Annotated in this window: 233 protein-coding genes, 8 tRNA genes, 13 pseudogenes and 1 riboswitch (2 of these 255 running past the window's edge); of the genes and pseudogenes, 159 read left to right on the top strand and 95 right to left on the bottom strand. The window is 50.8% G+C overall.

What is annotated here, in order from left to right; genetic code table 11:
• The 20 genes from cbiB to ldtA all read left to right on the top strand — a co-directional run.
• On the top strand, positions 1-628 hold the 3' portion of the coding sequence (gene cbiB / locus ACLJQJ_RS09145; RefSeq protein ID WP_063809130.1) for an adenosylcobinamide-phosphate synthase CbiB. It extends 332 nt beyond the left edge of the window; 628 of the gene's 960 nt are visible here — the last part of the coding sequence; its start codon lies off the left edge, out of view; it ends in the stop codon at positions 626-628.
• Between the two features lie 10 nt (positions 629-638).
• Positions 639-1271 carry a cobalt-precorrin-8 methylmutase gene (locus ACLJQJ_RS09140; protein WP_063809131.1) on the top strand — a complete coding sequence of 211 codons (633 nt, stop codon included), beginning with the start codon at positions 639-641 and terminating at the stop codon, positions 1269-1271.
• A complete protein-coding gene (gene cbiD, locus ACLJQJ_RS09135) occupies positions 1271-2410 on the top strand; it encodes a cobalt-precorrin-5B (C(1))-methyltransferase CbiD (RefSeq protein WP_023195021.1) in 1140 nt (379 codons plus the stop codon). Before ACLJQJ_RS09140 ends, cbiD begins: the two co-directional genes overlap by 1 nt.
• Positions 2404-3009, top strand: a complete 606-nt coding sequence (locus ACLJQJ_RS09130) for a cobalt-precorrin-7 (C(5))-methyltransferase (RefSeq protein WP_000958833.1) — start codon at positions 2404-2406, stop codon at positions 3007-3009. The genes cbiD and ACLJQJ_RS09130 overlap by 7 nt, the downstream gene beginning before the upstream one ends.
• Positions 2999-3577 carry a decarboxylating cobalt-precorrin-6B (C(15))-methyltransferase gene (locus ACLJQJ_RS09125; protein ID WP_063809132.1) on the top strand — a complete coding sequence of 193 codons (579 nt, stop codon included), beginning with the start codon at positions 2999-3001 and terminating at the stop codon, positions 3575-3577. Before ACLJQJ_RS09130 ends, ACLJQJ_RS09125 begins: the two co-directional genes overlap by 11 nt.
• Positions 3561-4334 carry a cobalt-precorrin-4 methyltransferase gene (locus tag ACLJQJ_RS09120; protein WP_023234608.1) on the top strand — a complete coding sequence of 258 codons (774 nt, stop codon included), beginning with the start codon at positions 3561-3563 and terminating at the stop codon, positions 4332-4334. Before ACLJQJ_RS09125 ends, ACLJQJ_RS09120 begins: the two co-directional genes overlap by 17 nt.
• A complete protein-coding gene (gene cbiG, locus ACLJQJ_RS09115; protein WP_063809133.1) occupies positions 4315-5370 on the top strand; it encodes a cobalt-precorrin 5A hydrolase in 1056 nt (351 codons plus the stop codon). The genes ACLJQJ_RS09120 and cbiG overlap by 20 nt, the downstream gene beginning before the upstream one ends.
• The gene (locus ACLJQJ_RS09110; RefSeq protein ID WP_063809134.1) at positions 5370-6095 is read left to right on the top strand and encodes a precorrin-3B C(17)-methyltransferase; all 726 of its coding nucleotides are present in this window, start codon (positions 5370-5372) and stop codon (positions 6093-6095) included. The genes cbiG and ACLJQJ_RS09110 overlap by 1 nt, the downstream gene beginning before the upstream one ends.
• Positions 6092-6883, top strand: coding sequence for a cobalt-precorrin-6A reductase (locus ACLJQJ_RS09105; protein WP_001001983.1), 792 nt, complete (start codon positions 6092-6094; stop codon positions 6881-6883). Before ACLJQJ_RS09110 ends, ACLJQJ_RS09105 begins: the two co-directional genes overlap by 4 nt.
• Positions 6884-6885: 2 nt before the next feature.
• Entirely contained in the window at positions 6886-7680 is a 795-nt protein-coding gene (cbiK, locus tag ACLJQJ_RS09100; protein ID WP_063809135.1) for a sirohydrochlorin cobaltochelatase, read from the top strand.
• Positions 7677-8390, top strand: coding sequence for a cobalt-factor II C(20)-methyltransferase (locus ACLJQJ_RS09095; protein WP_001013552.1), 714 nt, complete (start codon positions 7677-7679; stop codon positions 8388-8390). Before cbiK ends, ACLJQJ_RS09095 begins: the two co-directional genes overlap by 4 nt.
• Complete coding sequence (gene cbiM, locus ACLJQJ_RS09090; protein ID WP_000764336.1) at positions 8387-9124, top strand: cobalt ECF transporter S component CbiM; 738 nt, start codon at positions 8387-8389, stop codon at positions 9122-9124. Before ACLJQJ_RS09095 ends, cbiM begins: the two co-directional genes overlap by 4 nt.
• Position 9125: 1 nt before the next feature.
• Positions 9126-9407, top strand: coding sequence for an energy-coupling factor ABC transporter substrate-binding protein (locus tag ACLJQJ_RS09085; RefSeq protein WP_000753212.1), 282 nt, complete (start codon positions 9126-9128; stop codon positions 9405-9407).
• Complete coding sequence (locus tag ACLJQJ_RS09080) at positions 9394-10071, top strand: energy-coupling factor ABC transporter transmembrane protein (protein WP_021000466.1); 678 nt, start codon at positions 9394-9396, stop codon at positions 10069-10071. Before ACLJQJ_RS09085 ends, ACLJQJ_RS09080 begins: the two co-directional genes overlap by 14 nt.
• Positions 10072-10079: 8 nt before the next feature.
• The gene (locus ACLJQJ_RS09075; RefSeq protein ID WP_001808107.1) at positions 10080-10895 is read left to right on the top strand and encodes an energy-coupling factor ABC transporter ATP-binding protein; all 816 of its coding nucleotides are present in this window, start codon (positions 10080-10082) and stop codon (positions 10893-10895) included.
• On the top strand, positions 10892-12412 hold the full coding sequence (locus tag ACLJQJ_RS09070) for a cobyric acid synthase (RefSeq protein WP_000189656.1): 1521 nt from the start codon (positions 10892-10894) through the stop codon (positions 12410-12412). The genes ACLJQJ_RS09075 and ACLJQJ_RS09070 overlap by 4 nt, the downstream gene beginning before the upstream one ends.
• Positions 12409-12954, top strand: coding sequence for a bifunctional adenosylcobinamide kinase/adenosylcobinamide-phosphate guanylyltransferase (gene cobU, locus ACLJQJ_RS09065; protein WP_063809136.1), 546 nt, complete (start codon positions 12409-12411; stop codon positions 12952-12954). Before ACLJQJ_RS09070 ends, cobU begins: the two co-directional genes overlap by 4 nt.
• Positions 12951-13694 (top strand): adenosylcobinamide-GDP ribazoletransferase, encoded by a 744-nt coding sequence (cobS, locus tag ACLJQJ_RS09060; RefSeq protein ID WP_000039997.1) that lies wholly within the window; start codon positions 12951-12953, stop codon positions 13692-13694. The genes cobU and cobS overlap by 4 nt, the downstream gene beginning before the upstream one ends.
• 26 nt (positions 13695-13720) lie before the next feature.
• Positions 13721-14791, top strand: a complete 1071-nt coding sequence (cobT, locus tag ACLJQJ_RS09055; RefSeq protein WP_001193976.1) for a nicotinate-nucleotide--dimethylbenzimidazole phosphoribosyltransferase — start codon at positions 13721-13723, stop codon at positions 14789-14791.
• 77 nt (positions 14792-14868) lie between these two features.
• Complete coding sequence (gene ldtA, locus ACLJQJ_RS09050; RefSeq protein WP_001252817.1) at positions 14869-15798, top strand: L,D-transpeptidase; 930 nt, start codon at positions 14869-14871, stop codon at positions 15796-15798.
• A 190-nt stretch (positions 15799-15988) separates the two neighbouring features.
• Here the strand turns inward: ldtA and ACLJQJ_RS09045 are convergent.
• Positions 15989-16132, bottom strand: a pseudogene (locus ACLJQJ_RS09045) (Arm DNA-binding domain-containing protein); the annotation flags it as partial.
• A 100-nt stretch (positions 16133-16232) separates the two neighbouring features.
• Between ACLJQJ_RS09045 and ACLJQJ_RS09040 the strand changes: the two are divergent.
• From ACLJQJ_RS09040 to gapA, 6 genes and pseudogenes are all read left to right on the top strand, one after another.
• Positions 16233-16496: pseudogene (locus ACLJQJ_RS09040) on the top strand (integrase domain-containing protein); the annotation flags it as partial.
• Positions 16497-16952: 456 nt separating this feature from the next.
• Positions 16953-17768 carry an aminotransferase class I/II-fold pyridoxal phosphate-dependent enzyme gene (locus tag ACLJQJ_RS09035; RefSeq protein WP_254868021.1) on the top strand — a complete coding sequence of 272 codons (816 nt, stop codon included), beginning with the start codon at positions 16953-16955 and terminating at the stop codon, positions 17766-17768.
• Positions 17735-18334, top strand: coding sequence for a hypothetical protein (locus ACLJQJ_RS09030; RefSeq protein ID WP_254868020.1), 600 nt, complete (start codon positions 17735-17737; stop codon positions 18332-18334). The genes ACLJQJ_RS09035 and ACLJQJ_RS09030 overlap by 34 nt, the downstream gene beginning before the upstream one ends.
• Positions 18335-18368: 34 nt before the next feature.
• A complete protein-coding gene (locus ACLJQJ_RS09025) occupies positions 18369-19865 on the top strand; it encodes a class I adenylate-forming enzyme family protein (protein WP_000631806.1) in 1497 nt (498 codons plus the stop codon).
• A 121-nt stretch (positions 19866-19986) separates the two neighbouring features.
• The gene (locus ACLJQJ_RS09020; protein ID WP_063809137.1) at positions 19987-20949 is read left to right on the top strand and encodes a DMT family transporter; all 963 of its coding nucleotides are present in this window, start codon (positions 19987-19989) and stop codon (positions 20947-20949) included.
• 87 nt (positions 20950-21036) lie between these two features.
• A complete protein-coding gene (gene gapA / locus ACLJQJ_RS09015) occupies positions 21037-22032 on the top strand; it encodes a glyceraldehyde-3-phosphate dehydrogenase (RefSeq protein ID WP_063809138.1) in 996 nt (331 codons plus the stop codon).
• 149 nt (positions 22033-22181) lie between these two features.
• Here gapA and ACLJQJ_RS09010 read toward each other — a convergent pair whose 3' ends face one another.
• Both ACLJQJ_RS09010 and ACLJQJ_RS09005 read right to left on the bottom strand, forming a co-directional pair.
• A complete protein-coding gene (locus tag ACLJQJ_RS09010; protein WP_000365361.1) occupies positions 22182-23060 on the bottom strand; it encodes a LysR family transcriptional regulator in 879 nt (292 codons plus the stop codon).
• 700 nt (positions 23061-23760) lie between these two features.
• A pseudogene (locus tag ACLJQJ_RS09005) lies at positions 23761-25016 on the bottom strand (tyrosine-type recombinase/integrase).
• Positions 25017-25429: 413 nt separating this feature from the next.
• Here ACLJQJ_RS09005 and ACLJQJ_RS09000 point away from each other — a divergent pair.
• Genes ACLJQJ_RS09000 through arsB form a run of 5 tightly spaced genes read left to right on the top strand, consistent with a single transcriptional unit; the run spans position 25430 to position 29544 of the window.
• The gene (locus ACLJQJ_RS09000; RefSeq protein WP_001041816.1) at positions 25430-25804 is read left to right on the top strand and encodes an ArsR/SmtB family transcription factor; all 375 of its coding nucleotides are present in this window, start codon (positions 25430-25432) and stop codon (positions 25802-25804) included.
• Complete coding sequence (locus ACLJQJ_RS08995; protein WP_001101537.1) at positions 25801-26277, top strand: arsenate reductase ArsC; 477 nt, start codon at positions 25801-25803, stop codon at positions 26275-26277. Before ACLJQJ_RS09000 ends, ACLJQJ_RS08995 begins: the two co-directional genes overlap by 4 nt.
• 33 nt (positions 26278-26310) lie before the next feature.
• On the top strand, positions 26311-26673 hold the full coding sequence (gene arsD, locus ACLJQJ_RS08990) for an arsenite efflux transporter metallochaperone ArsD (RefSeq protein WP_063809139.1): 363 nt from the start codon (positions 26311-26313) through the stop codon (positions 26671-26673).
• Between the two features lie 43 nt (positions 26674-26716).
• Complete coding sequence (gene arsA, locus ACLJQJ_RS08985) at positions 26717-28477, top strand: arsenical pump-driving ATPase (RefSeq protein WP_063809140.1); 1761 nt, start codon at positions 26717-26719, stop codon at positions 28475-28477.
• A gap of 17 nt (positions 28478-28494) precedes the next feature.
• A complete protein-coding gene (gene arsB, locus ACLJQJ_RS08980; protein ID WP_001276040.1) occupies positions 28495-29544 on the top strand; it encodes an ACR3 family arsenite efflux transporter in 1050 nt (349 codons plus the stop codon).
• A gap of 18 nt (positions 29545-29562) precedes the next feature.
• Here arsB and ACLJQJ_RS08975 read toward each other — a convergent pair whose 3' ends face one another.
• Together ACLJQJ_RS08975 and ACLJQJ_RS08970 are read right to left on the bottom strand one after the other, a co-directional pair.
• On the bottom strand, positions 29563-29865 hold the full coding sequence (locus ACLJQJ_RS08975) for an Arm DNA-binding domain-containing protein (RefSeq protein WP_020898938.1): 303 nt from the start codon (positions 29863-29865) through the stop codon (positions 29563-29565).
• A gap of 165 nt (positions 29866-30030) precedes the next feature.
• Positions 30031-30106 (bottom strand) — tRNA-Asn (locus ACLJQJ_RS08970).
• A gap of 159 nt (positions 30107-30265) precedes the next feature.
• On the opposite strand from ACLJQJ_RS08970, the gene ACLJQJ_RS08965 reads away from it, so the two are divergent.
• The 12 genes and pseudogenes from ACLJQJ_RS08965 to ACLJQJ_RS08910 all read left to right on the top strand — a co-directional run bounded on the left by ACLJQJ_RS08965 (position 30266) and on the right by ACLJQJ_RS08910 (position 40774).
• The gene (locus ACLJQJ_RS08965; protein WP_001538409.1) at positions 30266-31723 is read left to right on the top strand and encodes an EmmdR/YeeO family multidrug/toxin efflux MATE transporter; all 1458 of its coding nucleotides are present in this window, start codon (positions 30266-30268) and stop codon (positions 31721-31723) included.
• A gap of 140 nt (positions 31724-31863) precedes the next feature.
• A tRNA-Asn gene (locus ACLJQJ_RS08960) sits at positions 31864-31939 on the top strand.
• Between the two features lie 163 nt (positions 31940-32102).
• Positions 32103-32627 carry a peptidase gene (locus ACLJQJ_RS08955; protein ID WP_001219023.1) on the top strand — a complete coding sequence of 175 codons (525 nt, stop codon included), beginning with the start codon at positions 32103-32105 and terminating at the stop codon, positions 32625-32627.
• A gap of 474 nt (positions 32628-33101) precedes the next feature.
• Positions 33102-33972, top strand: a pseudogene (locus ACLJQJ_RS08950) (integrase domain-containing protein).
• A 23-nt stretch (positions 33973-33995) separates the two neighbouring features.
• Positions 33996-34274: pseudogene (locus tag ACLJQJ_RS08945) on the top strand (transposase); the annotation flags it as partial.
• 683 nt (positions 34275-34957) lie between these two features.
• Complete coding sequence (locus ACLJQJ_RS08940) at positions 34958-36652, top strand: SEL1-like repeat protein (protein WP_077950938.1); 1695 nt, start codon at positions 34958-34960, stop codon at positions 36650-36652.
• A 56-nt stretch (positions 36653-36708) separates the two neighbouring features.
• Positions 36709-38439, top strand: a complete 1731-nt coding sequence (locus ACLJQJ_RS08935) for a hypothetical protein (RefSeq protein ID WP_063809709.1) — start codon at positions 36709-36711, stop codon at positions 38437-38439.
• A gap of 73 nt (positions 38440-38512) precedes the next feature.
• Entirely contained in the window at positions 38513-38677 is a 165-nt protein-coding gene (locus ACLJQJ_RS08930) for a hypothetical protein (protein ID WP_371061916.1), read from the top strand.
• Between the two features lie 38 nt (positions 38678-38715).
• The gene (locus tag ACLJQJ_RS08925; RefSeq protein WP_313884510.1) at positions 38716-38868 is read left to right on the top strand and encodes an RHS repeat-associated core domain-containing protein; all 153 of its coding nucleotides are present in this window, start codon (positions 38716-38718) and stop codon (positions 38866-38868) included.
• 689 nt (positions 38869-39557) lie between these two features.
• Positions 39558-39863 (top strand): annotated as a pseudogene (locus ACLJQJ_RS08920) (Arm DNA-binding domain-containing protein); the annotation flags it as partial.
• A 421-nt stretch (positions 39864-40284) separates the two neighbouring features.
• Positions 40285-40360 (top strand) — tRNA-Asn (locus ACLJQJ_RS08915).
• Positions 40361-40522: 162 nt separating this feature from the next.
• A complete protein-coding gene (locus ACLJQJ_RS08910) occupies positions 40523-40774 on the top strand; it encodes an Arm DNA-binding domain-containing protein (protein WP_077950937.1) in 252 nt (83 codons plus the stop codon).
• A 259-nt stretch (positions 40775-41033) separates the two neighbouring features.
• On the opposite strand, the gene ACLJQJ_RS08905 is transcribed toward ACLJQJ_RS08910, so the two are convergent.
• Positions 41034-41375 carry a winged helix-turn-helix transcriptional regulator gene (locus ACLJQJ_RS08905; RefSeq protein ID WP_023226656.1) on the bottom strand — a complete coding sequence of 114 codons (342 nt, stop codon included), beginning with the start codon at positions 41373-41375 and terminating at the stop codon, positions 41034-41036.
• 114 nt (positions 41376-41489) lie between these two features.
• On the opposite strand from ACLJQJ_RS08905, the gene ACLJQJ_RS08900 reads away from it, so the two are divergent.
• Both ACLJQJ_RS08900 and ACLJQJ_RS08895 read left to right on the top strand, forming a co-directional pair.
• Positions 41490-42047: an NAD(P)H-dependent oxidoreductase gene (locus ACLJQJ_RS08900; protein ID WP_063809694.1), complete on the top strand. Its 558-nt coding sequence runs from the start codon at positions 41490-41492 to the stop codon at positions 42045-42047.
• A gap of 565 nt (positions 42048-42612) precedes the next feature.
• Positions 42613-42846 carry a DUF4102 domain-containing protein gene (locus ACLJQJ_RS08895; RefSeq protein WP_161976012.1) on the top strand — a complete coding sequence of 78 codons (234 nt, stop codon included), beginning with the start codon at positions 42613-42615 and terminating at the stop codon, positions 42844-42846.
• A gap of 113 nt (positions 42847-42959) precedes the next feature.
• Here the strand turns inward: ACLJQJ_RS08895 and ACLJQJ_RS08890 are convergent, their stop codons facing one another.
• Positions 42960-44414 (bottom strand): AMP nucleosidase, encoded by a 1455-nt coding sequence (locus tag ACLJQJ_RS08890; RefSeq protein ID WP_063809693.1) that lies wholly within the window; start codon positions 44412-44414, stop codon positions 42960-42962.
• A gap of 1376 nt (positions 44415-45790) precedes the next feature.
• Here ACLJQJ_RS08890 and ACLJQJ_RS08885 point away from each other — a divergent pair.
• Positions 45791-46876: an ImmA/IrrE family metallo-endopeptidase gene (locus ACLJQJ_RS08885; RefSeq protein WP_063809691.1), complete on the top strand. Its 1086-nt coding sequence runs from the start codon at positions 45791-45793 to the stop codon at positions 46874-46876.
• A gap of 5 nt (positions 46877-46881) precedes the next feature.
• Here the strand turns inward: ACLJQJ_RS08885 and ACLJQJ_RS08880 are convergent.
• The 3 genes and pseudogenes from ACLJQJ_RS08880 to ACLJQJ_RS08870 all read right to left on the bottom strand — a co-directional run bounded on the left by ACLJQJ_RS08880 (position 46882) and on the right by ACLJQJ_RS08870 (position 50957).
• A pseudogene (locus ACLJQJ_RS08880) lies at positions 46882-47709 on the bottom strand (hypothetical protein).
• A gap of 94 nt (positions 47710-47803) precedes the next feature.
• Positions 47804-49591, bottom strand: coding sequence for a thymidylate synthase (locus ACLJQJ_RS08875; protein ID WP_063809690.1), 1788 nt, complete (start codon positions 49589-49591; stop codon positions 47804-47806).
• A 484-nt stretch (positions 49592-50075) separates the two neighbouring features.
• Positions 50076-50957, bottom strand: coding sequence for an integrase domain-containing protein (locus tag ACLJQJ_RS08870; protein ID WP_063809689.1), 882 nt, complete (start codon positions 50955-50957; stop codon positions 50076-50078).
• 614 nt (positions 50958-51571) lie between these two features.
• Between ACLJQJ_RS08870 and ACLJQJ_RS08865 the strand changes: the two genes are divergently transcribed.
• A complete protein-coding gene (locus ACLJQJ_RS08865) occupies positions 51572-51715 on the top strand; it encodes a hypothetical protein (protein ID WP_153276710.1) in 144 nt (47 codons plus the stop codon).
• 172 nt (positions 51716-51887) lie between these two features.
• On the opposite strand, the gene ACLJQJ_RS08860 is transcribed toward ACLJQJ_RS08865, so the two are convergent.
• The gene (locus tag ACLJQJ_RS08860; RefSeq protein WP_063809688.1) at positions 51888-52115 is read right to left on the bottom strand and encodes a helix-turn-helix domain-containing protein; all 228 of its coding nucleotides are present in this window, start codon (positions 52113-52115) and stop codon (positions 51888-51890) included.
• A gap of 143 nt (positions 52116-52258) precedes the next feature.
• On the opposite strand from ACLJQJ_RS08860, the pseudogene ACLJQJ_RS08855 reads away from it, so the two are divergent.
• Together ACLJQJ_RS08855 and ACLJQJ_RS08850 are read left to right on the top strand one after the other, a co-directional pair.
• Positions 52259-52501, top strand: a pseudogene (locus tag ACLJQJ_RS08855) (helix-turn-helix domain-containing protein); the annotation flags it as partial.
• A gap of 150 nt (positions 52502-52651) precedes the next feature.
• On the top strand, positions 52652-52912 hold the full coding sequence (locus tag ACLJQJ_RS08850; RefSeq protein ID WP_024155018.1) for a helix-turn-helix domain-containing protein: 261 nt from the start codon (positions 52652-52654) through the stop codon (positions 52910-52912).
• A gap of 78 nt (positions 52913-52990) precedes the next feature.
• On the opposite strand, the gene ACLJQJ_RS08845 is transcribed toward ACLJQJ_RS08850, so the two are convergent.
• The 3 genes from ACLJQJ_RS08845 to mtfA all read right to left on the bottom strand — a co-directional run bounded on the left by ACLJQJ_RS08845 (position 52991) and on the right by mtfA (position 55392).
• Entirely contained in the window at positions 52991-54253 is a 1263-nt protein-coding gene (locus tag ACLJQJ_RS08845) for a tyrosine-type recombinase/integrase (RefSeq protein WP_063809687.1), read from the bottom strand.
• Between the two features lie 165 nt (positions 54254-54418).
• A tRNA-Asn gene (locus tag ACLJQJ_RS08840) sits at positions 54419-54494 on the bottom strand.
• Positions 54495-54594: 100 nt separating this feature from the next.
• The gene (gene mtfA / locus ACLJQJ_RS08835; protein ID WP_000598920.1) at positions 54595-55392 is read right to left on the bottom strand and encodes a DgsA anti-repressor MtfA; all 798 of its coding nucleotides are present in this window, start codon (positions 55390-55392) and stop codon (positions 54595-54597) included.
• A gap of 88 nt (positions 55393-55480) precedes the next feature.
• On the opposite strand from mtfA, the gene ACLJQJ_RS08830 reads away from it, so the two are divergent.
• From ACLJQJ_RS08830 to ACLJQJ_RS08810, 5 genes are all read left to right on the top strand, one after another.
• A tRNA-Ser gene (locus ACLJQJ_RS08830) sits at positions 55481-55570 on the top strand.
• 590 nt (positions 55571-56160) lie between these two features.
• Positions 56161-56580 carry a translesion error-prone DNA polymerase V autoproteolytic subunit gene (locus ACLJQJ_RS08825; RefSeq protein ID WP_058214695.1) on the top strand — a complete coding sequence of 140 codons (420 nt, stop codon included), beginning with the start codon at positions 56161-56163 and terminating at the stop codon, positions 56578-56580.
• Between the two features lie 2 nt (positions 56581-56582).
• A complete protein-coding gene (locus tag ACLJQJ_RS08820) occupies positions 56583-57851 on the top strand; it encodes a Y-family DNA polymerase (RefSeq protein ID WP_000457665.1) in 1269 nt (422 codons plus the stop codon).
• A gap of 456 nt (positions 57852-58307) precedes the next feature.
• Positions 58308-58520, top strand: coding sequence for a cold shock domain-containing protein (locus ACLJQJ_RS08815; protein WP_000208509.1), 213 nt, complete (start codon positions 58308-58310; stop codon positions 58518-58520).
• 10 nt (positions 58521-58530) lie between these two features.
• Positions 58531-58719, top strand: coding sequence for a hypothetical protein (locus ACLJQJ_RS08810; RefSeq protein WP_024131109.1), 189 nt, complete (start codon positions 58531-58533; stop codon positions 58717-58719).
• A gap of 259 nt (positions 58720-58978) precedes the next feature.
• Here ACLJQJ_RS08810 and ompC read toward each other — a convergent pair whose 3' ends face one another.
• Positions 58979-60190: a porin OmpC gene (gene ompC / locus ACLJQJ_RS08805; RefSeq protein WP_063809541.1), complete on the bottom strand. Its 1212-nt coding sequence runs from the start codon at positions 60188-60190 to the stop codon at positions 58979-58981.
• Positions 60191-60841: 651 nt separating this feature from the next.
• Here ompC and drpB point away from each other — a divergent pair.
• From drpB to ACLJQJ_RS08785, 4 genes are all read left to right on the top strand, one after another.
• The gene (gene drpB / locus ACLJQJ_RS08800) at positions 60842-61153 is read left to right on the top strand and encodes a cell division protein DrpB (RefSeq protein ID WP_000107434.1); all 312 of its coding nucleotides are present in this window, start codon (positions 60842-60844) and stop codon (positions 61151-61153) included.
• A gap of 79 nt (positions 61154-61232) precedes the next feature.
• On the top strand, positions 61233-61928 hold the full coding sequence (locus ACLJQJ_RS08795; protein ID WP_063809542.1) for a phosphohydrolase: 696 nt from the start codon (positions 61233-61235) through the stop codon (positions 61926-61928).
• 73 nt (positions 61929-62001) lie between these two features.
• Positions 62002-63432 (top strand): DNA cytosine methyltransferase, encoded by a 1431-nt coding sequence (locus ACLJQJ_RS08790; protein WP_063809543.1) that lies wholly within the window; start codon positions 62002-62004, stop codon positions 63430-63432.
• Positions 63413-63883, top strand: coding sequence for a very short patch repair endonuclease (locus tag ACLJQJ_RS08785; protein WP_000785978.1), 471 nt, complete (start codon positions 63413-63415; stop codon positions 63881-63883). Before ACLJQJ_RS08790 ends, ACLJQJ_RS08785 begins: the two co-directional genes overlap by 20 nt.
• On the opposite strand, the gene yedA is transcribed toward ACLJQJ_RS08785, so the two are convergent.
• Positions 63872-64792 (bottom strand): drug/metabolite exporter YedA, encoded by a 921-nt coding sequence (gene yedA / locus ACLJQJ_RS08780; protein ID WP_001212263.1) that lies wholly within the window; start codon positions 64790-64792, stop codon positions 63872-63874. The genes ACLJQJ_RS08785 and yedA overlap by 12 nt on opposite strands.
• Positions 64793-64961: 169 nt before the next feature.
• Here yedA and ACLJQJ_RS08775 point away from each other — a divergent pair, with 169 nt between their 5' ends.
• The 3 genes from ACLJQJ_RS08775 to dgcQ all read left to right on the top strand — a co-directional run bounded on the left by ACLJQJ_RS08775 (position 64962) and on the right by dgcQ (position 68018).
• Positions 64962-65879 (top strand): DUF808 domain-containing protein, encoded by a 918-nt coding sequence (locus tag ACLJQJ_RS08775; protein WP_085920526.1) that lies wholly within the window; start codon positions 64962-64964, stop codon positions 65877-65879.
• Positions 65880-65955: 76 nt separating this feature from the next.
• Positions 65956-66141: a YodC family protein gene (locus ACLJQJ_RS08770; protein WP_001521741.1), complete on the top strand. Its 186-nt coding sequence runs from the start codon at positions 65956-65958 to the stop codon at positions 66139-66141.
• A gap of 164 nt (positions 66142-66305) precedes the next feature.
• A complete protein-coding gene (gene dgcQ, locus ACLJQJ_RS08765) occupies positions 66306-68018 on the top strand; it encodes a cellulose biosynthesis regulator diguanylate cyclase DgcQ (RefSeq protein ID WP_001119828.1) in 1713 nt (570 codons plus the stop codon).
• Here the strand turns inward: dgcQ and ACLJQJ_RS08760 are convergent.
• Complete coding sequence (locus ACLJQJ_RS08760) at positions 67997-68812, bottom strand: mannosyl-3-phosphoglycerate phosphatase-related protein (RefSeq protein WP_000948794.1); 816 nt, start codon at positions 68810-68812, stop codon at positions 67997-67999. The two genes, dgcQ and ACLJQJ_RS08760, sit on opposite strands and share 22 nt — an antisense overlap.
• Before the next feature lie 309 nt (positions 68813-69121).
• Positions 69122-69349 (bottom strand): YodD family peroxide/acid resistance protein, encoded by a 228-nt coding sequence (yodD, locus tag ACLJQJ_RS08755; protein WP_000844798.1) that lies wholly within the window; start codon positions 69347-69349, stop codon positions 69122-69124.
• Positions 69350-69477: 128 nt separating this feature from the next.
• Between yodD and dsrB the strand changes: the two genes are divergently transcribed.
• The gene (gene dsrB, locus ACLJQJ_RS08750; protein ID WP_000867218.1) at positions 69478-69672 is read left to right on the top strand and encodes a protein DsrB; all 195 of its coding nucleotides are present in this window, start codon (positions 69478-69480) and stop codon (positions 69670-69672) included.
• A gap of 38 nt (positions 69673-69710) precedes the next feature.
• Here the strand turns inward: dsrB and rcsA are convergent, their stop codons facing one another.
• The 14 genes from rcsA to fliF all read right to left on the bottom strand — a co-directional run bounded on the left by rcsA (position 69711) and on the right by fliF (position 81228).
• Positions 69711-70334 (bottom strand): transcriptional regulator RcsA, encoded by a 624-nt coding sequence (rcsA, locus tag ACLJQJ_RS08745; RefSeq protein ID WP_000103971.1) that lies wholly within the window; start codon positions 70332-70334, stop codon positions 69711-69713.
• 281 nt (positions 70335-70615) lie between these two features.
• The gene (gene fliR / locus ACLJQJ_RS08740; protein WP_000616953.1) at positions 70616-71410 is read right to left on the bottom strand and encodes a flagellar biosynthetic protein FliR; all 795 of its coding nucleotides are present in this window, start codon (positions 71408-71410) and stop codon (positions 70616-70618) included.
• An 8-nt stretch (positions 71411-71418) separates the two neighbouring features.
• Positions 71419-71688, bottom strand: coding sequence for a flagellar biosynthesis protein FliQ (fliQ, locus tag ACLJQJ_RS08735; protein WP_000187355.1), 270 nt, complete (start codon positions 71686-71688; stop codon positions 71419-71421).
• 9 nt (positions 71689-71697) lie between these two features.
• Positions 71698-72435 carry a flagellar type III secretion system pore protein FliP gene (gene fliP, locus ACLJQJ_RS08730; protein ID WP_001253411.1) on the bottom strand — a complete coding sequence of 246 codons (738 nt, stop codon included), beginning with the start codon at positions 72433-72435 and terminating at the stop codon, positions 71698-71700.
• Positions 72435-72812 carry a flagellar biosynthetic protein FliO gene (fliO, locus tag ACLJQJ_RS08725; RefSeq protein WP_000978276.1) on the bottom strand — a complete coding sequence of 126 codons (378 nt, stop codon included), beginning with the start codon at positions 72810-72812 and terminating at the stop codon, positions 72435-72437. Before fliO ends, fliP begins: the two co-directional genes overlap by 1 nt.
• Entirely contained in the window at positions 72812-73225 is a 414-nt protein-coding gene (fliN, locus tag ACLJQJ_RS08720; RefSeq protein ID WP_063809544.1) for a flagellar motor switch protein FliN, read from the bottom strand. The genes fliO and fliN overlap by 1 nt, the downstream gene beginning before the upstream one ends.
• The gene (gene fliM / locus ACLJQJ_RS08715) at positions 73222-74226 is read right to left on the bottom strand and encodes a flagellar motor switch protein FliM (RefSeq protein ID WP_000502811.1); all 1005 of its coding nucleotides are present in this window, start codon (positions 74224-74226) and stop codon (positions 73222-73224) included. Before fliM ends, fliN begins: the two co-directional genes overlap by 4 nt.
• Positions 74227-74230: 4 nt before the next feature.
• Positions 74231-74698 carry a flagellar basal body-associated protein FliL gene (gene fliL, locus ACLJQJ_RS08710; RefSeq protein WP_000132169.1) on the bottom strand — a complete coding sequence of 156 codons (468 nt, stop codon included), beginning with the start codon at positions 74696-74698 and terminating at the stop codon, positions 74231-74233.
• Between the two features lie 104 nt (positions 74699-74802).
• Positions 74803-76026, bottom strand: coding sequence for a flagellar hook length control protein FliK (gene fliK, locus ACLJQJ_RS08705; RefSeq protein WP_063809545.1), 1224 nt, complete (start codon positions 76024-76026; stop codon positions 74803-74805).
• On the bottom strand, positions 76023-76466 hold the full coding sequence (gene fliJ / locus ACLJQJ_RS08700) for a flagellar export protein FliJ (RefSeq protein WP_000046981.1): 444 nt from the start codon (positions 76464-76466) through the stop codon (positions 76023-76025). Before fliJ ends, fliK begins: the two co-directional genes overlap by 4 nt.
• Before the next feature lie 21 nt (positions 76467-76487).
• On the bottom strand, positions 76488-77858 hold the full coding sequence (fliI, locus tag ACLJQJ_RS08695) for a flagellar protein export ATPase FliI (RefSeq protein WP_000213257.1): 1371 nt from the start codon (positions 77856-77858) through the stop codon (positions 76488-76490).
• Complete coding sequence (fliH, locus tag ACLJQJ_RS08690; protein ID WP_000064158.1) at positions 77858-78565, bottom strand: flagellar assembly protein FliH; 708 nt, start codon at positions 78563-78565, stop codon at positions 77858-77860. Before fliH ends, fliI begins: the two co-directional genes overlap by 1 nt.
• Complete coding sequence (gene fliG / locus ACLJQJ_RS08685) at positions 78558-79553, bottom strand: flagellar motor switch protein FliG (RefSeq protein WP_000067735.1); 996 nt, start codon at positions 79551-79553, stop codon at positions 78558-78560. The genes fliH and fliG overlap by 8 nt, the downstream gene beginning before the upstream one ends.
• Positions 79546-81228 carry a flagellar basal-body MS-ring/collar protein FliF gene (gene fliF / locus ACLJQJ_RS08680; RefSeq protein ID WP_039590427.1) on the bottom strand — a complete coding sequence of 561 codons (1683 nt, stop codon included), beginning with the start codon at positions 81226-81228 and terminating at the stop codon, positions 79546-79548. Before fliF ends, fliG begins: the two co-directional genes overlap by 8 nt.
• Before the next feature lie 226 nt (positions 81229-81454).
• Here fliF and fliE point away from each other — a divergent pair, with 226 nt between their 5' ends.
• The gene (gene fliE, locus ACLJQJ_RS08675; RefSeq protein ID WP_000719036.1) at positions 81455-81769 is read left to right on the top strand and encodes a flagellar hook-basal body complex protein FliE; all 315 of its coding nucleotides are present in this window, start codon (positions 81455-81457) and stop codon (positions 81767-81769) included.
• Positions 81770-81889: 120 nt separating this feature from the next.
• Here the strand turns inward: fliE and ACLJQJ_RS08670 are convergent, their stop codons facing one another.
• The 3 genes from ACLJQJ_RS08670 to yedE all read right to left on the bottom strand — a co-directional run bounded on the left by ACLJQJ_RS08670 (position 81890) and on the right by yedE (position 83977).
• The gene (locus ACLJQJ_RS08670; RefSeq protein ID WP_077950930.1) at positions 81890-82276 is read right to left on the bottom strand and encodes a hypothetical protein; all 387 of its coding nucleotides are present in this window, start codon (positions 82274-82276) and stop codon (positions 81890-81892) included.
• Between the two features lie 265 nt (positions 82277-82541).
• The gene (gene yedF / locus ACLJQJ_RS08665) at positions 82542-82775 is read right to left on the bottom strand and encodes a sulfurtransferase-like selenium metabolism protein YedF (protein WP_000790504.1); all 234 of its coding nucleotides are present in this window, start codon (positions 82773-82775) and stop codon (positions 82542-82544) included.
• Positions 82772-83977: a selenium metabolism membrane protein YedE/FdhT gene (gene yedE, locus ACLJQJ_RS08660; protein ID WP_001531105.1), complete on the bottom strand. Its 1206-nt coding sequence runs from the start codon at positions 83975-83977 to the stop codon at positions 82772-82774. The genes yedF and yedE overlap by 4 nt, the downstream gene beginning before the upstream one ends.
• A gap of 185 nt (positions 83978-84162) precedes the next feature.
• Here yedE and yedD point away from each other — a divergent pair, with 185 nt between their 5' ends.
• Positions 84163-84576: a lipoprotein YedD gene (yedD, locus tag ACLJQJ_RS08655; RefSeq protein ID WP_000754694.1), complete on the top strand. Its 414-nt coding sequence runs from the start codon at positions 84163-84165 to the stop codon at positions 84574-84576.
• A 39-nt stretch (positions 84577-84615) separates the two neighbouring features.
• Here yedD and amyA read toward each other — a convergent pair whose 3' ends face one another.
• The 4 genes from amyA to fliD all read right to left on the bottom strand — a co-directional run bounded on the left by amyA (position 84616) and on the right by fliD (position 88365).
• On the bottom strand, positions 84616-86100 hold the full coding sequence (amyA, locus tag ACLJQJ_RS08650; protein WP_063809547.1) for an alpha-amylase: 1485 nt from the start codon (positions 86098-86100) through the stop codon (positions 84616-84618).
• A gap of 71 nt (positions 86101-86171) precedes the next feature.
• Positions 86172-86540, bottom strand: coding sequence for a flagella biosynthesis regulatory protein FliT (gene fliT / locus ACLJQJ_RS08645; RefSeq protein ID WP_050193352.1), 369 nt, complete (start codon positions 86538-86540; stop codon positions 86172-86174).
• Positions 86540-86947, bottom strand: coding sequence for a flagellar export chaperone FliS (gene fliS, locus ACLJQJ_RS08640; RefSeq protein ID WP_000287764.1), 408 nt, complete (start codon positions 86945-86947; stop codon positions 86540-86542). The genes fliT and fliS overlap by 1 nt, the downstream gene beginning before the upstream one ends.
• 14 nt (positions 86948-86961) lie before the next feature.
• A complete protein-coding gene (gene fliD, locus ACLJQJ_RS08635; RefSeq protein WP_063809548.1) occupies positions 86962-88365 on the bottom strand; it encodes a flagellar filament capping protein FliD in 1404 nt (467 codons plus the stop codon).
• Between the two features lie 16 nt (positions 88366-88381).
• On the opposite strand from fliD, the gene ACLJQJ_RS08630 reads away from it, so the two are divergent.
• The 10 genes from ACLJQJ_RS08630 (at position 88382) to sdiA (ending at position 97178) form a co-directional block, all read left to right on the top strand.
• Positions 88382-88603, top strand: a complete 222-nt coding sequence (locus ACLJQJ_RS08630; protein ID WP_012210043.1) for a hypothetical protein — start codon at positions 88382-88384, stop codon at positions 88601-88603.
• A 17-nt stretch (positions 88604-88620) separates the two neighbouring features.
• A complete protein-coding gene (locus ACLJQJ_RS08625; protein WP_001587424.1) occupies positions 88621-89889 on the top strand; it encodes a flagellin FliC in 1269 nt (422 codons plus the stop codon).
• 78 nt (positions 89890-89967) lie between these two features.
• Positions 89968-91173, top strand: a complete 1206-nt coding sequence (gene fliB, locus ACLJQJ_RS08620; RefSeq protein WP_063809549.1) for a flagellin lysine-N-methylase — start codon at positions 89968-89970, stop codon at positions 91171-91173.
• Positions 91174-91369: 196 nt separating this feature from the next.
• Positions 91370-92089: an RNA polymerase sigma factor FliA gene (locus ACLJQJ_RS08615; RefSeq protein ID WP_001087453.1), complete on the top strand. Its 720-nt coding sequence runs from the start codon at positions 91370-91372 to the stop codon at positions 92087-92089.
• A 58-nt stretch (positions 92090-92147) separates the two neighbouring features.
• Positions 92148-92699, top strand: coding sequence for a flagella biosynthesis regulatory protein FliZ (gene fliZ, locus ACLJQJ_RS08610; RefSeq protein ID WP_063809550.1), 552 nt, complete (start codon positions 92148-92150; stop codon positions 92697-92699).
• A 146-nt stretch (positions 92700-92845) separates the two neighbouring features.
• Positions 92846-93646, top strand: coding sequence for a cystine ABC transporter substrate-binding protein (gene tcyJ / locus ACLJQJ_RS08605; RefSeq protein WP_000761634.1), 801 nt, complete (start codon positions 92846-92848; stop codon positions 93644-93646).
• 153 nt (positions 93647-93799) lie between these two features.
• Complete coding sequence (gene dcyD, locus ACLJQJ_RS08600) at positions 93800-94786, top strand: D-cysteine desulfhydrase (RefSeq protein WP_063809551.1); 987 nt, start codon at positions 93800-93802, stop codon at positions 94784-94786.
• 20 nt (positions 94787-94806) lie between these two features.
• The gene (tcyL, locus tag ACLJQJ_RS08595; RefSeq protein ID WP_001158238.1) at positions 94807-95475 is read left to right on the top strand and encodes a cystine ABC transporter permease; all 669 of its coding nucleotides are present in this window, start codon (positions 94807-94809) and stop codon (positions 95473-95475) included.
• A complete protein-coding gene (gene tcyN / locus ACLJQJ_RS08590) occupies positions 95472-96224 on the top strand; it encodes an L-cystine ABC transporter ATP-binding protein TcyN (protein WP_063809552.1) in 753 nt (250 codons plus the stop codon). The genes tcyL and tcyN overlap by 4 nt, the downstream gene beginning before the upstream one ends.
• A gap of 231 nt (positions 96225-96455) precedes the next feature.
• On the top strand, positions 96456-97178 hold the full coding sequence (gene sdiA / locus ACLJQJ_RS08585) for a transcriptional regulator SdiA (RefSeq protein WP_001157167.1): 723 nt from the start codon (positions 96456-96458) through the stop codon (positions 97176-97178).
• 66 nt (positions 97179-97244) lie between these two features.
• Here the strand turns inward: sdiA and ACLJQJ_RS08580 are convergent, their stop codons facing one another.
• Both ACLJQJ_RS08580 and ACLJQJ_RS08575 read right to left on the bottom strand, forming a co-directional pair.
• On the bottom strand, positions 97245-97469 hold the full coding sequence (locus ACLJQJ_RS08580) for a DUF2594 family protein (protein ID WP_000106483.1): 225 nt from the start codon (positions 97467-97469) through the stop codon (positions 97245-97247).
• Complete coding sequence (locus tag ACLJQJ_RS08575) at positions 97466-97621, bottom strand: hypothetical protein (RefSeq protein WP_063809553.1); 156 nt, start codon at positions 97619-97621, stop codon at positions 97466-97468. The genes ACLJQJ_RS08580 and ACLJQJ_RS08575 overlap by 4 nt, the downstream gene beginning before the upstream one ends.
• A gap of 311 nt (positions 97622-97932) precedes the next feature.
• On the opposite strand from ACLJQJ_RS08575, the gene uvrY reads away from it, so the two are divergent.
• The 10 genes from uvrY to ACLJQJ_RS08525 all read left to right on the top strand — a co-directional run bounded on the left by uvrY (position 97933) and on the right by ACLJQJ_RS08525 (position 105150).
• Complete coding sequence (gene uvrY, locus ACLJQJ_RS08570) at positions 97933-98589, top strand: UvrY/SirA/GacA family response regulator transcription factor (protein WP_000611323.1); 657 nt, start codon at positions 97933-97935, stop codon at positions 98587-98589.
• The gene (gene uvrC, locus ACLJQJ_RS08565) at positions 98586-100418 is read left to right on the top strand and encodes an excinuclease ABC subunit UvrC (protein WP_063809554.1); all 1833 of its coding nucleotides are present in this window, start codon (positions 98586-98588) and stop codon (positions 100416-100418) included. Before uvrY ends, uvrC begins: the two co-directional genes overlap by 4 nt.
• A 56-nt stretch (positions 100419-100474) precedes the next feature.
• Complete coding sequence (gene pgsA / locus ACLJQJ_RS08560; protein WP_001160192.1) at positions 100475-101023, top strand: CDP-diacylglycerol--glycerol-3-phosphate 3-phosphatidyltransferase; 549 nt, start codon at positions 100475-100477, stop codon at positions 101021-101023.
• 151 nt (positions 101024-101174) lie between these two features.
• Positions 101175-101250: transfer RNA gene (locus ACLJQJ_RS08555), tRNA-Gly, on the top strand.
• Positions 101251-101301: 51 nt separating this feature from the next.
• Positions 101302-101375, top strand: a tRNA-Cys gene (locus tag ACLJQJ_RS08550).
• An 11-nt stretch (positions 101376-101386) separates the two neighbouring features.
• A tRNA-Leu gene (locus tag ACLJQJ_RS08545) sits at positions 101387-101473 on the top strand.
• A gap of 248 nt (positions 101474-101721) precedes the next feature.
• The gene (locus ACLJQJ_RS08540) at positions 101722-102054 is read left to right on the top strand and encodes a hypothetical protein (protein WP_063809555.1); all 333 of its coding nucleotides are present in this window, start codon (positions 101722-101724) and stop codon (positions 102052-102054) included.
• A gap of 213 nt (positions 102055-102267) precedes the next feature.
• Positions 102268-103707 (top strand): SH3 domain-containing C40 family peptidase, encoded by a 1440-nt coding sequence (locus ACLJQJ_RS08535; RefSeq protein ID WP_077950929.1) that lies wholly within the window; start codon positions 102268-102270, stop codon positions 103705-103707.
• A gap of 212 nt (positions 103708-103919) precedes the next feature.
• Positions 103920-104246 carry a glucose-6-phosphate dehydrogenase gene (locus ACLJQJ_RS08530; RefSeq protein WP_000240837.1) on the top strand — a complete coding sequence of 109 codons (327 nt, stop codon included), beginning with the start codon at positions 103920-103922 and terminating at the stop codon, positions 104244-104246.
• Between the two features lie 238 nt (positions 104247-104484).
• On the top strand, positions 104485-105150 hold the full coding sequence (locus ACLJQJ_RS08525; protein ID WP_063809557.1) for a YecA family protein: 666 nt from the start codon (positions 104485-104487) through the stop codon (positions 105148-105150).
• Positions 105151-105224: 74 nt separating this feature from the next.
• Here the strand turns inward: ACLJQJ_RS08525 and tyrP are convergent, their stop codons facing one another.
• Positions 105225-106436 (bottom strand): tyrosine transporter TyrP, encoded by a 1212-nt coding sequence (gene tyrP / locus ACLJQJ_RS08520; protein ID WP_001562965.1) that lies wholly within the window; start codon positions 106434-106436, stop codon positions 105225-105227.
• Between the two features lie 226 nt (positions 106437-106662).
• Between tyrP and ACLJQJ_RS08515 the strand changes: the two genes are divergently transcribed.
• Positions 106663-106902, top strand: coding sequence for a YecH family metal-binding protein (locus ACLJQJ_RS08515; RefSeq protein WP_063809558.1), 240 nt, complete (start codon positions 106663-106665; stop codon positions 106900-106902).
• A 45-nt stretch (positions 106903-106947) separates the two neighbouring features.
• Here the strand turns inward: ACLJQJ_RS08515 and ftnA are convergent, their stop codons facing one another.
• Together ftnA and ACLJQJ_RS08505 are read right to left on the bottom strand one after the other, a co-directional pair.
• A complete protein-coding gene (gene ftnA, locus ACLJQJ_RS08510; RefSeq protein WP_000920611.1) occupies positions 106948-107445 on the bottom strand; it encodes a non-heme ferritin in 498 nt (165 codons plus the stop codon).
• 239 nt (positions 107446-107684) lie between these two features.
• Complete coding sequence (locus tag ACLJQJ_RS08505) at positions 107685-108020, bottom strand: YecR-like lipofamily protein (protein ID WP_000803229.1); 336 nt, start codon at positions 108018-108020, stop codon at positions 107685-107687.
• A gap of 255 nt (positions 108021-108275) precedes the next feature.
• Here ACLJQJ_RS08505 and ACLJQJ_RS08500 point away from each other — a divergent pair, with 255 nt between their 5' ends.
• Positions 108276-108914, top strand: coding sequence for an RpiB/LacA/LacB family sugar-phosphate isomerase (locus tag ACLJQJ_RS08500; protein WP_000684804.1), 639 nt, complete (start codon positions 108276-108278; stop codon positions 108912-108914).
• Positions 108915-109092: 178 nt separating this feature from the next.
• On the opposite strand, the gene ACLJQJ_RS08495 is transcribed toward ACLJQJ_RS08500, so the two are convergent.
• Positions 109093-109596: a non-heme ferritin-like protein gene (locus tag ACLJQJ_RS08495; protein WP_000741707.1), complete on the bottom strand. Its 504-nt coding sequence runs from the start codon at positions 109594-109596 to the stop codon at positions 109093-109095.
• 550 nt (positions 109597-110146) lie between these two features.
• Between ACLJQJ_RS08495 and ACLJQJ_RS08490 the strand changes: the two genes are divergently transcribed.
• The 4 genes and pseudogenes from ACLJQJ_RS08490 to otsA all read left to right on the top strand — a co-directional run bounded on the left by ACLJQJ_RS08490 (position 110147) and on the right by otsA (position 113419).
• On the top strand, positions 110147-110704 hold the full coding sequence (locus ACLJQJ_RS08490; RefSeq protein ID WP_063809559.1) for a DJ-1/PfpI family protein: 558 nt from the start codon (positions 110147-110149) through the stop codon (positions 110702-110704).
• 111 nt (positions 110705-110815) lie between these two features.
• Positions 110816-110997 (top strand): annotated as a pseudogene (gene araH / locus ACLJQJ_RS08485) (L-arabinose ABC transporter permease AraH); the annotation flags it as partial.
• A gap of 222 nt (positions 110998-111219) precedes the next feature.
• Positions 111220-112023 carry a trehalose-phosphatase gene (gene otsB / locus ACLJQJ_RS08480; RefSeq protein ID WP_000840113.1) on the top strand — a complete coding sequence of 268 codons (804 nt, stop codon included), beginning with the start codon at positions 111220-111222 and terminating at the stop codon, positions 112021-112023.
• Positions 111998-113419: an alpha,alpha-trehalose-phosphate synthase gene (otsA, locus tag ACLJQJ_RS08475; RefSeq protein ID WP_000089042.1), complete on the top strand. Its 1422-nt coding sequence runs from the start codon at positions 111998-112000 to the stop codon at positions 113417-113419. Before otsB ends, otsA begins: the two co-directional genes overlap by 26 nt.
• Positions 113420-113436: 17 nt before the next feature.
• Here otsA and uspC read toward each other — a convergent pair whose 3' ends face one another.
• Entirely contained in the window at positions 113437-113865 is a 429-nt protein-coding gene (gene uspC / locus ACLJQJ_RS08470) for a universal stress protein UspC (RefSeq protein WP_000122606.1), read from the bottom strand.
• Positions 113862-113978, bottom strand: coding sequence for a hypothetical protein (locus ACLJQJ_RS08465; protein WP_031609601.1), 117 nt, complete (start codon positions 113976-113978; stop codon positions 113862-113864). The genes uspC and ACLJQJ_RS08465 overlap by 4 nt, the downstream gene beginning before the upstream one ends.
• Positions 113979-114660: 682 nt before the next feature.
• Between ACLJQJ_RS08465 and flhD the strand changes: the two genes are divergently transcribed.
• The 15 genes from flhD to ACLJQJ_RS08390 all read left to right on the top strand — a co-directional run bounded on the left by flhD (position 114661) and on the right by ACLJQJ_RS08390 (position 130275).
• Positions 114661-115002 (top strand): flagellar transcriptional regulator FlhD, encoded by a 342-nt coding sequence (flhD, locus tag ACLJQJ_RS08460; RefSeq protein ID WP_001518146.1) that lies wholly within the window; start codon positions 114661-114663, stop codon positions 115000-115002.
• Positions 114999-115583: a flagellar transcriptional regulator FlhC gene (flhC, locus tag ACLJQJ_RS08455; RefSeq protein WP_000605987.1), complete on the top strand. Its 585-nt coding sequence runs from the start codon at positions 114999-115001 to the stop codon at positions 115581-115583. Before flhD ends, flhC begins: the two co-directional genes overlap by 4 nt.
• A 124-nt stretch (positions 115584-115707) precedes the next feature.
• On the top strand, positions 115708-116595 hold the full coding sequence (gene motA / locus ACLJQJ_RS08450) for a flagellar motor stator protein MotA (RefSeq protein WP_000906312.1): 888 nt from the start codon (positions 115708-115710) through the stop codon (positions 116593-116595).
• Positions 116592-117521 carry a flagellar motor protein MotB gene (gene motB, locus ACLJQJ_RS08445; RefSeq protein ID WP_000795653.1) on the top strand — a complete coding sequence of 310 codons (930 nt, stop codon included), beginning with the start codon at positions 116592-116594 and terminating at the stop codon, positions 117519-117521. The genes motA and motB overlap by 4 nt, the downstream gene beginning before the upstream one ends.
• Before the next feature lie 4 nt (positions 117522-117525).
• The gene (gene cheA, locus ACLJQJ_RS08440) at positions 117526-119541 is read left to right on the top strand and encodes a chemotaxis protein CheA (protein ID WP_000061304.1); all 2016 of its coding nucleotides are present in this window, start codon (positions 117526-117528) and stop codon (positions 119539-119541) included.
• A 20-nt stretch (positions 119542-119561) separates the two neighbouring features.
• Positions 119562-120065, top strand: coding sequence for a chemotaxis protein CheW (cheW, locus tag ACLJQJ_RS08435; RefSeq protein ID WP_000147295.1), 504 nt, complete (start codon positions 119562-119564; stop codon positions 120063-120065).
• Positions 120066-120301: 236 nt separating this feature from the next.
• A complete protein-coding gene (gene tar / locus ACLJQJ_RS08430) occupies positions 120302-121963 on the top strand; it encodes a methyl-accepting chemotaxis protein II (RefSeq protein ID WP_063809560.1) in 1662 nt (553 codons plus the stop codon).
• A 153-nt stretch (positions 121964-122116) separates the two neighbouring features.
• On the top strand, positions 122117-122983 hold the full coding sequence (gene cheR, locus ACLJQJ_RS08425; RefSeq protein ID WP_000204362.1) for a protein-glutamate O-methyltransferase CheR: 867 nt from the start codon (positions 122117-122119) through the stop codon (positions 122981-122983).
• Positions 122980-124029 (top strand): protein-glutamate methylesterase/protein glutamine deamidase, encoded by a 1050-nt coding sequence (cheB, locus tag ACLJQJ_RS08420; protein WP_000036392.1) that lies wholly within the window; start codon positions 122980-122982, stop codon positions 124027-124029. Before cheR ends, cheB begins: the two co-directional genes overlap by 4 nt.
• A gap of 17 nt (positions 124030-124046) precedes the next feature.
• The gene (cheY, locus tag ACLJQJ_RS08415) at positions 124047-124436 is read left to right on the top strand and encodes a chemotaxis response regulator CheY (protein ID WP_000763861.1); all 390 of its coding nucleotides are present in this window, start codon (positions 124047-124049) and stop codon (positions 124434-124436) included.
• Between the two features lie 10 nt (positions 124437-124446).
• A complete protein-coding gene (gene cheZ, locus ACLJQJ_RS08410; RefSeq protein WP_000983586.1) occupies positions 124447-125091 on the top strand; it encodes a protein phosphatase CheZ in 645 nt (214 codons plus the stop codon).
• Between the two features lie 193 nt (positions 125092-125284).
• Positions 125285-126436: a flagellar biosynthesis protein FlhB gene (flhB, locus tag ACLJQJ_RS08405; protein WP_000797081.1), complete on the top strand. Its 1152-nt coding sequence runs from the start codon at positions 125285-125287 to the stop codon at positions 126434-126436.
• Positions 126429-128507: a flagellar biosynthesis protein FlhA gene (gene flhA / locus ACLJQJ_RS08400; protein WP_000002392.1), complete on the top strand. Its 2079-nt coding sequence runs from the start codon at positions 126429-126431 to the stop codon at positions 128505-128507. The genes flhB and flhA overlap by 8 nt, the downstream gene beginning before the upstream one ends.
• On the top strand, positions 128507-128899 hold the full coding sequence (flhe, locus tag ACLJQJ_RS08395; RefSeq protein WP_001233619.1) for a flagellar protein FlhE: 393 nt from the start codon (positions 128507-128509) through the stop codon (positions 128897-128899). The genes flhA and flhe overlap by 1 nt, the downstream gene beginning before the upstream one ends.
• A 236-nt stretch (positions 128900-129135) precedes the next feature.
• Positions 129136-130275 (top strand): glycoside hydrolase family 105 protein, encoded by a 1140-nt coding sequence (locus tag ACLJQJ_RS08390; protein WP_000989908.1) that lies wholly within the window; start codon positions 129136-129138, stop codon positions 130273-130275.
• A 53-nt stretch (positions 130276-130328) separates the two neighbouring features.
• On the opposite strand, the gene mrdA is transcribed toward ACLJQJ_RS08390, so the two are convergent.
• Positions 130329-132200, bottom strand: a complete 1872-nt coding sequence (mrdA, locus tag ACLJQJ_RS08385) for a penicillin-binding protein 2 (protein WP_000142868.1) — start codon at positions 132198-132200, stop codon at positions 130329-130331.
• Between the two features lie 188 nt (positions 132201-132388).
• Complete coding sequence (gene argS, locus ACLJQJ_RS08380; protein ID WP_001025358.1) at positions 132389-134122, bottom strand: arginine--tRNA ligase; 1734 nt, start codon at positions 134120-134122, stop codon at positions 132389-132391.
• A 236-nt stretch (positions 134123-134358) separates the two neighbouring features.
• Here argS and ACLJQJ_RS08375 point away from each other — a divergent pair, with 236 nt between their 5' ends.
• A complete protein-coding gene (locus tag ACLJQJ_RS08375; protein ID WP_000024796.1) occupies positions 134359-134928 on the top strand; it encodes a VOC family protein in 570 nt (189 codons plus the stop codon).
• A 19-nt stretch (positions 134929-134947) separates the two neighbouring features.
• The gene (gene cutC / locus ACLJQJ_RS08370) at positions 134948-135694 is read left to right on the top strand and encodes a copper homeostasis protein CutC (RefSeq protein WP_063809561.1); all 747 of its coding nucleotides are present in this window, start codon (positions 134948-134950) and stop codon (positions 135692-135694) included.
• A 235-nt stretch (positions 135695-135929) separates the two neighbouring features.
• On the opposite strand, the gene cmoB is transcribed toward cutC, so the two are convergent.
• Genes cmoB through ACLJQJ_RS08345 form a run of 5 tightly spaced genes read right to left on the bottom strand, consistent with a single transcriptional unit; the run spans position 135930 to position 139511 of the window.
• Positions 135930-136901 (bottom strand): tRNA 5-methoxyuridine(34)/uridine 5-oxyacetic acid(34) synthase CmoB, encoded by a 972-nt coding sequence (gene cmoB / locus ACLJQJ_RS08365; RefSeq protein ID WP_063809562.1) that lies wholly within the window; start codon positions 136899-136901, stop codon positions 135930-135932.
• Entirely contained in the window at positions 136898-137641 is a 744-nt protein-coding gene (gene cmoA / locus ACLJQJ_RS08360) for a carboxy-S-adenosyl-L-methionine synthase CmoA (protein ID WP_000019609.1), read from the bottom strand. Before cmoA ends, cmoB begins: the two co-directional genes overlap by 4 nt.
• 40 nt (positions 137642-137681) lie before the next feature.
• Positions 137682-138077, bottom strand: a complete 396-nt coding sequence (locus tag ACLJQJ_RS08355; RefSeq protein ID WP_000252975.1) for an MAPEG family protein — start codon at positions 138075-138077, stop codon at positions 137682-137684.
• 52 nt (positions 138078-138129) lie between these two features.
• Positions 138130-138948, bottom strand: coding sequence for a DUF72 domain-containing protein (locus ACLJQJ_RS08350; protein ID WP_063809563.1), 819 nt, complete (start codon positions 138946-138948; stop codon positions 138130-138132).
• On the bottom strand, positions 138945-139511 hold the full coding sequence (locus tag ACLJQJ_RS08345; RefSeq protein ID WP_000916146.1) for a hydrolase: 567 nt from the start codon (positions 139509-139511) through the stop codon (positions 138945-138947). The genes ACLJQJ_RS08350 and ACLJQJ_RS08345 overlap by 4 nt, the downstream gene beginning before the upstream one ends.
• Before the next feature lie 324 nt (positions 139512-139835).
• Here ACLJQJ_RS08345 and aspS point away from each other — a divergent pair, with 324 nt between their 5' ends.
• From aspS to ruvC, 4 genes are all read left to right on the top strand, one after another.
• On the top strand, positions 139836-141608 hold the full coding sequence (gene aspS / locus ACLJQJ_RS08340; RefSeq protein WP_001258633.1) for an aspartate--tRNA ligase: 1773 nt from the start codon (positions 139836-139838) through the stop codon (positions 141606-141608).
• 93 nt (positions 141609-141701) lie between these two features.
• On the top strand, positions 141702-142154 hold the full coding sequence (nudB, locus tag ACLJQJ_RS08335; protein ID WP_000653693.1) for a dihydroneopterin triphosphate diphosphatase: 453 nt from the start codon (positions 141702-141704) through the stop codon (positions 142152-142154).
• A 29-nt stretch (positions 142155-142183) separates the two neighbouring features.
• A complete protein-coding gene (locus tag ACLJQJ_RS08330) occupies positions 142184-142924 on the top strand; it encodes a YebC/PmpR family DNA-binding transcriptional regulator (RefSeq protein ID WP_000907242.1) in 741 nt (246 codons plus the stop codon).
• A gap of 36 nt (positions 142925-142960) precedes the next feature.
• Positions 142961-143482 carry a crossover junction endodeoxyribonuclease RuvC gene (gene ruvC / locus ACLJQJ_RS08325; protein WP_000022509.1) on the top strand — a complete coding sequence of 174 codons (522 nt, stop codon included), beginning with the start codon at positions 142961-142963 and terminating at the stop codon, positions 143480-143482.
• A 1-nt stretch (position 143483) separates the two neighbouring features.
• Here the strand turns inward: ruvC and ACLJQJ_RS08320 are convergent, their stop codons facing one another.
• Positions 143484-144083 (bottom strand): YebB family permuted papain-like enzyme, encoded by a 600-nt coding sequence (locus ACLJQJ_RS08320; RefSeq protein ID WP_063809564.1) that lies wholly within the window; start codon positions 144081-144083, stop codon positions 143484-143486.
• 209 nt (positions 144084-144292) lie between these two features.
• Here ACLJQJ_RS08320 and ACLJQJ_RS08315 point away from each other — a divergent pair, with 209 nt between their 5' ends.
• The 3 genes from ACLJQJ_RS08315 (at position 144293) to ruvB (ending at position 146975) form a co-directional block, all read left to right on the top strand.
• The gene (locus ACLJQJ_RS08315; protein ID WP_063809565.1) at positions 144293-144985 is read left to right on the top strand and encodes a hypothetical protein; all 693 of its coding nucleotides are present in this window, start codon (positions 144293-144295) and stop codon (positions 144983-144985) included.
• A gap of 359 nt (positions 144986-145344) precedes the next feature.
• Positions 145345-145956, top strand: a complete 612-nt coding sequence (gene ruvA / locus ACLJQJ_RS08310) for a Holliday junction branch migration protein RuvA (protein ID WP_000580334.1) — start codon at positions 145345-145347, stop codon at positions 145954-145956.
• Positions 145957-145964: 8 nt separating this feature from the next.
• Positions 145965-146975 carry a Holliday junction branch migration DNA helicase RuvB gene (gene ruvB, locus ACLJQJ_RS08305; protein WP_000568504.1) on the top strand — a complete coding sequence of 337 codons (1011 nt, stop codon included), beginning with the start codon at positions 145965-145967 and terminating at the stop codon, positions 146973-146975.
• Between the two features lie 78 nt (positions 146976-147053).
• Here the strand turns inward: ruvB and znuB are convergent, their stop codons facing one another.
• Together znuB and znuC are read right to left on the bottom strand one after the other, a co-directional pair.
• Positions 147054-147839, bottom strand: coding sequence for a zinc ABC transporter permease subunit ZnuB (znuB, locus tag ACLJQJ_RS08300; RefSeq protein WP_000571508.1), 786 nt, complete (start codon positions 147837-147839; stop codon positions 147054-147056).
• Entirely contained in the window at positions 147836-148591 is a 756-nt protein-coding gene (gene znuC, locus ACLJQJ_RS08295) for a zinc ABC transporter ATP-binding protein ZnuC (RefSeq protein ID WP_000203013.1), read from the bottom strand. The genes znuB and znuC overlap by 4 nt, the downstream gene beginning before the upstream one ends.
• 78 nt (positions 148592-148669) lie before the next feature.
• Here znuC and znuA point away from each other — a divergent pair, with 78 nt between their 5' ends.
• The 3 genes from znuA (at position 148670) to lpxM (ending at position 152037) form a co-directional block, all read left to right on the top strand.
• On the top strand, positions 148670-149614 hold the full coding sequence (gene znuA, locus ACLJQJ_RS08290; RefSeq protein ID WP_000939597.1) for a zinc ABC transporter substrate-binding protein ZnuA: 945 nt from the start codon (positions 148670-148672) through the stop codon (positions 149612-149614).
• A gap of 15 nt (positions 149615-149629) precedes the next feature.
• The gene (gene mepM / locus ACLJQJ_RS08285) at positions 149630-150949 is read left to right on the top strand and encodes a murein DD-endopeptidase MepM (RefSeq protein WP_001184028.1); all 1320 of its coding nucleotides are present in this window, start codon (positions 149630-149632) and stop codon (positions 150947-150949) included.
• 116 nt (positions 150950-151065) lie between these two features.
• Complete coding sequence (gene lpxM / locus ACLJQJ_RS08280; RefSeq protein WP_000448401.1) at positions 151066-152037, top strand: lauroyl-Kdo(2)-lipid IV(A) myristoyltransferase; 972 nt, start codon at positions 151066-151068, stop codon at positions 152035-152037.
• A gap of 72 nt (positions 152038-152109) precedes the next feature.
• Here lpxM and pyk read toward each other — a convergent pair whose 3' ends face one another.
• Both pyk and ACLJQJ_RS08270 read right to left on the bottom strand, forming a co-directional pair.
• Entirely contained in the window at positions 152110-153552 is a 1443-nt protein-coding gene (gene pyk / locus ACLJQJ_RS08275) for a pyruvate kinase (RefSeq protein ID WP_000091156.1), read from the bottom strand.
• Positions 153553-153675: 123 nt separating this feature from the next.
• A complete protein-coding gene (locus ACLJQJ_RS08270) occupies positions 153676-154545 on the bottom strand; it encodes a MurR/RpiR family transcriptional regulator (protein WP_001056719.1) in 870 nt (289 codons plus the stop codon).
• A 341-nt stretch (positions 154546-154886) separates the two neighbouring features.
• Here ACLJQJ_RS08270 and zwf point away from each other — a divergent pair, with 341 nt between their 5' ends.
• From zwf to kdgA, 3 genes are all read left to right on the top strand, one after another.
• Positions 154887-156362 (top strand): glucose-6-phosphate dehydrogenase, encoded by a 1476-nt coding sequence (gene zwf, locus ACLJQJ_RS08265; protein ID WP_000301711.1) that lies wholly within the window; start codon positions 154887-154889, stop codon positions 156360-156362.
• 234 nt (positions 156363-156596) lie between these two features.
• Complete coding sequence (gene edd, locus ACLJQJ_RS08260; protein WP_001069118.1) at positions 156597-158408, top strand: phosphogluconate dehydratase; 1812 nt, start codon at positions 156597-156599, stop codon at positions 158406-158408.
• 37 nt (positions 158409-158445) lie between these two features.
• Positions 158446-159087 (top strand): bifunctional 4-hydroxy-2-oxoglutarate aldolase/2-dehydro-3-deoxy-phosphogluconate aldolase, encoded by a 642-nt coding sequence (gene kdgA / locus ACLJQJ_RS08255; protein ID WP_000800494.1) that lies wholly within the window; start codon positions 158446-158448, stop codon positions 159085-159087.
• 99 nt (positions 159088-159186) lie between these two features.
• Here kdgA and purT read toward each other — a convergent pair whose 3' ends face one another.
• The gene (purT, locus tag ACLJQJ_RS08250) at positions 159187-160365 is read right to left on the bottom strand and encodes a formate-dependent phosphoribosylglycinamide formyltransferase (RefSeq protein WP_000173429.1); all 1179 of its coding nucleotides are present in this window, start codon (positions 160363-160365) and stop codon (positions 159187-159189) included.
• Between the two features lie 130 nt (positions 160366-160495).
• Here purT and yebG point away from each other — a divergent pair, with 130 nt between their 5' ends.
• From yebG to ptrB, 4 genes are all read left to right on the top strand, one after another.
• On the top strand, positions 160496-160786 hold the full coding sequence (gene yebG, locus ACLJQJ_RS08245) for a DNA damage-inducible protein YebG (RefSeq protein ID WP_000257723.1): 291 nt from the start codon (positions 160496-160498) through the stop codon (positions 160784-160786).
• 67 nt (positions 160787-160853) lie between these two features.
• On the top strand, positions 160854-161207 hold the full coding sequence (gene yebF, locus ACLJQJ_RS08240) for a protein YebF (RefSeq protein WP_063809566.1): 354 nt from the start codon (positions 160854-160856) through the stop codon (positions 161205-161207).
• Positions 161208-161300: 93 nt separating this feature from the next.
• Positions 161301-161960 carry a tellurite resistance TerB family protein gene (locus ACLJQJ_RS08235; RefSeq protein WP_063809567.1) on the top strand — a complete coding sequence of 220 codons (660 nt, stop codon included), beginning with the start codon at positions 161301-161303 and terminating at the stop codon, positions 161958-161960.
• Between the two features lie 212 nt (positions 161961-162172).
• Positions 162173-164224, top strand: a complete 2052-nt coding sequence (gene ptrB / locus ACLJQJ_RS08230; RefSeq protein WP_000936999.1) for an oligopeptidase B — start codon at positions 162173-162175, stop codon at positions 164222-164224.
• Positions 164225-164258: 34 nt separating this feature from the next.
• Here the strand turns inward: ptrB and exoX are convergent, their stop codons facing one another.
• From exoX to ACLJQJ_RS08215, 3 genes are all read right to left on the bottom strand, one after another.
• A complete protein-coding gene (gene exoX / locus ACLJQJ_RS08225) occupies positions 164259-164957 on the bottom strand; it encodes an exodeoxyribonuclease X (RefSeq protein WP_000944285.1) in 699 nt (232 codons plus the stop codon).
• A 23-nt stretch (positions 164958-164980) separates the two neighbouring features.
• Positions 164981-165637: a nitrilase-related carbon-nitrogen hydrolase gene (locus ACLJQJ_RS08220; protein ID WP_000100256.1), complete on the bottom strand. Its 657-nt coding sequence runs from the start codon at positions 165635-165637 to the stop codon at positions 164981-164983.
• 107 nt (positions 165638-165744) lie between these two features.
• Positions 165745-165975 carry a DNA polymerase III subunit theta gene (locus ACLJQJ_RS08215; RefSeq protein ID WP_000856224.1) on the bottom strand — a complete coding sequence of 77 codons (231 nt, stop codon included), beginning with the start codon at positions 165973-165975 and terminating at the stop codon, positions 165745-165747.
• 137 nt (positions 165976-166112) lie between these two features.
• On the opposite strand from ACLJQJ_RS08215, the gene yobA reads away from it, so the two are divergent.
• The 3 genes from yobA to ACLJQJ_RS08200 are packed head-to-tail and all read left to right on the top strand — an operon-like array spanning position 166113 to position 167733.
• Entirely contained in the window at positions 166113-166487 is a 375-nt protein-coding gene (yobA, locus tag ACLJQJ_RS08210) for a CopC domain-containing protein YobA (RefSeq protein ID WP_000168393.1), read from the top strand.
• A complete protein-coding gene (gene copD, locus ACLJQJ_RS08205) occupies positions 166488-167363 on the top strand; it encodes a copper homeostasis membrane protein CopD (RefSeq protein WP_017441953.1) in 876 nt (291 codons plus the stop codon).
• Between the two features lie 16 nt (positions 167364-167379).
• The gene (locus ACLJQJ_RS08200; protein ID WP_000722368.1) at positions 167380-167733 is read left to right on the top strand and encodes a YebY family protein; all 354 of its coding nucleotides are present in this window, start codon (positions 167380-167382) and stop codon (positions 167731-167733) included.
• Between the two features lie 373 nt (positions 167734-168106).
• On the opposite strand, the pseudogene ACLJQJ_RS08195 reads toward ACLJQJ_RS08200, so the two are convergent.
• A pseudogene (locus ACLJQJ_RS08195) lies at positions 168107-168460 on the bottom strand (tyrosine-type recombinase/integrase); the annotation flags it as partial.
• Positions 168461-168720: 260 nt separating this feature from the next.
• Between ACLJQJ_RS08195 and sspH2 the strand changes: the two are divergent.
• Positions 168721-171081, top strand: a complete 2361-nt coding sequence (gene sspH2 / locus ACLJQJ_RS08190; RefSeq protein WP_063809182.1) for a type III secretion system effector E3 ubiquitin transferase SspH2 — start codon at positions 168721-168723, stop codon at positions 171079-171081.
• A 101-nt stretch (positions 171082-171182) separates the two neighbouring features.
• Positions 171183-171725, top strand: a pseudogene (locus tag ACLJQJ_RS08185) (transposase); the annotation flags it as partial.
• Between the two features lie 145 nt (positions 171726-171870).
• Here ACLJQJ_RS08185 and ACLJQJ_RS08180 read toward each other — a convergent pair.
• Positions 171871-172011 carry a hypothetical protein gene (locus ACLJQJ_RS08180; RefSeq protein WP_031607419.1) on the bottom strand — a complete coding sequence of 47 codons (141 nt, stop codon included), beginning with the start codon at positions 172009-172011 and terminating at the stop codon, positions 171871-171873.
• Positions 172012-172179: 168 nt separating this feature from the next.
• A complete protein-coding gene (locus tag ACLJQJ_RS08175; protein WP_077950928.1) occupies positions 172180-172446 on the bottom strand; it encodes a hypothetical protein in 267 nt (88 codons plus the stop codon).
• A gap of 370 nt (positions 172447-172816) precedes the next feature.
• Here ACLJQJ_RS08175 and ACLJQJ_RS08170 point away from each other — a divergent pair, with 370 nt between their 5' ends.
• Complete coding sequence (locus ACLJQJ_RS08170) at positions 172817-173236, top strand: GNAT family N-acetyltransferase (RefSeq protein ID WP_063809168.1); 420 nt, start codon at positions 172817-172819, stop codon at positions 173234-173236.
• Positions 173237-173471: 235 nt separating this feature from the next.
• Here ACLJQJ_RS08170 and ACLJQJ_RS08165 read toward each other — a convergent pair.
• From ACLJQJ_RS08165 to ACLJQJ_RS08145, 5 genes and pseudogenes are all read right to left on the bottom strand, one after another.
• Positions 173472-174563: pseudogene (locus tag ACLJQJ_RS08165) on the bottom strand (glycosyltransferase).
• Positions 174564-175452: 889 nt separating this feature from the next.
• A pseudogene (locus ACLJQJ_RS08160) lies at positions 175453-176191 on the bottom strand (tyrosine-type recombinase/integrase); the annotation flags it as partial.
• 118 nt (positions 176192-176309) lie between these two features.
• A complete protein-coding gene (locus ACLJQJ_RS08155; protein ID WP_223230491.1) occupies positions 176310-177407 on the bottom strand; it encodes an acyltransferase family protein in 1098 nt (365 codons plus the stop codon).
• 612 nt (positions 177408-178019) lie between these two features.
• Positions 178020-178223 (bottom strand): FimD/PapC N-terminal domain-containing protein, encoded by a 204-nt coding sequence (locus ACLJQJ_RS08150; protein WP_024798203.1) that lies wholly within the window; start codon positions 178221-178223, stop codon positions 178020-178022.
• A gap of 183 nt (positions 178224-178406) precedes the next feature.
• Positions 178407-178652: a hypothetical protein gene (locus tag ACLJQJ_RS08145; RefSeq protein WP_223229638.1), complete on the bottom strand. Its 246-nt coding sequence runs from the start codon at positions 178650-178652 to the stop codon at positions 178407-178409.
• A 1201-nt stretch (positions 178653-179853) separates the two neighbouring features.
• Between ACLJQJ_RS08145 and ACLJQJ_RS08140 the strand changes: the two genes are divergently transcribed.
• Positions 179854-180027 carry a CZB domain-containing protein gene (locus ACLJQJ_RS08140; protein WP_079838199.1) on the top strand — a complete coding sequence of 58 codons (174 nt, stop codon included), beginning with the start codon at positions 179854-179856 and terminating at the stop codon, positions 180025-180027.
• A gap of 255 nt (positions 180028-180282) precedes the next feature.
• Here the strand turns inward: ACLJQJ_RS08140 and ACLJQJ_RS08135 are convergent, their stop codons facing one another.
• Both ACLJQJ_RS08135 and ACLJQJ_RS08130 read right to left on the bottom strand, forming a co-directional pair.
• Positions 180283-180759, bottom strand: a complete 477-nt coding sequence (locus tag ACLJQJ_RS08135) for a hypothetical protein (protein WP_063809171.1) — start codon at positions 180757-180759, stop codon at positions 180283-180285.
• A 328-nt stretch (positions 180760-181087) separates the two neighbouring features.
• Positions 181088-181483 (bottom strand): DUF1398 domain-containing protein, encoded by a 396-nt coding sequence (locus tag ACLJQJ_RS08130; protein ID WP_063809172.1) that lies wholly within the window; start codon positions 181481-181483, stop codon positions 181088-181090.
• A 684-nt stretch (positions 181484-182167) separates the two neighbouring features.
• Here ACLJQJ_RS08130 and sopE2 point away from each other — a divergent pair.
• The 4 genes from sopE2 (at position 182168) to pphA (ending at position 184212) form a co-directional block, all read left to right on the top strand.
• On the top strand, positions 182168-182890 hold the full coding sequence (gene sopE2 / locus ACLJQJ_RS08125) for an SPI-1 type III secretion system guanine nucleotide exchange factor SopE2 (protein WP_063809173.1): 723 nt from the start codon (positions 182168-182170) through the stop codon (positions 182888-182890).
• A 284-nt stretch (positions 182891-183174) separates the two neighbouring features.
• Complete coding sequence (locus tag ACLJQJ_RS08120) at positions 183175-183339, top strand: hypothetical protein (protein WP_001134854.1); 165 nt, start codon at positions 183175-183177, stop codon at positions 183337-183339.
• Entirely contained in the window at positions 183330-183545 is a 216-nt protein-coding gene (locus tag ACLJQJ_RS08115; RefSeq protein ID WP_024149241.1) for a hypothetical protein, read from the top strand. The genes ACLJQJ_RS08120 and ACLJQJ_RS08115 overlap by 10 nt, the downstream gene beginning before the upstream one ends.
• 16 nt (positions 183546-183561) lie before the next feature.
• On the top strand, positions 183562-184212 hold the full coding sequence (gene pphA, locus ACLJQJ_RS08110) for a protein-serine/threonine phosphatase (protein ID WP_063809174.1): 651 nt from the start codon (positions 183562-183564) through the stop codon (positions 184210-184212).
• 18 nt (positions 184213-184230) lie between these two features.
• On the opposite strand, the gene ACLJQJ_RS08105 is transcribed toward pphA, so the two are convergent.
• The 5 genes from ACLJQJ_RS08105 to yebS form a co-directional block, all read right to left on the bottom strand.
• A complete protein-coding gene (locus tag ACLJQJ_RS08105) occupies positions 184231-184422 on the bottom strand; it encodes a YebW family protein (protein ID WP_000457838.1) in 192 nt (63 codons plus the stop codon).
• A 110-nt stretch (positions 184423-184532) separates the two neighbouring features.
• Positions 184533-184769: a YebV family protein gene (locus tag ACLJQJ_RS08100; RefSeq protein ID WP_024131167.1), complete on the bottom strand. Its 237-nt coding sequence runs from the start codon at positions 184767-184769 to the stop codon at positions 184533-184535.
• A 117-nt stretch (positions 184770-184886) separates the two neighbouring features.
• Positions 184887-186326: a 16S rRNA (cytosine(1407)-C(5))-methyltransferase RsmF gene (gene rsmF, locus ACLJQJ_RS08095; RefSeq protein WP_063809183.1), complete on the bottom strand. Its 1440-nt coding sequence runs from the start codon at positions 186324-186326 to the stop codon at positions 184887-184889.
• A gap of 77 nt (positions 186327-186403) precedes the next feature.
• Positions 186404-189037: a PqiB family protein gene (locus ACLJQJ_RS08090; RefSeq protein ID WP_001529852.1), complete on the bottom strand. Its 2634-nt coding sequence runs from the start codon at positions 189035-189037 to the stop codon at positions 186404-186406.
• The gene (yebS, locus tag ACLJQJ_RS08085) at positions 189006-190289 is read right to left on the bottom strand and encodes a membrane integrity lipid transport subunit YebS (protein ID WP_001207293.1); all 1284 of its coding nucleotides are present in this window, start codon (positions 190287-190289) and stop codon (positions 189006-189008) included. The genes ACLJQJ_RS08090 and yebS overlap by 32 nt, the downstream gene beginning before the upstream one ends.
• A 128-nt stretch (positions 190290-190417) precedes the next feature.
• On the opposite strand from yebS, the gene ACLJQJ_RS08080 reads away from it, so the two are divergent.
• From ACLJQJ_RS08080 to htpX, 4 genes are all read left to right on the top strand, one after another.
• Positions 190418-190915: a GAF domain-containing protein gene (locus ACLJQJ_RS08080; protein ID WP_001518229.1), complete on the top strand. Its 498-nt coding sequence runs from the start codon at positions 190418-190420 to the stop codon at positions 190913-190915.
• A gap of 97 nt (positions 190916-191012) precedes the next feature.
• The gene (proQ, locus tag ACLJQJ_RS08075) at positions 191013-191699 is read left to right on the top strand and encodes an RNA chaperone ProQ (RefSeq protein WP_000431401.1); all 687 of its coding nucleotides are present in this window, start codon (positions 191013-191015) and stop codon (positions 191697-191699) included.
• A gap of 19 nt (positions 191700-191718) precedes the next feature.
• Positions 191719-193767: a carboxy terminal-processing peptidase gene (prc, locus tag ACLJQJ_RS08070; RefSeq protein ID WP_001091237.1), complete on the top strand. Its 2049-nt coding sequence runs from the start codon at positions 191719-191721 to the stop codon at positions 193765-193767.
• 193 nt (positions 193768-193960) lie between these two features.
• On the top strand, positions 193961-194842 hold the full coding sequence (gene htpX, locus ACLJQJ_RS08065) for a protease HtpX (protein WP_000984498.1): 882 nt from the start codon (positions 193961-193963) through the stop codon (positions 194840-194842).
• A gap of 47 nt (positions 194843-194889) precedes the next feature.
• Here htpX and ACLJQJ_RS08060 read toward each other — a convergent pair whose 3' ends face one another.
• Positions 194890-196263, bottom strand: a complete 1374-nt coding sequence (locus tag ACLJQJ_RS08060) for an MFS transporter (protein WP_000416139.1) — start codon at positions 196261-196263, stop codon at positions 194890-194892.
• Between the two features lie 175 nt (positions 196264-196438).
• Here ACLJQJ_RS08060 and kdgR point away from each other — a divergent pair, with 175 nt between their 5' ends.
• Positions 196439-197230, top strand: a complete 792-nt coding sequence (gene kdgR, locus ACLJQJ_RS08055; RefSeq protein WP_001262195.1) for a DNA-binding transcriptional regulator KdgR — start codon at positions 196439-196441, stop codon at positions 197228-197230.
• 211 nt (positions 197231-197441) lie between these two features.
• On the opposite strand, the gene yobH is transcribed toward kdgR, so the two are convergent.
• A complete protein-coding gene (yobH, locus tag ACLJQJ_RS08050) occupies positions 197442-197681 on the bottom strand; it encodes an invasion protein YobH (RefSeq protein WP_001236780.1) in 240 nt (79 codons plus the stop codon).
• A 157-nt stretch (positions 197682-197838) separates the two neighbouring features.
• On the opposite strand from yobH, the gene mgrB reads away from it, so the two are divergent.
• The 6 genes from mgrB (at position 197839) to rlmA (ending at position 202194) form a co-directional block, all read left to right on the top strand.
• On the top strand, positions 197839-197982 hold the full coding sequence (gene mgrB / locus ACLJQJ_RS08045) for a PhoP/PhoQ regulator MgrB (protein WP_000714547.1): 144 nt from the start codon (positions 197839-197841) through the stop codon (positions 197980-197982).
• A gap of 70 nt (positions 197983-198052) precedes the next feature.
• Positions 198053-198340, top strand: a complete 288-nt coding sequence (locus tag ACLJQJ_RS08040; RefSeq protein WP_001000660.1) for a YebO family protein — start codon at positions 198053-198055, stop codon at positions 198338-198340.
• Positions 198341-198988: 648 nt separating this feature from the next.
• Positions 198989-199132, top strand: coding sequence for a DUF2627 domain-containing protein (locus tag ACLJQJ_RS08035; RefSeq protein WP_001537930.1), 144 nt, complete (start codon positions 198989-198991; stop codon positions 199130-199132).
• Between the two features lie 12 nt (positions 199133-199144).
• On the top strand, positions 199145-199354 hold the full coding sequence (gene cspE, locus ACLJQJ_RS08030; protein WP_001062678.1) for a transcription antiterminator/RNA stability regulator CspE: 210 nt from the start codon (positions 199145-199147) through the stop codon (positions 199352-199354).
• A 219-nt stretch (positions 199355-199573) separates the two neighbouring features.
• Positions 199574-201319 carry a peptidoglycan glycosyltransferase FtsI gene (gene ftsI, locus ACLJQJ_RS08025; protein WP_000730322.1) on the top strand — a complete coding sequence of 582 codons (1746 nt, stop codon included), beginning with the start codon at positions 199574-199576 and terminating at the stop codon, positions 201317-201319.
• 65 nt (positions 201320-201384) lie between these two features.
• Positions 201385-202194, top strand: a complete 810-nt coding sequence (rlmA, locus tag ACLJQJ_RS08020) for a 23S rRNA (guanine(745)-N(1))-methyltransferase (RefSeq protein WP_000010925.1) — start codon at positions 201385-201387, stop codon at positions 202192-202194.
• Here the strand turns inward: rlmA and mntP are convergent.
• The 5 genes from mntP to manX all read right to left on the bottom strand — a co-directional run bounded on the left by mntP (position 202191) and on the right by manX (position 206369).
• Positions 202191-202757: a manganese efflux pump MntP gene (gene mntP, locus ACLJQJ_RS08015; RefSeq protein ID WP_001518359.1), complete on the bottom strand. Its 567-nt coding sequence runs from the start codon at positions 202755-202757 to the stop codon at positions 202191-202193. The genes rlmA and mntP overlap by 4 nt on opposite strands.
• Positions 202758-202868: 111 nt before the next feature.
• Positions 202869-202970: riboswitch (yybP-ykoY riboswitch) on the bottom strand.
• A gap of 196 nt (positions 202971-203166) precedes the next feature.
• Positions 203167-203625, bottom strand: coding sequence for a DUF986 family protein (locus ACLJQJ_RS08010; RefSeq protein ID WP_000156280.1), 459 nt, complete (start codon positions 203623-203625; stop codon positions 203167-203169).
• Positions 203626-203683: 58 nt separating this feature from the next.
• Positions 203684-204535: a PTS mannose transporter subunit IID gene (locus ACLJQJ_RS08005; protein ID WP_001518647.1), complete on the bottom strand. Its 852-nt coding sequence runs from the start codon at positions 204533-204535 to the stop codon at positions 203684-203686.
• Positions 204536-204547: 12 nt separating this feature from the next.
• A complete protein-coding gene (gene manY / locus ACLJQJ_RS08000) occupies positions 204548-205348 on the bottom strand; it encodes a PTS mannose transporter subunit IIC (protein ID WP_000406918.1) in 801 nt (266 codons plus the stop codon).
• 52 nt (positions 205349-205400) lie between these two features.
• A complete protein-coding gene (gene manX, locus ACLJQJ_RS07995; RefSeq protein ID WP_000150523.1) occupies positions 205401-206369 on the bottom strand; it encodes a PTS mannose transporter subunit IIAB in 969 nt (322 codons plus the stop codon).
• A gap of 152 nt (positions 206370-206521) precedes the next feature.
• Between manX and ACLJQJ_RS07990 the strand changes: the two genes are divergently transcribed.
• Positions 206522-206854 (top strand): protein YoaL, encoded by a 333-nt coding sequence (locus ACLJQJ_RS07990; RefSeq protein WP_011233029.1) that lies wholly within the window; start codon positions 206522-206524, stop codon positions 206852-206854.
• Positions 206842-208401 carry a CNNM family cation transport protein YoaE gene (gene yoaE / locus ACLJQJ_RS07985; RefSeq protein ID WP_000421820.1) on the top strand — a complete coding sequence of 520 codons (1560 nt, stop codon included), beginning with the start codon at positions 206842-206844 and terminating at the stop codon, positions 208399-208401. Before ACLJQJ_RS07990 ends, yoaE begins: the two co-directional genes overlap by 13 nt.
• Positions 208402-208422: 21 nt before the next feature.
• Here the strand turns inward: yoaE and ACLJQJ_RS07980 are convergent, their stop codons facing one another.
• From ACLJQJ_RS07980 to pabB, 4 genes are all read right to left on the bottom strand, one after another.
• Complete coding sequence (locus tag ACLJQJ_RS07980; RefSeq protein WP_063809175.1) at positions 208423-210024, bottom strand: EAL domain-containing protein; 1602 nt, start codon at positions 210022-210024, stop codon at positions 208423-208425.
• Positions 210025-210161: 137 nt separating this feature from the next.
• Positions 210162-211526: an L-serine ammonia-lyase gene (gene sdaA, locus ACLJQJ_RS07975; RefSeq protein ID WP_000624277.1), complete on the bottom strand. Its 1365-nt coding sequence runs from the start codon at positions 211524-211526 to the stop codon at positions 210162-210164.
• A 263-nt stretch (positions 211527-211789) separates the two neighbouring features.
• Positions 211790-212368, bottom strand: coding sequence for a CoA pyrophosphatase (locus ACLJQJ_RS07970; protein ID WP_000381544.1), 579 nt, complete (start codon positions 212366-212368; stop codon positions 211790-211792).
• Positions 212369-212371: 3 nt separating this feature from the next.
• The gene (pabB, locus tag ACLJQJ_RS07965; protein ID WP_000978464.1) at positions 212372-213736 is read right to left on the bottom strand and encodes an aminodeoxychorismate synthase component 1; all 1365 of its coding nucleotides are present in this window, start codon (positions 213734-213736) and stop codon (positions 212372-212374) included.
• Between the two features lie 80 nt (positions 213737-213816).
• On the opposite strand from pabB, the gene ACLJQJ_RS07960 reads away from it, so the two are divergent.
• Positions 213817-213996, top strand: a complete 180-nt coding sequence (locus ACLJQJ_RS07960) for a YoaH family protein (protein WP_000457328.1) — start codon at positions 213817-213819, stop codon at positions 213994-213996.
• A 5-nt stretch (positions 213997-214001) separates the two neighbouring features.
• Here ACLJQJ_RS07960 and ACLJQJ_RS07955 read toward each other — a convergent pair whose 3' ends face one another.
• Positions 214002-214346, bottom strand: a complete 345-nt coding sequence (locus ACLJQJ_RS07955; RefSeq protein WP_000029550.1) for a RidA family protein — start codon at positions 214344-214346, stop codon at positions 214002-214004.
• Positions 214347-214476: 130 nt separating this feature from the next.
• On the opposite strand from ACLJQJ_RS07955, the gene ACLJQJ_RS07950 reads away from it, so the two are divergent.
• The 5 genes from ACLJQJ_RS07950 to rnd all read left to right on the top strand — a co-directional run bounded on the left by ACLJQJ_RS07950 (position 214477) and on the right by rnd (position 220883).
• Entirely contained in the window at positions 214477-216387 is a 1911-nt protein-coding gene (locus tag ACLJQJ_RS07950) for an ATP-dependent DNA helicase (protein ID WP_000128807.1), read from the top strand.
• Between the two features lie 57 nt (positions 216388-216444).
• Entirely contained in the window at positions 216445-217140 is a 696-nt protein-coding gene (gene tsaB, locus ACLJQJ_RS07945) for a tRNA (adenosine(37)-N6)-threonylcarbamoyltransferase complex dimerization subunit type 1 TsaB (RefSeq protein ID WP_020898843.1), read from the top strand.
• 71 nt (positions 217141-217211) lie between these two features.
• Positions 217212-217793 carry a Slp family lipoprotein gene (locus ACLJQJ_RS07940; RefSeq protein ID WP_000290594.1) on the top strand — a complete coding sequence of 194 codons (582 nt, stop codon included), beginning with the start codon at positions 217212-217214 and terminating at the stop codon, positions 217791-217793.
• A 204-nt stretch (positions 217794-217997) separates the two neighbouring features.
• Positions 217998-219683 (top strand): long-chain-fatty-acid--CoA ligase FadD, encoded by a 1686-nt coding sequence (fadD, locus tag ACLJQJ_RS07935; protein WP_000758418.1) that lies wholly within the window; start codon positions 217998-218000, stop codon positions 219681-219683.
• 72 nt (positions 219684-219755) lie between these two features.
• Positions 219756-220883 carry a ribonuclease D gene (rnd, locus tag ACLJQJ_RS07930; protein ID WP_001109128.1) on the top strand — a complete coding sequence of 376 codons (1128 nt, stop codon included), beginning with the start codon at positions 219756-219758 and terminating at the stop codon, positions 220881-220883.
• A 121-nt stretch (positions 220884-221004) separates the two neighbouring features.
• Here the strand turns inward: rnd and minE are convergent, their stop codons facing one another.
• The 3 genes from minE to minC are packed head-to-tail and all read right to left on the bottom strand — an operon-like array spanning position 221005 to position 222818.
• Positions 221005-221271: a cell division topological specificity factor MinE gene (gene minE / locus ACLJQJ_RS07925; RefSeq protein ID WP_001185666.1), complete on the bottom strand. Its 267-nt coding sequence runs from the start codon at positions 221269-221271 to the stop codon at positions 221005-221007.
• Between the two features lie 3 nt (positions 221272-221274).
• Entirely contained in the window at positions 221275-222087 is an 813-nt protein-coding gene (minD, locus tag ACLJQJ_RS07920; RefSeq protein WP_000101047.1) for a septum site-determining protein MinD, read from the bottom strand.
• A gap of 23 nt (positions 222088-222110) precedes the next feature.
• Positions 222111-222818 carry a septum site-determining protein MinC gene (gene minC, locus ACLJQJ_RS07915; protein ID WP_000072527.1) on the bottom strand — a complete coding sequence of 236 codons (708 nt, stop codon included), beginning with the start codon at positions 222816-222818 and terminating at the stop codon, positions 222111-222113.
• Between the two features lie 125 nt (positions 222819-222943).
• Between minC and ACLJQJ_RS07910 the strand changes: the two genes are divergently transcribed.
• The 5 genes from ACLJQJ_RS07910 (at position 222944) to ACLJQJ_RS07890 (ending at position 225340) form a co-directional block, all read left to right on the top strand.
• On the top strand, positions 222944-223237 hold the full coding sequence (locus tag ACLJQJ_RS07910) for a YcgL domain-containing protein (RefSeq protein WP_001525604.1): 294 nt from the start codon (positions 222944-222946) through the stop codon (positions 223235-223237).
• 49 nt (positions 223238-223286) lie between these two features.
• Positions 223287-223946 carry a fumarylacetoacetate hydrolase family protein gene (locus tag ACLJQJ_RS07905; RefSeq protein WP_001519895.1) on the top strand — a complete coding sequence of 220 codons (660 nt, stop codon included), beginning with the start codon at positions 223287-223289 and terminating at the stop codon, positions 223944-223946.
• A gap of 92 nt (positions 223947-224038) precedes the next feature.
• On the top strand, positions 224039-224485 hold the full coding sequence (locus ACLJQJ_RS07900; protein ID WP_001285703.1) for a YcgN family cysteine cluster protein: 447 nt from the start codon (positions 224039-224041) through the stop codon (positions 224483-224485).
• A gap of 351 nt (positions 224486-224836) precedes the next feature.
• Positions 224837-224974 carry a hypothetical protein gene (locus ACLJQJ_RS07895; protein WP_001519337.1) on the top strand — a complete coding sequence of 46 codons (138 nt, stop codon included), beginning with the start codon at positions 224837-224839 and terminating at the stop codon, positions 224972-224974.
• Between the two features lie 192 nt (positions 224975-225166).
• Positions 225167-225340: a GnsA/GnsB family addiction module toxin gene (locus ACLJQJ_RS07890; protein WP_001083582.1), complete on the top strand. Its 174-nt coding sequence runs from the start codon at positions 225167-225169 to the stop codon at positions 225338-225340.
• A gap of 70 nt (positions 225341-225410) precedes the next feature.
• On the opposite strand, the gene ACLJQJ_RS07885 is transcribed toward ACLJQJ_RS07890, so the two are convergent.
• Together ACLJQJ_RS07885 and dsbB are read right to left on the bottom strand one after the other, a co-directional pair.
• The gene (locus ACLJQJ_RS07885; RefSeq protein ID WP_000018967.1) at positions 225411-225752 is read right to left on the bottom strand and encodes a DUF1971 domain-containing protein; all 342 of its coding nucleotides are present in this window, start codon (positions 225750-225752) and stop codon (positions 225411-225413) included.
• Positions 225753-225861: 109 nt separating this feature from the next.
• Positions 225862-225887 carry the 3' portion of a disulfide bond formation protein DsbB gene (gene dsbB, locus ACLJQJ_RS07880; RefSeq protein WP_000943475.1) on the bottom strand. 505 nt of this gene lie beyond the right edge of the window, so the window shows 26 of its 531 coding nt (coding positions 506-531); the start codon falls outside the window, past its right edge; its stop codon occupies positions 225862-225864.

Below are 225887 nucleotides of genomic sequence, written 5' to 3'. Positions count from 1 at the left end.
GTTGCGGGAGAACGACCTTGCGGAAAGCCGAATAAAACTCTCCTGGATCGTCGGGCGCGATACGTCGCAACTTCAGCCAGCGCAGATCAATCGCGCCGTGGTGGAAACGGTTGCAGAAAACACCGTTGACGGCATTATCGCGCCGCTCTTTTTCCTCTTTCTCGGCGGCGCGCCGCTGGCGATGGCCTACAAAGCCGTCAATACCCTGGATTCAATGGTGGGCTACAAACATGAAAAATACCGGGCGATTGGTATGGTCAGCGCCCGTATGGACGACGTAGCGAACTATCTTCCTGCCCGACTGAGCTGGCTGTTGCTGGGCATTGCGGCAGGACTGTGTCGCCTGAGTGGTTGGCGGGCGCTGCATATTGGCTGGCGTGACCGTTATAACCACAGTAGCCCAAATTGCGCCTGGTCGGAAGCGTGTGTGGCTGGCGCCTTAGGAATCCAGCTCGGCGGCCCAAATAACTACTTTGGCGAGCGTGTGGACAAACCCTGGATCGGCGACGCGCAGCGCGATATTTCCGTGGACGATATTTCCCGAACGATTCGATTGATGTGGGTCGCTTCAACCCTGGCGCTGGCGCTGTTTATTGCGGCGCGGTGCGGGTTATCTGGCGTGGCCTGAGGACGACAGTATGCATTATATCCAGCAGCCCCAAACCATTGAGGCCAACAGTTTCACCATTATTCGCGACATTATTCGCGAAACGCGTCCTGATTACCGTTTCGCCAGTCCGCTCCATGAGGCCATTATCAAGCGGGTTATTCATACCACCGCCGATTTCGACTGGCTGGACATTTTGTGGTTCTCTGCCGATGCGCTGGAGCAGCTTTGTGATGCGTTACGCCATCCGTGCATTATTTATACCGATACCACGATGGCGCTGTCCGGCATTAATAAAAGATTACTGGCGACGTTTGGCGGCGAGTGTCGCTGTTATATCAGCGATCCGCGCGTGGTGCGCGCCGCACAAACGCAGGGGATTACCCGTTCAATGGCCGCCGTCGATATCGCTATCGCCGAGGAGGAGAAAAACAAGCTCTTTGTTTTCGGTAATGCGCCGACGGCCCTGTTCCGTTTGCTTGAACATAACGTGACGGTGAGCGGCGTGGTGGGCGTACCGGTAGGCTTTGTCGGCGCGGCGGAGTCCAAAGAGGCACTCACCCATAGCCATTTCCCCGCGGTTGCCGCGTTAGGGCGTAAAGGCGGCAGTAACGTGGCTGCCGCTATCGTCAATGCGTTGCTCTATCACCTCCGGGAGGCCTGATGAGCGAGCTTTCTTTTGACGCGCCGGTCTGGCACCACGGTAAAGCGTTACGTAAAGGATATACCACCGGTTCCTGCGCGACGGCGGCGGCAAAAGTCGCCGCGCTGATGGTATTGCGTCAACATCTGATTCATCAGGTCTCCATCGTCACGCCGTCGGGCGTCACGCTATGCCTGAACGTGGAGTCGCCGCACATTGAAGGCCAGCAGGCGATAGCCGCAATTCGTAAAGATGGCGGCGATGATGTGGATGCCACGCACGGAATGCTGATTTTTGCCCGCGTTACGCTCAACGACAGCGGTGAGATTACGCTCACTGGCGGCGAAGGTATTGGTACGGTAACGCGTAAAGGGGTTGGACTGCCGCTCGGGAGCGCCGCCATCAATCGTACGCCGCGCCATACCATTGAGTCAGCGGTGCGCGAAGCGATAGGCCCGGCGCGTGGGGCCGATGTGGAGATTTTTGCCCCGGAAGGCGAAGTGCGGGCGCAAAAAACGTATAACTCGCGGCTTGGCATCCTTGGCGGCATTTCCATTATTGGCACTACCGGCATTGTGACGCCGATGTCGGAAGAAAGCTGGAAACGCTCGCTATCGCTGGAATTGGAGATCAAACGGGCGTCAGGATTAACGCGGGTGATACTCGTGCCGGGCAACCACGGCGAACGGTTTGTTCGCGAACAAATGGGCGTCGACACACAGGCGGTCGTCACCATGAGCAATTTTGTCGGCTACATGATTGAAGAGGCGGTACGGCTGGGATTTTGCCAGATAGTGCTGGTGGGGCATCCTGGAAAATTGATCAAAATCGCCGCCGGGATCTTTCATACCCATAGCCATATTGCCGATGCGCGCATGGAAACGCTGGTCGCGCATTTAGCTTTACTGGGCGCGCCGCTGGAGTTACTCACCCTGGTCAGCGATTGCGATACCACCGAAGCGGCAATGGAGCACATTGAAGCATATGGCTTCGGGCATATCTATAACCATCTTGCCAGGCGTATTTGTTTGCGAGTCATGCAGATGCTGCGTTTTACCAAAACGCCGCCTGTCTGCGACGCCATCCTGTTTTCTTTTGATAACCATATTCTCGGCAGTAATCGTCCCGTCGACGAGATTGCTAAGGAGCTGCAATGCTAACGGTCGTGGGAATGGGGCCCGCTGGACGGCATTTGATGACGCCTGCGGCGCTGGAAGCGATAGACCACGCCGATGCGCTGGCAGGCGGTAAACGGCATTTGGCGCAGTTTCCGGCGTTTGGCGGCGAACGATTTACGCTGGGCGCGGATATTGGCGCGTTGTTGTCATGGATTGCCGCCCGTCGGGATAAAGGGATCGTGGTGCTGGCCTCCGGCGATCCGCTGTTTTATGGCATCGGTACACGCCTGGTGGCGCATTTTGGTATCGAACAGGTTCGCATTATCCCTGGCATCAGCGCCGTACAGTATCTGTGCGCACAGGCTGGGATTGATATGAATGACATGTGGTTGACCAGTAGCCACGGTCGTTGCGTCAGCTTCGAGCAGTTAGCGAACCATCGCAAAGTGGCGATGGTCACGGATGCCCGCTGCGGGCCGCGGGAAATCGCGCGGGAGCTGGTCGCGCGCGGTAAAGGGCATCGCTTAATGGTGATTGGTGAAAATCTGGCGATGGAAAATGAGCGGATCCACTGGCTACCCGTCAGTGCGGTCAACGCCGACTATGAAATGAATGCAGTGGTGATCCTGGATGAAAGATGAGCTTTTTCTGCGCGGCGAGAACGTGCCAATGACCAAAGAGGCGGTACGGGCGCTGGCACTGTCGAAACTTGATCTCCACCGCGCCAGTCACATGATTGACGTCGGGGCGGGAACGGGAAGCGTCTCAATTGAAGCGGCGCTGCAATTTCCTTCGTTGCAGGTGACGGCTATCGAGCGTAATCCTGCCGCGCTACGGCTGCTTGATGAGAATCGTCAGCGCTTTGCCTGCGGCAATATCGATATTCTCCCCGGCGAAGCGCCAATGACCATAACCGGGAAAGCCGATGCGGTGTTTATGGGCGGCAGCGGCGGGCATCTGACGGCGCTGATTGACTGGGCGATGGGCCATCTGCATCCCGGTGGCCGTCTGGTGATGACCTTTATCTTGCAGGAAAACCTTCATAGCGCGCTGGCGCATCTTGCCCACATCGGCGCATGTCGAATGGACTGTGTACAGCTTCAGCTTTCATCGTTAACGCCGCTGGGGGCGGGGCACTATTTCAAACCGAACAATCCTGTTTTTGTTATCGCCTGTCAGAAGGAAGAAAACCATGTCAGAGACATTTGATCCACGCTGTGTATGGTTCGTCGGCGCCGGGCCGGGCGATCGCGAGCTGATCACGCTTAAAGGCTACCGCCTGCTGCAACAGGCGCAGGTAGTTATCTATGCCGGTTCGCTGATCAATACCGAACTGCTGGATTACTGCCCCGCGCAGGCAGAACGCTACGACAGCGCCGAACTGCATCTTGAGCAGATTATCGAGCTGATGACGGCGGGCGTGAAAGCGGGAAAAACGGTGGTGCGGTTGCAAACGGGCGATGTCTCGCTGTACGGCTCCGTACGTGAGCAAGGCGAAGAGTTAACCCGCCGTGGTATCGACTGGCAGGTAGTGCCTGGCGTCAGCGCGTTTCTCGGCGCTGCGGCGGAGCTGGGTGTGGAATATACCGTACCGGAGGTATCGCAGAGTCTCATTATTACCCGTCTGGAAGGGCGTACGCCAGTACCGGCGCGCGAACAACTGGAGGCGTTCGCCAGTCACCAGACGTCGATGGCGATTTATCTCTCCGTTCAGCGTATTCATCGGGTGGCGGAACGTCTCATTGCCGGCGGTTATCCGGCAACTACGCCTGTCGCAGTCATCTATAAGGCTACCTGGCCGGAAAGTCAGACCGTTCGCGGCACGTTAGCGGATATTAGCGACAAAGTACGTGATGCTGGCATCCGTAAGACGGCGCTAATCCTGGTCGGGAATTTTCTGGGTAAGGAGTATCACTACTCAAGACTCTATGCAGCGGACTTTAGCCATGAATACCGTAAAGCCTGAATCCATTGCGTTGTTTTGCCTGACGCCCGGCGGCGTGGCGCTGGCAAAGAGACTCGCCGCGATGCTGCCGTTAACCTGCTTTACCAGTGAAAAACTGCGGGAAAAGGGATTTATTCCCTTCGATGGCGGATTCGCTAATACCGCCCGGCAGGCTTTTACCACTTATACCGCGCTTATTTTTATCGGCGCGACCGGCATTGCCGTTCGTGTCCTGGCGCCGTTAGTGAACGACAAGTTCAGCGATCCGGCGGTGGTCGTCATTGATGAACGTGGTCAGCATGTCATTAGCCTGCTTTCCGGTCATGCGGGCGGGGCCAATGCCTTGACGCGCTACCTGGCAGGAATGTTAGGCGCCGATCCGGTGATTACCACGGCAACGGATGTCAATGAGATGTCCGCGTTGGACACCTTAGCTTTCCAGCTTAACGCCCGCATGACCGATCTTCGAACGGCGGTAAAAACCGTTAACCAGATGTTGGTCAGTCATCAACGTGTGGGGTTATGGTGGGATGCCGAACTAACGGAAGAGATCGGCCAGTGTGATATTCGCGGTTTTATCCCTGTTGATGATTTGCAGCGGTTGCCTGAACTGGATGCGCTTATCTGCGTCTCTTTGCGTAATGACCTCCCTGAGCTTCCCGTACTGCACTGGAAACTGGTGCCCCAGCGTGTGGTGGCGGGAATTGGCTGTCGCCGCGATACGCCATTTCCCCTGTTAGCGACATTACTGGCGCGTCAGCTTGAAGCGCAGAAACTCGATCCGCTGGCGTTAAAAGCGATTGGCAGCGTCACGCTCAAAAAAGGGGAGCCGGGGCTTATTCAGCTCGCCTCCTGCTGCCGCGTGCCTTTTAAAACCTTTACCGCCGAAGCGTTGCGCGAATTCGAACACTATTTTCCCGGTTCTGGCTTCGTCAGAAAAACGGTGGGCGTTGGCAGCGTATCCGGCCCGGCTGCGTGGTTATTAAGCCAGGGACAATTGTTAGGCGAAACCCTGCGCGAACAGGGCGTCACTATTACTTTGGGAGTTTCACACTGATGTTAAGCGTAATCGGAATTGGCCCTGGCTCACAGTCAATGATGACCATGGAAGCGATTGAGGCGTTACAGGCGGCGGAAATCGTCGTCGGTTATAAAACCTACACCCACCTGGTGAAAGCCTTTACCGGCGATAAGCAGGTGATCAAAACCGGGATGTGCAAAGAGATTGAACGCTGCCAGGCGGCGATTGAGCTGGCGCAGGCCGGGCATAACGTGGCGCTGATTAGCAGCGGCGACGCCGGTATTTACGGCATGGCGGGACTGGTGCTGGAGCTGGTGAGCAAGCAGAAGCTGGATGTAGAGGTTAGCCTTATTCCGGGGATGACCGCCAGTATCGCAGCCGCCTCGCTGCTGGGTGCGCCGCTGATGCACGACTTCTGTCATATCAGCCTCAGCGACCTGCTGACGCCGTGGCCGGTGATTGAAAAACGCATTGTTGCCGCAGGCGAAGCCGACTTCGTTATCTGTTTTTACAACCCGCGCAGCCGCGGGCGCGAAGGGCATCTGGCGCGCGCGTTTGACCTGCTTGCCGCCAGTAAAAGCGCGCAAACGCCGGTTGGCGTGGTGAAATCCGCCGGACGTAAGAAAGAGGAAAAATGGCTGACTACGCTCGGCGATATGGATTTTGAACCGGTAGATATGACCAGTCTGGTCATCGTCGGTAATAAAACGACCTATGTTCAGGATGGGCTGATGATAACGCCGCGAGGTTACACGCTGTGAATGAGGGGGAGGTGCTGGTGGTGGGCGGCACCAGCGATGCGCGCGCGTTATGCCGACAACTGGATGCGGCGAACGTCGCGTACACCTTATCCGTGGCGACGCCAGCCGGAAAAGCGCTGGCTGGCGACATTAAAGGACAGGTGCGCTGTGGTCGTCTGGAATACGGGCAGATGGTCGCCTGGCTAAAAGAAAACCGTACTCGCTGGGTAATAGATGCGTCGCATCCTTATGCAGAAATGGTCAGCCATAACCTCCTTCGCGCCTGTGAAACGGCAGGCGTGTTGTTAAGTCGTTATCAGCGTCCGGAGCAGCTTAGCAATCTGACGCATCCGCTTCTCTATACGGCGCGCAGTATTGCCGATGCCTGCGAGATAGCGAGGCGTTTTGGTCCGCGCGTGTTACTGACGACCGGCAGTAAAGATCTGGCCGTCTGGCGTGCCGGGCTGGCGGAAAAAACGTTGCTGGCGCGCGTACTGCCCGTGGCGGAGGTGATTCAACGCTGCAGCGAACTGGGGTTCGGCGTTGGAGAAATTTTCGCACTGTGTGGGCCGTTCAGCGCTGATTTTAACGCCGCGTTTTACCACCAGTGCCGGGCCGACGTAGTCATTACCAAAGCGTCCGGCGCGGAGGGGGGATATCAGGAAAAAGTTCAGCCCTGTCTGGATGCGGGCATTCCCTGCATCGTTATTGCGCGCCCGACGCCGCTTGTGACGGGTGATGAGTTACTGGAAAGCCAGGCCGCCTTTGCGCAGCGTTTATCGCGCTGGCTGGCCGCAGCTAAGGAGTAAAAATGAAAAAAGCGCTTCTGGTAGTCAGTTTTGGCACCAGCTATCACGACACCTGTGAAAAAAACATTGTGGCGTGCGAACGTGATCTGGCGGCGTCCTGTCCCGATCGCGACCTGTTTCGCGCCTTCACTTCCGGAATGATCATTCGCAAGCTTCGCCAGCGTGACGGTATCGACATCGATACGCCATTACAGGCTTTGCAAAAGCTTGCCGCACAGGGATATCAGGACGTGGCGATTCAGTCGTTGCACATTATTAACGGCGACGAATATGAAAAAATTGTCCGTGAAGTACAAATCTTGCGTCCGTTATTCACTCGCCTGACGCTGGGCGTGCCGCTGTTGAACAGCCATAACGATTATGTGCAGCTAATGCAGGCGTTGCGACAACAGATGCCATCGCTCAGACAAACGGAGAAAGTCGTTTTTATGGGCCACGGCGCCAGCCATCACGCATTCGCAGCTTATGCCTGTCTCGATCATATGATGACCGCGCAGCGCTTTCCGGCGCGCGTCGGCGCCGTAGAAAGCTACCCGGAGGTCGACATCCTGATCGACAGCCTGCGTGACGAAGGCGTCACCGGCGTACATTTGATGCCATTAATGCTGGTGGCGGGCGATCACGCCATTAATGATATGGCTTCAGACGACGGCGACTCATGGAAAATGCGCTTTAACGCGGCGGGCATTCCGGCGACGCCGTGGCTGAGCGGGCTGGGAGAAAACCCGGCTATCCGGGCGATGTTTGTCGCGCATTTGCACCAGGCGCTGAACATGGCGGTAGAGGAGGCGGCATGAACGGTAAATTATACGCATTAAGTACCGGGCCAGGCGCGCCCGACCTGATAACCGTCCGCGCAGCGCGGATTCTTGGCTCGCTGGACATTCTGTATGCGCCCGCCGGTCGTAAGGGGGGCGATAGTCTGGCGCTGTCGATTGTGCGCGACTATCTCGGCGAGCAGACGGAAGTACGTTGTTGCCATTTCCCTATGAGCGCTGACGGCGCCGAGAAAGAAGCGGTCTGGAACGAGGTTGCCGCCGCGCTTACCGCAGAGGTGGAAGCGGGTAAACAGGTCGGTTTTATTACCCTGGGCGATGCGATGCTATTCAGTACCTGGATTTTTTTACTCCAGCGAATCGGCTGCCCGGAGTGGCTGGAGATTGTCCCCGGCGTCACGTCCTTCGCCGCGATAGCCGCCCGCGCGAAAATGCCGCTCGCCATAGAACGGCAATCGCTGGCGGTTATTTCTTGTACCGCGCCGGAAGCGGAAATAGCCCAGGCGCTACAACAGCATGATAGCCTGGTGTTGATGAAAGTGTATGGCCGGTTCGCCCGTATTAAAGCGTTGCTGGCGCAGGCTGGCCTGCTGGAATGCGCCTTAATGATGTCCGAGGCCACACTGCCCGGCGAGCAGTGCTGGCGCCATCTCCACGAGGTCAACGATGATCGACCGTTGCCCTATTTTTCGACCATTCTGGTCAATAAACAGTGGGAGTATGCAGAATGAAACTTGAACAGCAGCTTCGACAGTTGTCTTTCAGTGGACTGGCTGCAGCGCTATTGCTGATGGTTGTCCCGCAACAGGCGTTTGCGATGCATATCATGGAGGGCTTTTTACCGCCAGTGTGGGCGCTGGCCTGGTGGTTACTGTTTTTACCCTGCTTGTGGTATGGACTGGTGCGCTTACGGCGTATTGTGCAGGAGGATAATCATCAGAAGGTACTGCTGGCGCTGTGCGGCGCGTTTATTTTTGTCCTGTCCGCGCTCAAAATTCCGTCGGTAACGGGGAGTTGTTCACATCCGACCGGCGTTGGTCTGGCGGTTATCTTGTTCGGGCCCGGGGTGGTGGCGATTCTCGGCGCGGTTGTGCTGTTGTTTCAGGCGCTATTGCTGGCGCACGGCGGCCTGACGACGCTTGGCGCAAACGGAATGTCGATGGCGGTGATTGGCCCGGTTGTCGGTTATCTGGTGTGGAAAATGGCCTGCCGTGCCGGACTGCGCCGCGATGTCGCCGTTTTTCTGTGCGCGATGCTGGCGGATTTGGCGACCTATTTTGTGACTTCAGTCCAGCTTGGTGTTGCGTTTCCCGATCCCCATGCCGGAGCGACAGGGTCTGTTGTGAAGTTTATGGGGATTTTCTGCCTCACACAGATTCCTGTCGCCATTGCCGAAGGTTTATTAACCGTCATGATTTATGACCAGTTAACCAAACGGCAAGTGATTACCGTACAAGGACATTAAAATGAAAAAAACGTTGATGTTGTTAGCGATGGTGGTGGCGCTGGTGATTCTGCCGTTTTTTATTAACCATGGCGGTGAATATGGCGGTTCAGACGGCGAAGCGGAAAGCCAGATTCAGGCTATTGCGCCGCAGTATAAACCCTGGTTTCAGCCGTTATATGAACCTGCCAGCGGTGAAATTGAAAGCCTGCTGTTTACCCTTCAGGGCTCTCTTGGCGCGGCGGTGATCTTTTATATCCTGGGGTATTGCAAAGGTAAACAACGCCGTGATGACCGGGCTTGATCGACTCAGCTATCAAAGCCGCTGGGCACACGTTGCGCCGCAGCGCAAGTTTTTGCTGTGGCTGGCGATGATGATACTGGCGTTTGCTCTGCCGCCTGTAGGGCAGGGCATTGAGCTGCTGATCATTGCCGGATTGAGCTGTTGGCTATTGCGCATATCCCTCTGGCGCTGGTGTCGATGGATGGCGATACCTTTTGGATTTTTGTTGGTCGGCGTGATAACGATTATCTTCAGCATCAGCCGCGAGCCGCAAATGCTGCTGGCTGGCATCTCTGTCGGGCCGTACTGGATCGGGATCACCCGTGCGGGCGTGGTTACGGCGAATGAAACGTTCTGGCGTAGCCTGACGGCGCTGTCCGCGACGTTGTGGCTGGTGATGAACCTACCGTTTCCGCAGTTAATTAGCTTGCTTAAGCGCGCGCATATTCCACGCCTGCTTACCGAGCAAATCCTGTTAACGTGGCGCTTTCTCTTTATTCTTCTGGATGAGGCGGTGGCAATTCGTCGTGCGCAAACGCTGCGTTTTGGTTATTGCAGCCTGCCGAACGGCTATCGATCTCTGGCGATGCTGGCTGGACTCCTGTTTACGCGGGTGTTAATGCGTTATCAGCAAATGACCACCACGCTGGATATCAAACTGTATCAGGGTGATTTTCACCTGTAAGGACTATTATGCTTGCCACTTCAGACCTGTGGTTTCGTTATCAGGATGAGCCGGTACTTAAAGGGTTAAATCTGGATTTTTCGCTTTCGCCTGTTACCGGTTTGGTGGGCGCGAACGGCTGTGGGAAGTCTACGCTTTTTATGAACCTGAGCGGCCTGTTGCGTCCGCAAAAAGGGGCCGTGTTGTGGCAGGGAAAACCGCTGGATTACAGCAAGCGCGGACTACTGGCGCTGCGCCAGCAAGTTGCGACGGTTTTTCAGGACCCTGAACAGCAGATTTTTTATACTGATATCGATAGCGACATTGCGTTTAGTTTACGTAATTTGGGGGTGCCGGAGGCGGAAATCACGCGCCGCGTCGACGAGGCGCTAACGCTGGTTGACGCCCAACATTTTCGCCATCAGCCCATTCAGTGTTTGAGTCATGGGCAAAAAAAACGTGTGGCTATCGCCGGAGCGCTGGTGCTACAGGCGCGCTATCTATTGCTGGATGAACCCACTGCTGGTCTCGATCCCGCAGGGCGCACTCAGATGATTGCTATCATCAGGCGGATTGTGGCGCAGGGAAATCATGTCATTATCTCCAGCCATGATATCGATCTTATTTATGAAATTAGCGATGCCGTATACGTGTTACGCCAGGGCCAGATCCTGACGCATGGCGCGCCTGGCGAGGTTTTCGCGTGTACGGAAGCGATGGAACAAGCGGGGCTAACCCAGCCCTGGCTGGTCAAACTTCATACTCAACTGGGACTGCCGCTGTGTAAAACAGAAACGGAGTTTTTTCATCGAATGCAAAAGTGCGTATTCAGGGAGGCGTCATGACGCAGGCAGTTATGTTGCAGGGGACGGCATCCGACGTCGGCAAAAGTGTGCTGGCGGCGGGTTTATGCCGCATTTTTTATCAGGATGGTCTGCGTACCGCGCCGTTTAAATCGCAAAATATGGCGCTTAATTCTGGTATTACGCCGGATGGTAAAGAGATGGGGCGGGCGCAGATTTTTCAGGCGGAAGCCGCGGGGATCACGCCAGATGTGCGTATGAACCCGGTACTGCTCAAACCGACCAGCGATCGCCAGGCGCAGGTCGTGCTGATGGGGAAAGTGGCGACCAATATGGATGCGGTGAGTTACCATGACTATAAACCGCGTTTGCGTGAGCAAATCCTTGCGGTCTATAACAGCCTGGCGCAGGAATATGACGTTATTGTGCTGGAAGGCGCCGGAAGCCCGGCGGAAATCAATCTGCGCGATCGCGATATCGTCAATATGGGAATGGCGGAAATGGCCCAGTGTCCGGTTATTCTGGTGGCGGATATCGACCGGGGCGGCGTATTCGCCGCTATTTATGGCACGCTGGCGCTGCTGCATAAACAGGAGCGTGACAGAGTAAAGGGCGTCATTATCAACAAATTCCGCGGCGACGTGGCGCTACTCTATTCCGGTATCGAACAAATCGAATCGCTTACCGGCGTCCCGGTCCTGGGAGTGATGCCGTGGCTGGATGTGGATCTGGAAGATGAAGATGGCGTCGCGCTGCAAAACGATAAATATCGCGGTAACGCCCCCCGTGATATCACTATTGCCATTGTGCAACTGCCACATATTTCTAACTTTACGGATTTTAACGCTCTGGCGGCGCAGCCGGATGTGCGCATACGCTATATTCGCCGCCCGGAAGCGTTGACTGACGCTGATCTGGTGATCCTGCCGGGCAGTAAGAATACGCTGAGCGACCTCGCCTGGCTGCGCGAAAGCGGGATGGCGGATGCGGTATTGCAGACACATCGGCAGGGCGTGCCGGTGATGGGGATTTGCGGCGGCTACCAGATGCTGGGCGACACCATTGTGGATGAGGTGGAGTCGGGGCTGGGTACACAGCCGGGCCTGGGGCTGCTTAATACAATCACTCGCTTTGCACAGGATAAAACCACGACGCAGGTTAACGCGACAATGTCAGGCGAGCTGCCCGGCTGGCTGGCTGCCGCGGCGGGGCTACCGGTACGCGGTTATGAAATTCACATGGGGGAAACGGTGCTGCAGGAAGGATGCTGTACGGCCATGACGTTACAGAAAAATGGATGCTCTGTGGCGGATGGCGCGGTCACCGCCGACGGACTGGCGTTTGGCACTTACCTTCACGGCCTGTTTGACAGCGATGCGTTTACCCGTGCGGTGGTCAATGGGTTACGGGCACGAAAAGGGCTTGCGCCGTGGGAAACGACTTTTTGTTATGCGGAGCATAAAGCGCGGCAATTTGATCTGCTGGCGGAAGCGATGCGGCAACATATTGATATTGATAAAATTTATACCATCATGCAACAGCATCAGGAGCCGGTATGATGATTCTGGTGACGGGCGGGGCGCGTAGTGGTAAAAGCCGTCATGCTGAAGCCTTAATTGGCGATGCGCCGCAGGTACTGTATATCGCCACCTCGCAGATTCTTGATGACGAGATAGCGGCGAGAATTCAGCATCATAAAGATGGCAGGCCGGCACACTGGCGGACCGCAGAATGCTGGCGGCATCTTGATACGTTGATTACCGCGGATCTTGCCCCTGACGACGCGATTTTGCTGGAATGTATTACCACCATGGTGACGAATCTGCTGTTTGCGCTGGGAGGCGAAAACGATCCCGAACAGTGGGATTACGCGGCGATGGAGCGCGCCATTGACGATGAAATTCAGATTTTAATTGCAGCCTGCCAGCGCTGCCCGGCGAAAGTGGTACTGGTGACAAATGAGGTGGGAATGGGGATCGTCCCGGAAAACCGTCTGGCGCGCCATTTTCGTGATATTGCCGGTCGGGTCAACCAACGACTGTCGGCAGCGGCGGATGAGGTCTGGCTGGTAGTCTCAGGTATTGGAGTCAAAATTAAATGAGTAAGCTGTTTTGGGCCATGCTCGCTTTTATTAGCCGCTTGCCCGTGCCGTCACGCTGGTCGCAGGGACTGGATTTCGAGCAGTATTCGCGTGGGATCGTGATGTTTCCCTTTATCGGGTTGATTCTGGGGGGCGTAAGCGGCCTGATTTTCATCCTCCTGCAACCCTGGTGTGGTATTCCGCTAGCGGCGTTGTTCTGTATTCTGGCGCTGGCGCTGCTGACCGGTGGTTTTCACCTGGATGGGCTGGCCGATACCTGCGATGGCATTTTTTCCGCGCGCCGCCGTGAGCGAATGCTGGAGATTATGCGTGATAGTCGTCTGGGAACCCATGGCGGGCTGGCGCTTATTTTTGTGCTACTGGCAAAAATTCTGGTGGTCAGCGAACTGGCGTTACGTGGAACGCCAATGTTGGCGGCGTTGGCGGCGGCCTGTGCGGCCGGACGCGGCAGCGCCGTTTTATTGATGTACCGTCATCGCTACGCCCGTGAAGAGGGGCTTGGCAATGTATTTATCGGTAAAGTCAGCGGACGGCAAACCTGCATTACTCTGGGATTGGCGGTAATCGTCGCCACGGTATTACTGCCTGGTATGCAAGGGTTGGCCGCAATGGTGGTCACATGCGCGGCGATTTTCATCCTTGGCCAGTTGCTTAAACGTACGCTTGGCGGTCAAACCGGCGATACGCTGGGCGCGGCGATCGAACTTGGCGAACTGATCTTTCTGCTGGCTCTGTTATGAGCCGATTATTACGGACGAGACATCTTATGCAGACACTACACGCTTTACTCCGTGACATTCCTGCGCCGGACGCCGAGGCGATGGCGCGTGCGCAGCAACATATTGACGGCCTGCTCAAACCGCCGGGCAGCCTGGGCAGACTGGAAACCTTAGCCGTTCAGCTCGCAGGAATGCCGGGTCTTAACGGTACGCCGCAGGTAGGTGAAAAGGCGGTGCTGGTGATGTGCGCCGACCATGGCGTCTGGGATGAAGGCGTAGCGGTTTCGCCCAAAATCGTGACGGCGATTCAGGCGGCGAATATGACGCGGGGAACAACCGGCGTATGTGTGCTTGCCGCTCAGGCCGGTGCGAAGGTGCATGTCATTGATGTCGGTATTGATGCCGAACCTATTCCTGGCGTAGTTGATATGCGCGTCGCGCGCGGCTGCGGAAATATTGCCGTTGGCCCGGCGATGAGTCGCTCGCAGGCTGAGGCGCTTTTGCTGGAGGTTTCCCGCTACACCTGCGACCTGGCGCAACGCGGCGTGACCTTATTTGGCGTAGGGGAGCTGGGAATGGCGAACACTACGCCAGCCGCCGCGATGGTCAGCGTTTTTACAGGAAGTGATGCAAAAGAGGTGGTGGGGATTGGCGCGAATCTTCCGCCTTCCCGCATCGATAATAAAGTGGACGTCGTGCGGCGGGCGATTGCGATTAATCAGCCCAATCCGCGCGATGGCATTGATGTGTTGTCGAAGGTGGGTGGTTTTGATCTGGTCGGGATGACCGGCGTGATGCTTGGCGCGGCAAGGTGTGGCTTACCCGTATTGCTGGATGGCTTTCTTTCCTACTCGGCAGCGCTGGCGGCCTGTCAGATTGCGCCTGCGGTGAGACCTTATCTGATCCCGTCGCACTTTTCGGCGGAAAAGGGTGCCCGCATCGCGCTCGCGCATTTGTCTATGGAACCCTATTTGCATATGGCGATGCGGTTAGGTGAAGGAAGCGGCGCGGCGCTGGCGATGCCGATCGTGGAAGCCGCGTGCGCCATGTTCCACAATATGGGGGAGTTAGCGGCCAGTAATATTGTCCTGCCGGAGGGGAACGCAAACGCAACATAACCCGGGCGCACAACACCAGCCATGTGAGAAAAAAGCTATACTTAACGCACACCTGCCGCGACAAAGGAAGGGATATAATGCGTCGTATCACACCTTTTTTTCCGTTTTTCGTCTTGTTGGTAAGCCATTTCTCGCTGGCTATAAGCTATCCGTTGCCGCCCGAAGGCAGTCGTCTGGTAGGACAGCCTGTCACAATCGCCGTACCACAGAACAATACTCAGCCCTTAGAGTCATTTGCCGCCCGCTACGGTCAGGGGCTGAGTAATATGCTTGAAGCGAATCCCGGCGTGGATGTGTTTTTACCTCAGTCTGGTTCCACACTGGTAGTGCCGCAGCAGTTGATTCTGCCTGACACCGTTCGTGAAGGTATTGTGGTAAACGTCGCCGAGATGCGCCTTTATTATTATCCCGCAGGCACGAATACGGTTGAGGTGCTACCCATTGGTATTGGTCAGGCTGGCCGTGAAACGCCGCGCAACTGGGTAACTGCGGTTGAACGCAAACAAGATGGCCCGGTTTGGGTGCCAACGGCTAATACGCGTCGGGAATATGCTAAAGAGGGAAAAACGCTGCCCGCGATGGTGCCTGCGGGGCCGGATAACCCTATGGGGCTATACGCAATATATATCGGCAGGTTATATGCCATCCATGGCACTAACGCTAACTTTGGCATTGGCCTTCGCGTCAGTCAGGGCTGTATCCGTTTACGCAATGACGATATTAAATATTTATTCGACCATGTTCCTGTAGGAACCCGCGTTCAGATTATCGACAGGCCCGTTAAATTTTCGGTAGAGCCGGATGGCAGTCGTTGGCTGGAAGTACACGAGCCGCTTTCTCGCAACCGTGCTGAATTTGAGTCAGACAAAAAAGTTCCATTGCCCGTTACGCCAGTGCTGCGCACGTTTATCAAAGGGGATGACGTTGATACTTCGCGGGTTAATGAGGTGCTGGAGCGCCGTTCTGGAATGCCGGTCAACATTAGCGCGGGCAGGTCTGGCCTTTAAATATCCTGCCACATTGCTGGTTTTCATGGGCTGGAGTATCTGTATTAGTAGTGAGTGTCATGGCAGGGGCTCCATTTCTCAGCGAACCGCGAGCCCTCCGATTAAGCTCAAAGTCATAAATCTTTTCTCCGGCATCGCCGGAGATTTTTCATATGCGTCTGCAAGGCTCTCTTATCCACCGCGCCGAGTATTCTTTTCGGTCGAAATGATATTTGAGATACCAGAGGCGGGAACCGCCCGGACTGACAAGCAGATACAGACCGTGAGAAGCGGTCAGTTTAAAAGGGTTATCAGCAGGCTTAATACTGCGGCTTTGTGCGTCGGTTAGAGATACAGGATGGTCCCTCCATTATCGAACTGAAATGACCCTAAGTTTCGCCGGATGTGCAGGGAAAACCAGATGCACATCGGGAGAGATCTTCACGCTAACATCTGTCACAGAAAACCATCATGACAGGCTGCTCGATAAACCGGATCTCAGAAGTGCGATGAAATATTGGCACAGGCAGGCGTCATGTATCGATTTAAGGGGCGTGTATTCCCCCATTCGTTACGCTATGCGTGGGCACAGGATGCAATAAACCATTATCTGGCGCAGGGATTCAGCGAGAAAGAGGCGTTGGCGCAGACAGCAATATGACGACGGACGCGGGCGTTATGTGGCACAGGTTTATGGATGGAAAGGGAATGACTATTGATAATGCGGGTATCCGTCCTTTTCTGGCGTAGAGAATTTCTACGTAGAAATTTTTTGCCCCATTTCCTGTTGATTCAGAGCTATTCATCGATTTAACCAATCCAAATCTTTGCAGGGGCACATGGCATCTGTCATCTATTCTTGTTGCTGCGTAACAGTTCCAGCGTTAACGCCAGATATCTATCGCATACTTTATCGTCCATAAGCTGCCACAAGAGATCCTCTACCAGCATGTTGATCTGGTCCCGAGTGTAGCGACTTTGTGCGGTTATGCTGGTATTAATGCACATATATGAGAGCTTTTTGGGATAAACCCTGCCGACTATATATATGGTCTTAGCGGGTTGTATCAATGGATATCATTTATGCTGATAGCTGAATCAAAAAATACAAATATTCATCCGGGAAAGCTGATGGCATATTGAAGTTGCATATAATATTCTATGAGGAAACTTTAATGAATGCCAAAATTGTTAAAATGAAAGAGAATACACCTGTTCTGGCAGGGCTGAAAAGACTTTGCCATAGGAAAATGTATTCATTCCACGCTTTGCCTATTTCGAGTCATGGTCAGAGTGATATTGTTGGCGATATCAGAGAATTTCTTTCTGAATGTCTGGAGGGGTCAGCAACTGGTGAACTCTTCGATAATTTCTTTTTCCCTCATGGGATTATTGCTGAATCACAAAAATTGACAGCAAAGCTTTATAATGCTGACGCATCATTTTACATCACCAGTGGAACAAGTACATCTAACCAAATAGCGATCACTGCTCTTTTTGAAAAGGGTCAACGCATTTTGATTGATAAAAATTGTCACCAATCAATTCATTTTCATGCACAAGCAATTGGTGCTGAAGTTCGTTATCTTTGTCCTGATTTGCAGACAATGGATCAGGAAATAAGTGCATGGTCATATGCACACTTAGAAAATACACTCTTATCATTACAGAATGAAGGTAAAGGGTGTGATATTGTGATTCTTACAGCACAGTCCTATGAGGGCATCATTTATGATATTCCACAGGTATTGGCCCATCTTTTGTCAGCTGGTGTGCAGGCTCGAAAATTTTTTATTGATGAGGCATGGGGGAGTCTGAATTATTTTAGTGAAGATACGAGACAGCTAACAGCAATGAATATAGACTCATTGCTCGAGTTATATCCTGACCTCGAAGTGATTTGTACACACTCAGCCCATAAATCTCTCTTTTGCCTTCGTCAGGCCTCAATAATTCATTGTCGTGGAAAAAAGAACTGGCAGAGAAGATAGAAACAGCTAAATATAGAATCCATACAACTTCTCCTAGTTACCCAATACTGGCTTCTTTGGATGCTGCGCAAGCAATGATGTCAGTAAAGGGGGAAATACTTGCTACACATACTCGCGAGTTAGTTCATGAATTTATTATGGGGGTATCTGATATTGCTGGCCTGGGTGAAAAATCAATTTGCAGGGAGGTATTCAATACACACTGGCATATTCAGTATGACCCAACCAAAATTATGATCGATGTCAACGCGTTAGGGACAGGTCAAGAAATAAAAACATTGCTCAGCGAACATGATATATATCTAAAGAGATTCATCAATAATTTCATTCTTTTGAATTTTCATATTGGTATTAATAGAGAAGCAATCCGCTGTCTTCTTTCTTCGCTAACAAAAATTAGCAAAGATAATAAGAATAATAAAGAAGAGAACGCAGTTGCCAATAAATTCATTATATCTTACCCACCAGGTGTTCCTCTTGTTTTTCCTGGGGATGTTATTAGCAAAGACGTTAGAAATAAAATAAATGAATGTAAACGGAATGGCTGCCTAATTATTGCTGCCTGATTATATAATTTATACTATCTAAGGAATATCTAAAATGATTACTCTTCGCAGACTGAATGAAATAGCCATTACTCGAGGTAATGATATTTGCATTATTGATAAAGAACGACAATATACGTGGTATGATATTATTCGCCGTACTGAGTCTCGCATTGTCTTTCTCCGTCGGGCATTTAACCCTGAGCAGTTACGGTCTGTTTGCTATTTATCAAAAAATAGTGTCGATCTAATTTGTTGGTTGGCTGCTTTTGCTACTTTAGGAATTCCTGCAAACGGTCTTGACTACTCATTACCTATTGAGACCTTGAGGGGGTTGCTAATTAAAATTAATCCTGGACTAATGTTAGTCTCTTTTAGCCTTTACTCTCCGGATGAACTCAATAAGTTGCATGTCCGTACTATAACCATGCTGGCAGTCGATGCTCCAACTGATCCAGTTATTGGCAGTATAGGTGAATTTCATCACCCTGAATTGGAAAGTCTACTTGCGACACATATTCCTGCACCATTTCGCTCAGTTTCACTAACTTCAGGAACCAGTTCAGCACCTAAAATCGTATTACGCTACAACTCTTTTGATGCCCGGCGTTTCGACTGGTTTACTCAGCGATTCAACTTCACGCACCACGATGGTTTCCTGCTTATCTTACCCCTTTATCATGCAGCAGGAAATGGCTGGGCAAGGATGTTTATGGGGCTTGGGGCTTCTTTACATTTGGTGGATCAGGATGATGAATCTGCTCTTATTCAGGCACTTTCTCTCAACTCCGTAAAGGCTACAGTGATGACACCTAATCTGGTTTCCCGTCTCACTAAACTCGCCAGTGAAACAGTTTTACATCATTACTTGCGTTGGGTTTTGGTTGGTGGAAGCTATTTTCCAGTAAAAAGCAAAATAGCTGCATATACCCACTTGGGACATATTTTTAACGAGTATTACGGGTGTACCGAAACTGGGGTGAACGTTCTTTCTGAGTCTTCAGATATGTTTGAGTGTCCAGGTAGCGTGGGGAGAGCCTTTGACGGTAATAAAATCAGAATCCTGGATGAGGATAATGTACCACTGAAAGCAGGCAATAGGGGAAGAATAGCTGTAGCCAGTTATATGCTTATGGATGAATACGGTGATGGCAGTAGGCCTTTCATTGAAATAGACAGTGAACGCTATTTTTTGATGGCTGACTACGGATATCTTGACGATAATGGACGACTATTCTTGATGAATCGTAATAGTGAAATAAAGTGTGAGCAAGACATTTATCATATTGAGGAACATTTACGTGCACTCCCCTGTATTACAGATGTGGCACTCATACCAATAAGACAACAAAATAAAGATCATATCAGGTGCATATTTAGCGCTAAACATATAAATGAAGATGATGTTTCTTTTATTATGGATGAAATAAAAAATAAAATTAATCATATCGGGGTGACTGATTTCACCGCACATATGGTTGATAAAATACCTTATAGCCCGAGTGGGAAAGTCCGTTTCAGCGAGATAGTCCAAACTCTGACAGCAGCATAAGTATGCGATATCATAATTTCTTATATAGATATCAATATTAACGAATGGCTATTTTTGAAGTGTTGTGAAAATGTAAGATACAACATCCATGATAACTATCTTTTTAATGTAAGGTGAAAATATGAATTCATATCTGAAAGGGTTACTCTGTTGCTTATTAGCTACAGTGTCATGGGGGGGGATGTTCCCGGTAATGACACATGCTCTAACTTATATTGATCCGTTTAATTTTACTACTTTTCGCTATGGGATTGCGGGTATTGCCTTTGCATTGTTATTGCTATTTCGTGAAGGCCAAAATTCATTCCGGTTAAAAGGAGAGCGCTGGGGTTTGGCTTGGTTGTTTGGTACGCTGGGTTTTGCTGGTTTTGGTTTTCTGGTCTTTCTGGGCCAGTCGCTTGCGGGGCCCGGGGGGGCACTTACTGCATCCATTATGATGGCTACTATGCCGATGTTAGGGCTTCTGACTATCTGGGCTCTGAAGAAAGTACGCCCTCACGCCAGTACTATGTCTTTTATCCTGCTGTCTTTTAGTGGTGTCGTCCTGGTTATTACCAATGGTGATGTCTTTGCCGTCCTTAATTCACCTATTAGCCTTGCTGCAAATCTGCTACTTATCGCTGGAGCATTGTGTTGGGTACTGTATACCATTGGTGGAAGCTATTTTCCGGGCTGGAGCCCGTTACGTTATACAACTATGACCACGCTGTTGGGGATGATTAGTGTTGTATTAATTGATTTGTTTCTGGTTGGATCGGGTGCAATTTCTGTACCGAGTGCAGCGTCGATAATAACTATTGTTCCTCATCTATTGTATATGGCTCTGGTTGCTGGTCTGGTGGCCGTGCTGTGCTGGAATGTTGGTAATCGCATAATTACTCCAACAAATGGTGTGCTCTTTATGGATGTTGTTCCCATTACCGCTTTTATTGTTTCAGCTCTAAATGGCATTGTGCCAACAAACATGCAAATTACCGGGGCCGTAATCACAGCTATGGCTCTTGTACTCAACAACCTGAACCAACGTAAACTCGCGATGTTGGCAACCCAGGCTAATACCCTGAAGGCATCGACTAGTCACTAGTAGAGATATTGCACCTTTTTTTGAAGAGCTGGTGCAATTATAAGTCTACAGATGATATTTGATTTACTGATAAGTAATGGATGAATTATGGCTATTAAAGTAGGTATTAATGGTTTTGGGCGTATCGGTCGCACGGTTTTTCGTGAAGCGCAAAAACGCTCTGATATAGAAATTGTGGCAATTAACGATCTGTTAGATGTTAACTATATGGCGTATATGCTGAAGTATGACTCCACTCATGGTCGCTTTGATGGCACTATTGAAGTAGATAATGGTCAGTTAATTGTTAACGGTAAAATAATCCGTGTTACCACTGAACGCGATCCGAATAACCTGAAATGGGGTGAGATCGGTGTTGATGTTGTTGCTGAAGCAACCGGTATTTTCCTGACCGATGAAACTGCTCGCAAGCATATCACTTCTGGTGCAAAGAAAGTTGTTCTGACTGGTCCGTCAAAAGACAATACTCCAATGTTTGTGAAGGGAGTAAACTTTGACAAGTATAGAGGGCAGGATATTGTTTCGAATACATCATGTACAACTAACTGTTTGGCTCCACTGGCCAAAGTCATCAACGACAACTTTGGAATCATTGAGGGGTTAATGACCACCGTCCACGCAACCACGGCGACCCAGAAAACCGTTGACGGCCCGTCTCATAAAGACTGGCGTGGTGGTCGCGGTGCGGCTCAGAACATCATCCCTTCCTCTACTGGTGCAGCTAAAGCCGTAGGTAAAGTTCTACCGGAACTGAACGGAAAATTGACGGGCATGGCGTTCCGCATTCCGACTCCTAACGTTTCTGTTGTTGATCTGACTGTTCGCCTGGAAAAAGCGGCTTCTTATGAAGATATTAAGAAAGTAATCAAGGCTGCTTCTGAAGGCTCAATGAAAGGCACTCTGGGTTACACTGAAGATGACGTTGTTTCTACAGACTTCAATGGTGAAGTTTGTACTTCCGTGTTCGATGCAAAAGCAAGTATTGCTTTGAACGACAACTTCGTAAAACTGGTTTCCTGGTATGATAATGAAACTGGTTACTCAAATAAGGTTCTGGACTTAATCACCCATATTGCCAGATAAGCTAAGATAACCAACGGTTCTAAAAAGGCAGCTTCGGCCGCCTTTTTAGATCTTATAATATAATTCATACTCCTGAGAGTCAGACTACTTTCTCTTACCCTGGCTTGATGTTGCAATGTTATCTTCAATATGAATTGAAGTTATGATAATCAAGCTGGCACTTGCCAGATATCTTTCACCGTTGCAATTAGTGCAGATAAGACAGAAGATTTCTCTTTTTCACGATCCCAAAGGAAACAAAGCTGGCTCACTGTCTTTTCTCCCGGCCAGATATAAATCTCCTCATTATCCTGAAGAGCTAGAGCGATATCTTCTCTCATCAGAGTTATCCCTGCTCCCATTGCTACCAATTCAGCTAGCGTTTTTTCCTGATCAACTATAATGGATGCCTTTACAGTGACATCATGTCGTTCAAAGAAAGACTTTGTTATAGCAGTAAAGGAGCATTTTTCTGGAGTAGCAATCCAGGGTAACTCCTGTAGTTGCTCCCAACCTGCTTTTTCAAGCTGGGATTTCCAGGCCCATGGACCTACAAGGCAGAGCGTTACAGAAGAAACAGGAATAATCCCTAACTGAGAGTCATTAACTTCCCCAATGACAAAGCCAGCATCGAGCTTACCGTTCTTAATGTCTTCAATAATATACCCCGAAATATTCTGCTGGATCGTCAAACTGACATTCTGGTGCCGCAGCCGTAGTTGTGATAGTACTAATGGTAGATTAAGGATTACTGGAACTGAAATAGTGCCTAAGGCACAGTTCTCTATATTATGAAGTGTACGGGCTTTATTTACAAATTTGTTTGCGGCATCAAGTGCAAGACGTGCTTCATCTCTCATGATGAGACCTGTAGAGGTCAGTTCCATGCCTCTGGGGGTGCGTTTGAATAGCTTTACATTGAACTCGGTTTCAAGTTGCTTTATATGGGCGCTTACCGCTGGTTGACTTAGGTAGAGAAGTCCTGCTGCGCGAGTCAGGCTGGCGGTTTCCGCAACGGTAACAAATGTTTTAAGCTGGTTAAGATCCATTGTATCCTCCGTTTGAATCGGCAGGAAAAATTACTGCTTCTTATTAATATGGATTTTATAGTAATCTTTATTTATCGGCTTTCCTATATCTTCGTTAAAATTTATATAACTATTTGAATTTGTTAAAAAATAGTGTCTAATGACTAGGGTGATGCAATACGCAATCGTTTAATTCGATCGTTTCCTTAGATCGTCGCTTATATATTTATATGATTTATATTTTATATAGTTTATATTTTCTGTGATTAAATAAATCACATGTATTTATTTAAAGTTATAGAGAAGACCAGATTTTAGGCAGATCTCATTCCTCTCTAATATTGGGTGTAATCTGGTGCAAAAAAACCGTATTGATAGATAAACACCTGAAAATATTCTACCAGAATAATTTTAGGCATCTACTGACTAATTTATACGAGAATAATTGGCGAAGGCTATTTTTGCCGTAGGATGCAGACTGGCATACGTCAGGAAAAAGGCCAGGAATCTAAAAGGCTAAAAGCTAAAAGGTCAGAACTGGCGCAGTTCAGTGATGTTGATTCATCGTTAAAACCTCAGATTATTACCGCTGTAATAATCTGAGGTTTTGACTGTCAATAAGTGTACTTCCGGAGGCAGTCTGCAAAAAAGCCACCTGAGTGTTGAGCACAGGTGACTTTGTTTTCAGTAAGTTAACGATTACACCGTAATCGCCACTATATTATGACTCCCGCTTTTGTTGTCGGGCATAGATATAGGGTGCAACACAGCCTTCACGATTAGCGTCCAGGTAATCCGACCACCATTGCATCATCACCTTACGTGCATCGAGGTGTTCCGCTTTGTGAATATAGGCCGCCCTGACGCTGCTACGCTCCTGGTGGCTCATCTGCCTCTCCACTGCGTCGCGCGACCATCGCTCAGATTCCACCAGTGCGCTACAGGCCATAGCCCGCAAACCATACCCGCAGATATCAGTTTTTGTGTCATAACCCATCAGACGCAATGCCTGGTTGATGGTGTTTTCACTCATTGGTTTATGCGGGTTATGGTCGCCGGAAAACACCAGATCCAGATGGCCGGAGATTTCCTTTATCTGCTTCAGAATGGCAAGCGCCTGCCGGGACAGCGGCATAATATGCGGAGTACGCATTTTTGCGCCACGCCCGGTGTAACGTACTTTGTCGATCGCCTCACGGGTGGCAGGGATGGTCCAGATTTTGTTTCTGAAATCAAGCTCACCTCAGCGGGCAAAACGCAGCTCGCTGGAGCGGATAAACAGATGCAGAGTCAGCTTCACTGCCAGCTGGGTTAATTCCCGGCCCTGCTGATAACCATCAATGCACAGGAGCAGTTCAGATAACGGCTCCAGCGGCAGAGCGGGATAGTGATTTTTAACCGGAGGAGTGGTGACGCCTTCCAGATTCAGAGCTGGATTGTTTTCAGTCAGCCCCTGCTGCACGGCGTAACGCATGATGTTACAAAGTTGCTGCCGGGTACGGGACGCGACTTCCAGAAAGCCTTTATCATCGATAATTCTCAGTAACGCAGTGAAATGCTGAGTTTTCAGTAGAGTGGTGGGCAGATGGCCGATAGCCAGAAAAATGTGGTTGTTCATGCTGGCGAGCAGACGGGCGGCATAATCCGCCGACTATTTTTTATTGCTCTTATGCCAGGCCAACGCCACGGCTTTAAAACATTTATCCGGGGAGCTGGCAATCCGTTCGTCGGTTCGTTGCTGAGCGGGGTTAATTTTCCGGGCCAGAAGTTTACGGATACCTTCGCGCCGTTGTCGGGCATCGGAAAGGGAAGCCTGAGGGTACGGGCCTAACGCAATGCGGGATTCTTTTCGATTTTGAGATACCAGAGGCGGGAACCGCCCGGATTGATAAGCAGATACAGACTGTGAGAAGCGGTCAGTTTAAAGGGAGTTGGTGAAGGTTTAGTAGCGCGGATTTTACTGTCAGTAAGGGGCATATGGTGATCACTCCTTTATCTAACTGAAATGACCCCAAAGCAGACCACCAATTTGTCCCGATGCGGAGAGATAAATCAATATGCACTGAGACAGTTTTCTACGCTAACTCTCTGAATCAAAATACTATTGAGACATGCTGAGATGCCTGAAAACAGGAATTTGGCTCCTCTGACTGGGTGCGTTTTTTATCTCATTGAATAATAAAATATTTATTTTCTAAATTCAAAATAAGGCCCTTATAAAAGCCCCGATCGTAATGATGCACTAAGAATGTGATTTTTATCACATTTTAAAAGTGGGATTATTTCCCCCCATCTTGCCATTTCCACTAGATATTATTAACGGATACTTGAATTAATTCGATTATTCAATAATGATTGAAATATTGAATCATAGAGGGCCGCCCCACATTATGAACAAACAAACTGCCACAACCATCTTTGAATCCCTCTCCTCCGGCGTGCGTCTGGATGTATATCGCCTACTGATCAAAATGGGTACCGAGGGCATGGTTGCCGGGGAGATCGCTTCAACGCTGGATATCCCGCCGACTAACTTATCGTTTCATTTAAAGGCGCTGACGCAAGCCGGGATGCTGACGGTAGAACAGGAAGGTCGTTACCAGCGTTATCGTGCCAACATCCCACTGATGCTGGATTTAATCGGCTGGCTGACCGAGGAGTGTTGTTCAGGCCACCCGGAACAATGCGCAGATTTTCGTTCGGCTTCTTCCTGCTCAGAAGCCGTTTTACCCCCACTCAACACCACGAAAAAGAGTAAATCATGAACGTACTTTTTCTCTGTACCGGCAACTCCTGCCGTTCCGTGCTGGCCGAAGCCACGTTTAACCATCTGGCTCTTGCCGGATGGCGCGCCATGAGCGCAGGCAGTCACCCGGCGGGTTACGTACATCCCCGAGCACTGGCGTTGTTGGCGCGGGAAGGAATTTCAACAGAAGGCTATTTCAGCAAATCGTGGGATGGCCTACCGCAGACGCCGGATATTGTCGTGACAGTCTGTTCAAACGCTGCCGGAGAAACCTGTCCGGCCTGGCTCGGTAACGTGATGCGTACCCATTGGGGCGTTGACGATCCGGCTCATGCTACCGGTAGCGATGCCGAAATCGATGCGGCTTTTGTCACTGCTTACCAGACATTACGTGCGCGTATTGAAGCCTTTCTGGCGCTACCGCTGAATGAATTGCTGCACGATCGCGCTCGTCTGAAAGTCGAACTGGATCGTATTGGCGAAATTTTTTAACGACCTGTATTTCAATAATTGATGGAGAGTCAAATGAAGACGATTCAGATTTTCGATCCCGCTTTATGCTGTTCTTCCGGTGTCTGTGGCCCGGAAACCGATCCGGCGCTGGTCGCATTCGCCGCTGATTTTGAGTGGGCCAGAACGCAGGGCGGCAATATTGAGCGTTTCAATCTGGCGCAGCAACCATTGCTCTTCGCACAGAACGAAATCGTTAAAGGCTTTCTGGCCCGTTCCGGCAAAGAGGCGCTACCGCTGATTCTGGTGGATGGTGAAGTCGCACTGGCTGGTCGTTACCCTCGCAGAGAGGAACTGGCGCGCTGGATGGGGCTTACCGTCTATTCGAGTTTTACGCCAGCGACTTCCTCCTGTTGCGGTGGCGATAAGTGCTGCTGATGGACTGATTTCCCGCTTTATTTAATTTAAAGGAGTCTTTTTTATGCTGATGCTTCGGCAGGTGCCCCCCTTTTTGTTTTTTACCGGTAAAGGCGGTGTGGGTAAAACATCGCTGGCCTGCGCTACCGCGATTCATCTGACCGCCTCTGGCAAACGTGTACTGTTGGTCAGCACCGATCCGGCTTCCAATGTGGCGCAGGTATTTGAACAGACTATCGGTCATCAGATAACCCCGATTGCAGCGGTCAACGGACTGGCTGCGCTGGAAGTCGATCCGTCCGCTGCCGCAGCGACATACCGTGAGCGCATTGTCGGACCGGTGCGTGGCATTCTGCCAGACGATATCGTGGCGGGTATTGAGGAACAGCTCTCCGGTGCCTGTACCACCGAGATTGCCGCCTTTGACGAATTCACCGCGCTGCTGACTAATCAGCAACTGCGCGATGAGTACGATCATATTGTGTTCGACACCGCGCCAACCGGGCATACGCTACGAATGCTGCAACTGCCCGGCGCGTGGAGCGGTTATCTCGACAACAGCCAGCACGGTGCGTCCTGTCTCGGCCCGCTGGCCGGGCTGGAAAAACAGCGCAGCCAGTATCGCGCCGCCGTAGACGCACTGGCGAATGCGGAACTGACGCGGATGGTGCTGGTCGCCAGAGCGCAAACCGCAACGCTGAAAGAAGTATCGCGTACCTATGACGAACTGGCCGCCATCAGTCTGACGCAGCAGTATCTGGTCATTAACGGCCTGTTGCCTGAGCAGGAAACCGCTCGCGATAAGCTGGCGCAGGCACTGTATCAGCGTGAACAACAGGCGCTGCAACATTTACCTGATAACCTGCGCGCATTGCCCTGCGATCGCCTGCCGTTAAAACCGTTCAATATGGTAGGGCTGGCGGCATTACGGGGTCTGTTGGACGGCAGTTCAACTGGCTCCCCGGCGGAAGTCGGAGATATCTCCCCCGTAGATCTTCCTTCATTGTCATCACTGATCGACGGATTCGCGTCGCAGGGACATGGCCTGATCATGCTGATGGGCAAAGGCGGTGTGGGGAAAACTACGCTGGCAGCGGCGATTGCCGTTGAACTGGCCCGTCGCGGTTATCCGGTTCACCTGTCCACATCCGATCCGGCGGCGCACCTGACCGACACGCTGGATGGCTCATTCGACGGTCTGACCGTCAGTCGTATCGATCCACTGGCCGAAACCGAGCGTTACCGGCAGCAGGTGATGGCTGAGCAGGGTAAAAACCTCGACGAACAGGGTCGTGCCGTTCTTGAAGAAGATCTGCGTTCTCCCTGCACGGAAGAAATTGCCGTGTTTCAGGCTTTCTCCCGCATCATTCAGGAGGCAGGTAAGCAGTTTGTCGTCATGGATACCGCACCAACCGGCCATACGTTGCTGCTGCTTGACGCTACTGGCGCTTACCACCGTGAGATTGCCCGACTGGCCGGGGAACACGGTCAGCCCGTACTGACGCCCATGATGCGCCTACAGGACAGCGAGCAGACGAAAGTTCTCATCGCCACGCTGGCGGAAACCACGCCGGTGCTGGAAGCCGCTCATTTGCAGGACGACCTGCGTCGCGCGGGGATTGAACCGTGGGGCTGGGTCATTAATAACAGCCTGATCAATACGCCGACTACATCGCCGCTGCTGCGCCAGCGTGCCGAACGCGAACGGTCGCAGATTGATGCCGTCTGTACCCACCATGCCCGACGCTGTGCGCTGGTGCCGCTACAGGCGGAAGAGCCTGTCGGTGTGGAACGTTTGCTACAACTGAGCACAACGGGAAAATAAACCTAAAGGAGCCTGCTATGTCCGCACAAACCCAGGCCGCTCCGGCCATGAACCTGTTTGAACGTTACCTGAGCGTCTGGGTTGCGCTCTGCATCGCCATCGGTATTCTGCTCGGGCAGGTAATGCCGGGCGTCTTTCGCGTTATCGGCGGTCTGGAGATTGCCCGCGTCAATTTGCCGGTCGGTTTGCTTATTTGGGTAATGATTATTCCTATGCTGCTGCGCATTGATTTCGGGGCGCTGGGGCAGGTCAAAGCGCACTGGCGCGGGATCGGCGTAACGTTGTTTATCAACTGGCTGGTTAAACCATTCTCAATGGCGCTGCTCGGCTGGCTGTTCATCCGTTATTTATTCGCGCCGTGGCTGCCAACCGATCAGCTTGACAGCTACATCGCCGGGCTTATTCTGCTGGCCGCCGCGCCCTGTACGGCAATGGTGTTTGTCTGGAGCCGACTCACCAACGGCGACCCTTATTTCACGCTGTCGCAGGTGGCGCTGAACGATGCCATCATGATTTTCGCCTTTGCGCCGATTGTTGGGCTGCTGCTCGGCTTGTCCTCAATCATCGTGCCGTGGGCCACCCTGTTAACCTCCGTGGTACTGTACATCGTTGTGCCGGTTATTCTGGCCCAGCTCTGGCGTAAGGCTCTGCTACGCAAGGGGCAAGCGGCATTCGATAATGCGCTGACGAAAATCGGCCCGTGGTCAATGGCGGCATTACTGGCAACGCTGGTGTTACTGTTTGCGTTTCAGGGCGAAGCCATTCTGCAACAGCCGCTGGTCATTGCCCTGCTGGCGGTGCCAATTCTGATTCAGGTGCTGTTTAACTCGGCACTGGCCTATGGGTTGAATCGACTGGTGGGCGAAAAGCACAATATTGCCTGTCCATCCAGCCTGATCGGCGCATCGAACTTCTTTGAACTGGCTGTCGCAGCGGCAATCAGCCTGTTTGGTTTTCATTCCGGTGCGGCGCTGGCGACCGTGGTAGGAGTACTCATTGAGGTGCCGGTGATGCTGCTGGTTGTGCGAGTGGTGAATCGTTCGAAAGGGTGGTATGAGAGAGCTTAGCGGAGATATTATCCCTCTCTAATTATCCGTTCGCGACAAACATTCAGGCAGTTTCTCAAGGGGCAGGGCCGGGTAATGCTGTGTTTCAGGCGGCGTGAACTCACCATCCAGATTTTGCGCAGGGTTCGACCTGATTAACTGTTTTTTCACCGCATAGGGGCCAAAAGCCAGCTTCTTCTCTTTCTCGTCAATGCGGTACTTCATGTACCAGAGTTTCGAGCCGTTGGGTTTGATCAGCAGGTAGAGTCCTGAACTGTCGGTAATCTTGAAGGATTTCTCGGTGGGTTTGATCTTGCGGATAGCGGTATCGGTTAATGCCATCGGAGGGGGCTCCATTTTCTCAACGAACCGTGAGGCCCCCGATTAAGTCCCCAAAAACTATGGATGTCAAAAAACCCGGCAAACCTTCTCAGGTCAACCGGGTAAAGATAAGTTCTTGTTTTTTAAACGTCTCCGGACTCACCAGGATGTCCCGAAACTAAAATCTGGCTCCTCTGACTGGACTCGAACCAGTGACATACGGATTAACAGTCCGCCGTTCTACCGACTGAACTACAGAGGAATCGTGTGGGGTCGTATATTAGCGGCGGAAAAATTTTTGTCAAACCCCATTTAACCTCTTACAGATTCGATTGCGGGTTATCTCATCACTTTGTTGCATTTGCAGACATTTTTTCTGCAAAAAGCTTTGCAGCCTTACGATTTCTCGCTCATTATTGAAATGTGGTTTCAACTCTCTTCTTTAAGGTCCATTTTGAACGTCTCCACTGCCTTACGCCAGGCTGTCGTCCGTACGCCCTGGTATGCCAAACGCAAGAGCTACAAAGTGTTGTTCTGGCGTGAAATCACCCCACTTGCTATCCCCATTTTTCTGGAAAATACCTGTGTTTTGCTAATGGGCGTGCTCAGTACTTTTCTCGTCAGTTGGCTGGGCAAGGAAGCAATGGCGGGCGTGGGGCTTGCCGACAGTTTTAATATGGTAATTATGGCTTTTTTTGCGGCTATCGATCTTGGTACTACGGTGGTGGTTGCCTTTAGCCTGGGCAAGCGCGACAGGCGACGGGCAAGGGCAGCGGCGCGCCAGTCGCTGGTGATTATGACGCTATTTGCCGTTGTGCTGGCAGTGGTCATTCATTATTTCGGCAGTGAAATTATTAATATTGTCGCAGGCGAGGCGACGCCAGAAGTAAAGGGGCTGGCGTTAACGTACCTTGAACTGACGGTGCTGAGTTATCCGGCTGCGGCAATTGCGCTAATCGGTAGCGGCGCGCTGCGTGGGGCAGGGAATACGAAAATCCCGTTGATGATTAACGGCGGGATGAACATTCTTAATATTATCATCAGCAGCATCCTGATTTACGGGGCTTTCTCCTGGCAAGGGCTGGGTTTTGCCGGCGCGGGGCTGGGATTAACCATTTCGCGCTACATCGGCGCGGTAGCGATTATTTGGGTGCTGATGATTGGTTTTAATCCGGCGCTGCGCATTCCGCTGAAAAGCTATCTGAAGCCGCTGAATTTCGGCATTATCTGGGAAGTGATGGGTATCGGTATTCCGGCGAGCATTGAATCAGTGCTGTTCAACGGTGGCAAACTACTGACGCAAATGTTTGTCGCAGGAATGGGCACTAACGTTATTGCGGGCAACTTTATTGCTTTTTCCGTGGCGGCGCTTATCAACCTGCCGGGTAACGCCCTTGGTTCGGCGTCGACTATTATCACCGGTAAGCGTCTTGGTACCGGGCAAATTGGTCAGGCAGAGCGTCAATTGCGCCATGTATTCTGGATGTCGACTATCGTACTTACGGCAATCGCCTGGGGGACAGCGCCGTTCGCGGGTCTGTTTGCCTCATTTTATACCCAGGAGCAGGACGTAAAAGAGGTAGTTAAAGTTCTGCTCTGGCTTAATGCTGCCTTTATGCCAATTTGGGCGGCCGCGTGGGTGCTGCCGTCGGGTTTTAAAGGCGCGCGCGATGTGCGATTTGCGATGTGGGTATCGATGCTGGGGATGTGGGGCTGTCGCGTTGTGGCAGGGTATACGCTTGGTATTGTGCTGGGTATGGGGGTTGTAGGGGTTTGGCTGGGGATGTTTCTTGACTGGGCCGTGCGCGGCGCGCTGTTTTACTGGCGTCTGGTAAGCGGGCGCTGGCTGTGGAGATACCCGCGCGTAAAGAGGGAGTAAGCGCTTTTTGCTGTGAAAATCATCAGGAAACGGTGAATTTTAACCGAAGTGTGGAATAAAACAGCAAACGAACTTTTTTTGTGAAAACAGGCTTTGACAAGCCAGGGGCACCTCGTTAATATTCGCCCCGTTCACACGATTCCTCTGTAGTTCAGTCGGTAGAACGGCGGACTGTTAATCCGTATGTCACTGGTTCGAGTCCAGTCAGAGGAGCCAGATTTTAGTTTCGGGATATCCTGGTGAGTCCGGAGACGTTTAAAAAACAATAAATTATCTTGACCCGGTTGACCTGAGAAGGTTTACCGGGTTTTTTGACATCCATAGTTTTTGGGGCTTAATCGGGGCCTCACGGTTCGTTGAGTAAATAGAGCCCCCTCCTATGGCATTAACCGATACCGCTGGCGGCACGCAGACCGATCCGGGTACAGGAAAACCGTCAGAAAATCCACCCGCCGATCCACCGTCAGATGGTCCCGCTTCTGAAAAACCACACGACCCACCCGCCGATCCCAATAAGCCCACTCCACCGAAAGAAGAAACGCCGCCCGGCGCGCCGGAGAAATACGCGTTCACCGCCCCTGAAGGTCAGGAACTCGATACCAGCGCGCTGGCGCAGTTCGAACCAGTGGCGCGTGAACTGAACCTGACGCAAGAGCAGGCGCAGAAGCTGGTGGACGTCTATCCGAAAGTGCTGGCGGGAGTGCAACAACAGCAAGCGGAGTCATGGCAGAAGCAAACAGAAGACTGGGCTGCGGCAGTTAAAGCCGATAAAGACATTGGCGGTGACAAGCTGGCGTCTAATCTCGGCGCAGCTCAGCGGGCTATCGACACGTTCGGTACCAAAGAACTGAAAGAGTATCTCGATGGTACCTGCGCCAGATCTCTGGTCAATGCAGCACCGTGACGGAAGCGATTCCACCCGGCACCCGTTACCACATCAACGCCTTTTACTTTACGGGCTGCGGCCTGCAAAGACGTCCGGCTTTGCTGCCGCGTGACCGTAAAACAACACCAGAGTCTGCGATCTTTCGCGTACTGCACTCGACCAGTGCGTCGCTTTCGTCGCGCAAAGCGACAAAGTGACGCACAACCACTACACCGCGCCATGCCCCTGTTTTCGGGGTTCCGGCGTTCATTCCCGAATCTGACACGCCTTTTTGGGGCCGCTGTCAGCAAGAAAGAAGAGAAAAAGATCGATACCGAGGGGGGGCATGATGCCCCGGAGAATTTCTGCTCATGCAGGCAGCCTGTACCGCGTACAGTCTGAAACTCCCTATACCTCAACAAACTGCCACTCCGGCGTAAAGGTATCGTTCTGGCGCAGCCAAAAAGCATACGCCGGAGACTGTTTGTGTTCTCAAAATCATAGGAGAAGTGTATGGGCAAGTTAGGTGGTGAAATGAAGGCACTGGCAAAGCACTGTGGCGGTAGCCATAAAACGGTGAACGATCGCATTCATATCGTGCAGCGTTTCGATCACCACTTACGGGCTTTGAACGTCCATATCCAGCGGGTTGCGCAGATTAAGGTGCGCCACATTGAAAGCTATATTCATGAAAGGTTGGCGCAGGGGATCGGCAAACGCACGCTGCAAAATGAAATGGCCTCGCTGCGCGCTGTTCTGCAACAGGCCGGGCGTAAACAGGTGGCAGAGCATGAGTGGCTGACTAATAAATCGCTGGGTCTGGCTGGTGCATCGCGCAGCGGGACGCGACAGGCGATCACGCCTGAACATTATCATCATGTGCTGGAGACGGCCCGCATGAAAGATCCGGGACTGGCGGCGGCGCTGGAACTGGCGAGGCTGATGGGCTTACGTTCACAGGAAGCGGTGCAGAGCGTGCAATCGCTGAAACGTGGAAACAGGCCATTGAACGCAGCGATACGCGTTTAACCGTGGTGTTCGGCACCAAAGGCGGACAGCCCGCGAAACGGTGATTCTGGATACTATAGCTGTCAGAAAAGCGCTGGATAATGTGCTGGCTATTGCAGAAAGCCGTCATGGCCGACTGATCGACAAACCGGATCTGAAAAGCGCGATGGATTACTGGCACAACCAGGCGGCGCGTATTGGTCTGACTGGCGCATATTCTCCGCATTCCCTGCGTTATGCGTGGGCGCAGGATGCCATTAGTCACTATCTGGCGCAGGGGTTCAACAGGAAAGAAGCGCTGGCAATTGTGGCGATGGATCTGGGGCATGGGGACGGGCGTGCGCGGTATGTGGCGCAGGTGTATGGGCAAATTTGACAGTTGGCTAAGAGCGAGCATCGGACGGAGCAGGTTACCACAGTTCACAGTTAGTGAAAGACTGGGCGGAGGTGGTAAATATCAGGCTGCATTACCTTCCCCCTTACAGTCCAAACCTGAATCCGATAGAACGAATGTGGAAATTAATGAACGAACATGCCCGGAATAATCGCTACTTCAGCAGTACGCGAGAGTTCAGGGACACAATATCTGTCTTTTTTAACCAGACGCTGCCGGATATAGCGGACTCACTGACATCCCGAATTAAAGATCACTTTCAGGTGCTCACTCCCGCATCTTGAGGTTTATTGGGTATATAATCGTTAATAATCATCAGCGCGTTATTATCAAATTAAAAACAACGCGCTCGTAATACTTAAATTATTCTTACTGGTAACTGAAGCAAACTCTCTCCTGCCAGAATATGCTCCTCGCATCCTTTACATTAACTCTTTGTTTCTATAGCATGAAATAAGTTTCAGGGAGTTATTATTCATACAAGGAGAACATCTTGAAGAAAATATTCATAACAATGATAGTTTCATTATATTGCGCGAATATATGTGCAAAACAATCCCCCAGTACAGAATCCAAACCCGTTAATTTCATCGCCCAAATTGAAAATATCGATTTTAATAAAACCGCCATTAGCAGTGACCTGAAACTTTTACTCGCCGACCGTTATTATTTTAAAGATAAAACACCCTGTAATACTAATACCCTTTCTGCGCGCGCAGAATCAATGGGACTGACGACAGAAGAATATATTAATAAAATACGCAGTTTAAGACCGGCTATTCTCGATGACCGTTATTTTTACCTGACGGTCGATCAGTGCGATGCTGGCGGCACGCCCATGCTGACTGGAATCGAGCTATGTACCGAAGCGCTGTGCGGTGCCGAATACATGAAAAGATCGTCTGACTTGTGGCTGGATGATGAACTGCAACCGACGGTTAAACGTCAGGCAACAATAGTAGTCCATATGCCTCTCCCCTATGACAAAGAGAAAAAATTATGGAAAGTCACCGGCTGGTATCTGGAATCCTCAGAAGAAACAGGGGAGGTGATGCAGAGTAAACAGATAGCCTTTGAAGGCTATACCAACGAAGAAAACTTCGCTAACCGACAACGTGTTTCTGTATTTAAGTCTTTCTATGAAAGCGGCAATCTCAAAAGTATTTATCATTATAATGCGCAAAATAAGCGTGACGGAAAAGCTGAAACTTACTTTGATGAAAAAGACAAAATAGCGCAAACGCTGACGTTTAAAGATGGTCAACCCGAAGGGGAATACATCGTATACCATGAAAACGGAGCCGTTGAAAGTAAACGTTACTTTGCCCAAGGTAAAATTAAAGATGGCGAATGCCCACATTTTTATGATAACGGTGTTTTAAAACAAAAACACAGCTATTTAAATCAGAAACTGGAAGGCCCGGCATTTGAATATTTCCCTGATGGGAAAATAAAGGGGGAATATTCATACAGTAAAGGCACCATTGTCGGCACCAGTACGGAATATTATTCTACCGGTAAAATTCGTGGTGTTTACCACAGAAATAACCAAGGTGAAAACGACGGAACGTTCGAACAATACAGTGAAGAGGGCAAACTCCTTTCTAAAGCGACCTATAAAAATGGCAAACAGCTTTCTGCTCAGAGCTGGTATGGAAATGGGCATCCCAAAGAAGAATCCTCTTTTGATAGTGAAGGCCGTAAACATGGTGCGGTCAAAGAATGGTTCAGCAACGGAAAGCCTGCCTCATCCAAAATGTATAAACATGATGTGTTAGACGGGGATTCCGAAAAGTGGTACGAAAATGGTCACCGCGAATCAGTCTATCCCTATAAAAACGGTATGCTAAATGGGGACGCTAAGCACTGGAATGAACAGGGCAAACTCACCTATACCACCGAATATAAAGACGATAAAAAGCAGGGAGCCGATCGCCGCTGGAGCGAACGTACCGGTAAACTTGTTGAAGAGGTTATGTTTGCTAATGATGAAAGAAACGGCCTGAAAAGAGAGTTTAACGATCGTACGGGTAAGGTCTTAAGTACGCTGCCCTATGTCGATGGCGACAAGGAAGGTACAGAAGAAGCCTATGATGAAGACGGCATAAAATACATCCGTTGTTACCACAACGATGAAGAGCTTTCAGAGCTATATGCGCCGACTGACGTCACCAATAAGGCAAAGCAGGGTGACAGCACTGCGCAATATCATTTAGGTAAGTATGAGTTTGAATGCACAAACTACGATGCGGCGATGAAATGGTTAACTCAGTCCGCAGAGCAAAATCATCCCGGTGCGCTTCTCTTTTTGGCCTATGCGTACAACGACGGTGATGGCGTAGCGCAAGACAGCAAAAAATATCTCTCCTATTTATTCAAAGCGGCAGAGCTTGGCGAAAGTGATGCGCAGTTAGAAGTGGGATATTTAAATCTTATCGGCGAAGGAATGCCGAAAAACCTGCCGGAAGCCTATAAGTGGATTAAAAAATCCGCTGACCAGGGAAATGCTCAGGCGCACTATAACCTTGGACTCATGTACAGGAATGGTGATGGCGTTGAGAAAGACCTCAACAAAGCCAAACTTCATCTTACAGCGGCGGTAAAAGGCGGCGTCAAACCTGCACTGGCAGCCTTAAAGGAATTAACGCCTCAAACTAAGTAAATATGACTTTGCTGTAAAGAGGCTATTCAAACGGAACTGAAAGGATACACGTTGCTATGAAATTTAAATTCGCCACATTACTCACAGCCGCCACGGTTTTTTACTCTTATCAGAGCGTTGCACAAAGTCAGCAATCGCCTGATGTCTGGTCAGTTGTCGAACAGAAACTGCAAAATGCCGTCCCTTTAAATGAAAACACCACTTTTAAATCGCAGGCAGCCTGGTTTGAATTACACAGGGAACTGTTTATGTACGGCCCGATGAGCCGTGCGGATGCATTACTGAAAAAGCTGGACACACAATCGAATTATGCGAAGTTTTCGCTAAACCATGAGGCCTCGTGGATCGCTGAAAATAATAGCCCGGATGCCGCGATGGTTTTCCTGTCCAAAATTGGTCTCGATAAACCGTCGAGCATTACCGCCTACGAGAGCTACGTTGATGGCTGGGTTAATCGCAAACAGCCTGAAAAAGCCTTAGCCCTTCTTAGCAAAAATGCCGACGCGAGGAATTTTTATTTAGCCACGGTTTTAGAATTCTGGCACTCAGAGCCTGATAAAACCGCCGCTATTTATAATGAAAATTACGCTGATAAAATTGTTGTTCCTTATACTCAGCTAAAAATGCTGCTTATTATTGCGAAGCAGTACCATGCCAAGGGCGACACCGCAAAGGCGTTGGTTTACGCAGATAGCGCGCTGAAAATGTTTGATACGGCTATTGCTCAACAACCGAGTGCTGAAGCCTACCGTTATCAAGAGTATCTCGACCTGATGGAGATCTATTACGCCACGGGTAATAAAGAGAAGGCGATGGCGTTGTCTGCGAGATTGCGCAAAGCAACCGGCAATAAAGGAAGCTATTTCCAGTATTCATTACCGGGATTGCTCTCTTTTTATAAGAAAAACGAGCTGACACAGAATTATCAAGAGACGCTTTCAACCTATGTGACGCAGGTCGATAAAATATTCAATTTTGCCCCTTCACCGCGCATTGAAATGGAGCTGATTGATTTATTAAGCAAGCTTGATGATGTTGCGCTGATGAATAAGCGTATCGATTTGCTGATGAGCGCGCCGGAATATACCTGCTACGACGACAGGTATTGCTACGAGTACAAAATCAAAGCGCTGAAGAATCTCTTTCAGCATAAGCAGAATGCTGTGGCGGAAAAGCATATCGCAACCCTCTCCGCCGAGGCGCAAACCCTGACGTTCGCCGAATGGGAAGATGCAACAAATGAAATGGGTGAAGTACTCAAAGAAATTGGTCATCCTGAGGCAGCGCAAAAATTAGCCGTCAGCGCCGAGGCGATTTACCTCAGCCAGGCAAAAGCCTGGCCTGATGAAGATATGTCGCGTTCCTTTCAAAGACTTGCGGAGCTTTACAGCTATGGCAACGACACGGTGAATGCCAAACGGGTGTTACACCAGCACGTTCCCTCTCTCGAAGAGGAGGCGATGATCGACCACTACATGAATGCAAAACAGTGGAGTCAGGCAAGGGAATTGATGATTAACGCAGATAGGGTCGATAATAAAAACCTGATGCTGTTACGCCAGATTTGTTCTGAAAACACGCCCGAGTGTCAGGAACATATTACCTTTACGCTGAAAAAATTAACCACGCAGGCGTCGATTACCCGCCAGGACGACACCGGTAATCAGCAGCTTTATCAGATTGGGAATATTTTTCACAGATTGGGTATCATACCGGGAGCGGAACAGCAGGCGCTGATTCAGGCGTTGTATAACAAGGCCGCAGAGACTAAAAAAGCCACGCCTTAATCGATTTACCCGCCCGGCCACCTTTCTCACATGCGGGAAGGCGGCGGGCGGGAAAAATCAATCGCGGAAGTTTTTGAACTGGAACGGCTGGCCCAGATTGCCGCCGCGCATCAGCACCATCGCTGCCCGCCAAGCGCTGGCTCAGCTTAAAGGACGCGGCGTCGGCAGCACCGTCAGCTACTACGTCAACGGCCATATCGGTGTACCGCAGGAGCTGCTGGACAGGACGGCAACGTAGTGTGGAGTGCCATTTATCGCGCCTACGGCCATACAGAAATGCAGGCGGGTATCTGCCAGCCACTGCGTTTGCAGGGGCAGTATGCCGATGAAGAATCAGGGCTGCATTATAACCGCTACCGGTACTATAATCCGTTAGCGGGGAGGTATATCAGTCAGGATCCGATTTCGATTCGGTTTGAATACCTATAGTTATGTACATGATCCGCTGGGGTGGATGGATCCACTTGGATTGGATGGGTGTCCGGGAACAGAAGGCCCTAAAGCACAAGACCCAAAGAAAGATCATACATGATTATGTCCCCTAAGACCTCCGTGACGGTCACAATGGGTGTGATAATATCTTTCCAGTCAAACGGCATGGCCTGTATTTCCTGATACAACGATGAATTTCCTGGGAGATGGCATCCGAGGTTGCAAGACGGCTGCAGCCAGCGCCTGGCGGGCAGCGGACACACTATAGCTGGCACGGTGGCTGCGGTTAAGGCGGTAAATGCTGTTTTTACGGAGGGATTGGTCTGTCGTCCTCCTGGCACAGAGCCAACCGCCATATCTACCTACGGTCAGAACAACAATCACAAACGTGATATGTATCACATTTAAAAACAGCAATAACATTTGGGGCTTTATTGAGGGCCTCGTTTTAATATTTAAAACTAAATTAATTAAAATTCAAAGAGATATATTAGATATCGCATCCAGTCAGAGGAGCCAAATTTAGGGAAGCAGACGTTCACTGACGTCTGCTTTCTGCATTTATATCAACTGATTAACCCCTTCTTCAGGTTCACTCTCGTTTACTAAAAACCACTCGAAGCTATACCCTTTTGCTGGTAAAGCTGGTTCGATTTGCGTTTTACCAGCACGCGGAGGGAACCGTCATGTCACTGACTGATACCAAAGTAAAAAATGCCAGACCATCGGAAAAGGCCGTCAAGCTCGCTGACGGGTTTAGCCTCTATCGATTCAAAATACTGGCAGTCAGGCTATCGCTTCAATGGCAAACAGAAGGTGTTTTCTATTGGGGTTTACCCTGCGGTTTCTCTTGCTGATGCCAGACAACGCCGTGACGAGGTCAAAAGGCTGCTGGATCAGGGGATTGACCCGAACGCAAAAAACAGACTGATGAAAAAATCCTTCAGGAAAAGCGCGATAAAACCCGCACGTTCCGTGTCGTCGCCAAAAGCTGATGCACCATAATTCTGCCTATGATATTGACGGAAATCTTTTCGCCTGCACCAGAAATTTATCTGCCATTTCCGCTACCGGCGTCAGACTGCCTGTATCAACCATTTTCACAAAATATTTCACGTCTAAAGTTCATTCTACTCCCTGCCCTTAATCTCTACGGCGTTATGTCTCAGAATTATTTGCCAAGTGCCTGCCAGTTTTTCACGTTTCATCAGACGCTGGTACATAGCCATTGCGGTAAGGTCACAGCATTTGACTTGTGCAATTACAGACAAAGTTGCGCCATGCCGGAGCAAAGTAGGAATTAGATCAAAACTTCAACGCTTTGTTGTTTTTGTCAGCAAACAAACGCGCAACCTTATTTCCCCCTTTGACAAGCCGATCGCACATCGTTACTATGCGCCCCGTTCACACGATTCCTCTGTAGTTCAGTCGGTAGAACGGCGGACTGTTAATCCGTATGTCACTGGTTCGAGTCCAGTCAGAGGAGCCAGATTTTAGTTTCGGGACATCCTGGCGAGTCCGGAGACGTTTAAAAAACAAGAAATTATCTTTACCCGGTTGATCTGATAAGGTTTGCCGGGTTTTTTGACATCCATAGTTTTTGGGGCTTAATCGGGCCTCACGGTTCGTTGAGTAAATGGAGCCCCCTCCTATGGCATTAACCGATACCGCTATCCGCAAGATCAAACCCACCGAGAAATCCTTCAAGATCACCGACAGTTCAGGACCCAACCTGCTGCTCAAACCCAACGGCTCAAAACTCTGGTACATGAAGTACCGCGTTGATGGCAAAGAGAAGAAGCTAGCCTTCGTTACTATCTGGCGCAGGGGTTTAGCCAGTTCTGACAGTCGGCTAAGAACGGGATATAGCCATTCGCCCCCTAAGGCTTACACTTTGAAGTGATTCAGAAAATATCTGCATTTATCTATCATGATATGCAGGCTATCAGCTAAGCTACGATAACGTGTTCCTAAATAGTGTGGAATAGCAGATCGCTTTGAGGGAACTCAGCCCAGATTGTGCGATCTGATCAATCGCTAAACATCACCAGTCACCAGCCGGATTGAGCGATGACAATCATTACACCGATCGCCGAAGTCTGCTATGAACAATTGAGAATTACTCAGAGTTGTTCATCATCTGTATCCACACCACTAAATTATTAGTTGCGGTTTTTCCCACCCCAATCACACATTAAATCCAGAATTGGCATTAATGATTCCCCTCGTTTTGAAAGACTGTATTCAACTTTGGGCGGTATTTGAGGATACTCCACCCTATTGATTATTCCATCTTGTTCGAGTTCTTTCAGAGTATTACTCAGAGTTTTGAAAGAAATCGTACCGATGCGGCGTTTAAGCTCGTTGTATCGCATGACTGGTTTATTTTCATTTAACCAGTACATAACTATCATTTTATATTTCCCGCTAATTAAGGAAAGAGTATAACCAAAATCGGTTTCCTCCAGGTTGATACCAGTCTGTGAGCATGTCTCAGTCATCATTTACACTCTCCTTTTGGTAAGTATATAACCTAAATTTGCGTACTTCACAAACGACAGGGCCAATCATATACTCCTGAGTAACCCAATCGCAAGTCAGTCCTGAATGAGGAAATGATGAAAAAAACGCTTATAGTTGTCGCTCATCCAAATATTGAAAATTCAGTTGTTAATCAGTGTTGGATAAATGAGTTAAAAAATTATCCTGATCAGTTTACTGTCCATGAGCTTTATAAAGCATATCCTGACGGCAGGATCAATATCGAGACTGAGCAAAGACTGGTTGAGCAACATGAGTCGCTGGTTTTGCAGTTCCCAGTTTACTGGTTCAACTGCCCTCCCATGTTGAAACAATGGCTGGATGAAGTGTTTCTTTATGGATGGGCATACGGCTCTACAGGCGATAAGCTGAAGAATAAAAAAATAGCTTTGGCTGTAACTGCCGGTATTGAACTTGCAGACTATATGGCGAATGGCCGTTATAAATTTACCATGCAAGAAGTACTTCGCCCATTTGAAATTACGATTAAATATGTTGGTGCTGAATATGTTCCACACTTTGCCTTTTATGGTGCAGAATATAACCCTTCCAAAGAAGTGATTAAAGAAAACGCAGTAGACTATGTTAAGTACTTAACTAAATTAACTTACAGTGAGTTAGTAACAAGTAATTAATGTTAATTTGATAGCCCATTCTCATATATTTTCGCTTATGATGCAGTAAATAATATGGTTCTGCTTGCTGCATCAATTAGTGTCTTGATTGCCTTACTTGTAATTAAGCCAAAAGAACACAGTGAAATTTAACCGAACCATTACAAACCAACTCACAAATTTCGTATTGAGTTGGTTATCGTACTGATATTTTGGCTTTAGCACTCAGGTAATTACATAACCGATGTCCACTTTGACACAAAGCTGTCTGTTATGCCCACTTACGGCCAAAGAGTAATCTAAAACATGACAAATATCACATTTCAGAACAGTTATTGCGTTTGGAGCCTTATTGAGGGCTTCACTCCAATTTTAAAAATAAAATCTTCATAAATTCAATATGATAAATCAATATCAGTATCCAGTCAGAGGAGCCAAATTCCTGTTTTCAGGCTTACTTATAAATTCTTATTACCGCAGATTTCAATAAGTTAGCGTGAAAATACCTCCCGATGCGCATCTGGTTTTTCCTGCGCATCCGGCGAAACTTTGGGCCATTTCAGTTCGATAATGGCGTGACCATCCTGTGTCTCTAACCAACGCACAAATCCGCAGTATCAAGCCTTCTGATAACCCCTTTAAGCTGATCGATTCTCACGGTCGGTATCTGCTTGTTAATCCGGGCTTGTGGGTCAGGCGCTCAAAGAGCGTGAAGTGTGGCGCAATGTTTTCGCCTTCCGGCGCGTTTCCTGACGTAGACGCGATTATCGGCGACAGATCTCCGGCGATGGTGATGGTGATGAAGCTCGCGGCACAATAAGGCCTTAGCGGGATGCAAAATCGCCTCCCGCTAAGGCTTCATTCAGCCGCTTTTCATATCACATAAATACGCCTCTTCCACTCCTGTCCAACAGCAGGCGACAGCTCATTTCGTTAGCGAAACGGTGGCTCATTAAACGTGCGTAATTTACGTGAGTGCAAACGATCACCTTCTGCGCGTAGCAAATCAATAGCACGAATACCAATTTGCAAATGTTCTGAAATAGCCCCCTCATAAAACCGGTTTGCCTGCCCGGGCAGTTTAATTTCACCGTGTAAAGGTTTGTCAGAAACACAAAGCAGCGTGCCGTAAGGCACACGAAAGCGATAGCCCTGGGCTGCAATCGTCGCGCTCTCCATATCAATCGCAACCGCGCGGCTAAGGTTGAATCGCAGCGCCGATGCGGAATAACGAAGCTCCCAGTTACGGTCATCCGTGGTGACGACGGTTCCCGTGCGCAGTCGCTGTTTCACCTCTTCGCCGGGCATTCCGCTAACCGCTTTGGTAGCGTCGTACAGCGCACGCTGTACTTCCGCAATGCTTGGAATCGGAATATCAGGCGGCAGAACGGCATCCAGCACATGATCATCGCGTAAGTAGGCATGGGCCAGCACATAATCGCCAATCGCCTGACTTTCTCGTAACCCTCCACAGTGCCCAATCATAAGCCAGACGTCAGGCCGCAACACGGCCAAATGGTCGCAAATCGTTTTAGCATTTGAAGGGCCAACACCGATATTTACCAGCGTAATCCCCTGCCCATCTGCCGTTACCAGGTGCCAGGCGGGCATCTGATGTTTCTTCCAGGCCAGATCGGAAATAGCCTCTTCCGGCGCTTCCGTTTCTGCCGTGATCCAAATTCCGCCAGCACAGGAAAGCGCGATATAGGGGCTGTCAGGATCAAGAATTTGGCTGCATCCCCAGCGCACAAACTCATCGACATAGCGGGTGTAGTTGGTAAACAAAACGAAGGGCTGAAAATGTTCAACCGGCGTACCGGTATAGTGCCGTAACCGGGCCAACGAGAAGTCAACACGACGCGCGTCGAAGTGCGATAACGGATAGAATTCGCCGGGGTGGAACAGACCGTCTGCTGTCTCATCGCCAATCTGTGCCAGTTCTGTGGTAGGAAAATGGCGCGTTAGCCCGGCGCTCATAGAACGATCTAGCGTCAGAGCTGAGCCGTCGATCACGTAAGGATACGGGATCTCATGGTGCGAGGCCTCTACCGCAATATGCGCGCCATAATCATGGTAAACGAGGTTAAGCTGTTCCAGAAGATAAGCGCGAAATAGCGCAGGCCGCGTAACGGTAGTGGTATAACAGCCTGGATGAGTAAAGCGTCCAAAAGCGCGTGTTTTAGGCGGGTTCGGTGTCGTGCCATCCCAGCTTACAGACAGCGAAGGATAAACAAACAGTCCGTTAAGCCTGGCATGGGGATCGGGCAGCGTGCCGTTATCAACATAGTCAGCGATGGCTTCACGGAGCGCGTTAACCGACTGCTCGTACAGCTCCTCCAGGCGATCCAGCGCCTGCTCGGGCGTCAGGTTTGTGCCTTTATTTTCCATATTATTCTCCTTAGCGTTCACAGGTGAGGCACGTCATTCGATAGTATGACAGCAAAGGAGGAAACTAAAGGGGTTAGCGTAAGGGTGGCGGCACAGGTGACCATCAGTTCACCTGCCACATCCGCCTCTTCGTTAGCAGCAGCGGTGAAAGCGTCGCTGAAGATTTCCCATTTTGGCGCGGTATCAGAGGAGGCATTAACGCCCATATGATTAAAATGACATTCCCCAGGGCGGAGCCATCGGCAGCGGTAATCGTCAGTTTACTATCAAAGACGCAGTTGGAAATTTCACTGGTTTTAATATTGGTTTTTTAAGCTAGCGTAAACAGGATCAAGATAATTATAAATAAGGGGCTGTCAGGCACCATGTATCAGGCAGCAGTTTTCGCACTCCCTGCATGGTTTCAGGACGCTGGATGCAATCTGTTATTTTCTAATGCAGAAATTTTTATCGGTGGGTTTGATCCTACGGATAGCAGTATCAGTGAGTGCCATCGTGAAAGGCTATTTGTTTAACGAACCTGGAGGCACTCGGACGCCAAAATGACAGATATCAAAAAACCCGGCAAACCTTCTCAGGTCAACCGGGCAAAGATAACTTCTTGTTTTTTAAACGTCTCCGGACTCACCAGGATATCCCGAAACTAAAATCTGGCTCCTCTGACTGGATTCGATTTGTATTCTATTTGATTGAATCCAAATGTTTTTTATGGATAGGTTTGAAGTGAAGCCCTCAAAAGAGCCCCCTGAGGATATTATCAATTTAAAACATGATACAAATCAAATTATGAACGGTTTTTATAGTGCTTTATCAAAGGGGAGCCATTGGCTAAAACTCCCTAAAAAGTCACTATTTCTTGATAATCAACAAGTAATACTGTAGCCTTGCCTAATATTAACGATTTAAGTCTGTTCAAATTATATTTGTACGATGAAGGAGTCTGGAAGTTGTTGGTTGTGCTTCATGAATAGAGTCCTTTTCAATTGCTTTAATAAGTTAAGATGTATAAATATAAATTCTATCAATAAGTTAGGGAACGCGGCTTAGGAAATGGCAATTATATTGTCTTACGATAGTGAAAGAGTTCGCAACTTTTGCATAAAAGAGGTTATTGCTCGGCAACATTTCCCTCATAAAGTTGTTGACATGTTAAAAAAACGTCTTGCAGATCTGCGCGCCTTATCGCAATTAAGCGATTTATTGGCAGGAAATCCTAGAGAAAGTAGTTCTTTACCCCCTGGAGAGTATATAATTGACCTTTGTGATGGATTTTGCCTAATCTTTTGTTCATCCCATCCCAAAACACCTATACTACCTACAGGGAGTGTTGATTGGACAAATGTTAGTCGAATAAAAATTCTTGGGATCCGAAAATTATGATTACTTTTAAAGAAAATCAACCTACTTGGATTTCAGCTCCTAGCGAAACTATTTCTGACATTCTTTTTGAAAGAAATATTTCTCTAGATGAATTCAGGCTCCTTCTTGAAATATCCGAGAATAAACTGAAGCAATTAATGTCTGGAAAATTAGAAATTAATGAATTAATTGCAATAAAATTATCTAATATATTAGGAGCCTCTCAGTATTTTTGGCTGGAACGAGAGCGACAATATCGTGAGACGTTATTAATTCTTTCTGAAGACTTAAATGATTCTGAGGATTCTTGGCTAAAATATTTTCCTCTCAAAGATATGAAAGCTTCAGGTTGGATTCCCAAAACCATTTCTAAGTTTCAACAATATATTTATTGTTTGGATTATTTTAATGTTAAGAACCTTATCGAATGGCAATCTAAGTACCAAAATCAACATGCGGTTGTAGCATTTAAAAAATCTCAATGTTTTGACTCTGAGCAAGGTGCTATTGATGTTTGGTTAAGGCAAGGAGAAATACTATCAGAAAAAATATCTTGCCAAGATTGGAATAAAAAAGAATTTATAACAAAACTTGCACTAATAAGAAATTTAACACGAGAGAAATTACCTTCTATATTTATCCCTAAATTGCAAGAGATCTGCGCCTCATGCGGGGTCGCTGTGGTCATAGCTAAAGCTCCAAGTGGATGTAAAGCCAGTGGAGCAACTAAATTTATAACGAAGCAGAAGGCTATGATTATATTAAGCTTTCGCCATCTTTCAGACGATCATTTTTGGTTTTCGTTTTTTCATGAAGCGGCTCACTTAATTTTACATGATAACAATCTTATATTCATTGATGATGAATTTTCAGGATTTACTGATGATTTAGAATCAGAGGCTAATTCTTTTGCACAGCGAACGTTAATCCCTGACGAATATGAGTATGAGATGAAGAGCATGCGCTTGGATATACGGACTATTCTTCGATTCTCAAAGAAAATAGGTATTTCTTCTGGTATTGTTGTAGGACAATTGCAGAAAATGAAAATTGTTCCTTACAACCACTTTAATGATCTAAAGATTAGATTTAAGTGGTCGTAAGATTTTTAGCCCCGAAAGCGTATAAACCTTTCGGGGCTTTTTTGCCAGTTACATAAAGAGTCTTCCATAACTTGCATACCTACATTCAAATATGAGTCTAACTCACTAACCCAATTTTCAAGCAGTGTAGTAGAGTAAATATTTGATGTGCTTCCACCAAAAAGAAGATTTGCTCCCCTTCGTGGCCCAGTAGCTTCAGCCATATATGTTGAATCAGCTTCAATATCCATGATATTAAGTTTTTCTAGCATAGTTAAAAAATCGAATTTTGCTGTTCTACCGAATCGTAAAACATTATTCATTGATTTATATAATACTCTAAATCTTTGCTTTCTATCTGGATAAGTATTTTCATAATGTGAAATTAGTCCAACATGGTCCCCAAACGATTCCACCCAATTAATATAGCTCAAGATAATTGCACCATTCCAGTTATTTCTTGAGGGATTTAATGACTCGTATTTCCTGTGATTTCCAAATGCCCCATTTTGTGCAAATTCGGAATAATTATCTGAAAGCCATTGAATAAATGCATGTTTATTCTTTGTAACATTATCCTATGACCAAACATCATTGCTTCCCGGAATATCATATGTATATTTTACAAGATTCCATTTGTATTTAAGATGCTTACCATAATGGATGGATAAAAAAGTGAGCCAACATGCCTCATTTATTATTCCTTCCCTTGTCATTAGAGCTGCGGCCTTTATAGGATCAAACATTTCACTTTTGGGATTTATCCTACTAGGACCGATAGGTGTTGTACTCAATATTCTAACAAAGTTAATTCTCCTTTCACTTTCAATTATTTGACTAAGCAATGATTCCATGTAATCATCTGTCTTTATTCCTTTCAATTGCCTAATTGTATTACTAAACTCTATAAGCTGATTCTTTAAAAAATCTGCACGTATGCGGTCATTTCTATTCATGATTTATAGAACTCCAGTATAAATTGAATCTCTTTCTAATATTTTCTTTTACTAAATTAGATATTCCATAGCTGCTTTGTATATTATGATTAATACCATATACATATATATTACGTCCTATGTCTACTCCCGAAATTGTCCTAAGTTGTCCCGTATATTCATATCCTTTAATGTGATTGAGTGATTTTCTTTGTAAATTAAAAGAAATTTCCTCTTTTTCATTTAATGAAATATCAGATATTAGTTTCAAATGTTCGATAACTGTTTTCCCATTTAAGAACAGTAACTTTATCTCTGAGTTTTTTATAATAATACCTAGAGAAGAAGATATTCTTTTGAGTAAAATATCTTTTTCATGATTACTCAAATATGACCATTTTTTATGTGTTGCAAAAGGCACAAGGTCCAGATGACAAGAGTTGCTTTTATCTCCATAATAGCTAAATCCTGATCCCGAAATTAAATTATCTAATGGCTTAAACCATCGATCATATGGATTATTTTTAAAGTAATCATTACAAGACTCAGCAATTAAATTAAGTGACTTATTATCTATATTGCTCCATTTATTAAGAGATAAAGAGTTTAATGTATGAAATCTTCGCTGTTGACCATCAAGTTCTTTACCATTTAGATCCAAAAATTCATTATTGCTAGGATTTAAGCCCAATGTGGCTATCTTGGCCCTGGAAAGACTTCCAAATGCGGGTATTGGTGAAGCATAACTAATGATTCCAGATTGTCTTAGGTTCTCATCATCTAAATATTCTATAAGGGTTTTAATCGTAAAAATATAATCTTTATTGTCATAAGATGAAGTTTTTATAGATTTTGATATTTCTTCTTTTTTCTTTATATATGTCTTATAGATGTCATTGTGGATTCTATCAATTATATCCATTGTTGTGGTTGAATTTCTATTATTCCTTTTTTCTTTAAAATAAATGAGCATTAAAATGAGATCTTTCCAATAATTATCAATATTAACATTAATAATATTAATGTCGCTATATTCCTCAGTTCTGATTTTTTTCTCAAACTCCTTCACTATATTAAAATCATTAATAACATTTTCTTTTGGCATTATGGGCATTTCAATTACGTCTTGCCATCCCTCATTAATATAATCTCGAGCTTTATTTCTATGCTCGTCATACAGGTGTAAGCTTCCAACGAAGTGTTTATAATGACCAATATCGTACCCTAAAATACATGCTGCGTATTCTTGTATCATTGTAAACGCAAAAACATCATGCGGTAATCCAAGATAAGCATCGTTAGAACGCATATTAACAATTAATGAAAGCTTATTGTTTCGCAGAAAAAATTGGAGTGTACAAGTGCATGGTATATCTTTATGTCTTTCTTCTAAATCTTCGGCATCAAATATTTGTATTACCGCTTGTCTTGAGTCTTTTTTGTTATTTAGAATTTCAATTACTCGATTGAATTGATTATAATCACCAAATATCCTTGGACCATACCCACCATAAACAGTTTCGTTGTCATCTGAAAAATCATCATACTTAGGGATATAATAACGTATAAAGTTTAATTCATGTGTTCCAGACATGTACCATAATAATTCACCTAATGCACTAAATACCTTTCCTTTACCTTCGGTTCTGCTCAGCCTGGCTCTTGGGTTTTTAATTTCTAACAAAATTCCTGTTAGCTCTATTGCTTTTCCTTTTGTCGGGTTGATATTACTCTTCTTAGGTAATAATTTTTTATATATTTTGATTAAAATATCGTCTAAGGTATCTCCAGTTATAAACATTCTATAGCCTCAAACTATTATCGTTTTATAAAACAGTAACATACTATCTTTTTGTATTATAATCCACACATATTACTCTATAGTTTTCACATATCCCTCGTTTACCTATACTTTTGTACAGCTCTTTCATCTAACGCTCATGTTCATTACTAGATTACAGAACTATCGCTTTATGAGCGATCCTCTTTCTGCTGCATCTACATCCAGATAATGATAAGTTTTGGTATAGGATAATGAATATGTAAAATCATATAAATCAGATGAATTATTTCTGACATTCTAGACTGAATGTACTTACATCTCGTCACAATAAAATTCAAGGAAGTAGTACCAGATTCTGAATGTAGGATATTAGGCAATGTCAACTCCGGCCCCTTCAGCCATCTAATTTTTTCTGCGCGGGTGCTACCACCTTTGGTATTCTTTTTATCCCCAACCTTTTCTTTTGAGTGCTGGCTGCTTCATGATTGCTCCAGAACAGGAATTATTCCTCGTCCTGCCGTCCGTAGACCTGCGCCACATACCGCCCCCGCCCATCACCATGCCCCAAATCCATCGCCACCATTGCCAGCGCCTCTTTCCTGCTAAACTCCTGCGCCAGATAATGACGAATGGCATCCTGCGCCCACGCATAGCGCAGTGAATGCGGGGAATATGCGCCAGTCAGACCAATACGCACCGCCTGGTTGTGCCAGTAGTTCATCGCACTTTTAAGATCAGGTTTGTCGATCAGCCGGTCATTACGGCTTTTAGCAATAGCCAACGCATTATCAAGCGCTTTTTTGATTGCGCCAGAATCCAAAATCACCGTTTCACGGGGCCGTCCACCTTTGGTGCCAAAAATCACGGTTAAGCGCGTATCGCCACGCTCAACGGCCTGTTTCCACGTTTTCAGCGACTGCACGCTTTGTACCGCTTCCTGTGAACGTAAGCCCATCAGTCGTGCCAGTTCCAGCGCCGCAGCCAATCCCGGATCTTTTACACGGGCCATTTCCAGCACATGGCGGTAATGATCTGGCGTAATAGCCTGTCGCGTACCATTGCGCGATGCACCAGATAAACCCAGCGATTTATTCGTCAGCCGCTCATGCTCCGCCACCTGCTTACGTCCGGCCTGTTGCAACACCGCACGCAGTGAAGCCATTTCATTTTGTAGCGTGCGTTTGCCAATCCCTTGCGCCAGCCTTTCATGAATGTAGCTTTCAATGTGGCGAACCTTAATCTGTGTCACCCTCTGGATCTGGACGTTCAGCGCCCGTAAATGACGGTCGAAACGCTGCGCGATATGGATACGATCGTTCACCGTTTTATGGCTGCCGCCGCAGTGTTTCGCCAGCGCCTTCATTTCACCACCTAACTTACCCATATACTCCCCCCTTAATTTTGAGAACACAAACAGTCTCCGGCGTATGCTTTTTGGCTGCGCCAGAACGATACCTTCACACCGGAGTGGCAGTTTGTTGAGGTATAGGGAGTTTCAGACTGTACGCGGTACAGGCTGCCTGCGTGAGCAGGAGTTCTCCGGGGCATCATGCCCCCCTCGGTATCGATCTTTTTCTCCTTTTTCTTGCTGACAGCGGCCCCAAAAGGCGTGTCAGATTTGGGAATGAGCGCCGGAACCCCGAAAACAGGGGCATGGCGCGGTGTGGTGGTTGTGCGTCACTTTGTCGCTCTGCCGACGAAAGTGACGCACTGGTCGGGTGCAGTGTGCGAAAGATCGTAGATTCTGGTGCAGGTTTACGGTCACGCGGCAGCAAAGCCTTGCGGCAATGCAGGCCGCAGCCCGTAAAATAAAAGGCGCTGATGTAGCAGTAGGTGCAGGGTTTACCGGATCGTTTCCGGCGCAGTGCAACATTGACCAGAGATCTGGCGCAGATAAAAAGCGCTGATAATCAGCAGGCACAGACGAGCCGGGAAATCGTGAGACTTCCGGTCGGATGGAAACATAGCCAGTGAACTGGCGCAGTGAAAGGATGTAGCGTGTATAACTCTCAACCTCTGCCGCAGTATCTGCGGCCCGGCATTTTTGCAGAGGCCCTGCCGGTAAAACGGATCAACCATCTCCTGACAAGGCAGGCGCTTCTTTCAGGTCATGAAGCATTGGCGCTGTCGAAGACAGCATAAGGCAAGGGGGAGATTACAACCGTTTTACGCGATTGAAAAGGGGAAACCTTTTTTCTGGAAATTGAGTTGTTTGTGGATTTTTTTGTCATTTCATGAATGAAAACTGACGCGCTTCGCTTGTCTTCTCCCGATCTTCCGCCAGCAGAGCTGGCGGAAGATCGGGAGAGCCGGTTTAGCTCTGGCGATATTCTGACTTACGATAGCGGGATGGCCAGATCTGTTCAGGCGCAACGCCTAACGCTTCGGCGATCAGCCTTTCACCTTTAGGCCAGCGGCGGTTAAGGGCATTGGTCAGCGTGGAAGAGGCCAGCCCGGCCCTACGCGATACCGCAGCCAGAGACGTTCCTTTCTTCCGTAACCCGGCGATGATGTCCGCCGGGTGCCAGTCGTCTTTATCCATCGGTTTCTCCCTGTCTGTCATCCTGAACGAAAGCGCCGATCTGCTTCCGACCTTTGTTTATCTATATTTAGTAATCCTAAAGATAATGAATCTTAAGGAATGCTAAAGATGGTGTCAACGTAAGTATTAACAAGACACGTAATATGATCCCTGAACGACTGAAAGCCGCAAGGTTACGGGCCAACCTTACCCAGGAGCAGTTGGGCGTCCGCGCAGGCATTGCCGAAGACACTGCCTATTCAAGACTCTCTCAGTATGAAAGTGGAACGCATAAACCCACATTTAAAATGGTTTGTGCTTTCGCCCGTGTGCTAAACGTTCCTGAATGCTATTTCTACACGGTGGATGACAGCTTCGCCGAAGCGCTATTAAAGCTGTATGACGGTGAAGTTGTTCAGTGGAATATGAAAGCGGGGGAATTGCTCTTAATACAAAAAGTATACAGGCGTTTGTTCGTCTTTATGAACTCTAAAGAAAAATATTCTTGAGGAATGCTAAAGATTACCGTTATTAATTCAAACTGATGGTAATTATCGATGATCCCCAAACGCTTAAAAGAAGCCCGGCAGCGGGCGAAGCTCACGCAGGAAAAGTTGGGGGTACTGGCCGGAATAGAAGAGGCAACAGCTTACTCTCGCCTCTCACACTATGAGAACGGCACCCATAAGCCGACTTTTGATCTTGTTTGCGAATTTGCCAGAGTGCTCAACGTACCGGAGTGCTATTTCTATACGGTCGATGATGATTTTGCTGAGGCGGTACTGGATCTCTATTCCCGATGGGAAAGTAAATCCTGAATTTATGATTTTGCCCCTGAACAGGGGCAAAGGGCTGGCTTTCCGTTAATAACGGAAAATTGAAGCGCTGTGTTTTTATTACGATACGTTTTTCAGAGGCGCGGCGTACTGATAAGGGGAAATATACCTGTCGATATTCGCATCAAGATAATCCGCCCACCACTGCATCATCGCGATCCGCTCTTCCAGATACTCGGCCTTATGAATATAGGCCGCACGCACGCTGTTTCTTTCCTGATGGCTCATTTGCTTTTCAATGGCTTCTTTACTCCACAGCCCTGACTCACTCAGCGCACTACACGCCATTGCCCGGAAGCCGTGACCGCAGATGTCTTTTTTGGTGTCGTAGCCTATCACGCGTAACGCTTTGTTAATGGTATTGTCGCTCATACATTTATCCTGATCGTATTCGCCGGGGAAGATAAACGTCAGATGACCAGAGAGCGCTTCAATTTGCTTTAAGACAGCAATAGCCTGATCGGACAGCGGAACGATGTGCTGTGTTTTCATTTTTGTACCGCGATGAGAAAATTTGACGTTCTCGATCTGCTCCCGTTCTTCCGGGATTACCCATAACTTCTGCTGCCAGTCGATTTCACTCCAGCGGGCAAAGCGCAGTTCGCTGGAGCGCACGAAAAACAGCAGCGATAATTTAAGGGCATAGCGTGTCAGCAGCCTGCCGGGGTAGCTATCCGTCCGGGATAACAGTTCAGGCAGCTTCTCAAGGGGCAGGGCCGGGTAATGCTGCGTCTCCGGCGGTGTGAACTCGCCGTCCAGATCCAGCGCCGGGTTTGATTTGATTAACTGTTTTTTCACCGCATAGCGCATGATCTCGGTGACGTAATTTTTCAGCCGGGCGGTGATCTCCAGAAAGCCTTTGCTTTCCACCTTGCGCAAGGTAAACAGCAAATCTTCCGTGACGATCTGGTTGATGAATTTGTCCCCGATATCCAGGAAAACATACATTTCCAGCCTGCGCTGGATAGTCGCGGCATAATGCGCAGACCAGCGCCGGTGATCGGCGTGCCAGTTCATGGCGATCTGGCGGAAGGTATGCCCGTTTTTCTTTTTTTGCTGGGCGATCTTCTTATCCGCGGCAGGGTCGGCCCCTTCACGGACTCTGGCGCGTGCGGCATCGCGTAGCTGACGCGCCTTAAACAGAGTGACATCCGGGTAGGGGCCAAAGGCCAGCTTTTTCTCTTTGCCGTCGATGCGGTACTTCATGTACCAGAGCTTTGAGCCGTTGGGTTTGATCAGCAGGTAGAGTCCTGAACTGTCAGTAAGCTTGTAGGATTTATCGGTGGGTTTGATCTTGCGGATAGCGGTATCGGTTAATGCCATAGGTGGGGGCTCCATTTTCTCAACGAACCGTGAGGCCCCCGATTAAGCCCCCAAAAACTATGGATGTCAAGAAACCCGGTAGACCTTCGCAGGTCAACCGGGTAAAGATAAGTTCTTGTTTTTAAAACATATCAGAACTCATAGAGATGTCCTGATACTAAAATATGGCTCCTCTGACTGGACTCGAACCAGTGACATACGGATTAACAGTCCGCCGTTCTACCGACTGAACTACAGAGGAATTGTTTCAACGAGGCGCATAATACTGGGCCGGCTATAACGTGTCAACAGTAAAATTAACGCGCCAATTCAATTGGTTAATTAACCCACAAAGTGAGGAATTAATGTTCGGATTCCTCGCCGTAGTCGCCTTCGGCAGCGCTTACCCGTAAGCGCTGAGAAGGATCCTGGCGATAGAACTGGCAAAAACGCTGCCATAGCGCCGGGAAACGTGGAGCAAACAGTTCTGGCGCGCTGAAAAAATACTCTGACAACACGGCAAAACATTCTGCAGGGTCGGTGGCGGCATAGGCATCTATACTGGCAGCGCTTTCGCCAACAAGATCGATTTCATCCTGAATATTATTCATTGCCGCGTGGAGATCGTGTTCCCAGCCAGCCACATCGCGCAACGGGATGAAAGGGATGCCGCTGGCGCGATCGCCATTACGCATATCCAGTTTGTGCGCGACTTCATGAATAATGAGATTGAAACCCGAAGCATCGAACGAGTCCTGGATATCCAGCCAGTTCAGAATAATGGGCCCTTGTTGCCAGCTTTGCCCCGACTGTACGACACGCTGGCTGTGCACCAGACCTATGTCATCTTCCCATTCATCATCTACCACAAAGGGTGCGGGATAAATGAGCACTTCATGAAAACCATCAAGCCACTCAATACCGAGCTCCAGGATCGGTAAGCAAAAAATTAACGCAATACGTGCACTTTTTAACGAGTCGAGCTCAAATCCCTGTAGCGCTACCAGTCTTTTCTGCTGCAAAAAACGTTCGGCTAGCGCAATAAGCCGAGCCTGTTCTTGCGCGGTGAGGTTTACCAGAAGAGGTATAGCCAGCGCATCATCCCACGGCCAGTCTTCGTTCTGGGTTATTTCTTGTGCTTTCCAGGGCCACTTAATCATCGTTTTGCTCGTAAACTCGTCACTTGAACAAAATTACCCGAATAGGGTCTGTTAAAATGCCAAATTACCTGGCATCATTGCAATATACGGAGAGATGCCGGAGCGGCTGAACGGACCGGTCTCGAAAACCGGAGTAGGGGCAACTCTACCGGGGGTTCAAATCCCCCTCTCTCCGCCACAATTCAAACACTTAGCTCATCTTCTTTCAGCGATCAGTCTCACACTTAGAATACACTTAGAATATTCTGTTAGAATATTACGTGAAAAACGTATCGCCATCTTATGCTTTTTCTGCCAGAAGAGGGGGCCAGGGATAGTGTTATTTTTACTTTTCGATTATAAGTCAACTCCTGGTTTTCAGCCCCGGTCTTTCGCTGTACCCCATCGGGATTCACAGTGATGTCACTCGCGGCGACTTAACGCCGTCGTCCTCGGTAATCATCGCACCCGGCCTGTTGCCCGAAATGTTCCCCTGTAGACATGGTCGCCAGGCAAAAGATTACTTGCTGTCAGGGAAACGCGCTGGCGCGTGGCGATAACTTACGCTGCGGGACTGTCGACGCTGTACAGAAAATCTGGCCTCCAGGCTGGCTTAAATATGCGCACATGACAATACAACCGGAAAATTTACAAAACCCATAATTTGAACTGAGAGAGAAACTTACAAACGAAGCGACGAAGATTTCAACAGCCGCAGCGACTCCAGTATCTTGCGCGCATGTTTAAATAATACTACTGTATATAAAAACAGTATTCGAGGTATGGATTATGGAATTTTTCAGACCTACAGAGTTGCGCGAAATTATTCCTCTCCCATTTTTCAGTTACTTAGTGCCGTGTGGATTCCCCAGCCCCGCGGCGGACTACATTGAGCAGCGTATCGATCTTAATGAGTTGCTCGTTTCTCATCCCAGCTCAACATATTTTGTCAAAGCCACGGGTGATTCAATGATTGAAGTAGGCATCAGCGACGGTGACCTGCTGGTGGTGGATAGCTCACGGAACGCTGACCACGGTGACATTGTAATTGCGGCAATTGAAGGAGAGTTCACCGTAAAACGGTTGCAGTTGCGCCCGACAGTGCAGTTAATCCCCATGAACGGCGCCTATCGACCTATACCTGTCGGCAGTGAAGACACGCTCGACATATTCGGGGTGGTGACCTTTATCATTAAAGCGGTCAGTTGATTATGTTCGCGCTCTGCGATGTTAATAGCTTTTACGCCTCCTGCGAAACGGTCTTTCGTCCTGATTTATGTGGCCGACCGGTGGTGGTGTTATCAAACAATGATGGCTGCGTTATCGCGTGTAGCGCCGAGGCGAAACAGCTCGGTATCGCACCAGGTGAGCCATACTTCAAACAGAAAGAACGCTTCCGGCGATCCGGTGTTGTTTGCTTCAGCAGTAATTACGAGCTTTACGCTGATATGTCGAACCGGGTAATGACCACACTCGAGGAGATGGTGCCGCGGGTAGAAATTTACAGCATTGATGAGGCTTTTTGTGATCTGACGGGGGTACGAAACTGCCGGGATCTGACAGATTTCGGGCGCGAGATAAGAGCGACGGTCCTGAAGCGCACGCACCTGACTGTCGGTGTAGGCATTGCCCAGACGAAAACCCTTGCCAAGCTGGCTAACCATGCTGCGAAAAAGTGGCAGCGCCAGACCGGCGGGGTGGTTGACCTATCGAACATCGATCGCCAGCGTCGGCTGCTGGCCCTGATACCCGTAGAGGATGTCTGGGGTGTCGGCAGGCGCATCAGTAAGAAGCTCAATGCTCTGGGCATCAAGACTGCTCTCGATCTCTCTGAACAAAGTACCTGGATCATCAGGAAACACTTCAATGTCGTGCTGGAGCGTACCGTGAGAGAGCTTTGCGGAGAGCCATGTCTGGAGCTTGAAGAGTTTGCGCCGGCAAAGCAGGAAATCGTTTGTAGCCGCTCTTTCGGCGAGCGGGTCACAGACTATGAGGAAATGCGCCAGGCTGTTTACAGCTACGCTGCGCGCGCGGCAGAAAAACTCCGCGGCGAGCACCAGTACTGCCGTTTCATCTCAACATTCGTCAAAACATCCCCCTTTGCCCTGAACGAGCCCTACTACGGTAACAGCGCCGCAGTGACGCTTCTCACCCCCACGCAGGATTCACGCGACATTATCAATGCGGCTGTGAAATGCCTGGATAAAATCTGGCGCGACGGCCATCGCTACCAGAAAGCGGGGGTGATGCTGGGTGACTTCTTCAGTCAGGGCGTAGCGCAACTCAACCTTTTTGACGATAACGCGCCGCGCGCCGGTAGTGCGAAGTTGATGGAAGTACTGGACCATCTTAACGCAAAAGACGGGAAGGGGACGCTGTACTTCGCCGGGCAGGGGATGTCGCAACAGTGGGCTATGAAGCGAGAAATGCTTTCGCCTCGGTACACCACAAGATACTCTGATCTACTGCGTGTTAAGTAACTTGTGGGATCAATGCCTGAGATAGTTCCCCAACTCGTCCCCGTTCTCTAACCGGTTTTGGTCACACAAGATCACAGGAACCTCTCACGATGAGGCGCATGTATCCTGGTTTACGACATCAGGAAATGTGGCGCGTTTATTGCCAGGTAGGCGTTGTGAGACGTCACTTATTTACGCCAGGTTTCAGCCGTAGCGATGGGCATGGATAAAAAGAGTATGGCAATCAGCGTGATAATGCTAAAAAACAATTAATATTTTTTTAACAAAACTAAAGCTTGCTATGTGCAGTTAACCATGCGTTAATGGTTGTGCGGTTTGATACAAACTTATCTGAAGTAGTGATTGTAATATTTCTCATCATTTGTTCCTCTTGAGATCTCCTTTAGGTTTTTTTTCTCTCTGATAATTTTCTTCAGGCCATTTCGCCCAAGGGCTCATTCAAAAGGTAACAATATTATGACGACGAAAATCACTGGTTTAGTAAAATGGTTTAACCCTGAAAAGGGCTTTGGTTTCATTACGCCTAAAGATGGCAGCAAAGATGTGTTTGTGCATTTTTCCGCCATTCAAAGTAATGAATTCCGCACTCTGAATGAAAATCAGGAAGTGGAGTTTTCAGTAGAGCAGGGACCAAAAGGTCCATCAGCGGTCAACGTTGTGGCGCTTTAAGGCAACTGATATTACTAATAAAATTCACTTCCGGTGTCCATGTTGCCATGGTTCACAATACAGAACATCGACATTCGATGTTACTGAGCAAAACCCATTTGGCGCGAAATGTATTTTTTGTAAGTCAACCATGATCACTTTTGATAATGTTGGATTATACATTCGCTCAGGACAGGTTCCGCCAGATTTTAGAAAATAATTCATATTAGCTCCGTACCGGAGCTTTTTTATGCCCGGATGATTATCATCTATAGACGCTGACATCCATCATCTATAGTGGCATTTACCTTTCCCCAAAGGTGTTATTTCTCTTGCAGACAGCGCCTGAAAAAAGCGACGTTGTCTTCATCTATCCGATGAAGCCAGGTCACCTGTCTTTGCGCCGTTATCCGTTATTTAATTCTTGCCCTATAATAACAAGCCCGCGCTAAGCACGGGCTTGAATAACATAAAGCGTCTTAGAACTGGTAGACCAGACCAACACCTACGATATCATCGGTTGCAATACCGTTGTTTGCGTAGAAGTCATCATCTTCGTCCAGCAGGTTGATTTTATAATCAACGTAGGTGGACATATTTTTGTTGAAGTAGTAAGTCATACCGACGTCAACATATTTAACCAGATCTTTGTCGGTGTAACGATAGTTACCATGGCTATCCATATCCTGGCCGCCTAAATCTTTGCCCTTAGATTGCAAGTAGGCGATGGACGGACGCAGACCGAAATCGAACTGATACTGCGCAACCACTTCAAAGTTCTGGGTTTTGTTAGCGATACCGCCGCCACCCAACTTACCGTCTGCAGAGTGATAGTCGCTGTCTCCATAAGAGGTCATATTGCGGGTTTCAGAGTACATCGCCGCCAGGTATACGTTATAGGCGTCATATTTGACACCTACGGTCCAGGCTTCGGCAGTTTCACCGCCGGCATCATTGTTGCCATAGTAACGATGACCATCACTATATCCATTACCTACTTGGGCATCGGTACGGTCAGAACTTGAATAAGCAGCCCCCAGGCTTAACCCGAAGTCAAAGTCATAAGAGGTAGAGAGGCCGAAACCGTCACCGTTTTCTTTATTTGTACCGCGGTTAGTTCCATTACCGGAGCCTTCCTGGCCAAATCCGTTATTGCCACTTTCGTTATTACCCTGGTATTGCAGCGCGAAGTTCCAGCCTTCCACCAGGCCGAAGAAGTCGGTGTTACGATAGGTGGCCAGGCCGTTAGCACGCTGAAGCATATATACATCTGTCTGGGTGTAAGAGTCGCCGCCGAATTCCGGCAGCACATCGGTCCAGGCTTCAACGTCGTAGATAACACCATAGTTACGGCCATAATCGAAAGAGCCGTACTCGCCGAATTTCAGACCGGCAAAGCCCAGACGAGTCCAGGACGTATCCCTGTTACCTTCAGTGCCGCTCGCCTGCATGTTGTATTCCCACTGACCATAGCCGGTCAGCATATCGTTGATCTGCGTTTCGCCTTTAAAGCCAATACGGGCGTAGGACTGGTCGCCGTCGCTGCCTGCATCGTCAGAGAAGTAACGCAGACCATCAACTTTGCCGTACAGGTCGAGTTTGTTGCCATTTTTATTATAAACTTCAGCCGCATTTGCTGCGCCTGCCACTAATAACGCCGGGACAAGCAGTGCCAGAACTTTTCTGTTCATTATGTATTCCCTTATGATAATAATTTATATGAATATGTAGCCACTTCAACAAAACTACAAATTGATACTATTCTATGAAGTTCATGGAATTTAAAAAATAACATGTAACAAAGCTATTTAAAATATTTCAATTTGTTTCCGTTTGGTTTTTTATAATACTGGCCATATAAATAACTAAGAATATATATTCTATAATTATCATTTTTTATCAATGAGTTATGTGTTTTTGATTTGATGGTTGCTGGTGTGAATATAATTTGTTTTTTATATGTATTTGAAGCTTTGATTATGAAAAAGCATAAAAAAAAACCGGCATAAATGCCGGTAATGTGGGTAATGATAAAATAAATGATAAAAGGCTAATAACCGAATCATTCTGACACTTAATGCTAATAAAATAAAACGCTATCGCGGTGCGTAAAAATAAGTTGTTCTGGTTATGGGTTATTCTGCATCAGATTGCGATTCAATCACCATTCCCTTATTTAACAGCAGGTTCAGCGCCAGGCGTAACATTATCTGAGAATAAACTATTTGTGGAATGAATAACCAGAACAGGTGGATAAGGTATTCTATGGTCGAAATGTGACTAATGTCACATTACAATGTAATTAATGTCATATGACTTACATCACAAAAGCGGAGTAAAGTTTGAGTACCAGGGAGGACAACGCCACCCGTAGCATGGGCGGTAAATTAGCGTTATGGGTTTTTTATACCTTTTGCGGCTACTTCATCTGGGCGATGGCGCGTTGCGTGTGGCTGATGTCCGCCATACAAACCGAGCCGGTTCTCGGCCCAATCAGCACTCCTGGCAGCGCAACGGAAAAATGGCTTAACGCGCTTTCGCTGGGCGTCGTCTGGCTTATTCTGGGGAGTATTGCCTGGTACACCCGGCCTCGCAAAAACAGGGGGTATCCCGCCGACACTAAGCCAGAAACGCGCAAGCACGCAGGGATGTAAAGTGGTGGCGGATATGTCAGGATAGCGAACCCTGTGCTCAGGCATGTAATAAAAATGGTCTGCTATAAAGAGAGGGCGTATGGACTCAGGATACTGGCAATCGCAGTTTGAAGACTGGCTACGTCACCACCACCAGGAACAGGATGCCGCCCATGACATCTTCCATTTTCGTCGTGTTTGGGCAACCGCGCAAACGCTCGGGGAAAACGTTCCTGTCGACTGGCTGGTGGTGCTATCGGCATGTTATTTCCATGACATCGTCAGCCTGGCGAAAAATCATCCGCAGCGGCATCGTTCTTCCATTCTGGCGGCGGCAGAAACCCGGCGTATTTTTCTGCGGGATTTTCCTGACTTTCCGGCAGAAAAACTGGCGGGCATTTGTCATGCTATCGAAGCGCATAGCTTCAGCGCAAAAATTGCGCCTACCACGCCAGAGGCAAAAATCGTGCAGGATGCAGACAGGCTGGAGGCGTTGGGCGCCATTGGTCTGGCGCGGGTCTTCGCGGTCTCCGGCGCGCTGGGCGTCGCGCTGTTTGATGCCGACGATCCCTTTGCCGACAGACGGCCTCTTAACGATAAGCAATTCGCGCTCGACCATTTTCAAACCAAACTGCTGAAACTGCCGCTGACGATGCAGACCGAACGGGGCAAGTACCTGGCGCAGCGTAATGCGGATTTTCTGGTGTCGTACATGGCGAAACTGAGCGCTGAGCTGAAAGGCGACTATGAAACACGGGATGAGGCGGTCATCCAGATGTTTGCTATGCATCAGTAACCCCTGCCGCTGAAACGTAAACCGCGTCATTTTATGTTAGTCTGTCGGCAATTATTTTTGGCCGGTTAAATGTATGCAGGAAAATATTTCAGTAACACACGCCCGGAACCTCATCGCCGACGACGCCGGAAGCGAGATCCAGGCGATGCTGAGTCAATTGCTGGAAATCTACGATGTTAAAACGCTGGTGGCGCACCTTAACGGCCTGGGCGAACAGCACTGGAGCCCGGCCATCTTCAAGCGCGTAATGATGAACGCGGCATGGCATCGTTTGAGCGACAATGAACTTAGCTGTCTTAAAACAGAGTTGCCGACGCCGCCAGCGCATCATCCACATTACGCCTTTCGTTTTATCGATCTCTTCGCGGGCATCGGCGGCATTCGCCGCGGATTTGAAGCGATAGGCGGACAGTGCGTGTTTACCAGCGAATGGAATAAGCACGCGGTACGGACATATAAAGCGAACTATTTTTGCGATCCGCTGCAACATCGCTTTAATGAAGATATCCGCGATATCACATTGAGCCACCGGGAAGGGGTCAGCGATGATGAGGCGGCGGAACACATTCGCCAGCATATTCCGCAACATGATGTCCTGCTGGCGGGCTTTCCCTGTCAGCCATTTTCTCTGGCGGGCGTTTCCAAGAAAAATGCGCTGGGCCGCGCCCACGGCTTTGCCTGCGAGACTCAGGGGACGTTATTTTTTGATGTCGTAAGAATTATCGACGCTCGCCGCCCCGCGCTGTTTGTGCTGGAAAACGTGAAAAACCTTAAAAGTCACGACCAGGGCAACACTTTCCGCATTATTATGCAAACGCTCGATGAACTGGGATATGACGTGGCGGATGCCGCTGACAATGGCCCGGACGATCCGAAAATTATCGACGGGCAGCACTTTCTTCCTCAGCATCGGGAACGTATTGTGTTGGTGGGATTCCGTCGCGATTTAAACCTGAAAACCAATTTTACGTTACGCAATATCGCCCGCTGTTATCCACCGCGCCGTCCGACGCTGGCAGAACTGCTGGAGCCCGTCGTCGAAGCCAAATATATCCTGACGCCGGTGCTGTGGAAATATTTATATCGCTACGCGAAAAAGCACCAGGCGCGGGGAAACGGTTTTGGCTATGGCATGGTTTATCCTGACAATCCGGAAAGTGTGGCGCGCACGTTATCTGCTCGCTACTACAAAGATGGCGCCGAAATTCTGATCGATCGTGGTTGGGATATGGCGAAAGGCGAAGTGAATTTCGACGATGCTGGCAACCAACAACATCGTCCCCGCCGACTCACGCCGAGAGAGTGCGCGCGTTTAATGGGATTTGAGGCGCCGCAAACGTACCAGTTCAGGATACCTGTCTCGGATACGCAGGCCTATCGCCAGTTTGGCAACTCCGTGGTGGTGCCGGTATTTGCCGCGGTAGCAAAGCTGCTGGAACCCAAAATTCACCAGGCGGTGACGCTGCGTCAGAGAGAGACGGTAGATGGCGGACGTTCACGATAAAGCCACGCGCAGTAAAAATATGCGCGCGATAGCGACCCGCGATACGGCTATTGAAAAACGTCTTGCCGGCCTGCTAAGCGCGCAGGGGATTACGTTTCATACTCAGGACGCGACATTACCAGGCAAGCCGGACTTTGTGGTGAATGACTATGATTGTGTGATTTTTACTCACGGCTGCTTTTGGCATCATCACCACTGTTATCTGTTCAAAGTACCGGCCACGCGAACGGCTTTCTGGCTGGAAAAAATCGGTAAGAACGTTGAGCGCGATGAGCGCGATATTCAGCGTTTACAGGCGCTTGGCTGGCGGGTGCTGATCGTCTGGGAGTGCGCCTTGCGCGGGCGAGCGAAATTGAGCGACGCGGCGTTGGCGGAGCGCCTGGAAGAGTGGATCTGCGGCGGCGGCGCCAGCGCGCAGATCGACACCCAGGGGATTCATCTACTGGCGTGAATCTTCCGTTTTACACGGCGTGACCACCGCCCTGGCGGGAAACAGGTACTTACCCAGAGTCACCAGCACTACGGCAAACACAATCACACCCAGCGCGGCCCATTCAACGGGCGATAACCTCTCGCCGCCCAGGCCAGTGCCAAGCAACACGGCGACAACCGGATTCACATAGGCGTAGCTGGTCGCCAGCGCCGGACTGACGTTGCGAATCAGGTACATATAGGCATTAATGGCGATAATAGAACCGAACAACGCCAGGTAGCCGACGGCCATAAACCCCGATAAGCCAGGCAGCGTGGCGAGCTTTTCGCCGGAAAGAAACGCCGCGCAAAGCAATACCACGCCCGCCGCCAGCATTTCAATCGCACCCGCCATCATGCCCACAGGGAGGGCGATGCGCGAGCCGTAAACGGAACCAAATGCCCAGCTCATCGAACCTATCAGGATCAAAATCGCGCCCCACGGATTGCCGCTTAAGTTGCCGCCGCTGTTCAGCAGAATAATCCCGGCAAGTCCAATGGCAATCCCCACCCATTCTAATTTGCGCGTTTTAATACCAAAAAAGTAGCTAAAGCACAGCGTAAATAGCGGGACAGTGGCGACCACGACGGCAGCAATGCCCGATGGCACGTTTTGATGCTCCGCCACCGTCACCAGGCCGTTACCCACCGCCAGCAGCAGTAGACCAATCAGCGCGGCGTTGATGGTCTGGCGCAGCGGCGGAAGTTTTTCGCCGCGCAGCAGCAAAAACGCCATGAGCAACATCCCCGCCGAGAGAAAACGTACACCTGCCATCATCAGCGGCGGCCAGCTTTCAACGCCTATGCGGATAACAAAATAGGTAGACCCCCAAATGATGTACAAGGCAAAAAGCGCGCCAAAAAGAGGTAATAACTGCCGGAAACGCATAATCACTCACGGTGAAATAAAAAGGGTGAATATAGTAAACGTCAAAATTATTATGCTGGCGAGCATTATAATTGTCCTTTTGGAATAAAAAGGCGTTGACCCGCGCCGCCGGTTTCGGCATTGCGCGTTTTGCTACATACTTAACGTCTTAGAAGAAAAGACCGAGGAAATCATTTTGGCAGGAAGTAGCTTACTGACATTACTCGACGATATCGCCACGCTGCTGGACGATATTTCGGTAATGGGCAAATTGGCCGCGAAAAAAACCGCGGGCGTACTGGGGGACGACCTGTCGCTCAATGCGCAGCAGGTGACCGGCGTTCGCGCTAATCGCGAGCTGCCAGTGGTATGGAGCGTGGCGAAAGGATCATTAATCAACAAGGTTATTCTGGTGCCGTTGGCGCTGCTGATAAGCGCATTTATCCCGTGGGCCATCACGCCTTTATTAATGTTAGGCGGCGCGTTTCTCTGCTTTGAAGGGGTAGAAAAAGTCCTGCATACCTTTGAGGCGCGAAAACACAAAGAAGACCCGGCGGAGCGGCAAAAACGTCTTGAGGCGCTGGCTGCGCAAGATCCTTTGGCCTTTGAAAAAGATAAAGTAAAAGGGGCGGTCCGTACCGATTTCATTCTGTCCGCTGAAATTGTGGCCATTACCCTGGGGATTGTCGCGCAGGCGCCGCTGCTTAATCAGGTGTTGGTGCTGGCGGGGATTGCGTTGGTTGTGACCATTGGCGTGTATGGCCTGGTGGGTATTATTGTCAAACTGGATGATATGGGGTACTGGTTGGCGGAAAAGCGTAGCGTGCTGGCGCAGGGCGTCGGTAAAGGATTACTGATTATCGCGCCCTGGTTAATGAAAGCATTATCCATTGTCGGTACGCTGGCGATGTTTCTGGTCGGCGGCGGGATTGTCGTACACGGTATTGCGCCGCTACACCATGCCATTGAACATTTTGCGCAGCAGCAGGGGGCTTTCATGGCGCATACGATCCCTGCGGGGCTGAATCTGGTGCTCGGCTTTATTATCGGCGCCATTGTGGTGGCGCTGGTGAAAGGTGTGGCGAAAATTCGCGGTGTTTCGCACTGATTTTCTACAATGAATTATGCAAAATTGCCCATCCTCGTCTAAGGTGAAAACGTTTCATCTGATACAGGAGGCAGGTATGGTCTTTTCTGTCAGTGAGGAAGTTACCGTGAAAGAGGGTGGGCCCCGGATGATCGTCACCGGTTATTCCAGCGGAATGGTAGAGTGTCGCTGGTATGATGGTTTTGGCGTAAAGCGGGAGGCATTCCATGAGAATGAGCTCGTGCCAGGCAAGGAAAGGCGCGGGCGGGACGAAGCCCGATGACAAAACGCCCGGTTAATGCCGGGCGTTTTGCTGTGGAGAAAAAGAGTCGTCGCGCTGCGACATGCTGCTACCTGGTTATGCCAGGATTGAGTGGTATCCCTTGATGAGGTCTGGCTACCGTAAGCCATCAGGGGGCGTTGTATCAATAACCAGGAGTTACCAGGGTGCCGCACGAAACACTGTTAGATAATCAAGGCTGGTTTAAAAAGCTGGCGCGGCGTTTTGGTCCCGGTCATGTCGTCAACACCTGTTTTCTGATCGTGATGCTGTTCTCGACGCTACTTACCTGGCGGGAAGTGATGATACTGAAAGACGCGTATGTCGCCAGTCAGCGCAATCATCTGGGGAGCGTCGCGAATGTCCTTGACCGCCAACTGCAATTCAACATGGACAGGTTGATCTTTTTACGCAACGGTATGCATGAAGCGCTGGTGGCGCCGCTGGCTTTTTCCGCATTGCAAAGCGCGGTGACGCAGTTTGAGCAACGACGCGTCAGACATTTCTGGCAACTGGAGTTGGATAAGCGGCGGACATTGCCGTTATATGGCGTTTCCGATCAATTTGTCGCCCGGACGACGCTTCTTTCGCGGGAAAGTCGTGACCTGGCAAATGAATTAACCGCCACGCTGGAGTTAGGGTATCTGGCGCGTCTGGCGCGCTCATCCGCCATGCTGACGCTGGAGACGATGTATGTTTCTCGCTCAGGGTTTTACCTCTCAACTCTCCCTACGGCGTACGGTAGCGATATTGTCTCCCGTTACTATCAGTACGTGACCCAGCCCTGGTTTATCGAGCAAAGCCAACGGCGTAACCCACAGCGCGGCGTGCGGTGGTTTACCTCCGCACAGCCCTATGTTGCTGACGAGCAGAAAAAAGTGACAGCCAGTCTACCGCTGGATCACGATAATTACTGGTATGGCGTACTGGCAATGGATATTCCCGTCGCGTCATTACAGCGGTTCCTGCGCGATGCGGCCGAAAAGGATATTGAAGGGGAATATCAGCTATACGATAACCATCTCCGTTTGTTGACGGACTCCGCGCCGGAACAACAAACCGCGAATACGTTAAATGACCGTGAGCGCGCCTTACTGGCGCGTGAAATAGAAAAAGATACCCTGGGCGGGCTGCGTTTAGGAACGCATTATGTAAGCTGGGAGCGGCTGGATCATTTTGATGGCGTCCTGCTGCGCGTGCATACATTACGTGAAGGCATCCAAGGGAATTTTGGCAGTATTAGTATCGCGCTGACGCTGTTATGGGTGCTTTTTACGGCGATGCTGTTGATCTCCTGGGGCGTTATTCGACATATGGTCAAAAACATGTTTGTTCTGCAAAATTCGCTGCAATGGCAGGCATGGCACGATCCGCTGACCCGGCTATATAACCGTGGCGCGCTGTTTGAAAAAGCGTCCAGGCTGGCAAAGCGCTACCGGGAAGCCCGCCAGCCATTTTCTGTGATACAGCTGGATTTAGATTATTTTAAAAGCGTTAACGATCGCTTTGGTCATCAGGCAGGCGATCGCGTGTTGTCCCATGCCGCTGGGCTCATTGGCAGCACCATTCGGGCGCACGACATCGCCGGACGGGTAGGGGGCGAAGAGTTTTGTATCGTGCTGCCCGGCGCGACGAAAGCGCAGGCGTTGCAGATTGCCGAACGCATACGCCAGCGCATTAATGACAAAGAGATTCTGGTGACGAAAAGCACGACGCTTCGTATCAGCGCGTCAATGGGGATCAGTAGCGCGGAGGAATACGGCGACTATGATTTTGAGCAGTTGCAGTCGCTGGCCGACAAACGGCTTTATTACGCCAAACAGTCCGGACGTAACCGTATTTGCGCCAGCGACGCGACTCAGGAGCGGGAAAAGAAATAGTCCATTCCTTCGCGCCAGCCATCCGGCCCTTCGTTCTGGCTACGGTAGACGCGCTGAGGATCGTCGTTACGCAAATGTACGCCCTCCCGGTTTAGCCCTTTGACGACAACCGCATAATCCATCACATCCAGTAAAGGCGCATCATTGGGGCCGTCTCCTAGCCCCAACGTCAGAGGACGCGCGCGCCACTGCCGACGATATGCTTCTATCAGCCAGTTGGCAGCCTGATCTTTACCGGCGGAGGCGTCCAGCACATGCCAGAAACGGGCGCCATGGACAAATTGCAGTCCCAGGTCATTTAAACGGGCGACAAACTGCGCCATGCGTTCATCGCTATCGCGCCAGATCAGCGACACCGACGCTTCATGCAGACGGGTTAGGGCAGACTGTGCCCGGTTTAGGCCCGTCCATTCGCTTATCACCTGATCGTCAACGTCATCAAACGTGGTGAACTTAAACTGTTCCTTTTCACGCAATTTATGCAGGACGAGGCGGATTTCGTTGTGAGAAATACCGGCTATCAGACGGGGATAGTTGGGATGGTCTTCCCAATGAACGTCTAGTTGGATCACCGCGCCGTTTTCCGCAATCAGCGGCAGTCCCTGTAGATTTAACGTCGTCTGGAGCTGGAGCATTTCAGCCGCGGTTTTACTGCTACAGAGGATCACGGGCACGCCGCTTTCATGCAGGCGTGTAAGCCAGGGAGCCGCGGGCTGCCACTCAAAAGTGTGGCTGTTCAGCAATGTGCCGTCCAGATCGGTAAAAATCAGCAAGGGGTCATGGATTGAGAGCATTTTTTCCTCATTTTCCGTTGCAACGGCGGGCTTATTTCCAGGAAAAGTCCTAAAGCACACCCGAAAGAAGTCGAACGCTAACTGGAACCGATCCCGTCGCTTCCAGGCAGCACATGCGTTGTCACACTTTTGCTACCGAACTATTAGCGCGCTTAATCATTCATGTAAAAAATATTTACTTGTCATGCAAAAAAATTGCAGATAAGGTAAATCTCACATCAGATTTCCTGGTGTAACGAATTTTCAAGTGCTTCTTGCATAAGCAAGTTTGATCCCGACCCGTAGGGCCGGGATTTTTTTCGGCCATTTTTAACGGTTTACTTCTGTTACACTAAAATCATGAATATCCAGCTCGAATGCTTCAGCTAATTCATGCCATGTATGATATTCCCGTCCGTCTACGCTCACCCGCTCAGGATCTTCCTGGCTACGGTGAACCTCGCTTTCGCTGATTTCATTGATGGCCGCCAGTAGCGCATCTACATCGACGCTCACTTCGCGCTTGGCCGTATCACTGTACTCTTTTGCCGTTTTCATCTTCACTACCTCACGGGTTCCTGACAGCCTAAGTATAGACCGTTGAGAAAACCAGCAAACACGCCGGCAAGGCGCTGTCAGACGCAGAAAATTGTTCTACACTGGCACAAAGCGACAGGAGGAAAATGATGAAGGTGAATGATCGGGTAACCGTTAAAACGGACGGCGGTCCCCGCCGACCGGGCGTGGTACTGGCAGTGGAAGAATTTAGTGAAGGCACAATGTACCTGGTTTCGCTGGAGGATTACCCGCTCGGCATCTGGTTCTTCAATGAGTCAGGTCACCAGGATGGTATTTTTGTCGAGAAGGCGGAGCAGGACTAATTGAGCCGGACTGGAGGTACATTGCCAGTCCGGATGTCTCAGCGCATGTTAACAAAAATGCCGTTAGTGACGTTATCTGTCAGCCGCACTACGTGATAGATCACTTGTTTATTATGCGTTTTTATCTTTCGTTTAATATTCCCCTTATGGGAGGATACTGTTTTTGCTTTAATATTCATTCTGTCAGAAATCTGAATGGTTCCCTGACCTTCCATCCACATTCGCAACATGCTGGATTCAGTTCGACTTAACGATAATGTTGGTAAATTTATGGTTCCTGAAATACCCGACTCTTTTTTCAGAATATCGCCAAGAATGGTATCCAGCGAGTCAGGTTTAATCGATTTCGAGCTAATCAATAAGTTTTTTCTTACTAATAAATATTCATCAAAATGCACATTAGCAATTGCCATAAAAACAATAAATAACGTGTCAGGATGTTGATTAATGATTTGCTTTATTTGTTGACTGTCTGAAGGCGTATGAATGAAACAGTCCTCATTAATAAACACCACCGAAGGCTGATGCGCGCCACAAGCGATAGCGAGTTCGTCAACGGTTTCGATGTCGTTGATTTCCCTTTTTTTCACCCCTCTGCTGACCAGATACCCGCTTAACCCTAGCCGGGTGTAACTGCATAAATCCATAATAATCGTTGACATGGCATACCCTCACTCAATGCGTAACGATAATTCCCCTTACCTGAATAACTCACCATAATCAGACGGAACACGAATAGTCACCTTAGACAACGCTTACGCGGTTTTTCAGGCGAACTTACTATCCCGTAAAGTTACATATAATTTGCCAGGAATCATCTTAAAGTAAAGTGAATGTTGCGTTATGTGAGTGAAGTAAAAACAAATAAGGGGCAGCGGATATATCCTGGTGAATGTTTTTTAAAATTTATTTTCGGATAAACCTTAGTAAAACAGGATAAAAATTATGGGTTATTATTTATCGGCATCTCGCTAACAATATCAGCAAGCAAATTGAAAATTTCGCTGAATAAATGTTCGCAAAACGGCGCAATTAATGGCATTAGCGCGGCCATCAGCATAATGCCGACGGTGAGGGTAAGCGGGAAACCGATAACAAATATCGAGAGCTGCGGCGCCATGCGGTTTAATAGCCCCAGCGCCAGGTTGAGCGTAAGCAGGAGGGTAATGACCGGCAATGCCAGCATCAGTCCGTTTAAGAAAATGAGCCCTCCGGCCCTGGCGAGCGCCATAAATGCATTACTGTTCACCGGGTTACTACCGATGGGCAGAGTGTGGAAGGTATCGACCAGCAGCGAAATAAGCCACAAATGGCCATTAAAGGTGAGAAACAGTAGCATGGCGAGCATATCCATAATACGCGCCAGAACCGGCATATTCAGGTGGCTGCCCGGGTCGACGAAGGTGGCAAAGGAAAGCCCCATTTGCAGACCGATAAACTCACCCGCGGTACGCACCGCCGCAAAGGCGAATTGCATGGTAAATCCCAGCGCAATACCGATCAGAATTTGTTGCATCGCCAGCCATAAGGCGGCAATAGAAAAAAGCGGCGTATCGTTTGCTGGTAGCGACGGTGCGATAACGAGGGTAATCATTATTCCCAACCCCAGTTTTACCCGCTTGGGAATAGCGCGCTCGCTGAGAATGGGCGCCGTTGAAATCAGCGCCAGTACGCGCAGCAAAGGCCAGAAATAGAGATGCAGCCAGTATAGCCATTGCTCGCTTGTAACCTGTATCATCGTTCTGTTTATCCGATGATATAAGGTAAATTGCTGAACAGAGTGCGTACGTAGTCCAGCAGCAGGTTGAGCATCCACGGGCCGGCAACGATAATTGCGATGAATACCGCGACGATTTTAGGGATAAACGACAGCGTCATTTCATTAATCTGAGTCGCGGCCTGCAAGATGCTGATAATGAGGCCGGTAATCAGCGCGACGAGTAACAGCGGCGCAGCCAGGGCGAGAGCGACTTTCATCGCCTCGGTGCCCATCATCATGACGGATTCAGGAGTCATTTTGCGCCTCTAACTGTAAAAGCTTTGGGCCAGCGACCCCACAAGCAATTGCCAACCATCGACCAGCACAAACAGCATCAGCTTAAACGGTAGGGCGATTGTCGCTGGCGGCACCATCATCATCCCCAACGCCATCAATACGCTGGCGATCACCAGGTCGATAATCAAAAAAGGGATGAAAATCGTAAAACCGATCTGAAACGCCGTCTTTAATTCGCTGGTGACATAAGCGGGCAGGAGGATACGCATCGGTACTGCTTCCGGTCCCTGTAACGGACCGCTATTGGCCAGACGGGCAAACAGCGCCAGATCGGCTTCGCGGGTTTGGCGCAGCATGAACGCGCGTAACGGTTGCGCGCCTTTATCCAGCGCTTCCTGCATAGAAATTTTCTGCTCGCTAAACGGCTGGTAAGCATCCACGTAAATCTTGTCAATGACGGGCGACATAATAAAAAAGGTCAAAAACAACGCCAGTCCGAGTAACACCTGATTTGGCGGTGCCGAGGGCGTGCCCAGCGCGTTACGCAACAGGCCAAAAACAATGATGATACGCGTGAAGCTCGTCATCATCAGTAAAATCGCCGGCAGAAACGTCAGCGAGGTGATGAAAACCAGCGTCTGGACGGATAATGACCAGCTTTGGCCTCCGCCCGCTAATGGTTGGCTGATAAGCCCCGGCAGTTGCGCAGCAGCGGCGGGACTAAAAAGCCACAGACCCGCCAGAGAAAGGAATAACAAACGGCGCATCAGGATCTCCCGGAACGCTTGAGTAAGCTCTTCATCATGTTCTGGAAATCCGCCGGTGGGGCAACGGGTGCTTCCGTGTCATTCTCCGCGGGCGGCAGGGTGTGCAGCAGGTTGATCTGCGAGGCGGTCACGCCCAGTACCAGACGCGCATTTTCGACCTCGACAATCACCACGCGTTCGCGCGGGCCAAGCGAGGCGCTGGCTGACACCTTGAGCCCCCGGACGCTATTTCCTTTGGGCGCGAATCCCATACGCTTAATCACCCAGGCCGCCGCCAGAATGAGCGCAATAATGCCAATTAATGCGCCGCTCACCTGCATGAGCGGCGATCCGGCTGGCGCGGTGGGCTGAGAAACCGTGGCCTCTGTCTTCATCATTAACGACCCAAACGACGCATACGCTCGGATGGCGTAATAATATCGGTGATACGTACGCCGTATTTATCCGCCACGACGACCACTTCACCCTGGGCAATCAGGTAGCCATTAATCAGGATATCCAGCGGCTCGCCCGCCAGCCCGTCCAGCGCGACGACCGACCCCTGCGTCAGACGCAGCAGTTCTTTAATGGTCATTCGCGTGCGGCCCAGCTCTACGGTCAGTTTGACCGGGATATCCATAATCAGATCGATATCCTGCATAGCACCGCTGACATCGCCGCCGCCAAGCTGTTGGAAAACCGCGTCGGCGGCGCTTTTAGTGGTGGTCGCTTTTTGCTCGTTTAACGCGTCAGCCCACAGATCATCCAATGCGCCAGTATTCTCATCGGACGGATTATTCATGTCACTCATTTGGGCTGTTCCTCATTCAGCGAATTCAAAATTGGGTTGATCAAATGTTCTACGCGTAGCGCATACTGTCCGTTTACGGTGCCATATTGGCTGGTGAGTACCGGAACGCCGTCCACATGAGCAATAATGCGGTCGGGTTTTTCAATCGGCAGTACATCGCCGGGTTTCAGCTTCAAAATCTGGGAAAGACGTAACGGAATATCGGCAAAATTGGCCACCAGCTCCAGTTCAGAGTGCTGAACCTGGCGCACCAGGTTATCACGCCAGTTCTGATCTTCATGGCGCGAGTTTTCCAGCGGCGGATTCACCAGCAGCTCACGCAGCGGCTCGATCATGCTAAATGGCAGACAGATGTTAAATTCACCGGTCAGATTGCCGATCTCCACATGAAACGGCGTATTGACGACGATATCGTTCGGCGAGGTGGTGATATTGGTAAATTTCACCTGCATTTCGGAACGCACATACTCCACTTCCAGCGGATTAATGGCTTTCCATGCGTCGCTATAGCCTTCCAGCGCCAGTTTCAGCATACGGTTGATGACACGCTGTTCCGTATGGGTAAACTCGCGGCCCTCGACTTTGGTCGGAAAACGACCGTCGCCGCCGAACAGGTTATCGACGGCAATAAACACCAGACTCGGCGAGAACACCACCAGCCCGGTGCCGCGTAGCGGCTTCAGGTGGATCAGGTTCAGGTTGGTCGGTACCGGCAGGTTACGCGCAAATTCGTGATACGGCTGAATACGTATGGCACCCACGGTAATATCCGGGCTGCGGCGCAGCAGGTTAAATAATCCCATCCGGAACTGGCGTGCGAAACGCTCGTTAATAATCTCCAGCGCCTGCAAGCGTTCACGCACGACGCGACGCTGGGTATTGGGATCGTAAGGGCGAATATCGCTATCGCTTGCGATACCGGGAGTGGGTTCGTCTTTGGTGTCGCTGTCGCCGTTCAACAGCGCGTCGATTTCAGCCTGAGAAAGAATACTATCGCCCATATCGTTACCGCAGAATAAAAGCTGTATAAAGCACGTCAGTGACGACCTGTTTTGGTTGTCCGGCAACGAGCGGCGCGGCCAGCGTCTCTTTAATGGCGGCAATCAGTTTTTGTTTGCCAGCTTCTGTTGAGAGCTCGGCGGCATTCTGACGGGAAAACAACAACAGCAGACGGCTGCGCACTTCCGGCAGATATTCATTTAATCGCGCGCGCGTCGCTTCGTCTTTCAGACGCAGGGTCACGCCGATATACAACACGCGATCCGCATCGCCCAGATTGACGGTAAACGTATCCAGCGCAAAAAATACCGGCGCGGGCGGCGGAGCCGGTTCCGCTTTAGCGTTCGTGGTCGGTTGCTGCTGCATACGCCAGTAGCTATAACCGGCGGTCGCGCAGGCGGCGAGGGTAATCAACACCAGCAAAGGTATCCAAATCGAGCGTTTGCTCTTTTTGTTAATCGCGGAGTCAGTCATCTGATACGGGCTTCCTGTTTCGGTACTGCTTATTGGCTGATTATCCCGTGTCCTGTCCACGACAAAGCGTGGAAAAGACGCGGATAATCATGCTACCTCTGGCGTTAGGCGAAGATATCCACTGCGCCATTGCCGCGCGCGGCGGCCTGAAGCGAGGCCGGCGCCGTTAACGCTATGTCATCTTCAGCGCCAAACGCGTCCGTGTGTTGGGCGCGGGCAGACTGTTGTTGCGATGAAGACTGCTGCTGTCCGGCAAAGCTTTCGCTACTGATACTGCTTTGTCCCAACTGAATGCCGCTTTCCGCCAACTGAGTGCGCAACATGGGTAGAGCGGCTTCCAGCGCGGCGCGGACATGGCTATGCGGCGATACCATCTGGAGCTGCGCCTGATTGTCATCCAGCTTGAGCGAAATATGCACCTGACCTAACTCTTCCGGATGCAATCGAAGCTGCGCGCTTTGCTGTCCCTGACGCGTAAATAACATGACCTGCTGACTGAACGTTTGCTGCCATTCATGGCTGCCTAACGGCGCGCTGAGTACCGGGGCTGAGGCGACAGGTAGCGGTTGCGGTTGCGCCGTGGCGCTGCTGAGCGTCGGCATTGCCGCGCCATGCGTTACTGGCGCGGGCGGGCTATCCACCTCCACTTTCGCGCTGGTCGCGGCGGCAGCGACCACCAGCGGCGTCAGTGATGGCCCCGTGGCGCGATCGTCGCTGGCGCGCGCAAGCGACGCCTCGGTTTTCCCTTTTTCATGCTCGCTAAAAGAGAGCGTATGTGTCTCTTCCTGCGGCGCCGATGGCATGTCGCCGCGCAACAGTGACGGCAAGGCGATGTGATTTTCAGCCGGCGTCTCTCCGGCGACAGGCGTCGCGACAGGTTGTCCGGGCAGCATGGCGAATAAGGCGCTCAGACTGGCAAGATCCTCATCGCTCAGCGCGGGCGTTTTCTCATCATGCTGCGCCGTTTTACTCAATGCGGCCAGAGCGCTGGTTTTCAACGATGGCGTTAGCGTAGACAGTAGATGCTGCGCTTGTGTCAGATCGGTAAGCGTTTCATCCGTCGCATTCGCTTTTTGCGCCAGCAGGTCGGCAAGCTTCACCGCCTGGCCCGGCTCGCCATGTTGGGTCAGTAGCTCTTTCGATAACTTGCCGCCTGCCGCCTGTAAATCGGCCAGCGTGATGCGGGCGTCTTTGCCCTGTGCGCCGTCTGCGCCTAACGCGCCCGCCAGGAGCGCCAGAAAGTCCTCGGCTGAACCGGTGGTTTTTCCTGACGTCAGACCCGCGGTCATGTCGGTATCGGTGGTGATCAGTTGGGGCAGGGTGATCATTCGGGTTTCCTCATTGCTGCACGCTGAGCAAATTCATCCATCTTTTTCTGATCCATGCGGTTTTCAGCTAACAGCGCTGCCGCGGTTTGTCGGTCCTGTAAGGTTTGCCAGGCCTGAAGTCGCTGCTTTTTCTCACGCCAGCTCTTCAGCGCCAGGTCGACTTTTTGCGTCCACTGCGTAAGCTGGAGGCGATGCTGCTCTATCGCCTTTTCCAGTGTCTGAATAAACTGCTGATAGTTGATCCAGCGATTACTGGCGATGCCGTTGCCCATATCGGTGTTCAAATTACTGCGATACTCATTCTGATAATCGATCAGCATTTTGAGCTGTTCTTCCGCCTGTTGGCAGCCGCGACGCATTTCGCCCAGTAAACGCGCCGCGTCATCTACCTCTTTTTCGGCCAGATCTTTGAGTGTTTCCAGAGCGCCATGTTGTGCCATGATCGTCGCCCTCCTGCTTTATCACACCGTCGGGAAAATTAAATCGAGCGCCTGCAGAGAGTCCTCCCAGTCGGCCCGTTCAAAAATGCCTTGCTGTAAAAACGCTTCCAGTTGCGGCCATAAGGTAATGGCTTTATCAAGCATCGGATCGCTACCTTTGGCATAGGCGCCGACGCTGACCAGATCGCGGTTACGCTGGAAACTGGAAAGCAACTGTTTAAATAGCCGTACCCGCGCATAGTGCTGCTCGGTAATGAGCGCGGTCATCGCCCGGCTGATTGACGCCTCGATATCAATGGCCGGATAGTGCCCGGCCTCCGCCAGACGGCGGGACAAGACAATGTGCCCGTCGAGGATTGCGCGTGCCGAGTCGGCAATGGGATCTTGTTGGTCGTCCCCCTCGGTCAACACGGTATAAAACGCGGTGATAGAGCCACCGCCGTGGATGCCATTACCGGCACGCTCGACCAGCGCCGGCAGCTTTGCGAACACCGAGGGCGGATAACCTTTGGTGGCTGGCGGTTCGCCGATTGCCAGCGCAATTTCACGCTGTGCCATCGCATAGCGCGTCAGCGAATCCATAATCAGCAACACATGCTGTCCGCGATCGCGAAAATCTTCGGCGATGCGGGTGGCATAGGCGGCGCCCTGCATTCGCAGCAGCGGCGAAACATCCGCCGGGGCGGCAATCACCACCGAACGCGCGCGACCGTCGGGGCCGAGAATATTTTCGATAAAATCTTTAACTTCGCGGCCACGTTCGCCGATAAGTCCCACGACAATCACGTCCGCCCGCGTGTAGCGCGCCATCATGCCAAGCAGAACCGACTTACCGACGCCGGAACCAGCAAAGAGTCCCATACGCTGACCGCGCCCTACGGTTAACAACGCGTTGATAGCGCGTACGCCGGTATCCAACACATGTTCGATTGGCGTTCGCTGTAGCGGGTTAAACGGCGGCGTGATTAACGCGCCAGTTTCCAGCGTATCCGGCGCAGGCAGTCCGTCGAGCGGTTTACCGCCGCCATCCAGCACCCGACCAAGCAAGGCCGGGCCGAGCGGTAGCTGTTTGCCGCTTTGCAGACCGTCGCCATGCCCGTTACGGGCGTAAACGCGGGCTCCGGGCAGAATGCCTTCGACCTCTTCCAGCGGCATTAAAAACAGACGCTGGCCGTTAAAACCGACGACTTCCGATTCCACCTCTTTGGTTTCAGGGCCGTCCTGGCGCTCAATAATGCAGGTGGCGCCCAGCGGAAGCTGGAGACCGGTGGCCTCCAGTACCAGGCCCGTGGCGCGGGTTAAACGTCCATAACGACGCACCGCCGGCAATAACGCCATTTTGGCTTCAAAGTTGTCGAGCGCGGTAAGCCAGCGGGTCAGACGCGTGGTCATCAGAGCACTCCCGGCGCCGCCAGGCGACACAACTCTTGCCAGCGAGTGGCGACGCTGGCGTCCAGATCGCCCTCATCGGCAGAGACTTTACACCCGCCGTGATGCAACGTTGGATCGCCGCGCAACCGCCATCCGTGAAGACTGAGCGTGGCGCCCAGCATCTCTTCCACCCGCTGTAAGTCGTCCGGATGCACGCGCAACTGCGGCTTGCCGCTAAAGAGCGGCTCTTGCTGCAACAGTTGTTGGATCTGTTTAATCAGCGCCGAGTTGTCCACCGCCGGCGTTTGGCCGATGACCTGACGCGCAGCCTCCAGGGCCATTTGCATCAGCCGTGAGGCGATAACGCTATCGAGCGCGTCAAGTGTGTTCTGAAACTCGCTCACTAACTGCTGCATACGGGCATGAATCGGCGCCTGCTGCGTCTGCGCCTGGGCTTGTCCTTGCTCCAGCCCCTGCGCTAACCCTTCCTGGTATCCCTGCGCGTGTCCTTTTTGCCGTCCCTCCGCCAGCCCGGCGTTATAACCTTGTTCATGGGCCTGTATTTTTAGCTGCGCCAGCTCCTGCTCCAGCTGCTGTTCGGCAGTGAGTTCGGGCTCCGGCGTATCGTCTGTCAAGGTCACGTTATCAGCCTCAACCGGCACAAACGTCTCCGGCGGCGGGGCGAGATCGTCGGGGGTCCAGACTTGCCACGGCAATTCATTAGACATAGGTATCCTCGCCGCTGCCAATCACCATTTCGCCGGTTTCCGCCAGACGACGCACAATAAGCAGAATCGCTTTCTGCTCGTTTTCCACCTGAGACAGACGAACCGGGCCACGGTTGGCAAGGTCGTCGCGCAGGATATCGGCGGCGCGCTGGGACATATTGCGCAGGAACTTCTCGCGTAATGGTGGTTCGGCGCCTTTCAGAGCGATCAGCAGCGATTCGGAATCCACTTCCTGCAACAGACGCTGGATACTGCGATCGTCCACATCCACCAGATTTTCGAACAGGAACATCTCGTCGATGATTTTCTGCGCCAGTTCGCCGTCGAATTCGCGCACAGCGGTAATAACCGCTTCTTCCTGCTGCGTTTTCATCAGGTTGATAATTTCCGCCGCGGTTCTTACGCCGCCCATTTTGCTGCGTTTCAGGTTCTGACCGTCGAGCAGGCCATTCAGCACTTCGGTCAACTCCGCCAGCGCCGCCGGCTGTACGCCGCCAAATGTCGCGATACGCAGCATCACATCATGACGCAGACGCTCGTCAAACAGCGCCAGAATATCGGCGGCCTGACTGCGTTTGAGGTGGACCAGAATGGTGGCGATAATCTGCGGGTGTTCGTCGCGAATCAGGTCGGCGGCACTCTGCGGTTCCATAAAGTTGAGCGTTTCGATACCGCTGGTGGTATCGCGCGTTTCCAGAATATCTTCCAGCAGGCTGGAGGCGCGTTCTTCGCCCAACGCTTTAACCAGTACGGAGCGCAGGTATTCGTTGGCGTTGATATTCAGCGCGGCGAACTGCTCCGCTTCTTGCTCAAACTCTGATAGTACGTCCGTCAGTTGTTTGTTGGAGATCTGACGCACGTTAGCCATCGCCGTACTTAACGCCTGTACTTCGCGGGTGGAGAGGTGTTTAAACACCTCTGCCGCCCGGTCTTCGCCAATGGTCATCAACAAAATGACGCTTTTATCGGTACCGCTAAGATTACTCATGATCGTTACTCATCCACTGGCGAATGACCAGCGCCACCACGCGCGGATCGTTGTCTGACATTTCGCGAATACGCTGGCTCATCACCTCGGCGCCCAGACGCTGATTAGCCCGGCGTTGCTGGAGCTGCTCGTCTTTGCTAAGGCGTACTTCCACGGCTTCTTCGGTTTCCTGGCGAACCTGCGCCTGTTCCTGCGCCGCTTTCGCTTCTTCAACGCGGCGCGTCAACTGCGGACGTACCGCTTTGCGCCACAGAATCCAGGCCACCACCAGCACCAGTAACCAGCGACCTGCCGCGAGCAACTGATCGATAAAGGACTGCTGTTGCCAGAAGGGCAGTTCGCCGCCGGTGTCATCCACTGCGCTAAACGGTGAATTCACCACGTTTAGCGTATCGCCGCGTTTATCAGAAAAACCCATCGCTTCACGGGTTAAATCCTCGATCTGTTTCATCTGATCGGCGGTCAATGGCAGCGGTTTGCCATCTGCCAGCGTTTTGTAATTCACCACGACGGCCACGGAGAGACGCTCAATATCGCCCACATTCATTTTGGTGTGACGAATGGTGCGGTCCACTTCGTAGTTACTGGTTTCATTACGCTGTGTATTGCGCGGGCCAGCGTTGTTACTGTTGGTACTGGTGCTGGTTTGTGGCGTATTCTGCGCGTTTTGTTGATTGGTCGGCGGCGTGGCGATCGGCGCCTCGTTAGGCGGCGCTGGTTGGTTCGACAGCGCGCCAGGCACGCCGCCGGGATAGCCCGCGCCTACCTGTTCGCTAATATTCAACTGACGTGAACGCAGGGTGGCCTTCGACGCATCGCCGTTCGGGCTGTAGTGCTCTTCCGTCTGCTCTTTATTGGCAAAATCCAACTGGGCGGTTACCTGAGCGTGAACATTACCGTTCCCGACGATAGGCGACAGAATGGCTTCGATACGGCGTTGGATGCGGCTTTCCACATCATTAGCAAATTTTAATTGCGCGTCATTAAGGTCGCGACCGCTGGTATTGGATTGCGTGAGCAGATGACCGGATTGATCGACCAGAGTGACGTTTCCTGGCGGCAAACCGGCGACAGCGCTGGAAACCAGATGTACCACGGCGCTAATTTGTCCTTCATCCAGCGCCCGGCCCGGTTCCAGTGTGACGGTGACGGAGGCGGAAGGGGATTTTTGTTCCCGCACAAATAGCGACGGCTTTGGCATCGCCAGGTGAACGCGGGCGCTTTTTACCGGACCCAGCGTCTCGATCGTCCGGGCCAGTTCACCTTCCAGCGCGCGCTGATAATTCACCTGCTCGCTGAACTGGCTGATACCGAATTTTTCCTGATCAAGCAGTTCAAAGCCTACCGCGCCGCCTTTAGGCAGCCCCTGCTGCGCCAGACGCAGACGCAGTTCATGCACTTTGTCGGCGGGCACTTCAATCGCGCCGCTGCCATTGGCAAAGCGATAGGGGATATTCATCTGGGTCAACTGCGCGACGATCGCGCCGCCGTCCTGATCGGAAAGGTTGCTAAATAGCGTGCGGTAATCGGGCGTTTTGGCCCACAGCACCATCGCAACGACGATCGCCACGGCAGCGGAACCCGCCACAATTAACGGAATTCGGGGATTCGCGCGTAGGCGATTAAGCCACTCGAGAGGTTTAGGTTGGGTTGCAGTCGATGCAGTCGCACTCATCTCGCACCTCGTGACTGATCGTGGACGGCGTTTTTTGCAAAGTGGAACAAGACTCACTCCCGGGTCAGCAAACTCGAAAAATTGACGGTCTCATTATTTGTGGTTTCGAATTTTTCTATGCGCTAAAAACCGAGGTTTTTTATCGTTATTTAACGCCTTTATCTTATTGACAAACTGGTAATCTCTGCTGCGTAAAAAATCATCCAGGGGCATCCAGGGGAATAGCATGGCAGCAATACAGGGGATTGAAGGGGTTATTAGCCAGTTACAGGCGACGGCGATGGCCGCGCGCGGGCAAGACACGCACTCGCAGTCGACGGTGAGTTTTGCCGGCCAGCTACATGCTGCGCTGGATCGTATTAGCGACAGACAAGCGGCGGCGCGCGTTCAGGCGGAAAAATTCACTCTGGGTGAGCCGGGCATTGCGCTTAATGACGTGATGGCTGATATGCAAAAAGCGTCCGTCTCTATGCAAATGGGGATTCAGGTGCGCAATAAGCTGGTCGCCGCGTATCAGGAAGTCATGTCCATGCAGGTTTAAGCCAGGGCTGACAACCCATCCGCAGCGAACTCCCGGGCGCTTACCTAAGTCAGTGGCGGGGGACGCGACGCCCATGCAACCAGTGCGTGATTATGTGGGCTTGTTTTTTGCGAGGCGCGCTCATTTTATTGATAAGCGGGTTGCACATTGTTGCAGGGACTTATTAAAAATAGGGTACGCCTGTTTACTGACGCCATTCATTCCTACTATTCGTTCTGACGCTATTGTCATTGAGTTTGCAATCCAGAATGTTCCTGCAATATATGCGCCGTTGCGATAATACACGGTAAATTCTTTATTAATGCCTGGAATATCTGTTTCATGGAGATCCAGTATATACCCATACGGGGACAGATTATCAGCGAGACAGCGGGCAATGGCGCTCGGATGTGCATTGATCACTGTGACGGGTGAGTAACGGGCAGCGGCAAGACAGACGACTCCAATAATGGAGATGAAAATAATTTTTATCATTTTTTGGGCTTCTGCTGTGCATAAATAAATCATCACCTGATGGTGTCAGTGAGTAAAAATATAAATACCTGATAGTTTTTTATGGCGTAGACGGAAAATAATAATTGTTTTATGTTTTGCTTAAAATAACCCTGGATTTTTCATCGGCTCAGACAAAATTAAAACGGTATACGTTATATAATAGATTTATGCCACGGCGCACAAGGCGACCTTGTCTGATTTCTTTTATGCGTTTTAGATTTTTGCCGGTTATGCCGTAAAAAGGTCTCCCGCCGTAACGTACAGCGGGAGTATGCGCTTATTTTTGAATCAGATAACGAATTGTTGGGCCATCCTGCTGAATATCCAGCACCGTATAGCCGTGATTGCGCGCATCCAGTGGAATATTATTAATGGACTGCGGACAGTCGCTCACCACTTCCAGGATCTCACCTTTTTTTAGCTGCGGCATCGCTTCCAGAGTGGCGACCGCCGGGTACGGGCAAGGTTCGCCAACCATATCCAGACGGTAATCAGGGACGATATTTTTCATACAGATTCCTTAGCAGGCGTCAGCCCCGCACGGCGGAAAAAACGTTTTTCCCAGCCGATAATTAACATCAGCGCGGCAAATAATAACAGGTAGGTGACCAGCAGACCGCCCAGCGGACCAAAGGTATTCAGCAGGTTAACTTTATCCCAACTGGTCGCCAGCGCGGGCGCGAAATCATCCCAGTAGTAAGCCAGGATGGTCGAACCGATGACATTGCCGAGGCCTACCCACCAGTAATGCACCTGGCCTTCTACGGCGCGGTACATCCAGCCGGTTTCGCAGCCGCCCGCCAGCACGATGCCAAAACCGAACAGCAGTCCGCCAATGACCGCATTCGGGCCAGCCCACATAATTTTAGGTGCAACGCCCAACTGCACGTAGCTGAAAATACCAATGGCGCTGACCGCCATGCCGAAAATAATCGCTTTCGCCATATGGGCGCGTCCGGAGATCCACAGATCGCGAAAGGCCGAGGTAAAGCAGATTTGCGCGCGCTCGATCAGCAGCCCAAACCCGACGCCGAACAGCATCGCCAGCCCCAGTTTCGGCTGATGCATTGCCGTTAATAACGCCCAGCCAATCATGCCGATAAAGACCAGCATACCGAGCCTGAAACGCCGTCTTGCCTGATCCGGTTTCTGCGTCAGTGGCGAAGCCGCGGAGACCTTTTGCATTTTCACCGGTATGCGAAATATCGGCAGCAACGTAAAGCGGGCGCCGAACCAGGAGCCGATAGCGGTTGCCAGCGCAAAGAACCACGCGTGTAGGGAGAACTGCGGGATCCCGGTAAAAAAGGCGGCCAGGTTACACCCCATCGCCAGACGCGCGCCAAAGCCAGCGATCATGCCTCCGACCACCGCCTGTACGATACGGATTCGGCTGCGCGGCATACGCAGTTTTACGTTGTTGGCCCACAGCGCCGCGGCGAAACAGCCGCCGAACATGCCGAGGATCATCATGCCGTCGATACGCGTCAGCGGCGTACCTTCCAGATGAATCAGCTTGTAGTAGCCCCACTGTTCGGCATGAACGCCAAAAAGCTGCAAAATTTGCCCGCCCCAGCGGGTAAATTCGCCCGTCACGGCCCAGAACGTGCCGGTGATGCCAAAATAGTAGGTAGAGAGAATACCGGCTGCGATCACCGCAGGGGCCGGCGCCCAGAATTTAATTAACCAGGTTTGCTTGAAGTGTTGCCATGACATGTGTTTAGCCTCTGAACTCAGAAGGTGTGAAACAAGAAGTGCGCATACTACACCGATCACAGAATTTGCCTACACCTAATAAGCGGTAATACCGACTGGATCAAATTGCGGCCAGCGCCTGGAAAGGCTGGCGGCGTCAGGGCTTTAATGCCACAATTCCTCTTTCTTCTGATGCAGGATGAATGATGAAAAAAGTAGCGATCGTTGGCGCATTGCTGGTTCTGGCCGGATGCGCCGAGGTGGAAAACTATAATGATGTGGTGAAAACGCCCGCGCCGGCCGGTCTGGAAGGGTACTGGCAGTCAAAAGGCCCGCAACGTAAGCTGGTGAGCCCTGAAGCTATCGCCAGCCTGGTGGTGACTAAAGAAGGCGATACGCTGGACTGCCGCCAGTGGCAGCGCGTTATTGCTCTGCCGGGCAAGCTGACCATGCTCTCCGATGACTTAACCAATGTTACGGTTAAGCGTGAGCTCTATGAGATTGAGCGCGACGGGAATACCCTGGAATATGATGGCATGACACTGCAACGGGTCGCTCGTCCGACGCCGGAGTGCGCCGCCGCGTTAGAAAAAACGCCGCTGCCGACGCCGCTGCCGTAATTTCGCTTCCCGGCAGCGCTCTGCCGCCGGGAACGCTCATCACACGTCCTCAATGATCCACACGCTGACGCTGCCTGCGTTGCAGAAGAACGTCGCTTCGCCTTGATCATTAGTTACAACATGCTCACTGCGGTTTCCCAGAAAATCACGCCAGGTCTTGTTAGCGTAATTGTCGCCGAGCAGGAGGGTTTTTTCACCGTCGTCGCCATTGGAAAGTACGACCACACAGCCTGGATTCTCTTCAGTACCGCTGCGACTAAAGGCGATACAGTTAGGATGATCGAAAAAGAGAGTTTGTATACCGTGCGCAAAACGCTGACGAGCAAGGATCAGCCGATCCAGTTGGTTAATCACCGGCATGTCGACCCGACAGGTCTCGCCATTTTCGCCGCTATCTTCATAGCTGGCGCCGTATAAATCGGGATAAAACACTGACGGTACGCCGTTTTCACGAAGCAGGATCAGCGCATAGGCCAATGGTTTGAACCAGGGTTCTACCGGCGCTTCCAGCGCCTGTAACGGTTGTGTATCGTGGTTAGCGACCAGCGTCACCGCATGAAAAGGGTCGGCTTCTACCAGCGTGCCGGTGAAAATGTGGCGCATGTCATACTCCGCGCCCTGGCGCGAGGCTTCATGAAATTTCATCTGCAACGGCGCGTCGAACAGCATGGTTTTCCCGTCGACCTGATCGATGTACGTTTGCAGTTTATCCACTTCATGCGACCAGTATTCTGCGACAATAAACAGCGGTTTTGGCGCAACCGCCTGTACATGCTCAATCCATTCTTTATAAAACCAGGCGGGTATATGTTTTACCGCGTCCAGGCGAAAGCCGTCACAGTGGGTTTGTTCCATGACCCAACGAGCCCAATATTTAATCTCTTCCGTAACCGCGTGATTGCGAAAATCGATATTTTCACCCATCAGATAGTCGAAATTACCCATCTCATCATCAACCTGATCGTTCCAGCCATCGCCGGTATAGTCATTGACGATCTTAAAAATGCCGTCTTCGTCGGGATTCTCGATGTGATCAATGCCGCTGAAACAGTGATAGTCCCAAATAAAGTTGGAATACTGGCCCGCGCGGGCAGGGAAGGTGTAGCGCGTCCAGCCTTCGCATTCAATGATGTTGTCATCGATTTGCGTGCGGTCATCCTGATTCACGCGCTGAACGCGAATACGTTCTTTTTTGTCTGCGCCCATTTTGTGGTTCACGACGACGTCGAGCAGCACCGCAATATTATTTTTTTTGAGCGCGTCTATCGCCGCCAGTAACTGGCGTTTATCGCCGTACTTTGTCGCGATAGTTCCTTTTTGGTCAAATTCGCCGAGGTCAAACAGGTCGTAGGTATCATAGCCTACGGAATAGCCGCCGGAGGCACCTTTACAGGCGGGCGGTAGCCAGACCATATTGATACCGATATCATTCAGCCCATCAGCACGTTCCGCCAGCTCAGACCAGAGTTTACCGCCGTCGGGATAATACCAGTGGAAGTACTGCAATAACGTGGGGTTTTTCATCTTCCGTGCTCCAGAAGTCGTTTAGCCGACCTCTGGAGTATGGAAGAATTTTCATACGAGACGGGAAAATATTATGAGGCGCCAGGCGCGTCTGGCACGAGTAACATACCGGAAAGACGCCCATAAGCGTTGTTGAGTGATTTTTGGCGGGTGGATTGTCCGATCAAACTGCTGAGTTCATCCAGTCGCTGTTGCAGCAGCCCTTTCAGGAGCTGCTCATTATCCAGCGTTTGTTTGATGTATCCGGCGACCATATCCTGAATACTTCGCGTAATGCCCGGTGGAGTTTGCTTTTCCATCACCGTTTCAATACCTTGCAGATAGGAGACCTCTTGTTGCAGTAAGAGATCCCATTCACCTCGCTGCGCAAGTTCAAGCAGCGATTGACTGAGCAGCGCAATACGCTGCCAACGGTTGATAAACTCCACGGTTGAGGTCATTAACGAGACTCCTGGAAAGATGCTTTCGGTGAAATCTGTTTCCAGGCTTCTGCAATATTGCTGAGTAACCCTTCCACTTCTTCGATGGCCTGAGCGTCGTTACGCAAATTAGCCTGCAGTAAACGGCGAATCATATAGTCGTATAGCTCGGAAAGATTCGTCGCAATCTCACCGCCTTTTTCCTGATCGAGGCCGGCTTTCAGCCCGTTATCGATAATATTGATGGCTTTGCTTAACGCTTCACCTTTCGCGACAACATCGCCTTGTTCTAAAAACAGGCGAGCGCGCACCAGAGCGCTATTCGCGCCATCAAACAACATTTCAATCAACTGATGCGGGCTGGCGCTCATCACGGCGCTTTCCACGCTGACTTGCGCATAAGCTTTGATACCGCTCGCGGTGTACATGGTAACCTCTGTTATCAGGACTTGTTCATAGCTGTAAATTGCTGGGCCAAATAAGTACTGGTGTTATTCAGTTTATTCATCATGGTATCCAGCTGCGAAAACTGTGCTTTGTAACGGGCAACGGTGTCATCAATACTGGCGCTAACAGCCAGGTATTGTTTGGTCAGTTTTTTCAGAGTGGCGTTAATGCTATCCTGAGCATTGTCGATAATACCGTCATCGGCCAGATAACTTTTCACTTCGGTGGCAATTTTGGTGGTGATGCCCGTTTCTTTACCATCGCCCACTAATAACTCGCGCACAGAGGCGGTATTTTCATCCAGCGCTTTTTTAAGCTTGGTATCATCAATTTTTAGTTTGCCAGTCGTACCGTCAGATGAAATACCAATTTCATTAAGCGTTTTAAATGCGCCAGTACTACCGCCATTAGCAAACTGAGCGCGAATTCCTGTTTGAATTGTACGTACTACGCTATCGCCTATCAGCGCGCCATTGTCCTTATCCTGAGTTTCCGCGCCGGGGTCTACTTCTTTATATTTGGTGAGCGTATTGAATGTATCAATAAGAGAATTATAGGCATCGACCCAGCCTTTAATCGCTTCAGTCGCTTTTTCATTACTCTTGGTAACGGTGACCCGCACGTCGGTGACTTTTTTAGTCAGCTCAAGCGTAACCCCCTGAGGTGCATCGGTAATTTTGTTGCTTGGACGTTCTATATCAATACCGTTCATCGTTAGTTTTGCATTCTGTGCGCTGACTAACTCCTCCATCTCTCCAGTACCAGTATTGCTATCATAGGCCAGCAAATCGTTTAGTTTGCTATCTCCTTCCACGGAGACGGTCATTTTATTTTCCAGTCCCTCTGCAGCCGTCAAAACTAAGCGATATTCCCCCTCTTTAACCTTAACAATACTGGCTGAAATGCCGCTATCTGTATCGTTAATCGCTTTGCTGATGTCATCTAGCGAGGTCTGATCTTTATTAAGCGTAATCTCCAGTGGCTCTTTACGGCCAGGCTGTTCAATTTTAATGGTACGTGTGGCAGCGGCGTCACCCAACGCTTCTTTCGTTGAGGCTATTTTCGTCGTCGTGCTTAACGACTGAGCCTGAGCCAATTGCGACACGCTAATCGTGTAAATCCCGGGCGCGGCGCCTGCTTCAGTGGATACTTTCAGATCTTCAGTGCTGCTAGTGACGTTACTGCTTCTGAACAGTTCAGCTTTGTTTAACGCGCTATTCGCGGTCTGGAATTTTTCCAGGGCGCTTTTCAACGTACCGTATGCGGTTAAGCGAGCAGTATTATCGGTTTGTTGCTGAGTGATCGGGTTTAAGCGCTTTTTTTCAGCAATAGTCAGGTTTGTCAGCAATGTATCTAGTGGTAAGCCTGAGCCAACGCCCAATGATGAAAATGAAGCCATGCCTGATTCCTTTTGATTGCAAACAGTAGTTAAGCGCGTTATCGGCAATCTGGAGGCAAAGTTTAATGATAATTTTGCAAAAATAATGCGCGGAATAATGATGCATAAAGCGGCTATTTCGCAGGCTAAGAAAAAAATTGGGGGAAGTGAAAAATTTTCTAAAGTTCGAAATTCAGGTGCCGATACAAGGGTTACGGTGAGAAACCGTGGGCAACAGCCCAATAACATCAAGTTGTAATTGATAAGGAAAAGATCATGGCACAAGTCATTAATACAAACAGCCTGTCGCTGTTGACCCAGAATAACCTGAACAAATCCCAGTCCGCTCTGGGCACTGCTATCGAGCGTCTGTCTTCCGGTCTGCGTATCAACAGCGCGAAAGACGATGCGGCAGGTCAGGCGATTGCTAACCGTTTCACGTCTAACATTAAAGGTCTGTCTCAGGCTTCCCGTAATGCGAACGACGGTATTTCCATTGCGCAGACCACTGAAGGCGCGTTAAACGAAATCAACAACAACCTGCAGCGTGTGCGCGAACTGTCTGTCCAGGCAGCGAACGGCTCAAACTCTGGTTCCGATCTTAAATCCATCCAGGATGAAATCGATCAGCGCCTGAACGAAATTAACCGTGTCGCGGAACAAACCGATTTTAACGGGAAAAAAGTATTAAGCCAGGATGGACAGCTGACCATTCAGGTTGGGGCGAATGACGGCGAAACTATCACAATCGATCTTCAGAAAATCGATAAAACTGAGCTGGGCTTAGATAAATTAGATGTGACTAAAGGAATCGCAACCACTGTAAGCTCTGGAGCCTCGGTAGTTGGTGATGTAAAAATTGCGGCAGCTGATTTCGATAACGCAAAAACAACTGGTGGTCCGGCTGCGGATAAATTATCTCTGACAAAAGATGATAAAGGTAATTACTTTGTCAAAGATGTTACTGCGACGGCTAAATACTATGCAGCTACCGTAGATATGACAACGGGTAAAATTAGTTTTGATTCGGATAAAGATGTAACTGCAGCTGCGGGGACTCCGTCAGCAGTAACTACCTTATCACGTGAAGTGAAATTTGATGGAGCAGATCTGAAAGCCGATCAGTCTTTAGTGAAATATAAAGATGATAAGGGTAAAGATCTCTATGCTATCCAAACCTTAGATAAAGACGGAAATGCAACTTTCAAATCTGTCACGTTTGCCGCGGACGGTAAAACAACAGAGGGTACTGCCGTAGACTTGGCTGCAAACGTTGATCCGCTGGCAAAAATCGATGATGCGCTTAAAACCGTTGACGCTTTCCGTAGCCAGTTGGGTGCGGTGCAGAACCGTTTTGAATCTGCCATCACTAACCTGGGCAACACCGTCAACAACCTGTCTTCTGCACGTAGCCGTATCGAAGATTCCGACTACGCGACCGAAGTCTCCAACATGTCTCGCGCGCAGATTCTGCAGCAGGCCGGTACTTCCGTTCTGGCGCAGGCGAACCAGGTTCCGCAAAACGTCCTCTCTTTACTGCGTTAATCCGGCGATTGATTCACCGACACGTGGTACACAATCAAGGCAGCGAAAGCTGCCTTTTTTAATTCCGGAGCCTGTGTAATGAAAGAAATCACCGTCACTGAACCTGCCTTTGTCACCCGCTTTTCCTGTTCTGGCTCGGCCTGTCGCGACCACTGTTGTAAGGGCTGGAAAATCACGCTGGATAAGACGACGGTCAAAAAGTACCTTACCAGCAAGGATGTAACCATCAGAGAGATTGCCAAAAATAGTATTATTCTTTTAAAGAAAGACCCAAATAACTGGGGGGAGATTAAATTACCATCTGGGACAGGAAGCTGCCCTTATCTGGATGACGATCGTCTGTGCAAGGTACAAAAAACACTGGGGGCTAAAGCATTAAGTTATACCTGCACTACGTTTCCGCGGGTGTTCCATACTTATAAAAACGAGGTTCGACATTCTCTAAGCCTTGCTTGCCCGGAAGTGACTGCGCATATTTTAAACGATGCTGATGCGGTAGCACTCAATGAAAAGGCGATCATTCAGCAGAAGTACAATACCGCGCCGCTATTCTCCCCACAGCAAAAACTACTTAACTTGTTTTGCCTGAGTTTGATTAACCATGCTGCCAGCAATCCGGATGCGGCATTATACGCGTTGATCAAGTTTGTAATGTATGTGCAGAAGTTTCCCCGGATTGATGACGCTGCATTAGGGGAGATTGAGCAAGTGTATGGCACGTTAGTTTCCCAGCTGCAGTCCGGTTCGTTAACTCAGGAACTCGCTAATATTACGCAGGATAAGAAATTCAAAACATCCCTGGTACTGTTGATGCAGGATTATTTCAGGGCGCTCCCACCGAGCAGAGGAAGCTATGTCCTCGATCACTATATCCAGTGCCTTCTGCGGGTGCTGACGGCGGAAGAGGGCGTTTCAATGGAGCAGAAGGTTAGCGATATTGAGTCCTCATTAGCGCGCTGTTTACAGGCGGATGAGCAGCAGAAGAACTGGGCCTTCAGAAATTTAATTCTCTATAAAATTTGGGAAAATAATTTCCCCAACCAGCCGAATGTCGACCCGTTACGCGCGCTGTATATTATCGTGGCGGAATATGCCTTTATTAAGCTATTAACGGCAGCCAGTGTGCATGAGCGCGGGCGGCTTGAGTGGGATGACGTTACCAATATTGTGTATAGCTTTCACTCCCGCAGCCAGCATAACAGCGAGGTGGCGGCGAATTTTCATCGCCATATAGAAACGGTGCGTACTGGCGACGATCTGTCGATGATTCATCTTCTGACATAGTTTTGTTCGGGGTGGGCTTTTGCGCATCCCGTTTATCCTATCTGGCTGATTTTATTCTGCTCTTTGAACCGCTAAAAAGGCGCTACAGGTTACATAAGTGAAATAACCCTTCTTTTATAGCCTTATTCCTTCGATAGAACCCTCTGTAGAAACGGATAATCATGCCGATAACTCATTTAACGCAGGGCTGTTTATCGTGAATTCACTGTATACCGCTGAAGGTGTAATGGATAAACACTCGCTGTGGCAGCGTTATGTACCGCTGGTGCGTCACGAAGCATTGCGCCTGCAGGTGCGATTGCCGGCGAGCGTGGAACTGGACGATCTGCTACAAGCGGGCGGCATCGGGTTATTAAATGCGGTCGACCGATATGACGCTTTGCAAGGAACGGCATTTACCACTTACGCAGTGCAGCGTATTCGTGGGGCGATGCTGGATGAATTACGCAGCCGCGATTGGGTGCCGCGTAGCGTCCGGCGTAATGCCCGCGAAGTGGCGCAGGCGATGGGACAACTGGAGCAGGAACTGGGGCGTAATGCGACGGAAACCGAAGTGGCGGAACGTCTTGGCATCCCTGTTGCGGAGTATCGTCAGATGTTGCTCGATACCAACAACAGCCAACTTTTCTCTTACGATGAGTGGCGGGAAGAGCATGGCGATAGCATCGAACTGGTGACTGAAGAACATCAACAGGAAAACCCGTTACATCAACTGCTGGAGGGCGACCTGCGACAGCGGGTAATGGACGCGATTGAATCGCTGCCGGAACGCGAGCAACTGGTGTTAACGCTGTATTACCAGGAAGAGCTCAACCTCAAAGAGATTGGCGCGGTACTGGAAGTTGGCGAATCGCGGGTCAGCCAGTTGCATAGTCAGGCCATCAAACGATTACGCACCAAACTGGGTAAGTTATAGGTCGCGCATGGTCGCACCCGAAAAGTGCCGCACAACGTATAGACTACCAGGAGTTCTCATGACGGTGCAGCAACCTAAAAGGCGGCCCTTGAGCCGCTATCTTAAAGACTTTAAACACAGCCAGACGCATTGCGCGCATTGTCACAAGCTGCTCGACCGCATTACGCTGGTTCACCGTGGCAAGATCGTTAATAAAATCGCTATTTCACAGCTGGATATGCTACTTGACGACGCTGCCTGGCAGCGGGAGCAGAAGGAGTGGGTGGCGCTATGTCGCTTTTGCGGCGATTTGCACTGCAAAAAGCAGAGTGATTTTTTCGATATTATCGGTTTCAAACAGTATTTGTTTGAACAAACCGAGATGAGCCATGGCACGGTGCGGGAATATGTCGTGCGTTTACGACGTCTTGGCAATTACCTCAGCGAGCAAAACATTTCCCACGATCTGCTGCAGGACGGTTTTCTCGATGAAAGCCTGGCGCCATGGTTGCCGGAAACCAGCACCAATAATTACCGTATCGCACTGCGTAAATACCAGCAATATAAAGCGCATCAGCAGATTGCGCCCAGACAGAAATCCCCCTTTACCGCCAGTTCTGATATATATTAAAAAAGCATAAGATGTAGCAGAGTCGTGTTGGTGAAACGTGGCAAACCTTCTACATTAGGCTGAGTCCCCCAAAGGTTCGCGAGACGTGACGATGCGCCATGGCGGGACACAGTCTATGGTCATTAACGGCAATATTCGGGGTTACTATGAAATTAGCACTGCTGGGACGTCAGGCACTGATGGGAGTAATGGCTGTAGCGCTGGTGGCGGGAATGAGCGCGAAGAGCTTTGCCGATGAGGGTTTGCTGAACAAAGTTAAAGAACGTGGCACGCTGCTGGTAGGGCTGGAAGGTACCTATCCGCCGTTTAGTTTTCAGGGCGAAGACGGCAAATTAACCGGTTTTGAAGTCGATTTCGCCGAGGCGTTGGCAAAACATCTGGGCGTTAAAGCGTCGTTGAAGCCGACCAAATGGGACGGAATACTGGCGTCGCTGGACGCTAAACGCATTGATGTGGTGATAAACCAGGTCACGATTTCAGACGTCCGCAAGAAAAAATATGATTTCTCTACGCCTTATACTGTCTCCGGCGTTCAGGCGCTGGTGAAAAAAGGCAATGAAGGCACGATCAAAACGGCTGCCGATCTGCAGGGCAAAAAAGTCGGCGTTGGGCTGGGGACTAACTATGAAGAGTGGCTACGTCAACATGTGCAGGGCGTGGATATCCGTACCTATGACGATGATCCTACAAAATATCAGGATCTGCGCGTAGGCCGTATTGACGCGATTTTAGTCGATCGTCTGGCGGCGCTGGATCTGGTGAAAAAAACCAAAGGTACGCTGGCCGTCACCGGTGATGCGTTTTCGCGTCAGGAGTCCGGCGTTGCGTTACGTAAAGGCAACGAAGACTTGCTGAAGGCGGTAGATAACGCCATTGCGGAAATGCAAAAAGATGGCACCTTAAAAGCGCTCTCTGAAAAATGGTTTGGCGCTGACGTGACCCAATAATGCTCTACGTTGCCCGGCAGGCAGAGCGCCGCCGGGCAATATCAACCTCATACTATGTCAGCAAACGGAGGCGCGTGAATCGGCGCCTTTTTTATTTCCGTTGGATCAACGTGCATAATAAAAAGAACACACCACAACGTTACCGGAGGCTCAATGCCACTACATCACTTAACGCGCTTCCCTCGCCTGGAGCTTATCGGCGCGCCGACCCCGCTCGAATACCTGCCGCGATTGTCTGATTATCTTGGCCGTGAGATTTACATTAAGCGCGATGACGTTACGCCCATTGCAATGGGCGGCAATAAACTGCGCAAGCTGGAGTTTCTGGTGGCCGACGCGCTGCGAGAAGGGGCGGATACGCTGATAACCGCAGGGGCGATTCAGTCGAACCATGTCCGTCAGACGGCGGCGGTCGCGGCCAAATTGGGACTACATTGCGTCGCCTTGCTGGAAAATCCAATCGGTACCACCGCGGAAAATTACCTGACGAATGGTAATCGCCTGTTACTGGATTTATTTAATACGCAAATTGAGATGTGCGATGCGCTAACCGATCCGGATGCGCCGCTGCAAACGCTGGCGACGCGCATTGAAGCGCAAGGGTTCAGGCCCTATGTGATTCCGGTCGGCGGCTCCAGCGCGCTGGGCGCAATGGGATACGTAGAGAGCGCCCTGGAAATCGCCCAGCAGTGTGAAGAGGTCGTCGGGCTCTCTTCGGTGGTGGTGGCCTCCGGCAGCGCCGGAACGCACGCCGGGTTAGCTGTCGGGCTGGAACATCTGATGCCGGATGTCGAACTGATTGGCGTGACCGTTTCACGTTCTGTCGCCGAGCAGAAACCCAAAGTGATTGCCTTGCAGCAGGCTATTGCCGGTCAGCTGGCGCTGACGGCGACGGCGGATATTCATTTATGGGATGACTATTTTGCCCCGGGTTACGGCGTGCCAAATGACGCGGGGATGGAGGCGGTGAAACTGCTGGCGAGCCTGGAGGGGGTGCTGCTGGATCCGGTATATACCGGTAAAGCGATGGCGGGTCTGATAGACGGCATCAGCCAGAAACGCTTTAACGATGACGGGCCGATTCTCTTTATTCACACCGGTGGGGCGCCTGCGCTGTTTGCCTACCATCCTCATGTATAACCTCCAGGTAATCAACGCGAATGCAAGAAAGTATCCAACTGGTTATTGAATCGCTGCCGTATTTGCTTAAAGGCGCCGTCTTTACCCTGCAACTGAGTATTGGCGGTATGTTTTTTGGTCTGCTGCTGGGATTTGTGCTGGCGCTGATGCGGATGTCTCCGCTATGGCCGGTTCGCTGGCTGGCGCGCTTTTATATCTCGATTTTTCGCGGTACGCCGCTTATCGCCCAGTTATTTATGATCTATTACGGCCTGCCGCAATTTGGGATTGAGCTGGACCCTATCCCGGCGGCGATGATTGGTTTATCGCTCAATACCGCGGCTTACACGTCCGAGACGCTGCGCGCGGCGATCTCGGCTATCGACAAGGGACAATGGGAAGCGGCGGCGAGCATTGGCATGACGCCGTGGCAAACGCTACGTCGCGCTATTTTGCCGCAGGCGGCTCGCGTTGCGCTTCCGCCGTTGAGCAACAGCTTTATCAGCCTGGTGAAAGATACGTCGCTCGCCGCGACGATTCAGGTGCCGGAGTTGTTCCGCCAGGCGCAGTTAATTACCTCGCGAACGCTGGAGGTGTTTACCATGTATCTGGCCGCGTCGTTAATCTACTGGGTAATGGCGACCGTCTTATCGGCACTGCAAAACTATTTTGAAAACCAACTTAACCGCCAGGAGAGAGAGCCAAAATGAGTGCGATCGAAGTTACCAACCTGGTCAAAAAATTTCATGGTCAAACGGTGCTGCACGGTATCGACCTTGAGGTGAAGCCCGGAGAAGTCGTCGCCATTATCGGCCCGAGCGGCTCAGGGAAGACAACGTTATTACGCTGTATTAACCTGCTGGAACAACCGGAAGCGGGCACCATTAAAGTGGGCGATATTATCATCGATACCGCCCGCCCATTAAGCCAGCAAAAAGGGTTGATTCGCCAGCTACGCCAGCATGTCGGCTTTGTCTTTCAGAGTTTTAACCTGTTCCCGCATCGTACCGTGCTGGAAAATATCATTGAAGGTCCGGTGATTGTAAAGGGAGAGTCGAAAGCCGAGGCGACGGCGCTGGCGCGGGAACTGTTAGCCAAAGTCGGGTTGGCCGGTAAAGAGACCCGTTATCCGCGCCGCCTGTCGGGCGGGCAACAGCAGCGCGTGGCGATTGCGCGTGCGCTGGCGATGCGCCCGGAAGTGATTCTGTTTGATGAGCCCACGTCGGCGCTTGATCCTGAATTAGTCGGCGAGGTGCTTAATACGATTCGCCAGCTGGCGCAGGAAAAGCGCACGATGGTGATCGTCACTCACGAAATGAGCTTTGCGCGTGACGTGGCTGATCGGGCAATATTTATGGATCAGGGGCAAATCGTCGAGCAGGGGCCGGCGAAAACCTTGTTCGCCGATCCTCAGCATCCGCGTACCCGCCAGTTCCTTGAGAAATTTTTAGTGAAATAATGCCTTTTCAACGCTCGCCCGAATTAGCCGCGCCTTGGGCGAGCGCAATGAATAATTATGAAGCCATTCTGCCAGATTATTAACCTCGCTCTCAGGCGGAAGCCAAAAAGTGTAATGCCGCTCAAGTATTCTACGTTTCGTCCGATATTTCTTATATATAAACACTATTTATGTGTTAATTTAAGTCATTCATAATAATGATTATCAATATCAAAGGCGTGACCATAAAATATGCAGGAAAATGATTTCTTCACCTGGCGACGCGCAATGTTGTTACGCTTTCAGGAGATGGCGGCAGCAGAGGATGTTTATACTGAATTGCAATATCAGACACAGCGGCTGGAATTTGATTATTATGCCCTGTGTGTTCGTCATCCCGTCCCCTTTACCCGGCCTAAAATATCGCTTCGTACCACTTATCCTCCGGCGTGGGTAACGCATTACCAGTCCGAAAACTATTTCGCGATCGATCCGGTATTAAAGCCGGAAAATTTCAGGCAGGGTCATTTACATTGGGATGACGTGCTATTTCATGAAGCGCAGGCGATGTGGGATGCCGCCCAGCGTTTCGGATTACGCAGAGGCGTAACCCAATGTGTGATGTTGCCGAACCGGGCGCTGGGCTTTTTATCTTTCTCTCGTAGCAGTTTACGCTGCTCCTCGTTTACCTACGATGAAGTGGAGCTGAGGTTACAACTGCTGGCGCGGGAGAGTCTTTCGGCGCTGACAAGATTTGAAGACGACATGGTGATGGCGCCTGAGATGCGTTTCAGTAAACGTGAGAAAGAGATTCTGAAGTGGACGGCGGAAGGGAAGACCTCATCGGAGATCGCCATTATTCTGTCGATTTCTGAAAATACCGTTAACTTCCATCAGAAAAACATGCAGAAGAAATTCAATGCGCCAAATAAAACACAGATTGCCTGCTACGCTGCGGCGACAGGTCTGATATGACGTGCTGACGATGCTTCGCGCCAGACGCGAAACCGGCTGAAAGCGATGCTAACAGCCGGTTTTTTACTACTGGCGGTAAGCCTGTTTAATTTGCTTAACCGTACTGGAAAATACCGCCGCTTGTGCTTCATCATCCATCTGCGCGATCTGTTTTTCCATTTTAAGAATCACGCGCCCTGCATCGGCCTGGCCCATCGCCTGCAGCATCAGCGTTAACATGGCTTTCAGGCAGTTGACTTCAGTAGCCAGTTCTTGATTATTCTCAGCGGTGGAAAAATCAGGCGTACTCATTTATTTTCCTCGTTATGTTTCAGTGAAAATGTGCGATAGCAGATGTTAAGGCGGCGGAGTATACCATAAGCTACGCTAAAAATAGCAGTGGTTGTTTTTTGATCAAAAAGCGGAGGGATTACCCACAAAATAAACGTTGCTGCGTGATGCATATATTTTCTTCATTCTTTGTTTATTACGCGTATTTTACTCGTTAATTATTGTTACAAAGTTGATTCCCTAATTAGTGTTTAGACAGCGGAACGTGAAATTTTTGTCACCATTATGAAATAGCAGCCCGGGACAGCGCCGTCAGAAGGGGCTACAACGTTGGCAGTTGCCACACGACGTACAACATAATTTCCAAAAACGAGAGCAAAATCGAATACCCGGTGTTTTTTTACGTTTCAAAGTTGAGATAAAACCAGCTAATATAAGGGCGATTAACTATCAGTAGCGTTATCCCTATTCTGGAGATATTCCTTTGATCAACGTTCTTCTTGTTGATGACCACGAACTGGTGCGCGCAGGGATACGACGCATTCTTGAAGATATAAAGGGCATTAAAGTTGTCGGTGAAGCGTGCTGCGGAGAGGATGCGGTAAAATGGTGCCGTACTAACGCCGTTGACGTCGTGCTGATGGATATGAACATGCCCGGTATTGGCGGCCTTGAGGCGACGCGTAAAATTGCCCGCTCGACAGCGGATATCAAAGTGATCATGCTGACCGTCCATACGGAGAACCCGTTGCCCGCCAAAGTGATGCAGGCTGGCGCAGCTGGCTATCTCAGCAAAGGCGCTGCGCCTCAGGAGGTGGTGAGCGCTATTCGTTCGGTGTATTCCGGACAACGTTATATCGCCTCCGATATCGCTCAGCAGATGGCGCTCAGTCAGATCGAGCCTGCAAAAACGGAAACGCCGTTCGCCAGTTTGTCTGAACGCGAGTTGCAGATTATGCTGATGATCACCAAGGGTCAGAAGGTCAATGAGATTTCAGAACAGCTGAATCTCAGTCCTAAAACGGTGAACAGCTATCGCTATCGTATGTTCAGTAAATTAAACATTCATGGTGATGTTGAGCTGACTCACCTGGCAATCCGCCATGGCCTGTGTAATGCGGAGACGTTAACAAGCCAGTGAGTGAAATATTTGACGCAAAGGCGTTTTTGAAAACCGTTACCAGCCAACCCGGTGTCTATCGTATGTATGACGCCGGCGGTACGGTTATTTATGTCGGTAAAGCAAAAGACCTGAAAAAGCGTCTTTCCAGCTACTTTCGCAGCAACCTGGCTTCGCGTAAAACCGAAGCGCTAGTTGCGCAAATTCAACACATTGATGTCACGGTAACGCATACCGAAACGGAAGCGCTGCTGCTTGAGCATAATTACATCAAGTTGTATCAACCGCGTTACAACGTGTTGTTGCGTGATGATAAATCCTATCCTTTTATTTTTCTGAGCGGCGATATCCATCCGCGTCTGGCGATGCACCGTGGCGCCAAACATGCGAAAGGCGAGTACTTCGGCCCATTTCCTAATGGCTATGCCGTGCGGGAAACGCTGGCGCTGTTACAGAAAATTTTCCCTATCCGCCAGTGCGAAAACAGCGTGTATCGCAACCGCTCGCGTCCTTGCCTGCAATATCAGATTGGCCGCTGTTTAGGCCCCTGCGTTGCAGGACTGGTCAGCGAGGAGGAGTATGCGCAACAGGTGGAGTATGTCCGGTTGTTTTTGTCCGGCAAGGACGACCAGGTCTTAACACAGCTGATTGCCCGGATGGAAAAGGCCAGCCAGGATCTGGCATTTGAAGAGGCGGCGCGTATTCGCGATCAGATCCAGGCGGTACGCCGGGTCACGGAAAAACAGTTTGTCTCCAATGCGGGCGACGATCTCGACGTTATCGGCGTGGCTTTTGATGCGGGTATGGCCTGTGTGCATGTGCTGTTTATTCGCCAGGGTAAGGTGCTGGGCAGCCGCAGCTATTTTCCAAAAGTACCTGGCGGTACGGAACTGGGCGAAGTGGTGGAAACCTTTGTCGGGCAGTTTTACCTGCAGGGTAGCCAGATGCGTACGCTACCGGGCGAAATACTGCTCGATTTTAATCTTAGCGATAAAACGCTGCTCGCCGACTCGTTGTCGGAGCTTGCCGGACGGCGTATTCATGTCCAGACAAAACCGCGCGGCGATCGCGCCCGTTATCTCAAGCTGGCGCGGACCAACGCGGCAACGGCCTTAATCACTAAACTTTCGCAGCAGTCCACCATCACGCAGCGTTTGACTGCGCTGGCGGCGGTATTAAAACTTCCTGCGATCAAGCGGATGGAATGTTTTGACATTAGCCATACCATGGGGGAGCAAACGGTCGCATCCTGTGTGGTATTTGACGCTAACGGGCCGTTACGCGCCGAGTATCGTCGTTATAATATCGCGGGCATCACGCCGGGTGATGACTACGCGGCGATGAATCAGGTGCTACGCCGGCGTTATGGCAAGGCCATAGAAGAAAGTAAGATTCCGGATGTTATTCTGATCGACGGCGGAAAAGGGCAGCTCGCCCAGGCGAAAGCCGTTTTCGCTGAGCTCGATGTCCCCTGGGATAAGCATCGTCCTTTGCTGCTTGGCGTCGCCAAAGGCGCGGACAGAAAGGCCGGTCTGGAAACACTCTTTTTTGAACCGGAAGGCGAGGGGTTTAGCCTGCCGCCGGACTCGCCGGCGCTGCATGTTATTCAGCATATTCGCGATGAGTCGCACGATCACGCGATCGGCGGGCACCGTAAAAAACGCGCGAAGGTTAAAAATACCAGTACGCTGGAAACTATTGAAGGCGTTGGGCCTAAACGTCGCCAGATGCTGCTGAAATATATGGGCGGTTTGCAAGGGCTACGTAACGCCAGCGTAGAAGAAATTGCAAAAGTGCCGGGTATTTCGCAAGGTCTGGCAGAAAAGATCTTCTGGTCGTTGAAACATTGAGGCCACTGTAGCAACATAGGGGTAATTTCACTGACAACAGATAGTTACCCGTCACTATGCAATTTAATATCCCTACGTTGCTCACGCTGTTTCGCGTCATCCTGATTCCATTCTTTGTCGTGGTGTTTTATTTGCCGTTCGCCTGGGCGCCGATGGTCAGCGCGCTGATTTTCTGTATTGCTGCTATTACCGACTGGTTTGACGGCTTTCTGGCGCGACGCTGGAACCAGAGTACGCGTTTCGGCGCTTTCCTCGACCCCGTCGCCGACAAGGTGCTGGTGGCGATCGCCATGGTGCTGGTCACCGAGCATTATCATAGCTGGTGGGTGACGTTACCTGCGGCGACGATGATAGCCCGCGAAATTATTATCTCTGCTCTGCGTGAATGGATGGCGGAGCTGGGCAAACGCAGTAGTGTAGCGGTCTCCTGGATCGGTAAAGTCAAAACTACCGCGCAGATGGTGGCGCTGGCGTGGCTCTTGTGGCGTCCGAATATCTGGGTAGAGTATGCCGGGATCGCGCTTTTCTTTGTCGCAGCGGTGCTAACGTTGTGGTCCATGTTGCAATATTTGAGCGCTGCACGCGGAGATTTGCTTGATCAGTGATCGTTTCGCCGCAAATTTCAGCAAACGATCGTGAGTGACGAAAAATATCGTTGACTCAGTGCGTCAGGTAAGTAGAATGCAACGCATCGAACGGCAGCACTGATTGCCAGACGATAACAAAATCAAGTGATTAACAAAGTTGCTTGATACTGCGGGAATAGCTCAGTTGGTAGAGCACGACCTTGCCAAGGTCGGGGTCGCGAGTTCGAGTCTCGTTTCCCGCTCCAGTTTAAAAGCATTGGCGTAAAGCGAATGCTGGCTGAAAAGCCAAAAAATTTGGCGCGTTAACAAAGCGGTTATGTAGCGGATTGCAAATCCGTCTAGTCCGGTTCGACTCCGGAACGCGCCTCCAATTTTTCCCGAGCCCGGATGGTGGAATCGGTAGACACAAGGGATTTAAAATCCCTCGGCGTTCGCGCTGTGCGGGTTCAAGTCCCGCTCCGGGTACCATGGGAAAGACAAGAATAATCAAAGCAATAAGCAGTGTCGTGAAACCACCTACGGGTGGTTTTTTTGTGCCTTCAATTTGTATGCCGACCGCGAGCGTGAACTCTCCAGCGCGATACACAGTAAAAACATCGGTAGCGGCATTTCTGCCAGTACAACAGTTATGTGCTACTGACCCGCAAGAACTTATGCCCGGTAAATACTAAACGTCGGGTAAATCAGCCGATAAAATCCATTAATCTCTATAAAAAATGCTGATATGTTTTATGCCTGCTTTATTAAAGAGAGTAGGTCTGCCAGTGAAATATACCGATAATGCAAAATTATTTATTAGCTTCATTAATATTGGGATTGTAGGTTGCGCTTTTTTACTTTTTTTTATTTTGTATGAGCCTGAGAGTGCAATCGTAACCTACTCTCTTCCAGGAGAGCCTGCTTCTTCAACATGTGATGCGCGTAATTTTATTGGCAACGTCGATGAAAATGACTTTGCAGATTATATAAAAAAAGTAGAACTGACGCGCTACAGTATGTATTGTCTGAAAAAAACAGGGGCGGGTCAGTGGAGTATTTATGCAAATTAAACGAGTATATAACTGTTCAGGGTTATTTTCTGCACAATTTAACTAAAGGTAGATAGCGAACTAATATTCATCATAAGGTAATGTGATCCGCATCATGCTTTAATCACGTTTTGCAATATTGTCTTAATAACAGGTCAACTACAGATAATTTCAGGTTTTCGTGAATGGCGGTTTTGGTCAGTCTCTATATTATGCTTTCCCCGCTTTACGGAGATGATGATGCAAAAGAAAACCTGGGCCGTTTTATTGATACCATTGTGCCTCACCGCTTGCCACCAGACGACCTACCGATCAACAGCCAAAGATGAAATTCTCACAGGGAGCTATATTGACCCGACAAAAACACGCTTTCCGTTAGCGGATTATTCACAGTCGGTTGATAAATGGATACCTCCGGACTCGGCTGATTACACTATTCCGGTTATTGATAATGCTACCCAACAACGCTACTTTAACGCACTAAAATCTCATTATTTCGGAATGGACAGTGAAGCGCACTCGCCGTGGAATGGTTTTTATATTACCGCATTGCTGAAAAAAAACGCAGCACAGGCGCGGGATGCCAGTATTAAGCAGTTTCTTAGCGACGGCAGTGCTTATTGGGGGGAAAACTTCAGACTTTATACCTCTCGCTGGAAAGAGGTGGTTAGAGGGAATACGGATACGCAGATTGACAATATCTATCATGCCTCCCGGCGAGGTATTATGGTCAGAGAAAGTTTAGTCAGAGCGCTGCCAACGGATGATCCGCTCTTTAACGATCCCCGTCAGGCGGGCGAGGGGTACCCGTTTGATAATTTACAAATGTCTTCGCTGCGTCCCGGTACGCCGGTCTATACGCTGACGAAGAGCAAAGACCAACGCTGGCAATATGTCGTTTCACCAGCGGTAACTGGCTGGGTTCATAGTGAAGATATTGCCAGTACGGATCAGAAATTTATAACACAGTGGGTTTTGCTTGCTCATAAGCAACTGGGGGCATTTATCAACGCGCCGGTTTCTGTCCATGTCGCAGGCGTCTATTATTTCACCGGGCGACCGGGCACTATTTTACCGTTCCGACATCAACGGGCGGGCCAGTTCCTGATTGCGGCGCCAGTTCGCGGCAGCAACGGTCGCGCGTTTATCCATTGGGTCTGGCTAAGCGGTAACGAGTTTACGGCTATGCCGTGGAAAATGACGCCGGAAAATATCGCCGTGCTAATGAAAGCAATGCACGGCGCCCCCTACGGTTGGGGAAATTTTAACTTTTATAATGATTGTTCAGCCGAAGTCCGCAGCCTGTTAATGCCGTTTGGCATATTCCTGCCCAGACATTCATCCGCGCAGGTAGAGGCTGCTGGACGGGTGGTCGATCTTAGTCATAAAAGTCCCCAAATGCGGATCGATTATCTCACCAGATACGGAAAACCGTTTACTACGCTGGTCTATATTCCAGGGCATATTATGCTGTATATCGGTAACACAACCATGAATGGGCAGGTCGTGCCGATGACTTATCAGAATATCTGGGGATTGCGCCCAAACCATGCTAATAGCCGGAGCATTATCGGTGAGGCAGTATTTTTGCCGTTACTGCGTTTTTATCCTGAAAATCCTGAGCTGATATCGCTGGCTGGTAAGGTTCTGTTTAAGCTTGGTTATATAGAATAGGTTGACAAACTGTGTTATCGCGGAAGATATGATTAAGGCAACCGTGCTCGTGGATATAAAGAGAGTATCCCTGTAAACTGTGTCTGAAAAAAGTATGCGCTATAGTGCGGGCTGTTTATTTGAAATACTATCTGGAGCTGATTCTGGATGTGATTATGTGCCTCACACATTGAAGTGAGAGTTATTGTTGGCGGTATCTGGCTGGAGGCTGGGTGGTAAAAAGACGTAATTTATTGCATTTTAATAACGGTGCCCGGTCAGAGCGCGATCTTGGGGATCTGGTCACTAAAGTTTTTGAGAAAGCGGCGAAAAAAGAACCGCAACCGCTATACACATTTAGCCTGCCGTTGCTGAGTGTGCAGGATGAGATCCGTGTTTACTGTAAGAAAAAAAATATCAAAATAGGGTACGATACGCTGTTTATGGAAATAACCTTTTCTGCTGACAGAGAAGCGGTAGACGAACTCATTAAACACTTTTTTACTGAAAATAAGCTCTATTTGAGAGGGCGGTTTTATCTGTCCGCGGCGGTGGTATAAGTTAGCATGAGTATAATATAGCGAGAAACCTATCTCTCGCTTTTGTGTGGGGCGAGCGCTTCCTGGCGGAAAATCTGCGCCCTGATCCTCCTTTTGTGCGTTAACTTCCGGAATCCTCCTCATTTCGTGTTAATCTGGCCCCTGATGGTTGCCATCCAAACTGCCTGCAAAAAAATTATTTTTATCCGCTGCAATGTAAGAGGCCTACAGGCGGAAGTCATCACTGAGGAAAAGCGTTATGAAAATGGAACCATTAAACGAGAACGAGCTGGAATGGCTGGATGATGTGCTGACGAAATACAATACCGATCAGGCCATTTTGGATGTCGCGGAGCTGGACGGTCTGATTACTGCGGTACTAAGTTCTCCGCGTCCCATCGAGCCGGAACAGTGGCTGGTCGCGATATGGGGGGGGCCCGCGTACGTACCGCGCTGGACATCTGAAAAAGAAATGACGCGATTTATGGATCTGGTGTTCCAGCACATGGCGGACACAGCCGCCCGGCTTGAAGATTATCCAGAACAGTTCGAGCCGCTGTTTGGCCTGCGAGAAGTTGATGGCCATGAATTAACGATTGTTGAAGAATGGTGCTTTGGTTACATGCGCGGAGTGTCGCTGTCCGACTGGTCTGACTTGCCGGATACGCTAAAACCGGCGCTGGAAGCGATTGCCTTACACGGCACTGAAGAAAACTTTGTGCTGTTGGATAAAATGAGCCCGGAAGCGTTCGATAAAAGCGTTGACGCTATCCGTATCGCGGCGCTTGAGCTGCATGCCTGGTGGATGGCGCATCCGCACACGACGCCGCTACAGATGCCGATAAAAGCAGAGGTGAAAGTGGGGCGTAACGATCCTTGTCCATGCGGGAGCGGCAAAAAATTTAAGCAGTGCTGCCTGCATTAATGGCTCGTAAACGGCCATAGCGTGATGATTATCGAGCCTGGACGGCGTCCGGGCCCGGTAATCTTTGCCTGGCATTAACCTGGATCGGGCAGAAACCCCAGTGCGATCGAAAACTGGACGCCAATCACGACAATGCCGCAGATAAACACCAGCGCCAGCGCTGGCGTGCCGCCTGCCACACGATATCCCGCCTGAGGGCTCTGTTTACGGCACTGCCAGACCAGCATAGCAGGGATGAGCAGTGCCAGCACTGCCAGCGCTACGCCGGCATAGCCTAATGCCATCACAAATCCACGTGGGTAGAAAAGTGCAAACGCCAGCGGCGGCAGAAAGGTAATCAGCCCGGTTTGCAGACGTCCGGACACCGTACTGCGGCGCTGGAATAGATCGGCCAGGTAATCAAATAATCCTAGCGCTACGCCCAGAAAAGAGGTCGCCAACGCCAGATCGGCGAACAGGTGGACCGCCAGTTCGACATGTGGCGAAGCGACCACTTCTCTGAGCGCCTGCAGCAGGCCATTTAACCCGGCATGGCTGGCCAGTAGCCCTCTGAATGTCGGCGAGTCGATACTTCCCAGCGTGGCGAGCTGCCAAAAAATATAGGCCACTAGCGGAATGGCGCTACCCGTCATAAAGACCCAACGCAGCCGGCGAATGTTGCCGTTCATATAACTCACAATACTCGGCACGCTTCCGTGAAAACCAAACGAGGTGAAAATGACCGGTATGGCGGATAACGCCAGCCCCTGCTGTAAAGGAAGCGTAAGAAGATTTACTTTATGAATATGTGGCGTGAGCAACGCAAGCATGATGACCAGAAAAATGATCTTTGCGCTAAACAGGAAGCGGTTAAAAAGGTCGACCAGCGAGGTGCCCACACACACCACCCCACCGGCAACAAAGGTGAACAGCAGCACCCCGGCAGCGGGCGAGAGCGTGGCGCCAAGCCAGTTATTAATACTGGATGCCAGTAATTCTCCGGCTCCGGAAATGTAGGCGGCGGTGAGCGCATACATTAAGAACATCATACTGAATCCCGTAAGCCACTGTCCGTAACGTCCAAGATAGCGTTTTGCCAACGAGCCCAGTCCGGTATCCGCCGGAACGTGTTGATATACCTCCAGTAATAGTAGCGCGGTATAACACATCAGCGCCCACAGGCCAATCAACAATCCCAGCGTGACGCTGAAACCAACGCCAGCCGCTGCCAGCGGCATTGCCAGCATCCCGGCGCCGATAGTGGTGCCTGCCACGATAAAAATACTGCCCAGAGTTCTGTTTTTCACGCTTTCTACTACCCCGGTAACAAAGAACGGTGATATCCGCGGCGCAGGGTAAGGCATTACGCTATTTTCGTCAAATGGTCGTTACAATGGGTGTACTGTAAAATTTACAGTTCCGGGCATAAAAGCGAATATGGAAGGAGACGCGGGCAACCGCCGCAAACCTGCGCTAGCGCAAAGTCGCTCGCACACGGACACATTAGGCTACGAGTTTTATTCAGGAGGGGTTATGGATTCCATTCACGGTCACGAAGTACTCAACATGATGATTAAGTCTGGCGAGCAGTACACGCATACCTCGCTGGAGGCGGCAATAAAAGCGCGCTTTGGCGAGCGGGCACGATTTCACACCTGTTCAGCGTCAGATATGACGGCGGCGGAACTGGTCGCGTTTCTGGCGGCGAAAGGAAAGTTTATTGCGGTGGAGGACGGTTTTTCAACGCATGAGAGTAAAATCTGCCGCCATTAATACGCCACGGTGAGAGCGCGTCTCACCGTGTAAGGACGTGCTGGATTAATTTTGCGTATCCAGGGTGGAGAGTTCTTTATCAATGAAATAAAGCCCTTCGCCGCTTTTTCCCGCCAGCGTTAATTTATCAATAATAGATTTGAATAATTTTTCTTCTTCATGCTGTTCTGCCACATACCACTGCAAGAAATTAAATGTCGGATAATCCTGGCTGGTCATTGCGGCATGAGCCAGTTCATTAATTTTTTGCGTAATAAGCTGCTCATGCTCATAGGTCGCGCGGAACAGCTCATCCAGCGAGGCGTACTCAGCGAAGGGCGAAGAAACGGTATGAATGCGCGGCAGGCTTCCGGTATCGGTAAGGTAGTCAAACAGGCGCTGCATATGCGTCATCTCTTCTTGCGCATGGCGACGAAGAAATGCGGCCGCGCCTTCAAAACTGTGATAGCTACACCACGCGCTCATTTGTTGATAGAGCAGGGAGGAGTACAACTCCAGATTCATTTGCTCATTCAGTTTGTCGATCATTTCTGTTTTCAGCATGGTTCCGCTCCACAAATAGCAAAAGATATACGGTAATGTGGCGCCACTATAATTTGTTATTTTATTATTTGCAAAAGGTAAAATATTAAATTTAATTATTAAAAATACGAATGGGAATAAAACGCATTAACGCCAGTGTATAGCGTATAAAAATAAAGGAAAGCCAGCACCTTCATGCTGGCAATAGCGACCCTGCACTCTCCTCCATTGTACATGGTGTCGGCGTTAAGCCAGCCGCCTTAATAATAAAGCGGCATGATTTGCGGGACGGCAACGCCCCGGCACTGCCAGGAGAGGGTAAATCGGGTGTTCAGACACAACGAGCCCGCATAAATGCTACAGGTTCCTACCGGCTGACCAAACGAAACGGCATCGGCATAGCCCATCTGCTGGCATTCGCGTGTTGCGGTCCCGTGAGATACATAGTCATCTGTCCGTGAAGTAAAAAATAGCGGCTGGTTATACGTCAGGCGCACGATGCCGCTTATCGGGCTGGCTTCGCTGACCTGCGCTTGTCGAGTAATGGTGCATCCCGTCAGGGCTAGCAGTGAAAGAGTAAAAATAAGAGGCTTCATAAAATCGCTCCGACAGTTCGGTATCAGACCATGCTACCTCGTGTCTTGCACCGTCAATGGCTGGAATAACTTACGGATTCGCCTTGATTAAAGGTAACGGCAGGGGGGTTACAGCGGGAACAGAAAATGTGTGAGCGTCTCTTCATTTAATGAAACTTGGTTTCATTAAATTTGAATGCGTGTTCTTAAGTGTGTAGTGTGGGCAAAACGTCATGATTTACGCAGACGCGACCGTCTACATTCAGGAGGAACACGATGAAAATTGCACTGATGATGGAAAATAGCCAGGCCAGCAAAAATGCCATCATTTATAACGAACTTAGCGCCGTCGCCAATGAAAAGGGATTTCCCGTTTTTAACGTCGGCATGTGCGACGAAAATGACCATCACCTGACGTACATTCATTTAGGCATCATGGCGAGTATTCTGCTTAATGCAAACGCGGTTGATTTTGTGGTTACTGGCTGTGGCACCGGGCAGGGCGCGCTGATGTCGTTAAATATTCATCCAGGTGTCATTTGTGGCTATTGCATCGATCCGGCAGATGCTTTTCTGTTTGCGCAGATCAACAACGGCAATGCGTTGTCCCTGCCATTTGCGAAAGGCTTTGGCTGGGGCGCTGAGCTGAACGTGCGTTTCATCTTTGAAAAAGCGTTTACCGGGCGTAAAGGCGAGGGGTATCCGCCTGAGCGCAAAGCGCCGCAGGTACGCAATGCGGGCATTTTGAATCAGGTTAAGGCCGCGGTCGTCAAAGAGAATTATCTGGATACACTGCGGGCTATCGATCCTGAACTGGTTAAAACGGCGGTTTCAGGGCCGCGTTTCCAGCAATGTTTGTTTGAAAACGGCCAGAATAAAGAAATAGAAGCGTTTGTACGTGAGATGCTGGGGTAATGCCTGGACAAGACAGAGACGTTTCGCGCCTGTCGGCTGGCATGATGTGCCGATTATACGCCAGCAGCGACAGGCGCCACCTCTGGCAAACAGATCAGAAACGGTGTAGGCCGGATAAGCTGCTTCGCGTTGCTATCCGGCTAATAACGTCTCAATATTGTCGCTCGGGGTGCCGCTATCAGTGATGCTGATAGGTCACGACGTTAAGGAGATGCTGATCGGTTTGCGCCAGGCATAGCCCTGCTCGTTTAGCGCTGCGAACTTCTTCGAGAATAGTTTGTAAAAGTACGCCATCCTGCTGCTGCTCTTTTTCCAGGGTATGGAGAAAATCGAGCGTTGAGGCATCATTCAGCGCTTTCGCTTCATCTGCCAGACGCGACAGCGTGCTGGCGCGTTGCTGATAATCCTCCAGGGTTTTCTGGAACAATTCTTCCAGAGAGCAGAGCTCTTCACCCGGAACGTCAATGGCTTTAACGATAGGGGTGGCGCCGGCGTTTTTCATAAAATTAAACATGCGCATCATTTGCGTCACGTTGCCTTGCGCCTGGGTACGAAGAAAGGTGGCGGTGCCTGTTAAACTGTGTTCAGAACACCATTCGCTTAGATGGAGGTAAAGATTTGATGCGTAAAACTCAAGGTTCATTGGCGTGTTGAGCTTTTGAACCATTCCTACAGCTGCCATAACAATATCCTTATTTCCAGAAAGTGTTGATGTGCATGACAGACGAGAATGCAACGGGCCGTTGTCACATTCTTACCTCTATGCACAATAAATACTCTTAGCAGAAGAACTCCGTTCCGCCAGTCCCTTATGCGATCTCATTTCCTGTTTATCGATCGGTAATGAGAATAGCGCGTCAATAAAAATAAGAAAATCCTTAAATGCAATTGTTTATCTTTTTTTACATTTTCAGCGGTGTGATTTTTTCAGGTGTAATGATTTTGGATGTGGAGCAGTTACAACCATTTGAAAGTTAAATGATATTATATAGATTTGTAATTTATGAAACGTTGTTTCAGATCATGAGGTGAGCCTTTCAAGTATGGTAATTTCAATAAAATAAACATTAGTCAGTCTGGATATCACACGCATAAACGGTTGAGAGCAAATATGCCTGTTTTTATAAACTAGCCGATTTTGCGGTAGATCATTTTTAATGTCATTAATCATACGAGCACGTTATTCGGTTGAGCGCAGTTTTGATGGGTGACTCGTTAACAAGGAGCAGTCAATGAAAAAGGTCGCGGTGCTGTTGGCGCCAGGATTTGAAGAAGCAGAGGCCATTGTTACTCTTGATATTCTGCGACGTTTGCATATCGACGTCGAAACGCTGGCGTGTGCTGAATCACGGGCGGTGGTGAGTTACCATGATATTCCTATGGTTGCGGACAGCACGCTTAGTGAACGCCAGCAGGCGCTTTTCGATGCGGTAGTGCTGCCGGGCGGTCCGCAGGGGAGCGCTAATCTGGCGGCTAATCCGGCGGTGATCGCTTTCGTTGCGCGTCATGATGCGGCAGGCAAATTTATTTGTCCTATCTGTTCCGCGGCGGCAAGGGTGCTGGGTGCTCACGGATTGCTGAAGGGGCGTCGTTATGTCTGTTCCGGCGACCTGTGGAAAGCGGTTCCGGAAGGTATCTATGTGGATGCGCCCGTGGTTGAAGATGGTAATTTAATTAGCGGCAAAGGCTTGGGTCATGTCTTTGATTTCGCGCTAACCCTTTCCGCCAGACTGCTGGGAGACGATGCGCCGGTTCGCGAACAGGCTGAACATATCTATTATCCCTGGTAATCGTTATTCACCCAGGGCCATAAGGATTAGCTGGCTGATGTTATGGATTAATGTGCTGGCTTTCCTGCCTTTTGGCTGATGAATTCGCTCTGGGTTATGTCATGCTGGCTAATGACTTCCCTGGGTTATGAGCTAATCGTTATTTCTGCGTGTGTCTTAGGGGGGGATTCCTGAAAGGCGGCCTCGGAAAAATCTCATATGTGGTGGCGAGCGTACTGATATCAGGAACGGTGGAGAACGCGATGAACCTGCTCAACATTTCACCTTTTTCACAGTACGTGGTTCGCGGCTGAATCCTTCTGGCAGCAGTTATCTTCGACCATTATAAGCAAAAAGCGAAGCGTATGATTTGATGAATTAACACTCAACTAAACAGTATAGCTTCACGTCATCGCCAACCGCTACCCCGGCTGGCGATGGTCTTTCTAAATGGCGAGCAGCGTCACACTGTCTATACTTACATGACTAATGAGACCGTTTGTGAATCTCAATATGATGATAAGGAGGAGACCAGGGTGGCAGAACCGTTAACCGTATCCCCCGAACTCACTGCGAACTATGCGTATTTTTTTGACCTTGATGGCACATTGGCAGAGATAAAGCCTCATCCCGATCAGGTAGTGGTACCGCATAAAATCCTTCAGTTGTTAGACCGTCTCGCGGCGCACAACGCAGGGGCACTGGCATTGATTTCAGGGCGTTCAATGACTGAGCTGGATGCTTTGGCGAAGCCTTTTCGCTTTCCGCTCGCTGGCGTTCACGGGGCAGAGCGTCGTGACATCAATGGTAAAACCCATATCGTGCGCCTTCCTGAAGCGGTAGTCCGTGAGGTGGAGGCGTTATTACGTTCGACGCTTGTAGCGCTGCCCGGAACGGAGCTGGAGACGAAGGGGATGGCGTTTGCGCTGCACTACCGTCAGGCTCCGGAACATGAAGCGGCGCTGTTGGCACTTGCGCAACACGTTACGCAGCACTGGCCGCAACTGGCGTTGCAGCCTGGTAAATGTGTTGTGGAAATCAAACCTAAGGGAACCAATAAAGGCGAAGCGATTGCCGCCTTTATGCAGGAGGCGCCCTTTGCGGGACGGATTCCCGTTTTTGTGGGCGACGATTTGACCGATGAGGCTGGCTTTGGCGTGGTGAATCACGCTGGCGGAATTTCCGTAAAAGTGGGCATCGGGGCAACCCAGGCGGCATGGCGGCTGGAAAGCGTACCCGATGTCTGGCGCTGGCTGGAACAAATCAATTATCCACAACAAGAACAACAAGTAATGAATAACAGGAGAGATGGCTATGAGTCGTTTAGTCGTAGTATCTAATCGAATTGCCCCCCCGGATAATAAAGGCGGCGCCGGCGGCCTCGCCGTTGGCGTGCTTGGCGCGCTAAAAGCGGCTGGCGGGTTGTGGTTCGGCTGGAGTGGCGAGACAGGTAACGAGGATGAGCCATTAAAAAAGGTGACAAAAGGTAATATTACCTGGGCATCGTTTAACCTGAGCGAACAAGATTACGAAGATTATTACTGTCAATTTTCCAATGCGGTTCTCTGGCCTGCGTTCCACTATCGTCTGGACCTGGTACAGTTTCAGCGTCCTGCATGGGAAGGCTATATGCGGGTGAATGCGTTATTAGCGGATAAGTTATTGCCCCTCATTAAAGAGAACGACATCATTTGGGTGCATGACTACCACCTGTTACCGTTCGCCAGCGAGCTGCGTAAACGCGGCGTGAACAACCGAATTGGTTTTTTCCTGCATATTCCATTCCCGACCCCGGAGATTTTTAACGCCTTACCGCCGCATGATGAACTGCTGGAGCAGTTGTGTGACTTTGATCTGCTAGGGTTCCAGACCGAAAATGATCGCCTGGCTTTTCTGGATAGCCTTTCGAGTCAAACGCGAGTCACGACTCGCAGCGGCAAGCAGCATATCGCGTGGGGTAAAGACTTCCAGACAGAAGTGTATCCTATCGGTATTGAGCCCGATGAGATTGCTCTACAGGCAGCCGGTCCGTTGCCGCCTAAACTGGCGCAGCTCAAGGCGGAACTGAAAAATGTGAAGAATATTTTTTCCGTTGAGCGGCTGGATTATTCGAAAGGGCTGCCGGAACGTTTTCTGGCGTATGAAGCACTACTGGAAAACTACCCGCAGCATCGGGGAAAAATTCGTTATACCCAAATTGCGCCTACGTCACGCGGCGAAGTACAGGCATATCAGGATATTCGCCACCAGCTTGAGACGGAAGCAGGCCGGATTAATGGGAAATATGGACAATTGGGCTGGACGCCGCTCTATTATCTGAATCAGCATTTCGACCGTAAACTGTTAATGAAGATATTCCGTTATTCAGACGTCGGGCTCGTCACCCCGTTGCGTGACGGGATGAACCTGGTGGCGAAAGAGTTTGTCGCCGCGCAGGACCCCGCTAACCCTGGCGTACTGGTACTGTCACAGTTTGCCGGCGCGGCGAATGAACTGACGTCGGCGTTAATCGTCAATCCTTACGATCGGGATGACGTGGCGGCGGCGCTCAATCGCGCGTTAACGATGCCCCTCGCCGAGCGTATTTCGCGCCATGCGGAAATGCTGGACGTGATCGTTAAAAATGACATTAACCGCTGGCAGGAGCGTTTTATTCATGACCTAAAGGAGGTCACGCCGCGTAGCCCTGAGCGTCAGCAGCAGAACAACGTGGCGACGTTCCCTAAGCTGGCCTGAGATATCGCGAGCGGCGACTAGTCGCCCGCTAACGGCACCAGCAACACGTCTACCTGGCTGGCGCTGACGACACTTTTTGCCGAGCAGGACGCGCGCGAAAAGAAACTGTGGTTATGGTTGCCGCAAATGACCAGATCAACATGGTGTTTGCGGCACACAGCCAAAATATGCTGGCTTAACTCACCTGATGCGATGAAAGTTTGTTCAATCGGATAATCCGCCTTTTCCCCCAGCATCTTAAGAAAATTCTCGGTCTCCTCATGCATAACCGCGCGTAAATCCTCCATCATGGGCGCAGCGAACTGGTTATACAGTTCGGGATCGGAAGCAAGAGTAATCAGGCTGACTTTCGCCTGAACAGGGCGGGCGATAGAGACCGCTTTAGCCAGTAGCTGGTGACTTTCCGGGGTGACGGCAACGGCGACAAGAATATGGGTGTAGCTCATAACTCGCTCCTTGATTGCAAGAATATGAGATTGTGCTTTAGCTTTACTCTGTTTATCGCATTTCTGCAATGCGCTAATGCCATATTAATGTGAAGGACATCATAATTAATCATTAATTATTCTTATGTAAAGAATCGTGGCATAAGACACTTTTTACACACCATCAGGATGCTTCATTTAAATGGGTGAACAATGAAAGCTAAAAGTTAAATCAAATGAGCTTATTTTTAACAGAGGAGGGCGTATGCTGTGACGAGATTAATTAATAACGTTTAATATTTAAGCTACTGTTTACTAAAGGTAAAATAAAAGCGTTTCTAAAATAGAAATAATAGCCTGTTATCTATTATCCTGGCGTTATTTTAACAGAGAGAAACAAAAAAGAATTTGGTGTTGACGTACCCCTATTCAGCAGTGTGGAATAGAAAAAGTGAACATTAGGTTATTAATTAAACAAAGTAAAAGCCATGCTGATGGTTTTATCGTAAGTATTCCGTTAAAATATGTGATCTACATCACATATTTTCTAAAATCGCCGTCCCGCTCCGTTGTATGTCACGAAGCTGACGAGTAGAGTTGCGTCGAATTAGGAAAAATCTTAGGCATTTGTAAAAATTGATGTAAACGTGTAAGGCGAATCTCAGTGGGAGGCTGCGTTATACGTCACAATGTCCACAATGTCTGAGCGCTGCTATGCATTTGACCTTTTTGCTTCTTTTACCGGGCCTTCCCGGCGACATCACGGGGTGCGGCTACGTCGCACAAAAATAAAGTTGGTTATTCTGGATGGGAACAATGCATACATCCGAGTTGCTAAAACACATTTATGACATCAATTTGTCATATTTACTCCTTGCACAGCGTTTGATCGTCCAGGACAAAGCATCTGCGATGTTCCGCCTCGGTATCAACGAAGAGATGGCAAACACACTGGGCGCGTTGACCCTGCCGCAGATGGTCAAACTGGCGGAGACGAACCAGTTAGTTTGTCATTTCCGGTTTGACGATCATCAGACGATCACCCGTTTGACTCAGGATTCGCGCGTCGATGACTTACAGCAGATTCACACAGGTATCATGCTTTCAACGCGTCTGCTCAATGAAGTGGACGATACGGCGCGTAAGAAAAGGGCATGATAATGAGTGAAAAAAGCATTGTTCAGGAAGCTCGCGATATCCAGTTGGCGATGGAGTTGATTAATCTTGGCGCTCGTCTACAAATGCTGGAAAGCGAAACACAGCTCAGCCGTGGTCGCCTCATCAGGCTGTACAAAGAATTACGCGGTAGCCCGCCGCCTAAAGGGATGCTGCCATTTTCGACAGACTGGTTTATGACCTGGGAGCAAAATATTCATGCCTCCATGTTCTGCAACGCCTGGCAATTTTTACTGAAGACCGGCTTATGCAGCGGTGTGGATGCGGTGATTAAAGCTTATCGGCTTTATCTTGAGCAGTGTCCGCAACCGCCTGAAGGGCCGTTGTTGGCGCTGACTCGCGCATGGACGCTGGTGCGTTTTGTTGAAAGTGGGTTGCTTGAATTGTCGAGCTGTAACTGCTGCGGTGGGAACTTTATTACCCATGCGCATCAGCCCGTGGGCAGCTTTGCGTGTAGTTTATGCCAGCCGCCATCCCGCGCAGTAAAAAGACGTAAACTTTCCCGAGATGCTGCCGATATTATTCCACAACTGCTGGATGAACAGATCGAACAGGCTGTTTAACCGAAACGGTGTGGACAAACACTCCAGCAGCGGTAAGTCATTACCGCTGCTTTTTTTTGCCTTGCCTTCGCGTTAATCGCCCGACTGCGCATCCTGTCATAGTCAACAGCGGAAGGATGATGTCGTGCTTATCTTATTAGGTTACCTGGTGGTTATCGGTACAGTTTTCGGCGGTTATGTCATGACCGGCGGACACCTTGGGGCACTCTATCAACCTGCTGAACTGGTCATCATTGGCGGCGCGGGGATAGGGGCGTTCATTGTCGGCAACAACGGGAAGGCCATCAAAGGCACGATGAAAGCGATCCCGTTGTTATTTCGTCGTTCGAAATACACAAAATCTATGTACATGGATTTGCTGGCGTTGCTCTATCGCCTGATGGCCAAATCACGCCAGCAGGGGATGTTCTCCCTTGAACGCGATATTGAAAATCCGAAAGAGAGTGAAATCTTCGCCAGTTATCCGCGTATTCTGGCCGATGCGGTAATGCTTGATTTTATTGTCGATTATCTGCGCCTGATCATCAGCGGCAACATGAATACGTTCGAAATTGAAGCGTTGATGGATGAAGAGATTGAAACCCATGAAAGCGAGGCGGAAGTCCCGGCCAACAGTCTGGCGATGGTGGGGGATTCGCTGCCTGCCTTTGGTATCGTCGCGGCGGTAATGGGGGTGGTTCACGCTCTGGCTTCAGCCGATCGTCCGGCAGCGGAGTTGGGGGCGCTGATTGCCCATGCCATGGTAGGTACGTTCCTCGGTATTTTACTGGCTTATGGATTCATTTCACCGTTAGCGACCGTTTTGCGCCAGAAGAGCGCCGAAACCACCAAGATGATGCAGTGCGTAAAAATTACACTGCTGTCTAATCTGAACGGCTATGCGCCGCCGATTGCCGTGGAATTTGGACGTAAAACGCTTTATTCCAGTGAGCGTCCATCGTTTATTGAGTTGGAAGAACACGTTCGCGCAGTGAGAAACCCAAACCAGCAGCAGACGACTGAGGAAGCATGAAAAATCAGGCTCATCCCATTGTCGTCGTAAAACGCCGCAGGCACAAACCGCACGGCGGCGGGGCGCACGGTTCCTGGAAAATTGCCTACGCCGATTTTATGACGGCGATGATGGCTTTTTTTCTGGTGATGTGGCTGATTTCCATCTCCAGCCCTAAAGAATTAATTCAGATTGCCGAATATTTTCGTACGCCGTTGGCCACCGCGGTAACGGGGGGGAATCGGATTGCCAATAGCGAGAGCCCGATACCAGGCGGCGGCGATGATTACACCCAACAGCAGGGTGAAGTGGAAAAGCAGCCGAATATCGACGAGCTGAAAAAACGGATGGAGCAGAGTCGCTTAAACAAACTGCGCGGCGATCTGGATCAGCTGATCGAATCCGATCCCAAACTGCGCGCGTTACGTCCGCATCTGAAAATTGATTTAGTTCAGGAGGGGTTGCGCATCCAGATTATCGACAGCCAGAACCGCCCGATGTTTAAAACCGGCAGCGCCGAAGTTGAGCCGTATATGCGCGATATCCTGCGTGCAATTGCGCCAGTGTTAAACGGTATACCTAATCGCATTAGCCTGGCCGGCCATACCGATGACTTTCCCTACGCGAACGGCGAAAAAGGCTATAGCAACTGGGAATTATCCGCCGATCGCGCCAATGCCTCGCGTCGCGAACTGGTCGCTGGGGGGCTGGATAACGGGAAAGTATTACGGGTGGTTGGCATGGCCGCCACGATGCGGCTGAGCGATCGCGGTCCTGATGACGCCATCAACCGCCGTATAAGCCTGCTGGTGTTAAACAAACAGGCGGAACAGGCCATTTTGCATGAAAACGCTGAAAGCCAGAATGAGCCGGTAAGTGTATTACAACAGCCTGCGGCAGCCCCGCCGGCAAGCGTACCCACATCGCCAAAAGCGGAACCGAGGTGATAGCGTGAGCATGGATATTAGCGATTTTTATCAGACATTTTTTGATGAAGCTGACGAGCTGTTGGCTGATATGGAGCAGCATCTGCTGGATTTGGTGCCGGAATCCCCGGACGCTGAACAACTGAACGCCATTTTTCGCGCGGCGCACTCCATTAAAGGCGGCGCGGGCACATTCGGCTTCACTATTCTGCAGGAAACCACACATTTAATGGAAAACCTGCTGGATGAAGCCCGACGCGGTGAAATGCAGCTCAATACCGACATTATCAACCTGTTTTTGGAAACGAAAGATATTATGCAGGAACAGCTCGACGCCTATAAAAACTCCGAAGAGCCGGATGCCGCAAGCTTCGAATATATCTGCAATGCGCTACGCCAGTTGGCGCTGGAGGCGAAAGGCGAAACCACGCCGGCGGTCGTAGAAACTGCGGCACTAAGCGCGGCGATCCAGGAAGAGAGCGTAGCCGAAACCGAATCGCCTCGTGACGAGAGTAAACTGCGCATTGTACTTTCACGGTTGAAAGCCAATGAGGTCGATCTGCTTGAAGAAGAGTTGGGCAATCTGGCTACTCTGACGGATGTCGTTAAGGGGGCGGATTCACTGTCGGCAACTCTGGATGGCAGCGTCGCGGAAGATGACATTGTCGCGGTGCTCTGTTTTGTCATCGAGGCCGATCAGATCGCTTTTGAAAAAGTGGTCGCCGCGCCCGTGGAAAAAGCGCAAGAGAAAACCGAGGTAGCACCGGTAGCGTCTCCGGCAGTCGTTGCTCCAGCCGCCAAAAGCGCGGCCCATGAACATCATGCGGGGCGTGAAAAACCTGCGCGTGAACGCGAGTCCACCAGCATTCGCGTGGCGGTAGAGAAAGTGGATCAGCTCATAAACCTGGTCGGCGAGTTAGTGATTACCCAGTCAATGTTGGCCCAGCGTTCTAACGAGCTGGACCCGGTAAACCACGGCGATCTCATTACCAGTATGGGTCAGTTACAACGTAACGCCCGCGACTTACAAGAGTCGGTGATGTCGATTCGTATGATGCCTATGGAGTACGTCTTCAGCCGTTTCCCGCGTCTGGTACGCGATTTAGCGGGCAAACTGGGCAAGCAGGTAGAGCTGACGCTGGTGGGGAGCTCCACTGAACTTGATAAAAGCCTGATCGAACGCATTATCGACCCGCTGACGCACCTGGTGCGCAACAGTCTCGACCACGGGATTGAAATGCCGGAAAAACGCCTTGAGGCGGGGAAAAATGTTGTCGGCAACCTGATTCTTTCCGCAGAACATCAGGGCGGGAATATTTGTATTGAAGTGACCGATGACGGCGCGGGGCTTAACCGTGAGCGTATCCTGGCGAAGGCCATGTCGCAGGGGATGGCGGTGAATGAAAACATGACCGACGATGAAGTAGGCATGTTGATCTTCGCGCCGGGATTCTCAACTGCGGAACAGGTCACGGATGTCTCCGGTCGCGGCGTTGGCATGGATGTGGTGAAACGTAACATTCAGGAGATGGGCGGTCACGTTGAGATCCAGTCAAAACAAGGCTCCGGCACCACGATTCGTATTCTGCTGCCGCTGACGCTGGCCATCCTCGATGGGATGTCGGTTCGCGTGGCGGGGGAAGTTTTTATCCTGCCGTTAAATGCGGTGATGGAGTCGCTGCAACCGCGTGAAGAGGATCTTCATCCGCTGGCGGGCGGCGAACGGGTTCTGGAAGTTCGCGGCGAGTATTTGCCGCTGGTCGAATTGTGGAAAGTGTTTGACGTGGACGGGGCGAAAACCGAAGCCACGCAGGGCATTGTTGTGATCCTGCAAAGCGCGGGACGCCGTTACGCGCTGCTGGTCGATCAGCTCATCGGTCAGCACCAGGTGGTGGTCAAAAATCTGGAAAGCAATTATCGCAAGGTACCGGGGATTTCCGCCGCGACGATCCTGGGCGACGGCAGCGTCGCGCTGATTGTTGATGTTTCCGCATTGCAGGGTTTAAACCGCGAACAACGTATGGCGATCACAGCCGCCTGATTGAGTGAGAAGGGAATAATATGACCGGTATGAGTAATGTAAGCAAACTGGCCGGCGAGCCGTCAGGTCAGGAATTCCTGGTGTTTACACTGGGAAATGAAGAGTACGGCATCGATATCCTGAAAGTGCAGGAGATCCGTGGCTATGACCAGGTGACGCGCATCGCCAATACACCGGCCTTTATAAAAGGGGTGACTAACCTGCGCGGCGTGATTGTCCCCATTGTCGATCTGCGCGTGAAATTCTGCGAAGGCGACGTTGAGTACGATGACAATACGGTAGTGATCGTACTGAATCTGGGGCAACGTGTCGTCGGGATAGTGGTAGACGGCGTGTCTGACGTACTGTCGTTAACGGCGGAACAGATCCGTCCGGCGCCAGAATTTGCCGTGACCTTGTCAACAGAATATTTGACGGGATTGGGCGCGCTCGGCGAGCGTATGCTGATTCTGGTGAATATCGAAAAACTGCTTAACAGCGAAGAGATGGCGCTGCTGGATATCGCAGCATCACACGTCGCGTAATAACGTTGCCGGATGGCGTCGCGCCATCCGGCAATATTCACCGTTATGCTTCCGCCAGCGGTGAGAGTTCCTCTTCATCGCCCGCGCCCAGCCCCTGCATTTTGCGCCGACATCGCCGCTGCGACACTGTTATTGTCAATATCGTCTTCCGGAACAGCGTATTTCCTTTTTGCAAAAGTAAAGTTATCACCGCAGGTGCCGATAACGTTGATAACTCGTTATCAGGAAGGTGCCTTATGTTTAACCGTATCCGCGTTGTCACAATGCTGATGATGGTGCTGGGGGTTTTCGCACTGCTACAGCTTGTTTCCGGTGGTTTGCTGTTTTCTTCATTACAGCATAACCAGCAAGGTTTTGTTATTTCTAACGAATTACGTCAGCAACAAAGCGAACTCACGTCGACATGGGACTTAATGCTGCAAACGCGCATTAACCTGAGCCGCTCCGCCGCACGCATGATGATGGACGCTTCTAACCAGCAGAGCAGCGCCAAAACGGATTTACTCCAGAATGCAAAAACGACCCTCGCACAGGCGGCGGCGCACTACGCCAATTTCAAAAACATGACGCCATTGCCAGCGATGGCGGAGGCCAGCGCGAACGTCGATGAAAAATATCAGCGCTATCAGGCCGCATTAGCCGAACTTATTCAGTTTCTGGACAATGGCAATATGGATGCCTACTTCGCCCAGCCAACCCAGGGAATGCAAAACGCGTTGGGCGAGGCGCTGGGCAATTACGCCCGGGTGAGCGAAAACCTGTACCGCCAGACATTTGATCAAAGCGCTCATGACTACCGTTTTGCGCAATGGCAACTGGGGGGGCTTGCGGTCGTGCTGGTGCTGATTTTGATGGTGGTTTGGTTCGGCATTCGTCATGCCCTGCTTAACCCATTAGCGCGAGTGATTACTCATATCCGTGAAATTGCCAGCGGCGATCTGACGAAAACGCTCACTGTCTCAGGACGTAATGAAATTGGCGAACTGGCGGGAACGGTTGAACATATGCAACGCTCGCTGATTGACACCGTGACGCAGGTTCGTGAAGGTTCGGATGCGATTTATTCCGGCACCAGTGAAATTGCCGCCGGTAATACCGACCTCTCTTCCCGTACCGAACAACAAGCCTCCGCTCTGGAGGAGACGGCGGCCAGCATGGAACAACTGACGGCCACCGTGAAGCAAAACGCCGATAATGCCCGTCAGGCTTCGCAACTGGCGCAAAGCGCCTCCGAGACCGCGCGTCATGGCGGCAAAGTGGTCGACGGCGTAGTAAACACCATGCACGAAATTGCCGACAGTTCGAAAAAAATCGCTGACATTATCAGCGTTATCGACGGTATTGCCTTCCAGACTAACATTCTGGCGCTGAACGCGGCGGTAGAAGCGGCGCGCGCGGGAGAGCAGGGGCGCGGTTTTGCGGTCGTGGCAGGCGAGGTGCGTAATCTGGCCAGCCGCAGTGCCCAGGCGGCGAAAGAAATAAAAGCGTTGATTGAAGATTCCGTCTCGCGTGTCGATACCGGTTCAGTGCTGGTGGAAAGCGCCGGGGAAACTATGACTGACATCGTCAATGCCGTTACGCGCGTCACGGATATCATGGGCGAAATCGCCTCCGCCTCGGATGAGCAAAGCCGGGGTATCGATCAGGTCGCTTTGGCCGTTTCCGAAATGGACCGCGTAACGCAACAGAACGCCTCGCTGGTTCAGGAATCCGCAGCGGCCGCCGCCGCGCTGGAAGAGCAGGCCAGCCGTCTGACCCAGGCGGTATCGGCTTTCCGCCTGGCATCGCGACCGCTGGTGGCAAATAAACCTGAGATGCGTTTGTCAGCGGACGCTCAGTCCGGCAATACGCCGCGGCCCTTAGCCGCCGGGGATGATGCGAACTGGGAAACCTTCTGATCGACGTGCGCTGTCGGTTCTCGATTAATTTGCGAACCCGCCGATACCTTTCGTCTGGTTCGCATAGATAAAAGCAAAAAATGTGTAATACGGGAAGCATGGCGCTGCTGCAGGGCGCGCCCGTTGTACTTTGAATGTGATTAAGAAGGCGCTATGACATCATCTCTGCCCTCCGGGCAAACGTCAGTATTGTTACAGATGACACAGCGCCTCGCGCTGTCCGACGCGCATTTTCGTCGGATATGTCAATTAATCTACCAGCGCGCAGGGATCGTGCTGGCCGACCATAAGCGGGATATGGTTTATAACCGCCTGGTCCGTCGGCTGCGTGCCCTGGGACTGGATGATTTTGGCCGTTATCTCAGTATGCTGGAGGCTAATCAAAACAGCGCTGAGTGGCAGGCTTTTATCAACGCTCTGACTACCAACCTGACCGCTTTTTTTCGCGAGGCGCACCATTTTCCCATCCTTGCGGAACATGCGCGTCGCCGCCACGGCGAGTACCGCGTCTGGAGTGCGGCGGCATCGACAGGAGAAGAACCTTACAGTATCGCCATTACGCTGGCGGATGCGTTGGGGATGGCCCCCGGTCGCTGGAAAGTATTCGCCAGCGATATTGATACTGAAGTGCTGGAAAAAGCGAGAAGCGGTATTTATCGCCTCAGCGAACTGAAAACGTTATCGCCGCAGCAGCTACAACGTTACTTCATGCGCGGTACGGGGCCGCATGAAGGACTGGTGCGCGTGCGTCAGGAACTGGCCAATTATGTTGAATTTTCCTCCGTTAATTTGTTGGAAAAGCAGTACAACGTACCCGGTCCCTTTGACGCGATTTTTTGCCGTAACGTCATGATCTATTTTGATAAAACGACTCAGGAGGACATTCTGCGCCGTTTTGTTCCACTCCTTAAACCTGACGGACTGTTGTTTGCCGGTCACTCAGAAAACTTTAGCAACCTCGTGCGCGAGTTTAGCCTGCGCGGACAGACGGTGTATGCGCTAAGTAAGGATAAAGCATGAGTAAAATCAGGGTATTGTCAGTTGATGATTCCGCGCTAATGCGCCAAATCATGACTGAAATTATTAATAGCCATAGCGATATGGAGATGGTGGCCACTGCGCCGGACCCGTTGGTCGCCAGGGATCTCATCAAAAAATTTAATCCGGACGTATTGACCCTGGACGTTGAGATGCCGCGTATGGACGGCCTCGATTTTCTGGAAAAACTGATGCGCCTGCGACCGATGCCGGTGGTGATGGTCTCTTCGCTGACCGGGAAAGGTTCCGAAGTGACGCTACGGGCGCTGGAGTTGGGGGCCATCGATTTTGTCACTAAACCGCAGCTTGGCATTCGTGAAGGTATGCTGGCGTATAGCGAGATGATCGCCGAAAAAGTGCGTACCGCCGCGCGGGCCCGCATCGCCGCACATAAACCGATGGCGGCCCCGACAACCTTAAAAGCGGGTCCGCTGCTCAGTTCGGAAAAACTGATTGCTATCGGCGCTTCAACGGGCGGTACTGAAGCTATCCGACATGTGCTGCAACCGCTGCCGCTTTCCAGTCCGGCAGTGATTATTACGCAGCATATGCCGCCTGGCTTTACCCGCTCGTTTGCCGAGCGTCTGAATAAACTCTGTCAAATCAGCGTGAAGGAGGCGGAGGACGGCGAACGCGTATTGCCAGGTCATGCCTACATTGCGCCCGGCGACAAGCATATGGAGCTGGCGCGTAGCGGGGCGAATTATCAAATCAAAATTCATGATGGCCCGCCGGTAAACCGGCATCGGCCTTCCGTGGATGTGCTGTTTCATTCGGTGGCGAAACACGCGGGGCGCAACGCCGTAGGCGTCATTCTTACGGGGATGGGCAACGATGGCGCCGCTGGAATGTTAGCGATGTACCAGGCTGGCGCCTGGACCATTGCGCAAAACGAAGCAAGTTGTGTGGTGTTCGGCATGCCGCGCGAGGCCATCAATATGGGTGGCGTAAGCGAAGTGGTCGATCTTAGCCAGGTAAGCCAGCAGATGTTGGCGAAAATCAGTGCCGGACAGGCGATACGTATTTGAACCAGGAGTAGTATTTTATGGCGGATAAAGAGCTTAAATTTTTGGTTGTGGATGACTTTTCGACCATGCGTCGTATCGTGCGCAACCTCTTAAAAGAGCTTGGATTTAACAATGTGGAAGAGGCCGAAGACGGCGTCGATGCGCTGAACAAGCTCCAGGCGGGCGGCTTTGGTTTTATTATCTCCGACTGGAACATGCCGAACATGGATGGCCTGGAGCTGCTGAAAACCATTCGCGCCGATAGCGCCATGTCGGCGTTACCCGTGTTGATGGTCACGGCGGAAGCCAAAAAAGAGAATATTATCGCCGCCGCACAGGCTGGCGCCAGCGGTTATGTCGTAAAACCGTTCACCGCAGCGACTCTGGAAGAGAAGCTCAACAAAATCTTTGAGAAACTGGGCATGTGAGGATGCGATGATGATGCAACCATCTATCAAGCCTGCTGATGAAGGCTCAGCAGGAGACATCATTGCGCGCATCGGTAGTCTGACCCGAATGCTGCGCGACAGCCTGCGTGAACTGGGGCTGGACCAGGCGATTGCCGAAGCGGCGGAGGCGATCCCTGATGCGCGCGACCGTCTGGATTACGTCGTCCAGATGACGGCGCAGGCGGCGGAACGCGCGCTAAACAGTGTCGAAGCCTCGCAGCCGCATCAGGATGCGATGGAAAAAGAGGCGAAAGCGCTAACCCAACGTTGGGACGAGTGGTTTGACAATCCGATCGAGCTTTCCGACGCCCGTGAACTGGTGACGGATACGCGCCAGTTTCTCAGGGATGTCCCGGGCCATACCAGCTTTACTAACGCGCAACTGCTGGACATCATGATGGCGCAGGATTTCCAGGATCTGACGGGTCAGGTGATCAAACGCATGATGGACGTGATTCAGGAGATTGAGCGCCAGTTGTTAATGGTGCTGCTGGAAAACATCCCGGAACAGAGCGCGCGACCAAAACGCGAGAACGAAAGCTTGCTCAACGGCCCGCAGGTGGATACCTCGAAAGCTGGCGTCGTCGCCAGTCAGGATCAGGTGGACGACCTGCTGGACAGTCTTGGCTTTTAAGCTTTTTTGACCTGATGGCGCTGCGCTTATCGGGTCCGAATCCGTCAACCCGGCCGGATACGATACTTTCTTATCGTATCCGGCTATCTCTATTAACGCCATAAACCCCGCCTTTTTTACCGCTTACTCTGCCCATTGGCGTAAAGCGGTTCTGGCATCATTCTCGCTTATCAATCTATCCAGGGTTTGCTGCGTGGCAGAAGAGAGCGACGACGACAAAACAGAAGCCCCCACACCCCACCGACTTGAAAAAGCGCGGGAAGAAGGGCAGATCCCCCGTTCCAGAGAACTGACCTCACTGCTGATATTGCTGGTGGGCGTTTGTATTATTTGGTTCGGCGGCGAGTCGTTAGCGCGGCAGCTGGCGGGAATGCTCTCAGCAGGCCTGCACTTCGATCACCGTATGGTGAACGATCCTAACCTGATCCTGGGGCAGATAATTTTGCTGATTAAAGCGGCGATGATGGCACTGCTACCGCTCATCGCGGGCGTGGTGCTGGTGGCGCTTATCTCGCCGGTTATGCTTGGCGGCCTGATTTTTAGCGGTAAGTCGCTACAGCCAAAATTTTCTAAATTAAACCCGCTGCCGGGAATTAAGCGCATGTTTTCGGCGCAGACCGGCGCGGAACTGCTAAAAGCGGTGTTGAAATCCACGCTGGTCGGCTGCGTTACCGGCTTTTATCTCTGGCATCACTGGCCGCAAATGATGCGCCTGATGGCGGAGTCGCCGATCGTCGCAATGGGGAATGCGCTGGATCTGGTTGGGCTCTGCGCGTTACTGGTGGTACTGGGCGTGATTCCGATGGTGGGATTTGACGTGTTTTTCCAGATCTTTAGCCACCTGAAAAAATTACGCATGTCGCGGCAGGACATTCGCGACGAATTTAAAGAGAGCGAAGGCGATCCGCATGTTAAGGGCAAAATTCGCCAGATGCAACGCGCCGCCGCGCAGCGCCGCATGATGGAAGATGTGCCGAAAGCGGACGTCATTGTCACTAACCCGACGCACTATTCCGTGGCGCTGCAGTATGACGAAAACAAAATGAGCGCGCCGAAAGTGGTCGCGAAGGGGGCTGGATTAATAGCGCTACGCATTCGCGAGATCGGCGCTGAACATCGGGTTCCCACTTTAGAAGCGCCGCCGCTGGCGCGGGCATTATATCGCCACGCCGAAATCGGTCAGCAAATTCCCGGGCAGTTATATGCTGCCGTTGCGGAAGTGTTGGCCTGGGTCTGGCAGCTTAAACGCTGGCGGCTTGCTGGCGGGCAACGTCCTCCACAACCTGAGAACCTTCCGGTGCCAGAAGCGCTGGATTTTATGAACGAGAAGAATACTGATGGCTAATCTGGTCGCGATGCTGCGCCTGCCCAGCAACCTGAAATCGACGCAATGGCAAATTCTTGCCGGGCCGATCCTCATTCTGCTGATTTTGTCGATGATGGTGCTGCCGCTACCTGCTTTTATCCTCGACTTATTGTTTACCTTTAATATTGCGCTATCAATTATGGTGCTGCTGGTGGCAATGTTTACCCAGCGCACTCTGGATTTTGCCGCGTTTCCGACCATCCTGCTGTTTACCACGCTACTGCGTCTGGCGCTTAACGTAGCCTCAACGCGCATTATTTTGATGGAAGGGCATACCGGCGCGGCGGCGGCGGGAAAGGTGGTGGAGGCGTTCGGTCATTTCCTGGTCGGCGGTAACTTCGCGATCGGGATTGTGGTTTTTATCATCCTCGTCATTATCAACTTCATGGTCATCACCAAAGGCGCCGGACGTATTGCCGAAGTCGGCGCGCGCTTTGTGCTGGACGGTATGCCCGGTAAGCAAATGGCGATTGACGCCGATCTTAATGCCGGTCTGATTGGTGAAGACGAGGCCAAAAAACGGCGTTCGGAAGTCACTCAGGAAGCCGACTTCTACGGCTCGATGGACGGGGCAAGTAAATTTGTGCGCGGCGACGCCATCGCCGGTATTCTCATCATGGTCATTAACGTGGTCGGCGGGCTGCTGGTCGGCGTATTGCAGCACGGAATGAGCATGGGCAGCGCGGCGGAAAGCTACACCCTGCTGACCATTGGCGACGGCCTGGTCGCCCAGATCCCGGCGCTGGTTATCTCCACGGCGGCGGGCGTCATTGTGACCCGCGTCAGTACCGATCAGGATGTAGGCGAGCAGATGGTTGGCCAACTGTTCAGTAATCCAAGGGTGATGCTGCTGGCGGCGGCGGTGCTGGGGCTGCTTGGCATGGTGCCAGGAATGCCTAACCTGGTATTTTTACTTTTTACCGCCGCTTTGCTCGGCCTGGCATGGTGGCTGCGCGGGCGTGAAGAAAAAGCGCCAGAGGAGCCGCAGCCGGTAAAAATGCCGGAAAATAACTCGGTGGTCGAAGCCACCTGGAATGACGTACAGCTTGAGGATTCACTGGGAATGGAAGTGGGTTACCGCCTGATCCCGATGGTGGATTTTCAACAGGATGGCGAATTGCTCGGACGTATTCGCAGCATTCGTAAAAAATTCGCGCAGGATATGGGGTTCCTGCCGCCGGTTGTCCATATTCGCGACAATATGGATTTACAGCCTGCGCGCTATCGTATTTTGATGAAAGGGGTAGAGATTGGCAGCGGGGACGCCTATCCGGGACGTTGGCTGGCTATTAACCCCGGCACGGCGGCGGGAACGCTACCGGGCGAGAAAACCGTCGATCCAGCTTTTGGCCTTGATGCCATCTGGATTGAAAGCGCCCTGAAAGAGCAGGCGCAAATTCAGGGCTTTACCGTTGTTGAAGCCAGTACCGTTGTGGCGACGCACCTTAACCACTTGATTGGCCAATTCTCCGCCGAACTGTTTGGCCGCCAGGAAGCGCAGCAACTGTTGGATCGTGTCTCTCAGGAGATGCCTAAACTCACGGAAGATCTGGTCCCCGGCGTCGTGACCCTCACGACTTTACACAAAGTCCTGCAAAACTTACTGGCGGAAAAAGTCCCGATTCGCGATATGCGCACCATTCTGGAAACGCTGGCGGAACATGCGCCGTTACAAAGCGATCCGCATGAATTAACCGCCGTGGTACGCGTGGCATTAGGACGAGCGATTACGCAACAGTGGTTCCCCGGTAATGAAGAAGTGCAGGTGATTGGCCTGGATACCGCGCTGGAGCGTTTGCTGCTTCAGGCATTGCAGGGCGGCGGTGGACTTGAGCCTGGGTTGGCGGATCGCCTGCTGGCGCAGACGCAAGAGGCGCTTTCTCGCCAGGAGATGCTTGGCGCGCCGCCGGTATTACTGGTTAACCATGCGCTACGTCCATTATTGTCCCGCTTTTTGCGGCGCAGTTTACCGCAGCTGGTGGTGTTGTCGAACCTTGAGCTTTCCGATAACCGTCATATCCGCATGACGGCGACCATTGGAGGAAAATAATGCGTAAATGGCTGGCGTTGTTGCTCTTTCCCCTGACGGTTCAGGCCGCAGGCGAAGGCGCGTGGCAGGATAGCGGTATGGGTGTAACCTTAAATTACCGGGGTGTTTCCGCATCGTCTTCGCCATTGTCGGCGCGTCAGCCGGTTTCCGGTGTGATGACACTGGTCGCCTGGCGTTATGAACTGAATGGCCCGACTCCCGCGGGCTTACGGGTACGTTTATGTTCCCAGTCCCGTTGCGTAGAACTTGATGGTCAGAGTGGCACGACCCACGGTTTTGCTCATGTTCCCGCAGTCGAGCCGCTCCGCTTTGTCTGGGAAGTCCCCGGCGGCGGCCGACTTATCCCGGCGTTAAAAGTGCGGAGCAATCAGGTGATTGTGAACTACCGCTAACCGCCCCTTTCTTTGCCAGGTAGCAGACCTGACTCTCTTTTTGAATAAATAGAAACGCCGTTTTATAAAATGGTGAGGTAGGTTGCCGAACTCTTTGTGTTTTTGCCATTTACGCTCTGGCAATGGCAGAAACAAAAAGGTTTCCGCCCAGCTTAGCTTTTACTGTAGCGAATCGACTGCGTCGGCGGTAAAACTGCACGCAGCACTGAATTCGACATTACACAGAGGTTAAGCAAATGATGGTTTATCCAGTCAAACACAGTCCGCTATTGCGTCAGCCTGAGCATTTTATCGCCAGAGATGAACTAAAAGCCCTGGTGCAAAAGGTGACGCATAACCTGGTCAATATTAAAGATGAGACAGGCGAATTTTTATTGCGACTGGACGACGGACGCGTGATCGATACTAAAGGCTGGGCCGGATGGGAGTGGACGCACGGCGTGGGCCTGTACGGAATGTATCACTATTACCAACAGACCGGCGACCAGACGATGCGTAAGATCATTGATGACTGGTTTGCCGATCGTTTTGCGGAAGGCGCGACGACGAAAAACGTTAATACGATGGCGCCGTTTTTAACGCTGGCGTATCGCTATGAAGAGACGCGTAATCCAGCGTATTTACCGTGGCTGGAAACGTGGGCCGAATGGGCGATGAATGAAATGCCCCGTACCGATCACGGCGGAATGCAGCACATCACGCTGGCGGAGGAAAATCATCAGCAGATGTGGGACGACACGCTAATGATGACGGTGCTGCCGCTGGCGAAAATCGGTAAACTGTTAAACCGGCCGGAATATGTGGAAGAGGCAACCTATCAGTTCCTGCTGCACGTGCAGAATTTGATGGATAAAGAGACGGGGCTGTGGTTCCACGGCTGGAGCTATGACGGTCATCATAACTTCGCTAACGCTCGCTGGGCGCGCGGCAACAGCTGGCTGACCATTGTGATCCCGGATTTTCTTGAACTGCTGGACTTGCCGGAAAATAATGCCGTGCGCCGTTATCTGGTCCAGGTACTGAATGCGCAGATCGCCGCGCTGGCGAAATGTCAGGATGAAAGCGGTTTGTGGCATACGCTGCTTGACGATCCGCACTCTTATCTTGAGGCGTCGGCGACGGCGGGTTTTGCCTACGGTATTCTTAAAGCGGTGCGCAAACGCTATGTCGAACGGCACTATGCGCAGGTGGCGGAAAAAGCTATTCGGGGGATAGTGAAACATATCTCGCCGGAAGGCGAACTGCTGCAAACGTCATTTGGCACTGGCATGGGCCACGATCTCGATTTTTACCGTCATATTCCGTTGACCTCTATGCCTTACGGGCAGGCGATGGCTATGCTGTGTTTGACGGAATATCTGCGTAACTATTTCTGATGTATGCGGATATTCCGGTCGTATCCTTGTCTGATGGCGCTTTGCTTATTTGACTATGGCGCCTGACCCGACTGTGTGGTATCAGCCTGTGGATCAAACAGGTGGTCAAGGATTTTTCGCATGATGGGCGCGGCGGTAACGCCGTCGCTTCCGCCGTTTTCCAGAATCAAGGCAATAGCGACCTTAGGGTTTTTATACGGTGCAAAAGCGGTATAAAACACATGATCGCGCAGGCGAATGGGGATCATTTTCGCATTGTAGGTCTGATTTTCTTTCAGGCTAAACACCTGCGACGTGCCGCTTTTGGCCGCAATGCCGTAGGGCGCGGTGTGAAAGAACTTATAGCCCGTTCCGTTGGGTGCATTCGCCATGCCGTACATCGCCTGACGCACCAGTCCCCAGTATGGCGACGCCGGATCGGCTATCTGTGCCGGTGTTCCTGAAGGACGATACGGAACCACCGTTTTGCCGCTCTCTTCATTGAGTAACAGGTGAGGGGCAATCACCTTACCGTTGTTGATGAGCGCCACCATCGCTTTTACCATCTGGATGGGGGTGGCAATCCAGTAGCCCTGGCCGATGCCGACAGAGATGGTATCGCCCTGATACCAGGCTTTTTTATGGACCCGCTGTTTCCATGCGCGGCTGGGAAGCAGCCCGTCATACTCTTCATTAAGGTCGATGCCCGTCGGTTTGCCATAGCCGAACTGAGACAACATCGTGTCGATACGGTCAATACCCATCATATAAGCGACCTGATAGAAAAAGGTATCCGCAGATTCCTCAATCGCTTTAGTGACATCCAGCATACCGTGTCCGGTTTTTTTCCAGTCCCGGTAATGACGCTGCGTGCCGGGAAGCGTCCAGGTTGGCGCGCCAAAGAAGGTGGTTTGCGGCGTAATAATCCCGCATAACAGCGCGGACATCGCCATATAGGGTTTAACCGTTGACGCCGGGGGATAAAGCCCTTGCGTCACGCGGTTGATCAGCGGCAGATTTTTATCGTGCAGCAGTTTGCCGTAATCCTGATAGCTAATGCCTTTTACAAAGGGGTTCGGGTCGTAGCTGGGCATAGATACCATCGCCAGCACTGAACCATCGTGCGGATCTTCAACCAGTACGGCAGCACGTTGCCCGGCCAGCAAACTTTCAATGTACTCTTGTAAATGGAGATCCAGCGTCAGGTGAATGTTCTTACCCGCGATGGGAGGAACGTCTTTCAGCAGGCGGACAATACGCCCGTGATTATCCACCTCGACCTCCTGATAACCGGTTTTGCCATGAAGATCGTTTTCGTAGTAACGCTCAATCCCCTGTTTACCGATGTTATGGTCCGCCGCGTAATTCTCTGCCAGCCCTTTTTTATCCAGCGCTTTAAGGTCGTTATCGTTTATCTTTGACACGTAACCGAGAACATGCGCCAGCTCCGCGCCGTAAGGATACTGCCGATCCTGATAGCTATTGATCGTGACGCCGTTGAAATGAAACTGATTGACCGCAAAGCGTGCGATTTCAACATCCGTTAGCGCGTTTTTGAGCACTACCGGACGATAGCGGCTACTGGATTTTAGCGCGCGGCGAAAGTCGGCGATATCATCGGGGGAGAGATCAACAATAGGGGTGAGCTGTTTTAGCAGCGCATCCATATCGGCAATTTTATAGGGCGTAACCGCGATATCATACCAGGTTACGTTACGCACCAGCGGAATGCCGTTGCGATCGTAAATGATGCCGCGCGTGGGCGCGACGGGTAGCATCTTGATATCGTTCTCATTCGAACGGGTGGTGTAGTAGTGGTGCTGACGGATTTGCAAGTTATAGAGGTTGAAGATCAGGATACCAAAGCAGACAACCACTACACCAAACGCCACAATCACACGTCTCAGGAAGAGTTTCTCTTCCGCATCAAAGTCTTTAAAAGTCATTACCTGTACCTGAACAATCCGCCGCCTAATGATACGGGGCGGTCAGCGCCAGCACAGGTAAAAGATGTTCCATCTCTCTATAGAAATGTGTCATTCCTTGTGATTTGTTACAGATATACCGCTGTGGCAATAAAAAGGCCTGAGTCCGTTACCCGGAGTCAGGCCTGATGATGTTAACGACGGCGCGTTTACATGCGTTCTACGGTTTCGATACCCAACGTATCCAGACCCAGTTTCAGCGTCTTCGCCGTCAGTTGCGCCAGTTTTAAGCGGCTATTGCGAACCGCGTCATTCTCGGCGCTGAGAATAGGGCAGTGCTCGTAGAAGCCGGAGAACAGCCCGGCGACGTCATACAGATACGCGCACATGACGTGCGGCGTACCTTCACGCGCGACCACCGTCAGGGTTTCTTCAAACTGCAGCAGACGGGCGGCGAGTTGCGCTTCGCGATCTTCGCTAATGATAACCGGCGCGCTCGCCAGCGCCTGCTCGTCGATGTCCGCTTTACGGAAAACAGACAGCACACGCGTATAGGCATACTGCATATAAGGTGCGGTATTGCCTTCGAAAGCCAACATATTATCCCAGTCGAAGATATAGTCAGTGGTGCGGTTTTTTGACAAATCGGCGTATTTCACCGCGCCAATACCGACGGCGTTAGCCAGTTTTTCCAGCTCGTCAGCCGGCATATCCGGGTTCTTCTCCGCCACCAGACGACGCGCGCGCTCCAGCGCCTCATCCAGCAGGTCCGCCAGTTTCACCGTACCGCCCGCGCGAGTTTTAAACGGTTTACCGTCTTTACCCAACATCATGCCGAACATGTGGTGTTCCAGCGGAACGGAATCCGGCACATAACCGGCTTTGCGCACAATGGTCCAGGCCTGCATCAGGTGCTGGTGCTGACGGGAGTCAATGTAGTAGAGCACGCGGTCGGCGTGCAGCGTTTCGTAACGGTATTTGGCGCAGGCGATATCGGTAGTGGTATACAGATAACCGCCATCTTTCTTCTGAATAATGACGCCCATCGGGTCGCCTTCCTTGTTTTTAAACTCATCAAGGAAAACCACCGTTGCGCCTTCGCTTTCAACCGCCAGGCCTTTGGCTTTCAGATCGGCGACGATGCCCGGCAGCATCGGATTATACAGACTTTCGCCCATCACATCGTCACGCGTCAGAGTGACGTTCAGACGATCATAGGTGATCTGGTTTTGCGTCATCGTGATATCAACCAGCTTACGCCACATCTCACGGAAATAGGCATCACCGCTCTGCAATTTGACGACGTAGTTACGCGCGCGCTCGGCAAACGCTTCATCTTCGTCATAATGCTTTTTCGCATCGCGGTAGAATCCTTCGAGATCCGCCAGCGCCATGTCGCCCGCGTTTTCCTGCTGCTGTTTTTCCAGCCAGGCGATAAGCATACCGAACTGGGTGCCCCAGTCGCCGACGTGGTTAGCGCGAATAACATGATGGCCCAGAAACTCCAGCGTGCGTACTGCCGCATCGCCGATAATCGTGGAGCGTAGATGACCGACGTGCATCTCTTTCGCGACGTTGGGCGCGGAGTAGTCGACGACAATTGTCTGACGAGTCGGCTGAGAAACGCCCAGACGATCGGAGGCCAGCGCCTGTTGCACCTGTTCAGCGAGAAAAGCCGGTTCGAGGAAAATATTGATAAAGCCAGGGCCGGCGATTTCAACCTTGCTGGCGATGCCGCTGAGATCCAGATGAGTCAGCACCTGCTCTGCAAGTTGTCGGGGGGCCATACCCAGTTTTTTCGCAACTGCCATCATGCCGTTGGCCTGATAGTCGCCGAACTGAACTTTGGCTGACTGACGAACCTGGGGCTCGCAATCTGCAGGCGCGCCTGCAGCAATCATGGCCTGACTAACTTTTTCTGAGAGAAGAGCCTGAATATTCACCGGAATACCTTACGTTTATGAAGCGGACTGTATTGCCCGCGCCAGTTTAAGAATTAGGGCGGGAGTATACTGCAAATGCCCGTTGGCGTCAGCATTGCGCGCGCGGCGCGTCGCCAGAAATATACGCAACAATAATCTGCATAAGCATTCAATAAACGCCCAATCAAATCAAAGGTTGGTTGCCGGGGCGCAACAGCGTAAATTAGCGGTTTTCACAGCAAGAAGAGCGTCCTGATATGGCGAACTGGCAACACATTGATGAACTGCATGATATTTCCGCAGATTTACCGCGATTCACTCTGGCGTTCAGAGAACTTTCCACTCGCCTTGGTCTGCAGATTAGCGCCCTTGAGGCCGATCACATTTCATTGCGCTGTCACCAGAATACGACGGCGGAGCGTTGGCGTCGCGGTTTTGAACAATGCGGCGAGCTACTGTCGGAAAATATCATCAACGGCAGGCCGATTTGTCTGTTTAAACTGCATGAACCGGTATGTGTGGAACACTGGCGGTTTTCTGTTATTGAATTACCGTGGCCGGGAGAAAAACGCTATCCACACGAAGGGTGGGAGCATATTGAAATCGTGCTGCCCGGCGAGCCGGAGACCTTGAACGCGAGGGCTCTGGCGTTGTTGTCGGATGAGGGGCTTAGTCAGCCGGGGATCGTGGTTAAAACCAGTTCGCCACAGGGCGAGCATGAACGTTTGCCAAACCCTACGCTGGCTGTGACCGATGGCCGCGTCACGGTAAAATTTCATCCATGGTCGATTGAAGCGATTGTCGCCAGCGAACAGGCGGCCCATTAACCTGCCGAGCGGAGTGAATATGGCGTTACTTGAGATCTGTTGTTACAGCATGGAATGCGCGCTCACCGCGCAGCGAAACGGCGCGGATCGTATCGAACTGTGCGCCGCGCCGAAAGAAGGCGGGCTTACGCCTTCGCTGGGCGTCTTACGCAGCGTGCGCGAGCATATTACGATTCCCGTACATCCGATTATTCGTCCTCGCGGCGGGGATTTTTATTACACTGACGGCGAATTTGCCGCCATGCTGGAAGATATTCGCCTCGTCAGAGAGTTGGGTTTTCCCGGGCTGGTTACTGGCGTGTTGACCGTTGATGGGGATGTCGATATGTCGCGAATGGAAAAAATAATGGCGGCGGCCGGGCCGCTGGCGGTGACATTCCACCGCGCCTTCGATATGTGCGCTAATCCCTTCAATGCGCTAAAGAATCTGGCTGACGCAGGCGTAGCAAGAGTACTGACTTCCGGACAAAAAGCCGATGCGGCGCAAGGTTTATCAATAATTATGGAACTTATTGCCCAGGGGGATGCTCCAACCATTATGGCTGGTGCGGGGGTTCGTGCAAATAACCTGCAGAATTTCCTCAATGCCGGAGTACGGGAAGTACACAGTTCCGCCGGAGTCTTATTGCCTTCGCCGATGCGCTATCGCAATCAGGGGTTATCGATGTCTGCCGATATACAGGCGGACGAGTATTCTCGCTATAGGGTAGAGGGTGCGGCGGTCGCTGAAATGAAAGGAATCATTGTTCGCCATCAGGCCAAATGATTTTTACCGTTGCATCATGTCGCCCAATATGATGCTTGCTCGTACCAGGCCCCTGCCAATTCAACAGGGGCCTTTTTTTCTCCTTCATATTTCAAGCCGCAGCAGCGTTGGCCGCCTCGCGCACCCCGGTCACGTAGCTACCTACGTTCCCGGGGATTTGCTGCGTTGCCGCCTTGCTGCAACTTGAGCTATTTTGGAGAAACGGTGCTATACGTAACGATCATTCGACAATCCATCACGGTTTACGCGCAATCAGCACCGCGCGCTGCGGGGCGGGATAGCCTTCCACCGTCTTGCTGCGATCGTTCGGGTCGAGGAAATCGGCCAGCGACTCGGTAACCATCCATTCGGTACGGCGCTGCTCTTCGGTGGTAGTGACGCAAACGTCAGCGATACGCACATCAACAAAGCCGCATTTTTCCAGCCATTTTTTTAATGCCGGCGCGGAAGGAATAAAATAGACGTTACGCATCTGCGCGTAGCGGTCACCCGGCACCAAAACGGTATTTTCGTCGCCGTCGATGACCAGCGTTTCCAGTACCAGTTCACCCTCGTTGACCAACTGATCTTTTAACTGCCACAGATGTTCCAGCGGCGAGCGACGGTGATAAAGCACCCCCATCGAGAAGACGGTATCAAATGCTTTCAGTGCCGGGAGTTGTTCAATGCCCAACGGCAGCAGATGCGCGCGCTGATCGTTACCCAACAGTTTACGCACCGCCTCAAACTGGCAGAGGAAAAGCTGTGTAGGATCGATGCCGACCGCCAGATGTGCGCCCGCGCCAATCATCCGCCACAGGTGATAGCCGCTGCCGCAGCCGACATCAAGGATCGTCCGGCCGGTTAAATCTGACAGATGCGGCAGTACGCGATCCCACTTCCAGTCGGAGCGCCATTCGGTATCAATATCTACGCCATAAAGCGAGAACGGGCCTTTACGCCACGGCATCAGATTACGCAGCAATGTATCAATACGCTTTAGCTGACCTTCGCTGAGCGGCGTTTCGCTTTCCGCCGTGACGCTGTGCAGTAAATCCAGCCGCCAGGGCGTCATTTCCGGTAAAAATTCTACCGCGTTCGACCACTGTTTAAACAAGCCATGCTGCTGCTCGCGTTGCCAGGCGGCAATCTGCGCGGGCAATGTTTCCAGCCAGTGGGAGAGATGATTTTTAGCAATGAGCTGATAAAAGTTACCAAACTCGATCATGCGGCAACTCCGGCTTTTAACGCGACAAGCGACCCGAAATTAAAGCACTGGAACCACAGTTCACTGTGTTCGAAACCCGCCTGACGCAGGCGCGCTTTATGTGTTTCCACCGAGTCGGTGAGCATCACGTTTTCCAGCATACTGCGCTTCTGGCTGATCTCCAGTTCGCTGTACCCATTAGCGCGTTTAAAATCGTGGTGCATGTTGAATAACAGCTCGCCCACTTTCGCGTCTTCAAAGCTAAATTTTTCCGACAGTACCAGCGCGCCGCCGGGATTCAACCCCAGGTAAATCTTATCCAGCAATGCCTGGCGTTCGGCAGGTTCAAGGAATTGCAGGGTAAAATTCAGCACTACCATCGAGGCGTTTTCAATAGTGATATCGCGGATATCGCCTTCAACGACTTCAACCGGCGTAGGCGCTTTATACGCATCAATATGACGGCGGCAGCGTTCAATCATGGCCGGGGAGTTATCGACGGCGATAATGCGACAATGCTCATGGCGGATATTACGCCGAACAGACAGCGTCGCGGCGCCCAGCGAGCAGCCCAGATCGTAGACCTGCGTGTTCGGCTGCACAAAGCGTTCAGCTAACATGCCGATCATGGAGATGATGTTGGAGTAGCCTGGTACCGAACGCTGAATCATGTCGGGGAAAACTTCGGCTACTCGTTCATCAAAAGTCCAGTCGCCGAGACGGGCGATAGGCGCAGAAAAAAGCGTGTCGCGGTGAGACATAACGTATACATCCGGGAAAAATAAAGGCGCATATTGTGCGCTAATACAGGGAGAAAACCAACTCCCAGGGCATATACCACAGGTTTGCCAGCACCATCAGCAACAATGCGCACCAGGTCGCGCTCATCCCCGCCCGCCGCCAGCGGAACAGGCGGTGGTGAAAACCGTAATAATGCATCAGCCGACCGGCGATTAAAATGATGCCGCAGATATGCACCATCCACGTTTCGGCGCCGTTCATTTCCATAAACAGCAGCAGCACCAGCGCGACAGGAATATATTCCACCGCGTTGCCATGAATACGGATGGCGCTTTGCAATTCGCTAAAACCGCCGTCGCCATAGGCGACACGGTACTGCATTCGCAAGCGAACGACATTAAAAGAGAACTTCATTAATAATAACGCACCCAAAACGGCATACAGCGCGCTTACCATACAAACTCCCTTTTAAAATGGCTGATGGCACTGTCTATGATAGGGGGCATTTTCAGAAAAGAGAAGATTGCTGTGGAATGGACGGAGCAGTGCCGATTTCCGGTAAGACGCTGCGTAAATCATGCCAAAGCGTATTCACCAGTTCCGGCGCCTGCGCGATATCCGGAGTATGTAAAAACAGAAAAGGCATGGTGGTCTGCCGCCACTGCGGGAGTTTCTGCAACCAGGCGGCGAAAAACTCACGGTTTTGCGCCATATTATCGCTACCGATAAAACGCACCATCGGATGGCTGGCCGTCACGACCGCATGTACCGGGACTTTGGGTTTTTTTCGCTGCGCGTCGCGGACGGCTTCGCTGTGGGGATGGGCGGCATGTACCGGACGACTATCCAGGATCACGCGGTTTACGCCGCGCGCGTGTAACCCGCGATTGAGCCGCTGTTCATCCTCACCTTTGTCAAAAAAACACGGATGACGAACTTCTACGCCATAGGTAAACGTGGCGGGGAGCGCATCAAGAAACTGCCATAAGGCGGGGAGATCGCGCGGTCCAAAGGCGGCGGGCAGCTGCAGCCAGTATTGGCCAATACGCGTTTCCAGCGGCGCCAGGCGGGTAAAAAACGCCTGTACCAGATCGTCGCAATGGCGCAGCGCGGCCTGGTGAGAAATGGTGGCGGGAAATTTAAAGCAAAAACGGAAATCGTCCGTAGTTTGCGCATACCAGCGATCGACAATTTCCGCTTTCGGCAGCGCGTAAAGCGTGGTGTTGCCCTCCACGCAGTTAAAGTGGCGGGCATACTCTTCCAGACTGGTGATGCCGAGCCGCGCCCATTTCGGGTGCGACCATTGCGGCAAGCCAATGTAGATCATAAGGCGTTTAAAATATCCTCTACGCTGCGTACCCGGCCAATGCGCGGGAAAATATGCGTCATACTGCTCTGATGCTGCTCACTGCTGGCGGCGCTACAGGCATCTTCGGCAATAATAAGGTTAAATCCTAACTCCCAGGCGTTACGCGCTGTGGATTCGACGCCGATATTGGTTGAGATTCCGCACAATATAATGGTGTCGATACCCCGGCGGCGAAGCTGTAATTCCAGGTCGGTGCCGTAAAACGCGCCCCACTGGCGTTTAGTCACTACCAGATCGCTGTCCTTTTTACCCAATGCCGTAGGCCAGGTCCACCAGTTTTCCGGCAACGCGTGCGCAGGCGTTGCGGCATCCACCGGCTGTTTTAACGCCTCGGCATAATCATCAGACCATCCGACGCGTACCATAACCACGGGCGAGCCGTTGGCGCGACACTTTTCCGCCAGCCGCGCGGCGCGGGCGACCACCTCATTTGCCGTATACGGGCCGCCGGCAAACGGAAGAATTCCTTCCTGTAAATCAATAACCACCAGGGCGGTTGTGGTCGCGTTGAGTTTCAGCATGATAATCACTCTCCTAAAAATAGCGGATTTCACTACACCTTAAGCGCGATTAAAGAGGAAAGCGGCGACAAATATTGTTAATTTTTGTGAGCATACGCAATACCCGCGTGAAAAACCCGGGTACAGTCAGTATGAACCAAGTGTCGATACCGCATGAAACGGGCAAGTTATCGCTCCCATGCTGGATTGACTCTTATCGTGCGGCAGAATTTCCAGTATAATAGCCGCCTTTTTTCATCCAGTTGTGACATACAGCTAAAGCTGCGACTTCGTCGCCTGCATGGCAGGCAACAATCCGCCTGCGGCTAAGTTAAGGGATATCTCATGCGTACAGAATATTGCGGACAGCTACGTCTGTCCCACGTGGGGCAGCAGGTGACTCTGTGTGGTTGGGTCAACCGTCGTCGTGATCTTGGCAGCCTGATCTTTATCGATATGCGCGACCGCGAAGGTATTGTGCAGGTGTTCTTCGATCCGGATCGTGCGGACGCGTTAAAGCTGGCCTCTGAACTGCGTAATGAGTTCTGCATTCAGGTTACGGGCACCGTGCGTGCGCGTGACGCGAAAAACGTCAATGCGGATATGGCGACCGGCGAAATAGAAGTGCTGGCGTCCTCTCTCACTATCATCAACCGCGCAGACTCACTGCCGCTTGACGCTAACCACGTTAATACCGAAGAGGCGCGTCTCAAGTACCGCTATCTGGATTTGCGTCGTCCGGAAATGGCGCAGCGCCTGAAAACTCGCGCCAAAATTACCAGCCTGGTGCGTCGTTTTATGGACGATCACGGTTTCCTTGATATTGAAACGCCGATGCTGACCAAAGCCACGCCGGAAGGCGCGCGCGACTATCTGGTGCCTTCGCGCGTGCACAAAGGTAAATTCTACGCGTTGCCGCAGTCGCCGCAGCTGTTCAAACAGCTCCTGATGATGTCCGGTTTCGACCGTTACTATCAGATAGTCAAATGCTTCCGTGATGAAGACTTACGTGCTGACCGTCAGCCGGAGTTTACTCAGATCGACGTCGAGACCTCCTTCATGACCGCGCCACAGGTGCGCGAAGTGATGGAAGCGCTGGTGCGCCATTTGTGGCTGGAAGTGAAAGGCGTGGATCTGGGGGATTTCCCGGTCATGACGTTTGCCGAAGCGGAACGTCGCTACGGTTCCGACAAGCCAGACCTGCGTAACCCGATGGAACTGGTAGATGTCGCTGACCTGCTGAAATCGGTAGAGTTCGCGGTCTTCGCGGGCCCGGCTAACGATCCGAAAGGCCGCGTGGCAGCGCTGCGTGTGCCTGGCGGCGCACAGCTTAGCCGTAAGCAGATCGACGATTATGGTAACTTTGTTAAGATCTACGGCGCGAAAGGCCTGGCGTATATCAAAGTTAACGAGCGCGCGAAAGGTCTGGACGGGATTAACAGTCCGGTGGCCAAGTTCCTGACCGCCGACATTGTCGAGGCTATCCTTGAACGTACCGGCGCGCAGGACGGCGACATGATCTTCTTCGGCGCAGATAACAAAAAAGTGGTTGCCGATGCGCTGGGCGCGTTGCGTCTGAAACTGGGCAAAGACCTGAGCCTGACCGACGAAGACAAATGGGCGCCGCTGTGGGTGATTGACTTCCCGATGTTCGAAGACGACGGCGAAGGCGGTCTGACCGCGATGCACCATCCGTTCACCGCCCCGCGTGACATGACGGCGTCTGAACTGAAAACTGCGCCGGAAGAAGCCGTCGCTAACGCTTACGATATGGTGATTAACGGCTATGAAGTGGGTGGCGGTTCGGTGCGTATTCACAACGGTGAAATGCAGCAAACCGTATTTGGTATTCTCGGTATCAATGAGCAGGAGCAGCGCGAGAAGTTCGGCTTCCTGTTGGATGCGTTGAAATACGGTACGCCGCCGCACGCGGGCCTGGCGTTTGGTCTGGACCGTCTGACCATGCTGTTGACCGGCACCGACAATATTCGTGATGTTATCGCCTTCCCGAAAACGACCGCCGCCGCGTGTCTGATGACTGAAGCGCCGAGTTTTGCCAACCAGGCAGCGTTGACGGAGTTGGGGATTCAGGTTGTAAAGAAAGCTGAGAATAACTGATATGAACAATGTACACGACATCATTCGCGTGATATCGCGGCGGCCCGCAGGGGCGAGTCTCATCCGTCACCCAACAGCCAACAACGAGGTCGCGTGAAGGATAAAGTGTACAAGCGCCCCGTTTCGGTCCTGGTGGTTATTTTCGCGCAGGATACGAAACGGGTGCTAATGTTGCAGCGACGCGATGACCCGGATTTTTGGCAGTCAGTGACTGGCAGCATAGAAGAAGGGGAGACCGCGTTGCAGGCCGCCGTACGTGAAGTCAAAGAGGAGGTCACGATTGATGTTGCGGCAGAGCAACTGACCTTAATCGACTGCCAGCGTACGGTGGAGTTCGAAATTTTTTCACATTTACGTCATCGCTATGCGCCGGGCGTCATGCACAATACAGAATTCTGGTTCTGCCTTGCGTTACCGCATGAGCGGCAGGTGATATTCACTGAACATCTGACGTACCAGTGGCTTGATGCGCCTGACGCGGCGGCGCTTACCAAGTCCTGGAGTAACCGGCAAGCGATTGAAGAGTTTGTCATTAACGTCGCCTGAAAAGGCGCGCTTTTTTTGAGGAAATATTTATGGCAGGTCATAGTAAATGGGCCAACACCAGACATCGTAAAGCTGCGCAGGATGCCAAGCGCGGTAAAATCTTCACTAAAATTATTCGTGAACTGGTAACGGCAGCTAAATTGGGCGGCGGCGATCCGGATGCCAACCCGCGTCTGCGCGCGGCCGTAGATAAAGCGCTGGCCAACAACATGACCCGCGACACTCTGAACCGTGCCATCGCTCGCGGTGTGGGTGGTGATGAAGACTCGAACATGGAAACCATCATCTATGAAGGTTATGGTCCTGGCGGCACGGCCATTATGATTGAGTGTCTGAGTGACAACCGTAACCGTACCGTAGCGGAAGTGCGTCATGCTTTCAGCAAGTGCGGCGGTAATCTGGGTACCGATGGCTCAGTGGCGTACCTGTTCAGTAAGAAAGGGGTCATCTCCTTTGAGAAAGGCGATGAAGACACCATCATGGAAGCCGCTCTGGAAGCCGGTGCGGAAGATGTTGTGACCTATGATGATGGCGCGATTGATGTTTACACTGCCTGGGAAGAGATGGGCAAAGTGCGTGACGCGCTGGAAGCGGCGGGTCTGAAAGCGGACAGCGCCGAAGTGTCTATGATCCCGTCAACCAAAGCGGATATGGATGCGGAAACCGCGCCGAAACTGCTACGTCTGATCGATATGCTGGAAGACTGTGACGATGTCCAGGAAGTCTACCATAACGGTGAGATCTCTGATGAGGTGGCGGCGACCCTGTAATGGTGCTGTTAAACGCCGGCGGGCAGGGGGTATAGCGTGTCGATTATTCTCGGTATTGACCCCGGCTCGCGCATTACCGGTTATGGCGTTATCCGCCAGGTAGGCAGACAACTGACCTATCTGGGCAGCGGATGTATTCGCACCAAAGTCGATGATTTGCCGTCTCGTTTGAAGCTCATATACGCAGGCGTGACGGAAATCATCACGCAGTTCCAGCCGGACTATTTTGCTATCGAACAGGTGTTTATGGCGAAGAACGCCGATTCAGCCCTCAAGCTGGGACAGGCGCGCGGCGTCGCGATTGTCGCCGCGGTCAACCAGGAACTGCCCGTGTTTGAATACGCGGCGCGTCAGGTGAAGCAAACCGTCGTCGGTATTGGTAGCGCGGAGAAAAGCCAGGTTCAGCATATGGTGCGCACGTTGCTGAAGCTCCCCGCTAACCCGCAGGCCGATGCCGCGGATGCGCTGGCTATCGCCATTACGCATTGCCACGTTAGCCAGAACGCGATGCAAATGAGCGAGAGCCGACTCAATCTGGCGCGGGGAAGGTTGCGCTAAATCATTCTCCCTCAGCCTCGCGTTGAGGGGTTTCAATTCCACAGGCGCTAATTAATTCTAAATTGGGATGTTGCCACAGGCTGGCTGGCGTCACCGTCTTACGATCCCACGGGATTGAACCTAAAAACCAGAACTTCCAGAAGGTGAGTTTCGCATCAGGATTGCTGTGAAGTAATTCTTCGAATGTCTCAATATCGCCTACCGGAATACACAATGCTTCTTTATAGATATCAAACACAAATTTCGAGCAGAACTGGCGCGATGACTCGTATTTAAACCCCGTGTGATAAAACTTATTCAGCCGGGCGGGAACCTGCTCCATGATGGCGAGTTTCTGCTCGACCGTCAGGCCGCCGCGCAGACGGCGAACGGCGTAACGTTGTCCGGCTGAACGTTGTATAAATAGTGACAGCGTGGTGACGGTTGAGAGGGGGACGCGACTTTCCGCCACCAGATAGTCATCACCATTATGACCAATAATAATCCCAACATGGTTGCTCCAGCACTGTGAAGCGGTGGATATCTGGCCGAAAAGCGCGGCACCTATACAGGTAAAGACGATATCCCCGGTTTCATATTGGACAGAATAATGTTTTTTCATCTCTGCATTCCATTATTTGAAATAAATTCCTTTTATTTATTCTACAGGGTAGTTAGCATTATACCAGATAAATGACAAGCCTTAGTGTCATCGAAATATGTATGGTGAATATTTCATTTATTGGAATTAATATCGCAAATATATTTGGGGGGGGATTAAGGTGGTAAATTTCTCATCATCTGATCTCTCATATTGACAGGGAGTATGACGTGGTTGATGATAAACCAATGAGAATAGGTTGGGTATTTTATTTTTCTTGTATTTTTGTTGCTATTATCTTTCATCTATTTATTAGTTTTTGTTATTGTTTGAGTATTGATATGGCAGAGGCTAATACTGTTGTTTTTTTATTAAAGCCAGGGACGATTTCATTATTATTTTTGCTTCTCCCTGTCAGGCGGTTCAGGACCAGACTGTTGGCAACATTGAGTTCAGTTTTCATTACCTTATTATTTAACCAGTGGCATTTGGTTGCCGGGAATAAAGAACTGGTTTTGTGCCTGCAGGCAGCGTGCTTTATGGCTTTCCTGGCTATGACATCGGTAAAAAAATCCGGGTGGATGATTAGCGCATCATTATTTTTGGTTTGTGCGGCCGGAACGATTCGCCAGTGCTGGCTGGAACAGCTGTTTAACGCTGCCGATATATATATTGTTGATGATGGGCGGAGCTGTGGCGCCAGCGGCCACTGCTTCCAGTATATTGCAGCAAAAGGCCGTGGGTTAGCAGCAAAACGACAGGCACTTTTTAGTAGCGAAGAGTATGTGAATATTTATTATAGTTATTCAGAAGGGATGCCAGCCGTGAATTTCGATGGCATGAAAAATGAGTTTGTACAATATTTATTGTGTCATGGCGAATTAAAATCTGTTGCGCGCGACGATAAAACAACATGCGATTAAATTCAGCGCTAGTGGTTAATATTATTAAATCTATTCTCGGGTCTGTTTTTTTGGAGGCCCGATGTTCCGCTGTTGGCATTCGTACTGGATACATTATTAGTGTTATCAGGATACTCATTATTGAAGACTACCGAACGTGCGCCACGGCATGTTGGCAAAAAGTTATTCGCGTAGGACGCAAAAAGTTGTCAATGAGTGTACGACTTATTTTGTACGCAGCGGGGAGCGTACCCGTCGTTAACCATCACGGGTTGTTGGAGTAGAGAAATATCGGGATACGTGTTTTTCATCTGGATAAACATCCAGTCTTTTTTTATGATAGTGCATTATCTTTTCAGCCCTTTACGCAGGAGCGTCATGTGATAGGCAGACTCAGAGGCATTATTCTCGAAAAACAACCCCCGATCGTGCTGCTGGAGACAGGGGGCGTAGGCTATGAAGTACATATGCCTATGACCTGCTTTTACGAGCTGCCGGAGGCCGGGCAGGAGGCAATCGTCTTCACCCACTTTGTGGTGCGTGAAGATGCGCAGTTGCTGTACGGATTCAACAATAAGCAAGAGCGCACGCTGTTTAAAGAGCTAATTAAAACGAATGGCGTCGGGCCTAAGCTGGCGCTGGCGATCCTCTCCGGCATGTCGGCGCAACAGTTCGTCAATGCGGTTGAGCGCGAAGAGCTTGGTGCGCTGGTGAAGCTGCCGGGTATCGGCAAGAAAACCGCCGAAAGGCTGATTGTCGAAATGAAAGACCGCTTTAAAGGGCTACATGGCGATCTCTTTACGCCAGCGGTCGATCTGGTATTGACATCGCCGGCCAGCCCAACCTCGGAAGATGCAGAACAAGAAGCAGTTGCTGCGCTGGTGGCGCTGGGTTATAAACCGCAAGAAGCCAGTCGGATGGTAAACAAGATCGCCCGTCCGGATGCAAGCAGTGAAACACTGATTCGCGACGCGTTACGCGCCGCGTTATGAGGTAAAGGATGATAGAAGCAGATCGCCTGATTTCAGCAGGCGCCACGATCGCAGAAGACGTCGCCGATCGCGCCATTCGCCCGAAGTTATTGGCGGAATATGTCGGCCAACCGCAGGTGCGCTCCCAGATGGAGATCTTTATTCAGGCGGCAAAACTGCGTGGCGACGCACTAGATCACTTGCTGATTTTCGGCCCGCCAGGGTTAGGTAAAACGACTCTGGCGAATATCGTTGCCAATGAAATGGGCGTCAATCTCCGAACCACGTCCGGCCCGGTGCTGGAAAAAGCAGGCGATCTGGCGGCTATGCTCACCAATCTTGAACCGCATGATGTGCTGTTTATTGATGAGATTCATCGGCTTTCACCGGTGGTGGAAGAGGTACTCTATCCGGCGATGGAAGATTACCAGTTGGATATTATGATTGGCGAAGGGCCTGCTGCACGTTCAATTAAGATCGATCTGCCGCCGTTTACGCTCATTGGCGCGACGACGCGAGCAGGTTCGCTGACCTCGCCGCTACGTGACCGTTTTGGTATTGTGCAGCGCCTGGAGTTCTACCAGGTGCCCGATCTGCAGCACATCGTCGGGCGCAGCGCAAGGCACATGGGGCTTGAGATGAGCGATGACGGCGCGCTGGAGGTGGCGCGTCGGGCGCGCGGTACGCCGCGTATAGCCAACCGCCTGCTCAGACGTGTGCGTGATTTCGCCGAGGTGAAGCATGACGGGGCTATTTCAGCGGAAATTGCCGCGCAGGCGCTGGATATGCTGAACGTCGATGCGGAAGGGTTTGACTATATGGATCGCAAGCTGCTGCTGGCGGTTATTGATAAATTCTTCGGTGGACCGGTCGGCCTGGATAACCTGGCGGCGGCGATTGGCGAAGAGCGTGAAACCATTGAGGATGTGCTGGAGCCGTATCTGATTCAGCAAGGCTTTTTGCAGCGCACGCCGCGTGGGCGTATGGCAACGGTGCGCGCCTGGAACCATTTCGGGATCACGCCGCCAGAGATGCCTTAGCGCCTGAAGTCGCTGCGCTCATCAGACCTGGGCGATTTTGTAGGCCCGGTAAGCGCAGCGCCACCGGGCAACACACGCTTAGCTTGCCTGCTTTTTCATCATACTGAAGATAAACAGCAGCGCGGCACACAGCACTACGGATGGCCCTGCCGGGGTATCATAAAAGGCTGAGAAGGTCAGTCCACCTGTAACCGCTATCATACCTACACCAACGGCGACGCCCGCCATCTGTTCCGGCGTACGGGCAAAGCGACGCGCGGTTGCGGCGGGGATAATCAGCAGCGACGTAATGATCAGCGCTCCGACAAACTTCATCGCCACGCCAATAGTTAACGCCGTTACCAGCATCAATAGCAGCTTCACGCGCTGTAACTTCACGCCATCGACAAAGGCAAGATCCGGACTGATAGTCATTGACAGCAAGTTGCGCCACTGCCAGAAGAGAATGGCCAGCACAATAACGACCCCAATAGCGATCGAGATAAGATCTTCCGGCGTGACGGCCAGCAAATCGCCAAACAGATAAGCCATTAAATCAACGCGGACGTTGGACATCAGGCTGACCACGACCAGTCCTAAAGATAAGGCGCTGTGCGCCATAATGCCCAGTAAGGTATCAATCGCGAGGTGAGGGCGTTTCTCCAGCCATACCAGACCGGCGGCCAGCAGCAGCGTAACGGCGATTACCGCATAAAAGGGGTTAACGTCCAGCAACAGGCCAAACGCCACGCCCAGAAGCGACGCGTGAGCCAGCGTATCGCCAAAATAGGACATCCGACGCCAGACCACAAATGAGCCCAAAGGACCAGCGGCGCACGCCAGCATCATCCCGGCCAGCCAGCCGGGCAGTAATAATTCAATCATGAGTGACCATTTCCCCGGCGCAGTACAATACGACCCTGTAAATCGTGGCGATGATTATGATGATGGCGATAAATCCCTAATTGCTCCGCGCCTCGCGGGCCAAACATAGAGATAAATTCCGGATGCATAGACACCACTTCCGGCGCGCCGGAACAGCAAATATGATGGTTCAGGCATAACACTTCATCCGTCTTTGCCATGACCAGATGTAGGTCATGCGACACCATCAGCACGGCGCAATCGAGTTCACGGCGCAGCTGATCGATAAGGTCGTATAACGCGACCTGGCCGTTGACATCCACGCCTTGCGTCGGCTCATCAAGTACCAGCAACTGCGGCCTGTTAAGCAGAGCACGGGCCAGCAGTACCCGCTGCGTCTCACCGCCGGAGAGTTTTTGCATGGGCGCGTCAATCAAATGTCCGGCCTGAACGCGTTTAAGCGCCGGGAGAATATCCGTTTTTTGCGTGCCGGGACGTAAACGTAAAAACCGGTTTACCGTCAGCGGAAGCGTGGTATCGAGATAGAGCTTTTGCGGGACATAGCCGATACGGAGTTGCCCGTTGCGCTTGATCACCCCATCATCAGGGGCTACCAGTCCTAAAACCACGCGTACAAGCGTTGACTTCCCCGCGCCGTTAGGGCCGAGAAGCGTTAAAATTTTTCCGGGGCTCAATTCAAGCGACACGTCAGAGAGGACGCGGCGTTGACCAAATGAGACCGAGACGTTTTCCAGTGAAACTAAACTTGTCATGTTAATTTTAGGCTTGCAGAAGTGATAGAATGTTATAATATCACATTCCACACATTCATTACGATGATTAGTCGCATTATGTTACAGAAAAATACGCTTCTTTTCGCAGCATTATCCGCCGCGCTTTGGGGGAGTGCAACCCAGGCTGCCGACGCCGCCGTTGTCGCTTCGCTTAAACCGCTTGGGTTTATCGCTTCCGCCATTGCTGATGGCGTTACGGATACACAAGTATTACTTCCGGATGGGGCTTCCGAGCATGATTATTCATTGCGTCCATCAGACGTAAAACGCTTACAGGGCGCGGACTTAGTCGTCTGGGTTGGCCCGGAAATGGAAGCCTTTATGGAGAAGTCGGTCAGGAATATCCCTGATAATAAGCAGGTTACCATTGCGCAACTTGCCGATGTAAAACCGTTACTCATGAAGGGCGCGGATGATGATGAGGATGAACATGCGCATACGGGCGCCGATGAGGAAAAAGGTGACGTACATCACCATCACGGCGAATATAACATGCATCTTTGGCTCTCCCCAGAGATAGCGCGGGCTACAGCGGTTGCAATCCATGAAAAATTAGTGGAACTTATGCCGCAAAGTCGAGCCAAACTCGACGCCAACCTGAAGGATTTTGAGGCACAATTAGCCGCAACCGATAAACAGGTCGGTAACGAGCTCGCGCCGCTCAAGGGGAAAGGGTATTTCGTTTTTCATGACGCCTACGGTTACTACGAAAAACACTACGGACTCACCCCGCTCGGTCACTTTACCGTGAACCCTGAGATACAACCTGGCGCGCAGCGTTTACATGAAATAAGAACACAGTTGGTTGAGCAAAAAGCAACCTGCGTTTTTGCTGAGCCACAATTCAGGCCAGCGGTCGTGGAAGCCGTGGCGAGAGGGACATCCGTTCGAATGGGAACACTGGACCCCCTCGGGACGAACATTAAACTGGGTAAAACAAGCTATTCAGCGTTTTTAAGCCAATTAGCCAACCAGTATGCGAGCTGCCTGAAAGGAGATTAACGAGGAAGTGAATACGTGCAACAGATAGCCCGCTCTGTCGCCCTGGCATTTAATAATCTGCCCCGACCCCACCGCGTTATGCTGGGGTCACTTACCGTTCTGACACTGGCCGTCGCCGTATGGCGGCCCTATGTTTACCACCCAGAATCCGCACCAATCGTTAAAACTATTGAACTGGAGAAAAGCGAGATTCGTTCCCTCTTACCGGAGGCCAGCGAACCCATCGATCAGGCCGCGCAGGAAGATGAAGCTATTCCTCAGGATGAGCTGGACGATAAAACCGCAGGCGAAGTCGGCGTCCATGAATACGTCGTCTCCACAGGCGATACGTTAAGCAGCATTCTGAATCAGTACGGCATCGATATGAGCGATATTAGCCGACTTGCCGCTTCTGATAAGGAGCTGCGCAATCTGAAAATTGGCCAACAGCTTTCCTGGACACTGACCGCCGATGGCGATTTACAGCGTCTGACATGGGAAGTCTCCCGCCGTGAAACGCGTACCTACGATCGCACTGCCAACGGTTTTAAAATGAGCAGTGAAATGCAGCAGGGGGACTGGGTTAACAGTCTGCTGAAAGGCACGGTAGGGGGTAGCTTTGTCGCCAGCGCGAAAGAGGCCGGTTTAACCAGCAGCGAAATCAGCGCAGTGATAAAAGCCATGCAGTGGCAGATGGATTTTCGGAAGCTGAAAAAGGGCGATGAATTTTCGGTTCTGATGTCGCGCGAGATGCTGGATGGCAAGCGTGAACAGAGTCAGTTGTTGGGCGTGCGTATGCGTTCCGATGGTAAAGATTACTACGCCATTCGCGCCGCTGACGGTAAATTCTATGACCGTAACGGTGTTGGCCTGGCGAAAGGCTTTTTACGCTTCCCGACCGCCAAACAGTTCCGCATCTCCTCCAACTTCAATCCGCGTCGTCTGAACCCGGTTACCGGACGCGTTGCGCCGCATCGTGGCGTTGACTTTGCGATGCCGCAGGGTACGCCGGTGCTGTCGGTGGGGGATGGCGAGGTCGTGGTCGCTAAACGTAGCGGCGCTGCCGGTTACTACATTGCGATTCGTCATGGACGCACCTACACCACACGTTACATGCACTTGCGTAAGCTGCTGGTGAAACCGGGGCAAAAAGTGAAACGTGGCGATCGTATTGCGCTTTCTGGTAACACCGGGCGTTCCACAGGGCCGCATCTGCATTATGAGGTATGGATCAACCAGCAAGCCGTTAACCCTCTGACAGCAAAATTGCCGCGCACGGAAGGTCTGACGGGGTCAGATCGTCGTGAATACCTGGCACAGGTGAAAGAGGTTCTGCCGCAACTGCGCTTCGATTAACAAATGCGCTGACAGAGCCGGTACGCGATGTGTGCCGGCTTTTTTGTTTTGTGTGAGACGCAGACGTCGCTACACTATTCACAATTCCTTTTCGCGTCAGCAGACCCTGGAAAAGCATGGAAACCAAAAAAAATAATAGTGAGTATATCCCTGAATTCGAAAAATCCTTTCGCTATCCGCAGTATTGGGGCGCCTGGTTGGGCGCTGCGGCAATGGCGGGGATCGCATTAACACCGGCATCATTCCGCGACCCTTTGCTGGCGACGCTGGGGCGTTTTGCCGGACGGCTGGGGAAGAGTTCTCGTCGCCGGGCGCTAATTAATTTGTCGTTGTGCTTTCCGCAGCGTAGCGAAGCTGAGCGCGAAGCGATTGTCGATGAGATGTTCGCCACCGCGCCACAGGCAATGGCGATGATGGCTGAGTTGGCGATGCGCGGTCCGAAAAAAATTCAACAGCGTGTTGACTGGGAAGGTCTGGAAATCATTGAGGAGATGCGTCGTAACGACGAAAAAGTCATTTTTCTCGTACCGCATGGCTGGGGCGTCGACATTCCAGCCATGCTGATGGCCTCTCAGGGGCAAAAAATGGCGGCGATGTTTCATAATCAGGGTAATCCGGTTTTTGACTATATCTGGAACACAGTGCGTCGGCGTTTCGGCGGACGTTTGCATGCGCGTAATGACGGGATTAAACCCTTTATCCAGTCTGTTCGTCAGGGCTACTGGGGTTACTACCTGCCGGACCAGGATCACGGCCCGGAGCATAGTGAATTCGTTGATTTCTTTGCGACATACAAAGCGACGCTGCCTGCAATTGGTCGGCTGATGAAAGTGTGCCGCGCACGCGTGATACCGCTTTTCCCGGTGTATAATGGTAAAACGCATCGCCTGACTATCCAGATTCGCCCGCCAATGGACGATCTGCTCACGGCTGACGACCACACTATCGCCAGACGGATGAACGAAGAGGTCGAAATTTTTGTCGGCCCGCATCCGGAACAGTACACCTGGATCCTGAAGCTGCTCAAAACCCGCAAGCCAGGCGAGATTCAGCCGTATAAGCGTAAAGATCTTTATCCCATCAAATAAATAAAGCCTCTCGTAAGAGAGGCTTTATGCTGACAAACCCTGTACTACCTGATGAACAGGCGTGGAGGAGTTTTACTCAACGGTCAAAATACGCGTGGTATTGGTTGAACCGACGGTGCTCATGACATCGCCCTGAGTCACGATAACCAGGTCGCCGGAAACCAGATACCCTTTATCACGCAGCAGATTAACAGCTTCATGCGCCGCGACAACGCCATCAGCCGCGCTATCAAAATGCACTGGCGTTACTCCGCGGTAGAGCGCGGTCAGGTTCAGCGTGCGTTCATGGCGCGACATGGCGAAAATCGGCAGGCCGGAGCTGATACGGGAAGTCATTAGCGCGGTACGACCGGATTCCGTCATGGTGATGATCGCGGTAACGCCTTTCAGATGGTTTGCCGCATACATCGCAGACATGGCAATAGCTTCTTCAACGTTGTCGAACTGCACGTCGAGACGGTGTTTAGACACATTGATGCTGGGGATTTTTTCTGCGCCCAGGCAGACGCGCGCCATTGCGGCAACGGTTTCAGAAGGATACTGACCGGCTGCGGTTTCGGCAGACAGCATAACCGCATCCGTGCCATCCAGGACGGCGTTCGCCACGTCCATCACTTCCGCACGGGTCGGCATCGGGTTGGTGATCATCGACTCCATCATCTGCGTTGCGGTGATGACTGCGCGGTTTAGCTGACGCGCACGGCGAATCAGCGCCTTCTGGATACCAACCAGCTCCGGATCGCCGATTTCAACGCCCAGGTCGCCACGTGCGACCATCACAACGTCAGAGGCCAGAATGATATCGTCCATGGCGTTTTGATCGCATACCGCTTCGGCGCGTTCGACCTTAGCCACAATTTTCGCGTCGCAGCCGGCGTCGCGCGCCAGGCGGCGTGCATAGTTCAGATCTTCGCCGCAGCGCGGGAAGGATACGGCCAGATAGTCAACGCCTATCAGCGCAGCGGTTTGAATATCGGCTTTGTCTTTTTCGGTCAGCGCTTCAGCAGAAAGCCCGCCGCCGAGCTTGTTAATGCCTTTATTGTTAGACAGCGGGCCGCCGACGGTGACCTCGGTAAAGACTTTCATGCCCTGGACTTCAAGCACTTTCAACTGCACTCGACCATCGTCAAGCAGCAGGATATCGCCAGGAACGACGTCTGCCGGCAACCCTTTGTAATCAATGCCGACTTTTTCTTTATCGCCTTCGCCTTTACCCAGGTTAGCGTCTAACAGAAATTTGTCCCCGATATTGAGGAACACTTTGCCTTCTTTAAAAGTGGAAACGCGAATTTTTGGCCCTTGCAGGTCGCCTAAAATAGCCACATGACGCCCCAATTTGGCGGCAATCTCACGGACTTTATCAGCACGCATTTTATGATCTTCCGGCGAGCCGTGAGAGAAGTTCATACGTACTACGTTTGCGCCCGCGGCGATAACCTTCTCAAGGTTGTTATCGCGGTCAGTTGCCGGGCCTAACGTGGTAACGATTTTGGTTCTGCGAAGCCTTCTGGACATGTAATACTCCGTTGACTAAAACAACTTGGTGTTGCGTGAACATTGAACCGGTCGTTCTGAAACCTTAACGGTATAAAATGAACGTCCCCGGATGACGAAAAGGGTAGAACATTGTTATTGCTTTTAGCGGTCATCACTCCTGATGAGTAATTCTTTATCAAAACGCGATTCCTTGAGCGCTTCCTTGACACGCTTCAAGTTATCTCTGAATTTCGCCCCGCGACGCAAAGTAAATCCCGTTGCCAGCACATCTATCACGGTCAGCTGAGCAAGTCGAGAGACCATGGGCATATAAATGTCTGTATCTTCCGGTACGTCGAGGGTAATGGCCAGCGTGGCTTCGCGCGCCAGCGGCGTTCCAGCGGAGGTCAGGGCGATCACCATCGCATCGTTTTCCCGCGCCAACTGCGCCAGTTCCACCAGGCTCTTGGTTCTGCCAGTATGCGAAATGAGCACGACGACGTCATCATCGTTACAATTCATACAGCTCATCCGTTGCAGCACGATATCGTCGGAGTAAATCACCGGCACATTGAAGCGAAAAAACTTATTCATGGCGTCATGCGCGACCGCGGCGGAGGAACCAAGACCAAAAAAGGCGATTTTTTTTGCCTGGGTCAGTAAATCGACGGCGCGGTTGACGGCCGATTTATCCAGCGACTGACGAACATGGTCGAGACTGGCCATGGCGGACTCGAAGATTTTTCCTGTATAGGCCTCAACGCTGTCATCTTCATCCACATTGCGATTAACATAGGGGGTGCCATTTGCCAGACTTTGCGCCAGATGCAGTTTAAAATCAGGAAAGCCGCGGGTATTCATGCTGCGACAGAAACGGTTCACCGTTGGTTCGCTAACGTTAGCTTCCTGGGCCAGCATGGCAATGCTTAAGTGAATCGATCTGCCTGGGGCGGCCAGAATAACATCGGCGACTTTTCGTTCAGATTTGCTTAAATGTTCCAGTTGAGACTGGACTTTTTCCAGCATATTCATGATTAGCAAGGCTCATGGGTATTAGCGATTTCAATGATGCGCGAAACCGAGCGCGTTTTGTTAGATATTACTCCTGGAGGCTGTCAAAGGGGGCAAAATGGCTAAAAAAGGTGTCGTTTTTTTTCATTACATGACCGACGTCGGATTTTAAGTTCCAGCTTGTGTGGAAAAGCGACAATTTTATTAGGCGTTTTGCCGATTATATTGCCAATCAAACGCCGGTTCACCTATGAAAAGGCGTTTACGGTTTCCGTAATCTCGTAAAAGCAGTACAGTGCTGTGTAATAAAATTACAACGATATCCTGGCTAAAGTACCAGGAGATTAACTGAGGAGAATGACATGGCGGTAACGCAAACAGCCCAGGCATGTGACCTGGTCATTTTCGGCGCGAAAGGCGACCTGGCGCGCCGGAAACTGCTGCCTTCCCTGTATCAGCTTGAGAAAGCCGGCCAGATCCATCCGGATACCCGGATCATTGGGGTGGGGCGCGCGGACTGGGATAAAGAAGCTTATACCCACGTCGTGCGTGAGGCGCTGGAAACCTTCATGAAGGAAAAAATTGATGAAGGCTTGTGGGATACGCTGAGCGGCCGTCTGGATTTTTGTAATCTTGACGTTAACGATACGCCTGCGTTCAGTCGCCTGGGCGATATGCTGGATCAAAAAAACCGTACCACCATTAACTATTTTGCGATGCCGCCCAGCACGTTTGGCGCTATTTGCAAAGGGTTAGGGGAGGCTAAACTCAACGCCAAACCGGCGCGTGTCGTGATGGAGAAACCGTTGGGTACTTCGCTGGCGACCTCGCGTGAGATTAACGATCGGGTCGGCGAATACTTTGAAGAGTGCCAGGTGTATCGTATCGACCACTATCTGGGCAAAGAAACGGTTCTCAACCTGCTGGCGCTGCGTTTTGCCAACTCGTTATTCGTTAATAACTGGGATAACCGCACTATCGATCACGTTGAGATTACCGTAGCGGAAGAGGTGGGGATTGAAGGGCGCTGGGGATACTTTGACCAGGCCGGTCAGATGCGCGATATGATCCAGAACCACTTGCTGCAAATTCTCTGCATGATTGCCATGTCACCGCCGTCTGACCTGAGCGCCGACAGTATTCGCGATGAAAAAGTCAAAGTGTTGAAATCGTTGCGCCGTATTGATCGCTCCAACGTGCGTGAAAAAACGGTTCGTGGTCAATACACCGCGGGCTTTGCGCAGGGGCAAAAGGTGCCGGGCTATCTGGAAGAAGAGGGCGCGAATAAAAGCAGCAACACCGAAACGTTCGTCGCGATCCGCGTCGACATCGATAACTGGCGTTGGGCGGGCGTGCCATTCTATCTGCGCACCGGCAAGCGTCTGCCAACCAAGTGCTCTGAAGTCGTGGTTTATTTCAAGACGCCTGAACTGAACCTCTTTAAAGAGTCCTGGCAAGACCTGCCGCAGAACAAATTGACGATTCGCCTGCAGCCGGATGAAGGCGTAGATATTCAGGTGCTTAACAAAGTACCGGGGCTGGATCATAAGCATAATCTGCAGATCACGAAGCTTGATCTGAGCTACTCCGAAACCTTTAATCAGACGCACCTGGCGGATGCATATGAGCGCCTGCTGCTGGAAACGATGCGTGGCATTCAGGCGCTGTTTGTCCGCCGTGACGAAGTGGAAGAAGCCTGGAAGTGGGTGGACTCCATTACCGAAGCATGGGCGATGGACAACGACGCGCCGAAGCCGTATCAGGCGGGCACCTGGGGACCGGTAGCGTCCGTGGCGATGATTACCCGTGACGGTCGTTCGTGGAATGAGTTTGAGTAAATTTACCACTCACTCTTAGGTGGTATTTTACCGGTAACATGATCTAACACAGATTGTAGAATCATTTTTGCACTTTTAAGCCTCGTGTGGATTCACCTGCGAGGCTTTTTTTATTACACTGCCTGAAACGATTTTGCCCCATTATCCCCGGACATCATGTATTTCACTGTCTTTCCACATTGATGAAACGCATGGTAAACCCGGTAGCCGGACAGATAAATTTCAGGAGCCTCTATGAATCCTAATTTGTTACGCGTAACACAGCGCATTGTCGAACGCTCGCAGCAGACCCGAAAAGCCTATCTTGCCCGCATTGAGCAGGCGAAAACCGCCACGGTCCACCGATCTCAACTGGCCTGCGGCAACCTGGCGCATGGCTTCGCCGCCTGTCAGCCAGAGGACAAAGCCTCGCTGAAAAGTATGTTGCGCAATAATATCGCCATCATCACCTCCTACAATGACATGCTCTCTGCGCATCAACCGTATGAACATTATCCGGAAATTATTCGTCAGGCCCTGCATTCCGTGAATGCGGTAGGTCAGGTCGCAGGCGGCGTACCGGCAATGTGCGATGGCGTTACGCAAGGACAGGATGGCATGGAGTTGTCATTACTCAGCCGCGAAGTGATAGCGATGTCGGCAGCAGTAGGCCTTTCTCACAATATGTTTGACGGCGCGTTATTCCTCGGCGTATGCGACAAAATTGTTCCGGGGCTGGCGATGGCCGCGCTCTCTTTTGGTCATTTACCCGCGATTTTTGTTCCGTCAGGCCCGATGGCGAGCGGCCTGCCGAATAAAGAAAAAGTCCGTATTCGTCAGCTATATGCGGAAGGAAAAGTAGACAGAATGGCGCTGCTGGAGTCGGAAGCCGCCTCTTACCATGCGCCGGGCACCTGTACATTTTACGGCACCGCCAACACCAACCAGATGGTGGTGGAGTTTATGGGAATGCAGTTGCCGGGTTCCTCGTTTGTGCATCCGGATGCGCCGCTGCGCGAGGCATTGACTGCCGCTGCCGCACGTCAGGTAACACGTCTTACCGGCAACGGCAATACGTGGATGCCGCTCGGTAAAATGATCGACGAAAAAGTCGTGGTGAACGGCATTGTCGCGCTGCTGGCTACCGGCGGTTCCACCAACCACACCATGCATCTGGTTGCAATGGCGCGCGCGGCGGGCATTCTGATCAACTGGGATGACTTCTCGGATTTGTCGGAAGTGGTTCCGTTGATGGCGCGTCTGTACCCGAACGGTCCGGCGGACATTAACCACTTCCAGGCGGCGGGCGGCGTACCGGTATTGATGCGTGAGCTGCTCAATGCCGGATTGCTGCACGAAGACGTTAATACTGTCGCAGGCTTCGGCCTGAAACGCTATACGCTGGAGCCCTGGCTCAACAACGGCGAGCTGGACTGGCGTGAAGGCGCGGAAAGGTCACTGGATAACGATGTCATTGCCTCTTTTGATAAGCCGTTCTCTCCTCACGGCGGTACTAAGGTGCTAAGCGGTAATCTGGGGCGCGCAGTAATGAAGACGTCTGCGGTACCGGTTGAAAACCAGATCATTGAAGCGCCTGCCATGGTATTTGAAAGTCAGCATGATGTGCTGCCTGCGTTTGATGCGGGCCTGCTTGACCGGGATTGTGTCGTTGTCGTGCGTCATCAGGGACCAAAAGCGAATGGAATGCCAGAATTACATAAACTCATGCCGCCACTTGGTGTATTATTGGACCGCCGTTTCAAAATCGCGTTAGTTACTGATGGACGACTTTCAGGCGCTTCGGGTAAAGTGCCTTCAGCTATCCACGTAACGCCGGAAGCCTACGATGGCGGCTTACTGGCAAAAGTGCGCGATGGCGACATCATTCGCGTGAATGGGCAGACAGGTGAGTTAACTCTGCTGGTCGACGAGGCGGAACTTGCCGCTCGTCAGCCTCATATTCCGGACCTGAGCGCGTCGCGCGTCGGAACGGGGCGTGAGTTGTTTGGCGCGCTGCGCGAAAAGCTGTCGGGTGCGGAGCAGGGCGCAACCTGTATCACTTTTTAAGATGACACACTAGTAATCAGGCGAGAGAAGAATTCCGATGAAAAACTGGAAAACAAGTGCAGAAGCAATCCTGACCACCGGCCCGGTTGTCCCGGTCATTGTAGTCAATAAACTGGAGCACGCGGTGCCGATGGCTAAAGCGCTGGTGGCCGGGGGCGTTCGCGTTCTGGAAGTGACTTTACGTACGGCCTGCGCGATGGATGCTATTCGCGCTATCGCTAAAGACGTGCCGGAAGCGATTGTCGGCGCCGGAACCGTTCTCAATCCGCAGCAGTTGGCGGAGGTGACGGAAGCGGGCGCGCAGTTTGCGATTAGCCCGGGACTGACTGAGCCACTGCTGAAAGCCGCGACGGCAGGCACTATCCCATTGATTCCCGGTATTAGCACCGTTTCTGAACTGATGTTGGGCATGGACTATGGTCTGAAAGAGTTCAAATTCTTCCCGGCGGAAGCAAATGGCGGCACCAAAGCGTTGCAGGCGATTGCCGGTCCGTTCTCTCAGGTACGTTTCTGCCCAACCGGCGGCATCTCTCCGGCAAACTATCGTGACTATCTGGCGCTGAAAAGCGTGTTGTGCATCGGCGGTTCCTGGCTGGTGCCGGCCGACGCGCTGGAAGCGGGTGATTACGATCGCATCACCAAACTGGCGCGCGAAGCGGTAGAAGGCGCGAAGCAGTAAGCCGTTAAATGCCCGATGGCGCTCGCTTATCGGGCTTACGAGTGGCGATCAGGCAGGTCTGATAAAAATGCGCTAACGTCGCCATCAGGCGATGGCGCATTAGCCTTTTACCGTCACGCGGCTGGCGGCCTTTTTCGCTCTTATCACCGCTTCTTCAACGTTTTCACCTGTCGCTAACGCTACACCAAGACGACGGCTGCCGTCGATCTCAGGCTTACCAAACAGCCGTACCTGCACTCCGGCTCCTACCGCCGCGTGTACATTATCAAACGTCACATTTTGACTGGTAAGCTGCGGCAGAATCACGGCCGAGGCAGCGGGACCATACTGGCGAATAGCGCCTACGGGCATTCCCAGAAAGGCGCGCACATGCAGCGCAAACTCAGAGAGATCCTGAGAAATCAACGTGACCATTCCGGTATCGTGCGGGCGAGGGGAGACTTCGCTGAAAATGACTTCATCGCCACAGACGAAGAGTTCAACGCCGAACAGGCCATGACCGCCTAACGCCAGTACCACATGACGGGCAATCTCTTGCGCCCGCTTCAGCGCCAGTTCGCTCATCTGCTGTGGCTGCCAGGATTCGCGATAGTCACCATCTTGCTGACGATGACCGACCGGCGCGCAGAAATGCACGCCATCGACGGCGCTAACGGTGAGCAGCGTAATTTCAAAATCAAATTTAACCACGCCTTCCACAATCACGCGACCCGCGCCAGCGCGTCCGCCCTGTTGAGCATACTCCCATGCCTGCGCGAGCTGTTCGGCCGAGCGGATAAAGCTCTGGCCTTTGCCGGAAGAGCTCATGACCGGTTTGACGATGCAAGGAAAACCCACTGCGGCTACCGCATCATGAAAACTGGCCTCACTGTCGGCAAAGCGATACGTCGATGTCGGCAGTCCTAATTCTTCTGCGGCCAGGCGACGGATCCCTTCGCGGTTCATCGTGAGCTGCGTTGCACGGGCGCAAGGCACGACATTCAGCCCTTCGCCCTCCAGCTCGCGCAGCGTATCGGTGGCGATCGCTTCTATTTCCGGCACGATATAATGCGGTTTTTCCTCTGTAATCACATGACGTAGCGCCTCGCCGTCCAGCATATTAATGACGTGTGAACGGTGAGCCACATGCATGGCGGGAGCATCAGGATAACGATCGACGGCGATAACCTCGATCCCCAGGCGTTGGCATTCAATCGCCACCTCTTTTCCTAATTCTCCTGCCCCTAATAACATCACTCGCGTTGCTGCCGGACGCAGCGCAGTGCCTAATAGCGTCATATTTCTGTCCCCTTATTTACCTGCGCGCAGTATATACGAAAACGTTTGCGTATGTCTTTTCGAATAAATTGCTTTTCTTGCTGCCTTACAATATACTGTATATAAATACAGGTAAATAAGGGGCTGCAAAATGGCGGTTGAAGTTAAATACGTAGTCATTCGCGAGGGTGAGGAGAAGATGTCATTTACCAGTAAAAAGGAAGCCGACGCCTGGGACAAAATGCTCGATACTGCCGATCTTCTTGATACCTGGCTTGAGCAGTCGCCAGTCGTGCTGGAAGATGGGCAGCGCGAAGCGTTGTCGCTGTGGCTGGCGGAACATAAAGAGGTGTTAAGTACTATCCTCAAAACCGGTAAGTTGCCTTCTCCGCAGGCGGTTGAAAAGGACGCCGCGAGTAAAACGAAAAAGCAAGCTGCCTGAACCCACACTTGCGCTCCCGGCGTTTTGTACCATGCTTTTCCTGAATCATTGTGCTAAGGAGAAAAGTATGAATAAAAGAGGAGCGTTGTTGAGCCTGCTGTTGTTATCCGCCAGCGTATCGGCATTTGCGGCATCCACCGAGAGTAAATCGGTTAAGTTTCCGCAGTGCGAAGGGCTGGATGCCGCCGGGATTGCGGCAAGCGTGAAGCGCGACTACCAGCAAAATCGTATCGTGCGGTGGGCAGACGACCAAAAAAAGGTCGGGCAGGCTGACCCGGTCGCGTGGGTTAATGTGCAGGACGTTGTAGGTAAAAATGATAAATGGACAGTTCCGCTAACCGTTCGCGGTAAAAGTGCCGATATTCATTATCAGGTTATCGTTGATTGCAAAGCCGGCAAGGCGGAATATAAGCCCCGCTAGCAGCGTAATTTGCGCTTCTTTTGCCGGAACAGACAATTCCTGACATCCCCTCAGGTACGCTTGACCATTATTGGTCTGTATTTGAGGGGTACTATGGCTAACTGGTTGAACCAATTACAATCACTTCTTGGGCAAAAAGGCGCTTCCGCATCGCCTTCCGGTGAACAGGGGTTAAATAAACTGCTGGTTCCCGGCGCGCTGGGCGGTCTGGCTGGACTGTTGGTCGCCAATAAGTCTTCGCGCAAATTATTAACCAAATACGGTACTGGCGCTTTGCTGGTGGGCGGCGGCGCGGTGGCGGGTTCCGTATTGTGGAATAAGTACAAAGATAAAGTACGCGCTGCGCATCAGGGGGAGCCGCAATTCGGCAGCCAAAGTACGCCGCTGGATGTTCGCACTGAGCGACTGATCCTGGCGGTGGTTTTTGCTGCAAAAAGCGATGGGCATATTGATGCCAAAGAACGCGCGGCGATTGAGCACCAACTGCGAGAATCAGGTGTGGAAGAGCAAGGGCGTGTGTTTATCGAAAAAGCTATTGAGCAGCCGCTTGATCCACAACGTCTGGCACAGGGCATTCGCAATGAAGAAGAAGCTCTGGAAATCTACTTCCTGAGCTGCGCTGCCATTGATATTGACCACTTTATGGAACGTAGCTATCTGAATGCGTTAGGAGACGCACTAAAAATTCCTCAGGAGGTTCGGGACGGTATCGAGCAGGACTTGCAGCAGCAAAAACAGGCGCTACCAGGCTGATAACCTGCCATTAAGTAACATGTTTCGCTTGCATCATGCGTGTCTTTTGCCACCCTTATAGGATGGATAGTTTACGTCATTCATGTTGCAGGATAGCGGCGAAGCAGTGACATCTCAGGCGTTTACCGAGGTGAGCGACCGGGACTACCATGCTACGCCGCTGTGTTTGCCGCGTGATATATAACAAATATTAACGCAAAAGAAAAAACGACATGTTGCCAAAAGCCAATCGAATTCCCTATGCCATGACCGTACATGGCGATACGCGCATTGATAATTATTACTGGCTGCGAGATGACACTCGCTCGCAGCCGGAAGTCCTTGATTACCTGCATCAGGAAAATGAGTATGGCCGGAAGGTCATGACCTCTCAGCAGGCGTTACAGGACCGCATTCTAAAAGAAATTATCGATCGCATCCCGCCCAGAGAAGTTTCCGCTCCGTATGTGAAAAATGGCTATCGCTACCGTTATATCTATGAACCCGGCTGCGAATATGCCATCTATCAACGACAATCGGCGTTAAGCGAAGAGTGGGATGTGTGGGAAACCTTGCTCGATGCGAACCAGCGGGCCGCGCACAGCGAATTTTATACGCTCGGCGGACTTGCCATTACGCCGGATAATACCATCATGGCGCTGGCGGAAGATTATTTATCCCGTCGTCAGTATGGGTTGCGTTTTCGTAACCTCGAAAGCGGTAACTGGTATCCGGAACTGCTGGATAACGTTGCGCCTGAATTCGTCTGGGCCAATGATTCCCTGACCCTTTACTATGTGCGTAAGCATAAGAAGACGCTGCTGCCCTATCAGGTTTGGCGGCACACGATTGGCACTCCGTCATCGCAAGATGAACTGGTATATGAAGAAAAAGACGATACCTTTTATGTCAGCCTGCATAAAACCACTTCGCAGCATTATGTGGTGATTCATCTTGCCAGCGCCACCACTAGCGAAGTGCTATTACTTGACGCGGAACTGGCCGATGCCGAGCCGTTTTCATTTTTACCGCGCCGCAAAGACCATGAATATAGTCTCGATCACTATCAACATAAGTTTTACCTGCGCTCTAACCGGAACGGTAAAAACTTTGGGTTGTACCGTACCCGCGTGCGCAATGAAAACGCCTGGGAAGAGCTGATCCCTCCGCGCGAGCATATTATGCTGGAAGGGTTTACCCTGTTTACCGACTGGTTAGTTGTAGAAGAGCGTCAACGGGGGCTTACCAGCTTGCGGCAAATTAACCGTAAAACCCGTGAAGTGATAGGCATCGCCTTTGACGATCCGGCTTACGTGACGTGGCTTGCCTATAATCCCGAACCTGAGACCTCCCGGCTGCGTTACGGCTATTCTTCAATGACGACGCCAGATACCTTGTTTGAACTGGATATGGATACCGGAGAACGACGGGTACTTAAACAGACGGAAGTGCCTGGGTTTGATTCTGGCTGTTATCAGAGCGAACACCTGTGGATCACTGCACGCGACGGCGTCGAAGTGCCGGTATCGCTGGTTTATCATCAGAAGTATTTTCGTAAAGGGCAAAATCCGCTTCTGGTTTACGGTTACGGATCTTACGGTTCCAGTATTGACGCCGACTTCAGCAGCAGCCGACTGAGTTTGCTGGATCGTGGCTTTGTTTACGCAATCGTACACGTTCGCGGCGGCGGTGAGCTGGGGCAGCAGTGGTATGAAGATGGTAAATTCCTCAAAAAGCGGAATACTTTTAATGACTATCTTGATGCCTGCGATGCCTTATTAAAACTGGGTTACGGTTCGCCGTCGCTGTGTTATGGGATGGGCGGGAGCGCGGGCGGAATGCTAATGGGCGTCGCTATCAACGAACGCCCCGAGCTTTTCCACGGCGTTATTGCCCAGGTACCCTTTGTTGATGTATTAACCACGATGCTGGATGAGTCGATCCCACTAACGACAGGAGAGTTTGAAGAGTGGGGGAACCCGCAGGATATTGAGTATTATGACTATATGAAAAGCTATAGTCCTTATGACAATGTCAAAGCGCAGGACTATCCGCACCTGCTGGTGACGACAGGATTGCACGACTCCCAGGTGCAATACTGGGAACCGGCGAAGTGGGTGGCAAAATTACGCGAGCTAAAAACGGACCAACGTCTGCTGCTGTTATGTACGGATATGGACTCCGGGCACGGTGGTAAGTCGGGGCGGTTTAAATCCTACGAAGGCGTCGCGCTGGAATTCGCCTTTTTAATCGGCCTGGCGCAGGGAACCTTACATAGCGCATAGACGCGCGCCCGCAACGGCTTGTGAGCGTCGCGGGTTATTGTGGTGTTCCATTGCTGCGTTGCTCGCCAGCCTGAACATCTTCCAGGTAGTGTTTAAGCGTCAGGCGAAGTTCCGGGCTCATATTATCAAGGTTATTAAAAAGCCAGCGTAAATAGCCCGGATCGCGTTTTGCGACTTCAGATACCGCCTTACCGCGGTATTTACCGAACGAGAAAGTGGTTAACAGCGCAGGACGGCCCGTGATATTGACCATCTCTTCCGCGGTCCAGCCGGTGGTTCGCATAATATCAATCAGCAAGGCGGCGGTGATATAGCAATCATAAAGCGCCCGGTGATGATGCAGCCCCGGTGGCGTTTGTACGCTTAGTTTGCGCGATTTATAGAGCGCCATATTGCTGTATTTTATTCCCGGCCACAGGCGTCGCGACAACTTCATGGTACAGATCCACTCACCCGGCAATTCAGGTAATACGCGTCTGTCGAAACTGGCATTGTGAGCGACATACCACTCACTACCGTAATAAAGCGGTATGACATCTTCAATCCACGGCTTATCGGCGACCATGGCTTCGGTAATACGGTGTATCGCCATCGCCTGCGGCGTAATAGGGCGATCGGGGCGTATCAGGTGACTCATGGGATTGACAATGTTGCCATCAATGACATCTACAGAGGCTATCTCTACGATCCCGCCCTGCAGCCCGCAGGTTTCCGTGTCTATAATCCGCAACATGATTCATTCCTCACCGAAAGACCTTAGCGTAATGGAATGATATCGCCTTGCCAACCCTCCGTTGTGCGCAGGCCCGTCAGTAATAGCGAACCGCAATCGGCACGAACAATAAGTTGCCCGCTTTCATCCCACAGCGCGCTACTGCCACAGGCATTGGCCATCAGTACGGCCAGCGCATATTTATGCGAAAAACGTTGTAAGCGTGAGGTAGAAGCATGTAGTTCAGGTTCGTTAAGACATTGACTGGTTGTGAATAACGTAAATGAGGGATCTATATCACCACCTTCTGGCTGCTCATCCACCACGTTGATAGCGCTTCGCTGCCTGGCAATACAGGCGCCATGACTTTTGTGAAACATGAGCGGCGACGCTAGCCATGGGGCAAAAATAGCGATGCCTTTTACGAAGCGGCAGTTATGTTCAACAGGCATACCCACAATGATAGTCATATGGTGGGTATCGGCCGCATGAGTGAGCGGCTGTAAAAGCGCCTCGTCAGGCGGGGCGGGCAACGATTTATTCCTTTCGTCGCAGCCTAATAGCGACAGTGACGGAAAGACCAGCAGTTCGCACTGTTGACGAGCCGCAAGCTCAATATATTCCAGATGATGGGCGACATGCTCCGCCGGCGAGGCGTTCAGGGGCGCATACTGCGCAGCAGCAATTTTCCAGGAGGACATAATGACTTCCTTTTCATAGTCTCTACAGCCATTCTAAAAAGCATAGGTTAAGAATCGCCTTATAATGTAGTCGTCTGCATGTAAGGAAGTGTAACGTTATATAATTTTTATTTAACTTTGGGTTCGTAAGGGAGTCGGGATAGTGATACGGAAGCCAGACGATGGGCAATCAGCCGCTCGCGAAACCAGGCGCGTAGATGCTCTGGCTGCTCACGTTCGACCGCCTCTGCGACAACTGGCATATTGTAGCGCTCTTTAAATGCCACCCCGGCTGCCGCCAGGTCCACATTGACTTTATCCATTTCCGCTTGTTCAAGCTGAGCCAGATTCGTTTTCATACGCGTCTCCTTTTTTGTTGCCGCCAGAAGGTACTAAGAGTCCGCGGTAATGGCAAGGTGGAAATGATGATCCTCGACTCATTGATTGTTGAAGGTTATTCTTTGTAACGTAGGCATAACAAAAAGGAATAGTGAATATGGCTTCTTCTGCACCATCGCGACGTTTAGCTTTACTGTTGCTGGCATCGACATTTGCGACGCCAGCGGCCTGGGCACATGCGCACCTGACGCATCAGTATCCAGCGGCGAATGCTGCCGTTACGGCCTCGCCACAGGCGCTGACTCTGAATTTTTCTGAAGGGATTGAGCCAGGGTTCAGCGGCGCAACCATTACTGGCCCTCAGCAAGAGCTCATCAAAACGCGCCCGGCAAAGCGAAATGAACAGGATAAAACGCAGTTGATTATCCCGCTTGAGCAGCCGTTAAAATCTGGCGCTTACACGGTAGACTGGCACGTTGTGTCGGTGGATGGACATAAAACAAAAGGGAAATACACCTTCAGCGTGAAATAAATGATGCTGACATTCGTCTGGATAACTCTCCGATTTATTCATTTTGCTAGTTTGATGCTGGTCTACGGCTGCGCGCTTTACGGCGCCTGGCTGGCACCCGCATCAATTCGTCGTTTAATGACGCGTCGATTTTTACATCTGCAACGACATGCCGCCGCCTGGAGCGTTATCAGCGCGGCTTTTATGCTGGCAATTCAGGGCGGACTGATGGGTGGCGGCTGGCCCGATGTTTTTTCCGTCTCGGTGTGGGGCGCGGTACTGCAAACCCGCTTTGGCGCGGTCTGGATATGGCAAATTATCCTCGCGCTGGTCACGCTGGCGGTGGTAGTCATTGCGCCGGTAAAAATGCAACGACGGCTTCTTATTCTAACCGTTGCTCAGTTTATCCTGCTGGCAGGCGTTGGACATGCGACGATGCGCGACGGTGTAGCGGGAACATTACAGCAGATTAACCATGCTCTGCATTTACTCTGTGCCGCAGCCTGGTTTGGTGGGCTGTTGCCAGTGGTTTATTGTATGCGCATGGCTCAGGGACGCTGGCGTCAACATGCCATTAGCGCCATGATGCGTTTTTCTCGTTATGGTCACTTTTTTGTGGCGGGCGTATTGCTCACAGGCATTGGCAACACGCTATTTATCACGGGATTTACCGCTATCTGGCAGACCACCTATGGACAGTTGCTTTTGTTAAAATGTGCGCTGGTGGTGCTTATGGTAGCAATTGCGCTGACGAATCGGTATGTTCTCGTACCACGTATGCGACAGGAAAATCCCCGGACTGACCTATGGTTTGTCAGGATGACGCAAATTGAATGGGGAGTTGGAGGCATAGTTCTGGCGATCGTCAGCCTGTTTGCAACCCTCGAACCTTTCTGATGGACTGGCATAACGAATGAAAAAAATACTCCTTCCGGCGCTTCTGCTGGCCACTTCGGGCGTAGCGTTGGCGGCGCCGCAGGTGATTACCGTAAGTCGTTTTGAAGTAGGAAAAGACAAGTGGGCGTTTAATCGGGAAGAGGTCATGTTGACCTGTCGGCCTGGCCAGGCGCTCTATGTGATCAACCCCAGTACGCTGGTGCAGTATCCCTTGAATGCCATTGCCGAACAGCAAGTAGCGGAGGGTAAAACGCGTGCTCAGCCTATTGCCGTCATTCAAATCGATAACCCGGCGAAGCCCGGTGAGAAAATGAGTCTGGCGCCGTTTATCGAACGTGCGCAAAAGCTTTGTGATCCATCCAATAGCTGACTGATTTTTAATAAAAAACCGTAAACCTTCACGAAAAGGCTTACGGTTTTTTTATCTCTGATGACAGACAAAACGCCAGGTTTTTTCAATCACCTTCGTCACAAACTGGAAAACCTGGCGTCGTCATCTATTCTTAAAGGGCAAGGCGATTTAGCCTGCATTAATGCCAACTTTTAGCGCACGGCTCTCTCCCAAGAGCCATTTCCCTGGACCGAATACAGGAATCGTATTCGGTCTCTTTTTATTTAGATTATAAATCAATGGGTTATGTGTTTCCCCTCGAAATTCCTCGAAATTTCCTCGAATTTCTGTATTCCGGTCTTTTTGGTTATATCACATCCAAATCCAGTTTAACATTTCTTTTACAGCAAAATCAGAGCATCACGTAAGCTTTATTATCGCGTTCATCGAGATAGAGTTTCGTGGTGTTCTCTGAGGTGTGGCCCAGTAGTTTTTGAGCGAATTCCTCGCCGCGTTCGTCTTTGTACAGCCGACCAGCCAGGCTACGAATCTCGTGAAAAGTTGGCGGGTTATCACTACATTTAACGCCTGAAATTTTTCTGGCTTTTACAAATTTCTTTGTCAGCCCATCCGGGTGAATATTCCCGGTCGGGCTATTTTTCCTGATTCCGGCACTGATCATGAAATCGGTTCTGCTTACCAGCCGGCAGCGATCGATAACCGTTCCCGGACGTAACCCCGGCGCCTCAAGGGTCAGGGATCTGCCTGCCAAAATTGAACGCCCGGGCGCTGATGCCGGATGATCTGGTCATCGTAGAAAGCGCCCCTGAAAAAATCGACACCTTTAGCTGCAAAATGACAGTCCCGCCATCTGGTCATTATAACGGATTTTTCTTCTGCACCTACTGAAGCCCGCCATGGCAGGACGACCATGAATCCGTCGATAACCTTATTGTGAAATTAAGGCCAGGGAAAGAGGATGTCCGCCAGACAGACATTATGTGTAAATTTATAAAGGTTTTTATTATGCCCTTGCATGTTGGAAGCGGATGTCTTCCCGCCACAATTACTAACCTTCGTATTAACTGTATTGCCCAATCTGCAACCCCGCCTGAAATGAGCTTATGGGAAAAAATTAAGGAGTTTTTCTGCTCAACGCACCAGACTGAAGCGCTGGAATGTATCTGGACGATTTGCCACCCTTCGGTCGGAACGACGCGGGAGGATGTAGTCAGCAGATTTGAACAGCTCAGGATGCTCGCGTATGCCGGATACGAGGAAAGCATTCACTCTGGCCGCCACGGGGAAAGCCACTTCTGTATCCTGGATGCAGACAACCAGGAGATATTGTCGGTCACCCTTGATGACGCCGGGAACTATACCGTGAATTGCCAGGGGCACAATGAAACATATCGCTTCACCATGGACATAGAACAGGGAGAGGAATGTACAGAACATGCGGAAGGGGCATCCGGGACACTCCAGGTATCCCCCCTTCCTGATCCGGCGGCTCCACAGACACCAGCAGCGTATGATGCTGTCTGGTCAGAATGGAAGAGGGCTGCGCCAGCAGAAGAGTTACGCGGTCGTGCTGCGACGGTACAGAGAATATGTACTTGCCTGAATAACGGCAGTCGAGAGCTTAATGTGGGAGAGTCAGGCCTTACCGCCTTACCAGACTGTTTACCAACGCATATAACAACATTAGTTATTCCTCATAATAATTATCTGACTAGCCTGCCGACGCTGCCGTCAGGACTGGAGGTGCTTACTGTCGAAGATAACCAACTGACCAGCCTGCCGCCATTGCCGGCAGGACTGGTGGTGCTGACGGTATCAGGTAACCAACTGACCAGTCTGCCGCCGTTGCCGGCAGGACTACAGACGCTGTCGGTAGCAGGTAACCAACTGACCAGCCTGCCGCCGTTGCCGGCAGGACTACAGATGCTGTTGGTAGCACGTAACCAACTGACCAGCCTACCGCCGTTGCCGGCAGGACTACAGATGCTGTTGGTAGCAGGTAATCAACTAACCAGCCTGCCGCCGTTGCCGGCAGGACTACAGAGGCTGTTGGTAGCAGGTAACCAACTGACCAGCCTGCCGCCGTTGCCGGCAGGACTACAGGTGCTGTCGGTATCAGATAATCAACTGACCAGCCTGCCGTTGTTGCCGGCAGGACTGGAGTTGCTGACGCTCGATCGCAATCCACAACTGGTCCGCCTGCCGCCGTTGCCGGAAGGACTACAGACGCTGTCGGTTGATGCTAACCCACAGTTGACCCGCCTGCCGGCGCTGCCGTCAGGCCTACAACGGTTGTATGCCCGCAATAACCAACTGACCCGCCTGCCGGAAAGCATCACGGGTCTGTCTTCAGAGGCAGCCGTAAATCTGGAAGGCAATCCTCTGTCTGAACGCACTCTGCAGGCGCTGCGGGACATCACCAGCGCGCCAGGCTATTCAGGCCCCAGGATACTATTCGATATGGCGGGGGCCTCCGCCCCCCGGGAAGCACGAGCACTGCACCTGGCGGCGGCTAACTGGCTGGTGCCTGCCCAGGAGGGGGGACCGGCTCCTGCAGACAGATGGCATATGTTCGGACAGGAAGATAACGCTGCTGCCTTCAGCCTCTTCCTGGACAGACTGAGTGAGACGGAAAACTGCATAAAGGACGCGGGGTTTAAGGCACAGATATCGTCCTGGTTGGCACAACTGGCTGAAGATGAGGCGCTGAGAGCAAAAACCTTTGCCATGGCAACAGAGGCAACAGCAAGCTGCCAGGACCGGGTCACACTTGCTCTGCACCAGATGAAGAACGTACAACTGATACATGATGCAGAAAAAGGGGAATACGATAATAATCTCGTGGTGCTGGTTGCCACGGGGCGTGAGATGTTCCGTCTGGAAAAACTGGAACAGATTGCCCGGGAAAAGGCCGGAACGCTGGCCTTGGCCGATGATGTTGAAGTCTATCTGGCGTATCAGAATAAGCTGAAGAAAGCACTCGGGCTGACCAGCGTGACGGCAGAAATGCGTTTCTTTAGAATATCCGGCGTGACGGTTTCAGACCTTCAGGCTGCGGAGCTTCAGGTGAAAGCCGCTGAAAAAAGCGAGTTCAGGGAGTGGATACTGCAGTGGGGGCCGTTACACAGCGTGCTGGAGCGCAAAGTGCCGGAACGCGTTAACGCGCTTCGTGAAAAGCAAATATCGGATTATGAGGAAACGTACCGGACGCTGTCTGACACAGAGCTGAGGCCGTCTGGGCTGGTCGGTAATACCGATGCAGAGCGCACTATCGGAGCAAGAGCGATGGAGAGCGCGAAGAAGACATTTTTGGATGGTCTGCGACCTCTTGTGGAGGAGATGCTGGGTAGCTATCTAGCGTCTTAACTGAACATGATATTCACCGCGCCAGGCGAATGGGGGACGTTGTACCTCGCCGGGCAGGGGATGCCGCAACAGTGGGCTATGAAGACCTGCTTCTTCCTGATGTTAAGGACATCCTGATTGCCTGTGTGGATGGTCTGAAGGGCTTCCCGGATGCGATAAACAACGTCTTCCTGCAGCCCCATATCCAGCTGTGCAGTATCCATATGGTGCGTAACAGCCTGAAATACGTAGCCTGGAAAGACTACAAAGCCGTCACCAGCGGCCGGAAGATGGTCTATCAGGCCCCGACCGAAGAGGCGGTACTGATGGCGATAGATGCGTTCGCGAAAGTCCGGGACGATAAATATCCGCAAATCAGAAAAAGCTGGCGTGCGCACCGGGAAAACCTCAATACGCTCTTCAGTTATCCGCCGGATATCCGCAAGGCCATCTATACGACAAACGCAGTCGAATTCCTAAACTGCGTGATCCGTGCCGCGATTAAGAAACGCAAGGTGTTCCCAACGGATGACTCAGTACGAAAAGTTATTTATCTGGCAATCAAGGATGCGTCAAAAAAATGGAGTATGCCGATCCAGAACTGGCGGCTGGCGATGAGCCGTTTTATTATCGAGTTCGGTGACCGCCTGAGCGATCACCTTTAATAACTGGGAAGTTACACAGAATTACTGACAGGCTCATTCTTTTGTGTTGCGCCTCTCTGTTTCTATTGTTTTAGATAGCCATAAGAGCTCCGTTGCTGAGAGTTTTAGTCGTGGGGTTTTTTCTTCTGCACCGGGTGGGCGCATTTCATAACTGCAGGACCATCTGCTGAATACTGTATAGCTCTGTATATCGCATGTTGTTGAGGTCAGTGTGCAATTCCTCGGTACTGGCTTGTTCTGTATAGGTCCGGAGATTTCTGGGTAGTGTCCTTTTGGGCCTGAACATATGTGTTTGATTGAAAATGGCATCGTGTTTTATCCTTTACGCTGTGAAATGTTGTTTTGTGCTCTTCTGTTGTGATTGGTGATGTGACGGGATCGTCCATGCACCCTTCCTTTTATTGACGGCGTATCAGTCCATTGATGCCATGCTCGCTTAATTTGTCCAGCATCATCAAGCCGTCGTTTTCTTTCTGCTGCAATTCAAGCAACTTAAACCGTATTTCGTTAAGTAAAGGTTTAATAACTCCGCGCTTGCGAACCACCTTTCTGATAACGTCTTTTTCGAAGTATAAACGGCAGAAGCGATTTTCATAATTCGCATACACTCTTCACCCAGCGCTGGCAAATCTTCAACGCTGAAAGGCTGGGGAGAAGGGCGTCCAGTTGCTGAACGGAGAGCGAACCATACTCCCTGATTCCACGCGTTATCAAACTTCATACCGTGGTTATCATCCAGACAAGGCGCTTGAGGTTGCTCATGTCTTTTGGGGAAAAAGGTTCGGTGGTGGGTACTGGATATCCTGGATCGGGAAGTGGGTTCCACTGGTGCCAAATACAGGGGGCTGGTAAACCGGGTGGATACCTCAAATCCTGACAGGCCAGAGCATCAGCCTGATAAAATCGTATTACTGATTTCTAACCAGTGGCACATTAATTGTACCAGCTCAGACTCCAACTGACAGTTTGCTTTAAGCGAGTAGCGGACGTGACCTGTCCCGCAGGAGTAAAAATAAACTTTCTATTGATACATTTAATTAACTTATTTATAACGTTATATTCCAAATGCAAACTTGTTCAATTGGATATGTATGGACATTCAAATCACACATCAAGTTACTGAATTTGATAAAGAAGAACTATTAGCCGGATTAAGAAGCTACAATGCTCAGTTCGTCGATTTTAGTAAAAATGGGCAGCTTGGGGTCTACTGCAGAAACGAAAGCGGCGAAATGGTAGGCGGATTAATTGCTGACAGAAAAGGTCCGTGGCTCTGCATCGACTATCTTTGGGTAAGTGAATCTGCAAGAAGCTGCGGTCTGGGGAGCAAACTTATGGAGATGGCCGAAAAAGAAGGTTTGCGGAAAGGCTGTGTTCATGGACTTGTAGATACCTTTAGCTTCCAGGCTCTCCCTTTTTATGAAAAACAGGGTTATATACTTCAAATGTCGCTATCGGACTTTCCTAAAGTAGGTTCGCAAAGGCATTATTTAATTAAGCCCGGTTTATAGCTTTGCTGCATTTGAATACCCATAGCTTTATGAAAGCTGTAATCAGGTAGCTTTAAAATATATCGTACTGGTGGTCTGTACACACCATGATCAGCGTCCGCTTCTGGCACAGGGCGGACAGTCAGATTAGGTTTGGCGCTGTGCCATAGATATGTCAGCTCACATTTGAGCTAATGCGCATTAATTATCTAAACCAGTTATTAACCACTTCCTCAAACCGCTGGGTTACTTTTTCTCACGGGAATTTCTCTTCCACACAACGTTGTCCATGTAAGGCAATATTGTTTAAATCAGGGGATGCCAGCGCTTTATTAATGTCCCTGGCAATGGTCTCCGGGGTCATTGGCTCCTGCAAATGGAAGCCGGTATCCCCCTCTTTTACGAGCTCAGTCATCCCGCCGCGTGTACTGACCAGTACAGGCTTTCCTGCCCCATTGCTTCAATTGCAACCATGCAGAACGGTTCCTGGAATTGAAAGGGAATAACAACCAGAACTGCTAACGAATAGTAATTGTATATCTCTTCAGGCGTTACACCTTCAACCATATGACAGTGTGGTTTTAGCCGTTTTGCTAATTCCCGCACCTCACGCTGATAGGTTGCTTTTTCACCTTTACTTTTACTCATATAGTTACCAACGACAACTAACTCTATATCGTTGCGTTCCTTGAGGAGTTGTTCGAACGCCTGTAAAAGCAAAGTCACTCCCTTATCCGGTGATATAAGGCCTGCAAAGAAAATCGTTTTTTTCTCCGGAGTTATTCCCAGGTCAGACTTTTGCAGTGGTACAACGTTTTTCTGATAGGCCTCCAGGTCAATACCATTAGGGACGATAGCGATATCAGCATTCGGCAGGTACGCCTGATAATGCTTCTTCAAAATCATGCTGGGGACGATCGTTTTAACGTTTTGATCTAACCCATCAGGTTCGAAAGCATTATGCATATGCATAACCATTTTTGCCTTTGGGGCTCTTTTGCGGATCTGGCGGTACAGCTTTATGCTGTTATGAACGATGATTACACTATCATCGGTAACGTTAAAGTCTTTTGCAATATTCAGAATGCGCTGTGAGTAGGGGAGCGGGTCAAGGCGAGTCCACTTCTGAAAGAGGCGCTTATAGAGTCCGCTGAAACCTATGCGATGAACAGAACAATGGTCATTTACCTTTAAAAAATCGCTATAACCTTCATTCTTAATACAAGCGATTCTGTTTGGTAGTTTTTGTTCGCCGTGCAACTTGGTACATCCATATCTCTACTGCGGCTGCACCACGCGGCGGGATGGAGAAAATTGGTGTAACCGTAAGCACTAATTTATCGATCATTGTAACTCCGTAAATCTTGTTGAGTTTTTACTCAACGAGGCGACTGCGCCTGACGCTTCGCATTAACATTGCAGATAATTCTTATTTCATACGTAACAGATAAAAAACATGAACCAACTCACAACTTCGTTAGCTATTAATATTCTTGCTATGTATTTATTGGGGTATGCGAACCTTTCGACTTTTACACTGATGATGGCCGCAGCGATGTGCTCAATGAACTAGCTGGTTTGCAGTACCTCACTACTTGGCGGTAGGATGACGGTGGTTAGTTCGAAGAAGTAGCGGAAAACTCAATAGAATACAAGCAATAAAGTGGATTCTTGCAGTGTCCCGGTATAATGATAGCTACCTGAATCATTGGTATATTTAACAGCAGACCCTCGCTTTTTCGCTTAAAATCTGTTTTTTGTCACAAGCGGCAAGTGTTTAACATTTTCTCAGATTATAGATTAGCGTGCTAGCTAAAGATGTCGAGTGTGGGATGTGACATCTGGTGAACTTATAAAACTCCATAGCTAGTTAAGAACGAAATCGTTATTCGTTAAAAAAACGTTATTATTCATGCGGTCAGGAGAGCTAATAATAAGAGGAAAACTTGCCCGAAATCTGCCCGAATTAAAACGGAAAAAGTGATAACTAATTGAATCTATTAGAACGCAACGGAACGTATTTCAGACGATAAAATAGTGGTTTTTTGTTTAACTATATGAATTTAAAGTGAATTTTTATTTTTAGCGAGAACAGGAATCGAATTCGGTCTCTTTTTATTTCCATTGTAAATCAATGGGTTATGTGTTTCCCTTCGAAATTTACTCAAATTTCTGTATTCCGGTCTTTTTGGTTAGATCACATCCAAATCCGGGTTAACATTTCTTTTACAGTAAAATCAGAGCATCACGTAAGCTTTATTATTGCGTTCATCGAGATAGGGTTTCGTGGTGTTCTCTGAGGTGTGGCCCAGTAGTTTTTGAGCGAATTCCTCGCCGCGTTCGTCTTTGTACAGCCGACCAGCCAGGCTACGGATCTCGTGAAATGTCGGTGGGTTATCACTGAATTTAACACCTGAAATTTTTCTGGCTTTTACAAATTTCTTTGTGAGCCCATCCGGGTGAATATTCCCGGTCGGGCTATTTTTCCTGATTCCTGCACTGATCATGAAATCGGTTCTGCTTACCAGCCGGCAGCGATCGATAACCGTTCCCGGACGTAACCCAGGCACCTCAAGGGTCAGGGATAGGGGAATAGCTATTTTCATTCCGGTTTTAATTTGAGTTACGTATAAGCGGTTGTCAAAAACATCATTAAATTTCATGTTTACGATATCCTCCCTACGTTGACCTGTAACGAGTGCTAAATCCATCGCGAGAGGGAACCATGAGGGCATATGCTCGTGTAGCATTATAAACCTCTATTCGCAAGCGCTCCCTTGCAACTTCAATTTTTGGTACCTTGGCTTTTTCAACCGGATTCAGTGTTATTCTTCCTTCTACAACAGCTTCACAAAACATGTCAGATAGTACAGACCTCGTCGCCCCCGCCATCGTGTTTTTACCTTCCGCGATCCATACCTCAAGAAATTCTGCAACATGACGCGTGCTTACTTCTGCCAGAATCATTTCTCCTAATCCGGGCAGTCCGTTTACGGGCCGTAAGTAACGAAGCTTAATGTAAATGTTAGATCGTATGCGCCTGTTAGGGGCTGCGGGTAAGATAGCCTTACAGACGCATCTGAAAAACCTCCGGCTATGCCGGAGAATATTTATTTACAAAAATCTTACTTCTTATCTTCCTTACTAATGATACAAGAACTAATGGGAAAACTATGCCGAATGAAAGATATGTTATTGTTTCAATGATTGACCCATTAGATGGGCCGTCAATGCGATGAAGATCATCAATTTGCTTGAGCCCTACAATGGTTAATAGAAGAGTTGCTATCTTGAAAAAGAAGAAGTGCATAGCGAGGATGTGTACTGTATTCTCGCCTATTGTTGTGAAAAATCTAACGAGTATGTTAGATTTTATGTGGTAAGAAATACCAATTACGAGAGAAATGCTAATAAGCGATAAAAAGATAAAGCAATACGGATCAATGCTTCCGTATAAATACATAGTTGGCCGTATTACAATGTAACTAAGGACTATGACGATTAGCGCTGGCAGCATAGCATTTATGCTGCTCAGGGATTTGAATCCAAATTTTTTAAATACATAGCCTATGTAGAAAAACGGCAAATAGACGAAGTATTGTGCGTTTGGAATGTGAGTGTTTATGTAGGGATTATTAGCAATTGCATTGCTTTTTACAATCCACCAACCAATGAAGAATAAAATTAAAACTGAAGATCCAATTAGCAGTTTATTTTCTTTAACCACTCTATTTAGCCAATAAAAAACAAACTGCATTAAAATCAATACTGGTATGAACCACATTGCACCTGCCAGTGCTTCAGATGGTATTGTTATAGACCGTATAAATGCTGTGACATAATCAGTAGGTGAGTAATAAATGTAATTTGTAGGTTGTAACCCAAACTCAGTAAGTAAATTATGCGCCGATATGATTATCGCAGAATAAATAAGGTACTGACAAATAAGCTTTGATCTGCTTTTTAAAAATTTACTAAATCTGTCAGCATACTTGTCGTAATGAAAGAAATAACCCGATAGCAGAAAAAATCCGGCAACTTGATAGTAATAGAATACCTCCCCAAATGGGAAATTTGCAATGTGTCCAGCAACAACAGACAGCATCATAATTCCCTTGGCTATATCAAGACTTCTGTCTCTGTTGCTTCTTACAGATGGAGTTTGCAATAATTCTGGCGTTAGATTGTGCATGTCGTACAAAAAGTGAATTAATCAGTGCGAGAAATTTAACATATTACACTGGAAAAGAAAAACAACTTACCACTTGTGAGCAAAACCATCGCGCCAGAAAATTTACAAACATAAAAACCGTCTCTGCATTACAAACTTAGGAACGAGGGGGCTAAGGAGAACCCAGCATATGCAAGCGACAGCCAGAGATTCAAAATTGACGAGATCTGCAGGGTCAATTGCAGTACATGCTTGGCTGAGACTATGAATGGCTATGCCATTTTCCAGCCAGATCTTTCGCGTGCAGCTTCAGATGCCAATACCAGTGGAATGTAGACCACAGGTTCGTCATCAGGTTATAGCTCAGCAGGGCGGCTGTGACACCATCACTCCAGCGGGCCAGGATACTCAAGCCAGATTCTGGTATTCTATCCAGACTTGGGGCAGAGTGACTAACAGAGATTGGTTATCCGGGCTGTATGTTACTTTACCATGCGTAGTGTTCAGTTTCAGACACTGCCGGACGGGCCCGAGTAGTCGGCGGTTCTCCTCTTTTAACCCGAGCATGTCTGCCAGTGCAGAGATGATGCAGAACCGTGAGTGCTCGTCGCTAATCTCCACCACACTGACTTTTTATTGATTGTGAATGAGTCTGTCATTCACGTAAATATCAAGCAGGTAATTCCCTGGCGCAATATAGCCATCCCGGCTGAAGGCGGATAAATCCACACTGAGGTGGTCACTGTTTTTAAGAGAATCGGCGCTGAACTCCGTCGTCTCTACTGGCAACAACAGTATATTCAGAGTAATTAGCAGCGTAGGCCGATTCAGTTTCATGGTATAAGCCGCTATCCGTGTTGCCTGAATAAATGAAAATCCGCCGCTGCTGATTTAAACCGTTCCGTGAAATAACAGCGCATCACTGAAGAAATAAACAATTCTGGCGTCCGGACATACCAGATAAATGGACAGCGAAACTGTTTATTAATATCTGAAATAAATATCGGCTTGTGGGCCGTATCAGAAGTGTTTCTGATTATAGATGACTGTGGTGCCGACAGTGCCTTGGGAGATTGATCCTCCAGCGGTTATCATACGTGCAAAGAAATTCAGCTTATTAGTCGCCGAATAGGTATCCAGCGTAGTATCACCTGCTGTAGGTGCCTTGCTCAGGTCCACAGGATTAACGCCATCACCTGTCAGAAGCTGAATAGCCACATTGGTAACAGAATTGCTTGCAGTATTTGCTATTTCTCCTTTAGCCAAATGACCGTCCAGTGGGGGCAGAACACTCGGGAATGTCATGGCCACTGTTGAATAGTGGCGGCACCCGCGCCCGAAGTACTTCCGAGGCCCTCAAATAAATACCCGGTAAGATTGATAATAACTGAAACCGAACTCGAGGACTTGCCTGCTGCTGAGACCCTGGTCTACTTTGATGCTCTCGCTGTCCGGCACAATGCTGCCCGACGCATCAATGGCTGAGACACTAAGGTCATCGCCCTCCCGCCAGCGTCAGTGGTGGCAATAGCGCCAGCAGTAAAAGTCGACGCGCCATATATCATACCGACAGTCGCTAGGGTAAGCATTATTTTATTACGCATAGATAATGTCATTTGAGCGAATGAGAATTATTGTTCACAGGCTGAAGATAGGTCTGAAAATATTAATGAGAGACGTTCATGTAAAGCGGGTATCAATAATAAAAGCCACACCACCAAAGTGTCTGGCCCCCCTTCCCGGGACGCCGACATTTAATATAATTCATTGATAATAATAGTGAATTTGAATCAAAATAACAAAAAATAGATCGATACGATAAACGTTTATGATTGTGATTTAAGAGTAATCATGAAAGAAGCACTTTTAAAAAAACTAACATGTCGAATGTCTTGTTTGTAAGTGTTTACCATGATTGTGAAATATTTTATAATATTATTGATGAAATGTGTCTTTTATTTTGCGGGAGAGCTCAATATCATGAATGATAATTTCAAGTCTGTGTTCAGACCGAAACGAAAACAGGATTAAATACTGCTACAAAATCAAATGTAAGGTTATTAATTCTAATGTTTTAAACTGTCCTGGCTCAAATGCAATAAAGATTCATCGGTGAAGCGGCATATTTCTTTAATTGTGATGGTCATCACGATAGTCGCCATGTACTTCGCAGCACTGAACATAGTATGAAACTACTACAGCTAACACTGTCTACTGGAGTAGTCTGGCTATCAGTCGTGTTGAGCTCTGAAATGTTAAAGATACAACATATGCCGACTCTGGAAGTATTCCTTTGTCTCCGGTTAGACGAAAATTGTTATTGCAGCAGTTGAGAGAATTTCATATCACGGTCTCTTCAGTTGCCGAAAGGATTTATATCTTTTTAGCCAAACAGCGTTATGCTGCTGAAATACTCGACTTGTAGGTTATCACAATAAAGCATTTTTTATGGCGCGAGCAAGTATTTATGGCGATTATTCTTGGTGGAGATGATAGCGCGTCACTGAAATTGATGAGTGCTGGAAAGTGTGTGCTGGGACTGTGGTATCATGGGCAAGGTAAAAGAGCGTACTTACATTTACCGGTATTCCATTCGCTTGGAGAAATACATTCTCTCTACCATGAAATGATAAAAAAATAATTGCTAAGGGGAGGGCTGGGATGGCGTTTAACTAATTGCCCTTCGCCCCTGGCACTGCTAGAGGTACTCAGACAGCCGCTTGTAGGCGGCATGGTACGGATACAAAAACATATAGCGCTGTTATATAAACTGTAAACTGGGCTGTGCGTATAATACGAATCTTTCACTCAGAGAAACCTGCTGACAGCGTTAGTACTCCATTAATTAATTTTGTACTAAATCTCTGTGGTATGGCACAGACGTTTAGAAGACAGGTCAATTGCGAGCTGCTGGCTGGGATTTCGTCGCGCCGCTCAAAAATGCGCAGAGTTTTTCACCCGCCGTCAATGGCTCAATGGGCGTTTTTCCGAGGGCGGTCTCAGTCATGACGATAGCAGGACCAATAAGCATGGACCATACTTCGCTCGTGTCTTGCTCAAGCGATGTGAAGGCAAGGAACAGTGTTTTATCTGAAGGAAAGCGGTGCTGAGTATTAAAAAGTTTCAGCCAGGCGCGGGACTGCCGGTCGGCCTGTGTTGAGCGCGTGCCGAAGCGGAGTACTCTTTTTAGTATGGCAATACCCACAATGCCTGGCCCCAGAATAAAGGGACTCCCGACGTTTATGGTGACGCCGATCCCGAGAAAAACGAGGGCGAATGACAGCACGTTATCTACTCTTCTGGTAAGAGTACTGTATAGTTTTTCCAGAGAGTACCGGTAAAGAATTTGATAACTGATTTCATCCTTGCTCATACATCTCCAGATGGTTTTTCGATTACGCTCCGGTATGTTCCCGGAATCCTGACAGATTCTGCAATTATGCCACACTTCCTGGAGGGTATTAATTAGATAGAATATAAATAGCAGGCAAATATTTTGAGCTTTTAGTCGATATCGCTTTGAATATCATTTCTCCTGCATCAGGAGATGCTGTTGTCGAGCATCGTGTCAAACGTTGCTGCGCCGGTCGGACTGCACAGGGTAACTCTCGTAGTCAGACTCTCATTATGGTCTCTAAATGGATAATCCGCAGTCGTAACACGCCGAATGTCACGACTGACGCTATTATTACCCTGGCTTGTTAAAGCGGCATGACCACATTTTCTATATATAATAATTGGTTGTCTTTCGACCAGTATTGTCGAGTTTTTTGGTTTAATTCAACAATCCATTTAAAAACGCCTGCTGTTGCCAGATCGGTACAGTATTTTTCATAGGAATGTTCCCCCGAAAAGTGTTTGGCTGAAGTCAATTTTATTAATTGCGTATTTGATGTTGAATTGACTTTAATCAGCTTTCTATTGCTTTTAATAGAAATGAAGTGGCCTGCATGAGTGATAATTTTCACATTACCGGTAGCAACAAAATAGATGTAATAAGCGATATTATTATATTCCAGATCGATTAGAAATGCGTTGAAATTTGCATCCTTTCTGACGCGCTCGAAAAAGTGGTTAAGCATAAGCTGTAATTCCATTTGTTAACCTATTGTAAGTTATAATGTTATATGTTGTGTTAGAGTATTGTTGCTTAAAAGCAGCCATATAAAGATGTTACCTAAAAGCAATAATAATCGTCTGGTATCATATAGTTTACGTTATGATTGGAATAGTGTTGCAATTGTTACTGATTATTTCTCGTAACGCGTTTTTTTTGACCACTAATAGATGCGTCAATCCATTTCATTTGTAGTTTTTCTGAATGCCATGAAAAGTCATAATATATAAAAATCAGTTAATTAATTGATATTTAGATAAGGATTACAGTGGCGGAGAGGTTTGGCGTGGAGACTTTATAGGTTTTGAAAAAGCGGCTAACCTGCAGGCAGGATAACTGACAGTCAGTGTTTGAATGGGGGCAAAATCGTAACAACATCAGCATAAATAATAATATTCATGAATGTTTTTTGTGACGCAGCAGTTGAATTGAAGTGATGTTTTGCCTGTTCAGGATTGTCCCGATAAAAATGTTCCTCGATAAAAGTCGATCACCTTGCGCCGAAAAAAAACAGGCTAAGTGACAGAAGAACAAAATTCATCAGGAAAATAAAATTTATACAGATCAATGAGTAAAAATGGTTGTGGAGAAGGTGGCTATTTTTTGAAAGCAAGAAATATAAATAAAGTGTAGCTATGCATAGTTATCTAAAAGGAGAACTACCGTGACTAATATAACCCTATCCACCCAGCACTACAGAATCCATAGAAGTGACGTTGAACCAGTAAAAGAAAAAACAACGGAGAAGGACATTTTTGCGAAAAGTATTACTGCCGTTAGAAATAGCTTTATCAGCCTGTCGACGAGTCTGTCAGATCGCTTGAGCCTGCATCTGCAAACAGACATACCGACTAGCCATTTTCATCGTGGGAACGCCTCTGAGGGTAGGGCAGTATTAACCAGTAAAACTGTTAAAGATTTTATGCTGCAAAAGCTCAATAGCCTGGATATCAAAGGTAATGCGAGTAAAGATCCGGCCTATGCTCGTCAGACATGCGAAGCCATATTATCAGCCGTGTACAGTAATAATAAAGATCACTGTTGTAAATTACTCATCAGTAAAGGGGTCAGTATTACCCCCTTTCTGAAAGAGATAGGAGAGGCTGCGCAGAATGCGGGGCTACCTGGGGAGATAAAAAACGGCGTATTTACTCCAGGTGGGGCAGGGGCGAATCCTTTTGTCGTCCCCCTCATTGCTGCAGCGAGCATTAAATATCCGCATATGTTTATAAATCATAATCAGCAGGTGTCTTTTAAAGCGTATGCTGAGAAAATCGTTATGAAAGAGGTTACGCCGCTGTTTAATAAGGGGACGATGCCGACGCCACAACAATTTCAGCTAACTATAGAAAATATCGCGAATAAGTATCTTCAGAATGCCTCCTGAAGATAGCAAACACAATACTGCTATTAACCATATGAATTAATAGCAGATTTTCTGAAAGTATATATTCATTTTTATGGCGACGCTTTTAACAAAACGTCGCCATCTTTATTTTAATATAAAAATAAAATGGATACCCTTAAAACTTAAAATAATTGTTATTACCCTAAATACCTACATAACCAGACAGTTTTTTTTGTAACGCTGCGTGTTGTTAAGTCTATGATACCCGCGCACGGATGATGTCTCGATAAGGATTAATGGTCTGTTAACTGTCAGGAGAGGTTATGCCGCCTTTAAAAAAAATTATGCTGCTCCTGTTTGTGGGGGTGATGGTCGCCACGGTAACGACACCTGCATTGGCGCTGGTTTGCCTTGCAACTCACTCAGCTCAAGAGTGTGCTGAAGTCTGTGGTGTCGATATGTGGTTTATGTTTTTGGCATGCTTTTAAGGAGGGAGAATATTGAAGGTGAACAGGCGATAGTGAGTAGCTCGCTGCGCCAGGGGATAACACTCCCCTGGCGCAGTCAGTTATATTTTAGTGCGATGATAACAAAGCATTTACTCACTACTGATGAAATTCGCTATTTACAACAGTGTACGTTTACTAAGCAAGAAAATCTGCACACGCTATCTTTTTATATCTGTCCTGGGTAATGAACGACAGGAAAACATGATGCGGCCTGAAGAGGTTTATCAGCGAATAGAGGCAAAGAATTGGCGGCATGTCTGGGTGGTCGGCGATATTCACGGCTGTTTTTCAATGTTAATGAAAAGGTTACGTGAGTGTCGATTTGATCCGCAACAAGACTTGTTAGTTTCTGTGGGCGATCTCATTGATAGAGGCCCGGACAGCCTGGGTTGCCTGGCTTTACTGCGTGAGTCCTGGATGACGGCGGTTCGCGGCAATCATGAACAAATGGCGCTGGATGCGCGGGCCTCATCGCAGTCGACGCTGTGGTTGATGAATGGTGGCGACTGGTTTACCCGCCTGACGGCTGAACACGCTGCGCAAGCTGAAGCGCTTTTTATCCTTTGTCAGCGACTGCCCTGGATACTGGAAGTTCGCTGCCGCTATAGCACGCATGTGATCGCTCATGCTGATTACCCCGCGTCAACCTATCAATGGCAAAAAAAGGTCGATTTACATCAGGTTCTCTGGAGCCGCGAACGACTCATAAATAAGCGCGGCGGGATTAGCGGTGCCGATCATTTTTGGTTTGGCCATACGCCGTTGCGTCGGCGCATGGATTTCGCCAACGTACACTATATTGATACGGGCGCGGTATTTGGCGGGCAATTGACGTTAGCGCGGATACAATAGCGGCATCAGCGACCAGGGTTAAAAATCGCTATATTGCTGCGCAGGTCGCCAGAAGCCGTCGATAAAATCCTCTACCGGAAAACAGCCGCCATGGCGAATCCGTTGATCGTCCATCGAATAAAGACACTGCTGCTCGGTATCGTAGATGTCCACGACAATATCCTCGCATCCTCCATCCAGGTAACATACAAAAAGTACCAGCGCGAACATTACATCCTCAATGTTAACTACTTTACACGATAGTGTAGGAGAGGTTAGCGCAGGGGGGAAATGAGAAAAGGAAGAATAAATAACCCGCCTGGCGACGGGTTCTTTTTGAGTCAGGCAAGACGCATGACCCAGGCATCAGATTTAGGATCGTAATGATTACGGAACAAAACGGAATGTTCCCCGTTGAGAATGGCGGGAACGCTGGTTTCGGCATCCCAGGCGTCCAGTTGCATACATAAATCCGGATCGGATTTACAGGGGATTGTTAACGTTCGCTCCCCCGGCGATTCGCCATGTAATTCGGCATCGTCGATTTCAAAAGCGCCAATGCGCACACTGGTTTTCATCATCGTGCTCTCCGTTAATACGCTAATTGTGGTACGACCAGTTTAGCCGTCCATTTTTCAGCGTAGTCAACGTACGCAAAAGCGCCAGTCAAAAAGTGCGGTTTTTTTGTGCGCCTTTTAACTATTACCAGTAAAGAGTTTGCCATCACGTACCAGTTCACGCGGGTAACTGTTCTTTATTCTGGCGCCGATACGTTTTGCCAGACCAAGCGGCTGATGCTGGAACGTCACCAGGACATCATCAGCGGCAGGGGGTGTTTGCGGATAAATATCCCGACCGCGATACCACTCCTCCGCCTCTTGCACAGAAAGTTCGAACGCGTGAGCATGAGTCGGGCAGGCAAGGGCTATCGTCGCCTCATGTTGCCAGCGATAGCCTTTATTATGACTTTCGGCCAGCTTAATGCCGAGCCGGGAAAAACGGACTTTTCCGATCAGTGATTCAATCTCTGCCGGGAACAGCCAGACCTCTTTTTCACGCTGCCAAAGATGGAGATTTTCATCCCATAACAGTCCGACGGCGTTGGCCGCCTGGGTAACGTGTAATGCTTCGCGGCCTTTGAGGGGGGTAAAAGGAAACGCCCCCACTTTATACCCCGGCGCGGGCATGGCTGGAAGGGATGACATTTTACGCAGACGTGCGACGAAGAATCCTTCGCAGTCGTAAATTTGCGGGAAGACGTGCAGGAAGCCTTCCGGGGTGAGGGCGCGGTCAGCGTCAGGAAACAGATCACCCAGCGGCAAAAATTCAACGGCGTCGGCGTAGGTCTCTTTTAGCCAGAGGCAGACCTCTTCGTTTTCCTGGCGATTTAACGTGCAGGTGGAGTAGACCAGCGTGCCGCCGGGTCGTAAAGCATGAAAAGCGCTGTCGAGCAGTTCCCGCTGTGTCGCCGCGATATCCAGATTGCTTTCTGGCGACCAGTTTTTTAGCGCATCAGGATCTTTACGTACTACGCCTTCGCCAGAGCAGGGCGCATCCAGCAGGATAGCGTCAAACATCTCCGGTAACGCAGCGCCAAATACGCGGCCATCGAAATGCGTCAGTGCGGTATTGGCGATTCCACATCGGCTGATATTAGCGTGCAGAACTTTGACGCGGCTGGCCGAAAATTCGTTGGCCAGAATGGCGCCGCGGTTCCCCATGCGGGCAGCGATCTGCGTGGTTTTGGAGCCAGGCGCCGCTGCCATATCCATGACCCGCTGCGGATGATTACCATCGGCGAACAGGGCCGCGACCGGCAGCATCGAACTGGCCTCCTGAATGTAAAACAGGCCGCTTAAATGCTCAGCGGTACTGCCAAGCGGCAATGCATCTTCATCATCGCGCTCGATCCAGAATCCTTCATGACACCACGGAATTGGCGTGAGCGACCAGCCGTAGGGCGCGATTAGGGCAAGGAAATCAGCTACGGATATTTTAAGCGTATTGATGCGTATACTGCGGCGCAACGGGCGTTGGCAGGCCGAAATAAATTCATCAAAAGAGAGCGTGGAAGGCATTGCTTCACGCATTTGCGTCAGAAAAGCGTCAGGAAAATAGACAGCGTGTTGAGCCACAGGTGTATCGCCGGCAAAAAAACAGGCGCGCAGTGTAGCATAAAACGCTCCGGCGCGAGTACGCCGGAGCCGGGTGTTTAACGTGGCAGAGCGGTGCCCCATTCACGCCACTCTTTCGGTTCGCTCTCTTGTAACAGGAAATGCTTACCGGCTTGCGCTTTTGGCGCCAGCGGCGTACCTGGTGGAGTAGCGAAGGCGATACCGCCACGGATGAACTGATTAAATGTCCCCGTTTTCACCACGCCGCCTGTCAGACCAAAGTCGAGACTATAGCCGGAGGCAAGCCAGAATACGGAGTTATTACGCACCAGATATTGGTAACGCTTACTGATACGCAAGGTGATCATCACGCGATCGGAGAGCGACCCCAGGGACATTCCGGTGACGGTTCCCACTTCGATACCGCGAAACAGGACGGGGGTGCCAATATTAAGCGAGCCTGCTTCTGGCGCCTCCACGACGATGCTTAATCCATCCAGATAGCGTGAGTCGGTAATCGTGGCTTCCTGCAGTTCAAAGTCGCGCCGTGCCGCGCCGCGCCCTGGCTCAACGTTAATATAGGGCTGGAGAATCGTATCCAGATGCTCGACGCCCGCCGCGGAAATTTGTGGCGTAATAACGGAAAAACGTGTCCCGGCGCGGGCAAATGTCTGTACGTACTCCGGATAAAGGACGGCTTTTGCCTGCACTTCATTACGTGCGGTGATCAATTCCAGCGTCTGGATCTGGCCGATATCAATACCGAGGTAACGAATGGGCATCCCTTCCGCCAATTTTCCGGCGTCGAACGCGTGCAGCGTAATTTGTCCGCCTACCGCGCGGGCGGAGGTTTCTGAAGCATAAAGAATGCGTTTATCGCCTTTGCGCCGGCTGGCGCTGGCGCCGCTCAGGTTATCAAAACTAATGGCCCCTTTCAGCGCGCGGGAGAGTGGCGAGGCCTGTACCGTTAGGCCGCTGCCGTTAAGTTGCACTTTCGCGCCGCCTTCCGCCCAGAACACGCTATTGCTGGTTAACAGGTGGCGATACTCCGGCTTAATATGCAGGTCGATGTCAAAGGTATTGGCGCGTGGGCGAACGGTGATGACTTCGCCTACTTCAAATTTTCGATACAGCACGACGGAACCTGCCTGGACATCCGGCAACGTTTCGGCCGTCAGCGTTAAGGTGGTAGTCGGTAAGTCACTGAGGCTATTTTCCAGCGCTTTTTCCAGGTTAGCATAGAGCGGGTAGGTGGATTTCATCTTCCCGCTCGTACCGGGTAAAATACGAATTCCGCCGTCAATCCACTCGCTGGCGCTGGCGCCGAGAAACTCTACGCCGTCAAGGCCGACTTTGACATCCACCCGGCTGTTGACCACGAATTTACTGTCGCCCTGTACCAAATCCCGGTGCTGCGGTTCAATCGCGACGGTGAATGACACGCCTTTACTGGATAAGTTGCGCTCAATGACCTGGCCAATTTTTACACCATGTAAAATTAACGGCTGGCCCGGTTCGATGCCGTAACTTTCCGGGGCCGTCAGCGTCAGGGTTAAGGCATTCGCCTCATGCAGCAGGGCCTTTTCACCCGGCACCACCACAAATTCACTGCGCGGTTCGCCGTCGCCCGGCACCAGCTCGAAGGTTTTTCCGGTTAACAACGAACTGATATTCGCGTCGCTCAGCGACAGTTTGGGATTGCGTAACTCAATGCGCGTATTTTCCCGCATCAGCGGAACAACGCTGGGATCGACGGTCATCTCTCCGGTGACTTTACCGCCAGGGTTGAGCGTCAGTTTAGAAAGCTCACCCACCTCCAGTCCCTGGTACATGAGCGGCGTAGATTCCGCCTTCAGACCGTCTCCGCTGGGCAGCTCAAGTTTAACGATTACCCCTCGTTGGCTGTGGGCTAAATCTTTATATAAGCCGAACGTGTCATCCTGGGCGGCGGGTTTGGAATTGTCCGGCGAATCAAACGCAATCGCACCATTGACCAGGGCCGCGAGGCTCTCCAGTTTCACCTTCGCGCCGCTCAGGCTTAGATCGGCGTCAATGCCGGAGACATTCCAGAAACGGCTGCCTTTTTTCACCAGATCGGTAAACCGTCGCTCAATCAGAACGTCAATCGTCACGCCCTGTTTGTTAGGGTTAATCGAATAGTCATACACCCGTCCGACAGGGATTTTACGGAAATAGACCAGTGAACCGCTATTAAGCGAGCCGAGATCCGGCGCATTGAGATGAATCATCAGATCGCCGTTGCTAAGCCGGTATTTAGGCTGTGTATCCAGGGCGACGAAATGATCTCTGGGCTTGCCTTTACCTGGCATCATACCGATGTAATTCCCGCCGACCAACGCATCCAGGCCGGAAACGCCCGCCAGCGAGGCTTTGGGCGTCACCAGCCAGAATTGCGTCTCTTCGCGCAACGCATCTTCCATATCTGATTTGATACTGACGCGAACTTCAATTTTGCGCAGATCTTTGCTCAGACTGACATCTTCCACGGTGCCGACTTCTACTCCCTGATAACGCACGGGAGTACGGCCCGGTACGATACCATCCGCCGACATAAAATCGATAGTCACGCTATTGCCGCGATCCTGGTAGCTATCCCATACTAGCCACCCTGCGATCATTAGCGCGATAAGCGGTAGCAGCCAGAAAGGTGAAATACGGCGTTTGGTTTTAATTTGCGCTTCAGTCTTCGAAGCGGGCGTTTCCTGACTCATGTGCATCCCAAAGTAAGCGGCTATCCAGCCATTCCACTGCAAGAATAGTCAAAATTACCGCTGCGCCGAAATAAAACGCAGCCGGTCCCATAGTAAAAGCCAGAATCTGATCGCGATTAATCAGAGACATGGTTAACGAGATAACGAAAAGATCCAGCATCGACCAGCGGCCTATCCATGTCACCAGACGCAGCAACAGAATTCGCGTCCGCAGTCCCTGTTCGCATTTAAAATGGATACTCAACAGTAGCGTAAACATCACGATGACTTTGGTAAACGGCACCAAAATACTGGCGATAAAAACGACGGCGGCGACGGCGATATTGCTGCTGGCAAGCGACATAATGCCCGACAGGATAGTATCTTCCTGACGCCCGCCATTAATGTAGATTACCGAGATAGGCAGCAGGTTTGCCGGCAGCAAAAAGACAATAGACGCCAGCAAGGCCGCCCAACACTTCTGTATGCTCTGTTTTCTGCGTAACCGTAGCGGAATATGACAACGCGGGCAGCGTCCTTTCGCATCCGGATAGCCGCTAAAGTGGCAGCCAAGACAGACGCGCAATCTTTCGTCCGCACGTTGAGCAGGGCGCTGCGGATAAAATCGTTCCCATAGTTGCTCCACATTCAGATGAATCATAGTCAGAATGCTAAGAACCACCAACGAAACGAACGCTAAAAGCCCGATGCCCGGCTGCAGAAAGGCATAGTCCTGCACTTTGATAGAGGCAACGCCAATACCAACCAGATAGATGTCCAGCATCACCCACTCTTTCAGTTTTTCCAGCATCAGCAGGACTGGACGCAGATTCATGCCGAGAAGGCTGCCAAACCACAGATAAGCAATTGAAAAAACCAGAATAAGCGGCGCGCCCACCACGCAAAAGAGCACCATTGCGGCGGTTAACGGATCGCCCTGTTGCGTCATTTGCCAGATGCCGTGCATCACATTGGCATCAATGCGTACGCCCAACAGGTAGATATGGAGTAACGGTTCGCTCCAGGCAAACGGCATCAATAGCAGCATGGTTACCGCCATCGCGGTCAGCCGCGTCAGCGACCAGTCGCGCCCATCGCGAATTTTGGCCTGGCAACGAGGACAATAAGCGCTTTGATGAGCGCTCATCTCCGGCAAGCTGAACAGCATGTCGCATTCAGGGCAGCGCTGGTAGTGGCTGCGCGGCAGCGCTTCGCTAATTGACCTGATCGTTAGCTTTTTTGTTGGCGTGACGTGTGAGGTGTTCAGAGCCATGTATCGTGAATCAAAGTGTTAGAATAATGTAATCTTAACTCATGACAGGAATAATCTTGAGCAAGAACGCATTTAATGCTTATTTTAATAGCCTGTGTTTAGGAGTAAGACCACGAAGTGATTATATAATGAGCAAAACAGAACTATACGCGGCATTAAACCGCGATTTTCAGTCGTTAATGGCAGGTGAGACCAGCTTTCTGGCCACGCTGGCGAATACCAGCGCGCTACTGTTCGAACGCCTTACCGAGGTGAACTGGGCAGGATTTTATCTCCTCGAAGGCGATACGCTGGTGTTGGGGCCGTTTCAGGGGCGAATCGCCTGTGTGCGGATTCCGGTTGGTCGCGGCGTGTGCGGCGCAGCGGTAGCGCAGAATAAGGTTCAACGTATTGATGATGTTCATGCGTTTGACGGCCATATTGCCTGTGATGCCGCCAGCAACGCCGAAATTGTGCTGCCTGTCACGGTTGGCGAACGGATTATCGGCGTGCTGGATATAGATAGCACGGCGTTTGGCCGTTTTACCGAAGAAGATGAACACGGCCTGCGTACGCTGGTCGCACAGCTTGAAACCGTGCTTGCAACGACGGATTACAAAAAATTCTTTGCGAGCGTCGCAGGATAATCAACGGATAACGTAGCAATTACTGATGGCGTCATTATAATGACGCCTGTTCATGCCTGCTGCTTGTTGGCTACGTCCGTTGTAATCAGGAAATTTCATGGAAAATCAACCTAAGTTGAATAGCAGTAAAGAAGTTATCGCGTTTCTGGCCGAGCGTTTTCCTCACTGTTTTAGTGCGGAAGGCGAAGCTCGCCCGCTGAAAATTGGTATTTTTCAGGATCTGGTAGAGCGAGTTGGGGGCGAAATGAACCTCAGCAAAACGCAACTTCGTTCCGCTTTACGTCTTTATACTTCAAGCTGGCGTTACCTGTACGGCGTTAAGCCGGGCGCAACGCGCGTCGACCTTGATGGCAATCCGTGCGGCGAGCTGGAAGAACAGCATGTCGAACATGCGCGTAAGCAGCTTGAAGAAGCCAAAGCCCGTGTTCAGGCGCAGCGCGCAGAGCAGCAAGCGAAAAAACGCGAAGCTGCCGCGGCGGCTGGCGAAAAAGAAGACGCGCCGCGACGCGAGCGTAAACCTCGCCCGGTAGCGCGTCGTAAAGAAGGCGCTGAACGTAAACCTCGCGCTGATAAACCGACGACGAAAGCGCCGCGTGCGCCTCGCGAAGAGAAGCACACGCCGGTTTCTGATATTTCAGTATTGACCGTAGGGCAGTCCCTCAAGGTGAAAGCGGGTAATAATGCGATGGATGCCACCGTATTAGAAATCACCAAAGATGGTGTCCGTGTACAGCTGAATTCGGGTATGTCTTTGATTGTACGCGCAGAACACCTGGTGTTCTGAAACGGAGGCCAGGCCTGGCATGAACACTTTTTTTAGGCTTACCGCGTTAGCTGGCCTGCTTGCATTAGCAGGCCAGTCCTTCGCCGTGGAAGATATTACGCGTGCCGATCAAATTCCCGTACTAAAGGAAGAGACGCAACATGCGACGGTGAGCGAGCGAGTAACGTCGCGTTTTACCCGCTCCCACTATCGCCAGTTCGATCTGGATGAGGCATTTTCGGCAAAGATTTTTGATCGCTATCTGAATCTTCTCGACTATAGCCACAACGTTTTGTTGGCGAGCGATGTCGAGCAGTTTGCGAAAAAGAAAACCGTGTTGGGCGATGAGCTGCGCACGGGTAAGCTGGATGTTTTTTACGATCTTTATAACCTGGCGCAAAAGCGCCGGTTTGAACGTTACCAGTACGCGCTAAAAGTGCTGGAACGGCCAATGGATTTCACCGGAAACGATACGTTTAACCTGGACCGCAGTAAAGCGCCCTGGCCTAAAGATGAGGCTGAGCTAAATGCGCTGTGGGATGGTAAAGTGAAATTCGATGAGCTCAGTCTGAAACTCACCGGCAAGAGCGACAAAGAAATTCGCGAAACGCTAACGCGTCGCTACAAATTCGCTATTCGTCGCCTGGCGCAGACCAACAGTGAAGATGTGTTCTCGCTGGCGATGACCGCTTTTGCGCGTGAAATCGACCCGCATACGAATTATCTTTCTCCCCGCAATACCGAGCAGTTTAATACCGAAATGAGCCTGTCTCTGGAAGGTATCGGCGCGGTGCTGCAAATGGATGACGATTATACTGTCATTAACTCATTGGTTGCCGGCGGCCCGGCAGCGAAAAGCAAGTCGATTAGCGTCGGCGATCGTATCGTCGGCGTAGGGCAGGCCGGAAAACCGATGGTCGACGTCATTGGCTGGCGTCTTGACGATGTGGTGGCGCTGATCAAAGGGCCGAAAGGCAGCAAGGTTCGACTGGAAATACTGCCGGCTGGCAAAGGGACGAAAACGCGTATTATCACGCTGACGCGTGAACGAATTCGTCTTGAAGATCGCGCGGTTAAAATGTCGGTGAAAACCGTCGGCAAGGAAAAAGTTGGTGTACTGGATATTCCAGGCTTCTATGTTGGCTTGACCGATGATGTCAAAGTTCAGCTTCAGAAGCTGGAAAAACAGAACGTTAACAGCATCGTTATCGATCTGCGTTCAAACGGCGGTGGGGCGCTGACGGAAGCCGTTTCGCTTTCCGGTCTGTTTATCCCTTCTGGTCCGATAGTTCAGGTGCGCGACAATAACGGCAAAGTGCGTGAGGATAGCGACACCGACGGCGTGGTCTACTACAAAGGCCCGCTGGTGGTGCTGGTCGATCGTTTCAGTGCCTCGGCATCGGAAATCTTTGCTGCCGCGATGCAGGATTATGGTCGCGCGCTGATTGTCGGTGAGCCGACCTTCGGTAAAGGGACGGTACAGCAATATCGTTCGCTAAACCGAATTTACGATCAGATGCTTCGCCCGGAATGGCCTGCGCTGGGTTCGGTGCAGTACACCATTCAGAAGTTTTACCGTGTCAACGGCGGTAGTACGCAGCGTAAAGGGGTCACGCCGGATATCATCATGCCGACTGGCAATGAAGAGACGGAAACCGGAGAAAAATTTGAAGATAACGCCTTGCCGTGGGATAGCATTGATGCGGCGAAATACGTGAAATCGGACGATTTGGCCCCGTTTGGCCCGGAATTATTGAAAGAACACAACGCGCGTATCGCCAAAGATCCTGAGTTCCAGTACATCATGAAGGATATCGCACGTTTCAATGCCATGAAGGATAAGCGCAACATCGTCTCTCTGAATTATGCGCAGCGTGAGAAAGAGAACAATGAAGAAGACGCTCTGCGTCTGGCGCGTATTAACGATCGGTTTAAACGTGAGGGTAAACCGTTGCTGAAGAAACTGGACGATCTGCCAAAGGATTACCAGGAGCCGGACCCGTACCTTGATGAAACGGTGAAGATTGCTCTGGACCTGGCGCATCTTGAAAAAGAAAAACCAGCGGAGCAGGCGGCAGCCAATAAGTAACGCTAAACAGGCACAAAAAATTGTGCCTGTTTTTTTTTAACAAGCGCAGAAGTCGTCAGGATAATGCTACAAAATGTAAAGTTGTGTTTTTCTCGTGACTTACCGCCTGGTGATGCTTGAAAATAGCCATAAGACCCATACGATGTGGGTAATCGCATAGTGCGCTTTGTTAAATTGAGGTTAAAAGAAAATTATGATGCGAATCGCGCTCTTCCTGCTGACGAACCTGGCCGTGATGGTCGTTTTCGGGCTGGTTCTGAGCCTGACAGGGATACAGTCGAGCAGCGTGCAAGGCTTGCTGATCATGGCGCTGCTGTTTGGTTTTGGCGGTTCTTTTATTTCATTGCTGATGTCCAAATGGATGGCGTTAAAATCCGTAGGAGGGGAAGTTATTGAACAGCCTCGCAATGAAAGAGAACGCTGGTTGATGAACACCGTAGCAACGCAAGCGCGCCAGGCCGGTATCGCCATGCCGCAGGTTGCTATCTACCATGCGCCGGACATTAACGCGTTTGCGACGGGCGCACGCCGTGACGCCTCATTGGTCGCTGTGAGCACCGGTTTGTTGCAAAACATGAGCCCTGACGAAGCGGAAGCCGTCATTGCGCATGAAATCAGCCATATTGCCAATGGCGATATGGTGACGATGACGTTGATTCAGGGGGTGGTTAACACCTTCGTTATCTTTATTTCGCGCATTATCGCGCAAATTGCTGCTGGTTTTCTGGGCGGCAACCGCGATGAAGGCGAAGGAAGTAACGGTAATCCGCTAATCTATTTCGCCGTTGCGACGGTGCTGGAACTGGTCTTCGGTATTCTGGCGAGCATCATCACCATGTGGTTCTCCCGTTACCGTGAGTTTCATGCCGATGCGGGATCGGCGAAGCTGGTAGGCCGTGAAAAAATGATTGCCGCGTTGCAGCGCCTGAAAACCAGCTACGAGCCGCAAGAAGCGACCAGCATGATGGCGTTTTGTATTAACGGTAAATCGAAATCGTTAAGCGAGCTGTTTATGACGCACCCACCGCTGGATAAACGCATTGAAGCGCTACGTAGCGGTGAGTACCTGAAATAATAAGCCCACTGGCAAGTATGAAAAGCGCGTCGAATGACGCGCTTTTTTTACGCCTGAACGCGTGGTTGCGTAATACGTAAACCGCTCACTACCGCCGCGAGAGTCGCCAGGATCGCCGCTGCGAGCAGAGAAAGATGCGTACCGCTATCGCCAAACTGGTTCAACATCAGCGCTACCAGCGCGGCGCCAGTACTTTGGCCTAACAGTCGCGCCGTGCCCAGCATCCCGCTGGCGCCACCGCTGCGCTCACGCGGCGCGGAAGTGATAATGGTGTGATTATTCGGCGACTGGAACAGGCCAAACCCTGCGCCACAAAGGATCATCGGCCAGATAATATTCAGATCGGAGGGGGAGGCTGGCAACATGACCAGCGCAAACAACCCAGCTGCCATTATCACCATTCCCAGCGCCCCCAGCAAACCGGCATGAAGACGTTCTATCAGGTATCCCGCCAGCGGCGCCATCACCATCGTTGCCAGCGGCCAGGGCGTCAATAACAGGCCGGTTTCTACTTCGCTACGGCCCAGCACGGTTTGCAGATAAAAAGGTAGCGAGACCATGGCTAACATTTGCGCGCAGAACGAGCAAATTGACGTGCCGATCGAGAGTGAAAAAAGCGGAATGCGTAACAAGTCGATGGGTAACAAAGGGACGGGCAAAGAAAGCTGGCGGCGCACGAAGAAAAACCCGACCACGACCAGAACGAGCAGCTCTGCGCCAATCAACGTTAGCGACTGTCCCTGGGCAAATCCGCTCAATGCGGTAATCAGCAGGCCAAATGTGAGCGCATTCATTACCGCGCTCGGTAAGTCAAAGCGCGGCTTAGTGTCATGGGCGATGTTTGCTGGTAAAAAGCGTATGGCCAGAATTAACGCGATGATACCTAACGGGACATTAATCAGAAACAGCCATTTCCATGATGAGATGGACAAAATCGCCGCGGCGATCGTCGGACCCGCGGCGGAAGAGACTGCGACGATAAAAGAGTTAATTCCCATACCTCGTCCCAGATGACGCTGGGGGTAGATAAGACGAATCAGCGCCGTGTTTACGCTCATTAGCGCCGCGCCGCCAAATCCCTGCGCGATGCGCGCCAGCGTCAGCATCTGCAGCGAGTCTGAAAGCGCGCAAAACAATGATGAAAGCAGAAATACCACTAAACCACATTTGTAGATCCGGCGATAACCAAACATGTCGCCTAAAAAAGACAGGGAAAGCAGTGAGACGACAATGGCAATTTGGTACGCATTGACAATCCAGATAGAGCTGGCAGGGGAGGCATGTAAATCAGTCGCAATTGTTGGCAGTGCGACATTAGCGATTGCGCCATCCAGAACCGCCATCGAAATACCGATAATAATCGTCAGGATAGCGCCGTATCTCTGCGGGAGGGGCAGGCCATCGGCCCGTGTTTTTTCCATAAGTATTTTGTAATAAGGGGAATTATGAGCTGAATAATAATGTTAGCATTAATACTGAGTTGTTATGTCGCAGATTTGTAACGAAGTAAGCAAAGATGGATTGCGGGCGACCTGGCGTGAAATTATAATAAAAACTCGTTCTGAATTTTATAAAACGCTCGTAATGAGGTGATAAATGGCAAACGCAGATCTGGATAAGCAGCCTGATTCTGTATCTTCTGTGCTGAAAGTTTTCGGCATTCTGCAGGCGCTGGGTGAAGAGCGTGAAATAGGGATTACCGAGCTATCGCAGCGCGTCATGATGTCGAAAAGCACCGTTTATCGCTTTTTGCAAACCATGAAAACGCTGGGCTACGTGGCTCAGGAGGGGGAGTCTGAAAAATACTCTCTGACGCTAAAGCTGTTTGAGCTGGGCGCACGAGCGTTGCAAAATGTTGATCTCATCCGCAGTGCGGACATTCAGATGCGCGAACTGTCTCGTCTGACAAAAGAAACTATCCATCTTGGCGCGCTGGATGAAGACAGCATTGTCTATATCCATAAAATTGACTCTATGTACAATCTGCGGATGTACTCACGTATTGGGCGTCGTAATCCGCTGTACAGTACGGCCATCGGTAAAGTGCTTCTGGCCTGGCGCGACCGTGATGAGGTTAAGCAGATTCTCGACGGCGTAGAGTATAAGCAAAGCACTGGACGTACGATTACCAGCACTGAAGCGTTGCTGCCGCTGTTGGATGAAGTGCGTGCGCAAGGCTACGGTGAAGATAACGAAGAACAGGAAGAAGGGTTACGTTGTATCGGCGTACCGGTATTTGACCGTTTTGGCGTAGTCATCGCAGGGTTAAGCATTTCGTTCCCGACGCTGCGTTTTTCAGAAGAACGCCTACAGGAATATGTGGCTATGTTACACGCCGCCGCGCGTAAAATTTCTGAACAAATGGGTTACAACGATTATCCCTTCTAAGCAACGTTATTAGCATGACGTTAAAAAAAAGCAGCTGCGAAAAATGTAGCTGCTTTTTTTATAACATCGGGTGGGATGAAATCGTAAAAGAAGATAATGTCTGTCGGCTTATTTAACGGTTATTAAAATATTATTTAACAGTACTTATGAACAACAGCCAATATAGGGGAATTATTGGTGATAGTTTCACTGTGAAATTATTTATTGCCGCTTAGCCATTATCCACCACGGTGGCGATTTTTCTGAAAATGGGACAGTCGGAAAAGCCAATTATGCCGCTGTTGGTATGGAGATATTGCGCCGTGCTGGTGCCGCGTGCGGTCAGGTAATGGCACTGTAAACCCAGCCCCGCAGCGTTCACTTTACTTCCCACCAGGACGCCATAGCCGCTCATCAGCAGGCCTATCCACACCAGGGCAAACAATACAATTGCGCGAATGATCAAACGCATTACTACCTCTTTTCTTTTTTAGTTAGAATAAGAGTAGCGTGTACATTGATTGAAACAAGTGAATCATTCCTAAAAACATATAATGCCGCTACAGTTACTCCTGGTTTAAGTAACTCATGATAATTTAGCGACATAAGATGTAAGATCGGAGAGTGGAGTGAAAAAATTTCGATGGGTCGTTCTCGGCATCGTGGTGGTAGTATGCCTGTTGCTGTGGGCGCAGGTGTTTAATATCATGTGCGATCAGGATGTACAATTTTTCAGCGGTATTTGCGCCATCAATAAATTTATTCCCTGGTAAACGTTTTACACCAGAGATTTCCTTCCCGTGTAGCAGTGGTAGAATGACGTCTCTACATTGAGGTGGTGAAATGAACGACGTTTTAAACTCTGGTGCGTTTTCTCTTGCATCTTTAATAGTATCAATGGTGGTTCTGGTGGTGGGGCTGGCGCTCTGGTTCTTTGTCAACCGGGCAAGTTCCCGTGCCAACGAGCAGATAGAACTGCTCGAAGCGTTATTGGATCAACAGAAGCGGCAAAACGCGTTGTTACGTCGCCTTTGCGAAGCAAACGAACCAGAAAAAGAAGCGGAACCCGCAACAGCGGCAAGCGAACCAAAAGAGGATGAGGACATCATTCGTCTGGTTGCAGAACGATAATGCTTACCGGGGCGCAAATGGCGCCAGTGCCATACGCCCCATTTCCCCGTCGGATCTCTCCGCGTTGCCGTTTGCAACTGATACTACAGCATCAACACCTTACATAATATATGGCTTTATATGCAACATAGTTTTATATGTATAACAAATGGACATATGTCAATTTTGTGATACCGCTCATTCTCTATTAAAAGCGAAACGTTTCTCTCTCTTTATGGATTGTCATTGTTTGTTCATTATTTTAAGGCATTCTGTAAAGACGCAGAACATCACAAAAAGCGGTGTCGAAAATCGCTTTTCTTTTCTATTATTTTGATTAAAAGGTGTTTTTTATCATTGTGACAATTTATGCATAACTCAGCATAAAAAGTGATATGAAAAATACAGCTTTTAAATGTGATTTGATGCACTGGAAGAAGCGAAGTTATTGAGCTATGGTAGAAAAATGGCTTTTCAGCAGTGACGTTGTCAGGAGTCCGTCAGCGCGTGAGGATATATCTTTCGCAATTTTGTTGCATAAACGTGCTGTCAATTTGTGAAGGTTCTCGTAATTTGTGCGACGGATCGAGACACGTTTAAAAATGGCTTGCCATAATTAACGTTGTATGTGATAACAGGTTTTGGGTTAAACGAGGTACAGTTCTGTTTATGTGTGGCATTTTCAGTAAAGAAGTCCTGAGTAAACACGTTGACGTTGAATACCGCTTCTCTGCCGAACCTTATATTAGTGCCTCAAGCAGTAATGTCTCAGTTTTATCTATGTTATGCCTACGGGCAAAGAAAACACTCTAAGGAATTTTGCAAATGGCAAAGATTAAAGGTCAAGTTAAGTGGTTCAACGAATCCAAAGGTTTTGGCTTCATTACTCCGGCTGACGGCAGCAAAGATGTGTTCGTACACTTCTCCGCTATCCAGGGCAATGGTTTCAAAACTCTGGCTGAAGGCCAGAACGTTGAGTTCGAAATTCAGGACGGCCAGAAAGGTCCGGCTGCTGTTAACGTAACAGCTATCTGATCGACACCACTGATTTGATGCGTTTGTCGCGTCAGCCTCAGATATAAAGCCTCGCTAAAAGCGGGGCTTTTTAATTCAATATCCTTCAAAATGTGTCTGGATGCGCTCTCGTTAGCGATTTGTTGCAAAGGCGCGATGTTATTAGCATTGTTTTTTCTGGTTTTTCCGGCCGTTTCCCGTTAAATCAATCACCTGAAAAATGATTCGGCTGGAGATCAGGTGAAAAAGAAAAGCGACGGCGATACCCGTAATTTTACGCCCATACGTTTTGCACTACTTTGCACTGCCATTCTGCTCAGTATGGCATTGTTGTTAGGGCGGGTGGCATGGCTGCAAATTGTTACGCCGTCGAAACTGGTGAAACAAGAAGATATGCGCTCGCTTCGTGAAGTGACCACGGCCTCTCCACGCGGCATGATCACCGACAGAGAAGGACGGCCCTTAGCGGTGAGCGTTCCGGTTAATGCTGTCTGGGCCGATCCGAAGACTATCATAAGCAAAGGCGGCGTTGGCTACAATGAGCGCTGGCAGGCGCTGGCCAGCGCCCTACATCTGTCGCTCAGTACGCTTGCGGAACGGGTAAACAGTAACCCGGCAGGCCGTTTTATCTACCTCGCGCGCCAGGTTTCACCCCAGCAAGCCGAATGGATAGATAAATTAAATCTACCGGGTATTAACCTGCGGGAAGAGTCGCGCCGTTTTTACCCTGCCGGACACGTAGCGGCCAATTTGATCGGCTTTACCAATATCGACGGGCAGGGAATAGAAGGTATTGAAAAGAGCTTTAACGCGCAACTGACGGGAAAACCGGGCTCCCGATTGGTGCGTAAAGATAAATTTGGTCACGTTATTGAGAACATTACGGAAGTAAATCCGGTTCCTGCTCATGAACTTCAGCTTAGCATTGATGAACGTCTGCAAACGGTTACCGAAGATGCGCTGGATAACGCCGTCATCTGGAACAAAGCGGAATCCGGCGCTGCCGTATTGATTAACATCCCAACGGGTGAAATTCTCTCGATGGCGAGCTATCCGGATTTCAACCCGAACAACCGTGAAGGCGCGCAGTTGGACGATTTTCGTAACCGCGCGATTAGCGACACTTTCGAACCCGGTTCTACTGTGAAGCCATTGGTCATTATGACTGCGTTACAGCAGGGCATCGTGCAGCCGGACAGCGTTATCGATACCCATCCTTTTACTCTCGATGGACACCGTATCCGCGACGTCGGTTACTATCCGGAACTGACATTAACCGGCATTTTGCAAAAATCCAGCGATACCGGCGTTTCTCACCTTTCTCTGGCGATGCCGGTGCAGAAATTAATGGATACTTATAAAAGCTTTGGTTTCGGCGTGCCTACCGGACTGGGTCTCACCGGAGAGAGCAGCGGGTTATTACCGAAACGCCGTTACTGGAGTGATTTAGATCGCGCTACCTTCGCTTTTGGCTATGGATTAATGGTGACGCCGCTGCAACTGGCGCATGTTTATGCCACGATTGGCAGCTTTGGTATCTACCGTCCGTTATCGATCACCAAAGTTGATCCGCCCGTGATCGGCACGCGGGTAATGCCGGAAGAACTGGTGCACGAGGTGGAACATATGATGGAGAGCGTCGCGTTGCCTGGCGGCGGCGGAACAAAAGCCGCAGTAAGAGACTACCGTATTGCAGTCAAAACCGGGACGGCGAAAAAAATTGGCGATGATGGTAAATACGTCGATAAGTATGTGGCATATACCGCAGGCGTCGCGCCGGCAAGTAACCCCAGATTTGCGCTGGTGGTGGTGATTAATAATCCGCAAAACGGGGCTTATTATGGCGGCGCGGTATCTGCGCCCGTATTCAGCCAGATCATGGGCGATGTGCTGCGGCTGGAAAATGTTGAGCCAGACGGTATGCCAGCCGATTCAGATCACCTTCTGGTGATGCATGGCAGCCACGTTGCGGTTCCGGGCTCGTAAAGGATTTTCCCGGGGCGCAATTCGCGTTACACTTGCGCCCTTTAGCGCCCCAGTCCGGAGTTGTCATGTCGTTTACCTGTCCGCTTTGCCATCAGCCGCTTACGCAGATTAATAACAGCGTTATATGCCCACAGCGCCATCAGTTTGATGTGGCGAAAGAGGGCTACATCAATCTGCTGCCGGTACAGCATAAACGTTCGCGCGATCCGGGCGACAGCGCCGAAATGATGCAGGCGAGGAGAGCGTTTCTTGATGCGGGCCATTATCAGCCGCTGCGCGATGCGGTGATTAACCTGTTGCGCGAGCGGCTGGATCAGTCGGCCACGGCGATTCTGGATATCGGCTGCGGCGAGGGGTATTACACTCATGCTTTTGCCGAGGCGTTGCCGGGAGTCACCACGTTTGGACTGGACGTTGCTAAAACGGCGATCAAAGCGGCAGCGAAGCGCTATTCGCAGGTGAAGTTTTGTGTGGCGTCAAGCCATCGACTGCCCTTTGCCGATGCGTCAATGGATGCGGTGATCAGAATCTACGCCCCGTGTAAGGCGCAGGAATTAGCGCGCGTGGTGAAACCTGGTGGTTGGGTCGTTACCGCCACGCCGGGGCCGCATCATCTGATGGAACTAAAAGGGCTTATTTATGATGAGGTGCGTTTACATGCGCCGTATACCGAGCAGCTAGACGGGTTCACATTGCAGCAGAGTACCCGCCTTGCTTATCACATGCAGCTCACCGCCGAAGCGGCTGTAGCACTGTTGCAAATGACGCCATTTGCCTGGCGCGCCAGGCCAGAAGTGTGGGAACAACTGGCTGCCAGCACCGGACTTAGCTGCCAGACGGATTTCAACCTTCATCTCTGGCAGCGTAACCGTTAACCGTGAAAATGCGTCCAGAGGATCTGGACGCCAATTCCTATCAGTACGACCCCGCCGAGAATTTCAGCACGCTTACCCAGCATTGGGCCGATAAAGCGACCGATCATCATTCCGAGGGTGGACATGATAAGCGTGGCGCAACCGATAGCTAATGCGGTAGCGATGATGTTTACCTGCAAAAACGCCAGACCGACGCCAACCGCCATCGCATCGAGGCTGGTCGCGATAGCCGTCGTGACTAATAGCCAAAAGCTGTGGCGGCGTAACGGTGTTTCGTCTTCATCACTACCGCCGCGGATACCTTCGATGATCATGCGTCCGCCCAGAAAGATCAGCAGAACAAAGGCTATCCAGTGGTTCCATTCCAGAACGAATTTACTCGCCAATATCCCCAGCCCCCAGCCGATTAACGGGGTCAGCGTTTCAACCGCGCCAAAGATAAGGCCGGTACGCAACGCTTCTGAGAATTTGGGTTTATGTAGGGTGGCGCCTTTGCCAATTGATGCCGCGAAAGCATCCATCGACATGCCGAAAGCGAGAAGAACAGTAGCAGTAAAGTGCATGACAGCGTCCTGACCGGGGTATCCATTAAACACATCACTGCCCCCAGCAAACATGCATGTCGCCATTCTGTGACGAAATACACAGCAGTTGATGCGCCTATGGTCTCGCCTGACCAGCGGCGGCTGGTCCGTACGCGCCACGTTTTGCAACGAGTATGTTGACGCGTACATTTCCGGAGTCTGGAAATCGGCTACTCCCCAATTGACGGCGCAACATTAACATATTTTTAGAATATAAAACAACAGCGATAAAATATTATTTGCCTTCTAATTGAAAACGATTTTCATTTAGATTTATTCATCAATAAAAAGTTAAATTAAATAACAATTGGTCAATAGAAAATATAGCCTTAGCTATATTATGATTCGAAATAAAATTCGAAAAACATAGTTGAGGCTATATCTTAAGCTATTGATTTTCAATAAGAAGTTTATATATTTTTTCCAGATCGTCGATATTGCGTACACGGATAAGCAAGCGTCGTTGTTCTAATTGCATCACCAGTACGCCGTCTTCCGATAAATTCATCTCTTTAATACGGTTATATTCTATCCAGACATTGGCGAAGAAAAAGCCACGTTGTTTAAAGATGATCCGTGGCGTGCGGATCCAGAATATATAAAACCCCATTAACGCCAGCGCGCTTAATAACCATGTGGTCATCTGCGCTCCGTGGCTGGTTACGTTGTTATAAATAAGGATGGCGACCAGCCCAACGAAGATAACGCTGTCTACGCGACCGCGGCGGAGCAGGGCTATAGAAAGCAGAGTGGGGCCATTGCGACGGGGCATGATGAACTGATCGTAGAGAGCGTAAGCCAATAATGCGGCAATAAAGAGAATCAGCACCAGGTCCGTGATAGTCATTTATCCTCCAGAGAAATAAAAAAACGGGGCCGTTTGGCCCCGGTAGTGTACAACAGCCTTACTGACCCAGCAGTCCTACGGAGTAGCCGGCGATACCGATGACGAAGAAGCCCACGATAATCCACAGCGGGTTAACTTTCTTACGCAGCAGCCACATACAGGCAAAGGTCAACAGTAGCGGAACCAGACCCGGCATCAGCTGGTCGAGAATGGTTTGCACGGTGGTAACGCGTGTCTGACCATCCTGACCGGTGATGGTGGAGACCACCAGCGGGATATTCACATGCGTCCACTTGTTAACCAATGCCCCCATGACAAACAGGCCGAGGATTGACGCCCCCTCAGTCAGTTTTTGCAGGAAGCCGCCGCCCATATCTTTAACGATATCGACGCCTTTGCGGTAGCCATAAGCTACGCCATAATAGCGGGTCGCCAGACGCACCAGGTTAAACAGGATGAAAAACAGCAGCGGACCAAGCAGGCTGCCGCTCATTGCAATACCTGCGCCCAGCGCCGCGAATACCGGACGGACGGTACCCCAGAAGATAGGGTCGCCGACGCCTGCCAGCGGTCCCATCAGACCGACTTTGATACCGTTGATAGCACCATCGTCAATCTCTGCGCCGTTCGCACGCTTTTCTTCCATTGCCAGGGTCACGCCCAGTACCGGCGCCGCAACGTAAGGATGGGTGTTAAAGAACTCCAGGTGACGTTTAATCGCCTGTTTACGCGCGTCATTATTCTCCGGATACAGGCGACGAATCGCCGGCACCATAGAGAAGCAGAAGCCCAGCGCTTGCATACGTTCGAAGTTCCATGACCCCTGGAACAGGTTAGAACGAAGAAATACGCCGCGAATATCGCTCGGAGTGAGTTTTTTCTCGGTGGTAGTTTTAGTCATATCAACCATTTCGCTCACCTGTTAGTCCAGTTCGTTGTCGAGATCGTTATTGCCAGCAGCCGCTGCAGGCGCGCCCGCTACACGGTTGTATTTCGGGCTCAGCTGGATGTAAAGAATAGCCATCACTGCGCCGATGACACCCAGTGCGACCAGGTTGAAGTTTGTGAAAGCCGCGGTGACGAAACCGAGGTAGAAGAACGGCATCAGGTAGCCTGCGCGCATCATGTTAATAACCATCGCATAACCAACCACGACGATCATGCCGCCGGCGATGTTCAGACCGCCTGTGACGACTTCAGGAATCGCATTCAGCATTCCCTGTACTTCGCTGGTGCCTACGGAGATGGCAACGATAACCGCCGGGATAGCGATACGCATTGCCTGCAGGAACAGAGAAGAAACGTGCAGCCAGGAGAGCGCCGTCAGGTTGCCGTTTTCAGCCGCCTTGTCCGCCGCGTGCTGGAATGCCACGGTGATGGTACGAACGATAATGGTCAGTACCTGGCCTGCCGCCGCCAGCGGAATCGCCAGCGCGATACCGGCGCCAATGCTTTGATGCCCGGCGATGACCAGAACGGTAGAGATGATGGACGCCAGTGCGGCATCAGGCGCAACGGCAGCACCGATGTTCATCCAGCCCAGAGCGATCATTTCCAGAGTACCGCCGATGATAATACCGGTTTTCATGTCCCCCAAAACGGCGCCGATTAAGGTACAGGCGATCAGCGGACGGTGGAACTGAAATTCATCAAGTACCGACTCCATACCTGCGATACATGCGACGATGAACACCAGCACAATCTGAAGAGTGGTAATCTCCATTGTACTTCTCCTATTGCTATCTTAAGTGTGAAAGCTAATTAAATGCCGGCGGTTATTTCGCCACTTTGGCAATTAAATCCATCATTTTCAGTTTCGGATCGGTGGAAACTTTACGCACCTCAAGCTCGATGCCGCGCTCGTTGAGCTTTTTAAAGGCTTCGATATCCTTTTCATCGACGGAAACGGCGTTGTTCACCTGCGTTTTACCTTGACGATAGGCCATACCGCCAATGTTCACGGAAGTGACTTTCACGCCGCCCTCAACGATGCGCTCGACGTCGGTAGGATTGGTAAACAGAAGCATCACGCGTTCGCCAGCGTATTTCGGGTTATTGTAGACGCGAATCATTTTCGCGACGTCAACCACATGCGCCGTAACGCCCGGCGGCGCAACTTGCGTCAGCAGCGTTTTACGTACGGTATCAGCCGCCACTTCATCGCTCACAACAATAATACGGCTGACATTGGTCTCTTTGGTCCAGCGGGTAGCGACCTGACCGTGAATGAGACGGTCATCAATACGGGCAAGCCCGATAACCATATAATCATTCGGGCCCATCGGTTTTGCCGGCGTGGCCGCTTTTGGCGCGGCGGCGACTGGCGCTGGCGCGGCTTTTTCTACCGGTTTCGCTTTCAGCGCTTTTACGCCTTCACGACCGGTTTCTACCGCCAGTGCGACCAGCTCGTCAAAGCTTGGATCGTCGTCACGAGCCATAAACGTTTCGACCAGCATCGGGATGTTGACGCCGGCAATAACTTCATAGCGCTCTTTATCGACGACAATGCGGCTGGCAGCATTAAACGGGCTGCCTCCCCATGTATCAACGAGAAATAGCACGCCTTTACTGGTATCGAGTTTAGCCAACTGAGCGTTGTACTTTTCGATCAGCGTTTCGGCATTTTCGCCTGGAACGAAATCGATCCAGCCGACGTTTTCCTGCTCGCCTAACAGCATTTCGGCTGTTTTAAGTAACTGCTCTGCAGCCCAACCATGTGTGCCTATAACAATAGCAATGGTCACTTGCTACCTCCTTTATTATTGTCAACACATCAACTTGACAGATGTATTTTTTGAATCGCCGTCCGCAAGCGAATCGATTCAGATGAGGGTTACAACGAAAAACGCATGATTTTCGTGAATTATTTTAGATATCGAAAAAAATATTTTGTGTGATGGAGATCCGTAATTTTGTTTTCGATAATGAGAAATTTCGAAGTGTAAAATATCCCGGTTACATCTCTTTGCAAAGGAAGGTAAATCTTTGCCAAAAACCAGTTGTCTCTGTTATGTTTAGCTTCCGTTTAATTAGAATGGGGTATAGGGCAGCAGCCCGTTGTATGGATCGTCACCGACGTCATTTCACTCTTTGGCCGTTTTGCGCCTGTCAATCTGGCATATCTTGCCATAGCCTTACTTTGTTTATTGCGTTACCGCCTGCATCCTTTGAGATGTTGTGGGCGCCGTTTAGTCATTCCTTAAGCAGGAGCTTGTCATGGAATTATTAATGGATCCCTCAATTTGGGTGGGTTTACTCACGCTCGTCGTCCTGGAAATTGTCCTGGGTATCGATAACCTGGTCTTTATCGCGATCCTCGCCGATAAATTGCCGCCAAAGCAGCGTGACAAAGCGCGTCTTATCGGGCTCTCGCTGGCGCTGATTATGCGTCTGGCGCTGCTGTCCATTATTTCGTGGCTGGTGACCTTAACAAAGCCGCTCTTTACCGTCTGGGATTTTACCTTCTCCGGCCGCGATTTAATTATGCTGCTGGGCGGTATATTCCTGCTGTTTAAAGCGACCACCGAGCTGCATGAACGTCTGGAAAACCGCGAGCATGACACCGGACACGGTAAAGGCTATGCGAGCTTCTGGGTGGTAGTCACGCAGATTGTCATCCTGGATGCGGTCTTCTCGCTGGACGCCGTGATTACGGCGGTAGGTATGGTAAACCATCTGCCGGTTATGATGGCGGCGGTGGTGATTGCGATGGCGGTGATGCTACTGGCGTCAAAACCGCTGACCCGTTTTGTCAACCAGCATCCGACGGTGGTGGTGCTCTGTCTGAGTTTCCTGCTGATGATCGGCTTGAGTCTGGTGGCGGAAGGGTTTGGTTTCCATATTCCGAAAGGCTACCTGTACGCGGCAATTGGTTTCTCGATCGTTATCGAGGTGTTTAACCAGATTGCGCGCCGCAACTTTATTCGTCATCAGTCCACGTTGCCGCTGCGCGCGCGTACTGCGGACGCTATCCTGCGTCTGATGGGCGGTAAACGCCAGACGAGTACGCAACATGAGACGGATAGCCCGGCCGCGATATCGGTGTCGGAAGGCGCCTTTGCCGAAGAAGAACGCTACATGATTAACGGCGTACTGACTCTGGCGTCGCGCTCCCTGCGCGGCATTATGACGCCGCGAGGCGAAATTAGTTGGGTGGATGCGAATCTCAGCGTAGCTGAAATCCGTCAGCAGTTACTCTCTTCTCCGCATAGCCTGTTCCCGGTATGTCGGGGCGAGCTGGATGAAATTATCGGTATCGTTCGGGCGAAAGAGTTGCTGGTGGCGCTGGAAGAGGGCGCGGACGTTGCGGCTATCGCCGCGTCTTCTCCGGCGATAGTGGTGCCGGAAACGCTTGATCCTATCAATCTGTTAGGCGTTTTGCGTCGCGCGCGCGGCAGTTTCGTTATCGTCACTAACGAGTTCGGCGTGGTGCAGGGGCTGGTTACGCCGCTGGATGTGCTGGAAGCGATTGCCGGTGAGTTCCCGGATGCCGACGAAACGCCGGAAATCGTTGCCGATGCCGAGGGCTGGATAGTGAAGGGTGGCACCGATCTCCATGCGCTACAGCAGGCGCTGGAAGTTGACCATCTGGTGAACGAAGAGGGCGATATTGCGACGGTCGCGGGGTTAGTGATCGCCGCTAATGGCCATATTCCTCGTGTAGGCGATGTCATTGATGTTCCGCCCCTGCGGATCACCATTGTCGAGGCCAACGACTATCGTGTCGATCTGGTTCGAATTGTTAAAGAACAGCCTGCCCACGACGAAGAGGAATAACGTCACACGCAGGAATCAAGTCTATAGATGCGGCATCGCGGACATAATCTGTCCGTTATGCTGGGCGGGCGGCGGCGCGCTGCCCGCCAGCCACTGTGGAAATTCGCTAATGGGCATCGGCTTCGCATAGAGATAGCCCTGTAACATTTGCACGCCATGCTGGCGCAAATGCTGTGCCTGCGTCTGGTTTTCGACCCCTTCCGCCACCAGTTCAATATTCAGTCTTTGCCCCAGCGCGATAATAATATCGGTCACCGTTGAATTGACCGCATCGGTACCGATGGCGGCGGTGAAGGATTTATCGATTTTCAAAATATCCGGCCGCAGTTTTTCCAGCCAGGAGAGCGAGCTGTTTCCTGTGCCAAAATCATCGATGGCTAACTTCACGCCTTTACGATGCAGCTCGCGCATCAGGCGGTAATCAACGTCAAGCAACGCGTCGCGTTCCGTGAGCTCCAGCACCAGTTGCTGAACAGGTTCCGCACTAAACCAGTACTGATTAAGATCCTTGAGAAGCACGCCGTGTCGGAAATGGCTTGCCGCCACATTGATGCCGATATGAAACTGATGGTTGATGGGGAAATAGTGCCGTTGCCGAATGGTTTCCGCAATCACATAGCGGGTCAGGGGCGCTATCAGGTTATGCTCCTCGGCGATAGGAATAAAAACATCCGGTGAGATCCAGCCCTGGCGCGGGTTATTCCAGCGTAACAGGATCTCAACGCCGGTACACTGCTGCGTGCGGGCATTAAGCAACGGCTGACAAAATAGCTCAAACTCCCGTTCGGCAAGGGCCAGATTAATCTCCCAGGAAAAGCTCATTCTGCTGGCCGTTGCCAGCCAGGCGATATAACCGATCAACAGGCTAAGCAATACGGCCAGCGGTAACTGCGTCGGGAGATGTTTGAACGCCAGTACGCCTGCCGACGGCCCGCTGACGCTGATAGTAAAAGGGAAATGCCGCGATGAAAGCTGGTAACGCTCTTCATCTTTTTTTAATTCCGGAAGAGTATCGACCACGCCCCGACCATATAACAGGTGCCGTTTGCCGACCGTCAGGCTGGCGCTGGTAATTTGCGGCTGCTGCGGCTCAAGTAGCATAGTCGCCAGCAAGTCAATATTCACAATTTCCATCACGCCATCCTGGCCATCGGCAGAGGCGGGATACCACTGAATGAGGATCGGGCTTCCCTTGAGTAACGAGTGATCCGTGGAAAGTAGCAGCAGATCGCCAGCTGCGGGAAGATCGGGCTGAAGCTGGCGTATGGGAGTATTACGGGCGCCAAAAATGCTTGAGCAGTAGAGAATTCCCTCTTTTACCAGCCCGATAGAACGAATGGTTTGCAGGCGGGCGGCTTGCTTACGCAACGGCAAATGCGCGGTCGCGCACGGAAGCTCAAGTAAGGGTAGCAGTATGTTTCGTCCGACCAGGAGAGGATGCAGCACATTATCCAGCGCATCAACGGCATGATTCGCGAATGCAACCGTGCGATGGTGATTTAAGTTCCGCTCCGAAATAAATCGGATGCTCAGCGTAAGAATGAGCGTGACCAGTGCACAAATCGTGCAAACAATGAAACGATTACGGCGATAATGATTGATGATCCGTTGTGCTGTTTGCATGCGGGCCGCCCAATAAGCGTTGGCGACAAAAGCCAACCGCGACACAGCAAGTGTAGTGGGGAAACGTGGAGTCGACGAGGAAGAGATAAAAATTTCGCCCATCCGTAGCAGATGGGCGAAGGGAGGGGAAATGGCGTTTAATCACACTGGACTTTAATGGCCAACCCGCCGCGCGACGTTTCGCGGTATTTGGCGTTCATGTCTTTTCCGGTCTCGTACATCGTTTCGATGACTTTATCCAGCGAGACGCGCGGCGCGCTGGTTCGACGCATGGCCATACGCGCAGCGTTGATCGCTTTAACCGAAGCAATGGCGTTACGCTCGATACACGGCACCTGCACCTGACCGGCAACCGGGTCGCAGGTCAGCCCCAGGTTATGCTCCATGCCGATTTCAGCGGCAACGCAAACCTGTTCCGGGCTGGCGCCCAACAGTTCAGCAAGGCCTGCCGCCGCCATCGAACAGGCGACCCCGACTTCGCCCTGACAGCCGACTTCCGCGCCGGAAATAGACGCGTTCATCTTATACAGCGCGCCAATAGCGCCTGCCGCCAGGAAGTAGCGGGTGTAAATATCCGGGCTGACAGACTCAATAAAATGGTCGTAGTAAGCCAGTACCGCAGGAACGATGCCGCACGCGCCATTGGTTGGCGCCGTCACGACGCGGCCGCCTGCGGCGTTCTCTTCGTTCACCGCCAGAGCAAACATGTTCACCCAGTCAATGACGTTCATCGGATCGCTGGAAAGCTTATCGCTGGAAACCAGCATACGACGCAGCGCAGAGGCGCGACGCGGTACGCGCAGCGGCCCTGGCAGAACGCCTTCGGTATTCATACCGCGATCAATACAGGCCTGCATGGTCTGCCAGACGTGACCGAAATACTCTTCAATCTCTTTCTTGCTATGCAGCGCCAGTTCGTTTTGCATCACCATGCCGGAGAGTGAAAGGCCGGTACTGTTGCAATACTCCAGCATTTCTTTCGCCGATTTAAACGGATAAGGTACAGTAACCTCATTCGTCGCTTCCTGGCCGAAATGCTCTTCATCAACGATAAAGCCGCCGCCGATGGAATAGTACGTCTTGCTATAAATGACCGTGTCATCATGCCAGGCGTGGATCTGCATCCCGTTTTCATGCAGCGGCAAATTGCCGTTGTGAAAACGCATTCCGTCATCTTTCGGGAAGTCGACTTCGTGACGTCCCTGGGCCAGTAACAGACGCTCGCGCGTTTCGACGTCGCGAATAAAACCGGGGATACTATCAATATCCACGGTAGCGGGTTCATTACCCGCCAGACCCATAATAATGGCGATATCGGTATGGTGACCTTTCCCCGTCAGCGACAGTGAGCCGTAGACATCGACAGCGACGCGGGTAACGTTATCCAGTAATCCTTTTTCGACCAGGTCATCGACGAACTGTTTACCGGCCTTCATCGGGCCAACAGTGTGGGAAGAGGAGGGACCAATCCCTACCTTAAACATGTCGAATAGGCTAATCACGATAATACTCCTGACAGGGCAACCGGGGCTTCCGGTTACGATGTTATAACTGCGCATAGTGTAAGAGGGAACGCTGGCATCAGCTTAACTATTCACATGAATTAAACTAATGAATAACCGCGTTTTTACTAATATTGCGACAGTAATCTCAAGTCGTGTCTTGCGCGCGTAAAGTTAAGTATATACACGTTGCCCTTCAGGCTGCCTCTTTGGGGGAGGCGATTGTTACCGCCTTGAGGCAACGTGAATGGCGTTGTGTACAGTCAGGGCTTTACGCCGATTTGCAGCGCCAGCTCACGAAGAATGTTTGCGGTCATGCCCCAGACGAAATAATGCTCATACCAGGAGAGCCATACGCGGTGCGAATTGCCGCGACGGTAAACATCAAGCGGATGATATCGACCCAGTTGCAACGCTTGCGCCAGCGGCATTTCAAACACCGCAGACACTTCGTCTTCACTGGCGCGCCAGGGGAGATTTGGCGGAATAATGCCGACCACCGGGGTGACCTGAAAACCGGTCACGCTGTCTACCGGCGGTAAAACGCCAATCACTTCCACGGCTTGTGGCGGGATGGCGACTTCCTCCTGCGCTTCGCGAAGCGCTGCGGCGATAAGCGAAGCATCGGTACTGTCCACGGCCCCGCCGGGAAAGGCGACCTGTCCGGCGTGTTTGCGCAAATGAATAGCCCGCTGGGTCAACAGCAGCCCCGGCTGGGGGCGGCGAACCACAGGGATCAGTACGGCGGCCTGACGTTGATTTAACGTTTCATGAGTCATCTGCGGGCGCAAAAGCTGAAAGCGCGATAAGAAATGATCGAGCGTCAGACGGCTGGTATCCACGTATTAGTTCTCCAGTGGGTGCAGGATACGATTAACTTTATCAAAAGTTTCCTGATATTCCGCTTCTTCGTTGCTATCGGCCACGATACCGCCGCCGGCTGAGCAATAGAGTTGGCCCTGCGTTGCCGTGACGGTGCGGATAGTAATACTGGTATCCATCTTGCCGCAGAAACTCAGATAACCGATGCTACCGCACCAGGCGTTGCGTCGCTGCGGCTCCAGTTCGTCGATAATTTCCATTGCCCGCACTTTAGGCGCGCCGGTAATGGAGCCGCCGGGGAAAGCCGCGCGCAGCAGGTCGGTAGCATGAAGCGAGTCCGGTAAACGGGCGGTAATGGTGCTAACCAGATGGTGAACGGCTGGAAATGGTTCGACGACGAACAGTTCCGGCACTTTCACCGAACCTGGTACGGCGACCCGGCCAATATCGTTACGCATCAAATCGACAATCATCAAATTTTCAGCGCGATCTTTCATTGAGTTGGCCAGTTTCTGCGCCTGCTGACGATCCGCCTGCGGATCGTTAAGCCGTGGAAGCGTACCTTTGATCGGGCGCGTCTGGATATGACCATTCTCCAGTTGGATAAAACGCTCGGGAGAAAGGCTCAATATGGCGCCGTCATGTAAACGAAGAAAGGCGCTGAACGGGGCGCGATTTGCGCGGTTAAGGCGTTCGAAAGCCTGCCACTCATCACCCTCGTAGCTCGCCTGAAAACGCTGGGAAAGATTGACCTGATAGCAGTCCCCGCTGTGCAGCCAGGCCTGCACCTGACGAAACTTCTCGCCATACTCGCAACGCGTCATATTGGATTGCCAGGCCGAGGTAAGCCTGAAGGGCGTTCGGGTTGGCGCGCGCTGGCTGGTGAGCCAGCGATATCGGGCGTCTGCATCGTGATAGCTTATCAGCGACACCACCTGTTTTTGGTGATCGACAATCAGCGCCCAGTCGTAAAGGCCAATCGCCATATCGGGTAAAGCGATATCGCGCGCGGCAGTATCGGGCAGAATTTCGAAACGCCGCCCTAAATCATAACCAAACAGACCCAGCGCGCCGCCCTGAAAGGGTAAGTCAGGGTCAGGCTGAGGATGAAAAGGCAGAGCCTCCAGTTGAGTCTGCAAAACGTGTAACGGATCGTCGAGAGTGACGGTAGTCGTGCGCGCAGTACATACCGTGGTTTCCTGCGCGCGCGTGGTCAGCGTGGTGACAGGATCGGCGACCAGAATATCAAAACGGTTATAGGGATGAATAGCATCACCTGAATGCAGCAGCATCGCCCAGGGCAAATGGTTTACGGGCGCAAAATAGTGTTCAGCGGCGTCCGGACGCCAGGGTAAGGTGATAACAGTGGGAGATAACGTCTTCATCATTCCTGACTCGTTACAACACTACTGGCTTACCGCCGGGTAGCGTGAAATAATTAGCGCTAACAATTTAGCAGGAGTTAATCATGTTTGCAGGTTTACCTTCACTCAGTCATGAACAACAGCAAAAAGCCGTAGAACGTATCCAGGAATTGATGTCGCAAGGTATGAGCAGCGGAGAAGCGATTGCCCAAGTAGCGGGCGAACTTCGCGCCAACCATACCGGCGAACGGATAGTGGCGCGTTTTGAGGATGAAGACGAATAACCGGCTTATACCGCCGCGACAATCTTAATCTCAACTTTATATTTCGGATTCATTAACCCGGCCTGTACGGTACAGCGTACCGGCGCATGGCCTGCGACGACCCACGCATCCCACGCCTTATTCATGGCGGCAAAATCCGCTTTATCGCTCAGGAAAATAGTGGCATCCAGAATACGTGACTTACTGGAGCCCTGTTTTTCCAGCACCGCATCAATTTGCGCCAGAGTATTCGCCGTTTGCTCAAAAGCGTCGGCGTCGAGGTTTTCCGGCACGCCGGTATACCACAGCGTATTATTGTAGATCACCACGTCTGACCAACGATCTTCGGCATCAATACGCACGATAGACATCACTTATTCCTCATTTGCTTTTCATTTGAATGGTTCAAGACTGCCACAATGTGGCGCCGCCGTCACCTCTGTAACTGGCGTAAGCCTTTCTACCCTGACATAATCCCTGTGCAAATTAACAGGGGGCAGTGTGACGGACGATTTTGCAGCAGATGGCCAACTGGCCAAAGCGATAACCGGCTTTAAACCGCGCGAACCACAGCGACAAATGGCGGTTGCCGTGACACAAGCGATTGAAAATGCGCAGCCTCTGGTCGTTGAAGCCGGCACCGGAACCGGGAAGACCTATGCTTACCTCGCTCCGGCGTTGCGCGCCGGGAAAAAAGTCATTATTTCGACCGGGTCGAAAGCGTTGCAGGATCAACTCTACAGCCGCGATCTGCCAACGGTAGCAAAAGCGTTGGCGTTTACCGGTAAGACAGCCCTGTTGAAAGGGCGTTCAAATTACCTCTGCCTGGAGCGGCTGGAACAACAAGCGCTGGCGGGCGGCGATTTACCGGTACAAACGTTAAGCGACGTGATATTGCTGCGCTCCTGGTCAAATCAGACGCGGGATGGCGATATCAGCACCTGCGTCAGCGTGGCGGAGGATTCCCAGGCCTGGCCGCTGGTCACCAGTACCAACGACAACTGCCTTGGCAGCGATTGCCCGCTCTATAAAGAGTGCTTTGTGGTGAAAGCGCGTAAAAAGGCGATGGACGCGGATGTGGTGATTGTAAACCACCACCTTTTCCTTGCGGATATGGTGGTTAAAGAGAGCGGATTTGGCGAACTTATCCCTCAGGCTGAAGTAATGATCTTCGATGAAGCCCACCAACTGCCTGACATCGCCAGCCAGTATTTCGGACAATCGCTCTCCAGCCGTCAGTTGCTGGATTTAGCAAAAGACATCACCATCGCCTACCGGACGGAACTGAAAGACACTCAACAGTTGCAAAAATGCGCCGATCGCCTTGCCCAGAGCGCCCAGGATTTTCGTCTGCAACTGGGGGAGCCCGGCTACCGGGGAAATTTGCGTGAACTGTTAGCTGACTCACGTATCCAACGGGCATTTTTACTGCTGGATGATACGCTGGAGCTTTGTTACGACGTGGCGAAACTGTCGCTGGGCCGTTCGGCGCTGCTGGATGCGGCTTTTGAACGCGCCACGCTATACCGTTCACGGCTGAAACGCTTAAAAGAGATCAATCAGCCGGGATACAGCTACTGGTATGAGTGCACCTCGCGCCATTTCACCCTGGCGCTGACGCCGCTCACCGTGGCGGACAAATTCAAAGAGGTGATGGAACAGAAGCCCGGTAGCTGGATTTTTACCTCGGCCACGTTGTCGGTAAATGATGATCTTCACCACTTTACCGCCCGTCTGGGAATTGAACAGGCAGAATCCATGCTACTGCCCAGCCCATTCGACTATACGCGCCAGGCGTTACTCTGCGTACCGCGTAACCTACCGCAAACCAACCAGCCCGGCGCGGCGCGACAGTTGGCGGCTATGCTCAGGCCGATTATCGAAGCCAATAACGGGCGATGTTTTATGCTGTGCACCTCGCACGCCATGATGCGCGATCTGGCGGAGCAGTTTCGCGCCACTATGACGCTGCCAGTATTATTGCAAGGGGAAACCAGTAAAGGCCAACTGTTACAGCAATTTGTTAGCGCCGGCAACGCGCTGCTCGTCGCCACCAGCAGCTTCTGGGAAGGGGTGGACGTGCGCGGCGATACGTTATCTTTGGTGATTATCGACAAATTGCCGTTTACTTCCCCGGACGACCCGTTGTTAAAAGCGCGAATGGAAGACTGTCGTTTGCGCGGCGGCGATCCGTTTGATGAGGTTCAACTGCCCGACGCGGTGATTACGCTGAAGCAGGGAGTAGGGCGGCTGATTCGCGATGCGGACGATCGCGGGGTGTTAGTGATTTGTGATAACCGGCTGGTGATGCGGCCCTATGGCGCCACGTTTCTCGCCAGCCTGCCTCCTGCGCCGCGCACGCGTGATATCGCCCGTGCCGTTCGCTTTCTTGCGATTCCATCCGCCGAGTAATTTGTTACGGAGTATGGTAAGATGCGCGCTATTTTATTGATCTAAGCACGAAACCTCATGCGAATTCTGGCTATCGATACCGCCACAGAGGCCTGTTCTGTCGCCCTGTGGAACAACGGTACTATCAATGCTCACTTTGAGCTTTGTCCACGAGAACACACTCAACGTATCCTGCCCATGGTGCAGGAGATTCTGGCCGCCGGCGGCGTCTCGCTCAATGAGATAGATGCGCTGGCGTTTGGGCGCGGTCCGGGCAGCTTTACCGGCGTGCGTATCGGCATTGGGATTGCGCAAGGGCTGGCGTTAGGGGCAAATCTGCCGATGATCGGTGTTTCGACGCTTGCCACGATGGCGCAGGGCGCGTGGCGTAAAACCGGCGTGACCCGCGTACTCGCCGCGATTGACGCGCGAATGGGAGAAGTGTACTGGGCGGAATACCAGCGTGATGCGCAGGGCGTCTGGCAGGGCGAAGAGACGGAAGCGGTGCTGAAACCGGAACGGGTCGGCGAGCGGTTGAAACAGCTTTCTGGCGAGTGGGCGACCGTAGGAACGGGTTGGTCAGCGTGGCCCGATCTGGCGAAGGAGTGCGGCCTGACGCTTCATGATGGGGAGGTGTCGCTCCCGGCAGCGGAAGATATGTTGCCCATCGCCAGTCAAAAGCTGGCGGCAGGAGAGACCGTTGCCGTGGAACATGCCGAGCCGGTTTATTTGCGTAACGAAGTGGCGTGGAAGAAACTTCCCGGCAAAGAATGACTCTCACTACTATTACCCCCCATACTTTATGCTGTGGGGTGGAATAGAGGTCGAGAAAAAGGAGTCGCATCATGGCGGTTCAAAAACGGTTAATAAAAGGGGCGCTGGCGTGCGCTTTTGCGCTTATGCTGAGCGGTTGCGTGACTATCCCGGATGCCATTAAAGGTTCGAGTCCGACGCCACAGCAGGATTTGGTGCGGGTGATGAATGCGCCACAGCTCTATATCGGGCAAGAGGCGCGTTTCGGCGGCAAAGTTGTGGCGGTGCAAAATCAGCAGGGAAAAACCCGGCTTGAAATCGCGACCGTACCGCTCGACAGCGGCGCGCGTCCTGTTCTGGGCGAAGCCTCGCGCGGCAGAATTTTTGCCGATGTGAACGGTTTTCTGGACCCGGTGGACTTCCGTGGCCAGTTAGTTACCGTTGTCGGCCCGATAACCGGCACGGTTGACGGTAAAATCGGCAATACGCCGTATAAATTTATGCTGATGCAGGCTACCGGCTATAAACGCTGGCATCTTGTTCAGCAGGTCGTCATGCCTCCACAGCCGATCGATCCGTGGTTTTACGGCGGACGCGCCTGGCCTTATGGCTATGGCGGTTGGGGATGGTATAACCCTGGACCCGCAGAGGTTCAGACGATAGTAACAGAGTAACCCTTTGTTTTATCAATAAAAGAAACAGCGGCTGGTCCGCTGTTTCTGCATTCATAGAGACATAATAAAAATAAATAGTGACGCGCTTCGCAACCTTTCAGTTGCGTAATTAATAAACTGGTACGCTGAGTTAATATAATGTTAACGACTTGTTTATTAACTGGGGTTGTGATGACGACGAACACTCATTTTAGAGGTGATGCATTGAAGAAGGTTTGGCTTAACCGTTATCCTGCTGATGTTCCGGCGGAGATCAACCCTGACCGTTATCAATCCCTGGTTGAACTGTTTGAACATGCGGCGACGCGCTATGCCGATCAGCCTGCGTTCGTCAATATGGGGGAGGTAATGACCTTCCGTAAATTAGAAGAACGTAGTCGGGCATTTGCGGCTTATTTACAACAAGGGCTGGGACTCAAAAAAGGCGACCGTGTGGCGCTGATGATGCCAAACCTGTTGCAGTATCCTGTCGCGCTATTTGGTATTTTACGCGCCGGCATGATTGTGGTGAACGTTAACCCGCTGTACACGCCGCGCGAACTTGAGCATCAGCTTAACGATAGCGGCGCGGCGGCAATCATTATTGTTTCTAACTTTGCCCATACGCTGGAAAAAGTAGTCGAGAAAACGTCGGTACAGCACGTTATTCTGACGCGGATGGGCGACCAGCTTTCTACCGCCAAAGGTACGGTTGTTAACTTTGTCGTGAAATACATCAAGCGTCTGGTGCCAAAATACCACTTGCCAGATGCGATCTCGTTTCGCAGCGCGCTACAGCATGGCTACCGTATGCAGTATGTCAAACCCGAGGTTGTCGCTGAAGATCTGGCTTTCCTGCAATATACCGGCGGTACGACGGGCGTGGCGAAAGGCGCGATGTTGACCCACCGCAATATGCTGGCGAATCTGGAGCAGGTGAAAGCGACCTATGGGCCGCTGCTGCACCCGGGGAAAGAGCTGGTAGTGACCGCGCTGCCGCTGTATCACATTTTTGCCTTAACCATGAACTGTCTGCTTTTTATCGAGCTGGGTGGGCAAAACCTGCTGATTACCAATCCGCGTGATATCCCCGGCCTGGTCAAGGAGCTGGCGAAATATCCATTTACGGCGATGACCGGCGTTAATACGCTATTCAACGCCCTGCTCAATAATAAAGAGTTTCAACAGCTGGATTTTTCTTCGCTGCATCTGTCAGCCGGCGGCGGGATGCCGGTGCAAAACGTCGTTGCGGAACGTTGGGTAAAGCTGACCGGGCAATACCTGCTGGAAGGCTACGGGCTGACCGAGTGCGCCCCGCTGGTGAGCGTCAACCCGCATGATATTGATTATCACAGCGGCAGTATCGGCCTGCCAGTACCGTCAACAGAAGCCAAACTGGTGGATGACGATGACAACGAAGTCGCGCCGGGTGAGGCCGGAGAGCTTTGCGTGAAAGGTCCGCAGGTTATGCTGGGATACTGGCAGCGTCCTGACGCGACGGATGAAATCATTAAAGATGGCTGGCTGCATACGGGCGATATTGCGGTTATGGATGAAGACGGCTTTCTGCGGATTGTCGATCGTAAGAAAGATATGATTCTGGTTTCTGGTTTCAACGTTTATCCAAACGAAATTGAAGATGTGGTGATGCAGCATTCTGGCGTGCAGGAAGTCGCGGCGGTTGGCGTGCCTTCCGGTAGTAGCGGCGAAGCGGTGAAGCTTTTTGTGGTTAAGAAAGATCCGGCATTGACTGACGATGCGTTGATCACCTTCTGCCGTCGCCATCTGACCGGATATAAGGTGCCCAAACAGGTAGAGTTTCGCGAGGAATTACCAAAATCTAACGTTGGGAAAATTTTACGACGAGAACTGCGTGACGAAGCCCGTGGCAAAGTAGACAATAAAGCCTGAGCGTTAAGTCAGCTAACGAGAGACGCCGGTTAAGCCGGCGTTTTTTTTGGCGCGAACCAAAGAGAACACGATTTGAATTACCAAATGATTGAAACGGACGATGCGCTGGCGAGCCTGTGTGAGGCTGTCCGCGCATGTCCGGCTATTGCTTTAGATACGGAATTTGTCCGTACCCGCACCTATTACCCGCAGTTAGGATTGATACAGTTATTTGACGGGGCAAATGTCGCCCTGATCGATCCGCTCGGCATCAGCGACTGGTCGCCGTTAAAAGCGGTGCTGCGAGATACGGGAATCACCAAATTTCTGCACGCGGGTAGCGAAGATCTGGAAGTATTTCTGAATGCGTTTGGCGAACTGCCGGAACCCCTGATTGATACGCAAATCCTGGCGGCGTTTTGCGGGCGTCCGCTGTCGTGGGGGTTCGCGTCGATGGTAGAAGAGTATACGGGCGTGGCGCTGGATAAAAGCGAGTCTCGTACCGACTGGTTAGCCCGGCCTTTAAGTGAACGTCAGTGTGAATACGCGGCGGCGGATGTTTGGTATCTGTTACCGATCGCCAAAAAGCTGATGATTGAAACTGAAGCCGCAGGATGGCTGCCTGCCGCGCTTGATGAATGTCGATTGATGCAGCAGCGTCGTCAGGAGATTCAGGCGCCGGAAGAGGCATGGCGGGATATCACTAATGCCTGGCAACTGCGTACCCGCCAGTTAGCCTGTCTGCAACTTTTAGCTGACTGGCGGCTACGTAAGGCGCGTGAGCGCGATATGGCGGTGAACTTTGTTGTGCGTGAAGAAAACCTGTGGGCGGTCGCGCGTTATATGCCGGGCAGTCTCGGTGAGCTGGATAGCCTGGGGCTTTCCGGCAGCGAGATTCGTTTTCACGGCAAGACGTTGATATCGCTGGTGGCGAAAGCACAGGCGTTACCGGAAGAGGCATTGCCGGAACCCCTGTTGAATCTGATGGACATGCCGGGCTATCGCAAAGCGTTTAAGGCCATCAAAGCGCTGGTGGCGGAGGTGAGCGCGTCGCATCACGTCAGCGGCGAGCTACTGGCATCGCGTCGGCAGATTAATCAGTTGCTTAACTGGCACTGGAAATTAAAACCGCAAAATGGGCAACCGGAATTGATTTCCGGCTGGCGCGCCGAACTGATGGCGGAGAAGTTAACTCTTCTGTTGCAGGAGTATCCGCGTTAACGGCGGTAATTGCCGGGAAAACGGCCAGTGAAATAAATGTCCGTATTCGGAATAATGTAAAAAAATAAAAAAGGCAGATTCTTCTGCCTTTTTTAATCCAGGAATTTTCCCATAAAAGAGCTTATTTTGACTCTTCGGCTTCCGGTAGCGTTACGTTAAGTTCAAGGATGGAGATATCACCATCTTTTTGCTCAAGCTGGACGGTAACCATTTCCGGATCGATTTGTACGTATTTACAAATGACCTCAAGAATATCTTTACGTAACTGCGGTAAATAATGCGGTTCGGCATCGCTACGGCGACGTTCCGCGACAATGATTTGCAACCGCTCTTTTGCAATATTAGCGGTACTCTTTTTCCGCGAGAGAAAAAAATCCAGTAATGCCATAATTTATCCTCCGAACAGGCGTTTGAGGAAACCTTTCTTCTCTTCTTCAATGAAGCGGAAAGGACGTTCTTCTCCCAACAGACGATCTACGGTATCTGCATAGGCTTTACCCGCATCCGCAGTGGCGTCAAGAATCACCGGTTCGCCCTGGTTAGATGCGCGCAGTACGGATTGATCTTCCGGGATCACCCCGACGAGTTTAATACGCAGAATCTCCAGTACATCTTCCATGCTGAGCATGTCGCCTTTATTGACGCGGCCTGGATTGTAGCGCGTCAACAGGAGATGTTCTTTAATCGGTTCTTCGCCATTTTCTGCGCGACGAGATTTCGATGCCAGAATACCCAGAATACGGTCCGAGTCACGGACAGAAGAGACTTCCGGGTTGGTCGTAATGATCGCTTCATCGGCAAAATAGAGCGCCATCAGCGCCCCGGTTTCGATACCCGCCGGCGAGTCGCAAACGATGAACTCAAAGTCCATCGCTTTCAGTGAGTCCAGTACCTTAGCGACGCCTTCGCGCGTTAGCGCGTCTTTATCCCGGGTCTGCGACGCCGGAAGAATGAAGAGATTTTCAGTACGCTTATCTTTGATCAGCGCCTGATTCAGTGTCGCATCGCCCTGAATGACGTTTACAAAATCGTAAACGACACGACGTTCGCACCCCATAATCAGATCGAGGTTACGCAGTCCGATATCAAAATCAATGACGACAGTTTTCTTTCCCTTCTGGGCCAAACCTGTAGCGATGGCCGCGCTGGAGGTGGTCTTGCCAACGCCCCCTTTACCCGAAGTAACAACAATAATGCGTGCCATAAAAATTCCTTGTTAAAAAGGGATCAATTCAACGGTTGAACTGTCAAAGCGTTGTCTGCTAAACGCAGGCGCGCCGCTTTGCCATAAAATTCTGCCGGGATTTTATCACTCAGCCAGTAAACACCTGCGATAGAGACCAGTTCTGCCGTCAGATGGGTACAAAAAATTTGCGCTTCCCGATCGCCGCTCGCTCCTGCCAGCGCGCGACCTCTCATCATGCCATAGACATGGATATTGCCGTCAGCGATAAGCTCTGCGCCAGCGCTGACGTGACTTGTAACAATCAGATCACATTGTGGAGCATAAATGCGCTGACCGGAACGAACCGGAACATCAATTAATCGCGTTTTTGTGATGGGATTAGCGTTTTGCGGCGGCTCGCTGGGCGTTGCCGGCTCAACGGGCGCAGGCCGAACCGCTTTCTCTTTACCTTCAGTCAGTAAAGGAAGACCCATCCGATCGATTTCTACTTTCAGGCTGGCGTCTTTACAGCCGCTCACGCCGATAATGCGTAAGCCGGTTGAGGTCACGATCTTATGCAGTTCCGGCCAGTTTACCGGGCTTTCAAGACCGCTAACGTTAATAACGACAGGGGCGTGTTTTAAAAACGCAGGAGCCTGCGCTATTTTGTCTTCTAACGCCTGACGAATAACCTCTGGTTCCGCTTCATGCAAATGAACCACTGATAAGGTGAAGCTACTGCCTTTAAGCTCGATTGGCGTGTTTGACATCCTGGCCTTACTCAATTTGCTATTTATCATCTCCGATACGGAGTGATATTCCGAAGTCCAGAAGGCATGTTATAGTCAGTATTATATTGAGGCAAGTCACCATCCCGTTAATTCAGAGTAAAAGTATGTTTTGTGTGATCTATAGAAGTAGCAAGCGCGATCAAACCTATTTGTATGTCGAAAAAAAAGACGATTTTTCGCGGGTGCCTGAAGCGTTGATGAAAGGATTCGGTCAGCCGCAGTTAGCGATGATGCTGCCGCTTGATGGACGTAAAAAATTAGTCAATGCCGAGCTCGAAAAAGTAAAACAGGCGTTAAGCGAGCAGGGCTATTATTTACAATTGCCGCCGCCGCCGGAAGATTTGCTGAAACAACATCTTTCTTCGGTAGGACAAAATACGTCGCCCGCTGACCGTTAAACGGTATTCGGCGCCGCGCCTGAATTCCATCATGATCTTAGGGGAAAATATGTATCAACATCGTAACTGGCAAGGCGCCTTGCTTGATTACCCGGTAAGTAAAGTGGTCTGCGTGGGCAGTAATTACGCAAATCACATCAAGGAGATGGGCAGCGCGACGCCGGAAGAACCCGTGCTTTTTATCAAGCCGGAAACCGCATTGTGTGATATTCGCCAGCCGCTGGCGATTCCGGCGGATATGGGGGCTGTTCATCATGAAGTTGAGCTTGCCGTGCTGATTGGCGCAACGCTCCGCCAGGCGACCGAAGATCATGTACGTAAAGCGATAGCCGGTTATGGCGTGGCGCTTGATTTAACCCTGCGCGATATTCAAGGGAAAATGAAAAAGGCCGGACAGCCCTGGGAAAAAGCCAAAGGTTTTGATAACGCATGTCCGATTTCAGGCTTCATCCCTGTCGCGGCCTTCTGCGGCGATCCGCAAAATACAGTTATCGGACTTAACGTTAATGGCGAGGTTCGCCAGCAAGGGTCGACCGCGGATATGATTCATCCTATTGTGCCCCTTATCGCCTATATGAGCCGCTATTTTACGCTCAAAGCCGGGGACGTGGTGCTAACCGGCACGCCGGCAGGCGTGGGGCCATTATTAAGCGGCGATGAGCTGGACATTCGTTTTAATGGCGAAACGTTGTCTACCCGCGTTCTGTAAAATCTGCTTGCCGCCTTCAGCGGCGGTAAAACTTGCATCTGCAGGCCAGACTGGTTATAAGGTGCAGCTTTAGTGCAATGGCGGATACTTTAATGAGCGATACACCTTTCTGGCAACGTAAAACCCTGGATGAAATGACCGATGCCGAGTGGGAGTCGCTGTGCGATGGCTGCGGTCAATGCTGCCTGCATAAGCTGATGGATGAAGATACAGATGAAATCTACTTCACCAACGTGGCGTGCAGGCAATTAAATATCAAAACGTGCCAGTGCCGTCATTATGAACGCCGTTTTGAATTTGAACCCGACTGTATCAAACTCACTCGCGAAAACTTGCCAGACTTTGAATGGTTGCCGATGACCTGCGCCTACCGTTTGTTGGCGGAAGGTAAGCCCTTGCCGACGTGGCATCCGCTGCTGACTGGATCGAAAGCCGCTATGCATGGCGAGCGAATTTCTGTCCGTCATATCGCGGTTAAAGAATCCGAAGTACGGGACTGGCAGGATCATATTTTAAATAAACCGTCGTGGGCAGAATAAGTCTTCGGCAAAACGGCTGATTGTTTACAATTCTTTAATTTACGCCGGGCGGCCCCTGAAACCAGGAATTGCGTGCAAATTCCGTCACCTGGCGTTATCACTGCCTTCTATTCTTCCCTGACGCGCCTTGTCGCTGCGCTCGCGCACGTATGGCGGCGACTCTATACTTTCAAAGCAGTATATCGCTGCCTATCCTGAGGAGTTACCCCATGAATAACCAACCATTGCGCGTTTCAAAGGATCAGCCCAGGAAGCCTGATAAGACACCCGAAGACGAAGGAAAAAATCCAAAGAAAAACCAAAAGTAGTGCTGTAGGGTATCTTTAATAACTATGGTTCGTTGGAGGCTTTATGTCTGAACGTCCTGATTTAGTCGATCCATTACCAGAGGATGAGCCGCTTCCTGGTGAAAATATTCCGGATACACCAGAGGGAGACGATCCTCTCGACCCGGATACCCAGAATGAGGTTGAAGATCCTCGTAGATAGCGACTTGTGCTATTAACCAACCGCCTGATGCAGCTCCTGTGCCAGGCGGTTTTTTTACATCTTCTAAAGCGAAACATCCTGATAACTCTCAGAAAGATAGCCTATAATTTTTTGTACGTTAAAATAGTAGCGCGTCCATGACGACACTGTCTTATTGCGCTTAGCCGTTTGCGAGTTCAAAGGAGGAAATCAATGAACAGCGAAGAGTTGACACATAAAGCAGAAGAGGAAATCGCAGCACTCATTAGCAAAAAGGTCGCCGAACTACGGAAGAAAACCGGGCAAGAGGTTTCCGAAATAGAGTTCGCGCCGCGAGAAACGATGAAAGGGCTTGAGGGATACCACGTTAAAATTAAACTACTCTAGCGTTTAATTAGCGCCATTAATCACTTGGCTACTGGGCGGGACCCGCCCAGTGGTGACTGGTTTACCGATGTCAGGCTTTTTTCTGTTGATACATTTCCTCGCCCTGATGGTCTTCCTCTACCCAAAAATGAATGTTGAACCGCGCATCATCGCTCAGCTCTACCCGATGCCAGTATTGCGGCGGACTGGTGGCGAATTGCCCGGCATTAATCACCACTTTCACTTCTGGTTCTGTCGCGGTTTCATTCGCAAAGCCATAGTAGGTCACGGTGCCTTCCATCACGCAGAGTTGTCCGAAAACGCCTGCCGCTGTGTTGTGATGAGAGAGCAGTGCCGCCGGAACATTCTCTTTGGTGAAAAAGGGGGTAGAGCGTTTAACTTTCCAGTTTGCCGGGATGCGTAAGTGGGACATAAGACATCTCCCTGATGTGGTGATTTAAAGATGTATTTAATATACACCTTTCAATCACTGGCAAACAACGCTTCGGGCAAAAAAAAACGCTCCCGAAGGAGCGTGTGTATCAACGACCGAACAGGTCGCGTTTTT

Origin of the sequence: Salmonella sp. SAL04202 (assembly GCF_046550775.1) — a bacterium.
GTDB lineage: Bacteria > Pseudomonadota > Gammaproteobacteria > Enterobacterales > Enterobacteriaceae > Salmonella > Salmonella enterica.
The sequence above is the reverse complement of the archived record's forward strand: the minus strand, read 5'-3'. Positions and strand labels throughout refer to the sequence as shown.

Bases quoted from the DNA above. Each gene is read 5' to 3' on its own strand.
- dsrB (WP_000867218.1), top strand. From the start codon at position 69,478: ATGAAGGTGAATGATCGGGTAACCGTTAAAACGGACGGCGGTCCCCGC.
- cheZ (WP_000983586.1), top strand. From the start codon at position 124,447: ATGATGCAACCATCTATCAAGCCTGCTGATGAAGGCTCAGCAGGAGAC.
- ACLJQJ_RS07900 (WP_001285703.1), top strand. From the start codon at position 224,039: ATGAGCGATACACCTTTCTGGCAACGTAAAACCCTGGATGAAATGACC.
- flhA (WP_000002392.1), top strand. From the start codon at position 126,429: ATGGCTAATCTGGTCGCGATGCTGCGCCTGCCCAGCAACCTGAAATCG.
- ACLJQJ_RS08575 (WP_063809553.1), bottom strand. From the start codon at position 97,621: ATGCATCACGCAGCAACGTTTATTTTGTGGGTAATCCCTCCGCTTTTT.
- ACLJQJ_RS07990 (WP_011233029.1), top strand. From the start codon at position 206,522: ATGGAGATCCGTAATTTTGTTTTCGATAATGAGAAATTTCGAAGTGTA.
- cobT (WP_001193976.1), top strand. From the start codon at position 13,721: ATGCAGACACTACACGCTTTACTCCGTGACATTCCTGCGCCGGACGCC.
- ACLJQJ_RS08320 (WP_063809564.1), bottom strand. From the start codon at position 144,083: ATGAAAAAACATTATTCTGTCCAATATGAAACCGGGGATATCGTCTTT.
- ldtA (WP_001252817.1), top strand. From the start codon at position 14,869: ATGCGTCGTATCACACCTTTTTTTCCGTTTTTCGTCTTGTTGGTAAGC.
- flhe (WP_001233619.1), top strand. From the start codon at position 128,507: ATGCGTAAATGGCTGGCGTTGTTGCTCTTTCCCCTGACGGTTCAGGCC.
- znuA (WP_000939597.1), top strand. From the start codon at position 148,670: ATGTTACAGAAAAATACGCTTCTTTTCGCAGCATTATCCGCCGCGCTT.
- ACLJQJ_RS07890 (WP_001083582.1), top strand. From the start codon at position 225,167: ATGAACAGCGAAGAGTTGACACATAAAGCAGAAGAGGAAATCGCAGCA.
- ACLJQJ_RS08220 (WP_000100256.1), bottom strand. From the start codon at position 165,637: ATGTCCTCCTGGAAAATTGCTGCTGCGCAGTATGCGCCCCTGAACGCC.
- ACLJQJ_RS08795 (WP_063809542.1), top strand. From the start codon at position 61,233: ATGGACTCAGGATACTGGCAATCGCAGTTTGAAGACTGGCTACGTCAC.
- cheY (WP_000763861.1), top strand. From the start codon at position 124,047: ATGGCGGATAAAGAGCTTAAATTTTTGGTTGTGGATGACTTTTCGACC.
- cutC (WP_063809561.1), top strand. From the start codon at position 134,948: ATGGCGTTACTTGAGATCTGTTGTTACAGCATGGAATGCGCGCTCACC.
- fliF (WP_039590427.1), bottom strand. From the start codon at position 81,228: ATGAGTGCGACTGCATCGACTGCAACCCAACCTAAACCTCTCGAGTGG.
- ACLJQJ_RS09125 (WP_063809132.1), top strand. From the start codon at position 2,999: ATGAAAGATGAGCTTTTTCTGCGCGGCGAGAACGTGCCAATGACCAAA.
- cmoA (WP_000019609.1), bottom strand. From the start codon at position 137,641: ATGTCTCACCGCGACACGCTTTTTTCTGCGCCTATCGCCCGTCTCGGC.
- ACLJQJ_RS07910 (WP_001525604.1), top strand. From the start codon at position 222,944: ATGTTTTGTGTGATCTATAGAAGTAGCAAGCGCGATCAAACCTATTTG.
- cobS (WP_000039997.1), top strand. From the start codon at position 12,951: ATGAGTAAGCTGTTTTGGGCCATGCTCGCTTTTATTAGCCGCTTGCCC.
- ACLJQJ_RS08995 (WP_001101537.1), top strand. From the start codon at position 25,801: ATGAACGTACTTTTTCTCTGTACCGGCAACTCCTGCCGTTCCGTGCTG.
- ACLJQJ_RS09000 (WP_001041816.1), top strand. From the start codon at position 25,430: ATGAACAAACAAACTGCCACAACCATCTTTGAATCCCTCTCCTCCGGC.
- ACLJQJ_RS08505 (WP_000803229.1), bottom strand. From the start codon at position 108,020: ATGAAGCCTCTTATTTTTACTCTTTCACTGCTAGCCCTGACGGGATGC.
- fliJ (WP_000046981.1), bottom strand. From the start codon at position 76,466: ATGGCACAACATGGCGCTCTGGAAACACTCAAAGATCTGGCCGAAAAA.
- ACLJQJ_RS08785 (WP_000785978.1), top strand. From the start codon at position 63,413: ATGGCGGACGTTCACGATAAAGCCACGCGCAGTAAAAATATGCGCGCG.
- ACLJQJ_RS08235 (WP_063809567.1), top strand. From the start codon at position 161,301: ATGGCTAACTGGTTGAACCAATTACAATCACTTCTTGGGCAAAAAGGC.
- ACLJQJ_RS08035 (WP_001537930.1), top strand. From the start codon at position 198,989: ATGTGTGGCATTTTCAGTAAAGAAGTCCTGAGTAAACACGTTGACGTT.
- tcyN (WP_063809552.1), top strand. From the start codon at position 95,472: ATGAGTGCGATCGAAGTTACCAACCTGGTCAAAAAATTTCATGGTCAA.
- pyk (WP_000091156.1), bottom strand. From the start codon at position 153,552: ATGTCCAGAAGGCTTCGCAGAACCAAAATCGTTACCACGTTAGGCCCG.
- rlmA (WP_000010925.1), top strand. From the start codon at position 201,385: ATGTCGTTTACCTGTCCGCTTTGCCATCAGCCGCTTACGCAGATTAAT.
- ACLJQJ_RS08540 (WP_063809555.1), top strand. From the start codon at position 101,722: ATGCTGATATGTTTTATGCCTGCTTTATTAAAGAGAGTAGGTCTGCCA.
- fliM (WP_000502811.1), bottom strand. From the start codon at position 74,226: ATGGGCGATAGTATTCTTTCTCAGGCTGAAATCGACGCGCTGTTGAAC.
- kdgA (WP_000800494.1), top strand. From the start codon at position 158,446: ATGAAAAACTGGAAAACAAGTGCAGAAGCAATCCTGACCACCGGCCCG.
- znuC (WP_000203013.1), bottom strand. From the start codon at position 148,591: ATGACAAGTTTAGTTTCACTGGAAAACGTCTCGGTCTCATTTGGTCAA.
- ACLJQJ_RS08580 (WP_000106483.1), bottom strand. From the start codon at position 97,469: ATGAGTACGCCTGATTTTTCCACCGCTGAGAATAATCAAGAACTGGCT.
- ACLJQJ_RS08465 (WP_031609601.1), bottom strand. From the start codon at position 113,978: ATGATTAATTATGATGTCCTTCACATTAATATGGCATTAGCGCATTGC.
- ACLJQJ_RS08525 (WP_063809557.1), top strand. From the start codon at position 104,485: ATGAAAATGGAACCATTAAACGAGAACGAGCTGGAATGGCTGGATGAT.
- ACLJQJ_RS09140 (WP_063809131.1), top strand. From the start codon at position 639: ATGCATTATATCCAGCAGCCCCAAACCATTGAGGCCAACAGTTTCACC.
- ACLJQJ_RS08140 (WP_079838199.1), top strand. From the start codon at position 179,854: ATGGCGATTATTCTTGGTGGAGATGATAGCGCGTCACTGAAATTGATG.
- ACLJQJ_RS09075 (WP_001808107.1), top strand. From the start codon at position 10,080: ATGCTTGCCACTTCAGACCTGTGGTTTCGTTATCAGGATGAGCCGGTA.
- lpxM (WP_000448401.1), top strand. From the start codon at position 151,066: ATGGAAACCAAAAAAAATAATAGTGAGTATATCCCTGAATTCGAAAAA.
- fliN (WP_063809544.1), bottom strand. From the start codon at position 73,225: ATGAGTGACATGAATAATCCGTCCGATGAGAATACTGGCGCATTGGAT.
- yedE (WP_001531105.1), bottom strand. From the start codon at position 83,977: ATGTCATGGCAACACTTCAAGCAAACCTGGTTAATTAAATTCTGGGCG.
- fliG (WP_000067735.1), bottom strand. From the start codon at position 79,553: ATGAGTAATCTTAGCGGTACCGATAAAAGCGTCATTTTGTTGATGACC.
- ACLJQJ_RS08910 (WP_077950937.1), top strand. From the start codon at position 40,523: ATGGCATTAACCGATACCGCTATCCGCAAGATCAAACCCACCGAGAAA.
- ACLJQJ_RS08905 (WP_023226656.1), bottom strand. From the start codon at position 41,375: ATGATGACTGAGACATGCTCACAGACTGGTATCAACCTGGAGGAAACC.
- zwf (WP_000301711.1), top strand. From the start codon at position 154,887: ATGGCGGTAACGCAAACAGCCCAGGCATGTGACCTGGTCATTTTCGGC.
- minE (WP_001185666.1), bottom strand. From the start codon at position 221,271: ATGGCATTACTGGATTTTTTTCTCTCGCGGAAAAAGAGTACCGCTAAT.
- ACLJQJ_RS08815 (WP_000208509.1), top strand. From the start codon at position 58,308: ATGACGACGAAAATCACTGGTTTAGTAAAATGGTTTAACCCTGAAAAG.
- ACLJQJ_RS08090 (WP_001529852.1), bottom strand. From the start codon at position 189,037: ATGAGTCAGGAAACGCCCGCTTCGAAGACTGAAGCGCAAATTAAAACC.
- yobA (WP_000168393.1), top strand. From the start codon at position 166,113: ATGGCTTCTTCTGCACCATCGCGACGTTTAGCTTTACTGTTGCTGGCA.
- kdgR (WP_001262195.1), top strand. From the start codon at position 196,439: ATGGCAAACGCAGATCTGGATAAGCAGCCTGATTCTGTATCTTCTGTG.
- yoaE (WP_000421820.1), top strand. From the start codon at position 206,842: ATGGAATTATTAATGGATCCCTCAATTTGGGTGGGTTTACTCACGCTC.
- ACLJQJ_RS08935 (WP_063809709.1), top strand. From the start codon at position 36,709: ATGAAATTTAAATTCGCCACATTACTCACAGCCGCCACGGTTTTTTAC.
- ACLJQJ_RS08375 (WP_000024796.1), top strand. From the start codon at position 134,359: ATGGCGAACTGGCAACACATTGATGAACTGCATGATATTTCCGCAGAT.
- cbiD (WP_023195021.1), top strand. From the start codon at position 1,271: ATGAGCGAGCTTTCTTTTGACGCGCCGGTCTGGCACCACGGTAAAGCG.
- fliE (WP_000719036.1), top strand. From the start codon at position 81,455: ATGGCAGCAATACAGGGGATTGAAGGGGTTATTAGCCAGTTACAGGCG.
- mrdA (WP_000142868.1), bottom strand. From the start codon at position 132,200: ATGACTTTTAAAGACTTTGATGCGGAAGAGAAACTCTTCCTGAGACGT.
- ruvB (WP_000568504.1), top strand. From the start codon at position 145,965: ATGATAGAAGCAGATCGCCTGATTTCAGCAGGCGCCACGATCGCAGAA.
- yebS (WP_001207293.1), bottom strand. From the start codon at position 190,289: ATGGCTCTGAACACCTCACACGTCACGCCAACAAAAAAGCTAACGATC.
- ACLJQJ_RS08135 (WP_063809171.1), bottom strand. From the start codon at position 180,759: ATGAGCAAGGATGAAATCAGTTATCAAATTCTTTACCGGTACTCTCTG.
- sspH2 (WP_063809182.1), top strand. From the start codon at position 168,721: ATGCCCTTGCATGTTGGAAGCGGATGTCTTCCCGCCACAATTACTAAC.
- ACLJQJ_RS09025 (WP_000631806.1), top strand. From the start codon at position 18,369: ATGATTACTCTTCGCAGACTGAATGAAATAGCCATTACTCGAGGTAAT.
- fliK (WP_063809545.1), bottom strand. From the start codon at position 76,026: ATGATCACCCTGCCCCAACTGATCACCACCGATACCGACATGACCGCG.
- rcsA (WP_000103971.1), bottom strand. From the start codon at position 70,334: ATGTCAACGATTATTATGGATTTATGCAGTTACACCCGGCTAGGGTTA.
- purT (WP_000173429.1), bottom strand. From the start codon at position 160,365: ATGACGCTATTAGGCACTGCGCTGCGTCCGGCAGCAACGCGAGTGATG.
- prc (WP_001091237.1), top strand. From the start codon at position 191,719: ATGAACACTTTTTTTAGGCTTACCGCGTTAGCTGGCCTGCTTGCATTA.
- ACLJQJ_RS08890 (WP_063809693.1), bottom strand. From the start codon at position 44,414: ATGGAAAATAAAGGCACAAACCTGACGCCCGAGCAGGCGCTGGATCGC.
- ACLJQJ_RS09085 (WP_000753212.1), top strand. From the start codon at position 9,126: ATGAAAAAAACGTTGATGTTGTTAGCGATGGTGGTGGCGCTGGTGATT.
- ACLJQJ_RS08885 (WP_063809691.1), top strand. From the start codon at position 45,791: ATGATTACTTTTAAAGAAAATCAACCTACTTGGATTTCAGCTCCTAGC.
- fliP (WP_001253411.1), bottom strand. From the start codon at position 72,435: ATGCGCCGTTTGTTATTCCTTTCTCTGGCGGGTCTGTGGCTTTTTAGT.
- ACLJQJ_RS08005 (WP_001518647.1), bottom strand. From the start codon at position 204,535: ATGGTTGATATGACTAAAACTACCACCGAGAAAAAACTCACTCCGAGC.
- ACLJQJ_RS07895 (WP_001519337.1), top strand. From the start codon at position 224,837: ATGTCTGAACGTCCTGATTTAGTCGATCCATTACCAGAGGATGAGCCG.
- ACLJQJ_RS08330 (WP_000907242.1), top strand. From the start codon at position 142,184: ATGGCAGGTCATAGTAAATGGGCCAACACCAGACATCGTAAAGCTGCG.
- sdiA (WP_001157167.1), top strand. From the start codon at position 96,456: ATGCAGGAAAATGATTTCTTCACCTGGCGACGCGCAATGTTGTTACGC.
- yedF (WP_000790504.1), bottom strand. From the start codon at position 82,775: ATGAAAAATATCGTCCCTGATTACCGTCTGGATATGGTTGGCGAACCT.
- ACLJQJ_RS08390 (WP_000989908.1), top strand. From the start codon at position 129,136: ATGATGGTTTATCCAGTCAAACACAGTCCGCTATTGCGTCAGCCTGAG.
- cbiG (WP_063809133.1), top strand. From the start codon at position 4,315: ATGAATACCGTAAAGCCTGAATCCATTGCGTTGTTTTGCCTGACGCCC.
- cspE (WP_001062678.1), top strand. From the start codon at position 199,145: ATGGCAAAGATTAAAGGTCAAGTTAAGTGGTTCAACGAATCCAAAGGT.
- yedD (WP_000754694.1), top strand. From the start codon at position 84,163: ATGAAAAAAGTAGCGATCGTTGGCGCATTGCTGGTTCTGGCCGGATGC.
- otsA (WP_000089042.1), top strand. From the start codon at position 111,998: ATGAGTCGTTTAGTCGTAGTATCTAATCGAATTGCCCCCCCGGATAAT.
- tar (WP_063809560.1), top strand. From the start codon at position 120,302: ATGTTTAACCGTATCCGCGTTGTCACAATGCTGATGATGGTGCTGGGG.
- ACLJQJ_RS08115 (WP_024149241.1), top strand. From the start codon at position 183,330: ATGCTTTTAAGGAGGGAGAATATTGAAGGTGAACAGGCGATAGTGAGT.
- tsaB (WP_020898843.1), top strand. From the start codon at position 216,445: ATGCGAATTCTGGCTATCGATACCGCCACAGAGGCCTGTTCTGTCGCC.
- minD (WP_000101047.1), bottom strand. From the start codon at position 222,087: ATGGCACGCATTATTGTTGTTACTTCGGGTAAAGGGGGCGTTGGCAAG.
- uspC (WP_000122606.1), bottom strand. From the start codon at position 113,865: ATGAGCTACACCCATATTCTTGTCGCCGTTGCCGTCACCCCGGAAAGT.
- tcyL (WP_001158238.1), top strand. From the start codon at position 94,807: ATGCAAGAAAGTATCCAACTGGTTATTGAATCGCTGCCGTATTTGCTT.
- ACLJQJ_RS08760 (WP_000948794.1), bottom strand. From the start codon at position 68,812: ATGCTCTCAATCCATGACCCCTTGCTGATTTTTACCGATCTGGACGGC.
- ACLJQJ_RS08040 (WP_001000660.1), top strand. From the start codon at position 198,053: ATGAACGACGTTTTAAACTCTGGTGCGTTTTCTCTTGCATCTTTAATA.
- fliL (WP_000132169.1), bottom strand. From the start codon at position 74,698: ATGACTGACTCCGCGATTAACAAAAAGAGCAAACGCTCGATTTGGATA.
- minC (WP_000072527.1), bottom strand. From the start codon at position 222,818: ATGTCAAACACGCCAATCGAGCTTAAAGGCAGTAGCTTCACCTTATCA.
- ACLJQJ_RS07905 (WP_001519895.1), top strand. From the start codon at position 223,287: ATGTATCAACATCGTAACTGGCAAGGCGCCTTGCTTGATTACCCGGTA.
- gapA (WP_063809138.1), top strand. From the start codon at position 21,037: ATGGCTATTAAAGTAGGTATTAATGGTTTTGGGCGTATCGGTCGCACG.
- ACLJQJ_RS08150 (WP_024798203.1), bottom strand. From the start codon at position 178,223: ATGAAACTGAATCGGCCTACGCTGCTAATTACTCTGAATATACTGTTG.
- ACLJQJ_RS08215 (WP_000856224.1), bottom strand. From the start codon at position 165,975: ATGAAAACGAATCTGGCTCAGCTTGAACAAGCGGAAATGGATAAAGTC.
- ACLJQJ_RS08535 (WP_077950929.1), top strand. From the start codon at position 102,268: ATGATGATGCAAAAGAAAACCTGGGCCGTTTTATTGATACCATTGTGC.
- ACLJQJ_RS08790 (WP_063809543.1), top strand. From the start codon at position 62,002: ATGCAGGAAAATATTTCAGTAACACACGCCCGGAACCTCATCGCCGAC.
- ACLJQJ_RS08925 (WP_313884510.1), top strand. From the start codon at position 38,716: ATGCAGGCGGGTATCTGCCAGCCACTGCGTTTGCAGGGGCAGTATGCC.
- cbiM (WP_000764336.1), top strand. From the start codon at position 8,387: ATGAAACTTGAACAGCAGCTTCGACAGTTGTCTTTCAGTGGACTGGCT.
- ACLJQJ_RS08870 (WP_063809689.1), bottom strand. From the start codon at position 50,957: ATGGGTAAGTTAGGTGGTGAAATGAAGGCGCTGGCGAAACACTGCGGC.
- pabB (WP_000978464.1), bottom strand. From the start codon at position 213,736: ATGATGAAGACGTTATCTCCCACTGTTATCACCTTACCCTGGCGTCCG.
- fliZ (WP_063809550.1), top strand. From the start codon at position 92,148: ATGACGGTGCAGCAACCTAAAAGGCGGCCCTTGAGCCGCTATCTTAAA.
- dcyD (WP_063809551.1), top strand. From the start codon at position 93,800: ATGCCACTACATCACTTAACGCGCTTCCCTCGCCTGGAGCTTATCGGC.
- ACLJQJ_RS08355 (WP_000252975.1), bottom strand. From the start codon at position 138,077: ATGGTAAGCGCGCTGTATGCCGTTTTGGGTGCGTTATTATTAATGAAG.
- copD (WP_017441953.1), top strand. From the start codon at position 166,488: ATGATGCTGACATTCGTCTGGATAACTCTCCGATTTATTCATTTTGCT.
- ACLJQJ_RS09020 (WP_063809137.1), top strand. From the start codon at position 19,987: ATGAATTCATATCTGAAAGGGTTACTCTGTTGCTTATTAGCTACAGTG.
- ACLJQJ_RS08200 (WP_000722368.1), top strand. From the start codon at position 167,380: ATGAAAAAAATACTCCTTCCGGCGCTTCTGCTGGCCACTTCGGGCGTA.
- ACLJQJ_RS08175 (WP_077950928.1), bottom strand. From the start codon at position 172,446: ATGAAGTTTGATAACGCGTGGAATCAGGGAGTATGGTTCGCTCTCCGT.
- ACLJQJ_RS08495 (WP_000741707.1), bottom strand. From the start codon at position 109,596: ATGGCAGCTGTAGGAATGGTTCAAAAGCTCAACACGCCAATGAACCTT.
- yedA (WP_001212263.1), bottom strand. From the start codon at position 64,792: ATGCGTTTCCGGCAGTTATTACCTCTTTTTGGCGCGCTTTTTGCCTTG.
- ACLJQJ_RS08940 (WP_077950938.1), top strand. From the start codon at position 34,958: ATGCCTCTCCCCTATGACAAAGAGAAAAAATTATGGAAAGTCACCGGC.
- ACLJQJ_RS08965 (WP_001538409.1), top strand. From the start codon at position 30,266: ATGTGGTTTCAACTCTCTTCTTTAAGGTCCATTTTGAACGTCTCCACT.
- ACLJQJ_RS08975 (WP_020898938.1), bottom strand. From the start codon at position 29,865: ATGGCATTAACCGATACCGCTATCCGCAAGATCAAACCCACCGAGAAA.
- ompC (WP_063809541.1), bottom strand. From the start codon at position 60,190: ATGAACAGAAAAGTTCTGGCACTGCTTGTCCCGGCGTTATTAGTGGCA.
- ACLJQJ_RS08820 (WP_000457665.1), top strand. From the start codon at position 56,583: ATGTTCGCGCTCTGCGATGTTAATAGCTTTTACGCCTCCTGCGAAACG.
- ACLJQJ_RS08825 (WP_058214695.1), top strand. From the start codon at position 56,161: ATGGAATTTTTCAGACCTACAGAGTTGCGCGAAATTATTCCTCTCCCA.
- aspS (WP_001258633.1), top strand. From the start codon at position 139,836: ATGCGTACAGAATATTGCGGACAGCTACGTCTGTCCCACGTGGGGCAG.
- ACLJQJ_RS09095 (WP_001013552.1), top strand. From the start codon at position 7,677: ATGAACGGTAAATTATACGCATTAAGTACCGGGCCAGGCGCGCCCGAC.
- arsD (WP_063809139.1), top strand. From the start codon at position 26,311: ATGAAGACGATTCAGATTTTCGATCCCGCTTTATGCTGTTCTTCCGGT.
- ACLJQJ_RS09070 (WP_000189656.1), top strand. From the start codon at position 10,892: ATGACGCAGGCAGTTATGTTGCAGGGGACGGCATCCGACGTCGGCAAA.
- ACLJQJ_RS09035 (WP_254868021.1), top strand. From the start codon at position 16,953: ATGAATGCCAAAATTGTTAAAATGAAAGAGAATACACCTGTTCTGGCA.
- ACLJQJ_RS09010 (WP_000365361.1), bottom strand. From the start codon at position 23,060: ATGGATCTTAACCAGCTTAAAACATTTGTTACCGTTGCGGAAACCGCC.
- fliT (WP_050193352.1), bottom strand. From the start codon at position 86,540: ATGACCTCAACCGTGGAGTTTATCAACCGTTGGCAGCGTATTGCGCTG.
- yodD (WP_000844798.1), bottom strand. From the start codon at position 69,349: ATGAAAACGGCAAAAGAGTACAGTGATACGGCCAAGCGCGAAGTGAGC.
- ACLJQJ_RS08860 (WP_063809688.1), bottom strand. From the start codon at position 52,115: ATGGATAAAGACGACTGGCACCCGGCGGACATCATCGCCGGGTTACGG.
- arsB (WP_001276040.1), top strand. From the start codon at position 28,495: ATGTCCGCACAAACCCAGGCCGCTCCGGCCATGAACCTGTTTGAACGT.
- exoX (WP_000944285.1), bottom strand. From the start codon at position 164,957: ATGTTGCGGATTATAGACACGGAAACCTGCGGGCTGCAGGGCGGGATC.
- ACLJQJ_RS08845 (WP_063809687.1), bottom strand. From the start codon at position 54,253: ATGGCATTAACCGATACCGCTATCCGCAAGATCAAACCCACCGATAAA.
- ftnA (WP_000920611.1), bottom strand. From the start codon at position 107,445: ATGCTGAAAACAGAAATGATCGACAAACTGAATGAGCAAATGAATCTG.
- yebG (WP_000257723.1), top strand. From the start codon at position 160,496: ATGGCGGTTGAAGTTAAATACGTAGTCATTCGCGAGGGTGAGGAGAAG.
- cobU (WP_063809136.1), top strand. From the start codon at position 12,409: ATGATGATTCTGGTGACGGGCGGGGCGCGTAGTGGTAAAAGCCGTCAT.
- fliI (WP_000213257.1), bottom strand. From the start codon at position 77,858: ATGACCACGCGTCTGACCCGCTGGCTTACCGCGCTCGACAACTTTGAA.
- mntP (WP_001518359.1), bottom strand. From the start codon at position 202,757: ATGCACTTTACTGCTACTGTTCTTCTCGCTTTCGGCATGTCGATGGAT.
- fliR (WP_000616953.1), bottom strand. From the start codon at position 71,410: ATGATACAGGTTACAAGCGAGCAATGGCTATACTGGCTGCATCTCTAT.
- fliD (WP_063809548.1), bottom strand. From the start codon at position 88,365: ATGGCTTCATTTTCATCATTGGGCGTTGGCTCAGGCTTACCACTAGAT.
- ACLJQJ_RS08350 (WP_063809563.1), bottom strand. From the start codon at position 138,948: ATGATCTACATTGGCTTGCCGCAATGGTCGCACCCGAAATGGGCGCGG.
- ACLJQJ_RS08120 (WP_001134854.1), top strand. From the start codon at position 183,175: ATGCCGCCTTTAAAAAAAATTATGCTGCTCCTGTTTGTGGGGGTGATG.
- ACLJQJ_RS09110 (WP_063809134.1), top strand. From the start codon at position 5,370: ATGTTAAGCGTAATCGGAATTGGCCCTGGCTCACAGTCAATGATGACC.
- arsA (WP_063809140.1), top strand. From the start codon at position 26,717: ATGCTGATGCTTCGGCAGGTGCCCCCCTTTTTGTTTTTTACCGGTAAA.
- ACLJQJ_RS07940 (WP_000290594.1), top strand. From the start codon at position 217,212: ATGGCGGTTCAAAAACGGTTAATAAAAGGGGCGCTGGCGTGCGCTTTT.
- ACLJQJ_RS08105 (WP_000457838.1), bottom strand. From the start codon at position 184,422: ATGTTCGCGCTGGTACTTTTTGTATGTTACCTGGATGGAGGATGCGAG.
- pphA (WP_063809174.1), top strand. From the start codon at position 183,562: ATGATGCGGCCTGAAGAGGTTTATCAGCGAATAGAGGCAAAGAATTGG.
- ACLJQJ_RS08900 (WP_063809694.1), top strand. From the start codon at position 41,490: ATGAAAAAAACGCTTATAGTTGTCGCTCATCCAAATATTGAAAATTCA.
- cmoB (WP_063809562.1), bottom strand. From the start codon at position 136,901: ATGATCGAGTTTGGTAACTTTTATCAGCTCATTGCTAAAAATCATCTC.
- ACLJQJ_RS08270 (WP_001056719.1), bottom strand. From the start codon at position 154,545: ATGAATATGCTGGAAAAAGTCCAGTCTCAACTGGAACATTTAAGCAAA.
- fliH (WP_000064158.1), bottom strand. From the start codon at position 78,565: ATGTCTAATGAATTGCCGTGGCAAGTCTGGACCCCCGACGATCTCGCC.
- ACLJQJ_RS08010 (WP_000156280.1), bottom strand. From the start codon at position 203,625: ATGACTATCACGGACCTGGTGCTGATTCTCTTTATTGCCGCATTATTG.
- ACLJQJ_RS08180 (WP_031607419.1), bottom strand. From the start codon at position 172,011: ATGTTCAGGCCCAAAAGGACACTACCCAGAAATCTCCGGACCTATACA.
- htpX (WP_000984498.1), top strand. From the start codon at position 193,961: ATGATGCGAATCGCGCTCTTCCTGCTGACGAACCTGGCCGTGATGGTC.
- ACLJQJ_RS08490 (WP_063809559.1), top strand. From the start codon at position 110,147: ATGAAAAAGGTCGCGGTGCTGTTGGCGCCAGGATTTGAAGAAGCAGAG.
- amyA (WP_063809547.1), bottom strand. From the start codon at position 86,100: ATGAAAAACCCCACGTTATTGCAGTACTTCCACTGGTATTATCCCGAC.
- fliQ (WP_000187355.1), bottom strand. From the start codon at position 71,688: ATGACTCCTGAATCCGTCATGATGATGGGCACCGAGGCGATGAAAGTC.
- ACLJQJ_RS08955 (WP_001219023.1), top strand. From the start codon at position 32,103: ATGGCATTAACCGATACCGCTGGCGGCACGCAGACCGATCCGGGTACA.
- ACLJQJ_RS07885 (WP_000018967.1), bottom strand. From the start codon at position 225,752: ATGTCCCACTTACGCATCCCGGCAAACTGGAAAGTTAAACGCTCTACC.
- pgsA (WP_001160192.1), top strand. From the start codon at position 100,475: ATGCAATTTAATATCCCTACGTTGCTCACGCTGTTTCGCGTCATCCTG.
- flhD (WP_001518146.1), top strand. From the start codon at position 114,661: ATGCATACATCCGAGTTGCTAAAACACATTTATGACATCAATTTGTCA.
- yebF (WP_063809566.1), top strand. From the start codon at position 160,854: ATGAATAAAAGAGGAGCGTTGTTGAGCCTGCTGTTGTTATCCGCCAGC.
- ACLJQJ_RS08770 (WP_001521741.1), top strand. From the start codon at position 65,956: ATGGTCTTTTCTGTCAGTGAGGAAGTTACCGTGAAAGAGGGTGGGCCC.
- ACLJQJ_RS08875 (WP_063809690.1), bottom strand. From the start codon at position 49,591: ATGTTTATAACTGGAGATACCTTAGACGATATTTTAATCAAAATATAT.
- ACLJQJ_RS08625 (WP_001587424.1), top strand. From the start codon at position 88,621: ATGGCACAAGTCATTAATACAAACAGCCTGTCGCTGTTGACCCAGAAT.
- ACLJQJ_RS08100 (WP_024131167.1), bottom strand. From the start codon at position 184,769: ATGAAAACCAGTGTGCGCATTGGCGCTTTTGAAATCGACGATGCCGAA.
- ACLJQJ_RS07960 (WP_000457328.1), top strand. From the start codon at position 213,817: ATGTTTGCAGGTTTACCTTCACTCAGTCATGAACAACAGCAAAAAGCC.
- znuB (WP_000571508.1), bottom strand. From the start codon at position 147,839: ATGATTGAATTATTACTGCCCGGCTGGCTGGCCGGGATGATGCTGGCG.
- ACLJQJ_RS08130 (WP_063809172.1), bottom strand. From the start codon at position 181,483: ATGGAATTACAGCTTATGCTTAACCACTTTTTCGAGCGCGTCAGAAAG.
- proQ (WP_000431401.1), top strand. From the start codon at position 191,013: ATGGAAAATCAACCTAAGTTGAATAGCAGTAAAGAAGTTATCGCGTTT.
- manY (WP_000406918.1), bottom strand. From the start codon at position 205,348: ATGGAGATTACCACTCTTCAGATTGTGCTGGTGTTCATCGTCGCATGT.
- cheW (WP_000147295.1), top strand. From the start codon at position 119,562: ATGACCGGTATGAGTAATGTAAGCAAACTGGCCGGCGAGCCGTCAGGT.
- ACLJQJ_RS08515 (WP_063809558.1), top strand. From the start codon at position 106,663: ATGGATTCCATTCACGGTCACGAAGTACTCAACATGATGATTAAGTCT.
- ACLJQJ_RS08170 (WP_063809168.1), top strand. From the start codon at position 172,817: ATGGACATTCAAATCACACATCAAGTTACTGAATTTGATAAAGAAGAA.
- ACLJQJ_RS08670 (WP_077950930.1), bottom strand. From the start codon at position 82,276: ATGATTTATTTATGCACAGCAGAAGCCCAAAAAATGATAAAAATTATT.
- ACLJQJ_RS07980 (WP_063809175.1), bottom strand. From the start codon at position 210,024: ATGCAAACAGCACAACGGATCATCAATCATTATCGCCGTAATCGTTTC.
- ACLJQJ_RS09130 (WP_000958833.1), top strand. From the start codon at position 2,404: ATGCTAACGGTCGTGGGAATGGGGCCCGCTGGACGGCATTTGATGACG.
- ACLJQJ_RS08345 (WP_000916146.1), bottom strand. From the start codon at position 139,511: ATGCTGAAACTCAACGCGACCACAACCGCCCTGGTGGTTATTGATTTA.
- flhC (WP_000605987.1), top strand. From the start codon at position 114,999: ATGATAATGAGTGAAAAAAGCATTGTTCAGGAAGCTCGCGATATCCAG.
- ACLJQJ_RS08155 (WP_223230491.1), bottom strand. From the start codon at position 177,407: ATGCACAATCTAACGCCAGAATTATTGCAAACTCCATCTGTAAGAAGC.
- yobH (WP_001236780.1), bottom strand. From the start codon at position 197,681: ATGCGTTTGATCATTCGCGCAATTGTATTGTTTGCCCTGGTGTGGATA.
- cheB (WP_000036392.1), top strand. From the start codon at position 122,980: ATGAGTAAAATCAGGGTATTGTCAGTTGATGATTCCGCGCTAATGCGC.
- ptrB (WP_000936999.1), top strand. From the start codon at position 162,173: ATGTTGCCAAAAGCCAATCGAATTCCCTATGCCATGACCGTACATGGC.
- fliO (WP_000978276.1), bottom strand. From the start codon at position 72,812: ATGATGAAGACAGAGGCCACGGTTTCTCAGCCCACCGCGCCAGCCGGA.
- fliB (WP_063809549.1), top strand. From the start codon at position 89,968: ATGAAAGAAATCACCGTCACTGAACCTGCCTTTGTCACCCGCTTTTCC.
- ACLJQJ_RS08850 (WP_024155018.1), top strand. From the start codon at position 52,652: ATGATCCCCAAACGCTTAAAAGAAGCCCGGCAGCGGGCGAAGCTCACG.
- ACLJQJ_RS09080 (WP_021000466.1), top strand. From the start codon at position 9,394: ATGACCGGGCTTGATCGACTCAGCTATCAAAGCCGCTGGGCACACGTT.
- ACLJQJ_RS08080 (WP_001518229.1), top strand. From the start codon at position 190,418: ATGAGCAAAACAGAACTATACGCGGCATTAAACCGCGATTTTCAGTCG.
- cbiK (WP_063809135.1), top strand. From the start codon at position 6,886: ATGAAAAAAGCGCTTCTGGTAGTCAGTTTTGGCACCAGCTATCACGAC.
- tcyJ (WP_000761634.1), top strand. From the start codon at position 92,846: ATGAAATTAGCACTGCTGGGACGTCAGGCACTGATGGGAGTAATGGCT.
- ACLJQJ_RS08060 (WP_000416139.1), bottom strand. From the start codon at position 196,263: ATGGAAAAAACACGGGCCGATGGCCTGCCCCTCCCGCAGAGATACGGC.
- cheR (WP_000204362.1), top strand. From the start codon at position 122,117: ATGACATCATCTCTGCCCTCCGGGCAAACGTCAGTATTGTTACAGATG.
- fliS (WP_000287764.1), bottom strand. From the start codon at position 86,947: ATGTACACCGCGAGCGGTATCAAAGCTTATGCGCAAGTCAGCGTGGAA.
- ACLJQJ_RS09120 (WP_023234608.1), top strand. From the start codon at position 3,561: ATGTCAGAGACATTTGATCCACGCTGTGTATGGTTCGTCGGCGCCGGG.
- ACLJQJ_RS07955 (WP_000029550.1), bottom strand. From the start codon at position 214,346: ATGTCTATCGTGCGTATTGATGCCGAAGATCGTTGGTCAGACGTGGTG.
- motB (WP_000795653.1), top strand. From the start codon at position 116,592: ATGAAAAATCAGGCTCATCCCATTGTCGTCGTAAAACGCCGCAGGCAC.
- ACLJQJ_RS08500 (WP_000684804.1), top strand. From the start codon at position 108,276: ATGAAAATTGCACTGATGATGGAAAATAGCCAGGCCAGCAAAAATGCC.
- mtfA (WP_000598920.1), bottom strand. From the start codon at position 55,392: ATGATTAAGTGGCCCTGGAAAGCACAAGAAATAACCCAGAACGAAGAC.
- edd (WP_001069118.1), top strand. From the start codon at position 156,597: ATGAATCCTAATTTGTTACGCGTAACACAGCGCATTGTCGAACGCTCG.